The 230,686-nt window shown below is 39.4% G+C and carries 231 protein-coding genes, 2 pseudogenes, 4 riboswitches and 1 other annotated feature (2 of these 238 running past the window's edge); of the genes and pseudogenes, 55 read left to right on the top strand and 178 right to left on the bottom strand.

Annotation, left to right across the window (positions count from 1 at the left end; translation table 11 throughout):
• Positions 1 to 348, bottom strand: partial view of a sigma-70 family RNA polymerase sigma factor gene (locus tag AC4E8C_RS10570; RefSeq protein ID WP_490212064.1) — the beginning only. Its footprint begins 351 nt before the window's first position; only the first 348 of its 699 coding nucleotides appear in the window; the start codon lies at positions 346 to 348; its stop codon lies beyond the left edge, outside the window.
• A 252-nt stretch (positions 349 to 600) separates the two neighbouring features.
• On the opposite strand from AC4E8C_RS10570, the gene AC4E8C_RS10565 reads away from it, so the two are divergent.
• The gene (locus AC4E8C_RS10565) at positions 601 to 798 is read left to right on the top strand and encodes a hypothetical protein (protein ID WP_490212063.1); all 198 of its coding nucleotides are present in this window, start codon (positions 601 to 603) and stop codon (positions 796 to 798) included.
• Positions 799 to 891: 93 nt separating this feature from the next.
• Here AC4E8C_RS10565 and AC4E8C_RS10560 read toward each other — a convergent pair whose 3' ends face one another.
• The 4 genes from AC4E8C_RS10560 to AC4E8C_RS10545 all read right to left on the bottom strand — a co-directional run bounded on the left by AC4E8C_RS10560 (position 892) and on the right by AC4E8C_RS10545 (position 4,286).
• A complete protein-coding gene (locus AC4E8C_RS10560) occupies positions 892 to 1,263 on the bottom strand; it encodes a hypothetical protein (RefSeq protein ID WP_490212062.1) in 372 nt (123 codons plus the stop codon).
• Positions 1,264 to 1,516: 253 nt separating this feature from the next.
• The gene (locus AC4E8C_RS10555) at positions 1,517 to 2,881 is read right to left on the bottom strand and encodes an MATE family efflux transporter (protein ID WP_490212061.1); all 1,365 of its coding nucleotides are present in this window, start codon (positions 2,879 to 2,881) and stop codon (positions 1,517 to 1,519) included.
• Positions 2,882 to 3,008: 127 nt separating this feature from the next.
• Positions 3,009 to 3,815 carry a hypothetical protein gene (locus AC4E8C_RS10550; protein ID WP_490212060.1) on the bottom strand — a complete coding sequence of 269 codons (807 nt, stop codon included), beginning with the start codon at positions 3,813 to 3,815 and terminating at the stop codon, positions 3,009 to 3,011.
• Between the two features lie 270 nt (positions 3,816 to 4,085).
• Entirely contained in the window at positions 4,086 to 4,286 is a 201-nt protein-coding gene (locus tag AC4E8C_RS10545; protein WP_024027764.1) for a cold-shock protein, read from the bottom strand.
• A gap of 356 nt (positions 4,287 to 4,642) precedes the next feature.
• On the opposite strand from AC4E8C_RS10545, the gene AC4E8C_RS10540 reads away from it, so the two are divergent.
• Positions 4,643 to 5,887, top strand: a complete 1,245-nt coding sequence (locus AC4E8C_RS10540) for an MFS transporter (RefSeq protein WP_490212059.1) — start codon at positions 4,643 to 4,645, stop codon at positions 5,885 to 5,887.
• A gap of 181 nt (positions 5,888 to 6,068) precedes the next feature.
• Entirely contained in the window at positions 6,069 to 6,806 is a 738-nt protein-coding gene (locus tag AC4E8C_RS10535) for a protein-glutamine gamma-glutamyltransferase (protein WP_490212058.1), read from the top strand.
• Between the two features lie 77 nt (positions 6,807 to 6,883).
• On the opposite strand, the gene AC4E8C_RS10530 is transcribed toward AC4E8C_RS10535, so the two are convergent.
• The 17 genes from AC4E8C_RS10530 to AC4E8C_RS10450 form a co-directional block, all read right to left on the bottom strand.
• Positions 6,884 to 7,888 (bottom strand): ABC transporter substrate-binding protein, encoded by a 1,005-nt coding sequence (locus tag AC4E8C_RS10530; RefSeq protein ID WP_490212057.1) that lies wholly within the window; start codon positions 7,886 to 7,888, stop codon positions 6,884 to 6,886.
• Positions 7,889 to 7,905: 17 nt separating this feature from the next.
• Positions 7,906 to 8,676: an ABC transporter permease gene (locus AC4E8C_RS10525; protein ID WP_490212056.1), complete on the bottom strand. Its 771-nt coding sequence runs from the start codon at positions 8,674 to 8,676 to the stop codon at positions 7,906 to 7,908.
• Positions 8,666 to 9,403 carry an ABC transporter ATP-binding protein gene (locus tag AC4E8C_RS10520; RefSeq protein WP_490212055.1) on the bottom strand — a complete coding sequence of 246 codons (738 nt, stop codon included), beginning with the start codon at positions 9,401 to 9,403 and terminating at the stop codon, positions 8,666 to 8,668. Before AC4E8C_RS10520 ends, AC4E8C_RS10525 begins: the two co-directional genes overlap by 11 nt.
• A gap of 7 nt (positions 9,404 to 9,410) precedes the next feature.
• A complete protein-coding gene (gene tenA, locus AC4E8C_RS10515) occupies positions 9,411 to 10,082 on the bottom strand; it encodes a thiaminase II (protein ID WP_490212054.1) in 672 nt (223 codons plus the stop codon).
• A 51-nt stretch (positions 10,083 to 10,133) separates the two neighbouring features.
• Positions 10,134 to 10,643: an energy coupling factor transporter S component ThiW gene (thiW, locus tag AC4E8C_RS10510; RefSeq protein ID WP_490212053.1), complete on the bottom strand. Its 510-nt coding sequence runs from the start codon at positions 10,641 to 10,643 to the stop codon at positions 10,134 to 10,136.
• A gap of 4 nt (positions 10,644 to 10,647) precedes the next feature.
• Complete coding sequence (gene thiE, locus AC4E8C_RS10505; protein WP_490212052.1) at positions 10,648 to 11,298, bottom strand: thiamine phosphate synthase; 651 nt, start codon at positions 11,296 to 11,298, stop codon at positions 10,648 to 10,650.
• Complete coding sequence (gene thiD, locus AC4E8C_RS10500) at positions 11,295 to 12,113, bottom strand: bifunctional hydroxymethylpyrimidine kinase/phosphomethylpyrimidine kinase (protein WP_490212051.1); 819 nt, start codon at positions 12,111 to 12,113, stop codon at positions 11,295 to 11,297. The genes thiE and thiD overlap by 4 nt, the downstream gene beginning before the upstream one ends.
• Positions 12,106 to 12,924 carry a hydroxyethylthiazole kinase gene (gene thiM / locus AC4E8C_RS10495; protein WP_490212050.1) on the bottom strand — a complete coding sequence of 273 codons (819 nt, stop codon included), beginning with the start codon at positions 12,922 to 12,924 and terminating at the stop codon, positions 12,106 to 12,108. Before thiM ends, thiD begins: the two co-directional genes overlap by 8 nt.
• Positions 12,925 to 13,002: 78 nt before the next feature.
• Positions 13,003 to 13,112, bottom strand: a riboswitch (TPP riboswitch).
• Positions 13,113 to 13,230: 118 nt separating this feature from the next.
• Entirely contained in the window at positions 13,231 to 13,476 is a 246-nt protein-coding gene (locus AC4E8C_RS10490; protein ID WP_490212049.1) for a glutaredoxin family protein, read from the bottom strand.
• A 237-nt stretch (positions 13,477 to 13,713) separates the two neighbouring features.
• A complete protein-coding gene (locus AC4E8C_RS10485) occupies positions 13,714 to 14,490 on the bottom strand; it encodes a HipA family kinase (RefSeq protein ID WP_490212048.1) in 777 nt (258 codons plus the stop codon).
• Positions 14,487 to 15,602 carry a glycosyltransferase family 4 protein gene (locus tag AC4E8C_RS10480; protein WP_490212047.1) on the bottom strand — a complete coding sequence of 372 codons (1,116 nt, stop codon included), beginning with the start codon at positions 15,600 to 15,602 and terminating at the stop codon, positions 14,487 to 14,489. The genes AC4E8C_RS10485 and AC4E8C_RS10480 overlap by 4 nt, the downstream gene beginning before the upstream one ends.
• 74 nt (positions 15,603 to 15,676) lie before the next feature.
• On the bottom strand, positions 15,677 to 16,723 hold the full coding sequence (locus tag AC4E8C_RS10475) for a hypothetical protein (protein WP_490212046.1): 1,047 nt from the start codon (positions 16,721 to 16,723) through the stop codon (positions 15,677 to 15,679).
• Between the two features lie 339 nt (positions 16,724 to 17,062).
• Positions 17,063 to 18,058 (bottom strand): agmatinase family protein, encoded by a 996-nt coding sequence (locus tag AC4E8C_RS10470; protein ID WP_490212045.1) that lies wholly within the window; start codon positions 18,056 to 18,058, stop codon positions 17,063 to 17,065.
• Complete coding sequence (gene hutI / locus AC4E8C_RS10465) at positions 18,036 to 19,328, bottom strand: imidazolonepropionase (RefSeq protein WP_490212044.1); 1,293 nt, start codon at positions 19,326 to 19,328, stop codon at positions 18,036 to 18,038. The genes AC4E8C_RS10470 and hutI overlap by 23 nt, the downstream gene beginning before the upstream one ends.
• Before the next feature lie 26 nt (positions 19,329 to 19,354).
• A complete protein-coding gene (gene hutU, locus AC4E8C_RS10460; RefSeq protein ID WP_490212043.1) occupies positions 19,355 to 21,052 on the bottom strand; it encodes a urocanate hydratase in 1,698 nt (565 codons plus the stop codon).
• Positions 21,053 to 21,602: 550 nt separating this feature from the next.
• Entirely contained in the window at positions 21,603 to 21,998 is a 396-nt protein-coding gene (locus AC4E8C_RS10455) for a hypothetical protein (RefSeq protein WP_490212042.1), read from the bottom strand.
• A 146-nt stretch (positions 21,999 to 22,144) separates the two neighbouring features.
• Entirely contained in the window at positions 22,145 to 22,552 is a 408-nt protein-coding gene (locus tag AC4E8C_RS10450; RefSeq protein WP_490212041.1) for a hypothetical protein, read from the bottom strand.
• 119 nt (positions 22,553 to 22,671) lie between these two features.
• On the opposite strand from AC4E8C_RS10450, the gene AC4E8C_RS10445 reads away from it, so the two are divergent.
• Positions 22,672 to 22,902, top strand: coding sequence for a hypothetical protein (locus AC4E8C_RS10445; RefSeq protein WP_490212040.1), 231 nt, complete (start codon positions 22,672 to 22,674; stop codon positions 22,900 to 22,902).
• Here the strand turns inward: AC4E8C_RS10445 and AC4E8C_RS10440 are convergent, their stop codons facing one another.
• Complete coding sequence (locus tag AC4E8C_RS10440) at positions 22,903 to 23,466, bottom strand: Hsp20/alpha crystallin family protein (protein ID WP_490212039.1); 564 nt, start codon at positions 23,464 to 23,466, stop codon at positions 22,903 to 22,905.
• Between the two features lie 75 nt (positions 23,467 to 23,541).
• Here AC4E8C_RS10440 and AC4E8C_RS10435 point away from each other — a divergent pair, with 75 nt between their 5' ends.
• Both AC4E8C_RS10435 and AC4E8C_RS10430 read left to right on the top strand, forming a co-directional pair.
• Entirely contained in the window at positions 23,542 to 23,799 is a 258-nt protein-coding gene (locus tag AC4E8C_RS10435) for a hypothetical protein (protein WP_490212038.1), read from the top strand.
• Between the two features lie 5 nt (positions 23,800 to 23,804).
• Positions 23,805 to 24,038, top strand: coding sequence for a hypothetical protein (locus AC4E8C_RS10430; RefSeq protein ID WP_490212037.1), 234 nt, complete (start codon positions 23,805 to 23,807; stop codon positions 24,036 to 24,038).
• Positions 24,039 to 24,208: 170 nt separating this feature from the next.
• Here AC4E8C_RS10430 and AC4E8C_RS10425 read toward each other — a convergent pair whose 3' ends face one another.
• Positions 24,209 to 24,790 carry a TerD family protein gene (locus AC4E8C_RS10425; protein ID WP_490212036.1) on the bottom strand — a complete coding sequence of 194 codons (582 nt, stop codon included), beginning with the start codon at positions 24,788 to 24,790 and terminating at the stop codon, positions 24,209 to 24,211.
• Between the two features lie 319 nt (positions 24,791 to 25,109).
• On the opposite strand from AC4E8C_RS10425, the gene AC4E8C_RS10420 reads away from it, so the two are divergent.
• Positions 25,110 to 25,484: a nucleotide excision repair endonuclease gene (locus tag AC4E8C_RS10420; RefSeq protein ID WP_490212035.1), complete on the top strand. Its 375-nt coding sequence runs from the start codon at positions 25,110 to 25,112 to the stop codon at positions 25,482 to 25,484.
• A 63-nt stretch (positions 25,485 to 25,547) separates the two neighbouring features.
• Here the strand turns inward: AC4E8C_RS10420 and AC4E8C_RS10415 are convergent, their stop codons facing one another.
• Together AC4E8C_RS10415 and AC4E8C_RS10410 are read right to left on the bottom strand one after the other, a co-directional pair.
• A complete protein-coding gene (locus AC4E8C_RS10415; RefSeq protein WP_490212034.1) occupies positions 25,548 to 26,576 on the bottom strand; it encodes an ATP-grasp domain-containing protein in 1,029 nt (342 codons plus the stop codon).
• A gap of 209 nt (positions 26,577 to 26,785) precedes the next feature.
• Entirely contained in the window at positions 26,786 to 27,280 is a 495-nt protein-coding gene (locus tag AC4E8C_RS10410; protein WP_490212033.1) for a flavodoxin domain-containing protein, read from the bottom strand.
• Between the two features lie 244 nt (positions 27,281 to 27,524).
• Here AC4E8C_RS10410 and AC4E8C_RS10405 point away from each other — a divergent pair, with 244 nt between their 5' ends.
• On the top strand, positions 27,525 to 29,579 hold the full coding sequence (locus tag AC4E8C_RS10405) for a metallophosphoesterase family protein (RefSeq protein WP_490212032.1): 2,055 nt from the start codon (positions 27,525 to 27,527) through the stop codon (positions 29,577 to 29,579).
• 17 nt (positions 29,580 to 29,596) lie between these two features.
• Here the strand turns inward: AC4E8C_RS10405 and AC4E8C_RS10400 are convergent, their stop codons facing one another.
• On the bottom strand, positions 29,597 to 30,511 hold the full coding sequence (locus tag AC4E8C_RS10400) for an alpha/beta hydrolase (protein WP_490212031.1): 915 nt from the start codon (positions 30,509 to 30,511) through the stop codon (positions 29,597 to 29,599).
• 253 nt (positions 30,512 to 30,764) lie between these two features.
• Between AC4E8C_RS10400 and AC4E8C_RS10395 the strand changes: the two genes are divergently transcribed.
• A complete protein-coding gene (locus AC4E8C_RS10395; RefSeq protein WP_490212030.1) occupies positions 30,765 to 32,093 on the top strand; it encodes an alkaline phosphatase family protein in 1,329 nt (442 codons plus the stop codon).
• A 53-nt stretch (positions 32,094 to 32,146) separates the two neighbouring features.
• Complete coding sequence (locus AC4E8C_RS10390) at positions 32,147 to 33,400, top strand: MFS transporter (protein WP_490212029.1); 1,254 nt, start codon at positions 32,147 to 32,149, stop codon at positions 33,398 to 33,400.
• 76 nt (positions 33,401 to 33,476) lie between these two features.
• On the opposite strand, the gene AC4E8C_RS10385 is transcribed toward AC4E8C_RS10390, so the two are convergent.
• Positions 33,477 to 33,821, bottom strand: a complete 345-nt coding sequence (locus tag AC4E8C_RS10385) for a metal-sensitive transcriptional regulator (protein ID WP_490212028.1) — start codon at positions 33,819 to 33,821, stop codon at positions 33,477 to 33,479.
• Between the two features lie 163 nt (positions 33,822 to 33,984).
• Between AC4E8C_RS10385 and AC4E8C_RS10380 the strand changes: the two genes are divergently transcribed.
• Positions 33,985 to 35,109 (top strand): metallophosphoesterase, encoded by a 1,125-nt coding sequence (locus AC4E8C_RS10380; RefSeq protein WP_490212027.1) that lies wholly within the window; start codon positions 33,985 to 33,987, stop codon positions 35,107 to 35,109.
• Positions 35,110 to 35,150: 41 nt separating this feature from the next.
• On the opposite strand, the gene AC4E8C_RS10375 is transcribed toward AC4E8C_RS10380, so the two are convergent.
• Positions 35,151 to 35,660, bottom strand: coding sequence for a CBS domain-containing protein (locus tag AC4E8C_RS10375; protein WP_490212026.1), 510 nt, complete (start codon positions 35,658 to 35,660; stop codon positions 35,151 to 35,153).
• Between the two features lie 130 nt (positions 35,661 to 35,790).
• Positions 35,791 to 36,447: a TetR/AcrR family transcriptional regulator gene (locus AC4E8C_RS10370; protein ID WP_490212025.1), complete on the bottom strand. Its 657-nt coding sequence runs from the start codon at positions 36,445 to 36,447 to the stop codon at positions 35,791 to 35,793.
• A gap of 295 nt (positions 36,448 to 36,742) precedes the next feature.
• Between AC4E8C_RS10370 and AC4E8C_RS10365 the strand changes: the two genes are divergently transcribed.
• A complete protein-coding gene (locus AC4E8C_RS10365; RefSeq protein ID WP_490212024.1) occupies positions 36,743 to 36,904 on the top strand; it encodes a hypothetical protein in 162 nt (53 codons plus the stop codon).
• 70 nt (positions 36,905 to 36,974) lie between these two features.
• Here AC4E8C_RS10365 and AC4E8C_RS10360 read toward each other — a convergent pair whose 3' ends face one another.
• Positions 36,975 to 37,529 carry a DNA-3-methyladenine glycosylase I gene (locus AC4E8C_RS10360; protein ID WP_490212023.1) on the bottom strand — a complete coding sequence of 185 codons (555 nt, stop codon included), beginning with the start codon at positions 37,527 to 37,529 and terminating at the stop codon, positions 36,975 to 36,977.
• Between the two features lie 198 nt (positions 37,530 to 37,727).
• Here AC4E8C_RS10360 and AC4E8C_RS10355 point away from each other — a divergent pair, with 198 nt between their 5' ends.
• A complete protein-coding gene (locus AC4E8C_RS10355) occupies positions 37,728 to 38,483 on the top strand; it encodes a hypothetical protein (protein ID WP_490212022.1) in 756 nt (251 codons plus the stop codon).
• A gap of 58 nt (positions 38,484 to 38,541) precedes the next feature.
• Here AC4E8C_RS10355 and AC4E8C_RS10350 read toward each other — a convergent pair whose 3' ends face one another.
• The 28 genes from AC4E8C_RS10350 to AC4E8C_RS10215 all read right to left on the bottom strand — a co-directional run bounded on the left by AC4E8C_RS10350 (position 38,542) and on the right by AC4E8C_RS10215 (position 67,770).
• Positions 38,542 to 39,477 (bottom strand): manganese-dependent inorganic pyrophosphatase, encoded by a 936-nt coding sequence (locus tag AC4E8C_RS10350; protein WP_490212021.1) that lies wholly within the window; start codon positions 39,475 to 39,477, stop codon positions 38,542 to 38,544.
• Between the two features lie 178 nt (positions 39,478 to 39,655).
• Positions 39,656 to 40,864 carry an iron-containing alcohol dehydrogenase gene (locus tag AC4E8C_RS10345; protein ID WP_490212020.1) on the bottom strand — a complete coding sequence of 403 codons (1,209 nt, stop codon included), beginning with the start codon at positions 40,862 to 40,864 and terminating at the stop codon, positions 39,656 to 39,658.
• Positions 40,865 to 40,883: 19 nt separating this feature from the next.
• Positions 40,884 to 42,407 carry an aldehyde dehydrogenase family protein gene (locus tag AC4E8C_RS10340; RefSeq protein ID WP_490212019.1) on the bottom strand — a complete coding sequence of 508 codons (1,524 nt, stop codon included), beginning with the start codon at positions 42,405 to 42,407 and terminating at the stop codon, positions 40,884 to 40,886.
• Positions 42,408 to 42,697: 290 nt separating this feature from the next.
• On the bottom strand, positions 42,698 to 43,591 hold the full coding sequence (locus tag AC4E8C_RS10335) for a R2-like ligand-binding oxidase (protein WP_490212018.1): 894 nt from the start codon (positions 43,589 to 43,591) through the stop codon (positions 42,698 to 42,700).
• Between the two features lie 13 nt (positions 43,592 to 43,604).
• Positions 43,605 to 45,134, bottom strand: coding sequence for a class I adenylate-forming enzyme family protein (locus AC4E8C_RS10330; RefSeq protein ID WP_490212017.1), 1,530 nt, complete (start codon positions 45,132 to 45,134; stop codon positions 43,605 to 43,607).
• A gap of 52 nt (positions 45,135 to 45,186) precedes the next feature.
• A complete protein-coding gene (locus AC4E8C_RS10325; protein ID WP_490212016.1) occupies positions 45,187 to 46,131 on the bottom strand; it encodes an MBL fold metallo-hydrolase in 945 nt (314 codons plus the stop codon).
• Between the two features lie 247 nt (positions 46,132 to 46,378).
• Positions 46,379 to 47,593, bottom strand: coding sequence for an ABC transporter substrate-binding protein (locus AC4E8C_RS10320; protein WP_490212015.1), 1,215 nt, complete (start codon positions 47,591 to 47,593; stop codon positions 46,379 to 46,381).
• An 87-nt stretch (positions 47,594 to 47,680) separates the two neighbouring features.
• Positions 47,681 to 48,388 carry an ABC transporter ATP-binding protein gene (locus AC4E8C_RS10315; protein WP_490212014.1) on the bottom strand — a complete coding sequence of 236 codons (708 nt, stop codon included), beginning with the start codon at positions 48,386 to 48,388 and terminating at the stop codon, positions 47,681 to 47,683.
• Positions 48,381 to 49,145, bottom strand: coding sequence for an ABC transporter ATP-binding protein (locus AC4E8C_RS10310; protein ID WP_490212523.1), 765 nt, complete (start codon positions 49,143 to 49,145; stop codon positions 48,381 to 48,383). The genes AC4E8C_RS10315 and AC4E8C_RS10310 overlap by 8 nt, the downstream gene beginning before the upstream one ends.
• Positions 49,146 to 49,150: 5 nt before the next feature.
• Complete coding sequence (locus tag AC4E8C_RS10305) at positions 49,151 to 50,188, bottom strand: branched-chain amino acid ABC transporter permease (protein WP_490212013.1); 1,038 nt, start codon at positions 50,186 to 50,188, stop codon at positions 49,151 to 49,153.
• Positions 50,188 to 51,054, bottom strand: a complete 867-nt coding sequence (locus AC4E8C_RS10300) for a branched-chain amino acid ABC transporter permease (protein ID WP_490212012.1) — start codon at positions 51,052 to 51,054, stop codon at positions 50,188 to 50,190. The genes AC4E8C_RS10305 and AC4E8C_RS10300 overlap by 1 nt, the downstream gene beginning before the upstream one ends.
• Before the next feature lie 100 nt (positions 51,055 to 51,154).
• Positions 51,155 to 52,837, bottom strand: a complete 1,683-nt coding sequence (locus AC4E8C_RS10295; RefSeq protein WP_490212011.1) for a long-chain fatty acid--CoA ligase — start codon at positions 52,835 to 52,837, stop codon at positions 51,155 to 51,157.
• Between the two features lie 26 nt (positions 52,838 to 52,863).
• Positions 52,864 to 53,445 (bottom strand): TetR/AcrR family transcriptional regulator, encoded by a 582-nt coding sequence (locus tag AC4E8C_RS10290; protein ID WP_490212010.1) that lies wholly within the window; start codon positions 53,443 to 53,445, stop codon positions 52,864 to 52,866.
• Positions 53,446 to 53,838: 393 nt separating this feature from the next.
• Entirely contained in the window at positions 53,839 to 55,008 is a 1,170-nt protein-coding gene (locus tag AC4E8C_RS10285) for a thiolase family protein (protein ID WP_490212009.1), read from the bottom strand.
• A 63-nt stretch (positions 55,009 to 55,071) separates the two neighbouring features.
• Positions 55,072 to 55,845 carry an SDR family oxidoreductase gene (locus AC4E8C_RS10280; protein ID WP_490212008.1) on the bottom strand — a complete coding sequence of 258 codons (774 nt, stop codon included), beginning with the start codon at positions 55,843 to 55,845 and terminating at the stop codon, positions 55,072 to 55,074.
• A gap of 24 nt (positions 55,846 to 55,869) precedes the next feature.
• The gene (locus tag AC4E8C_RS10275; RefSeq protein WP_490212007.1) at positions 55,870 to 57,075 is read right to left on the bottom strand and encodes an acyl-CoA dehydrogenase; all 1,206 of its coding nucleotides are present in this window, start codon (positions 57,073 to 57,075) and stop codon (positions 55,870 to 55,872) included.
• Between the two features lie 121 nt (positions 57,076 to 57,196).
• Complete coding sequence (locus AC4E8C_RS10270) at positions 57,197 to 57,592, bottom strand: PaaI family thioesterase (RefSeq protein WP_490212522.1); 396 nt, start codon at positions 57,590 to 57,592, stop codon at positions 57,197 to 57,199.
• Positions 57,593 to 57,626: 34 nt separating this feature from the next.
• The gene (locus tag AC4E8C_RS10265; RefSeq protein WP_490212006.1) at positions 57,627 to 58,004 is read right to left on the bottom strand and encodes a PaaI family thioesterase; all 378 of its coding nucleotides are present in this window, start codon (positions 58,002 to 58,004) and stop codon (positions 57,627 to 57,629) included.
• A 30-nt stretch (positions 58,005 to 58,034) separates the two neighbouring features.
• Positions 58,035 to 59,219 carry a thiolase family protein gene (locus AC4E8C_RS10260; protein ID WP_490212005.1) on the bottom strand — a complete coding sequence of 395 codons (1,185 nt, stop codon included), beginning with the start codon at positions 59,217 to 59,219 and terminating at the stop codon, positions 58,035 to 58,037.
• A gap of 19 nt (positions 59,220 to 59,238) precedes the next feature.
• Positions 59,239 to 60,387, bottom strand: a complete 1,149-nt coding sequence (locus AC4E8C_RS10255; protein ID WP_490212004.1) for an acyl-CoA dehydrogenase family protein — start codon at positions 60,385 to 60,387, stop codon at positions 59,239 to 59,241.
• 17 nt (positions 60,388 to 60,404) lie between these two features.
• Positions 60,405 to 62,009, bottom strand: a complete 1,605-nt coding sequence (locus AC4E8C_RS10250; RefSeq protein WP_490212003.1) for a long-chain-fatty-acid--CoA ligase — start codon at positions 62,007 to 62,009, stop codon at positions 60,405 to 60,407.
• A gap of 28 nt (positions 62,010 to 62,037) precedes the next feature.
• Positions 62,038 to 62,949, bottom strand: coding sequence for a ketopantoate reductase family protein (locus tag AC4E8C_RS10245; protein ID WP_490212002.1), 912 nt, complete (start codon positions 62,947 to 62,949; stop codon positions 62,038 to 62,040).
• Positions 62,950 to 63,017: 68 nt separating this feature from the next.
• Positions 63,018 to 63,785 (bottom strand): class II aldolase/adducin family protein, encoded by a 768-nt coding sequence (locus AC4E8C_RS10240; RefSeq protein ID WP_490212001.1) that lies wholly within the window; start codon positions 63,783 to 63,785, stop codon positions 63,018 to 63,020.
• 121 nt (positions 63,786 to 63,906) lie between these two features.
• On the bottom strand, positions 63,907 to 64,311 hold the full coding sequence (locus AC4E8C_RS10235) for a MaoC/PaaZ C-terminal domain-containing protein (RefSeq protein ID WP_490212000.1): 405 nt from the start codon (positions 64,309 to 64,311) through the stop codon (positions 63,907 to 63,909).
• Positions 64,308 to 64,757, bottom strand: a complete 450-nt coding sequence (locus AC4E8C_RS10230) for a MaoC family dehydratase N-terminal domain-containing protein (RefSeq protein WP_490211999.1) — start codon at positions 64,755 to 64,757, stop codon at positions 64,308 to 64,310. Before AC4E8C_RS10230 ends, AC4E8C_RS10235 begins: the two co-directional genes overlap by 4 nt.
• A 19-nt stretch (positions 64,758 to 64,776) precedes the next feature.
• Entirely contained in the window at positions 64,777 to 65,541 is a 765-nt protein-coding gene (fabG, locus tag AC4E8C_RS10225) for a 3-oxoacyl-ACP reductase FabG (RefSeq protein WP_490211998.1), read from the bottom strand.
• Between the two features lie 48 nt (positions 65,542 to 65,589).
• Complete coding sequence (locus AC4E8C_RS10220; RefSeq protein WP_490211997.1) at positions 65,590 to 66,768, bottom strand: acyl-CoA dehydrogenase family protein; 1,179 nt, start codon at positions 66,766 to 66,768, stop codon at positions 65,590 to 65,592.
• 234 nt (positions 66,769 to 67,002) lie between these two features.
• Positions 67,003 to 67,770 (bottom strand): SDR family oxidoreductase, encoded by a 768-nt coding sequence (locus tag AC4E8C_RS10215; RefSeq protein WP_490211996.1) that lies wholly within the window; start codon positions 67,768 to 67,770, stop codon positions 67,003 to 67,005.
• Positions 67,771 to 67,955: 185 nt separating this feature from the next.
• On the opposite strand from AC4E8C_RS10215, the gene AC4E8C_RS10210 reads away from it, so the two are divergent.
• The 4 genes from AC4E8C_RS10210 to AC4E8C_RS10195 all read left to right on the top strand — a co-directional run bounded on the left by AC4E8C_RS10210 (position 67,956) and on the right by AC4E8C_RS10195 (position 70,914).
• Positions 67,956 to 68,108, top strand: coding sequence for a YpzG family protein (locus AC4E8C_RS10210; protein ID WP_490211995.1), 153 nt, complete (start codon positions 67,956 to 67,958; stop codon positions 68,106 to 68,108).
• A 216-nt stretch (positions 68,109 to 68,324) separates the two neighbouring features.
• Positions 68,325 to 68,828, top strand: a complete 504-nt coding sequence (locus tag AC4E8C_RS10205; protein ID WP_490211994.1) for a GNAT family N-acetyltransferase — start codon at positions 68,325 to 68,327, stop codon at positions 68,826 to 68,828.
• Positions 68,829 to 68,874: 46 nt separating this feature from the next.
• Positions 68,875 to 69,132, top strand: coding sequence for a YpbS family protein (locus AC4E8C_RS10200; protein WP_490211993.1), 258 nt, complete (start codon positions 68,875 to 68,877; stop codon positions 69,130 to 69,132).
• A 132-nt stretch (positions 69,133 to 69,264) separates the two neighbouring features.
• Positions 69,265 to 70,914 (top strand): PAS domain-containing sensor histidine kinase, encoded by a 1,650-nt coding sequence (locus AC4E8C_RS10195; RefSeq protein ID WP_490211992.1) that lies wholly within the window; start codon positions 69,265 to 69,267, stop codon positions 70,912 to 70,914.
• Between the two features lie 21 nt (positions 70,915 to 70,935).
• Here AC4E8C_RS10195 and AC4E8C_RS10190 read toward each other — a convergent pair whose 3' ends face one another.
• The 3 genes from AC4E8C_RS10190 to AC4E8C_RS10180 are packed head-to-tail and all read right to left on the bottom strand — an operon-like array spanning position 70,936 to position 74,932.
• Positions 70,936 to 72,081 carry a GerAB/ArcD/ProY family transporter gene (locus AC4E8C_RS10190; protein WP_490211991.1) on the bottom strand — a complete coding sequence of 382 codons (1,146 nt, stop codon included), beginning with the start codon at positions 72,079 to 72,081 and terminating at the stop codon, positions 70,936 to 70,938.
• A gap of 23 nt (positions 72,082 to 72,104) precedes the next feature.
• Complete coding sequence (locus AC4E8C_RS10185; RefSeq protein ID WP_490211990.1) at positions 72,105 to 73,325, bottom strand: Ger(x)C family spore germination protein; 1,221 nt, start codon at positions 73,323 to 73,325, stop codon at positions 72,105 to 72,107.
• Complete coding sequence (locus AC4E8C_RS10180; RefSeq protein ID WP_490211989.1) at positions 73,322 to 74,932, bottom strand: spore germination protein; 1,611 nt, start codon at positions 74,930 to 74,932, stop codon at positions 73,322 to 73,324. Before AC4E8C_RS10180 ends, AC4E8C_RS10185 begins: the two co-directional genes overlap by 4 nt.
• A 151-nt stretch (positions 74,933 to 75,083) precedes the next feature.
• On the opposite strand from AC4E8C_RS10180, the gene AC4E8C_RS10175 reads away from it, so the two are divergent.
• Positions 75,084 to 75,323 carry a YczF family membrane protein gene (locus tag AC4E8C_RS10175; RefSeq protein WP_490211988.1) on the top strand — a complete coding sequence of 80 codons (240 nt, stop codon included), beginning with the start codon at positions 75,084 to 75,086 and terminating at the stop codon, positions 75,321 to 75,323.
• 8 nt (positions 75,324 to 75,331) lie between these two features.
• Here AC4E8C_RS10175 and AC4E8C_RS10170 read toward each other — a convergent pair whose 3' ends face one another.
• Positions 75,332 to 75,544 (bottom strand): hypothetical protein, encoded by a 213-nt coding sequence (locus AC4E8C_RS10170; protein ID WP_490211987.1) that lies wholly within the window; start codon positions 75,542 to 75,544, stop codon positions 75,332 to 75,334.
• Between the two features lie 193 nt (positions 75,545 to 75,737).
• On the opposite strand from AC4E8C_RS10170, the pseudogene AC4E8C_RS10165 reads away from it, so the two are divergent.
• A pseudogene (locus AC4E8C_RS10165) lies at positions 75,738 to 76,681 on the top strand (aldo/keto reductase family protein).
• Between the two features lie 38 nt (positions 76,682 to 76,719).
• On the opposite strand, the gene AC4E8C_RS10160 reads toward AC4E8C_RS10165, so the two are convergent.
• Both AC4E8C_RS10160 and AC4E8C_RS10155 read right to left on the bottom strand, forming a co-directional pair.
• Positions 76,720 to 77,943 carry an MDR family MFS transporter gene (locus AC4E8C_RS10160; RefSeq protein WP_490211986.1) on the bottom strand — a complete coding sequence of 408 codons (1,224 nt, stop codon included), beginning with the start codon at positions 77,941 to 77,943 and terminating at the stop codon, positions 76,720 to 76,722.
• A 116-nt stretch (positions 77,944 to 78,059) separates the two neighbouring features.
• A complete protein-coding gene (locus AC4E8C_RS10155; RefSeq protein ID WP_490211985.1) occupies positions 78,060 to 78,326 on the bottom strand; it encodes a phage holin in 267 nt (88 codons plus the stop codon).
• 258 nt (positions 78,327 to 78,584) lie between these two features.
• On the opposite strand from AC4E8C_RS10155, the gene AC4E8C_RS10150 reads away from it, so the two are divergent.
• Complete coding sequence (locus AC4E8C_RS10150; protein WP_490211984.1) at positions 78,585 to 80,687, top strand: transglycosylase domain-containing protein; 2,103 nt, start codon at positions 78,585 to 78,587, stop codon at positions 80,685 to 80,687.
• A gap of 143 nt (positions 80,688 to 80,830) precedes the next feature.
• Here the strand turns inward: AC4E8C_RS10150 and AC4E8C_RS10145 are convergent, their stop codons facing one another.
• The 10 genes and pseudogenes from AC4E8C_RS10145 to AC4E8C_RS10100 form a co-directional block, all read right to left on the bottom strand.
• On the bottom strand, positions 80,831 to 81,523 hold the full coding sequence (locus AC4E8C_RS10145; protein WP_490211983.1) for an ECF transporter S component: 693 nt from the start codon (positions 81,521 to 81,523) through the stop codon (positions 80,831 to 80,833).
• The gene (locus tag AC4E8C_RS10140; RefSeq protein ID WP_490211982.1) at positions 81,510 to 83,144 is read right to left on the bottom strand and encodes an ABC transporter ATP-binding protein; all 1,635 of its coding nucleotides are present in this window, start codon (positions 83,142 to 83,144) and stop codon (positions 81,510 to 81,512) included. The genes AC4E8C_RS10145 and AC4E8C_RS10140 overlap by 14 nt, the downstream gene beginning before the upstream one ends.
• On the bottom strand, positions 83,126 to 84,004 hold the full coding sequence (locus AC4E8C_RS10135) for an energy-coupling factor transporter transmembrane component T (protein WP_490211981.1): 879 nt from the start codon (positions 84,002 to 84,004) through the stop codon (positions 83,126 to 83,128). Before AC4E8C_RS10135 ends, AC4E8C_RS10140 begins: the two co-directional genes overlap by 19 nt.
• A gap of 18 nt (positions 84,005 to 84,022) precedes the next feature.
• The gene (locus tag AC4E8C_RS10130; RefSeq protein ID WP_490211980.1) at positions 84,023 to 84,787 is read right to left on the bottom strand and encodes a DUF4430 domain-containing protein; all 765 of its coding nucleotides are present in this window, start codon (positions 84,785 to 84,787) and stop codon (positions 84,023 to 84,025) included.
• 63 nt (positions 84,788 to 84,850) lie between these two features.
• Positions 84,851 to 86,626 carry a DUF4430 domain-containing protein gene (locus AC4E8C_RS10125; protein WP_490211979.1) on the bottom strand — a complete coding sequence of 592 codons (1,776 nt, stop codon included), beginning with the start codon at positions 86,624 to 86,626 and terminating at the stop codon, positions 84,851 to 84,853.
• A gap of 127 nt (positions 86,627 to 86,753) precedes the next feature.
• Positions 86,754 to 86,941: riboswitch (cobalamin riboswitch) on the bottom strand.
• Positions 86,942 to 87,066: 125 nt separating this feature from the next.
• A complete protein-coding gene (ribH, locus tag AC4E8C_RS10120; protein ID WP_490211978.1) occupies positions 87,067 to 87,537 on the bottom strand; it encodes a 6,7-dimethyl-8-ribityllumazine synthase in 471 nt (156 codons plus the stop codon).
• Between the two features lie 49 nt (positions 87,538 to 87,586).
• Positions 87,587 to 88,189: pseudogene (ribB, locus tag AC4E8C_RS10115) on the bottom strand (3,4-dihydroxy-2-butanone-4-phosphate synthase); the annotation flags it as partial.
• A gap of 29 nt (positions 88,190 to 88,218) precedes the next feature.
• On the bottom strand, positions 88,219 to 88,878 hold the full coding sequence (gene ribE / locus AC4E8C_RS10110) for a riboflavin synthase (protein WP_490211977.1): 660 nt from the start codon (positions 88,876 to 88,878) through the stop codon (positions 88,219 to 88,221).
• 151 nt (positions 88,879 to 89,029) lie between these two features.
• A riboswitch (FMN riboswitch) is annotated at positions 89,030 to 89,176 on the bottom strand.
• 144 nt (positions 89,177 to 89,320) lie between these two features.
• On the bottom strand, positions 89,321 to 89,818 hold the full coding sequence (locus AC4E8C_RS10105; RefSeq protein ID WP_490211976.1) for a GyrI-like domain-containing protein: 498 nt from the start codon (positions 89,816 to 89,818) through the stop codon (positions 89,321 to 89,323).
• Between the two features lie 122 nt (positions 89,819 to 89,940).
• Entirely contained in the window at positions 89,941 to 91,194 is a 1,254-nt protein-coding gene (locus AC4E8C_RS10100; RefSeq protein WP_490211975.1) for a CapA family protein, read from the bottom strand.
• Positions 91,195 to 91,420: 226 nt separating this feature from the next.
• Here AC4E8C_RS10100 and AC4E8C_RS10095 point away from each other — a divergent pair, with 226 nt between their 5' ends.
• Together AC4E8C_RS10095 and AC4E8C_RS10090 are read left to right on the top strand one after the other, a co-directional pair.
• Positions 91,421 to 91,624, top strand: coding sequence for a hypothetical protein (locus tag AC4E8C_RS10095; RefSeq protein ID WP_490211974.1), 204 nt, complete (start codon positions 91,421 to 91,423; stop codon positions 91,622 to 91,624).
• Entirely contained in the window at positions 91,617 to 91,817 is a 201-nt protein-coding gene (locus tag AC4E8C_RS10090) for a YwbE family protein (protein WP_490211973.1), read from the top strand. The genes AC4E8C_RS10095 and AC4E8C_RS10090 overlap by 8 nt, the downstream gene beginning before the upstream one ends.
• Positions 91,818 to 91,881: 64 nt before the next feature.
• Here AC4E8C_RS10090 and AC4E8C_RS10085 read toward each other — a convergent pair whose 3' ends face one another.
• The 6 genes from AC4E8C_RS10085 to AC4E8C_RS10060 form a co-directional block, all read right to left on the bottom strand.
• Entirely contained in the window at positions 91,882 to 92,082 is a 201-nt protein-coding gene (locus AC4E8C_RS10085; protein ID WP_490211972.1) for a cold-shock protein, read from the bottom strand.
• A gap of 127 nt (positions 92,083 to 92,209) precedes the next feature.
• Complete coding sequence (locus AC4E8C_RS10080) at positions 92,210 to 92,959, bottom strand: Cof-type HAD-IIB family hydrolase (protein WP_490211971.1); 750 nt, start codon at positions 92,957 to 92,959, stop codon at positions 92,210 to 92,212.
• Positions 92,960 to 93,171: 212 nt separating this feature from the next.
• Complete coding sequence (locus AC4E8C_RS10075; protein WP_490211970.1) at positions 93,172 to 93,480, bottom strand: iron-sulfur cluster assembly accessory protein; 309 nt, start codon at positions 93,478 to 93,480, stop codon at positions 93,172 to 93,174.
• A gap of 137 nt (positions 93,481 to 93,617) precedes the next feature.
• Positions 93,618 to 94,319, bottom strand: a complete 702-nt coding sequence (pssA, locus tag AC4E8C_RS10070; RefSeq protein WP_490211969.1) for a CDP-diacylglycerol--serine O-phosphatidyltransferase — start codon at positions 94,317 to 94,319, stop codon at positions 93,618 to 93,620.
• A gap of 222 nt (positions 94,320 to 94,541) precedes the next feature.
• Positions 94,542 to 95,309, bottom strand: coding sequence for a TerC family protein (locus tag AC4E8C_RS10065; RefSeq protein ID WP_490211968.1), 768 nt, complete (start codon positions 95,307 to 95,309; stop codon positions 94,542 to 94,544).
• Positions 95,310 to 95,585: 276 nt separating this feature from the next.
• Positions 95,586 to 97,109 (bottom strand): carboxypeptidase M32, encoded by a 1,524-nt coding sequence (locus tag AC4E8C_RS10060; protein WP_490212521.1) that lies wholly within the window; start codon positions 97,107 to 97,109, stop codon positions 95,586 to 95,588.
• 238 nt (positions 97,110 to 97,347) lie between these two features.
• Here AC4E8C_RS10060 and AC4E8C_RS10055 point away from each other — a divergent pair, with 238 nt between their 5' ends.
• Positions 97,348 to 99,423 carry a peptidoglycan D,D-transpeptidase FtsI family protein gene (locus AC4E8C_RS10055; protein ID WP_490211967.1) on the top strand — a complete coding sequence of 692 codons (2,076 nt, stop codon included), beginning with the start codon at positions 97,348 to 97,350 and terminating at the stop codon, positions 99,421 to 99,423.
• A gap of 1 nt (position 99,424) precedes the next feature.
• On the opposite strand, the gene AC4E8C_RS10050 is transcribed toward AC4E8C_RS10055, so the two are convergent.
• From AC4E8C_RS10050 to AC4E8C_RS10010, 9 genes are all read right to left on the bottom strand, one after another.
• Positions 99,425 to 99,883: a (2Fe-2S)-binding protein gene (locus AC4E8C_RS10050; protein WP_490211966.1), complete on the bottom strand. Its 459-nt coding sequence runs from the start codon at positions 99,881 to 99,883 to the stop codon at positions 99,425 to 99,427.
• A 42-nt stretch (positions 99,884 to 99,925) separates the two neighbouring features.
• Positions 99,926 to 100,750, bottom strand: coding sequence for an FAD binding domain-containing protein (locus AC4E8C_RS10045; protein WP_490211965.1), 825 nt, complete (start codon positions 100,748 to 100,750; stop codon positions 99,926 to 99,928).
• Positions 100,737 to 103,067 (bottom strand): xanthine dehydrogenase family protein molybdopterin-binding subunit, encoded by a 2,331-nt coding sequence (locus tag AC4E8C_RS10040; protein WP_490211964.1) that lies wholly within the window; start codon positions 103,065 to 103,067, stop codon positions 100,737 to 100,739. Before AC4E8C_RS10040 ends, AC4E8C_RS10045 begins: the two co-directional genes overlap by 14 nt.
• A gap of 48 nt (positions 103,068 to 103,115) precedes the next feature.
• The gene (locus AC4E8C_RS10035; RefSeq protein WP_490211963.1) at positions 103,116 to 104,132 is read right to left on the bottom strand and encodes an XdhC family protein; all 1,017 of its coding nucleotides are present in this window, start codon (positions 104,130 to 104,132) and stop codon (positions 103,116 to 103,118) included.
• Positions 104,133 to 104,261: 129 nt separating this feature from the next.
• The gene (gene trhA, locus AC4E8C_RS10030; protein WP_490211962.1) at positions 104,262 to 104,909 is read right to left on the bottom strand and encodes a PAQR family membrane homeostasis protein TrhA; all 648 of its coding nucleotides are present in this window, start codon (positions 104,907 to 104,909) and stop codon (positions 104,262 to 104,264) included.
• A 142-nt stretch (positions 104,910 to 105,051) separates the two neighbouring features.
• The gene (locus AC4E8C_RS10025; RefSeq protein WP_490211961.1) at positions 105,052 to 105,258 is read right to left on the bottom strand and encodes a hypothetical protein; all 207 of its coding nucleotides are present in this window, start codon (positions 105,256 to 105,258) and stop codon (positions 105,052 to 105,054) included.
• A gap of 299 nt (positions 105,259 to 105,557) precedes the next feature.
• Positions 105,558 to 105,932 carry a hypothetical protein gene (locus AC4E8C_RS10020; protein WP_490211960.1) on the bottom strand — a complete coding sequence of 125 codons (375 nt, stop codon included), beginning with the start codon at positions 105,930 to 105,932 and terminating at the stop codon, positions 105,558 to 105,560.
• A gap of 144 nt (positions 105,933 to 106,076) precedes the next feature.
• Positions 106,077 to 106,685, bottom strand: a complete 609-nt coding sequence (locus AC4E8C_RS10015; protein ID WP_490211959.1) for a LysE/ArgO family amino acid transporter — start codon at positions 106,683 to 106,685, stop codon at positions 106,077 to 106,079.
• Positions 106,686 to 106,708: 23 nt separating this feature from the next.
• Positions 106,709 to 107,155: a GNAT family N-acetyltransferase gene (locus AC4E8C_RS10010; protein WP_490211958.1), complete on the bottom strand. Its 447-nt coding sequence runs from the start codon at positions 107,153 to 107,155 to the stop codon at positions 106,709 to 106,711.
• Positions 107,156 to 107,256: 101 nt separating this feature from the next.
• Between AC4E8C_RS10010 and AC4E8C_RS10005 the strand changes: the two genes are divergently transcribed.
• Positions 107,257 to 107,607: a hypothetical protein gene (locus AC4E8C_RS10005; protein WP_490211957.1), complete on the top strand. Its 351-nt coding sequence runs from the start codon at positions 107,257 to 107,259 to the stop codon at positions 107,605 to 107,607.
• Here the strand turns inward: AC4E8C_RS10005 and AC4E8C_RS10000 are convergent.
• A complete protein-coding gene (locus AC4E8C_RS10000) occupies positions 107,604 to 108,233 on the bottom strand; it encodes a TVP38/TMEM64 family protein (RefSeq protein WP_490211956.1) in 630 nt (209 codons plus the stop codon). The genes AC4E8C_RS10005 and AC4E8C_RS10000 overlap by 4 nt on opposite strands.
• A 276-nt stretch (positions 108,234 to 108,509) precedes the next feature.
• On the opposite strand from AC4E8C_RS10000, the gene AC4E8C_RS09995 reads away from it, so the two are divergent.
• Complete coding sequence (locus AC4E8C_RS09995; RefSeq protein ID WP_490211955.1) at positions 108,510 to 109,691, top strand: TIGR04053 family radical SAM/SPASM domain-containing protein; 1,182 nt, start codon at positions 108,510 to 108,512, stop codon at positions 109,689 to 109,691.
• A gap of 55 nt (positions 109,692 to 109,746) precedes the next feature.
• Here the strand turns inward: AC4E8C_RS09995 and AC4E8C_RS09990 are convergent, their stop codons facing one another.
• From AC4E8C_RS09990 to AC4E8C_RS09980, 3 genes are read right to left on the bottom strand one after another with little or no spacing between them, the layout of a single operon-like run.
• On the bottom strand, positions 109,747 to 110,844 hold the full coding sequence (locus AC4E8C_RS09990; protein ID WP_490211954.1) for a Ger(x)C family spore germination protein: 1,098 nt from the start codon (positions 110,842 to 110,844) through the stop codon (positions 109,747 to 109,749).
• Complete coding sequence (locus AC4E8C_RS09985) at positions 110,841 to 111,914, bottom strand: GerAB/ArcD/ProY family transporter (protein ID WP_490211953.1); 1,074 nt, start codon at positions 111,912 to 111,914, stop codon at positions 110,841 to 110,843. Before AC4E8C_RS09985 ends, AC4E8C_RS09990 begins: the two co-directional genes overlap by 4 nt.
• A gap of 26 nt (positions 111,915 to 111,940) precedes the next feature.
• Positions 111,941 to 113,275 (bottom strand): spore germination protein, encoded by a 1,335-nt coding sequence (locus AC4E8C_RS09980; protein WP_490211952.1) that lies wholly within the window; start codon positions 113,273 to 113,275, stop codon positions 111,941 to 111,943.
• Between the two features lie 151 nt (positions 113,276 to 113,426).
• Between AC4E8C_RS09980 and AC4E8C_RS09975 the strand changes: the two genes are divergently transcribed.
• Together AC4E8C_RS09975 and corA are read left to right on the top strand one after the other, a co-directional pair.
• A complete protein-coding gene (locus AC4E8C_RS09975) occupies positions 113,427 to 114,779 on the top strand; it encodes a hypothetical protein (protein ID WP_490211951.1) in 1,353 nt (450 codons plus the stop codon).
• A 67-nt stretch (positions 114,780 to 114,846) separates the two neighbouring features.
• Positions 114,847 to 115,797, top strand: coding sequence for a magnesium/cobalt transporter CorA (gene corA, locus AC4E8C_RS09970; RefSeq protein ID WP_490211950.1), 951 nt, complete (start codon positions 114,847 to 114,849; stop codon positions 115,795 to 115,797).
• Positions 115,798 to 115,847: 50 nt separating this feature from the next.
• On the opposite strand, the gene AC4E8C_RS09965 is transcribed toward corA, so the two are convergent.
• Complete coding sequence (locus AC4E8C_RS09965; RefSeq protein ID WP_490211949.1) at positions 115,848 to 116,159, bottom strand: hypothetical protein; 312 nt, start codon at positions 116,157 to 116,159, stop codon at positions 115,848 to 115,850.
• Positions 116,160 to 116,409: 250 nt separating this feature from the next.
• On the opposite strand from AC4E8C_RS09965, the gene AC4E8C_RS09960 reads away from it, so the two are divergent.
• The 3 genes from AC4E8C_RS09960 to AC4E8C_RS09950 all read left to right on the top strand — a co-directional run bounded on the left by AC4E8C_RS09960 (position 116,410) and on the right by AC4E8C_RS09950 (position 118,450).
• Positions 116,410 to 117,444, top strand: a complete 1,035-nt coding sequence (locus AC4E8C_RS09960) for a M42 family metallopeptidase (protein ID WP_490212520.1) — start codon at positions 116,410 to 116,412, stop codon at positions 117,442 to 117,444.
• A 126-nt stretch (positions 117,445 to 117,570) separates the two neighbouring features.
• The gene (locus AC4E8C_RS09955) at positions 117,571 to 118,152 is read left to right on the top strand and encodes a hypothetical protein (protein WP_490211948.1); all 582 of its coding nucleotides are present in this window, start codon (positions 117,571 to 117,573) and stop codon (positions 118,150 to 118,152) included.
• 82 nt (positions 118,153 to 118,234) lie between these two features.
• Positions 118,235 to 118,450, top strand: coding sequence for a twin-arginine translocase TatA/TatE family subunit (locus AC4E8C_RS09950; RefSeq protein ID WP_490211947.1), 216 nt, complete (start codon positions 118,235 to 118,237; stop codon positions 118,448 to 118,450).
• A 46-nt stretch (positions 118,451 to 118,496) separates the two neighbouring features.
• Here AC4E8C_RS09950 and AC4E8C_RS09945 read toward each other — a convergent pair whose 3' ends face one another.
• Positions 118,497 to 118,622, bottom strand: coding sequence for a hypothetical protein (locus tag AC4E8C_RS09945; RefSeq protein ID WP_490211946.1), 126 nt, complete (start codon positions 118,620 to 118,622; stop codon positions 118,497 to 118,499).
• A gap of 164 nt (positions 118,623 to 118,786) precedes the next feature.
• Entirely contained in the window at positions 118,787 to 119,332 is a 546-nt protein-coding gene (locus AC4E8C_RS09940; RefSeq protein ID WP_490211945.1) for a hypothetical protein, read from the bottom strand.
• A 269-nt stretch (positions 119,333 to 119,601) separates the two neighbouring features.
• On the opposite strand from AC4E8C_RS09940, the gene AC4E8C_RS09935 reads away from it, so the two are divergent.
• Positions 119,602 to 120,837, top strand: a complete 1,236-nt coding sequence (locus tag AC4E8C_RS09935; RefSeq protein WP_490211944.1) for an NAD(P)/FAD-dependent oxidoreductase — start codon at positions 119,602 to 119,604, stop codon at positions 120,835 to 120,837.
• Between the two features lie 164 nt (positions 120,838 to 121,001).
• Here AC4E8C_RS09935 and AC4E8C_RS09930 read toward each other — a convergent pair whose 3' ends face one another.
• The 5 genes from AC4E8C_RS09930 to hmpA all read right to left on the bottom strand — a co-directional run bounded on the left by AC4E8C_RS09930 (position 121,002) and on the right by hmpA (position 125,548).
• Positions 121,002 to 121,370 (bottom strand): VOC family protein, encoded by a 369-nt coding sequence (locus tag AC4E8C_RS09930; protein ID WP_490211943.1) that lies wholly within the window; start codon positions 121,368 to 121,370, stop codon positions 121,002 to 121,004.
• Positions 121,371 to 121,494: 124 nt separating this feature from the next.
• The gene (locus AC4E8C_RS09925) at positions 121,495 to 122,475 is read right to left on the bottom strand and encodes an ABC transporter permease (protein WP_490211942.1); all 981 of its coding nucleotides are present in this window, start codon (positions 122,473 to 122,475) and stop codon (positions 121,495 to 121,497) included.
• Positions 122,468 to 123,382, bottom strand: coding sequence for an ABC transporter ATP-binding protein (locus tag AC4E8C_RS09920; RefSeq protein ID WP_490211941.1), 915 nt, complete (start codon positions 123,380 to 123,382; stop codon positions 122,468 to 122,470). Before AC4E8C_RS09920 ends, AC4E8C_RS09925 begins: the two co-directional genes overlap by 8 nt.
• A gap of 13 nt (positions 123,383 to 123,395) precedes the next feature.
• Positions 123,396 to 124,172, bottom strand: a complete 777-nt coding sequence (locus AC4E8C_RS09915) for an SGNH/GDSL hydrolase family protein (protein ID WP_490211940.1) — start codon at positions 124,170 to 124,172, stop codon at positions 123,396 to 123,398.
• A 161-nt stretch (positions 124,173 to 124,333) separates the two neighbouring features.
• Positions 124,334 to 125,548, bottom strand: coding sequence for an NO-inducible flavohemoprotein (hmpA, locus tag AC4E8C_RS09910; protein ID WP_490211939.1), 1,215 nt, complete (start codon positions 125,546 to 125,548; stop codon positions 124,334 to 124,336).
• A gap of 274 nt (positions 125,549 to 125,822) precedes the next feature.
• Here hmpA and AC4E8C_RS09905 point away from each other — a divergent pair, with 274 nt between their 5' ends.
• Both AC4E8C_RS09905 and AC4E8C_RS09900 read left to right on the top strand, forming a co-directional pair.
• A complete protein-coding gene (locus tag AC4E8C_RS09905) occupies positions 125,823 to 126,674 on the top strand; it encodes a DegV family protein (protein ID WP_490211938.1) in 852 nt (283 codons plus the stop codon).
• Positions 126,675 to 126,804: 130 nt separating this feature from the next.
• Positions 126,805 to 127,392 (top strand): YdcF family protein, encoded by a 588-nt coding sequence (locus AC4E8C_RS09900; RefSeq protein WP_490211937.1) that lies wholly within the window; start codon positions 126,805 to 126,807, stop codon positions 127,390 to 127,392.
• A gap of 41 nt (positions 127,393 to 127,433) precedes the next feature.
• Here AC4E8C_RS09900 and AC4E8C_RS09895 read toward each other — a convergent pair whose 3' ends face one another.
• The gene (locus tag AC4E8C_RS09895) at positions 127,434 to 127,997 is read right to left on the bottom strand and encodes a GNAT family N-acetyltransferase (RefSeq protein ID WP_490211936.1); all 564 of its coding nucleotides are present in this window, start codon (positions 127,995 to 127,997) and stop codon (positions 127,434 to 127,436) included.
• Between the two features lie 219 nt (positions 127,998 to 128,216).
• Complete coding sequence (gene proS, locus AC4E8C_RS09890; RefSeq protein WP_490211935.1) at positions 128,217 to 129,647, bottom strand: proline--tRNA ligase; 1,431 nt, start codon at positions 129,645 to 129,647, stop codon at positions 128,217 to 128,219.
• 116 nt (positions 129,648 to 129,763) lie between these two features.
• Positions 129,764 to 129,982 (bottom strand) — a binding site (T-box leader).
• Between the two features lie 142 nt (positions 129,983 to 130,124).
• Here proS and AC4E8C_RS09885 point away from each other — a divergent pair.
• Both AC4E8C_RS09885 and AC4E8C_RS09880 read left to right on the top strand, forming a co-directional pair.
• Positions 130,125 to 130,259, top strand: a complete 135-nt coding sequence (locus AC4E8C_RS09885) for a hypothetical protein (RefSeq protein WP_490211934.1) — start codon at positions 130,125 to 130,127, stop codon at positions 130,257 to 130,259.
• 132 nt (positions 130,260 to 130,391) lie between these two features.
• Complete coding sequence (locus tag AC4E8C_RS09880) at positions 130,392 to 131,279, top strand: cupredoxin domain-containing protein (protein ID WP_490211933.1); 888 nt, start codon at positions 130,392 to 130,394, stop codon at positions 131,277 to 131,279.
• Positions 131,280 to 131,324: 45 nt separating this feature from the next.
• Here AC4E8C_RS09880 and AC4E8C_RS09875 read toward each other — a convergent pair whose 3' ends face one another.
• From AC4E8C_RS09875 to AC4E8C_RS09850, 6 genes are all read right to left on the bottom strand, one after another.
• On the bottom strand, positions 131,325 to 131,882 hold the full coding sequence (locus AC4E8C_RS09875; RefSeq protein WP_490211932.1) for a PepSY-associated TM helix domain-containing protein: 558 nt from the start codon (positions 131,880 to 131,882) through the stop codon (positions 131,325 to 131,327).
• A gap of 111 nt (positions 131,883 to 131,993) precedes the next feature.
• Positions 131,994 to 133,247 (bottom strand): sensor histidine kinase, encoded by a 1,254-nt coding sequence (locus tag AC4E8C_RS09870; RefSeq protein WP_490211931.1) that lies wholly within the window; start codon positions 133,245 to 133,247, stop codon positions 131,994 to 131,996.
• 9 nt (positions 133,248 to 133,256) lie between these two features.
• Positions 133,257 to 133,928 (bottom strand): response regulator transcription factor, encoded by a 672-nt coding sequence (locus tag AC4E8C_RS09865; protein WP_490211930.1) that lies wholly within the window; start codon positions 133,926 to 133,928, stop codon positions 133,257 to 133,259.
• Positions 133,929 to 134,013: 85 nt separating this feature from the next.
• Positions 134,014 to 135,180, bottom strand: a complete 1,167-nt coding sequence (locus tag AC4E8C_RS09860; RefSeq protein ID WP_490211929.1) for an ABC transporter permease — start codon at positions 135,178 to 135,180, stop codon at positions 134,014 to 134,016.
• Positions 135,158 to 135,868, bottom strand: a complete 711-nt coding sequence (locus AC4E8C_RS09855) for an ABC transporter ATP-binding protein (RefSeq protein ID WP_490211928.1) — start codon at positions 135,866 to 135,868, stop codon at positions 135,158 to 135,160. Before AC4E8C_RS09855 ends, AC4E8C_RS09860 begins: the two co-directional genes overlap by 23 nt.
• Positions 135,868 to 136,830 carry an efflux RND transporter periplasmic adaptor subunit gene (locus tag AC4E8C_RS09850; protein ID WP_490211927.1) on the bottom strand — a complete coding sequence of 321 codons (963 nt, stop codon included), beginning with the start codon at positions 136,828 to 136,830 and terminating at the stop codon, positions 135,868 to 135,870. The genes AC4E8C_RS09855 and AC4E8C_RS09850 overlap by 1 nt, the downstream gene beginning before the upstream one ends.
• A gap of 250 nt (positions 136,831 to 137,080) precedes the next feature.
• Between AC4E8C_RS09850 and AC4E8C_RS09845 the strand changes: the two genes are divergently transcribed.
• Complete coding sequence (locus AC4E8C_RS09845; protein ID WP_490211926.1) at positions 137,081 to 138,544, top strand: alanine/glycine:cation symporter family protein; 1,464 nt, start codon at positions 137,081 to 137,083, stop codon at positions 138,542 to 138,544.
• Between the two features lie 192 nt (positions 138,545 to 138,736).
• A complete protein-coding gene (locus tag AC4E8C_RS09840; protein ID WP_490211925.1) occupies positions 138,737 to 140,164 on the top strand; it encodes a TerD family protein in 1,428 nt (475 codons plus the stop codon).
• Positions 140,165 to 140,207: 43 nt separating this feature from the next.
• Here AC4E8C_RS09840 and selB read toward each other — a convergent pair whose 3' ends face one another.
• From selB to AC4E8C_RS09825, 3 genes are all read right to left on the bottom strand, one after another.
• On the bottom strand, positions 140,208 to 142,091 hold the full coding sequence (gene selB / locus AC4E8C_RS09835) for a selenocysteine-specific translation elongation factor (protein WP_490211924.1): 1,884 nt from the start codon (positions 142,089 to 142,091) through the stop codon (positions 140,208 to 140,210).
• 122 nt (positions 142,092 to 142,213) lie between these two features.
• Entirely contained in the window at positions 142,214 to 142,714 is a 501-nt protein-coding gene (locus AC4E8C_RS09830; protein ID WP_490211923.1) for a hypothetical protein, read from the bottom strand.
• Positions 142,698 to 143,189 carry a hypothetical protein gene (locus AC4E8C_RS09825; RefSeq protein ID WP_490211922.1) on the bottom strand — a complete coding sequence of 164 codons (492 nt, stop codon included), beginning with the start codon at positions 143,187 to 143,189 and terminating at the stop codon, positions 142,698 to 142,700. Before AC4E8C_RS09825 ends, AC4E8C_RS09830 begins: the two co-directional genes overlap by 17 nt.
• A 231-nt stretch (positions 143,190 to 143,420) precedes the next feature.
• On the opposite strand from AC4E8C_RS09825, the gene AC4E8C_RS09820 reads away from it, so the two are divergent.
• Positions 143,421 to 144,728, top strand: coding sequence for an Nramp family divalent metal transporter (locus AC4E8C_RS09820; RefSeq protein ID WP_490211921.1), 1,308 nt, complete (start codon positions 143,421 to 143,423; stop codon positions 144,726 to 144,728).
• A 77-nt stretch (positions 144,729 to 144,805) separates the two neighbouring features.
• Here the strand turns inward: AC4E8C_RS09820 and AC4E8C_RS09815 are convergent, their stop codons facing one another.
• The 3 genes from AC4E8C_RS09815 to AC4E8C_RS09805 all read right to left on the bottom strand — a co-directional run bounded on the left by AC4E8C_RS09815 (position 144,806) and on the right by AC4E8C_RS09805 (position 146,470).
• Positions 144,806 to 145,267, bottom strand: coding sequence for a GNAT family N-acetyltransferase (locus AC4E8C_RS09815; protein ID WP_490211920.1), 462 nt, complete (start codon positions 145,265 to 145,267; stop codon positions 144,806 to 144,808).
• Between the two features lie 125 nt (positions 145,268 to 145,392).
• The gene (locus tag AC4E8C_RS09810; RefSeq protein ID WP_490212519.1) at positions 145,393 to 145,776 is read right to left on the bottom strand and encodes a vWA domain-containing protein; all 384 of its coding nucleotides are present in this window, start codon (positions 145,774 to 145,776) and stop codon (positions 145,393 to 145,395) included.
• A gap of 172 nt (positions 145,777 to 145,948) precedes the next feature.
• Complete coding sequence (locus AC4E8C_RS09805) at positions 145,949 to 146,470, bottom strand: hypothetical protein (RefSeq protein WP_490211919.1); 522 nt, start codon at positions 146,468 to 146,470, stop codon at positions 145,949 to 145,951.
• A 231-nt stretch (positions 146,471 to 146,701) separates the two neighbouring features.
• Between AC4E8C_RS09805 and AC4E8C_RS09800 the strand changes: the two genes are divergently transcribed.
• Complete coding sequence (locus AC4E8C_RS09800) at positions 146,702 to 148,357, top strand: FAD-binding dehydrogenase (RefSeq protein ID WP_490211918.1); 1,656 nt, start codon at positions 146,702 to 146,704, stop codon at positions 148,355 to 148,357.
• Between the two features lie 332 nt (positions 148,358 to 148,689).
• Here the strand turns inward: AC4E8C_RS09800 and AC4E8C_RS09795 are convergent, their stop codons facing one another.
• The 6 genes from AC4E8C_RS09795 to AC4E8C_RS09770 form a co-directional block, all read right to left on the bottom strand.
• Positions 148,690 to 151,827 carry an AAA family ATPase gene (locus AC4E8C_RS09795; RefSeq protein ID WP_490211917.1) on the bottom strand — a complete coding sequence of 1,046 codons (3,138 nt, stop codon included), beginning with the start codon at positions 151,825 to 151,827 and terminating at the stop codon, positions 148,690 to 148,692.
• Positions 151,824 to 152,969 carry an exonuclease SbcCD subunit D gene (locus AC4E8C_RS09790; RefSeq protein ID WP_490211916.1) on the bottom strand — a complete coding sequence of 382 codons (1,146 nt, stop codon included), beginning with the start codon at positions 152,967 to 152,969 and terminating at the stop codon, positions 151,824 to 151,826. Before AC4E8C_RS09790 ends, AC4E8C_RS09795 begins: the two co-directional genes overlap by 4 nt.
• A gap of 168 nt (positions 152,970 to 153,137) precedes the next feature.
• Positions 153,138 to 153,338, bottom strand: coding sequence for a cold-shock protein (locus AC4E8C_RS09785; protein WP_308178358.1), 201 nt, complete (start codon positions 153,336 to 153,338; stop codon positions 153,138 to 153,140).
• A gap of 367 nt (positions 153,339 to 153,705) precedes the next feature.
• Positions 153,706 to 155,505: a TIGR04190 family B12-binding domain/radical SAM domain protein gene (locus AC4E8C_RS09780; protein ID WP_490211915.1), complete on the bottom strand. Its 1,800-nt coding sequence runs from the start codon at positions 155,503 to 155,505 to the stop codon at positions 153,706 to 153,708.
• A 158-nt stretch (positions 155,506 to 155,663) separates the two neighbouring features.
• The gene (locus tag AC4E8C_RS09775) at positions 155,664 to 156,020 is read right to left on the bottom strand and encodes an ArsR/SmtB family transcription factor (protein WP_490211914.1); all 357 of its coding nucleotides are present in this window, start codon (positions 156,018 to 156,020) and stop codon (positions 155,664 to 155,666) included.
• Positions 156,021 to 156,041: 21 nt separating this feature from the next.
• Positions 156,042 to 157,787 (bottom strand): SulP family inorganic anion transporter, encoded by a 1,746-nt coding sequence (locus AC4E8C_RS09770; protein ID WP_490211913.1) that lies wholly within the window; start codon positions 157,785 to 157,787, stop codon positions 156,042 to 156,044.
• Between the two features lie 339 nt (positions 157,788 to 158,126).
• Here AC4E8C_RS09770 and AC4E8C_RS09765 point away from each other — a divergent pair, with 339 nt between their 5' ends.
• Complete coding sequence (locus AC4E8C_RS09765) at positions 158,127 to 158,918, top strand: TIGR00266 family protein (protein ID WP_490211912.1); 792 nt, start codon at positions 158,127 to 158,129, stop codon at positions 158,916 to 158,918.
• 287 nt (positions 158,919 to 159,205) lie between these two features.
• On the opposite strand, the gene AC4E8C_RS09760 is transcribed toward AC4E8C_RS09765, so the two are convergent.
• The 7 genes from AC4E8C_RS09760 to AC4E8C_RS09730 form a co-directional block, all read right to left on the bottom strand.
• Entirely contained in the window at positions 159,206 to 159,694 is a 489-nt protein-coding gene (locus tag AC4E8C_RS09760; RefSeq protein WP_490211911.1) for a DinB family protein, read from the bottom strand.
• Positions 159,695 to 159,763: 69 nt separating this feature from the next.
• Positions 159,764 to 160,765 (bottom strand): hypothetical protein, encoded by a 1,002-nt coding sequence (locus AC4E8C_RS09755; protein WP_490211910.1) that lies wholly within the window; start codon positions 160,763 to 160,765, stop codon positions 159,764 to 159,766.
• Complete coding sequence (locus AC4E8C_RS09750; protein WP_490211909.1) at positions 160,762 to 161,637, bottom strand: ABC transporter permease; 876 nt, start codon at positions 161,635 to 161,637, stop codon at positions 160,762 to 160,764. Before AC4E8C_RS09750 ends, AC4E8C_RS09755 begins: the two co-directional genes overlap by 4 nt.
• Before the next feature lie 146 nt (positions 161,638 to 161,783).
• A complete protein-coding gene (locus AC4E8C_RS09745; protein ID WP_490211908.1) occupies positions 161,784 to 163,250 on the bottom strand; it encodes a DUF4153 domain-containing protein in 1,467 nt (488 codons plus the stop codon).
• Positions 163,251 to 163,319: 69 nt separating this feature from the next.
• The gene (locus tag AC4E8C_RS09740) at positions 163,320 to 163,958 is read right to left on the bottom strand and encodes an HAAS signaling domain-containing protein (protein ID WP_490211907.1); all 639 of its coding nucleotides are present in this window, start codon (positions 163,956 to 163,958) and stop codon (positions 163,320 to 163,322) included.
• A complete protein-coding gene (locus AC4E8C_RS09735; RefSeq protein WP_490211906.1) occupies positions 163,939 to 164,286 on the bottom strand; it encodes a PadR family transcriptional regulator in 348 nt (115 codons plus the stop codon). The genes AC4E8C_RS09740 and AC4E8C_RS09735 overlap by 20 nt, the downstream gene beginning before the upstream one ends.
• A gap of 139 nt (positions 164,287 to 164,425) precedes the next feature.
• Positions 164,426 to 164,599 carry a hypothetical protein gene (locus AC4E8C_RS09730; RefSeq protein WP_490211905.1) on the bottom strand — a complete coding sequence of 58 codons (174 nt, stop codon included), beginning with the start codon at positions 164,597 to 164,599 and terminating at the stop codon, positions 164,426 to 164,428.
• 202 nt (positions 164,600 to 164,801) lie between these two features.
• Between AC4E8C_RS09730 and AC4E8C_RS09725 the strand changes: the two genes are divergently transcribed.
• On the top strand, positions 164,802 to 165,017 hold the full coding sequence (locus tag AC4E8C_RS09725; protein ID WP_490211904.1) for a DnaJ-like cysteine-rich domain-containing protein: 216 nt from the start codon (positions 164,802 to 164,804) through the stop codon (positions 165,015 to 165,017).
• An 80-nt stretch (positions 165,018 to 165,097) separates the two neighbouring features.
• On the opposite strand, the gene AC4E8C_RS09720 is transcribed toward AC4E8C_RS09725, so the two are convergent.
• The gene (locus tag AC4E8C_RS09720; protein WP_490211903.1) at positions 165,098 to 166,123 is read right to left on the bottom strand and encodes a VanW family protein; all 1,026 of its coding nucleotides are present in this window, start codon (positions 166,121 to 166,123) and stop codon (positions 165,098 to 165,100) included.
• Positions 166,124 to 166,413: 290 nt separating this feature from the next.
• Between AC4E8C_RS09720 and AC4E8C_RS09715 the strand changes: the two genes are divergently transcribed.
• The gene (locus AC4E8C_RS09715; protein WP_490211902.1) at positions 166,414 to 166,764 is read left to right on the top strand and encodes a hypothetical protein; all 351 of its coding nucleotides are present in this window, start codon (positions 166,414 to 166,416) and stop codon (positions 166,762 to 166,764) included.
• An 87-nt stretch (positions 166,765 to 166,851) separates the two neighbouring features.
• Here the strand turns inward: AC4E8C_RS09715 and aspA are convergent, their stop codons facing one another.
• Positions 166,852 to 168,270, bottom strand: a complete 1,419-nt coding sequence (gene aspA / locus AC4E8C_RS09710) for an aspartate ammonia-lyase (protein WP_490211901.1) — start codon at positions 168,268 to 168,270, stop codon at positions 166,852 to 166,854.
• A gap of 428 nt (positions 168,271 to 168,698) precedes the next feature.
• Between aspA and AC4E8C_RS09705 the strand changes: the two genes are divergently transcribed.
• Positions 168,699 to 171,119: a cytochrome P450 gene (locus tag AC4E8C_RS09705; protein WP_490211900.1), complete on the top strand. Its 2,421-nt coding sequence runs from the start codon at positions 168,699 to 168,701 to the stop codon at positions 171,117 to 171,119.
• A gap of 80 nt (positions 171,120 to 171,199) precedes the next feature.
• Here the strand turns inward: AC4E8C_RS09705 and AC4E8C_RS09700 are convergent, their stop codons facing one another.
• Positions 171,200 to 171,631, bottom strand: coding sequence for a MarR family winged helix-turn-helix transcriptional regulator (locus tag AC4E8C_RS09700; RefSeq protein ID WP_490211899.1), 432 nt, complete (start codon positions 171,629 to 171,631; stop codon positions 171,200 to 171,202).
• A gap of 190 nt (positions 171,632 to 171,821) precedes the next feature.
• On the opposite strand from AC4E8C_RS09700, the gene AC4E8C_RS09695 reads away from it, so the two are divergent.
• On the top strand, positions 171,822 to 173,063 hold the full coding sequence (locus tag AC4E8C_RS09695; RefSeq protein WP_490211898.1) for an MFS transporter: 1,242 nt from the start codon (positions 171,822 to 171,824) through the stop codon (positions 173,061 to 173,063).
• 55 nt (positions 173,064 to 173,118) lie between these two features.
• On the opposite strand, the gene AC4E8C_RS09690 is transcribed toward AC4E8C_RS09695, so the two are convergent.
• The 3 genes from AC4E8C_RS09690 to AC4E8C_RS09680 all read right to left on the bottom strand — a co-directional run bounded on the left by AC4E8C_RS09690 (position 173,119) and on the right by AC4E8C_RS09680 (position 177,473).
• Positions 173,119 to 174,018: a YitT family protein gene (locus AC4E8C_RS09690; RefSeq protein ID WP_490211897.1), complete on the bottom strand. Its 900-nt coding sequence runs from the start codon at positions 174,016 to 174,018 to the stop codon at positions 173,119 to 173,121.
• Positions 174,019 to 174,181: 163 nt separating this feature from the next.
• Positions 174,182 to 176,059 carry a molecular chaperone HtpG gene (htpG, locus tag AC4E8C_RS09685; RefSeq protein ID WP_490211896.1) on the bottom strand — a complete coding sequence of 626 codons (1,878 nt, stop codon included), beginning with the start codon at positions 176,057 to 176,059 and terminating at the stop codon, positions 174,182 to 174,184.
• A 127-nt stretch (positions 176,060 to 176,186) separates the two neighbouring features.
• Positions 176,187 to 177,473 (bottom strand): NCS2 family permease, encoded by a 1,287-nt coding sequence (locus AC4E8C_RS09680; RefSeq protein ID WP_490211895.1) that lies wholly within the window; start codon positions 177,471 to 177,473, stop codon positions 176,187 to 176,189.
• 107 nt (positions 177,474 to 177,580) lie between these two features.
• Here AC4E8C_RS09680 and AC4E8C_RS09675 point away from each other — a divergent pair, with 107 nt between their 5' ends.
• Positions 177,581 to 178,297: a Crp/Fnr family transcriptional regulator gene (locus AC4E8C_RS09675; RefSeq protein WP_490211894.1), complete on the top strand. Its 717-nt coding sequence runs from the start codon at positions 177,581 to 177,583 to the stop codon at positions 178,295 to 178,297.
• A 154-nt stretch (positions 178,298 to 178,451) separates the two neighbouring features.
• Here the strand turns inward: AC4E8C_RS09675 and AC4E8C_RS09670 are convergent, their stop codons facing one another.
• Together AC4E8C_RS09670 and AC4E8C_RS09665 are read right to left on the bottom strand one after the other, a co-directional pair.
• Positions 178,452 to 180,488, bottom strand: a complete 2,037-nt coding sequence (locus tag AC4E8C_RS09670; RefSeq protein ID WP_490211893.1) for a YhgE/Pip domain-containing protein — start codon at positions 180,486 to 180,488, stop codon at positions 178,452 to 178,454.
• 133 nt (positions 180,489 to 180,621) lie between these two features.
• Positions 180,622 to 180,729: a YjcZ family sporulation protein gene (locus tag AC4E8C_RS09665; RefSeq protein ID WP_490211892.1), complete on the bottom strand. Its 108-nt coding sequence runs from the start codon at positions 180,727 to 180,729 to the stop codon at positions 180,622 to 180,624.
• Between the two features lie 228 nt (positions 180,730 to 180,957).
• Here AC4E8C_RS09665 and AC4E8C_RS09660 point away from each other — a divergent pair, with 228 nt between their 5' ends.
• The 3 genes from AC4E8C_RS09660 (at position 180,958) to AC4E8C_RS09650 (ending at position 182,298) form a co-directional block, all read left to right on the top strand.
• Positions 180,958 to 181,161, top strand: coding sequence for a spore coat protein (locus tag AC4E8C_RS09660; RefSeq protein ID WP_490211891.1), 204 nt, complete (start codon positions 180,958 to 180,960; stop codon positions 181,159 to 181,161).
• A gap of 131 nt (positions 181,162 to 181,292) precedes the next feature.
• Entirely contained in the window at positions 181,293 to 181,838 is a 546-nt protein-coding gene (locus tag AC4E8C_RS09655) for a spore coat protein (protein ID WP_490211890.1), read from the top strand.
• A 31-nt stretch (positions 181,839 to 181,869) separates the two neighbouring features.
• On the top strand, positions 181,870 to 182,298 hold the full coding sequence (locus AC4E8C_RS09650) for a spore coat protein (RefSeq protein WP_490211889.1): 429 nt from the start codon (positions 181,870 to 181,872) through the stop codon (positions 182,296 to 182,298).
• A 107-nt stretch (positions 182,299 to 182,405) separates the two neighbouring features.
• Here AC4E8C_RS09650 and ltaS read toward each other — a convergent pair whose 3' ends face one another.
• Entirely contained in the window at positions 182,406 to 184,352 is a 1,947-nt protein-coding gene (gene ltaS / locus AC4E8C_RS09645; protein WP_490211888.1) for a lipoteichoic acid synthase, read from the bottom strand.
• A gap of 252 nt (positions 184,353 to 184,604) precedes the next feature.
• On the opposite strand from ltaS, the gene AC4E8C_RS09640 reads away from it, so the two are divergent.
• Together AC4E8C_RS09640 and AC4E8C_RS09635 are read left to right on the top strand one after the other, a co-directional pair.
• The gene (locus tag AC4E8C_RS09640) at positions 184,605 to 185,117 is read left to right on the top strand and encodes a DUF3231 family protein (protein WP_490211887.1); all 513 of its coding nucleotides are present in this window, start codon (positions 184,605 to 184,607) and stop codon (positions 185,115 to 185,117) included.
• Between the two features lie 33 nt (positions 185,118 to 185,150).
• Positions 185,151 to 185,324 (top strand): hypothetical protein, encoded by a 174-nt coding sequence (locus tag AC4E8C_RS09635; RefSeq protein ID WP_490211886.1) that lies wholly within the window; start codon positions 185,151 to 185,153, stop codon positions 185,322 to 185,324.
• A 33-nt stretch (positions 185,325 to 185,357) separates the two neighbouring features.
• Here the strand turns inward: AC4E8C_RS09635 and AC4E8C_RS09630 are convergent, their stop codons facing one another.
• The 6 genes from AC4E8C_RS09630 to AC4E8C_RS09605 form a co-directional block, all read right to left on the bottom strand.
• The gene (locus tag AC4E8C_RS09630; RefSeq protein WP_490211885.1) at positions 185,358 to 185,918 is read right to left on the bottom strand and encodes a sugar O-acetyltransferase; all 561 of its coding nucleotides are present in this window, start codon (positions 185,916 to 185,918) and stop codon (positions 185,358 to 185,360) included.
• A 135-nt stretch (positions 185,919 to 186,053) separates the two neighbouring features.
• A complete protein-coding gene (locus AC4E8C_RS09625; RefSeq protein ID WP_490212518.1) occupies positions 186,054 to 186,380 on the bottom strand; it encodes a YnfA family protein in 327 nt (108 codons plus the stop codon).
• Positions 186,381 to 186,448: 68 nt separating this feature from the next.
• Positions 186,449 to 187,444, bottom strand: coding sequence for a Gfo/Idh/MocA family protein (locus AC4E8C_RS09620; protein ID WP_490211884.1), 996 nt, complete (start codon positions 187,442 to 187,444; stop codon positions 186,449 to 186,451).
• Between the two features lie 281 nt (positions 187,445 to 187,725).
• Complete coding sequence (locus tag AC4E8C_RS09615; RefSeq protein ID WP_490211883.1) at positions 187,726 to 187,857, bottom strand: hypothetical protein; 132 nt, start codon at positions 187,855 to 187,857, stop codon at positions 187,726 to 187,728.
• A gap of 188 nt (positions 187,858 to 188,045) precedes the next feature.
• Positions 188,046 to 188,405, bottom strand: coding sequence for a hypothetical protein (locus AC4E8C_RS09610; RefSeq protein WP_490211882.1), 360 nt, complete (start codon positions 188,403 to 188,405; stop codon positions 188,046 to 188,048).
• A 100-nt stretch (positions 188,406 to 188,505) separates the two neighbouring features.
• Complete coding sequence (locus AC4E8C_RS09605) at positions 188,506 to 188,754, bottom strand: hypothetical protein (protein WP_490211881.1); 249 nt, start codon at positions 188,752 to 188,754, stop codon at positions 188,506 to 188,508.
• Between the two features lie 183 nt (positions 188,755 to 188,937).
• Here AC4E8C_RS09605 and AC4E8C_RS09600 point away from each other — a divergent pair, with 183 nt between their 5' ends.
• Positions 188,938 to 189,237: a DUF3243 domain-containing protein gene (locus tag AC4E8C_RS09600; RefSeq protein ID WP_490211880.1), complete on the top strand. Its 300-nt coding sequence runs from the start codon at positions 188,938 to 188,940 to the stop codon at positions 189,235 to 189,237.
• 91 nt (positions 189,238 to 189,328) lie between these two features.
• On the opposite strand, the gene AC4E8C_RS09595 is transcribed toward AC4E8C_RS09600, so the two are convergent.
• From AC4E8C_RS09595 to garD, 5 genes are all read right to left on the bottom strand, one after another.
• Positions 189,329 to 190,564, bottom strand: a complete 1,236-nt coding sequence (locus tag AC4E8C_RS09595) for an MFS transporter (RefSeq protein WP_490211879.1) — start codon at positions 190,562 to 190,564, stop codon at positions 189,329 to 189,331.
• A 212-nt stretch (positions 190,565 to 190,776) separates the two neighbouring features.
• The gene (locus tag AC4E8C_RS09590; RefSeq protein ID WP_490211878.1) at positions 190,777 to 191,574 is read right to left on the bottom strand and encodes a DUF2935 domain-containing protein; all 798 of its coding nucleotides are present in this window, start codon (positions 191,572 to 191,574) and stop codon (positions 190,777 to 190,779) included.
• A 190-nt stretch (positions 191,575 to 191,764) separates the two neighbouring features.
• A complete protein-coding gene (locus tag AC4E8C_RS09585; protein ID WP_490211877.1) occupies positions 191,765 to 193,147 on the bottom strand; it encodes an amino acid permease in 1,383 nt (460 codons plus the stop codon).
• A gap of 162 nt (positions 193,148 to 193,309) precedes the next feature.
• A riboswitch (glycine riboswitch) is annotated at positions 193,310 to 193,391 on the bottom strand.
• Positions 193,392 to 193,763: 372 nt separating this feature from the next.
• Positions 193,764 to 194,987, bottom strand: a complete 1,224-nt coding sequence (locus tag AC4E8C_RS09580; protein ID WP_490211876.1) for a M1 family metallopeptidase — start codon at positions 194,985 to 194,987, stop codon at positions 193,764 to 193,766.
• A 165-nt stretch (positions 194,988 to 195,152) separates the two neighbouring features.
• Positions 195,153 to 196,646: a galactarate dehydratase gene (gene garD, locus AC4E8C_RS09575; protein WP_490212517.1), complete on the bottom strand. Its 1,494-nt coding sequence runs from the start codon at positions 196,644 to 196,646 to the stop codon at positions 195,153 to 195,155.
• Between the two features lie 152 nt (positions 196,647 to 196,798).
• Between garD and AC4E8C_RS09570 the strand changes: the two genes are divergently transcribed.
• Positions 196,799 to 197,719 carry a LysR family transcriptional regulator gene (locus tag AC4E8C_RS09570; protein WP_490211875.1) on the top strand — a complete coding sequence of 307 codons (921 nt, stop codon included), beginning with the start codon at positions 196,799 to 196,801 and terminating at the stop codon, positions 197,717 to 197,719.
• A gap of 60 nt (positions 197,720 to 197,779) precedes the next feature.
• Here the strand turns inward: AC4E8C_RS09570 and thrC are convergent, their stop codons facing one another.
• A complete protein-coding gene (thrC, locus tag AC4E8C_RS09565; protein WP_490211874.1) occupies positions 197,780 to 199,183 on the bottom strand; it encodes a threonine synthase in 1,404 nt (467 codons plus the stop codon).
• A gap of 332 nt (positions 199,184 to 199,515) precedes the next feature.
• On the opposite strand from thrC, the gene AC4E8C_RS09560 reads away from it, so the two are divergent.
• Positions 199,516 to 200,214 carry a hypothetical protein gene (locus AC4E8C_RS09560; protein ID WP_490211873.1) on the top strand — a complete coding sequence of 233 codons (699 nt, stop codon included), beginning with the start codon at positions 199,516 to 199,518 and terminating at the stop codon, positions 200,212 to 200,214.
• A gap of 179 nt (positions 200,215 to 200,393) precedes the next feature.
• Here the strand turns inward: AC4E8C_RS09560 and AC4E8C_RS09555 are convergent, their stop codons facing one another.
• Together AC4E8C_RS09555 and AC4E8C_RS09550 are read right to left on the bottom strand one after the other, a co-directional pair.
• Positions 200,394 to 201,020 carry a DNA-3-methyladenine glycosylase gene (locus AC4E8C_RS09555; protein ID WP_490211872.1) on the bottom strand — a complete coding sequence of 209 codons (627 nt, stop codon included), beginning with the start codon at positions 201,018 to 201,020 and terminating at the stop codon, positions 200,394 to 200,396.
• Positions 201,021 to 201,097: 77 nt separating this feature from the next.
• The gene (locus AC4E8C_RS09550; protein ID WP_490211871.1) at positions 201,098 to 201,658 is read right to left on the bottom strand and encodes a TetR/AcrR family transcriptional regulator; all 561 of its coding nucleotides are present in this window, start codon (positions 201,656 to 201,658) and stop codon (positions 201,098 to 201,100) included.
• Positions 201,659 to 201,848: 190 nt separating this feature from the next.
• Here AC4E8C_RS09550 and AC4E8C_RS09545 point away from each other — a divergent pair, with 190 nt between their 5' ends.
• The gene (locus AC4E8C_RS09545) at positions 201,849 to 202,604 is read left to right on the top strand and encodes a GntR family transcriptional regulator (protein WP_490211870.1); all 756 of its coding nucleotides are present in this window, start codon (positions 201,849 to 201,851) and stop codon (positions 202,602 to 202,604) included.
• Between the two features lie 108 nt (positions 202,605 to 202,712).
• Here AC4E8C_RS09545 and AC4E8C_RS09540 read toward each other — a convergent pair whose 3' ends face one another.
• The 19 genes from AC4E8C_RS09540 to AC4E8C_RS09450 form a co-directional block, all read right to left on the bottom strand.
• Positions 202,713 to 203,954, bottom strand: a complete 1,242-nt coding sequence (locus AC4E8C_RS09540; RefSeq protein ID WP_490211869.1) for an MFS transporter — start codon at positions 203,952 to 203,954, stop codon at positions 202,713 to 202,715.
• A 138-nt stretch (positions 203,955 to 204,092) separates the two neighbouring features.
• A complete protein-coding gene (locus AC4E8C_RS09535) occupies positions 204,093 to 205,019 on the bottom strand; it encodes an alpha/beta hydrolase (protein ID WP_490211868.1) in 927 nt (308 codons plus the stop codon).
• 35 nt (positions 205,020 to 205,054) lie between these two features.
• Positions 205,055 to 206,161 carry an FAD-dependent oxidoreductase gene (locus AC4E8C_RS09530; RefSeq protein WP_490211867.1) on the bottom strand — a complete coding sequence of 369 codons (1,107 nt, stop codon included), beginning with the start codon at positions 206,159 to 206,161 and terminating at the stop codon, positions 205,055 to 205,057.
• Positions 206,162 to 206,174: 13 nt separating this feature from the next.
• Positions 206,175 to 207,509: an MFS transporter gene (locus AC4E8C_RS09525; protein ID WP_490211866.1), complete on the bottom strand. Its 1,335-nt coding sequence runs from the start codon at positions 207,507 to 207,509 to the stop codon at positions 206,175 to 206,177.
• Between the two features lie 83 nt (positions 207,510 to 207,592).
• Positions 207,593 to 208,348, bottom strand: a complete 756-nt coding sequence (locus AC4E8C_RS09520) for a GntR family transcriptional regulator (protein WP_490211865.1) — start codon at positions 208,346 to 208,348, stop codon at positions 207,593 to 207,595.
• Positions 208,345 to 209,034 (bottom strand): 3-oxoacid CoA-transferase subunit B, encoded by a 690-nt coding sequence (locus AC4E8C_RS09515; protein WP_490211864.1) that lies wholly within the window; start codon positions 209,032 to 209,034, stop codon positions 208,345 to 208,347. The genes AC4E8C_RS09520 and AC4E8C_RS09515 overlap by 4 nt, the downstream gene beginning before the upstream one ends.
• Positions 209,027 to 209,722, bottom strand: a complete 696-nt coding sequence (locus AC4E8C_RS09510) for a 3-oxoacid CoA-transferase subunit A (RefSeq protein WP_490211863.1) — start codon at positions 209,720 to 209,722, stop codon at positions 209,027 to 209,029. Before AC4E8C_RS09510 ends, AC4E8C_RS09515 begins: the two co-directional genes overlap by 8 nt.
• On the bottom strand, positions 209,722 to 210,705 hold the full coding sequence (locus tag AC4E8C_RS09505; RefSeq protein ID WP_490211862.1) for an MBL fold metallo-hydrolase: 984 nt from the start codon (positions 210,703 to 210,705) through the stop codon (positions 209,722 to 209,724). Before AC4E8C_RS09505 ends, AC4E8C_RS09510 begins: the two co-directional genes overlap by 1 nt.
• Before the next feature lie 42 nt (positions 210,706 to 210,747).
• Entirely contained in the window at positions 210,748 to 212,445 is a 1,698-nt protein-coding gene (locus AC4E8C_RS09500) for a CocE/NonD family hydrolase (RefSeq protein WP_490211861.1), read from the bottom strand.
• A 267-nt stretch (positions 212,446 to 212,712) separates the two neighbouring features.
• Entirely contained in the window at positions 212,713 to 213,126 is a 414-nt protein-coding gene (locus tag AC4E8C_RS09495) for a Zn-ribbon domain-containing OB-fold protein (RefSeq protein WP_490211860.1), read from the bottom strand.
• Positions 213,127 to 213,129: 3 nt separating this feature from the next.
• Positions 213,130 to 214,293, bottom strand: a complete 1,164-nt coding sequence (locus AC4E8C_RS09490) for a thiolase domain-containing protein (protein ID WP_490211859.1) — start codon at positions 214,291 to 214,293, stop codon at positions 213,130 to 213,132.
• A 74-nt stretch (positions 214,294 to 214,367) separates the two neighbouring features.
• Positions 214,368 to 215,375: a phosphotriesterase family protein gene (locus AC4E8C_RS09485; RefSeq protein WP_490211858.1), complete on the bottom strand. Its 1,008-nt coding sequence runs from the start codon at positions 215,373 to 215,375 to the stop codon at positions 214,368 to 214,370.
• Positions 215,376 to 215,395: 20 nt separating this feature from the next.
• Positions 215,396 to 216,436 carry a phosphotriesterase family protein gene (locus tag AC4E8C_RS09480; protein WP_490211857.1) on the bottom strand — a complete coding sequence of 347 codons (1,041 nt, stop codon included), beginning with the start codon at positions 216,434 to 216,436 and terminating at the stop codon, positions 215,396 to 215,398.
• Positions 216,437 to 216,930: 494 nt separating this feature from the next.
• The gene (locus AC4E8C_RS09475) at positions 216,931 to 218,058 is read right to left on the bottom strand and encodes an ABC transporter substrate-binding protein (RefSeq protein WP_490211856.1); all 1,128 of its coding nucleotides are present in this window, start codon (positions 218,056 to 218,058) and stop codon (positions 216,931 to 216,933) included.
• Between the two features lie 69 nt (positions 218,059 to 218,127).
• Positions 218,128 to 218,961 (bottom strand): ABC transporter permease, encoded by an 834-nt coding sequence (locus AC4E8C_RS09470; RefSeq protein WP_490211855.1) that lies wholly within the window; start codon positions 218,959 to 218,961, stop codon positions 218,128 to 218,130.
• A 170-nt stretch (positions 218,962 to 219,131) separates the two neighbouring features.
• A complete protein-coding gene (locus tag AC4E8C_RS09465; RefSeq protein ID WP_490211854.1) occupies positions 219,132 to 219,959 on the bottom strand; it encodes an ABC transporter ATP-binding protein in 828 nt (275 codons plus the stop codon).
• 453 nt (positions 219,960 to 220,412) lie between these two features.
• Entirely contained in the window at positions 220,413 to 220,916 is a 504-nt protein-coding gene (locus AC4E8C_RS09460) for a flavin reductase family protein (protein ID WP_490211853.1), read from the bottom strand.
• Between the two features lie 38 nt (positions 220,917 to 220,954).
• A complete protein-coding gene (locus AC4E8C_RS09455) occupies positions 220,955 to 221,173 on the bottom strand; it encodes a hypothetical protein (RefSeq protein WP_490211852.1) in 219 nt (72 codons plus the stop codon).
• Positions 221,174 to 221,424: 251 nt separating this feature from the next.
• A complete protein-coding gene (locus AC4E8C_RS09450; protein ID WP_490211851.1) occupies positions 221,425 to 222,684 on the bottom strand; it encodes an LLM class flavin-dependent oxidoreductase in 1,260 nt (419 codons plus the stop codon).
• A 342-nt stretch (positions 222,685 to 223,026) separates the two neighbouring features.
• On the opposite strand from AC4E8C_RS09450, the gene AC4E8C_RS09445 reads away from it, so the two are divergent.
• Positions 223,027 to 223,974: a LysR family transcriptional regulator gene (locus AC4E8C_RS09445; protein WP_490212516.1), complete on the top strand. Its 948-nt coding sequence runs from the start codon at positions 223,027 to 223,029 to the stop codon at positions 223,972 to 223,974.
• A 197-nt stretch (positions 223,975 to 224,171) separates the two neighbouring features.
• On the opposite strand, the gene AC4E8C_RS09440 is transcribed toward AC4E8C_RS09445, so the two are convergent.
• The 7 genes from AC4E8C_RS09440 to AC4E8C_RS09410 form a co-directional block, all read right to left on the bottom strand.
• Positions 224,172 to 225,131, bottom strand: coding sequence for a phosphotriesterase family protein (locus tag AC4E8C_RS09440; protein WP_490211850.1), 960 nt, complete (start codon positions 225,129 to 225,131; stop codon positions 224,172 to 224,174).
• A 20-nt stretch (positions 225,132 to 225,151) separates the two neighbouring features.
• Positions 225,152 to 225,397 (bottom strand): phosphotriesterase family protein, encoded by a 246-nt coding sequence (locus AC4E8C_RS09435; protein WP_490211849.1) that lies wholly within the window; start codon positions 225,395 to 225,397, stop codon positions 225,152 to 225,154.
• Between the two features lie 208 nt (positions 225,398 to 225,605).
• Positions 225,606 to 226,193 (bottom strand): hypothetical protein, encoded by a 588-nt coding sequence (locus AC4E8C_RS09430; RefSeq protein ID WP_490211848.1) that lies wholly within the window; start codon positions 226,191 to 226,193, stop codon positions 225,606 to 225,608.
• 70 nt (positions 226,194 to 226,263) lie between these two features.
• Positions 226,264 to 227,364 (bottom strand): FAD-dependent oxidoreductase, encoded by a 1,101-nt coding sequence (locus AC4E8C_RS09425; protein WP_490211847.1) that lies wholly within the window; start codon positions 227,362 to 227,364, stop codon positions 226,264 to 226,266.
• A 123-nt stretch (positions 227,365 to 227,487) separates the two neighbouring features.
• On the bottom strand, positions 227,488 to 229,020 hold the full coding sequence (locus tag AC4E8C_RS09420) for a M29 family metallopeptidase (RefSeq protein WP_490211846.1): 1,533 nt from the start codon (positions 229,018 to 229,020) through the stop codon (positions 227,488 to 227,490).
• A gap of 116 nt (positions 229,021 to 229,136) precedes the next feature.
• Complete coding sequence (locus tag AC4E8C_RS09415) at positions 229,137 to 230,012, bottom strand: ABC transporter permease (protein WP_490211845.1); 876 nt, start codon at positions 230,010 to 230,012, stop codon at positions 229,137 to 229,139.
• 12 nt (positions 230,013 to 230,024) lie between these two features.
• On the bottom strand, positions 230,025 to 230,686 hold the 3' portion of the coding sequence (locus tag AC4E8C_RS09410; protein WP_490211844.1) for an ABC transporter ATP-binding protein. The gene runs 124 nt beyond the window's last position; 662 of the gene's 786 nt are visible here — the last part of the coding sequence; the start codon falls outside the window, past its right edge; its stop codon occupies positions 230,025 to 230,027.

Below are 230,686 nucleotides of genomic sequence, written 5' to 3'. Positions count from 1 at the left end.
AGGAGTGAAGTTACAAAGCAGCAAGTCAACTGCATTTCTTATTTCATCAAGTTGCTGGGTAATAGGATGACTGGAAAGGTCTACATCAGTTTCAAGCGACTCTTTTTTCCGCTTACGTACCTGATCAATCCAATGATGGTAGGCGATTCTTTTTAACAAGGCGGAACTTAACTGATGCTCTTGATACCTTAATGCTTTCATATAGGTCTCTTGGGCGATATCGTCACCGTCCCAAGCGTTTTGAGCTAAAAATCGGCAGTACCGCTGCAGCATTGGGTAATAGTCAACCCAGCATTCTGGTTCTTGCTGCATCCCTTCTCCGTTGTTCATATCCATATTTTGTGACATGTTTTCACTCCTTTTTGCACTCTCTATTCCTTTAACGTTTCAAGCTGGATAAAAAGATACGGGGTCACAAAACTTTTTTCTTCTAACTATTGTGTATTTTTTATCTAAGTTATTATATTTTCATAACCTAAATATTGTCAATTTAAGTCTTTACTTACAAACTGAGTTTTTTGGCGAAAAATAATCATGGACTATTTTTATAAGCCTGTTATAATCCTTATAGTAAACTATATTATTTTAAAGGTGGGCATTATGGGGAGCACTCGTCGATATGTTGTCAACGCGCTTGGTAAAGGTGGGGAAACATATTATACTCTTTGTAAAGATAAGCAAGAATTACGGAACTGGATTCATAATCATCGTGAAAAGCTTATTATGGATGAACTCATTATTACGGATAAAAACCAAAGCTTATTGAGCAAATTGTTCGGTCTAAAAAAATTATATTAAACATTGAGACGCCATTCCAGCTGGAATGGCGTCATTATTTTATTAAATTACTATTTTTTTAAATTCTTAACTTAAAATTGGACCAGCAGTTGATCAATCCTCCTCTAATTCTCTTATTTTCTTACGTAACTCAATCATTACAGCACGCGGATTTTCCATTTCAAAAATAATATATTTATAGCGTCCAAAACTTTCTACTTCCAAGTGAAGAAGTGGGACTGCGTGCTCGTAAGAAAGAAAATACCACTCATGGCCAAATTTGAAGCTGCCTTCATATATATGGAGTGGTGCAATTGAGGTGCCGGGCATTTGGAGCATCCACAGCGGTGGTTCGAATTCATCTATATAAACACTTTTTATAGCTGAATAAGGGATCTTCAGCTGCCATTTTAGTGCAAATACACTTAATACCCCTGTCAACTTAAGGACGAACGAATCATTGTCAAAGTGTACTTTTCTACCCATAAAGGTCACCTCAGCAAATTTTAATCCTACTTCACAGTATATTTTAGCATTGGAAAATAAAGTAAACATATTTCAATTTTCACAAAAAACGCACATTTTTATCTAAGAAAAAAGCAATAAAGGACGGGTGCCACCTAAGTGGCCCGTCCTTATTATTTTTACAAATTCTATAAAACGGTGCCTGACACCATTTATCCCTTTCCCACAATACTTACCATCATAATCGGCATAATGGTGCCTGACACCAACAGTGTTAATTAGCGGCTGCCGCCATGACAAATCTTTTTTTCTGGATGTAGATGAGTCTAATGGAAAGGGCAATTCCCGCTGCGAGCAAGCCTATTGTTAAGCCGATCCAATATCCTCTTGCACCAAGTCCTGTATAATGAGCAAGGAGATAACCGCTTGGGAGACAAATTAACCAGTATGCGATCAGTGTCATAACAAAGGCGATATTTACATCCTTATAGCCTCTTAAAGCCGACTGTGCGGTTGCCTGGATCGCATCCGATATTTGGAAGAATAACGCAAAGATTAAAAAGTTGGCTGTTAAGTTGATAACCGCAGTTTCATTAGAATACAAACCAGCGACCTGATAACGAAAGGCCACGACTAATAATCCTGTCCCAAGTGCAATTAACATGGCAAGAACGATCCCTAACCAGCTATATTGCTTAGCATCTTGATAGCGCCGAGCCCCCACTTCATAGCCAACGAGAACGGTCAGTGCCGTAGAAATACTAATCGGTATCATATAGAGAAATGAAACAATATTTAATGCAGATTGATAAGCAGCAATTGTGGTGACACTAAACTTACTTAATAGAATCGTAACAACTGCAAACACGGTCGTCTCGAAGAATACAGAAAGCCCCATTGGCACCCCTATTTTTAATATTTCTTTACATTGCTCCCAGGAAAACTCTTTTAAATTTGAAAACACACGGAATTTAGAAAATGATTCTTGGGTTTTAACGATAAAAATGGTCATCCCTAGAAATACCCAATCTGTGATGGCGGTCGCATATCCAGCTCCTGCACCGCCAAGCTCTGGAAATCCAAGTTTTCCAAAGATCAGGACATAATTTAAAAATAAATTAATCGGCAATGATAACAGCATGATCACCATCACGACGCGTGTTTTCCCTAAGGCGTAAATAAAGGACCTAAGTACATTGAAAAGAAACAGAGGAAGCATTCCAATACTAAGCCCAATTAAATAATGATAGGCCGTATCACGAACACTTGGAGATAACTTCATCCACTCTAAAATAGGATTTAACAAAAGGAAACCGAAAATGGCAACAATGATTGTAATCAAAACCGAAAGATACATCCCATGTTTAACAACATCTGTTACCTCTTCGTTTTTCTTCTGTCCAAACCGCTGGGCCGCAATCGGAGATACAGCCAGAAAAATTCCACTAATACCATTGAAGACTGGACCCCATATCGACGAACCGATTGCTACTCCCGCTAAATCAGAACTACTGTATCTTCCTGACATCACCGTATTAAAAAATATCATCGAAAACATGCCTAGCTGAGTAATTAAAATTGGTACTAACATGACAAGAATTTGTTTTGCTTTTTCCTTCATCGTAAACGTTTGATTCATACTAGTGTACTCCTATAGTAAATAAAATATCGAAATTTCATTATACCCTATCTTTTCTTAATTTTCTTCAAAATACTTTCAGTAAAGTTTACTCTTATGCAAAAAAATAGGAACTCCAATAGAGGTCCTATTTTTTAACGATTTTAGATGGATTATTTATTTTATACCTTACAGCTTCGTCAACAAGGAATTCATCGGGTGCATCTTTTCCTTTTCCCATTTTCTTCGCGGCTACTTTGCCATCAAATTCAAGTAAATCTCCAGGCGCCAATTCGAATTTTTTCAGTGTCTTACTATGACTGCACCAGGCAAGTCCGAGTTCGAGTGGGTTTTCCTGAACAATTTGGACATTTTCAAGTACGACCACTTCATCATTTTCTTCATTAAAAGGATTATAGACTAAGGCAAATTGTTTAACTGCTGCCGTGAAATGTACTTTTTCAGCAGGCAATTCGAGCTTTGGTGCTTTTTCTTTCTTAGCTTTCGGCTCTTTCGCTGATTTAGCAGCCTTTTCTCTTTTAGGCGCCTTTTCAGGAATGGGTCTTTCTGTCTCAGTTGGACCTTCAACTGCTGTCTCACCTTTTGTTTCATCATTCTCCATGTTGATCAAGCTTTCTTTTCCAAAGCTTGACTGCTGCATTTCCTTTAAATAAGCGGGATGAATACACGTCAAATTTCCATCTTGGAATTCTATGATAAGGGTATTATGATCTCCTAAACTGCCGTAGGCTTCATATCCTTTAATCGTTACCAAACGTTGATAATTTTTCTCTTTGTACCAAAATTCCCTTTTTGCTTCTTTTGCTGATGACAGCCCCCATTCCTTCAGCTTTTCCTTATAATGGTCATCATCCCGAAAGGCTTCATAGTCCCCCTGAGGTGGAATATAGTGCGTTAACTCAGATCGTTCTACCTGCATTCTCTGAATCGACATGGCTACACTTCCCTTCAATATGTATATTTATTTGATTATAACATTTAAGGTACAAAATAATAATCTTTTGCTAGTTAGCGTGTTGAGTGTGAAAGGTAGGTATACTTCCCAAAAAAGTTTGTGATGTCAGTCACATTCTATGCTATACTTATTTTTACCATTTACTTTATTGCTTCAGGTTCCCCGCTCCTATTTTGAGCGGGATCTTTTTATATTTTTTTGCAAAAAAAAAGACCCTGCTAGAGAGTCTTTTTTCATTTATGTGGTTAATTATGCTTTACGAACGTTAGAAGCTTGTGGGCCACGTTGACCTTGTTCTACGTCAAAAGTTACTGCTTGACCTTCGTCTAAAGATTTGAAACCTTCGCCTTGGATAGCAGAGAAGTGTACGAATACGTCGTCTCCAGCTTCGCGTTCGATGAATCCAAAACCTTTTTCTGCGTTAAACCATTTTACTTTACCTTGTTCCATGTGTGTTTCCTCCTGCTGTGTGCTTTGTGCACACAATGTGTTACTATCCTTGCTCAAATCTTCCAGACAAAAAGCGCAGTACACTTTCACGTTCTTTCCGACTCACAAAAATAATTCTCCTTTACTATAACAGAAAGAAAGTTATAAAGCAAACCGATAAAAAAAGAAAATGGTACAAGTTGTTAAATTGAAACCATTGTCGTGTAGAAGAACAATCAATAATAGGACTTTTTCCTCAGAATTGTTGTTCTTTTATCAATTATCGTAAAATACATTCTATTTAAAATTTATCTATCGATTCATAATTTTTGATTGTATAATTACTAAAGAATTTATTAAGGAAACGGTGAAGACACATGCGCACATATAACGAAAAAGTCAGTATCTATCATGGGATGGTGTCGACCATTGCCTTGAACCTTGCAAGTAACTTTTTTCCGATTTTCGCCATCTCCATTCTTGGGGCAACCAATTATCAAGTGGGCTTGATTAGTTCTCTCCCTCCATTGGTTGCACTCATCATGACGATTCCAGCTGCAATTATTTTAAATCGACTCGAGCAGCAGAAAAAAGTGGTTGCGATGTCTATTTTATGGGCAAGGCTGCTGTTCCTCCTTCTGGCAGGTGTGGTTTTTATTCATTCTGCCTATCAGGCATGGACTTTTTTAATTATTATCGCTTTAATGAATGTTCCCGGTACGATTTCCACCATCGGCTGGCAGACTCTCATTAGTGGCATGATAAATGAGGAACGGCGTGGAGCGTTTTTCAGTGATCGAAACCGGCTGTTAACGATCGTAGGAATGTTCACTACTCTAATTATTGGTGTTGTCATGAAAAAACAAACCGACAATGCAGCTGCCTATCAACTCTTGTTTGTGATCGCCTTTCTATTTGGTTTGTTAGAAATGTTTTTTTTATTAAAGCATAAGGAATCAGTCCAAGCGAAGACAAACAATGACGAAAAGAAGTCCACCATGGATTGGTCCATTTTTAAAAATCGAGGATACAAATGGTTTTTGATTGCTGCCCTTTGTTTTAATCTTACTTGGCAAATGGCATGGGGGTTGTTTAATATTTATAATGTGAAATATGCCCATGCCACGATTTTATGGATTAGTATCTTTTCAGTGGCCAATCAATTGGTGCAAATTTTCTCCTTTCCTTTATGGAAGAAATGGGCTGAACAAAAATCAACCATTCTTATGCTTGTCTGGGTAGCTGTCGGAATGGCAACAGCCCCTGTTTTAAATGCTTTGTCTACTAATCTCGTTTATTTAACCATTGTTTCCATGTCCTCCGGCTTTTTTGTTTCCGGTACCACGCTTCTCTTGTTTAATCTTTTGTTGGAACAGTCACCTAAGGAAACGAGAACATACTGCATCACTACCTATAATGTTTTGTTATCGCTTGTTGCTTTTATCGCTCCACAAATCGGTATTTGGCTGTTAGAAGTATCTGGTATGAAGGCAGCTATGGAAATAAGCTCCATCCTAAGATTGATCAGCGCTTTTGTCTTCATGCTCATGTACGTTAAATATATGAAAAATAATAAAACATCCAAGTTCCTCCTACGTAAAAAAGCGTCCCCTCTTTCTTGATAGAAGGGATGCTTTTTTGCTTATTGGTGTCAGGCACCATTCACGGACACTGTCCGTATGGAGAGGACAGTATTGTCTTTAATATTCTATCCAACAAGAATTTTTCTAGAAATGATAAATTATAAACTTAAGAGTTTCATATGTTTAGATTGAAATGATATTTGTAACCAGGAGGAAAAACATGATTAAAATTAATCAGCAAATTGTCCCACCTGAGGAGCTTTTAAATGGCAATTTCACACAGGAAGAGAAATCAATCATTCAAAAAATGGCTGCTTATTCGGTAACATATGAATACTTAACGTTAAATCAACTAAAATTTGAACTCTTATTCCGCTCAAATACCATGAAAGCAGCAAGAGAACTTGATAAAAGTGGTGTCAAATTTACCACTTTCACGTACGCGTTTTGCAATAGACAGTATTGGGATCGTTTAGCAAATGGCGGTTTCCTATTAAAGCCAAATGCACGTCCATCGATTGCCTTACTGGATGTTCTTAAAAATGGGAAGCTCTATGCGTTTGATTGCTCGACTGGCATCGCGATCGTTCTTTATCTAGCTGCTCTTTATTCGATAGGAAGCCAGCGGTTTGATCTTCTTTTTGCCAGACTTTACTTAATGGATTGGCAATTTGATGAGGATCTTCCCATCCATCAACTGTATGGGGATGATTATTTGCCTGGCGATATCCTCCACTTCAACAACCCTGATTTTGACCCAAAACAATCACACTGGCGGGCCGAAAATGTCATCTTTTTTGGTGACGACAAATACTACGGACATGGTGTAGGAATCCGTAGCGCTAATACCATCATCGACTTCCTAAACAAAAAAAGAAAACCAGACCCAAAGATTTCAGCCTACCTCATGCGAATGATCACAAGACCTGTTTACCACCCACTATTTCTACAGTCGTAAAATGAAAATAGGTGTCAGGCACCGCTCGTGGACATTGTCCACGAACGGTGCCTGACACCCTTACCCATATCGCTGACTTATAAATTAACGAATGCTTCGTCTGGTTTTATGTTTTGTTTAATGACTTTGTTTTCCTTAAGCCATTGGGATACTTGTTTCCATGTTTCTGGATTTTGGTAGCCGAATGGCTGTTTGTTTGCATCCATTAATGGCATCAGAATTTCTAAACTTTTCGTCTCAATTTCTTTATCTAATGGCGACGATTGGTCCGCTTGCTTTAATAACAGGGACAGCCCCTCCTCCGGGTGTTCTTGGACAAATTTTTGTCCTTCTCTAATCGCTGTCATAAACTTTTTAAACACATCTGGTTTCATCTTTAAACCCTTTTCGCTCGCTACCAAAACTAATTCATAATAATCCGGAACACCATAATCGGCGGGATTTAGGATGTTCACTGGATGACCCTCTTTCTCCAGCAATAATTTTTCGTGGTTAATATAGCCGCCAATCAGTGCGTCTGTTTTTTTAGTTGCTATTGCCGGAATTAAGTCCCAGCCTACATCAACCATTTTAAACTTCTCAGCATTTCCTCCATCAGAACGGATCATGGTTTTCACAATGGCTTCGTCTAGTGGAATGGAAGGATAACCAACGGTTTTACCTTCCAAATCCTTTGGGGATTGCACCGTGCTTTCCTCTGGTATCATTAATTGATTGAGCGGATGACGAACAATAGCACCAAACGATTGTACGGGAATCTTTTCACTCCGTGCGACAAGTACCTGTGGTTGATAACTGAGCGCCATATCTACTTGGTCGGCAGCCACAAGTTTAAGCGGATCATTGGTATCAGCAGGCATTTGGATATCAACATCTAAGCCTTGCTCCTTAAAGTAGCCTTTTTCCTCCGCTGCATAAAGAAAGGAATGGACTGCATTAGGGTACCAATCTAGCATTAAGCTGACTTTTTCGAGTTTATCCTTGCTTGTCGATATGGAACCGGATGCCTTATCAGCATTTTTCCCACATGCACTTAATAGAAGTACCAAAAGACCAAGCAAGATGAAAGCACTTTTCTTCACTATTCATTCCCCTTCTCTTAGTTGCTAAATTTATTTTTGATAAATTGTTTTTCTATTAAACTGATGAATAAAAACAGGACCATTCCCAATAAGGATAATAGGAAGATAGATGCAAACACCGCATCTGCTTTTAGGTTTCCTGACATCCGCCTGCTAAAGTAGCCGAGACCTTCACTAGCCCCGAGCCATTCTCCTATGGTTGCTCCGACAACACAATAAACAACAGACATTTTCAAACCGGACATAAGAAAGGGTAAAGCCAGCGGTATCTGGACTTTTTTAAAAATTGTCCAGCGATTTGCACCCATTGTTAACAATAATTCCCTATACTCATTGCCCCCTGATTTCAACCCATCATATGTACTGATAACGATTGGAAAAAATGCCGTTAAAATCGTTACAGCAATCTTGCTCCAAATGGAATAGCCGAACCACATGATAAAAATTGGCGAAATAGCGATCAATGGGATCGTTTGTGAGATGACGAGGAACGGATAAAGGATCTTCTCCAACGAAGGCGAAAAGTGCATTCCGACTCCAAGTAGTCCCCCAGCAAATACCGAAATGGCAAAACCAATTAAGACTTCTTTAAGGGTTGCCGGCAAATGCTCTTCTAACAAAAGATCCCGGTTTTCTCCTAATGCTCTCCAAATGGCTGAAGGAGAAGGTAATATAAAGGAAGGAATTATGCCTTGCCGTACTACCCATTCCCACATGCTAACGAGGAAGAGGACCACAATCAAAAACAAACCATAATCCCCTGCCCAAATTTTTAGTCTAGTTCTCATTTTGAATCAGCTGCTCCAATTCTTTTCTCAAGGTAATAAACTCTGATTGATAGATTAGTTCTGAATTTCTTGGTCTTGGTAAATCAATGCTTACTTCTTGAATAGTACCGTCATTCATCAAGAGATAAATCCGGTCACTTAACAAAATCGCTTCCTCCAGGTCATGGGTAATAAACAAGACTGTTTTTTGTAAGTTCCCCCACAGTCCTAGTAACCAGATGTGCATGTTGCGTTTAGTCAGAGAATCAAGCGCGCCAAATGGCTCATCTAACAATAATAGGTCTTTGCCTGTCATTAAAGTTCTTAAAAATGCAACCCGCTGCCGCATTCCTCCCGATAATTCAGCCGGGTAGGCTTTTCCATAATCAGCCAAACCAAAGCGGGACAGCCACTCCCGAATTTCAGGTAATTTTTTTTGTTTTTCTGCCTTCGTAATCTCTAAAGGCAGTAAGACATTGTCTAAAACCGACCGCCATGGTAAAAGCAGGTCCTTCTGGGGCATATAACCTATACTGCCTAACCGTTTGCCTGACTCATGACCATTCATTCGGATCTCCCCTTGATCCGGCTCGAGTAAACCGGTGATCAATCTAAACAATGTACTTTTTCCTGACCCGCTTGCCCCAATGATTGAAACAAATTCGCCGGCATTTACATCTAGTGATATCTGTTTAAAAATTTGTTTTTCCCCGCTAAATGCATACGATAATTCAGTGATCGATAACATGGGTGACTTAAACAGGCCACTCGCCCCCCTGGTAAACCATATCCCAAAACATATATTCAAAGCGGGAAGCCGTCAGGAAATGTTCTTCTAATCTGATTAACTCTCGTTCTGGCTTTCCATCTGCTAATTGATCTAGCAAATCAATAAGCCACATCGTCAAGGAGGCGAATTCATTTGAGGAGTACATTTTCACCCAATCCCCGTACATTACGTGAACAATAGCACCTTGATATTCATCTGCTAGCATTTTGCTAATCTCCCAATAGCTCCACATACACGGCAGCAATGCCGAGACTAATTCCTCAAGTGCTCCGTTTTGAGCTACATTCAGCATATAACGTGTGTATGCCAAGTTAATGGGCGTTGGTTGTGTTTCTTCCAGTTCTTCATTAGTAATACCAAACCGTTTTGCATACTGACGGTGCAAATCCATTTCTCCATGTAAAGTCTCATTTAAGAGCTTTGCAAAAGCCGCCATTGTTTCTAAATCCTTTGCTTTAACCGCTCCAAATGCAAAAAGCTTGGAATAGTCGAGTAAAAACACATAATCCTGCTTCATGTAGCGGATAAACGACTCTACAGGAAGTTCGCCAGTTCCTAACCCGGTCACAAATGGATGCTGATGGGTTTTCACCCATATTTCCTTTACTCTTTCAGAAAGGCGTTGTGAAAATTTCATTTATGTACCTCCAATTCCGGAATAATTCCTATTCTCATGGCAATTCTTTTTTTATAGTTGAGTAGAGTTATTTTCTCTGATCATGATTACTTTTTTCCTTAAGAAAACACTTAAAATGACAAAACCAAGCAGTGCCCCCGCAAAGGAGCTGAATATGAATAAAGGGATAAACCCAAATAAGGTTGCCTTTTGGCCAAGAATAAGCGTGGCAATTGGATAGGACAGCAATGCACCCAGGATCCCCGTTCCGATTACTTCCCCGATAAACGCCAAATAGATTTTTCGTGTTTTTAAAAATAATAGGGAAGCCAGCAATGCCCCGACCATACTGCCAGGAAAGGCAAAAATAGAACCAGTTCCCATTAAATTTCTTATCAAAGACACGCAAAATGCCTGTGCTACCGCATAATATGGTCCTAATATGACTGCCGACAACACGTTTAAGAAATGCTGCATCGGAAAGACCTTGGTAAACCCGATGGGAATAGCTACGAGATTACTAGAAATCGTTCCAATCGCAATCATCATCGCCGTCAGCGTTAGTTTATGTGTCTTTTTCATATCATCACTCTTCCCCTGCATTGATATTTTTCCATAATGCTCGAGCCGCTTCCCGTGGCGATTCCGCATGGCTTATTGCCGAAATAACTGACACCCCATCTGCTCCGGCCTTTACCACGGATTGAGCATTCTCAATCGTGATACCACCGATTCCAACAATAGGGATGATAAATCCGTCCTGTCGTAATGACTCAATGAGAGTCGTCCCCCGTGATGGTTTGGCGTCTGCTTTGGTGGTTGTTGGAAAAATAGGACCAATCCCGAAATAGTCTGCTCCTGCGCTTAATGCGGTAAATGCCTCCCCCATTGAATGGACCGATACCCCTAGAATTTTTTCCTCTCCAATTCTTTCCCTTACCGTGGTTACTGGCTCATCTTCCTGTCCGATATGAACACCATCTGCCCCAACTTCTAGCGCCAATTCAATATCGTCATTCACTATGAAGGGAATATGGTACTCCTTGCACAGACTCTGAAGTTCTTTGGCCAGTGCATATTTTTCAATTCCCGTTAAAGCCCCTTCGCCTTTTTCACGAAATTGAAAAAATGTAATTCCTTCAGCAATGGCTTCTCTTAAGACATAAACAGGGTCTTTCAGACAATTTGTGCTCCCCATAATAAAATAAACCCGTAGTGCTTCTCGTAAATTGGTCATGAACCCGCAAACTCCTTTGTGTTTTTTCTTTTTTGATAGGCCCAGTGGTTGGTTGGGCCATATCCCTGTCCGATTCCTAAGTCATCTGCTATAGCCGCATGGATAAAATCTTTCGCTGTCCGAACAGCTTCATATACATCTTTCCCTTTAGCCAGTTCTGCCGTAATCGCTGCAGAGAAAGTGCAGCCGGTTCCATGTGTGTTCTGGGTATGGATTCTCTTGCGCGGAAAAGTATAGAACACCGTTCCATCGAATAATAAATCAACTGATTCAGCATCGTTCTCGTCATGTCCGCCCTTAATGACAACATTGGCAACTCCTAATTCATGTAATCTTTTAGCAGCATCCTGTTTTTCCTCAACGGTATGAATCGTCCTTCCCGTCAACACTTCCGCTTCGGGAATGTTGGGCGTAATTACTGCAGCCAAGGGCAGTAATTGGGTTTTCATAGTCGAAATCGCTTCATTTAACAGTAATGAGGCCCCGCCCTTGGCGATCATAACAGGGTCCACCACGATATTTTTCATGTTAAAAATCTTAAGTTGCTTTGAAACAGCTTCAATTATTTCTGCGTTAAACAGCATTCCTGTTTTCACTGCATCTACCCCGATGTCCTCAGTGACGACTTGAATCTGTTTGACCACTGCCGCTTGGGCCATTGGATAGACACCGTGCACCCCCAACGTATTTTGAGCCGTAACCGCTGTGATGGCGGACATGCCAAAAACGTCTAATTCTTGAAACGTCTTTAAGTCGGCTTGAATTCCAGCACCGCCGCCGCTATCAGAACCTGCTATCGTTAACGCTTTATTCATGAAAGTCCCCCCTTTTAACAGATGCCATCATCTTTAAATCTTTCTCAGAAACAAGCGATAATTGATTTAAAAATTCAATTTGGAAGGAGCCGGGTCCGTATTGAGCCGTTTTGATAGCTGCCTTCTCCGCTGCGATCCCATAATAGGATAAAGCAGCTGTTGAGGCCTGAAGCAAATCCTTTTCCACACTGGCAAATGCTCCAATCACAGAGGTTAATAAGCAGCCGGTTCCTGTTACCTTTGTCAAAATCGGATGGCCATTGCTCACCACATAGGTCGTTTTTCCATCAGTCACCACATCCTCCTTACCCGTGATGACAACCAGACATTTCAATTGTTGAGCTGATTTTATCGCAAGCTCAGTGATATTTCCTTGCGACTTACCTGCATCAACCCCTTTAATTTCCCAGCTTTCCCCAATGACATTGGCAATTTCAGCCGCATTTCCTCTAATAATGGACACTTTCACTTCACCCATAATGGTTCGTGCGGTTGCCGTTCGATAAGGAGTTGCCCCTGCTCCAACTGGGTCAAAAATGACTGGAACACCGTTTTCATTGGCCGCCTTTCCAGCCAGTATCATGGCCTCCACAGTCTGCGCATTTAACGTCCCTATATTTAACACTACGGAACTAGCAATCTTTGCCATATCGGCTGCCTCTTCGATGGCATTGGCCATGACGGGCGATGCACCAAGTGCAAGCAGACCATTCGCCGTAAAATTGGTAACAACGACATTTGTTATGTTATGTACAAGCGGCCTACCCTTTCTCACTTTTTCCAATGTTTCTGACAAACTGTTTAGTTCCAATCCAATCTCTCCTTTTATTTGAAATAAAAAACCAGATCCAAAATTTGGACCTGGTTAGTTAGAAAGAGTAATAAATAACATTTCACTCGACTACTTTCCTACGCTGGTATTACCCAGATCAGGTCCGAAGGGTTAAAAACTTTACCGTTTTCTCTCAGCCTGATCACAGGGCACCCCTAGTAGATACATCACATATTAAATTACGTTCATAATAACGCTAATGATTTCCGATGTAAAGATAATTGTTTGAAAAATGCAAAAGGGCTATTGTACAGATATTCGCTTTCCTGCCGCAAACAAACCCTACTAATCCTTACTTTTGGCTATTTCCATTAGCTCTTTCAGCTCATTTGTAAAGCCCTTCACCGCTCGATTTTCCACAACCGTTACGGGAACGCCAAGAAAACCGTATTTTTCAACTTCCTTTTGATATTCAGGGTTGGCCGCAATATTTCTAACCTCAAAGTCAATCCCTTCTTCTGTTAAAACCTTTTTAACCATGGTGCATTCAATGCAATCGTTTGTACTATATACAATAACGGGTTTGTTCATTACTGATTTTTCCCCCTTTGCTTAATGTCTTTTTAGATTATAACATTCATGGTCCCATCTATATGTATGATCTATTATAGCCCATTCTCTTTGCCAGCGGAATTCTTCTGTTTATGGCACAATAACGCGAGAATTGTCTGTTTATGCGCTTTCCCAAGGAATATTCACACATATTTCCCCCTTTATTTCATGAAGGTATCTATTAAAACAAAACTCCCTGTCCGATGGTCCAGGGAGTTAAACCTCTTTAGCATGTAGTGGCTGATAGACCTTTTTTAAAAACAGATCCATTAGCTCTGGAAGTATTTTTTTTCGTCTGTTCACGAGTGCACTGACAATTGCCTTTTTTTCTTCCTTTGAAACTAACCAGTCGTCTGGAATCAGCGTTACGATTTCTTCCATTAAAAGAATGGGCATCGTTTGAATGATGTCAAGATATTCATTAAAACAATTTTCATTTTTAATAAACTGTGCCATTAATTTATGGGTAGCACTTTTTAACACTTCTACAGGTAAATTTTCCAAATCTTCATGGAGCCAATTATAAGTTCCAAAAATTTCTGCCTGGTCAATCATCCATAATTGATAATCCCCATTGGCTATTTGTTTGAGGAGAATGTTTTTGCGGGTACGATCACCATTACACAACCAGTAATCTAGTAAAATAATTCCAGCTAGTGCATCGTCATTATTAATCGCTGGGATATCAGTAACCTGATGGGCATTGAGGCAATCGGAAACATACAATATGGCGAATTGATATTGAGTATGATGCACTCCGGCAAGTTCAGGTACTTGTGAACAAAATTCTTTTGGGATTTCTACTATTCTTGCAAATGGAACTGGTAGTCCCAAAAAACGGGCTAAACAATATCCAATCCATTCATTCGGCAGGGTCTTTTCAAATCCAGGCTGAAAAAACTTCACAACATAATCATGACCATCACTAAAAGTGATTAACTTGGCGTTGGATTTCCCTTCCAGCGACTTAACAAAAGCTACTGGAGCGATCATGAAAGTTCCACCTCACCCTCATTAACTTGACTTTCTTGAACGATTTTTTTTAATAAAGGGATATATTGGCCAGCTACTTCCTCAATGGAAAAATTTTCTTTAACTCGCGTTATCGCTGCTTCTGACATTTTTTGATGTCGAATTGGATCGTCCACGACACCATAAATTTGATTGACTGCATCATCGACATTTTGCCCGCGAAAAAGTAGACCTGTCTCGCCTTCCACAACCAACTCAGTGACTGGCATCATCCTCGAAGCTACCACGGGAACCCCACAAATCATTGATTCAATAAAGGTATTTCCAAACGATTCTGATTTAGTTGTGGCAAGTGTGCAGCCACCTGATTGCCGAATTTTCGCATACACATGTGGCATTTGTTGGTAAGGTATGACAGGAAACCACTTGATGATATCAGTTAACCCCTCCTCTTCCCAAACTGCTTTAAATTCTTCCCGCTGCACACTTTGAGCTCCCCCGATCACCCATATTTCCAAATCGTCCCGTTCACTTTTAATCTTTTTTGCTGCCTCCATTAGCATTGGCCAGTTCTTACGTTTGTCCAATCTGCCAATCCATCCAATAATCTTTTTACTGGTTGGGAGGATGGGGTCACTGTTGTAATCGACTTCCTCTTCAGGTAAAGCCTGAAAAAAGGTAGTATCAACGCCATTATAGATAACATGGATGGGAATATCATTTGTAAGAATAGACACTAACCTTTTTTGGTAGTTGGAGGGGACGATGATACATTTCGGCTCGATCCCTTTAAAGGATTTTAAGTGTGGCATAAGTTTAATCATTTCCGGAGTTCGTGCCTCTATAATGACGGGACCTTTGTATTTAGCTTTCCTAATCCATTTATATGCGGCTTTTGTATCCACTACAATGATTGCATCATAGGAATTTTTTCTAATAATTTTTATGATTTCCTTTTCATCCTTCGTCAAATAAACGGGAGCTATATCCTGCATGATATGGAGCCCGCCGTGGTCTGTCGTATACAAAAATTCGGTATCAATTCCATGCTGTTTAAAATAAATCGAGCGGTTTCGCCAACCGGCATTAACCCCTCCTACGGTGAGAAGCCGCCAGATTACTAAAACTTTCATTCAGCCTACTCCTTATTTTATTATTTGGGTCCTCCTCTATTTGTGTGTGAATAGTATTAGCTGCAGAATGTCTATTAAAATTTAAGTTTTCTTTTTAAACCTGGTGCATTACTGTAATTCCGGTTTCGATCTCGGTGTTCAGGTTCACCTTCAAATCGTTTCTTTTGATGATGACGGTCCCTATCATGTTTATGGTGCCGATCATGTTCCCCTTTATGTTTATCCCGATGAATGCTTTCACCAGCGAATCTTTGACCTGAGTGAGAATCTGGATTCCTATCTTGTTGCAGCTCACGAGAATCCCAGTACTCATCAATCTTTTCCATCACTTCGTCCGGATCCACGCCTCGGGCAAGCATCGTTTTCACCCATTCTTCCTTAAACACCTTATGAACTAAACCTTGTAGTGAAGCAACATATTTTTGCTCATCTGCAGTTGTTAACAATCTTTTGCATAAATCTCTCAATCCTTCTTTATCTTGTTCTTGCGGTAGAAGGGTTTGCGTAATTTGTTGGGAGAGTTCTTCCATTCTGATGTAGTGCAGCCACTCTTCATAAAGTTCAGGAGCCATTTCCTGCACATGTGATAAAAAGATTTCCTTATTTTCTTCGCCTAAAGACGTCAATAATTTTCGGGGATACGGGTACACGCGATCACGCCAAATAGTTCTCGCCACGTCAATGACTTTCAGATTTCCATCGGGCTGTATAAAAATTTGCCTTTTATGATGGTCAATTCGCTCAAAACCAATCGTTTTAAAAGTGATAAGCATTTCAATTAATTTGAAAGATAATTCCCGAGTTAATGGCTGTGATTGTAAGTATTCACGAAGGTCGACCCCTTTGATTAAATCCATCGCAATATAGAGGGAACCTTTTGCATGGATCCGTGGGAACAGATTCGTATGCTGTCCTAGCGATAAGGCATAATGTTCTCGTTCACAATCCTCTTTATTACCAAATACTTTTACACAAATATCGTCTGAAACTTGAAAAACCGCACCTTGTCTCCCTTTTCCTAACATGGATAATGGAGAACGATTTTCTACTTCCACGTCTGCATTAACAACATTCCAAACCTTTATATCTTTTATCCAGTTATCTAATTGGTGAATATCCATATTTTTCCTCCTCTTCTAGAATAATAACTAATTCAGCCGATTGAAGTGGTTTGCTTTCATACCCGACCAGTGAGTCCATCCCGTTTGCCACCCTTTGCAGCTTGTCTAGTCAAATTGTATTTTAAGAATTCATTTGAATCATTCCTAAGCTCCAAACTCTGCCTTGTATAGTAAATTCAAATGGAATGAAAAATGTAAAGGCACACGTCCATAAAAATTAATATTGGACACCTAATGACGTCATCATTACCGTTTACTCCTAATTATTTGAATACAAAAAAGAAAAGGAATGAGCTACGATAATAGTTTCGTTGCTCATTCCTTTGTGGTGCCTGACACCTATCTCAACATTACCCCTGTTAGAAAGGTTAAAAATATGTGTGTTCCAAGTTTGACGGTGGGCTGTACGTGTGTGTCTTTGAGGGGATCGAGACAGACGATGTCCATGGCTTTAACTTTTGGATGCTTAGCTGCGGTTAGAACGCCTTCCAGCAGTTCTGCCGTGGTCATTCCTCCTGGTGTAGACACCGGCACTCCTGGACCATATGCTATATCTATAACATCCATATCAACGGTTAAATAAATGATATCCACTTGTGCTGCCAATGAATGTAAACATTCCAGCACAGTGTCCTCTATTCCTTTTTTTCTAGCATTCTTTAAGGTTATATAATGGACACCCTTTTCATCAGCGTATTGCTTTAAGTCTTTCGTATTAAAAAAACCGTGTAATCCAATATTGTAGATGTTTGAGCCTTCGACCACACCGCTTTCAATTAAGTTTCGCATTGGTGTTCCATTTGTTGGGCCATGTTCCTTTAGGTCTCGTAAATCAAAATGAGTATCAAATTGCAAGATACCGATTCTGTCCTTCGGTTTTGACCAATGCAATCCCTTCACCATCATCGCCGTAATGGAATGATCTCCGCCAATAGCGGTCACAGTAGATGTTGGAAAATTCCGGTGAATGGTAGCTGCTGCCTCGACAATATTGTTATGACTGCGACTGATATCGGTCACATGCATGGGCACATCCCCTGCATCCACGGCGGCCAATTCCGACAAATCCACATCCTCTTCCACATTATAGGTAGTAAATCCTTTCCAAGCACGTCGGAAGGCATCAGGAAATTCAGATGCACCAGAGGCACTTATCGAAGAACGAGATAACGGAACCCCGACGACAACAAAATCGATATTCTTCTTACTATTCGTTTCAGTTACAGCTGTTAGTGGCTGAATCCATTCATGAACCTTCGTCACAGCCTCATTCATTTCCGGTCGATTCCATGTAAAACTTGGCGGGTTCAATTTAGGGTAAAGAAAGCTCTTCAACTAATTGACCTCCCTTAACGACAATCCGGCCATTTTTAATAACCGTATCAGTATGATTCACTCCATACAAATATTGTAGTTTCATATAATTATCTACATTAAAAATAGTCACGTCGGCTTTCTTACCTACTTCTAAACTACCAATCTCTCCACCCCGATTTATCGCATGTGCCGCGTTAATGGTTGCTGCTGCTATCACTTCCGCCGGTGTAAGCCCCATTTTCAAACAGCCTAAATTCATAATAAAGGGGAGGGATACAGTTGGCGATGATCCAGGATTACAATCCGTAGACAGTGCCACTGGCACGCCTAAATCCACCATCTTTCTGCCATTCGCTGACTCCGCCATTAAAAAATAGGCCGTGCCTGGCAGTAAAACGCCTACCACTCCTTTTTCAGCCATGGCCTGTATCCCCTTCTCTGACGCTTTTAATAAGTGGTCTGCTGAAATCGCGCCCACTTCAGCTGCGAGCTCCGCCCCTTGATACGGTTCAATCTCATCAGCGTGAATTTTTGCTAGTAAACCATACTGCTTTCCCGCCTCTAATATTTTCCTAGATTGCTCCGGAGTAAATACACCATGCTCACAAAACACATCATTAAATTCGGCCAGCCCTAGCTCTGCCACCTTTGGAATCATTTCATTTATGACTACTCTCACAAAATCATCCGGGGCATTTTTATATTCTTTTGGTACCGCATGAGCACCCATGAAAGTTGGCACAACATCAATCACATGCTTATCATTTAACTGCTTAACCACTTCTAACTGCTTCCGCTCGGTTTCCCATTCCATCCCGTAACCGCTTTTTGCTTCAACAGTCGTCACACCATGCTTTAAAAATTGATTCAAACGATCATAACTTTCCTGAAAAAGTTGTTCATGGGACGCATCTCTCGTTCGTCTTGTCGTTGCATGAATTCCCCCGCCCGCATTCATGATGTCCATATACGATGCACCCTCAAGACGCATGTTAAATTCATTCTCCCTGCTGCCGGCAAAAACCAAATGTGTATGAGGATCGACTAATCCTGGGGTAACTACCTTGCCGGTTGCATCCACCACTACCGCCTTATCAAGACGGCCAGTATATTTTTCTTGCAGTTCTTTGTCCGTACCCACTGCTTGAATTGTACCGTCCTCTATCCATACGCTGCCGTTTGCAATGATGTTTAGCTCAGACATGGCTTCTTTTACCAGCGGAGCATTGGAACTCCCCTGTAAGGTTACAAGTTGTGCTGCATTTCTAATAAATAGTGCATTACTCATCCAATTCAGAACCCCTTTTTTAAAAATTAGTCTTGCGGGAGCATGGGCATGTGGATGCCCTTTTCTTTTGCGGTTTTAATCGCCAGCTCATAGCCTGCATCGGCATGGCGAACGACTCCCATACCTGGGTCCGTCGTTAACACGCGCTCTAACCGTACTTCCGCATCCTTGGTTCCATCTGCTACAATGACCATGCCAGCATGCTGAGAATAGCCCATCCCTACACCGCCGCCATGATGAACCGAAACCCAGCTGGCACCGCCAACAGCATTGATTAAGGCATTTAAAATGGGCCAGTCAGACACAGCATCGCTGCCATCCTTCATTCCTTCCGTTTCCCGATTGGGTGATGCGACCGAACCTGCATCTAAATGGTCGCGGCCTATCACAATCGGTGCGGAAACTTCTCCTCTTGCGACCATATCATTAATGAGCTTGCCAAAGCGGGCACGGTCGCCGTAACCCAGCCAGCATATCCGAGATGGCAGGCCTTGAAAACTGATTTTTTGCTGTGCCATCTTTACCCATTTGCACAAGTGGTCATCCTCTTTAAACTCACGTAATAAGACGTCATCAATTTTTCGAATATCTTCAGGATCGCCGGACAATGCGGCCCAGCGGAATGGCCCTTTCCCTTCGCAAAAAAGCGGACGAATATAGGCTGGAACAAAGCCAGGAAAATCAAAAGCATTTTCTACTCCCTCATCCTTAGCAACCTGACGAATGTTGTTCCCATAATCAAACGTAACCGCTCCCTTCTCCTGCATGATTAACATGGCTTTTACATGTGCAGCCACGCTTTGCTTGGATAGTTGTACATACCGTCTGGGATCTGCTTTCCGTAATTCTGCTGCTTGTTCTAATGATTTACCAACTGGCACATATCCATTTAACGGATCGTGTGCCGATGTTTGATCCGTTAATACATCTGGGTTAAAGCCTTTTTCAATCATTAATGGTAAAATTTCCGCTGCATTTCCTATTAAGCCAATCGATATTGCCTTCCCCGCCCTCTTTGCTTCCTGTGCCCATTGTAATGCCTCATCAAGGTCCTTGGTTTTCACATCCAGGTATGCTGTTTCAATCCGGCGGTCGACTCTTGACTCATCGACGTCAATGGCTAAACAAACACCCTCGTTCATGGTTACAGCAAGTGGCTGGGCACCACCCATTCCACCCAGACCTGCTGTAAGGGTAATGGTATGTTTTAATGTTCCCCCATAGGCCTGACGTGCTAATTCAGCAAACGTTTCGTACGTTCCCTGCACAATACCTTGACTGCCAATATAAATCCAGCTTCCCGCTGTCATTTGTCCATACATCATTAAGCCTTTACGATCAAGCTCATTGAAATGATCCCAATTTGCCCAAGCTGGAACAAGGTTGGAATTTGCTAGTAAAACGCGGGGAGCATCCCTATGTGATTTCCAAACGGCAACAGGTTTTCCTGATTGAATCAACAAAGTTTCGTCATTTTCTAATTCTAACAGCGTTTTTACGATTGCATCATACGATTCCCAGTTCCGGGCCGCCTTGCCGATCCCGCCATAAACCACTAAATCCTCAGGGCGCTCGGCAACCTCAGGATCAAGATTGTTCATCAGCATTCGTAAGGCTGCCTCTTGAATCCAGCCCTTTGCATGTAAGTCCGTTCCCTTATAATTTTTAATCACTCTCGAGTTCTTTATATTTGTGTCCACACTAATCACTCCCTTTATTTTCATTCTTACTCTTATTATAAAAATGAAATTATCAGAAAAAAAGAAGTAAAAATTTTAAAAAAGGAAAATTCTGTGAAACTAGAGCTAAATACAAAGAATTCATGAATTTTTAGTGTGGAACTCACCAAATAAATACACTCCAAACGTGGATATACCCCAATTAAGCGAAAAAAGGATAACCTCCCACTTACATGTTGGGAGTTATCCTTTTTGTAATATAAGATTTTAGTTTTAATTTTGAGAAATGTCCAGCTCCAGCGCCCTAGCGGCTAGTGTCCTTCGCTCTCCTCCCTACGATAAGTCAACAGCGAATCGCCTCCGGCTCTTCGTGTTTCCTTTATCGCGTTTAACGGGCAGTAGATTCTCAACTGCCCGTAAGAACCCGATCGGTTCAACTAACAATCAGCGAGAAGTACGTTCGCTGATTGAAGTTTCACCTTATCTCAGTTGGAGCGCTCCACAGGGAAGGCTTCGTCAGCATAGGCATCGCACGAAGAAAAAGCGTTAGCTTTTTCGAGGAGGCCATACGCCGCTGACCAGGGCGCTTCCGCTTTTATCTCTTAAATTGTGGTCTGGTGAATAATATACCCAACCCTAATCCGAAAATGATGGCGAGCAGATAGGTTGTCCCAGTGGACAGTGCAAAAAATTTCAGTGTCATTCCATACCTTGCATTGGTTACACTTAGGAGAATTTGCTGAGCGAGTGGTTTGTATAGAAGGAAATATGGAATCACTATCAATGGAACAGCCATCCAGTTCCGTCCAATTAAAACCTTAGTCATCAAAAAGTAAAAAATGGCTAATACAATCGCTAATCCATAAACAAACCAATTTATGTACTGAAGTGCGCGTCCCGGCTGGTCAAAAAAGGCTAACACATTTAAATAAATCACCCAAAATATTGCCAATAAAACGGCAAAAATCTGGGTCTTAACTAAAAACTTCATCTATATTCTCCCTCAATTTCCTAGAAATCATATTGTAACCATACCAACAAATCCCTTTATATTCAACTAGGAAGGAAGAAAGTAAGTGACCCTTACTGGTTAATTACTTGGACCCCTCACTTTTGATTATTTTGAAAAAGAGCTATTTACTCACTTTTTGGCTTAATATTGATTTTTGGGCCATCTGCTTGAGGGGATTTTTCACTTTTACGATTCTGTTTTGCTTTTTCTTCAGTTACTTCAGTCCCCTTGCGATCACCCGCTCCCAAAAAATCACTTCCGTATGTGGCTCCTATATTCAACTTTCCTTTTAATTCTTTAATACCGAGTTGTCCGAAGTTATTATTTAATTCAAATTTATCGAATATGATTTTATCAACATGTACCTTTTCAATTACTATAGGCGGTTGAATATTTTCTTCTTGTTGCTTCTCCCATTTCTTTTCTAACAGGTGCAACCTTTCAATTTCTAACTCTAAAAGCTGCAGCTTTTGTTCTATTTTATTATATTTGTCATCTTTATTAGAGGAAAAGAATAGTTTTTTTAATAGCATACAAGTCCCCACTTTTGACGCCCGTTAGTGGACAGTCTTCTTTCACACAGTATATGCCCTACTTGCCAGAACATGTCCATGTTTTGCCCCAGCATTTCAACCATAAGGAGGAGTCATTCATGTTCTTTTTACCATCAAAAGTAAACTTACATGATATTAAAATTAATACCTTCGGAAACAACAGCAACTTCTCAACAGGTTCAAATGTCCTTCTGAATCGGAATGTTAGTACAAGTAGGAACGAAGGTTTCGGAGAACATAATGCTGATGGGGGTGAATTCCAAATCCCCATCTGTTATGTCGATGACAGCGATGTACTGGATAGTGTCACCTTCAAACGGACAAAGTAGCTACTCTATCGGGATTACTTCACCCGCTGCCTGCTCAGGGATCGGGTAGCTGACTTCGAGGATACCGTTATGGAATTTCGCATTGATATTACTCCCATCGGTCGGTACTGGCAGGAGAATATGACGGTCAAACACCCCATGCTTTCGCTCATAAAGGATCACGTCTGCATCACCGTCATTCAAGCGAAGTTTCGAAACCCCCTTAACAATTAAATAATTTTGATTGACCATTAATTGTACATCCTCTTTATTTACACCTGGAAGATCTATCAGGATTATTATCATGCCGTCTTTCTTTACCATATCCACGAGCGGAAACCTCTGGCCTCCCGATGAATCATTTGAAGGATTGGGAGGTTGGGGTGAACCTATCGTTTTACTTGACGAATCAACAGGCGGATTTGGCCGACTAGCCATTGTATCATTTTGATTATTCAGCTTTTGCTGCTGTCCATTTGCCATATAGGAACCCATCATATTCTGCTCAAAAATATCCTTCCAAAAATCAGTACCGTATATATTTGAAGCCAGCTCCATTAAATGCTTAAGCTTTTCTTCATTCATTTGTTCCACCTCGTTTCCATCATATTCTAGTCCGGTGAGTCATATATTTAAAAACAAAACCAAGGGGGACTATTCATGCCTGCACCAATACCTTATGTTAATATTAATATTTTCTTATTGAAGATAAATTCCTTTGAAAATGCTTCGGCTGTAAATATTGGACAAAATTTGTTAGCAGATTGGCACAACTCGGATAAGAAAAATCAAGGGTACGGGCAAAACTTCGGGGACAATAGTGACTTTGTTGCAACTCGAAGTGCAGTGGATGATCGGGATGTAATGGATTCCTTAACAGCCTTTGAATCGACAACTCCAACAGTAGAAAGGAAGTGAATCTTTTGAATTTCGCACCGATGGTTGTTAACTTTCTAGGACTAAAAATTAATGTACTCGAACATGAGTCTTCTGTAACGATTGGTCCATTCTTTCAAGTGGACACATTAGTCACGGAAAAGCGGAACTATGGATTTGGTGAAGAAAATGGCGATTTGACGTTAATCAACATTCCAATCTCCGCTGTGAATGATACGGATGCAGTGGATGCAGTATCAACCAAAAGCAGTGTCATATAAGCATTGAGAACTCCCCAAGGGAAAATTATAGGTAAACAAAAAGGACAAGAAGGAATCAGATGACACCTTCTTGTCCTTTTTCATTATATAAAAGTTTATAACTTTTGACTTTGAGAATTGTCCAGCTCCAGCGCCCTAGCGGCTGACCAGGGCGCATTCGCTTTTCTTATTCATCCAACGTTTAAGCCAAAGTCTGTTGCAATACGGGCAAGTCCGCCTTGATAGCCGGAACCGACTGCTGAGAACTTCCATTCGCCGTTGTGACGGTATAATTCACCAACAATGATCGCTGTTTCAATCGAGAAATCCTCTCCTAAATCATAGCGAATGATTTCTTGATTTGTTTCTTCATTAACCACCCGGCAGAAAGCGTTGGAAACTTGTCCGAAGTTTTGACCGCGGGCTTCTGCATCATGAATCGTGATGACAAATGAAATTCTCTCTACTCCAGCTGGAACAGCAGCTAAGTCGACTTTTACTTGCTCATCGTCTCCGTCTCCTTCACCAGTACGATTATCACCTGTATGTACTACAGAACCATTCCCACCTTCAAGCTGGTTGTAGAAAACAAAATCTGCTTCAGAACCACACTTACCATTAGCGTTTAATAGGAATATACTTGCATCTAAATCGAAATCTTTCCCGCCATCATAGCGATTTGTATCCCAGCCAAGCCCTACCACAACCTTGGTTAAACCTGGATTTGTTTTTGTTAAGTCGACCTTTTGACCTTTGGATAATGAAATTGCCATACTAACACCCTTTCAACATTTTTTATGTCACTTTCTAATGTAACTAGAAAGTTAATACCTTTAAAAACTTTCAAGGAAGACATCAAAGGTATTAAATAATACCAATACTTACCTTTAGTTTACCCAAATTAGTCCTGTTTTTCTACCATTATTTCCACAATCGCCGTTCGATCATTCATGAACCAATTCTAATGATGGTTTTGAAATGAGAAAAATGGTTAAATTAAGAAAGTAAAACCTAAATTGGCAGGTTATGCTATAATGAGCTGTTGGCTAACTTGAATAGCCGGTTATTTTTAAGCAGGGAGCGAGTCTTTATATGATAAAAATTGAAATTCCTAATCCAGATATTGTGATTACAAAAAGTAGACAAGTAGGCGAGAAAGTCGAGGCACCACTTAGCAGTGAATATGGCTTCACCGATTACAATAAAATTCCACGCGATAAAGGCGGGATGATTTTATTCTTTAACGCCAATGATGAATTGCTTTTTGTTGGTAAAGCAAGGAAATTAAGACCACGTGTGAAACGACATTTCGAAGATACCGTGTCACCGATCAAAAATCACCGTGATGAAGTTTACAAGATAGCGGTGATCGTTGTGGAAGAACCAATGGAAAGAGAAATCTATGAAACCTATATCATCAACACGCTTCATGCGAAATACAATACTGACAAAGTGTTTTATAAATAACTAAAAATGACTTAAAAGAGCAGGTTTCAGTTAAAAACCTGCTCTTTTTCTTTAGAAAAAAACCTAACTTATATCCCCATATTTCAAAATCATTTCTTTTTCAATATGGCTGGCCCGTATTCCAAACTGAGGTCTTACCATCTCAATCTTTTCCCCTAATAAAATCTTAATCGCCAAATAGGGCAGATTAATCCCGGAAAGACAGCTGATATGCATACCCCCGCTCATACGTGGATTTATTTCAAGTAATTTGGGGACCCCTTTGCTATACTTCACTTGGATATTAAATACATAAGGTAATTTAAAGACCCGATGGAACTCGTGCGCTAGGTTGATCAGCTCCGTACTTTCCACCAGCTCTCTTACACGCCCATCCCCTTTCATTCGCGGAATCGCAGCGTATAAATGATCATGTGAGGCAACGCAGTCAATACTATATTCCCGTCCCTCTAAAAACTCGAGGACCATTAAATCAGGAAATGTTTCCTGCTGACTTAAAATATCACAAGCATACTTATACGGAATTCGATATCCAATCCCCTGTTGGAATAATTGGTCAATCGACTCAATCTTGTCTTTGATTACTCGAAAACCATTTGCCCCTTCCCCAATGACGGGTTTAAAGCAAACCTCGTGACCTTTTTCTTTTAGACTTTTATAGGCTCTTTTAAAACCTGCGATATTGCTTACAATCGAATAGTCTGGGATTGAGAAAATCGGAGTCCTGCTAGATAGGATTTGATAGGCAGCTGCTTTATTGTCCAAGGTCTCCATAAGAGCAGCATCCGGGCAGACTAACACTTTAACACCTGCTTCTTCGAAATCCGCCAAATGTCTAGAAATTAAAACATTTTCTTTTCTCGGAATGAAAATATTTATTCCATGTTTTTTGCAAAACTCTAGACAAAATGATAGATAAGCAGTACCCGATATGTCAGGCTCCACGAAGGCGTAATCACAATTTTGTAAATAAAGTGCATCTTTATTGGGATGTGTTCCATAAATAATAAATTTCCGCTGATCTTCATTGTCCCGAATCATATCTATATAATGCGAAACAGTTGTAAACCATCGATTAAACCAAATCTTCATGTAAATCCTCTTTCATTGTTGAAGTTAAGACTATTCCATTATGGACTAATTCGACAAATTTTATAATTAATAACCAATATTGTCGAATAAAGCGTGCATTTTCTTCTGACAGGTAAATAAATACGCTCCTGATAAGCCAGGAGCGTTACATATTTACAAATGACGGTAGTTAATATGGTGATTTTGCGTAATTTCTCCATTTTACCTTTTTAAACTAACATTATTAGATTATTAAATTTTGTAACAAATTCCATGATGGCTTCGTGATCCAATTTGGTTTGATCCGAAATAATCCCGTCTACTTTCTTTACTACTTGTCTTTCAAAGAAGTTCATCTTCGACACTAAAAATTCCCCGCCAAATAGGCCGAGAGCAACAGAATTCTTTCGCAAATCCTGTGGAAAGGCATTGTTAAATTGCTCAATCGCAATCTCGCCCTCTCGCATACAAACAAGAAATAATCCTAATTCCTTTTCCAATAATTCATCATGATGATGTTTCATAAAGTTTTTAATCCTTCTTTGAATGTGTCCAGCGTGAATGGAACCTCCTATAATGACAGCATCAAAATCTTTGAGGTCAAAAATAGTCTTTTCCCTTTGCAAATCTACAGATAGAACCTCTCCAGCCAAGTGCTCGGAAATTAATCCTACTACCTTTTCTGTAGTACCATGGGATGAACAATAAACAATTAAACTTTTCATTCTATTGACCCCTCCTTCATTTACCTAAAACACGAGAGATGTATCAACATATGGACATGCTGGGATATTAATCCTCCCTTCCATTATATCGCCTTTAGCCACAAACGGTTGTAATAATATTGGCAATATTATTACAACCGCCATTGGTGCCTGACACCATTTGCACCATCCATGTAGTAAATACGGTGTCAGGCACCCAGGTTTTAGAATAGACTGATCAGTAATTAGTTAGTGGGGTGGGAATATGGGTAGATTAACGTTTCCTTTAGTCTTAGCGGGGCCGATGGTTCGGAGGGTTGAACCTTCGCGGGCTTATCTTTGGATGGCTACAAGCAGGCAATGCGTGATTGATGCAGAGTTTTATAAGATTTCCGAACATAACATTAACCATGAAATAGCGTTTGATTACGAAGAGATGGAAACGCATTGTGAACCGAAAACGATTAGAGTGGGAAAACGGCTATTCGTCCATTTAGTTAAGGTTACCCCCGTAAATGGACAATTTCCCACTGATACCTTAATCGGGTATAACTTGCACTTTCGAAAAAACTTTATGCATGAAGATTTTAACAGTCTAGGCTACCTCACTCCTCAAAATCCTCTATCAATTGTCTACGGTAAACTTCACTATCCAACCTTTCAGATCAAAAGTGAGAAAAGTACTAGCCAGCTCTTTTATGGTTCCTGTCGAAAACTACATGGCGAAGGCGAGGATACGCTTGCTCGCGCTGACACATTACTAGAAAACAATTATCACAGGCTCGATGATCGTCCAGATTCCTTATTCCTATTTGGCGACCAAATATATGCAGATGATGTTGCCTCCTCTATGATCAGCACGATCTCCATGCTTAGTCAAAGATTAATCGGTCAAAAAGAGCCGCTCTATCAAATTGATAGACGCCTTGAACAAGATTCCTACTCCTCATCCCTTTATCAGATCAATGGCAGACAGCACATTATCGAACAGTTGGCGCAGTTTACCACCTCCCATCCAGAGAATCACTTAATGGAGCTGGGCGAATTTGCATCCATGTATTTGTTATCGTGGAGTCCAGAGCTTTGGTTGACAGCACCATCTCAACTAGCAAAAGATGTCCCTATCGATCAAGAAAATCCTCATCCATCGCCTTTTCCAGATGAGACAATGAGCATAAAGCGGCAAAATAGTCATCACGATAGTGAAGAACATAAAGCGATTACCACTTTTCGTACTTCAGTTTCCCATGTCAGGAGGCTGCTTGCCAATATTCCAACCTATATGATCTTTGATGACCACGATATTACCGATGATTGGAATATCTCAGCCACTTGGCGCAAAAATGTCGAAAACGCTCCATTAGGCAGGCATATCGTCGCAAATGGCCTTGCCTCTTATTGGCTGTTTCAAGGCTGGGGCAACGATCCAGATGCCTTTGATCACACTTTTATTAAAAATATGAATTCGTACTTTAAACTATTAAAGTATGGAATCTTCCATTCTAAGACGCACGAAAAGTGGGAAAAAGCCTTGTGGGAGTTTACATCTTGGCCTTTTATTGCCCCTACACAGCCACAGGCTGTTTTTCTAGACACTCGGACGCAACGAGAATTTGACATAAAGTCAAAACAAATCAATTTACGGCAGCTATTGAATAACAGAGAGGAAGTACCGCAGCTAATCAATACAACAGGTTGGAACGTTGTCACGAACAAACTTAAAGCTAGCGGTTGGAAAAGCGGCAGCCCCTTAATGGTGATCTCGGCTACTCCCGTTTATGGAATGGGATTGATCGAATCCTTTTTACAAGATTTTGTCTATCCCCTAAGACAATTAAGCGTTAAAGTGAACACTTCTTTTGACTTCGAGGCATGGAAGTATAACGGCAAGGGCTTTACTGAATTACTTAATCAAGTAGCTGCCTGGAATCCGTTACCCTGCATCATCTTATCAGGAGACGTCCACTTTGCATCAGCGGTGAAATCCACCGTCACATTGGCCAATAGCAAACAGCTATCCATTCAGCAATATACTAGCAGCCCACTAAAAAATATGAGTTTTTCCGGTGTTTGGGGCTTATTAATGAAGAAGGTCATCGATAACAACTCTTTAAGCAGAAAAGGCCAAGATATACTTCGGGTCTGTGATCCCTCTTATACGATTACCCATGTTGAAAGTTTGAAAGATAGCAAACCCTATATATGGAGTGACCAACTCCGCTACCAATACGTTGCGGATGATTCCATCGTTGAAACGAATAATAATCTCGGGCTTCTCACGATTAAAGCGAATCATATTACCAATCAACTATTAAAGTGAAGGTTAAGTGTCGGCCATCACTTTTTAAAGTTCATCCTTACAAATTTGCCAATCTCATTTATAGCTCTTCTTGCTTCAGGCAGCAAATCGCCGCTAATTTGCCAAACGTGCCACATCCCATTCCAAACTTTTAACGAGACGTCCACGCCTGCACTGCGTGCTCTTGCCGCAAGTAATTCTGCATCACTTTGTAAAATCTCATGATTCCCTACTTGGATCATTAAGGGCGGCAACCCTGTCAAATCAGCGTAAACTGGCGAAATGAGCGGGTGGTTAAGTGTCTCTATGCCTGCATACATGCGAGCAGCATCTCTTACAGCTTTCGGATTCAAATAAGGATCTAAATCAGTATTTTTCCGGTAGCTATCCCCGCTGCTGGTTAAATCGACCCAAGGTGATAAACACACAAGTGCAGCTGGCAAAGGCTCATTTTGATCCCTTAATACAAGGGCTGTGGCAAGACTTAGGCCTCCTCCTGCCGAATCACCTGCGAAAATAATATTGTCTGGTTGATACCCTTGACTCAACAGCCAGCGATATACCGACACAGCATCATCGATGGCAGCTGGAAAGGGATGTTCTGGTGCCAGGCGATATTCAGGAAAAAGTACTTTGACACCCGCTGCTTTTGCAATTCTTGCTGCCAAGGGACGATGGGTATTGGCTGAACAAAGTGCATATCCTCCCCCATGTAAATAAAGAATCACCTTATCGTCCAAGCCACGGGCGAAAGAAAGCCATTCCGTATAAATTCCTCCAATTTCAAAAGGTACTACTTGACAATCTTTGGAAAGCTTAACGACCCTCCTGGCAGCGGTATCCAGCATTTGCCGACGCTCATCAATTCCTTTTCTCGAAACCCCTTTCTTAATGGCTCTCTTTACAGATAATTTAATTGCTTTTTCAAAAAAATAACTTTGGAAACTTGGCACAATTCCCAACTCCTTTTCATACCAACAGATCTATAGAGCCCGAAAAAGAAGCACCTGTTAATTCGTAAAGCCCTCATATAAATCCAAAAATTGCTAATTCTATTATACTAGGTACTCTTATTTTAAAAAAATAATATTCCTCGTTTTTCGTCAAATTCCCAAGAATTTTGTAAAAATTCTGTAACAATTCTTCCTTTTTTTTCATCCTATAGTACAATGACAATAACCAGCACTTTTAACCTGGAGGTTGTTCATGAATCGTTTAACGGATCATTTAATTATTATTTCATTTGATTGTCTTTCTGCCTTAGACTACCCAATTCTAAAGGACCTACCCCATTTTCAGACCCTATTAAAAAACGGTGCCTTTGTAAAAAATGTCGAAACCATCTATCCTTCTGTTACCTATCCATGTCATGCCACCATCGTAACAGGTAATTACCCTAATCGGCATGGTGTTATTAATAATACGCTCCTGCAGCCTGGCAGACCTTCTCCCGATTGGAATTGGTACCGGTATTGCATCAAAGGGACGACATTATATGATGAAGTAAAAAAGGCAGATATGACAACAGCAGCCCTGTTATGGCCTGTCACCGCAAAAGCTGAAGGGTTAGACTATAATATGCCGGAAATTTTTGCTAATCGCCCCTGGCATAACCAGATTCTAGTTTCGCTAATGAGCGGGACACCCAGCTATCAATGGGATTTGAATAAACGCTACGGTCATATTCGCAAAGGCCTAAGCCAGCCGGAATTAGATGATTTTGTCTTAGAATCGACCGTTGATACGATCAAAACTAAAAAGCCTAACCTGTTATTGGTGCACTTTACCGATTTAGATACCCAGCGGCACGACCATGGTTTTTCTTCCCCTGAAGCATTGGCTGCTATTCACCGACATAACGATCGACTTGGCCGTATTTTGGAGGCTCTTCAGGAAAGTGGTATCTATGAAAACTCTACTGTTGTAGCATTAGGGGATCATAGTGCACTAGATGAAAACAAAGCAGTAAACATCAATGTACTATTACATAAGCAAAATTTGATTACGGCGAACGCAAAAGGAAAATTCATAAATTGGAAGGCCTATTGTAAAAGTTGTGATGGTTCAGCATATATTTATATGAAAGATATTCATGACACAGCAACATTTCATGAGGTAAAAAACCTACTTGATTCCTTACTTGCGGACCCTGAATCTGGGATTGAACAGGTTCTTAGCAGTGAACAAGCAGCTAAAAAAGGGGCCGACGGGAATTGTGCCTTTATGCTGGAAGCAAGCCGTGGGTTTTATTTTTTAGAAGATTTTCAAGGAGATGTGATTAAATCGATTACAAAGGAGGTCGCCGCAGCAGATAAAAAGTATACCTTAGCCTGTCATGGCTATTCACCGGAAAAAGAAAACTATGGGACCATTTTCATGGCAGCAGGAAAAGGAATCCAGCCCATTATCCTGCCTTCTATCCGACTTATTGATGAAGGCCCAACTTTTGCCAGGCTTCTTGGTGTCAGTTTAGGAACTACCGATGGACGGGTAATTGACGAAATGTTGACATCATCAATTGAAGCAACCGTTTAAGATAAAAATGATTTCAAGGACTTTTATTTTTATAAAAACAAGGGGGGAAATAAATGAGTCGGATGTCAAAGCAAGAGAAAAGCTGGGTATTTTATGACTGGGCAAACTCTGCCTATTCGATCCTGATTACCACTGCTGTTTTCCCATTATATTTTAAAGCGGCAGCGAATGAAGCGGGACTTGCCGGTTCCACATCGACGGCCTATTGGGGCTATGCGAATTCAGCAGCTACCTTATTAATTTCCTTGTGTGCCCCCATTTTAGGGAGTATCGCAGATTTCAAGGGATTTAAAAAACGCTTTTTTACTTTTTTCTTTGGACTGGGAATCATTTTTACTTTATTGCTTGCAGTGGTGCCCTCTTCTCAATGGCTGATTTTATTAATTTGTTATATGGTGACAGTCATCGGTTTTGGAGGAACCAATATTTTTTATGATGCTTTTCTAGTCGATGTGACAACGGAAGAACGGATGAATCAAATTTCTTCAAAGGGATATGCGATGGGGTATATTGGAAGCACCATTCCGTTTATTCTTGGGATTGCACTGATTCTGTTATCACAGCAACAAATCCTTCCGCTGTCTGTGGCAGCCGCTAGTCAAGTGGCGTTTGCCATTACCGCTTTATGGTGGGGCTTGTTTACCATTCCGATGTTAAAACATGTCAAGCAAGTGTATTATAAAGAACGTGTCCCTAACCCGATCATCAATGGGTTTAAACAGCTCTTTGAAACGTTTAAAAAAATTAAACTGTACCGGCCGTTATTTTTATTTTTACTAGCTTATTTCTTTTACATTGATGGTGTTAATACCATTATTACCATGTCAACTGCCTATGGGTCTGATTTAGGCATTTCTTCTACTAATCTATTAATCATCTTATTTGCCACACAAGTGGTAGCTGCTCCGTTTGCGATTCTTTATGGCAAACTGGCTGATAAATATAGGGGCAAAACCATGCTGCTTGTCGGGATTTTGATCTATATCGTCATTTGTTCGTATGCCTATTTCTTAAAAACCACCATCGATTTCTGGATCCTAGCCATGCTGGTAGCCTCCTCTCAAGGCGGCATTCAAGCATTAAGCCGATCTTACTTTGCAAAACTTGTCCCAAAAGAAAGTGCCAACGAATTTTTTGGCTTCTATAGTATTTTTTATAAATTTGCAGCGATTTTAGGACCATTCCTTGTGGGGATCACTGCTCAAATCACCGGTAACACCAATATGGGCGTATTTAGTTTAATTGTCTTATTTATCATCGGCGGAATTCTCCTGCTTCGAGTGCCAGAAGCAAAAACAAATCCTTAAAAACCTTACAAGTTAAAGAGAGACCCTTCCAGATGGTAAGGTCTCTCTTGAATAGTGTATAAGTACTCTACACTTTTTATTTTTTCATTAATTTTTGAATGGTGACCAACACCTCATCGAGGACTTCATAATCGCCTTCTTGGATCCTCTCAATGACACAGCTTTTCATATGGCCTTCTAGTAAAATTTTGGCTACACTATTTAACGCTGATTGTGTGGCGGATATTTGATTGATGACGTCATCACAATACGTATCTTTTTCGATTAAACCCTTTATACCGCGAATTTGGCCTTCAATACGATTTAACCTTGTGACTAAATTGCTTTTCACTTTATCTGAATGGTGACTCTTCCGATGGCTGCCCTCATGGTCACAGCATGAATCATCCTTGATCTCTTCAAGTTCATGTTCATTAGACATTTAACGGCCTCCCTTTTTAGATTTATTATATCATACCCCCGTATAGTAAAGCGAAGGGTAAAAATCACAATTTACTCTCCGATGTTGTTTTATTGACACGTCCAATAATGCGTGCAATACTGGATTAAATTTCCGTTTTATTTCATCATCGAAGGAGTAGTGTATGAAACCGCGATATTTATTAAATATGCTTATTGGCCTTATTATTTATTCCGCACTAACTTTCTATATTGGCTGGAATGGCTGGGTGTGGCTGCATTCAGCATGGGGTGTTGAGACCAATTGGATTTATGGAATCGTTGTTGGCCTTATTTCATTTTCCTACATCATTGGCCATTTACTAAAACGAATTCCCTTGTTTAAATTAATCGGTTCTTATTGGTTTGGCATTCTTCAATACGCAATTATTTTTCTACCAATTGCCAACCTTATCGCATTCGTTATGGTTTTTGCCGGTCTACCGACATCTACCGTTGTAAATTGGATTGGCACAATCGTTCTCGCTGCATTTGTTGTGCTTTTCATAGTTGGAACATTTAATGCCTATAGTCCGGTGATACGGACCTTTTCGATTGTCATACCGAAACAGACTCACCATCATTCAAAACTCAAAATTGCCATGGCTTCTGATATGCATTTTGGCAGACTCTCCGGTCCAAGACATGCACGCCGGCTTGTCCGAGAAGTCAATCGCCTTCAGCCAGATATTATTTTGCTGCCTGGTGATATTATTGATGATGACCCTGAACCCTTTATCAAAAAGGACATGGGAGCTATCATCAAGGAACTATCAGCTCCCCTAGGTATTTATGGGGTTCTTGGGAATCATGAATATTATGGAGGCGGAATTCCAACATTTCTAAAGGAAATGGAACGAAATGGCATTACTATCCTACTTGATGAGGTAGTCAAGATTAATGATAGTTTTTATTTAGCAGGCCGCAAAGATAAAACGGATGCCAACCGAATGCCAATAGAAAAGTTACTTTCAGAGATTGATTCAACTGTTCCTATTATCATGATGGATCATCAACCAGCAGAAATCAGCCAAGCTGCCAATAATAAGGTGGATTTACTTTTATCAGGACATACACATAGAGGACAGATGGCACCGAACCATCTTATTACTAGAAGAATATTCGAATTAGATTGGGGCTATCTCCAGAAAAATCAACTTCATACGATTGTTTCCTCTGGCTTCGGATTCTGGGGACCTCCACTTCGAATTGGCAGCCGTTCAGAAATCATCCAAATTGAGATCACCTTTTCTGAACCTGCTTGTGATTAGCAAGAAGCCCATCACGATGAAAACTGTGATGGGCAAATTAATTAATTGAAGTTTTTCACGATTGTTTCCTGGATATTGCGAATAACATCCCCGCGGCTAATGACACCAACCACATGATTGGTTTCATCAACGACTGGAAGTTTTTTAAAGTGATGTTTGGATAAAATTTCAACTACATTTTCCATATCATCATTTGGATGGACGGTCAAAATTCCATGCGTTTTGGCAATGTTAATAATCTCTCTTTTAATAATTTCACTTAAATGGACTTCCACATCTTCAACAGCTATATATGTAATAAAACTGAAGTAATCGTGAATCCTTCGGTCGATTGGCTTAATGGCACGTAAAATATCACCATCTGTTACCATCCCGCACAAGGTACCATCCTGCTTAATAATTGGTACTCCGCCAATTTTTTTCTCCACCAACATGGTCATAACATCTTTTACAGAACTGTCAGGGCTTGTTGAAATGACATCTGTTACCATAAAGTCTTTTACCTTCATAATCTTCATATTCTTCACCGCTTTCGTTAAATTAGTGAACATGGATTTACTTTTCCATTTATAATTGCATCCAATGAATTTCTATTACTTTTTGATGATTTTACATGTTCTATTAGGTTGTATTCATGAATATAATTAAAACTCACCTTTTAAGATTGTACTCTCTGGTATTTCACATCAAATCGTCTTGTTCATTACTTTGTAAAAATTCTAAGGCTGCTGGGGGAAACACCATCCGACAAATCAATTTGGCCATTTCCTGATAATCAGCTCTTTTCTGTGATTGACTCTCTAGATCATGAGCATTTTCTAATAAAACCATAATTGCCCATGAAACCGTTTCTAAGTCTAAATCCGTCCATGTTAAATCTTTTTCACTCGCTTGTTTTAAACTAAGAAGAATTCTAGTATAGATTTTCCTTCTGGCTTTACTCAATACCTCTGTAAGTTCAGGGTCCTTCGCCAACAACTCAGGCAATACACGCTGAAGTCCTAACTCATTAAGCCTCTTATAATGGGCTTCTAAAAGCGACGCCAGCATTGATTCAGGATTATTGGAAATCAAGCTTGGTTCCGGGGGGAGAAAGGTTTCCAATTTATTCTCTATTAATGACAAGAGCAATTGCCGTTTATCTGAAAAATATCGATAAAAAGTACCCGTCGCTACCCCTGCATGGGCAGCAATTTCCTTTGCAGTTGTATGTTCATACCCCTTTGAATGAAACAAGGCTTGTCCACTCTGAATCAAAGCATTTCTTTTTTGCTGGGCACGTTCCTGTTTAGGGACAAAAGGAAAATCACCAACAAGTTTATCTTCACGCTCCGGCATATAATCACCTCAACCCTATCATACCACGAAACAATAAATTGAACCACAGTTCATGTTTTTATTGACAAGAAATGATTAACATGCCATACTTGAACCAAAGTTCATGTTACATCATTTATTGTTTAACACCCCTTGCACATAAAATGATTGTGACATGAACATTTTTTTAGTTTTTCCAGAAAGTACAATCTATTAAGCAGGAAATTTACATTCTTTCTGCGAATATTTTATAATATCTTTATTTACAAGATGTTTTACGTCATCTGCTGACAATATTGGAAAGGTGTTGAATAATTTGGCCAATCAAAATGAGTCTAAAAAAATTGCTGTTAATTCAACTATTTCGTTGAAAGGAATTGTGAAAGCCATTTTCAACGATACTGTTCATGTGCAAATCGGTGGAAAGATTATTCCAATACCAGCGGCAGATTTCATAGTTGAAAATCCTTCAAAATAAACTTCGTTATATTGGGAGAGTCCACACACAGTGATGGACTCTTCTTTTTTTAGTAGATGAAGCCTATAAACTATTCTTGATAACATTCACAGCTAATAATATGGTCATTAACCATACCTGTTGCCTGCATAAACGCATAACATATCGTGGAGCCGACAAATTTAAAACCTCGTTTCTTCAAATCCTTGCTTAATCGATCACTAATTTCAGTTGTAGCAGGTACATTTTTCATCTCTTTAAAATGATTAAGAATCGGCTTCCCCCCGACAAATGACCATATATAACGATGGAATGAACCAAATTCTTCGACCACCTTTAAAAAGGCATCCGCATTCGTTATGACTGCATTAATTTTCAGCCTATTTCTCACGATTCCTTCATTATGTAAGAGTTCGTCTATTTTTTTATCGTCATATCGAACAATTTTTTCGGCTTCAAAGTTATCAAAGGCTTTTCGGTAGTTCTCCCGTTTTTTTAAAATTGTATACCAGCTAAGTCCTGCCTGGGCACCTTCAAGATTTAAATACTCAAAAAGCAGCCGGTCATCATAAACAGGGACCCCCCATTCATGGTCATGGTAATCGATATATAACGGATCTTGATTGACCCACCCGCATCTACTCATTATTTTTGCCTCCTCTGCCTTGGTGATTTGTACTGATATAAATTTAAGTATACTATATTCTATTTATTTCATTTTACCTTGTCTTCACCGGTTAATTTTTTTAAAGGCCTTTTTCTTCTAACGCCCATATTTGTCCCGACCCTGCTTTTTAAGGCATAAACTATCTTAATCAAAACAAAGGGTAAGGCGGAGAGAAGTATGGGATTATTTATCAATCATCATGAACACCCAGAGGTTTTTAAAAATAAGGAACATATTAACGATCAGAATCAAGTCATTTCACGGCGGGATGATTTAACTGATTTTATCAAGGAGCAGCAAAAAGCCAATCTGCTGCTTAACCAAGCCTTCGCAGAACTAAGGAGCAAGTCACTAAAACAAGAGGAAGTACAAATTAGCCTTGGGAATCAGCTTGATCACCAACTAACGGACTTGAAAAGCCAATATCTCGAGCATAAGAATGTTGAAAAGCAAATTATCGACTTCCTACAGAAGATGAATGAGAAAAATATAAATTTAGAAGCCATTCTTGAGAAAGAAGTCATTGTTAAACAAGAGATGAAAGATAAAGTCAGTCAGCTAAGTGATCATTATCAGGAAATAGCTGGCAGGATGGAAAAAAGCGAAGAAACAAATCAGCAGTTGTCCATAAAAATGAATGAGCAGCTGGAATTGCAAAAGGAAGCAGTAGAAAAAATGGCTAAACAAGAAGATTATCAAACTGATATGCTAAAACGGTTGGATACACAAGAAGCCTTATTAGATAAATTATCGCGTCAACTGAACCACATCCGCTCCATTATATTTGAACGGACCAATTACTTAGCCTCAAAAATTGAAGACGGCTATAAAATTACCTCGTCCTATGTGTACAAAATAATGTCAGGATCGGAAGAACCGTTAACCTTTTTCCTGATGAATGATAAAAAAGAAGAGAAATCAAAGGACGTTTAAATTGACAAACAAAACACCGTCCAGCCATTTGGCTTGAACGGTGTTTTGTTGGAATGTGTTAAATCCCTTTATTAAAAATATCAGTAAGAACTGGAACGATTTGTTTTTTGCGGGAAACAACGCCCTTTAATGTAGCTGTATTATTTGTTAGCGTTACATTATAGGCTTTTTCAACAGCAGCAGTCTTGCTTCCTAAAGCCAAACCAACTGAATCATTCGTTAAGATGTCTGTTACAACAAATAAGAATAAATCTAAATTCTTCTCTTCAATGATTTTTGAAATAGCCGTTTCCAATTCCGCTTGGCGCTCAAGAACATCAGCCGTGTCGACTACATTGACTTGTGCAATTTCAACCTTACTTGAACCCATTTCAAAGCCTTTTGCATCAAGACTTAACAAATCAGAAACGGATTTGTCACGAACATCTGCACCAGCTTTTAGCATTTCTAAACCGTAGCTATCAGCATCGACACCTGCAATTTCAGCCAATTCACGTGCAGCTGCCACATCTTCTGGCGTACACGTTGGTGATTTGAATAATAAAGAATCTGAAATAATCGCAGATAACATTAAACCAGCAATTTCTTTTTTGATTTCCTTGCCGTTTTCTTTGTACATTTTATTTAAGATTGTTGCCGTGCAGCCAACAGGCTCACAACGGTAATACAATGGGTCGCTCGTTTCAAAATTAGCAATCCGGTGATGATCGATTACTTCTAAAACGCGTACATCCGCTATATCATTTGCACTTTGCTGGCGTTCATTATGGTCGACTAAAATGACAGAGTTAACTTCAGACGCAACCGTTTCAACAAGGCGAGGTACCTCTGCATTAAATTGAGTGAGTGCATATTGTGTTTCCCCATTAATTTGTCCAAGACGGACTGGTTCCACATCAAAGCCTAATTGTTTTTTCAAATCTGCATACGCAATTGCAGAACAAATTGTATCGGTATCAGGATTCTTATGACCGAAAATAAGTATTTTTTCCATTTGATTACCCCTACTCATTTAAATTATGTAGATCAAGCCGTTAACAAGAATGACCCTATTGCAAATTATATATCAAGATGAATAAGGTTTCAAAAAAAATATATAAGCATCAAACGCCGCTCCTAAAATTGAAAAAACAAGAGTACTTTAAGCACTCTTGTTTCCCTTTAGAATTTGATTACTTTACCCCGACAGGTACAACCTTCTGCCCAATGGCCTCAATTAATTCCGCTGGCATTGGGTAACTCAAAGCTGCTGGGTCTTTCATAACGGCTGGAATAGTCGCCTGAAGTGCCTCTTCAGAGATGTTGTATTGTTTGAAATCTGCTGGAAGACCAACTTTTTGCTGAAGCAATTTTATCCTTTCAATCACTTTTTCAATGGCGATTTGCGGTGAATCATCCTTCACGTCTACATCCATTGCCTGAGCTAAATCAGCTGCCTTTGGAAGGTATAACTGTGGAACGAGCTCCATCACGACAGGTAAAAAGACGGCATTGGCTAACCCATGCGGAATTCGGAATAATGCACCATAGGCATGTGCCATATTGTGAACTGGGATCGCATTTAGGGCAAAACTAAACGCGGTAATTCCCATTAAACTAGCTTGCAAGAGATCCATCCGGGCATCTAAATTTCCACCATCCTCCACCGCAACAGGGAGATTTTTTTCAATCAGCCGGATGGCATGCAGGGCATATGCATCTGTTAAACCTGTTGCCGTAGGAGAAGCAAGTGCTTCAATCGCATGTGTTAAAGCGTCAAAACCGGTAAACGCCGTAATGAGCGGCGGAAGTCCTACCGTTAAATCCGGATCCAAAATGGCCATATCCGCATTGATAAATGGATTGATGATGTTTGTCTTCATTTGGATGTCTTCATTAAAAATAACTGCTATTGGCGACACTTCAGATCCTGTCCCCGCTGTTGTCGGGATGGCAATATGCGGGATCGGCATAAAGTTTGCTTTAGGGAACTGCTCATATAATAATCCGCCTGGAATAGCTTCTTTAATATCGGATAAACCTTTATGGAGGGCATATTTGACTCCTTTAACGGTGTCAAGAACGCTACCGCCGCCAACAGCTAGTAAACTATCAGCCCCCACTTCGCGGGCATAGCGGACTGCATCATTAATACAGCGGCTTTCGGCATCCTGGGCAATATCAAGATAGGTTCCGACAAGCTCTGGTCCTGAACCATGACCAGTCAACTCGAAAATGGATGCTATTTTTTCAACGATTCCTGCTTTTTCTAAACCACGGTCACTTAAGAGCAGGACCCGCTTCGCCCCAAGTCCGGCAAAAAGACTTGGAATCATCGCCCGTGAATTAGACCCACTGTAGATACCGGTACGTAACATAAATTGTGATAAGGTTGTTTTCATTGTAATCCTCACCTCTTTATTAGTTTTGGCCAAACAGTATTCCATACCAATTGCGACGATCCAGTTCAGGCGACATCGAGGTATGAACATGCTTCACCTGTGTATACGCATCAAGGGAATGCTTGCCCATTTCCCGGCCGATGCCACTTTGTTTATAACCGCCAAATGGGGCATCACTGCGAAGCATATGCCAGTCATTAATCCAAACTACCCCTGCTTGAAGCTTTCTAGCCACGTCATAGGCTTTATTGACATCCCGAGTCCAAACACCCGCAGCTAAGCCATAAATCGTGTCATTGGCCATTTGAATGGCTTCCTCAAGGTCCGAATAGCGAATAACACATAATACAGGACCGAAAATTTCCTCTTGAGCAATTTTCATGTCATTGGTTACATTTGTAAAAATGGTTGGCTCGATAAAGTGTCCAGCCTCACAACCTGGAACCACTGCTTCTTTACCACCGCAAATAAGTGTTGCCCCTTCTTGTTTGCCTGCTTCAATATAGGAAAGAATGGTTTCCTTTTGTTTTTTAGAAATGACAGGTCCTACATCTGTTGTGGGGTCAAGCGGATTTCCAAGCTTTAACTTACTAGTTAAGGCAGTCAAACCTGCTACTACTTGATCATAAAGACTATCTGGAACGAATAGCCTTGTGCCTGACTCACACAGCTGACCCGAGTGGAGAAACACACCGAACAGACTTCCTGGCAGGGCAATGTTGAGGTCCGCATCTTCTAAGATGATATTAGGTGATTTACCGCCAAGCTCGAGGGTGGTATTTTTAATGGTGCCAGCCGCCAGCCCCATGATTTGTCTGCCCACTTCTGTTGAGCCCGTAAAGGCAACTTTGTCGACAAGTGGATGCTTCACTAAAGCTTCTCCCACTTCTGCTCCTGGTCCTGTTACTACGTTAATCACTCCAGGCGGCACCACTGCTGAAATAAGTTCTGCCAGCTTTATGGTAGATAGCGGTGTATAACTGGCCGGCTTAATCACAACGGTATTTCCCATCGCAAGTGCCGGAGCAATTTTCCATGTGGCAATCACCATTGGAAGATTCCAAGGGGTAATTGCGGCGCATACACCAATCGGCTCACGCCAAATAAAGTTATGAGCAGGTCCTGGGAATGGTGGAACGGGCAGTGTTTCGGAAAAAGGGTACTCCAGTGTGAAATTTGCTAACGTTTGAAATAAATCGACCATTTGTAAAATATCACTATTGCCAATCCGGCGAACCGTACCGCCAGAACTGATCGCTTCTAGGTAGGCTAATTCTTGGGCATGTTCAGCAATTTTGTGGGAGATGGCATATAATATTTTTGCGCGCTCCTTCGGCTTCATGTTTTTCCAATCGCCCTGATCAAAGGCTGCACGTGCTGCTTTAACAGCACGATCAACATCCTCCTCTGACCCTTTAGCTACTTTTGCCACAAGCTCTCCGGTTGCAGGATTAAATACATCAAATGTTTCCTGACTGCTTGCAGGCTCCCATTTTCCATTAATGAAATGGGGAAATGTTTGCACTTCAACTTCTACTGTCATGATTTATTCCTCCTCTACTATTATTTTTTTCTATAAATTTTTGATAACCGATGCTAATCTTTTTGACCTGCAAATGGCACAATAATTTTTTTGTGACCGCTACAGCCTTTTTTCACTCGTCACGGGAATAATTCTAATTTTTTATGACCGACGCTGCCTTTTTTTCACCCGTCACGGGCACAAATCTGTTTTTTTATGACCGTCGCTGCCTTTTTTCACCCGTCACGGGCACAATTACCCTTTTTGATACGGGCACATGTTCATTTATTTTATTCGGATCATGATTCTGACTACAAAACCCCTAACTCACTTTCTGTATTTCTATAAATCTCTTCGATTTTTTTGCCTTTGGCCCTCGCTAATATTTCCATTCGGACAGATAACTGTTTTAGCGTAAAATTCATAATTTCATCAGGGTTTCCGCCGAACGCACTTACCTCCCTTCCCGCGATGCCCTCCTGGTTAAGCTGTATGGCTAATGGTGTTAACTCTCCCATCTTGGCAGCCACAAAATCAAAAAGATGTGGATGTTCACTAATCAATCTCTGTAGCAGGAATGTGCCGTAGCCAATATGCCTGGACTCATCCCTTTTTAAATTACCGATGCCCTCCAGCAGTCCAGGCATAATTCCAGCTGTCTCGAGCGCGGCATAGAACGAAAAGTAACCCGTTTCCGCTAAAACACCTTCAACGAACATGTTATATACGACAGACGCCTCGGCAATTGCTTCAGGTGATTGGTCCGTTACCAACCGTTCCATCGCCGTTGGGAGAATTTCATAGAATATCTTTTCATAGGCTCCAGTATGAAAATGAGATAAATCACCCTTTTCGCCAATGGCATTCAAGACCAGTCGGAAAAATTCAGTGTGCTTCGCTTCCTCATATAAAAAAGTGGTTAAAAACATTTCTTCTTCCAATCGCCCCTCTTTGGCAATCGCCATAATAAGCGGGAGCAGGTCCAAGGTAACGGCTTCCTCTCCGGCTTGAAATTGGGAAATTAACCGGAGAATATCTTGCTGCTGTTCTACATTCATCTTTTCCCAATCCTTTTGATCTTGACTAAAGTCGATATCTGCAGGATTCCAGGTCCCTACCCTCTTTGCCTTTTGATAAAGACGGTAAGGAAAAGAATCTTCTAGTATTCCTCTAGTACTGGTGGTTAAAATCGTCCTTTTTTCCATTTACAAACAACTCCTATCTTATATTTGGTTTACTCACAAATTCTGCCGCTGTAGTGCGCAGCTGTGTTTTTAATATTTTTCCTACACCATTCCTTGGAAGTGACTCTAGAAAAACCACTCGTCTCGGTGATTTATTTTTCGCTAGGTGCTCCTGACAATATTGGATCAATTCTGCTTCTGTCACGTCCGTTCCTGGCTTCTTCACAACACAGGCCACCATTTCTTCACCCATTCGTTCATCTGGCACACCTACTACCGCTGCTTCATAGACAGCATCATGACCGTTCAATATCTCTTCGATATCACGCGGATAGACATTAAATCCGCCGCGGATAATGAGATCCTTTTTCCGATCGACTATGAAGAGATAGCCCTCATCATCAACGCGGGCCATATCGCCTGTAAATAGCCAGGAATCCTTTAAAACCCGCAGGGATTCTTCGCTATTTTGGTAATACCCCGGTGTGACATTATCACCACGAACGATCAATTCACCGACTTCACCCGTTGGAACTTCTTCACCATTCTCATTCACAATTTTGATTTCCACTCCTGGGATCGGAATTCCGACCGAACCTGGTTTAATCTCTATCCCTTTCTTATGAGCCGTTACAACGGGTGCTGCTTCAGACAAACCGTACCCTTCATATACTTTTGCTCCAAATTTCTGCTCAAATGCTTGTAATAAAGCAACCGGGAGGGGTGCAGAACCGGATCCCACCGATTCGAGACTGGACGTGTTATAGCTTTCAGCCTGCGGATAGGATACTAATGCATGAATCATTGCCGGCACAGCAGAAAAGGATTTCACTTGATAATCCTCTATGGCCCGCAAGACGGCTTTAACATCAAAACTAGAAAAAATCACAATGGAACTGCCGGTTAACGCACATACATTGGATACCGTAAGACCATACACATGGGCAAGCGGAAGGACACCTAATGTTGTCCCACGTTCCAGCTCATTATGTTTGGCTGAATTTTCAGCATTGGAAAATAAATTTTTATGAGTCAGTAAAACCCCTTTGGGATTTCCTGTGGTGCCAGATGTATACAATACGACTGCCGTATCTTCAGGCGAAACATCATCATCCAAAGGACCTCCACTCTGATCCATAACATCATAAAAATTAATCACTTGATCTTTAGATGGTTGATCGACCACAATTAAAGCCGGCTGCGCTGGCAGGCTTTCTATAGATCTTTCGACATTTTGAAGAACAAAGGATGAGGTGATGACTGCTTTCGCCCCTGAATTCCGGGCAATAAAATGAAGCTCCTTTGGGTGAAGGGTAAACATGACTGGTACGATAATGGCACCCGCTCTTGTTATTCCTTGATAGGCAAACAGGACCTCTGGACAATTGGGCATACAAATCATGACGCGGTCACCCTTTGTAATCCCGAGTTTACTCAATCCGCGCGCAAATTGATCAGCTAACTCCCTTGTTTCTACATTGGTATAGGTCTTTTCTTTGAAAACCAAAAATGGATATTCACCAAAATCTGCGATGTTCGTTTCAAGTACATCCTTAAGCTTCACAAAATCAACTCCTTGTTTGAAATAAAACACATTAACCCATCGCTCATCCAATCTAAATAGCTCGATACTTTAGTACCGTTCCTCTTTGTGTAAAGCAGACTTGTTTTCTTATTTCAAGCAAATCAAGATGACCTTGTATTTGCGACAAACCTAAAAATATGGTATATCCACGCAGTCTGGGGTACATTTCTTGGCAAATCTCAAATATACTTTTTTCTCCGCTGTCGAGAATCGTTAGAATCTGTTTACAGCGCTTCTCCTGTTCTTGTAATCTTGTTTTAATTAAAGGCAAATGATCCTCAAATACCTCGCCATGACCCGGATAAATCATTTTTAATGGAAGCCGGCTAATCTTTTCGAGAGAAGCCCTATACTGTAATAATGGTTTTGGCCGCCTGACTTCGCCATAATTGGGCGGTTCAATGAAAGCGTTAACAGAAAATGACTTAATTAAATGGTCTCCTGCAAAAGCATCGCCAGTTTTACGATTCCACATCAACATATCGGATTGACTGTGACCTGGAACATGAACCACCTCAAACCCTTTTCCCCCAATTGGAATGATGTCCCCCTCTTTTACATAGGTTACATTCTGCCATTTTTCCTCTTTGAAGCGGCGTTGAACCATGTGCTGTTTAGGGTCGGCACCACTGGTGGTTAAAAATTGCTTAAAAAACTCTTCCATTCTTTCAAACTCATGTATGTCTCCATTAATAAAGTCCCTCGCCTGCTCATGGACAAATATTGGTATATCCACTTCTTCTTGTATGTGTGGAATACCTCCGGCATGATCCACATGGATATGTGTCAGGACAATATGATCAAGATCCTTTAGTGTTACACTGTGCCTATGTAGAATGGACTTAAGTTGGTCAAAGGACTCTTTTCCAGGGTTGCCAGTATCAATTAAGGTATTGGTTTCACCCAATACCAAAAAGGCATTTACTGTTCCTTCTGCAAAGTGAGTAGTTAATTCAAGTGGAACAATTTTAAACAAAAGCGGCCCCTCCCTCCAAAAAAATTGACTCATCATACCACGAGAGGTTTGACCAATCTGCTATCAAAACTATATTTTTAATTTAGCGTTAATATGATTTTTTAAAAAAATATTTAAATAAAAATCCCCCTTGTGATCCAACAACATATAGGATGCTATGCTGTATCAACAAGGTGGGATTTCATTAATATGGTTTGCTTGACTACAGGGGTTCCCCCAAATGGCCAAGAAAACGGTTCTTTAGTTATTATTTTTCAACTTTAATCGGTACAATTTTTCCATCTTCAACAGCAGCTACTTCTAATTCACCGTCGAAGCCGCCGCCCGTAAACTTATTAAAATCGTAGATTTTGACATTATCAGGGATGTTGCTTACGCCATCTTGCATTTTAGCTTGGATTTTTTCGGCATCGTCCACTGATCCCGCCGCCTTCATTGCCTCAACAAAGATATACATAGCAATGTAATTTAATCCTGCTTCAGAACCAGGAGTTTCCTTATACTTTTCTTTATACTTTTCAGCAAAATCCGGGATAGCTGGACTGCTGGATTCCACCAATGGCATAACGCCGATGGAGCCGTTTAGAGATTCATAAGAACCCGTAACTGCCTTCATTTCATCCAGCTTTGCTTGGTCCATTATGATGAATCCGCCTTTAAAGCCAAGCTCCCGTGCTTGTTTCGCCACTTTTGCAGTCGGTTCAGATGCACCGCCAATAAATAATACATCTGGCTTCTCTTTAAGCGCATTCGTGACAGTGGTAAAGAAGTCTGTTTCTTTGGCAAAGTCAATCGAAGAGTTATAGACTACCTTTCCACCCTCTTTTTCCCAATGTGCTTTCAGTTTTTCAGACCAATCCTTACCGTATTGTGAAGAGGTCGGAAGGAAGGCGATTTTCTTGCCAAACTTTTTCATCTCATAGTCGGTAAATGGCTTTAAATATCCATCGTAACGGGGTGGAATCCGAACAGTCAGATTATTTCCAACCTCCGATACTTTCGGTTCACTAGTATAGGCCCCAATAATAAACTTATCTTGTTGATTGAATACCTGCAGGGCAAATACTCCGCCAGAATGCGGGGTAAATATAATCGGAGTCTTATTTTCTTGAATCAGCCTTTTGGCATTCGCACCTGCCTCGTTTGGCAAGTATTTATCATCCAATGAGACAATATTCAATTTGTATTTCTTGCCGCCAACTTCAAAGCCGCCTGCGCTGTTAATTTCCTCAGAGGCCATCTTAATCCCATTTAAGGTACGTTCCCCATAGAATGCTGCTGGTCCGCTTAATGGTCCTGTGTACCCAATATTCACTGTTCCTGCTGCTTCAGTTTTAGTATCGCCGCCCCCTGCTGATGGTTTCGTGCTGGCGGGTTTTTCCTCAGTGCTATTACATGCTGCTAAAGTGAAAATGATTAAGAAAATCAAACTGGACATTAATAGAGACTTCATTTTTTTCATTCGTTTTCCCCCTACTATTATTTCAAATATTCAGCATTTTTCAGTGATGAAATATCCTTCATCACCCCCTTTAACAGGCATCCTCTTTTAAGCACCAATATAAGCTTTTCTTACTTCATCATTGGCGAATAATTCTTCCGATGTACCTTGAAGAACTATCGAGCCATTTTCAAATACATAGCCTTTATCAGCTATCTTTAGGGCAGCATTGGCATTTTGTTCCGCCAATAGGATGGTCGTCCCCTCGTTATTAATTTTCTGAATCACCTCAAACATTTGCTCGACAATTAATGGAGCAAGACCTACCGATGGTTCATCAAGCAGCATGAGTTTTGGTTTTGACATTAACGCCCTGCCAATGGCCAGCATTTGCTGCTGTCCGCCGCTAAGAGAACCCGCAGCATCATTCCTCTTTTCGTTTAAGATCGGAAATAATTCATATACATGGTCGAGAGAATGTTTGATTTCTGCCTTCTTCCCCCTATGAATATAAGCACCCATCCGGAGATTTTCCTCCACAGACATGGCTGGGAAAAGCTTCCTTCCTTCAGGACATTGACCGATTCCCAATTTTACAATTTGATCAGCTGAATATTTGTTTAACTTCTTTCCTTCGAAGTGAATTTCTCCAACAGAGGATCTGCTTAAACCGCTAATGGTTCGAAACGTGGTACTTTTGCCCGCACCATTTGACCCTAACAGGACGACGATTTCTCCTTCATTCACCTCAATATTCACATCATGAATAGCAGTGAAACTTCCGTATTTAACAGAGATATTTTTTAAACTAAGCACTTGCGCTCCCTCCTAAATACGCTTTAATAACGGTTTCATTATTACGAATCTCTTCTGGACTTCCTTCAGCAATCTTTTCTCCATAATTTAAAACCATGATTTTATCTGCTATTTTCATAATCATTTGCATCTTGTGCTCTATTAAACAGACGGTAATGCCATTAGCAACCATCTTGTTCATTAATTCTGCCAAGCCTTCTGTTTCATCAGGATTAACCCCTGCAGCTGGTTCATCAAGAAAGACAATTTCAGGGTCCGTTGCTAACGCAAGTGCAAACGCCGTTCGTTTTTTCTCCTCTTGCGTTAAACTACCTACTAGATTTGTTGCTACGTTTTTTAAGTCACAGAATTCCAAGACGTCCATCGCTTTTTCGCGGCATTGAGCCTCTTCTGATTTAAGTCGGGGTGTTCTCAGAACGGCATCAAGTAGGTTTGATTTTGTCCGTAAACGATGCCCAACAATGACATTGTCCAAAACGGTGGATTGTTCAAACAAATTGGTTGTTTGAAAGGTACGGGCTACTCCCAGCTTGGCAATTTTATCAGATGGTAAGGTAGTAATATCTTTGCCATTAAAAATAACAGAGCCTGAGCTCGGACGATGAAAGCCACTAATTAAGTTGAAAAAGGTAGATTTCCCCGCCCCGTTTGGACCAATGATGGCATTTATTTTCCCTTTTTCAATGGCAAAGTCGACATTATTAACGGCCACTAAGCCGCCAAACCGTTTCGTTAAATTCTTCGTTTCCAAAAAGATCATTCTTACCCCTCCTTTACTTGCTTTTCAGGGAGTATTTCACCTTTTAGCGAGGCGGTGCCACTGATTTTCGTTGATACCCCTTGTTGTGCCTTTTTGAGTTTAAATTTGCTATATGCAGTTGAAACTGCACCCACGATGCCGCGCGGATAAAAGATAACCAGTAAAGTTAAAACAGGACCAAATATGAGCATTCTGTACTCCTGAAAGCCCTGCAGCTGCTGTGAAAGCCAGACAATAAGCAGCGTTCCTACAAGCGGCCCACTTAAGGTTCCAATTCCACCGATCAATAGATAGGTAAGTAAATCAAACGTAATCGAAATGGCGCCAATATCTGGACCGATAAAGCGAACAAACGATGCATAAAGGGCACCAGAAAGACCGGCAAAAAGGGTTGATAATACAAACACCGTTAATTTATTTTTCATAGTTGAAATCCCGATTGTCTTCGCTAAATCTTCACTATTCCTAATGGCAATATAGGTTCTGCCTGATAAGGAATGAATGATCCGATACATAACTAGCACAACAACGAGCAAGAAAAATAAGACTAAATAGTAATGGCCAGTCTCTGTTTCAAAATTTAGGGGACCAATTCCTGCTGGTGCTGGGATACCAATCAATCCACGGACACCCTCGGTTAGACTGTCCCATTTATCGATGACAAGATACAAAATGTACCCCAGACACAACGTATAAATGGCGAAAAAATGTTCTTTTGTCCGAAAGGCGATTAATCCTACAACCACGCCTATGAGACAAGTAATGAACAGCGATAAAACAAAAGCAAGCCAAAAGTTCATTTGTGCTTTTACCGTTAAAATTCCTAATGAATAAGCGCCAATCGCAAAGAAGCCTGCATGAGCCAATGATAGATACCCCGTATAGCCTGCGAGTAAGTTCAGCCCATAAACACCAATCATCCAAATAAATGAGAGGGTCATAACATGAACAAAATAAGTGTTATCAGTCATTATAGGAAAAATGAGCGCCAGTAAAATCAATACAGAGATGACATTTCTTTGTTTAAAAATCTTGGACATCAATGCTGGCCCCCTTTAGAAAACAGCCCGGTTGGCTTTACTGTTAAAATAATGACAAGGAGGATAAACGCGATAATGTCCTTGTAATCATTCGAAACATACGTTGCCCCTAAACTTTCACTAAAGCCTAAAATATAGCCTCCAACAATTGCACCAGGAATACTTCCCATTCCACCGAGGATAATAATGACGAACGCCTTTAAAATAACAAGCTGTCCCATTCCTGGGAAGACTAGATTAATCGGTGCTGAAAGGGAACTGGCGATTGCAGCAAGCGCTCCTGAAATCATGAAAGTAAGCATCGCCACCTTGTTTGTATTCACTCCAACGAGGTTGGCTCCTTCTCGATTTTGTGACATCGCAATAATGGTAGCACCCGTAAAGGTCTTTTTTAAGAATAGGTATAATAGAACCATGACCACAAGAGCGGACACAACGATGAGGATACGCTGCATCGTAAACGTTAACCCAAAGATTTGGACAACCTCACCATATGGGGTAGGCATGCTCTGGTATTCCGCCCCCCAATAAAATTGAGCAAACGCTTCCAAGAATAAGAGAATTCCAATCGCAGCAATCTTATCATGGATTGGCGGTGCCTCCCTCAATGGATGAAAAACAAACCTTTCCATAAATACACCAATGAGCCCCACTACGATGATCGACACGAAAATAGCAACCCAATAGTGGAGTCCAAATTTGGTCATCATCGTTAAAGTGATATAACCGCCCATCATATATAGTGCACCATGTGCAAAATTCGGTATGTGCAGGATTCCATAGACAAGTGTTAGTCCTAATGCTACCAGGGCATAAACGCTTCCAATGGTTAAACCATTAAATAATTGCTGAATAAGAATCTCCATAGCTCTCCCCCTTAAACATTGGTTGAAGAAATAAGTCAATTACATCATTAGGGAGGGAGCTGCTAACTTTCTTTGCTGCTCCCCCTTTATTAAACAACCGTTACTGCACCTTATTTTCAACCTTCACTCGTTCCTCTTCTTGAAGGGTGCGCCATAAAATCTTGCCGCTCGTTGTCATCGGGAACTGCTTTCTGAATTCAATAAATCTAGGGTATTTATAGGCAGCCATATGCTGTTTCGACCACTCAATAATTTCCTCTGCGGTTACTTTCCCCTCATAGTCATCGTTTAGAATAACAAATGCCTTGACTGTTTCCCCTCTTCGTGGATCGGGGACTCCGACAACGCAAGCCTGTTGGATGGCTGGATGTTTATAAAGGTACGATTCCACTTCAGTTGGCCAAACCTTAAAACCTGATGCATTAATCATTCGTTTCACACGGTCGACGATAAAGAAATATCCTTCTTCATCACAACGACCGATATCTCCCGTTCTAAAAAACTGCTTTCCTTCAATTTCAATGAAGGAACTTCTATTTTCGTCATCGCGATTATAGTAGCCAACCATTACCTGCGGACCGTTTACGATAATCTCGCCTATTTCGCCAACACCAAGCTCTTTACCGGTTGCAGGTTCTATGATTCTAGCATCTACATCAAATGATGGGATTCCCAAGCATTGCATTTTCGGGCGGTCTGGCGGATTAAAGTGTGTTTGGGCAATGGTTTCGGATAATCCATAACCTTCAACAAAACGCAAACCCGATAGCTGATATAATTTTTCCCCAACCGCTTCTGGTAAAGCGGCACCCCCGCCGGAAATCGATGTTAACGAGGCAATATCTTCTTTTTTCAGATTTGGGTTTGCTAGAAAGTCTACAATCATTGTCGCAATCGTAACCCAATGAGTACAGCCTAATGTTTTAATCATTTCAACCGCGGCATCTCTGTTCCATCTTGTCATGATAACCATGGTACTTCCGCTAAAAATCGGCATATGCATGCTATGTACCATCCCTGTAACATGAAAAAGCGGCAGTGACATTAAATGAACAGCATTCGTTGTTGTGGATGACCAATGGTAGGCCCCCACTGTGTTTGCATTTATAGTTCGATTTGTATGCATACACCCTTTCGGTAAACCAGTGGTTCCTGAGGTATAAGGCAGACATGCTAAATCATCGCCCTTGGCCGTGTGTTCAGTTGGAATGAGGCTGGTTTGTATGGCTTCGTCCCAAAGGTAGTGGCCTTGGCTTGTAAACTGAACTCTTGATGCCTCCACTTCTTTTGGTAACATCCCCTCAAATCCAACACCTGCATAATCCGAATAAGCGGCGAGGACCAAATTGGTAAGAGATGTTTTATTTAATAACGGAGCAATACGGTCGTATAGTTCTTGACCAGCTAAGGCGGTCTTAATTTCACAATCCCGAACATAAAATTCTAGTTCATCAGCAACTAGCATCGGGTTGATGGGAACCACCACCGCATTAGCCCTTAAAATCGCATAATAGCCGATTACAAATTGAGGTGAATTTTGCATGAAGAGCAAGACCTTTTCGTCTTTTTGAACGTTTAACTTATGTTGGAGGTAACCAGCAAGTGCATTAACCTCGGCATCCAGCTGCTCATAAGTTAATTTATTTCCATAATAGAAGATGGCATCTTGATCTGGATAACGGGTTGCACTTACTTTGAGGTTGTCGTATAAAGATGTGGAGGGTACCCTTAATGATTTTGAGATTTTTGGCCAGTATTCATAATGAAGAGTTAACACAGACATCTCCCCTTTTTTGTAAGATGATCGAATCAATTGAAAACGCTGTCATTTTTAGATATTCCATTTAGAATCATATCGATAAAAATCTCTATTACTTTTTCTTCTGTTACTTCTCCGGCTGGGTTAAACCAGTAATAGCTCCAATTTGTGATGCCGAGAATACCCATCGTTACGATATCAGATCGCAAGCCTGTTTTAAATTCTCCTTGAAAAATACCATCCTCAATTAATTTTTGTGTATTCTTCCTAAACAAGGCTCGTTTCTCTTTAATTTCTTCGATGTATTTTTCGCTCAGGTGTCTAATCTCTCTGGTAAAAATCCTCGCGCTGGGCCGCTCCATACGAATGTTTAGGATAAGCATGGAGACGATCAGGTATAGTTTTTTTGTAATGGTGGTCGAGGAATCTTGTATTATGCCTTCCTGCTGTTTTACAAGTCCATCGATATAATACAGGTGGATATCCTTGAGAAGCTCTTCTTTACTTGTAAAGTAATAATAAAAGGTTCCCTTCGTTACATCCAGCGATTGAACAATATCCTGCACAGATGTAGATTTAAATCCATTTTGATCAAACAAGCGGATTCCGGTTTCGATTATTTTTTGCTTCATAGGATAGTTCCTTTCGGCAACTGCAGGTTCCCTTTCCTGCTTTGTTTTTCTTAGTGCCTTGGAATGCTCTTATTTTTGCTTCACGGGCAATGTTTGGCCTCTTATAGTACCGGTTGGAGTTCTTTTTTCGTTGGCATGGGCACTGTGAACCCTCTATAGTGCCCGGATCGCATTATTTCTGAGCTTTACGGGCACTATTACCTTTTTCTATGACCGTCCGCCCGCTTTTCTATGCTCCACGGGCACAATTACCTTTTTTTATGACCGTCCGAACGGTTTTCTGAGCTCCACGGGCATAATTACCTTTTTTATGACCGTCCGCCCGCTTTTCTATGCTCCACGGGCACAATTACTCTAAAAAAATACTTAACTAGTAGCACATACCAAAAATTCCTATTCTCTTTCCAGGATCGTCGCAATTCCCTGCCCGCCGCCGATACATGCAGTAAGCAAAGCGTATCTTCCGCCAGACCGTTTTAGCTCATAAACAGCTTTCGTTGCTAGAATAGCACCCGTTGCCCCTAGCGGATGGCCATGGGCAATCGCTCCGCCGTTTACATTAACTTTTTCAAGATTCATTTCTAGCTCTCGATTACAGGCTAGTACCTGTGCAGCAAATGCCTCATTGATTTCGATTAGGTCCATCTCTTCTAATGAATAACCAGACTTCTGCAACACCTTTTTCACTGCAGGAACCGGGCCAATTCCCATAATATTAGGATCCACACCTGCAACAGCATAGGCTCGAATGACAGCTAACGGTGTCAGATTTAGTTCTTCAGCTTTTTCCCTTGACATAATGACAAGGGCAGAAGCAGCATCATTTAAACCCGAGCTATTCCCTGCCGTCACCGTTCCACCTTTTAAGAATGCTGGCTGCAACCTTTCCAGGGCCTCCAATGTCGTTTGCGGCCGTGGATGTTCATCCGTTTTAAAAACAATCGGCTCTCCCTTTTTAACTGGTATTGTAATCGGGACAATTTGTTCATCAAAGCGTCCTTCGGCCATAGCAACGGCCATCCGCTGCTGGCTTTGGAAAGCAAATTCATCCTGCTCTTCTCTTGTGATTTCGTATTTTGCTACAAGGTTTTCAGCAGTAATCCCCATTGGCGGGTCGCCAATTTCTTTAGGGGATAGCTGGGATTTTCTAAAGCTTGGCGGCATCGGACTATATGGCTTCTCAGGACGATCCATCAAATATGGGGCCCGGCTCATACTTTCTGTACCACCAGCAATATAAACATCGCCATCCCCTGCCCGAATCGCTTGGGCAGCTAGGTTAATAGCATTGAGACCGGAACCACATTGTCTATCTATGGTCAAACCAGGTAAATCCAGTGATAGACCTGTTTGTAACGCAGTTAACCTCGCAATGTTCCCACCGCCCGATAATACATTTCCAAAAATAACATCATCTATTAACTCAGGATTAATATTCGCCCTTTTGACGGCTTCCTTGATAACTTCCGCTCCTATTACATGTGCAGGTATACCGGCTAGAGCACTCCCTTGCCTGCCAATGGCCGTGCGGACGGCTGAAACGATGACTGCATCTCTATTCATTGCGCTGATCTCCCCCTAGAAATTTTAAAAATTACAGGTTTCCACTAAAGAACCCAATTTAACCTACATAGCATGTGCCCCGCCATCGACCACGACAATGTCTCCCGTCACAAAGTCGGAGGCTGGTGCTGCTAAAAATAACGCCACTCCTTTAATATCCGTATCGGAGCCAAATTTCCTTAATGGTGTCCCTTCCAAAATAGCCTCTCCTCCATGATCGAGCAGGCCTTTAGACATTTTTGTCGGGAAGAATCCAGGAGCAATCGCATTTACATAAATTCCTTGCGGCCCCCATTTTACAGCTAAATCCTTTGTAAACGTAATGACAGCGCCTTTACTAGAGTTATAGCCAATCGCATTCATATATTTAGGATTGCTGCCTTGTAAGCCGGCAACCGAAGCAATATTAATAATTTTTCCTGCCTTTTGTTCAAGCATCACTCTTCCAACCGCCTGTGACATTAAGAAAGTACCAGTCACATTGACATTCATTACCTTTTGCCAAGCCTCCAGCGGCATTTCTTCAACAGGAGCACCCCAAGAGGCCCCGCTATTATTGACCAAAATATCAATCCTGCCAAACTTTTCAACCGTCCGCTCCACGACGTTTCTTACGTCCTCAGGATTAGACACATCACATTTTAACGCGAAGCTCTCAACGCCAAGTTTTCGCAAACCCTCACTTACTTCCTCACACGCTTCTAGTTTTCTTGAACAGACCACCACATGGGCACCTGCCTCGGCAAATCCTTCCGCAATTTGCTGACCCAGTCCCCTGCCACCGCCTGTAACAATCGCCACTTTTCCGGTTAAATCAAATAGTTGTTTCACATTCATCTTTTCATCCCCCTACCAAATGATTCATCGATATTTTTTTAATTCGTACCTAGCGATTGCCCGTTTGTGAACCTCATCAGGACCGTCCGCCAATCTAAGCGTCCGAATATTGGCCCAACTTGCAGCTAGTGGTGTATCCTCACTTACACCTGCACCGCCAAAGGCTTGAATCGCACGATCTATAATCTTTAAGGCCATATTGGGGGCAACCACTTTAATCATCGCAATTTCAGCTTTTGCTTCTTTATTCCCCACTGTGTCCATCATGTAGGCCGCTTTAAGCGTAAGCAATCTAGATTGTTCAATTTCAATTCTTGCCTCGGCAATCCATTCCTGAATAACACCCTGCTCAGAAAGCTTTTTCCCAAACGCAACACGACTCTGAACGCGTTTACACAATTCTTCAAGTGCTCGTTCCGCAGCACCAATCGTTCTCATACAATGGTGAATTCTTCCAGGTCCAAGCCGTCCTTGGGCAATCGCAAAACCTTTTCCTTCGCCCCAAAGAATATTGGAAACAGGAACTCGAACATCTTTATACTCAATTTCAGCGTGACCGTGCGGTGCATGATCATATCCAAACACAGGTAAAATCCTTTTAATCGTGACTCCAGGAGAATCAAGTGGAACGAGAATCATGGATTGCTGTTCATATGTAGGGGCAGTCGGATCATTTTTACCCATTACAATCGCAATCTTACAGCGCGGATCTCCCGCACCAGATGACCACCATTTCGTCCCGTTAATGACATATTCATCACCATCGCGAACAATACTGGCTTGAATATTCGTAGCATCCGAGGACGCGACTTCCGGCTCCGTCATGGAAAAGCACGAACGAATCTCACCATTTAGCAGCGGCTTTAGCCATTTTTCTTTATGTTCGTCTGTTCCATATCGGACCAGAACCTCCATATTGCCTGTGTCAGGGGCGGCACAATTGAAAACTTCCGGTGCAATACTTGAACGTCCCATAATTTCACACAACGGGGCATATTCGACGTTGGTTAAACCGGCCCCAAATTCACTCTCTGGTAAAAATAAATTCCATAAACCATGCTGTTTCGCTTTCTCTTTAAGCTCCTCCATAATTGGCGGTACCTTTGAAAAAGGTGCATTTTTATCAATTTGCTCATGATAGAGTTTTTCATTTGGATAAACGTATTCGTCCATAAAGGCTGTTAGCTTTTTCTGATAGTCTTTTACTTTCTCGGAATAATCAAAATTCATTATTTGTACCCTCCTTAACATACTAACTAGTTGGTATGTTGTTAAATATATAATATTAGAAATTTTTAGAATATTCAACAGAAAATTTACGTCATTTTCTTCATCAATATAGTAGAATACCTTATGTCTTTCTAAGTATCTTATAAATTCCCGTTCCTTTCGCTACTACCTGCTGTTGATCATCTTGAATTTCAGCTTCAACCGTAGCAAGTTTATAACCTTTTTGGAGAATTTTAGCCTTTGCATAAAGGTTACCAGCATTTGTTGCAGTAAAATAATGAACATCCAAATTCATGGCCACTGCTGGTGCTTGATATATAGAATGCAGCACCGTTGTTTGAATCATCGCTAACATAGAGGCATGAACCCCGCCATGAACGGTTTTATTGGTATTTAACAACTCTTCTTTTAATGGGAGTCTTAGACCAATTTGATCGTCATCATAACGAAAAAGTTCAAAACCAATATGGTTGAAAAATGGGCTTGTTTCCAATTGTTTAAGAACGTAAGCATTCACTTCCTGCAATTTATCACCGCCCTTTTTACTATTCTTAAATAATAGGAGTTGTTTTGAAGGTACCAATTCCTTTGGCAACGAGGACTCTGTTAGGATCGTAAATGGCTCCTTCTGCCGTTACATATTTTTCTTCTATCTTCAGGATTGTGGTTTCCGCCTGATAGTTTTCTTTTGGTAAAAGGTCAAAAAAAGATAAGTTTAAATTTATGGTCGCCGCAAATGAATTTGTCTTAAGCGAAACGCTAGCTCCCATGGTGATGTCTAGCATAGTGGAGAAAACGCCGGGGTGGACAGTACCATCCTCTTGAAGTAAATGGGGCTGCCTGCTCAGTTCTAGCTGAAAGGGTTCGATCATTCCACTGCTAAAACCCATATAGTCAAAAAAAGTAGAGTTCGTTTTAGGTAGTTTCATTGTTACCCTCCTTTCTAGTTGAGAAATACATCACATAATCTCTACCAACATTGCCATCCCTTGCCCTCCCCCCACACAGAGAGTCGCAATTCCTCTTCTTTTCTGACGGCGGATAAGCTCGTAAAGTAATGTCGTTAGGATTTTTACCCCTGTCGCTCCAAGCGGGTGTCCGAGTGCAATGGCCCCTCCATTAACATTTACTTTGTCCATATCAAGATTCAATTCACGAATCACGGCTAACGACTGCGATGCAAAAGCTTCATTTAATTCAAATAAATCTATATCATCTATGGATAAGTTGGTGCGATCCATCAGCTTGTTAACAGCCGGCACCGGACCAATTCCCATCAGCTCTGGAGAAACTCCTGCCACGGTCCAGTCGACAATTCTTGCTAGCGGTTTGATTCCTAGATTTTCAGCTTGGCTGGAATTCATAAGGACCATCGCAGCTGCCCCATCATTTCGACCACAGGCATTTCCCGCTGTAACTGTCCCATTCTCTTTAAAGGCTGGCTTCAATTTAGTAAGGGCAGCTAAAGTTGTTTCCGGTCTTGGATGCTCATCGTCCGTAACCGTTATCGAACTTTTCTTCCCTCTCACCTCAACCGGTACAATTTCATCCGCAAATCGATTTTGTTCAATCGCAGCTGCAGCTCGGCACTGACTCTGATAGGCGAAGGCATCTTGATCTTCTCGGGAAATTCCATATCGTTCCGCCACATTTTCAGCTGTCATTCCCATGCCCAGCTCACGGCCGTAAATCTCATGCGGCTGCTGCCCTGCTTCAGTGTTTGCATCCACAAGCTTGGCTTGATCGCCGCCGAAACGGGTATTTCTTAAATACATTGGGGCATTACTCATACTTTCTGTACCGCCGGCCACAACAATTTCCGCTTGCTTGGTTATGATTTGCTGTGCAGCTGACGCAACTGCCTGCAGTCCTGACGCACATAGCCGGTTAATGGTAAATGCCGGGGCCGTTTCCGGTACACCCGCTCTTAAGGCAGCCACCCTCGCTACGTTTGAGGATTCGGTTGATTGCCTGACCTCCCCTAAAATCACTTCATGCACTTGTTCAGGTGTTATACCGGCTCGTTTTATGGCCTCTTTGATGACAATTGAGCCAAGAGTACCTGAGTTCACCGTTTTAAGGGCACCGCCATATCTCCCAACTGGCGTGCGAACCGCACTTAAAATGACAATATCGTCCATCATAATCCCCCTTGTTACTAGATTAGCTGTATTCTTTTTCCAGTTGGGCAGCAATGATGTTTTTTTGAATTTCCGAAGTACCTTCGTAAATCCTGGTTATTCTGGCGTCACGATAAAAACGTTCGACTGGATAGTCGGCAATATAGCCCAAGCCTCCATGAATTTGCACTGCCTTATCTGCGACCCGGTTATATACTTCTGACCCATAAAGTTTTAACATAGCTGCTTCTTTAATGACCTTCATTCCTTGATCCACCATCCAGGCCACCCGGTAAGTAAACGAACGAAGTGCTTCAATTTCAACTGCCATTTCAGCCAGCATGTGACTGACCGCCTGATTCACAATAATCGGCTTACCAAATTGGATCCGTTCTTTCGCATATCTCGTTGACATATCAAGCAATTTTTGACAAGAACCAAGATTACGAGAGGCTAAACCGGCTCGGCCGTTTGCCAGTATTTTCAAGGCATTGACATAGCCCTGGCCTTCTTCTCCCAATACATTTTCAATCGGAACCTCGCAATCTTCAAAAATTACTTCCGCGGAATGCGACCCTCTTAAGCCCATCTTTTTCTCAACAGCGCCCACTTGAAAACCTGGAAAGTCCTTCTCTACAATAAAAGATGTGATTCCCCGAGCGCCTTTTCCTGGGTCGGTTACGGCCATAACGGTAAAAACACTTGCTTCTGTAGCATTCGTAATATAATGCTTTAGGCCATTAATAATATATTTATCCCCTTTTCTGACAGCCGTTGTTTTTAAATTGGCAGCATTTGAACCTGCATCAGGCTCTGTTAAAGCAAAGGCGCCTATTTTTTCCCCTCTGGCCATATCAGGTAAATATTTTCCCTTTTGCTGTTCATTCCCCATTTCGACAATCCCAACAGACCCGATTCCCGTGTGGGCACCAATTAAGGTGGTATATCCGTTATGGGTTTGGCCAATCTCTTCATACAACGCACATTTTCCAACCATGCCAATTCCAAGACCACCATATTCCTCTGGGATACTTAGACCAAACAACCCCATCTCTTTTGAAAGTTGAATGATTCTTTCTGGGATATGGTTTTCCTCTTCGATTTGCATGGCAACTGCCTCTACCTCTGTTTGAATAAAATCCCTGACGTTCTTTTTCAAAAAAAGAATATCTTCATCTAATTCAAAGTTCATCGCTGACACCTCCACATTTAAACATGATTCTTTTGATCGACAAGGAGTCGTTTCAATATTTTCCCGACTGTATTCCGCGGCAGGGAATCAATGATTTCGAATTGCTTAGGCACCTTATAGCGGGTTAAGTTTTGGTAGCAATATTCCTGTAGATTCTTTACATCCAGTTCCCTGCCTGCTTTTGGAACAATAAATGCCTTTACTATTTCCCCTGCTTCCCCGTCAGGGATTCCCACGACGGCTGCCTCAAGTACATGAGGGTGTTCATAAAGAACGCCTTCAATTTCCTGCGGATATACATTAAACCCACCGACAATGATCATTTCCTTTTTCCTGCCAACAATGTAAAAATAGCCATCTTCATCCATTGTTGCTAAATCGCCTGTATAGAACCAGCCATCCCGAAGCGCTTGCTGCGTTTCTTCCGGTTTATTCCAATAGCCCAGCATAACTTGTGGACCTTTAATCAATAATTCCCCAACTGTTTTTGCTGGCAGGTCTTCCCCATTGTCATCCACAATTCTGCAGTCTGTATGTGGGAGTGGAATGCCAATACTCCCAATTTTCATGGCCCCATCCGGCGGATTTCGATGGGTGGTTGGTGAGGTTTCGGATAACCCGTAGCCTTCCCCGATGGCTACACCCGTCAATTCTGAAAACTTTTTTAAAATTTCTATCGGCAATGGAGCAGATCCACTGGAGCACATTTTTAATGATGTTAAATCAAAGCTTTCGATTTCTGGATGATTAACAAAAGCATTAAACATTTTGGGAACCCCAGGGAAGAAAGTAGGTCTATGGGTTTCAATGAGTGTAAGTACGTGGTCTAGTTTGAATTTATTGACTATTAGATTTGCTGCTCCCATATAAATACTTAGATTCATTCCACTTGTCATTCCGTACACATGGTAAAGCGGGGTAGCTGTTAAAATGGTTTCCTCACCGAAACGCATTTTCTTTCCATAAAAAGCCTTACTCTGAATGACATTGGCGATTATATTAAAATGGGTAAGCATGGCCCCTTTCTTGTTACCAGTAGTTCCACCGGTATACTGAATGACAGCAATGTCCTCTTTGGATGTGATAGCGCAGGTTTCGTGAAGCGGAGAAGCATGTTCGATTAATGTGAGAACACACGGATGGGTAATTGAATCTACGACAGGTTCGGTAACAAAAATCTCTTTAAAAGAATGAGACTCTTGGAGACCACTGATTTTATTGAGGCACTCGGGTTCTGTGACTAAATAGGCTGCATTAGAATCATTGAAAATCTCTAATAGTTCTCTTAAAGTATATTGCGGATTGATTTGGACAACAGTTAGGCCCAACTTTAAAGCTGCGTAATAGGAGATCACATAGGTAGGATGATTGGAAACCATTAATCCCAGGAACTCCCCTTTTTGAAGGCCACATTGTTTCCAAGCATTTGCCAGCCGGTCTACTTTATCCTTCAACTGTTGGTAGGTAAGTCTCTGTGTTTCATAAATAATTGCTGTTTGTTCAGCATACTTTTTGGCTGTGGTTTCTAATAAGCTATAAAGATTACATTCAGGAATATCAAAAGAAATCATGGTAATTTCAGGGTAGTGGTCCATCCAGGGCCGTTCGTGTTGGATTGCCAAGCCTTTCACCTCACCAATTAAAATTAATCTACGGTTGACTAGTTTCGTATCTTAAAAGATGATAAATTGTTTCTAAGATTGGGGTCTCCACTTTTACCTCTTTTCCCTTTTTGACAATATATCCACAGATGGATTCCAGCTCTAAGGTTCTTCCTTTTAGCTTATCCTGGAGCATGGAAGTTTGATGTTCTCGCGCTAGCTGCCCTTGGGCAAAGATTGTTTCGGAAAAATCAGCTTCAATGTCTACCCCAGCTGCTCTAGCCACAGCGTTTGCCTCTTGACACATCTTTTGGGCAGTTTGATACAATCCTTCATCCTCAAAAATAGCCCCTACCTTCGACTCAACCAAAGCAGTTAAGGGATTAAACGTGACATTCCAAAGTAACTTTTTCCACTTAATAGCCATAATGTTGCCTGATGGATAGGTCTCAATGTTGGCATTATTAAATATGACAGCGATTTCGTTCGTTTTTTCAGCTAACCGACGATCTAAAGCACCAATGATAAGTCTTGGCGGGACACCCACTTGTTTAACTACCCCCGCATCGGTCACAATTGCCTGAATATAAGTGGCCACAGAAATCATTCGCTCACTTCCAAATATTCTGCTGAGTATTTCTTCATTGTCTACGCCATTTTGGAAGGTCATAATGATGCAGGAATCTTTTAATATGGGTAAAAATTTTTCAGCAACCTCGGTGGTACTCGTTGACTTCACACAAAAAAGCAGTAAATCGACCTCCGCAAAAGACTGATAGGAATCAGTAAATTTTCCTTCGACCTTAAACCTGTCTACTTCACTTTCAATGGATAACCCTTCTGCTTGCATTTTGTCCAGCCGTTTACCCCGACCTAAAAAGATAACTTCATGTCCCGCCCTCTGTAATAATGCACCGAAATAACCGCCCACAGCACCGGTACCTGCCACACCAATCTTCATTTTCTATCCTCCCAGTCATCTATGTATGAATCTGAAAAGATAAACACCCTCTTTTCAGATATCCTTCATTAATCCAAAAGATCGGGCTGTTCTTTGACAATCCGATTCCATAATGGTTGAAATTGAAACCAGCCAGCACTTGGGATTCCGACTGTTTCATAGGTTACACGTGCACTTTCGTCATCAATCAAAACTGGTTTCCCGACTGATTCTGCAAGCATCTGTGCCTGGCAGGACCGTTCCATTGTAATAAACCACCAGACCGCTTCATCAACAGACCTTCCGACTGTCAGCAAACCATGATTTCTAAGAATACATGCTTTTTTGTTTCCTAAAGCTTTACCAATCCGCTTGCCCTCCTCTATTTCATGAACCACGCCCGTGAAATCATCAAATAAGGAATGGTCTTGAAAAAAGGCGCAGGCGTCTTGAGTGATAGGATCAAGGAGACGGCCAAGTGAAGACCATGACTTTCCATAGACAGAATGTGCGTGGGCAGCGGCAATGACATCCGGTCTTGCTGCATGGACCTGCGAATGGATGGCAAAGGCGGCACGGTTAACAGGATAATTTCCTTCCACGACCTCTCCTTCATGATTACAAAGGATTAAATCAGAAGCACTAATTTGACTAAAATGCATCCCGAACGGATTCACCCAAAAGTGATCCTTTCGCTCCGGGTCACGTGCGGTGATATGTCCAGCAACCCCTTCATCAAAGCCGAACTTAGAAAACAAGCGGAAAGATGCGGCCAATTTTTGTTTTAAATGAAGCCTTTCCTCTTCAATAGATGAAAAGACAGGGGGCTGATAATTCACTTTCAATTTCGTGGTCATGTCATCACCCTTTTTTAGTATTTTTCGTGTCCATCCCAATTAGCCTAACTTGACTAACTACTTATGAAATAAACCCGGCATGAGAGGGGTATTGCCACATGCCGGGTCTCTTTTTCAGATTTCATTCATACCTACAGTAAACTACTTCACCCTTTAACACTTCTTTGCCCTGTTGGTTAAGAGCTTGAACTTGAAAGCGGAGTTTATTATCGACTTTTTCTTTTAATGTCGCCCGAAGCGTCACGACATCATTTAAAAAAACCATACCTTTAAAGCGAATCGAATAATCCTGCACAAAGCCTTCCTCATAATAAGCCGTAAATAACTTAGCAAGATTACCCATTGTCCACATCCCATGAGCGATAATGCCAGGTAAGTCCGCCTTTTTGGCCTCATCATCAATCGTATGGATCGGGTTAAAATCCCCCGACGCCCCCGAATATTTAATCAAGTCCATCCTTGAAACCGGCTCGAGCTGAATGTCTTGGACGGATTCTCCAACTTGTAATTGTTCAAGTGTACTCACTTTACCAGCACCTTCCTCACTGCTTCCGAGATGACTACCGTTGAGGTAGAGCTGAAAATAAGCTTTCCTGCAGCATCGTCACCGAAGCTTTCAATGACGAGGAAGCCCATCTCCCCAAAGTTCCCTTTTTTCTCAAAATAGTTTTTCACCTTTGAATAGCAGTAAACATCCTCTCCTACCAATAATGGCCGCACATAGTGAAAGGTTTGTTCACCATGGATTAAGCCTTTAGGAGGCAGGTTCAATCCTTCAATCACACCGTAATCGAATACCCTTGCGAAGGTCGGTGGTGCTATATTGGCTTTGTATCTAGAAAGCCTCCCGGTTTCTTCGTCCCAATAGATGGGATGCAAGTCGCCGATGGCTTCAGCAAATTTTTTCACAGCGCCTCTTTCAACGGGATTTTTCACCTTATTTGATTGTTTGCCGATTTGATCTTTAAACAAATCCTTTCACCTCACCTTATTAACATTTTGGACCGCCAGCAACATAGATAACTTGACCACTAACAAAAGATGATTTTTCATCTGCAAAGAAAGCAACAGCATTGGCGATATCTGCAGGCTTACCGCTTCTGCCAACCGGAATACCCGCTACACTTGCCTCGATTAACTTTTCAAACGGGATACCGATTCTAGCTGCTGTTTCCTTTGTCATTTCGGTTTCAATGAAACCTGGGGCAACGGAGTTAGCAGTAATTCCATATCTTCCTAACTCAATGGCTAACGTTTTTGTAAAGCCCTGCAAGCCGGCTTTAGCTGCCGCATAGTTTGCTTGACCTCGATTTCCAAGCGCTGAGGTTGAAGAGATATTTATGATTCGGCCGTATTTTTGTTCGACCATATATTTTTGGGCGGCACGTGCTGCATTAAAAGAACCCTTTAAATGCACGTCCATTACCGTTTGCCAATCGGAATCGGTCATTTTAAATAGGAGATTATCGCGGATGACTCCAGCATTGTTGACAAGGATATCAACAGAACCAAATGCCTCATAAACCTCTTTTACAGCCGTTTCAACCTGTTCTGCATCTACGACATTGGCAACCTTCGAATAGACTTCATAGCCTTTTTCTCTTAATTCGCTTGTGGTTTCATTCAATGCTTCTTCGTTTAAATCAATTAATGCTACCTTTGCTCCCTCTTGGGCAAAAAGCTCAACTATTCCTTTCCCGATTCCTCGGCTTCCCCCTGTTACGAATGCAACTTTCCCCTCAAATCTACCTGTCAATTTCTTTTCCTCCTAATCTATTAATTAGATAGCGCTTTCAATTTTATTTTAAACGTATTGTCCAACTTTTACATGCCCTTTTATTAAGTTCCGTGCAATAATCATGCGCTGAATTTCATCTGTTCCATCATAAATTCTCCACAGTCTTGCCTCACGGTACCAGCGCTCTATTGGTAACTCTCGGGTATACCCCATCCCCCCATGGATTTGCAGAACACGATCCACGACTCTGTTGCCCATATTGGAACCATATAATTTTGCCATTGAGGCAAGATGACGATTATCTTCTCCTTGGTCAAGAGTAAACGCCGCATTTAGAACCAGCCACCTAGCCGCTTCAATTTCAACAGCTGAATCTGCGATTTGCCATTGAATAGCCTGCCTTTCCGCAATTGGCTTGCCAAAAGTAATCCGTTCCTTTGAATAGTCAATCGCCATTTGTAATAAGCGTTCGGCCGATCCAACTGCTCTTGCCCCAACAATCCATCTAGCAAAGCCGATCCATTCAAGTCCAAGATTATACCCTTTGTGTAATTCACCCAAAATATTTTCTTCAGGAACACGTACGTTATCAAATACTAGACCGGCTGGACCCCATTCCCCCATCGTATGTATATACTCTGATTTCCAGCCCATATCGCGGTCCGCAATGAAACAAGTAACCCCTTCTCGTCCACGGGTTTCTTGGTGCCTGTCTTTATCCGTAATAGCGATTACCATAACAAAGTCAGCTTCATTTCCACCCGTAATAAATGTTTTTTCCCCATTTAATACCCATTCATTTCCATCCTTAACGGCTGTCATTTTAATATTTTGGGTATCAGAACCTGCGCCAGGTTCAGTCATCGCAAAACAGGACTTCTTCTCTCCGTTAATTGTGGGGAGTAAATATTTCTGTTTTTGTTCTTCATTTCCATAATAGAGAATATTATCTGCTGAGCCGCCAAATGAAAAGGGGACAAATGTTTTTGAAACTTCCATTAACACAATCGCCATCATCATTTGCCCTAAGTCCGCACCACCGTATTCCTCTGGTGTATTAATTCCCCAGAACCCCGCTTCTTTGGCCTTTAATTGCAGCTCTTTTAATTTGCCCGGAGGAAGACTTGGCTTACCTTCCCGTTCATTTCTTAATACATCATTTTCAAGAGGAATGAGTTCTTTTTCTACAAATCTTCTAATTGTTTTCTGGACCATTTTTTGTTCATCGGTTAGTCGTAAATGCATTTAGTTCACTCCATTCTTATTCTTGAAATCTAGTTTTTCCTTCTATAATAGAATATGCAAGAATTTCTTCATACATACCTACCGGTTAGTATGTCTTTCTTTATTTTATTCCGAAATTTCAGATAATACAAGTTTTATTTGCTTTTTAATTAAAAAAATCCTCTGTTCACTAAACAGAGGATTTCTTGGCTTTCTTGATAAGGTTTGTCCTAATTCGCCTTAGGTCCATTCGAATTAAACACGGAAATCAGGATTATTTTTTAAGAAATTCTGCCATGCCATGACCGTACCTTGGTTAATTTCGTCTCTTGCTGCATAAAGCCTTTCCTTTGTTCCACCATATCCAATTTCATGTTCACCTTTTTCTAATTCATTAAAGATGGTATCGGCAAAATCAGATAAAGGCGCTCCAAAGGTATGCAATCCAGCTCCGCCTAAGTCCGTATTGACAGCAGGAGGAAGTATTTCAACCACTTCAATACTCGTTTCGGCTAATTGGTGCCTTAAAGTAGTTGTAAAAGAGTGCATCGCTGCCTTTGTTGCACTATAAACTGGCACCCAAACACCTGGCATAACCGCCAATCCCGATGTTACATTGATAATGGAAGCTTGTTTTTGTTTCCTCAAATGCGGTGTAAACAGCATGGTAAGATGGATAGGACCATCGACATTAATAGAAATCTCGTTTCGATAGTACTCCCAATCCTTAGTTGCGTTTAAAAGGTCTACCCGTTGCTGTATTCCCGCATTATTCACTAGAACATTTAGATTCGGAAACTGTTGGGCTGCCCATTCAAACAAATTTATTCGGTCCTCCTCTTTTGATACATCACATACTTTCGTTTGAATGTTAGGAAATTTTTCTTGGACCTCCCGCAATTTTTCTTCGCGGCGGCCGACGACAATGATTTCATTTCCTCTTTTATAAAATCTTTCTGCAAAGGCTAACCCAATTCCTGATGCACCGCCGGTAATTAAAATGGTATTTCCTGTTAATTTCATTATTTCATACTTCCCCTTTTTTGTTTTTTTGCAGTTTACTCTCAACATATTTAGAGTAAACCGATAATTCATCATTCATTCATCCTAATATTATTGACTATTTTCTGGGTTTTTTACAAATGCTAAGACTGATATTCATGCAACTGAATATCATCGTTTCAAATCCTATGATGAGGTGATTGTTGATGAGCTATCGAGAGCAATTAGATCCGCAATCAGAGCTTTTTCACTCTACTTTTACCCGGCCAAAGCACCAAAAAGCACAGGTCAACGGGCAAACACGAGTGTCGCAAAACCAGATCATCTTAAGGAGTAACGCCAAGGCCCATCGCTGGTAACCGTCTTGGCATGAAACGAAATATAAGAATAGACCTTTTCCCGAATAGTTTTTGGGAAAGGGTCTTTCTTCTGTTGAAATCTCCTGCAAATTGGGTGTCTTCACTCATATTGAATTTCAGAAAGTTTTTACCATCCACAGTTATCTATATATTGAAAATATATGTTTATAAGGATATTATAAAATCTATTAAAGAAAACTGGAACGGGGAATGAAGATGTTTGAAGAATACATAATCAGAGATGCACAATTAGAGGATTTGTCCACCATCGTAAACCTATACAATTCCACCATACCTGGCAGGATGGTGACTGCTGATATCGAGCCAGTATCAGTAGAGAGTCGATTGCAATGGTTTAACGACCACTCCCCCTCTTCTCGACCATTATGGGTTGTAGAGACAAACGGGGAAATTTGTGCGTGGGTCAGCTATCAATCGTTCTATGGAAGACCTGCTTATCAGGCCACAGCCGAATTAAGTATTTATATTAATGAAGCATTCAGAGGAAAAAAACTTGGGAAATACCTTTTTCAAAAAGCAATTGAAGCCTGTCCGGAACTGGGAATTAAGACATTACTCGGATTTATCTTTGGTCATAATGAGCCAAGTCTAAAGCTTTTTCATTATTTTGGGTTTGAAAAGTGGGCACACCTTCCGAATGTGGCAGAATTAGATGGTATTGAAAGAGACTTACTAATTCTAGGTAAAAGAGTTTTTTAATCTAAATCAAATAATACACTAAAACAGGGAGTAGGAGTAATTCATAATGAGCTTACATAAAGCAATCACTGAACATGTGAGTAAACAAAATAAAAAGATCCATGATTTCCTTTTACTTGACCAACAAAGAGAAATTTATATCGAAGAAGCTTTAACATTGTGTAAAAATGGAAAAGCTTTTACTACTGAAAAAATTAATACTGTTACGAATCAAATAAATGAACTAGCCCGACAAGGGATTATACCAACCCGTAAGCTTGTAAGTGTAGAGATGATTAACGAATTTGCTTTAAAATCCATCTAATTTTTATGTAACCTTAATTTGGTAAAGGGAATTTCGCCATTCCAAAATAACTATTCTTTTAGTACTATATTAATAGTACTAATAATTTCATCAACCTTGGGACCGCATTTCCCTAAAGAACTGGAGATTTACATGAAAAATAAAAAACTAGTCCTCCTTTATTTCATTACTAGTTTTATATGGATTTATGGATCAAATTATTTAATTGAGGAATTTGTGCATGCTGCCTACATTCCACTAATCGAGAGAATAAAAGAATTCTTTTATGTAATTGTTACGGGAGGATTTATTTATTTCTTTATTAATAAAAAACAAGAATTATCCGAATCCTTAGAGGACCAAAAACGGCTTTCCACCTTAATTAATTCGATGGTTGACTTTGTTAACTTCAAAGATGGAGAAGGTAAATGGATTGAAGCTAATAATTTTGGATTAAAATTATTTCAGCTAGAAAACGTCAATTACCGTGGTAAAAAAGATTCTGAATTAGCGCTTTATACGGATACTTATGCAGATGCCCTCAGATACTGTGAAATATCTGACGAGGAAACATGGAAAAATGGGAAGATAACCCGGAACGAAGAAATTATTCCTCTTCCTGATGGTACAATAAAAACCTTTGACACAATCAAAGTCCCTCTATTCAATCCTGATGGGTCAAGACAAGGATTGGTGATCATGGGCCGTGACATCACGGAAAAAAAGGAAATGGCTAAACAATTAGCTGAGAGCCAGCAACAATATAAATCTCTGTTTGAATATAGCCCTGATATCGTTTATATGTTGGATTTAAAAGGGGAAATCACTAGTTTAAATCCGCAATTTGATGTAATAACAGGGTTTACCCGCAAAGACATAATTGGGAAGAATATTAAATTATTATTACCTAAGAAGTATCGAAAATTCTTGCCAAAGTTTATTTCGTCTGTAACAGAGGAAGGAAAACCGGTAATTTACGAAATTCATATTCCCAATGCATCTGGAAATTATCTTACTCTACAATGTACTTCCCTTCCGATTATCATTAATGGGAAAATTTCCGGTATTATTGGATATGGTAAGGATGTTACCACCTTAAGAAAAACAGAGGAACGATTAAGGAGAACAGAAAAACTATACGTCGTTGGGGAGTTGTCTGCAAGTGTTGCTCATGAAATCCGAAACCCGCTAACTTCATTAAAAGGATTTGTCCAGCTTTTACAAAAAGATGATGAAAAAAATCAATTATATTATCGAATTATGTTGGATGAGTTAGATCGCATCAACCATATTGTTGGTGAGCTCTTGATTTTGGCCAAGCCCCAGCATCTTAAATTTTCTAAAGCAGTGCTTCAAAAACTACTAAATGATGTCACGTCCTTATTAAGTACCGAAGCCATTTATTATAATGTTCAAATTGACTCTTATTTTCCGAAAGAAGACCTCATAATTGAATGTGAGCCCAATCAATTAAAGCAAGTCTTTATCAATATAATTAAAAATGCAATCGAAGCTTCTGGAAAAGGCCAAACAGTTTCCATTAGATTAGATGTTGTTGAAGGCCGGGTTTTAATTACTGTTAAAGACACTGGCTGTGGGATTTCAAAAGAGCGCCTAGAAAAAATTGGCGAACCTTTTTATTCCTCCAAAGAAAAAGGGACAGGTTTAGGTTTAACGGTCAGTTATAAAATTGTCCAAACACACAAAGGGTCTATTCGTTTCGAAAGTCAAAAAAATCTGGGTACCACTGTGTATGTAACTTTACCATTTAAACAGGGGCATAAGATAAAAAGCATAGTCTAAGTATAGAAAAACTGCCTTTGGTTATTGACCATCGGCAGTTTTTTGCTGATTACCATCCTTATCTTGATGGGGCTTGCTTTTCTTCCGATTACGGATAAAAGCAATGAGAAGTAATACGATTGGGATGAGGATTTGAAAGGGCCAATGTAAATAATAAGGAACAATTTCCAACCCTTCTTTAATATGTTCTGCATAATTAGATGCAATCGTAATGGAAGCAAATAAAATAAGGGCACCCATCGGAAAACTTAATTTCTTAGGATTACTGAATTTGAAGATATCTGCAATACCCGCTACAGCAGCATAAAAATAGATGGTTATTTTGAAAAAGCCGCCAACCACTAAATAAAGCATAAATAACACATCAAGCCGTTCAATAAAATTAGCCAATTTTATTTTACTAACTGTCGATAATAAGGGGAAATTGGCTCGAACAAATAAATCTGGTCCAAGTGCCGCTACATTTATTACAGCGGTAATGGTAATATTAATGCCCGCCAGTACCATTCCGCCTATTCCAACAATTTTCACCTTCTTGGGATCATTCATAAATGGGAGGATCATCGTAAATACCACCATTTCTCCAAAGGGAAATGTGATGGTTTCGCCAATGAAGGTTTTCATTACTGGCATCCAGCCATTCTCTAAAACCGGTCGGAGATTACTAAAATGGATGATTCCCGAAAAGGCAACTAATGCAAATCCCATTACTGCTACGATGTAAATAACATTAAAAAAAAGCTCACCTACACGGGCAATCACCTCAAAACCCTTATGTATCGCATAAATAATCGTCAGGATCATTAAGCAGTTAATAACAATTAAGGGGGTTACTGTGTAAATGGTGGAGGTTAATAATTCACCAAAGTCACGAAGGACCCTGGCAGAACAATATAGGAAATAGACAATATAAAAAAAACCAATTATCCTGCCAATCCACTTTCCCGTTATTTCTTGAACATAGCTTGTCAAGGGAAGATTGGGATAGTATTTATATAATCGATAATAAATAAGAAAAATAAATAATCCCCCTGCCAACCCCATCAAAATGGCAATCCACGCATCTTGTTTCGCTTGTGCTCCAAGTCCTACAAGAATAGCACTTCCCATCTCAAACAGTACGACTAAGACAAATAGTTGAGATGCCTTGATCTTTTCCTTTACCATACACTCCCCCCCTTACCAAGAACTTATTTTCCAAAAGTTGACCAAAAAGGTTTTGTCCGTATCCCTTCTCGGCGAACATAGAAATCTACTTTTGCATTTACCTTCAATGTGGCAAATTCTTCATCCCAATTTTGTTCAAGCTTCTTCCATAATTCAGGGTTTGACAAATGAACTTTTTCACCAAAACCAAGGATATCACTCTTTTGTTTTTGTGCTGCTTTGACCGCAGCCAAAACCTGCCTACTTGTTTCTCTTTCAACTAGTTTCTCAATTTTAGAAATAACATCAGGATTGGTCAAATCGATCGCTGTATTTGCTTCAGATATCCATCCTTCACTGTCGATCGCGATATTAATGCTGGGCTTTTGATTAATGATTTTTACAGATACTTTTGTTTTCGACCGGATGGGTGCAACCGTAAGAGCTTTCTTTTTATCATTCCAGTTAATGGAGAGTTCAGTACTTTTTAACTTATTTAGTATCCAGATGATTCCCTTAGCTTGGTCATTTCCAATCCAACCATGTAAATAGCCATCCTTAAAAATGGCTAACCCATCTGATGATAGAAAAGCATCGGTGGTCGTTTTTTGGAGGTTTTCTGCCTTTCTTGCTTTTGATTTATTCCCAACCACTCGGTAACTATTTAAAAAAGGTTGTTTTCCTTTACTTAGTAACCCTGTAAGAAAATCATCGATATTGATACTCATATTTTCACCGAGCATACTTTCAGATGACTGGATTTGTTTGGTGATTTTATTAACAGGGAGTCTATCTAGGATCGTAAGTGTTGTCACTATTTCTTCAGCTGTGCACCCCTTGGTAATAATTAATTCCGTTGTTGTTCGGAATTCAGGGTCCCGGTCTAATGCATCTAATACATATAGCATACTTTCCCTTGCTACTTCTTCACTAATGACAACTACATTCGTATGCGCATAATAAAGGCGCCGTGAAACTCTTTTAGTGGCATTTCTTGCTGCCTCTGTAATTGTGTCTCCTTCACTTTTATAAACAGCGATTGGCAGTCCTCCTCCTCCTCCTCCTCCCCCCCCTCCAGATTGCCCTGAAGATACATTTCCCGGATTTACAAGTTGAAAGGATAGCTCAAACTTTTTATGCTTACCCTTATCAACACCTAGGGCCATGACAAAGGCTAAGTCTGTTAATTCCTTCTGGTTCCAGCACGCACTTAATAAAGGTAATTGCAAGAGAATAATGGAAAGTAAAAGAAAACTTTTCCTCATGATTGATCACCCTTATTGGTTTGACTCTCATCAGTTTGTGGAATCACAGGCTTCTGATTATCTCCTGTTCTGATCACATTTCCTTTACTCATAAATGGTGGTCTTTTCTTAAATGCCCAAAGGGGAAAACGAAAAAACGCGTCTTGTTGATTCCCGATATTAAATGGAGCTATAGGCATCATGTATGGAATTCCAAAAGAGCGAAGTGAGCATAAGTGGATGGCCATAAACATAATTCCCAGCATCATTCCATAAAAGCCTAAAATACTAGCTAATCCCATTAGAACAAACCGGAGTAATCTTGCTGCAATCGCCATCGCAAAAATTGGTGTCGAAAAGTTGGCAATCGCGGTAATTGACACCACGATGACCATTACGGGTGATACGAAACCGGCTTGAACAGCTGCTTGACCAATTACAAGAGCCCCCACAATGGAAACAGCCTGACCAACTGCACGTGGAAGCCGTAAACCGGCCTCCCTTAAGATTTCAAAAGTTACCTCCATAATTAAAGCCTCCACAAGTGCTGGAAAAGGAACATTTTCCCTTTGTGCTGCAATCGCAATCGCCATTGTGGTTGGAATCATTTCTTGATGAAAAGTAGTGGCTGCAATATAAACAGCTGGACCCAACAGAGCAATTAAAAAAGCTAAAATCCTTAACAGTCTAATTCCTGTCGAAATATCAAATCGTGAATAATAATCATCTGGTGCTTGAAAAAACTGAATAAAAATAGCCGGTGCTGTTAGAACAAAGGGCGACCCATCCACAATAATGGCTATTCTTCCTTCAAGAAGCTGCGAGGAGACAACATCTGGCCGTTCCGTATGATACGTGGTCGGAAAAGTGGTCCAAGTTTGGTCCTCAATTAATTGTTCGATAAATCCCGAATCCAGAATACCATCCATATCAATTCGTTTTAATCGATCCTTAATTTCTGTAATTATTTTTTCATTAGCGATTCCTTTCACATACATAATGGCAATATCCGTTTGTGTCACTGTTCCAATTTTCATTGATTCCATCCATAAATTAGGACTTTTTATTCTTCTCCTAATCAGTGCTGTATTTGTTCTCAGTGTCTCTGTAAAGGAGTCCTTCGGTCCTCTTATCGACAACTGTGTGGTGGGTTCAGATATAGAACGCTTTTCCCAGCCCTTTGTCTCTCCACTTATTGCTTTCGTACATCCGTCCAAAAATATAACCGTATTTCCTGAAAGCACCTCATCATAGACCTGATTCCAATTATCTATGGTCGACACACTGCCTAAGGCAACCGCTTTATCCAACACGTACTGAAAAAGATCCAATCGTTCTTGAATCTCATCTTTCTCCATTATTGGTTCTAATAAAAAGTCACTAATACTATCTACATTCGCTAATCCGTCTACAAATACCAAGGCACCTTTATGGACAACATTTACTTTAAATTCCCGTATAACAATATCTACACTGTTTCCCAATTCTTCTTTGATCCGATTTATATTTTCTTTATACTCTCTAAGGAGTGACAGCTCTTCTGGCTTGAGTGGGTCTTGTTTTTGCCTATAATTATCATCCTGTCGTTTTTTCTTCTTTTTTTTCAATATACTGGATAAAATCGCCACAAGTTTCACCCCGAATCCTTGGGATTATTATGGGTATTTTACCCAAAGAGCACTTTAATATCCATTTATCCCAAAAAACTATATCAGCAAGATGTATAAAGCTTTCATCTTCTCAAAATACTATTCGTACTGTAGATTGTAGGTGAAACGAATGAAACAATTCTTGGTTGCCATCTTATTTGCTGGTGGACTGTTAGCTATGATTATTTTTCTGGACTTTATCATGGGAACAAGCCCCGAAAGGTTAATATGGAAAGCTTTGAATCCGTTTCGAGTAATGGAAGCAGCAGAATACATAATCATACTTTTGTTTATTCTTATCTTTTGTATCATAGCTATTAGGTCATATATAAAAAAGAAGCGGCAAAGTCAGCCCCAATCTGAAAAGTAAAAAAGAGCTCAACCAGAGTGTGAGCTCTCCTTTTCATTCTCATGAAGAACGATGGGCTTTTTTCTTGTAATGAATGTTAAAATCCTCGTGGTACGATTCCTCCACTTTGTTTTTCTTTCAATATTTTCACCATACACAAATAAATTCCAAAGATAATAGATTAACTCCTCCACAATCAGGAATAGGAAGAATAGTATAGTAATCCAAACCCAAATGGACATATCTACGACCTCCTTCTTAATCGAATGTCTCATCCTATTCGAAAAACTAAAAAAGAAGTACTTTCTGCTAAAATTTTTACTTTTCTATGGTCTATTTATTTAATAGTAACAAAAGTCTGCCAATTTGTAGACATTTTGGCAAAGAATGTGTATTTTTATTTTGTGACCCGAATTTTTTTAAGGAGAGGATCTTATGGAATATCGTCGTTTAGGAAAGACAGGCTTGAAAGTTAGTGAAATCAGCTTGGGCAGCTGGCTTACATACGGAGGATATGTTGAGGAACAAAATGCCACTTCCTCCATTGACAAGGCCTATGACCTTGGGATTAACTTTTTTGATACCGCCAATGTATATATGCGCGGGGAAGCGGAAATTGTCGTCGGTAAAGCATTAAAAAATATGTACGTGATTCCTATGTCCTCGCAACCAAAGTTTTTTGGCCAATGGGCGATGGACCAAATGACCGCGGACTTTCCCGCAAACATGTAATCGAACAATGTAATGCCAGCTTAAAACGCCTTAATACTGATTATGTAGACATTTATTATTGCCACCGTTTCGACCCTGAAACCCCACTTGACGAGACATTAAGGGCTCTTGATGATCTTGTACGTCAAGGCAAGGTATTATACATTGGGGTGAGTGAGTGGACAGCCGAACAAATTTCTGAAGCCGTTCATCTTGCTGATAAAAAACTACTTGACCGAATTGTGGTGAATCAACCACAATACAGCATGCTTGAACGCTATATTGAAAAAGAAGTACTTCCTGTTTCCGAAAAACATGGAATTGGTCAGGTCGTATGGTCTCCACTAGCACAAGGGGTGTTAACCGGAAAGTATAAAAAAGGCGAAAAAGCTCCTGCAGGCAGTCGGGGGGCGCAAGAAAAATATAATGGACTATTTGGCTTGTTAACAGATGAAAACCTTGATCGGGTCGAACTTTTGAAAGAGGTAGCAGCTGACAATAATCTTACTCTTGCTAATCTTGCCCTTGCATGGATTTTAAGACAAAAGGATGTTGCCAGTGCTTTGGTTGGGGCGAGCCGGCCTGAACAAATAGAAGAAAACGTGAAAGCTTCGGGTGTGAAATTGAACAACGAAACACTTGCTAGAATCGAAGATATTTTAAGATAAATGTGAAAAATGCCTCTTTATATATCGAGAGGCATTTTTTATGTGGTTTTCCCTGAATGGACGGATAGTGGTTTAACTGAGAACCTCTGCCCTAACGTAAAGAATATGATGCTTCCAAGAGTGATAACCGCGAACGTCCAAAACATCATTTGTCCTTGAAAATGACTTAGTAAAAACCCGCCAAAAATAGGCCCAATAAAATTCCCTATTTTTCGAAATTGGGCTGCTCCAAAATAGGTTCCCCGTAAATGCTCGGGTGCCAAATGATCAATCATCATGCTATTGGATGGGAAAATCAAAATTTCACCAAGTGTCAGTAAAACCATGGCAGCAATGGCGGTCACCCAGCCATTTACAAAACTAAAACCGATTAAACCCGCACCCATAAATAGGGCACCCACTACCATGGACTGCATTAATTTAAATTTCTCAGCCAAATGGCTAATTGGCATCTGCAAGCATACCACCATTACAGCATTAATGGTTAACAGGATGGAGAAAATAACCACACCATTTTCCAATTTCCCTTCTAGGATTTGCGGTAAATTGGAGTCGATTTGTACATAGCCCATATTGATTAAAATGATGCCAATAATCAAGTACCTTAAGGCTTTGTCAGATTTAATAATTTTAAAGGCATCACCAAAGGAAACAACCTTCTTCTCATTTTGACCGTGTAGAGGTAAAACTAGTTTTGCCAAAAAGTAAATTAATACGATGGCATATAACAGATAAATTGTACCCGTAATCGCAAAGGATAATTTAGCCGATGTATTAGCTAAATACGCACCAATAAGAGGTCCAACGGAAGCACCAATATTCATGGCGGTATACCTTAATGAATAAACCTTCATTCTCTTTTTCTGGTCTGTTAAATCGGCCATTAAGGCTTGTGAAGTTGGTTCAAAAAAGGAATTACAAAGTCCATTCAGGGCATTTAACAAAATAAACCAACCTTGTCCTGTCGCCATCGTGAACCCATAATAAACAAGGGCTACCGTAAACAACGCCGACAGCATAACCGGCTTCCTTCCAAACCTGTCTGACAAATGACCGCCAACAAACCCACCCACAGTTGCCATTAATGGACTCATTCCGACCGTTAGGCCAATTATTATTGGAGAGAGTTCCAAATTCCTCGATAGGTAAATCGAAAGAAATGGAAGGGTCATAAAAGCTGAGCCTCTGGAGAGAACGGTCCCAATTAACAGTACCCAGACAATCGGATGAAACTGTTCCATATAGTTTTTAACCTTATTCATATGTAGTTCCTCACATTTTATTAGTTTATTAATCTAGTTAATCAATTTGTTTAGCATATGTAAAGAATTTTCTTACATTTAAAAAGCCAGTACTGCTGCAGCACTGACTCCTTTTACTAATTGGGATCTTTGTATTTTAATGCACGGTCGCTGTCACCATATCCTTTGGTTGTAGGATCCTGTACAATTCCTAACATTGAAAGCAGAACAAAAATCGCATTAGCTAATGTTAGTATAGAATTTTGAACGGCATCTGTTAATTGAAAATCAATCAGACCTAGTGAATGTAAGCCTGCTAAAACCATTTGGGTTACTATTAAAAGTTGTGAAATAAATGCAATTACCCAATTCCTGTTTTTAAAACGGACTTTCCAGTTAATCAAGATCACCCATCCCCTTTCACATGCTTTCTACTAACATATGCAAGCATCTCAAAAGGTTGTCCACGATTATCAGGGGTTTCTTTTATCTTATCCACTTCTCTTCGCATCGCTTTAAAACATAATCGATTATCCCCAAAAATTGTAATTACCGCCAAACATGTAGATAATAGGAGAAGAAACAGTTATTATTGGTCTTTTTCTATGAGAAAAATTATAATGGAAAAAGTGAAAAATTTGTTATGAAAGTAAGGAGATAGTATGGAGAAATCACATCCATATCGAGATATGCTTATTCGTTTTTGGAAAAAGAGACATCTCACACAAATATTATTATTACTGGTTCTTGTCGTCGTCTTATCGACAATTGTTTATTTTGGCTGGCTGGCATCGAGGGCTAATGTTGAATCACTAAAACAGGGACTTAGCCAGCCAACTGTTATTTATGATCACAATGGTCAAGTTGCCAGCAATGTTGCCACTAACCGAACAAAAGGTGTGGATATTGCAGACTTGCCCAAATATGTACCCAACGCTGTAGTGGCGATCGAAGACGAACGCTTCTATGAACATGGCGGTTTTGATGTAAAAGGAATCGCTCGTGCCTTCTTCAGTAATTTATTCGCAGGTGAAATAACAGGCGGCGGAAGTACGTTAACGCAGCAACTGACCAAAAATGCGCTTCTTTCTCCGGAACAAACCTATAAGCGGAAAGCGGAAGAATTATTTTTAGCGGTCAAAATCGAGAAAGTCTATACAAAAGATGAAATTCTGCAAATGTATGTCAATCAAGTTTATTTTGGCAGTGGTGCTTGGGGAATTGGTAATGCCTCAAAAAAATATTTTAATAAATCCATTCAAAATGTAACCATTAGTGAAGCAGCCCTGCTGGCTGGATTGTTACAGTCGCCAAATTATCTGGATCCGTATAAAAACTATGACCGAGCCATGAAGCGGCGAAATGTTGTATTAGGAAAAATGAAGGAACTTGGGATGATTACGGCTGCTGAGTATACTAAGGCTAAAAAAGAAAAGATTCGCCTGCACGATGGCGGCGGCAGTTTTGTTGAACGAAAATATCCGTACTATGTAGATGCGGTCTTAAATGAGGCAATTTCTAAATATGGAATCACACAGGAAGAAATTTTAACAAGAGGATACCGAATTTATACGGAATTGGATCAAAATCTACAATCAGGTCTTGAAAAAGTTTATAGTAAAAGCTATTTGTTTCCTAGAGGAAAAGGCGGGAAAATTGTCCAAAGTGGATCAGTCTTGATGGATCCTTCATCAAGCGGTGTTCGTGCCCTTGTCGGCGGCCGCGGTGAGCATGTGTTCCGTGGTTTTAACCGGGCCACCCAATTACAAGCACAACCGGGATCAACGATTAAGCCGTTGGCCGTTTATACACCTGCCCTTGAAGAGGGATACAAGTATTCGTCCGAACTTGTTGACGAACCGACCACTTTCGGAAACTACAAACCAGAAAACTTTTCGAAGACATTTCAAGGTAAAGTGCAACTGTACAAGGCACTAGAAGAATCACTTAATGTTCCTGCTGTCTGGCTCTTAAATGAGATTGGATTAAATAAAGGCTTGGATTCATTAAAACGGTTTGGTATTCCAGTGGAAAAAGAGGATAGGAATCTCGCCGTTGCCCTTGGCGGCATGAGTAAAGGGGTCTCACCCTTACAAATGGCCAATGCTTTTACTGTTTTTGCAAATGAGGGAAAACGACAGGACAGCCATCTGATTACAAAAATTGTCGGACCAACCGGAAATATTATTGACGAACGGGAAGCGAAAACAACAAAAGTAACCTCTAAAGGAGTCGCGAATGACATGACTGCCATGTTATTAAATGTAGTAGAATCAGGTACTGGGAAAAAAGCTCAGATCCCGGGCGTGCAAATTGCCGGGAAAACAGGGTCAACCCAGCTCCCCTTTAGCGGTGTTAGTGGAACGAAGGACCAATGGATGGTTGGTTATACCCCAAACATTGTTGGGGCAATCTGGATGGGTTATGATCAAACGGATCAGCAGCATTATCTGCCAAGTGCAAGCTCTTCTAATGTTGTTCCGATTTTTAAAGAGATTATGAAAGAGTCGATTCTTCATCTGCCGAAAGAAAACTTTGAGGTGGTCTCAATTAATTCACAGCTTGCTGGTGAGAACTCATCCGGCATAAACATTAACGATCAAGCCAAGGAAATTAGCAAAGAGTTGAATGAAAATGCAAAAAAAATTGGTGCGACGATAAAAGAACAAGCCCCTGAGTGGAAAAGAGGTTTGGAAAAAGCGTTATATACGATTGGAAAAGGAATTGATTCATTAGTTAGTAAGGTCCAAGATTTAAGACAATAGTACACATAAATCAAACTAGAAAAAATAAAAACGGTCCTCATGACGTGATCATGAGGACCGTTTTTATATATTCATGCGGATTGGATTCATGGAAAATGAGCTTCCCTTTTCCTATGGGAGTCATAAAATCCCCATTTATATCGTTATTCCAATAACCCATACTTCCTTTTAAATCGAGTCAATATTTTCAGCCACAAATCACCAAACACAAGCAGAAAAACGACATTAGAAACGGCATGGAACGTATCAAAGGTTGCGCTTCCTACTATATAGACCAAAAATGCCTTCCAATCAACGTTACTTCCTGACTGAATAATAGCTAGAAACCCCCACATGTTCATGATCCAGCCAAACAAATAACCCCAGATGATCCCAAAGAGGATTCTTCCGGACTTCAGGTTCATTAATCTCGTCTTTCTTAACAGTCCTGCCGTTAGTCCTACCATACCCCAAGCCACCATTTGCCAAGGTGTCCATGGCCCCTGCCCGAGAATCATATTAGAGGCTAACGCTGCCACGGCGCCAATCATAAAACCACTCTCTGCCCCGAAAACGAAACCTGACATCAAGATGACAAAGGTTGTTGGCTGCACACTTGGCAAACTTGCGAAGGGAATCCTGCCAACAGCCGCAATCGACGCTAATACAGCTAAAAGGACTAATTCCCTCGGTTCGACCTTACGACTTTCAAATCGCACTAGAAATAGGACAATACAAATAATCACAAGACCAAAGCTAACCCATAAATAGGAGTCCGCCCATTTATAGGTCATTCCTAGTAAAACAGCCATAGCCATAACCAGAACAACAGTAATAGTAACCCTATGTTTCCCCATTAAGCAGTGCCTCCTCCATTGTGATTGGAGCTGCTTCTGGATGGTCGCGGAACAACCTTTGAATCATCGTTGTATAAAAGAAATTCCCTCTAAAAAAAGTCTCTGGAATGTCCTCTGAAGTAATATCCCCTTGAAACATCATCCCACATTTGGTTGCATATTTTGCTGCAAACTCCACGTCATGGGTCGACATAAGAATGGTCATTCCATCACGATTCAACGAAAGAAGAAGGTTTGCAAGGTTTTCCTTTGAAATCGGATCGAGCCCTTTGGTAGGTTCATCTAATAAAAGTACTTCTGGTTTTCGAAGTAATAAGCAGGCCATGGCTGCCTTTTGAAGTTCACCGCCGCTAAGATCATAAGGATGACTTGCTTTTAAATGGGCAATCCCTAAATCATGCAACAGCATGTCCACTTCACTGTGATTGGTTATTCCCCATTTTGCCACCGTCTCCTGTATTTCTTTCTCAACAGTATCTTGAAGAAAAAACAACTTAGGATTTTGCGGCAGGTAACCAATCGACTTGGATAATTCATGTTGTTTATTCACCTTCAAGGGCTTTCCATCATACAGTACTTTTCCGAGTTCCGGCTTCAATAATGCTGCCACTATCTTTAATAAGGTGGACTTTCCAGAGCCATTTCCGCCTAATAATGCATAAAACTCACCTTCATACAGACTTAGATTAAGCTCATTCAGGATAAAGTCAGTTTTTCGATTATAACGAAATGAGAGGTTTTTAACGTTTACTTTTATAGATGGGTTGGGCCAGTCTATGTGGGTCTTAGATAAGGATGTCCATACTGGTTCCACCTGTTGAACCCAATTCCTGCCCTCTTTAACAGTCAATGGGATACTTCCTTGGCCATTCCTACTTAAAAACAAGGCAGGAATAGTCGGTACAAATGCTCTATTGGACGAATTCCAAATCTTTGCCAAGACTTCTTTTGGCTCTCCGCCAATTTGCACCCGCCCCTTTTCTAACATGACGATCTGATCGGCTAACGTAAACACTTCCTCTAACCGATGCTCGGCAATAACAATCGTCATGCCAAATTCATCATTCAGTCTTTTTAACATATCAAAAAAGTCCCGTGAACTAACTGGATCAAGCTGCGCCGTTGGTTCATCTAATAGTAAGATATTGGGCTGCATCAACAACACAGAGGCAAGGTTAATTTGCTGTTTTTTACCACCGGATAGTTCATGTGATTTTCGGTGTAACAACGGTTCAGCACCAAAAAAATGAACCATTTCCGCAACCCTATTCCTCATTTCACTAGTAGACAATCCGATATTTTCAAGTCCGAAAACAAGCTCATGCAGCACATCATCAGCAACAATCTGATTTTCCGGGTCTTGGAAGACAAAACCGATTTCCTTGGAGAGCCCCTCTGTTTCCTGAACCAGTTGACCATTAATCATAATCTGTCCTGTAAGCGTGCCAGTGGGCTGAATTTCTTTTTTTAGTAAACGTAATAGGGTACTTTTTCCGGAACCTGATGCACCAAATAGGACCACAAACTGCCCTTTGTTTATTTTTAAGGAAAGGTGGCTAATGGCAGGTTCTGTGCAGTCAGGATATTTAAAAGTGACATCGTTTAATTCGATAAGTGCCATTGGAACCATCCACCTGCTTCAACTATTAATGGAAAACTTAAGAAAATAATATAACAAAAAAGGACATTTGCTTCGGCCCATGGCAGCTGCCATGCCTCCATAATTGGATAAATGGTAAGATAGCCAAAACCGGACAGACGACCAACTAAAATAAAACAAAAAAGTGCTATTAAAAAAAGAATCGTGATTACATCTGATTTTCGGATTTTAAAATATTCATATGAGGATCGTGCCCCTTGGCCATAGCCCCTTGCTTTCATCGAATCAGCCGTTTGAATTGCTTCTTCAAGAGAGTAGGTTAACAGTGTTTGCACATATTGCATCCCCGTCTTTACTCTTGTCCGCCAATTCCCTTGACTAACCGTAATTCCTTTACTGCGTTGCACAACCGTTATTTCTTCCAATCTTCTTCGCATCAGCGGTATAAAGCGGAGTGTCAACATCAGAAGAACCGCAAACTGCGGCAAAATTTTTGAAAATAAAAATAAAAGCTTGTTGGGTGTCATAATCACGTTAAATGAAACAAATAATGCTAAAATCGTAATAATAGACATGGCATTCATACCGCCATAGACCACCGCTTCTACGGTTATTCGGTGTTCGTTTATGGCAAATAACAGATGCTGTCCCCTTTCATTAAACATAGGATTCATGATTAACATCAGGAAAAAGGTTGTCACGATAAAAAGCAGCCACCGTCGTATTCCACTTAAACGGTCATGAATCACATTAATCAAGCAAATAATAATAACGGCTATACCTAAAAAAATGGGATGTAACATCAAGATAAGCAGGGCAATAGACCCTGCGTAATAAAGAAAGGACACAAGCGGATGAAAATGTTCAAACCTGCTTTTCATCACTTGGACCCCCTGACATTATTCGGTATAGTAGCATTCAATCCGATCACCGTCTTTGACCTTTATAATCCCAATACTTTTCGAGATGCTGACACCATTGTGTTCAAAGACCCAGCCACTTTTTACACCGTAATCAAATTCGTAGATATTATCAATACCTTCAATATAAGCTGTCGCTCCGCTTCCCCGTGAATCGACTACAATCCCCTTTTTATTTGCTTCTCTTTTGATAATATCAAATATGGTATCGCCATCCTGAAAACTAACCTTTGTCGCACCTAAGATCGTCCCGCGTTCCTTTGGACCTACAATGGAGAGGGTGACCGTAGTGGCAGGCTTCGGACTCTCTGTGGTTGTGGTTGTTTTAGGTGGAGTCGTTGGATTCGTTTGTGGTGCAGCAGGCGTTGCTTGTGCTGTACTAGTTGTTGCCGATGCAGAATTCTGCTTCGTTGTTGTCCCTGTCGAATTAGTTTGGCCAGATGGTGTTGATGGCTGACTTGCTGGTGCAGTTTTATTCACAGGAGTAGTTGGAGCGGCTGGCTGCTGTTCTGGTTTCTTATCTTCCACGGACAAACTAGTTGTAGATGGCTGCTCCTTTTGTCCGGTTTCCTGTTTTTCAGTTTTTACATTATCTTCGCTCTTATCAACTTGTTTGGCAACTTCCGTTGTTTTTGTTTCTTTCTTCGTTTCCTTCGTATTGTCAATACTTGAACCACAACCTGTTAAAGTAAACATGACAAGTATGAATAATAAAATAACTGGTACTTGAAGTATTTTTTTCATAGCTGCCCCCTCCTTTGGCTGCCCCCACCCTGATGACACAGGCGAGGGTAAGCAATCCTGTTGTTAAGCCCTTTGCTTTCTTTGCTTGATGTACATGATACTACCTGCCATCATCAACAATAGTCCAATTGCAAGCAGGTTATACATATTGGTAGCTGTATTCGGCAGAGCATTACCGTTTGTTTTTAGATCCTGACTATCTGTATCAAGACCAGGCGTTTGACTCACAGGTGATGATTGATTCACAGGTGTTTGGACTACCGGTACGGTCTCGTCATTTGTTTCCGTTCCCGGTTGTTGTGCTGCCGGTGGTGTTGTCACAACGGGTGGATCGATTTCAACCGGTTGTTCTGCTAATGGGATTTGGAATAATGAACCTTTACCTTGTAAGAACAGTTGGTAAGCTGCCAAGCCCTGGATGCCTTGAGAGGTTGACATGGCATCACTCTGATCTCCACCTTTGTAATCAAAACCGCCATCCGTATTTTGGAACGATAAGAAAAATGGTACAAGCGCTTGATCATCTTTTACAAATGAAGAACTATTAGCATCTATTCCTAATGCCGATAAAGCGACAATCACTTGGGCGGCAGTAGAACTATTATCAATTATCGATGCTTGAAATTGTGACGATAAATAATTGACAGCTAGATTGATTTTATCTTTTACATCTGCTTGTCCCTTATATGGGGCAAGTGCTGTAAGAATCATCGCCGTTGTATCGATATCACTTGTTGAACCCTCATCCCAGGCCCATCCGCCATCTGAATTCTGCCGATCTGTTAAGTAACTCACAAGTTTCGGTCTTGTCCATAGAGCCGTATCTGGAACGGAAAAATTAGCACTATCCAATGTACTTAAGGCATATGAAACCCCAATTAACCCTTGTTTGGTGACATTTCCATTATAAATAGCCTGAATTAGATTAAAGCTTTCAACATTTTGCGGGTCTCCGCCTGCAGCAAGAATACCCAGGGCATACCGTTCAGTATCCGTGATTCTTGAGAATTTCCCTTGCTTTTCTTTAACTAGTGATTTAACAGTGGATAGATAATTGGCTGGGATGGGTTTTCCTACTTGTTTTAAGGAAATAACCGCCCACTCATCCACTTGCTCAGTGCTATAATATCCGCTTACACGATCAATGGCACTGTTCATAGTCTCTTGTGGAATAGGCTCCAAAGTAGGTGTCGTGTTTTCTCCCCATGAGTCATATTGAAAAGTAATTTTATCACCAGACTTTATCAAGTAACTGTTTGGGTCACTATTCACCGTCACGCCATTAACAGTAAATGCCGTGTAATTCAATTGTTGTGGACCTGCTGCTAATTTTAATAGCTGTAACGCAGTAGGTTGTCCGATAAAACCAATATTGGTTAAGGCCGGAGTCAAATCCTTATTATTAGGATCTACGATATTTAAGGACACGACATTTTCAGGCATATCGTACCAGCCGGCATAGGTAAATGTTAATTGGTCCCCTTTTTGGACTTTATAGAGGTCATAGTTTACTTGAGAGAATAATCCGTTCACATAAAAAGCCCAGTAATGCTCGGGTTTTATTTCAGAACCTTTAATACGATTGATGGAGGCACCATAATCTGTTGACGCCACATCTATATCATCATTAACTGCTTTTTTTAATACTTCCAATGCCGTTTCATTTGGATTAAAAGGTACTGGTGCTTGATAAATTTCTTTTCCAGTGTCATCCAGTACCGAAATGGTCACCGCATCTTCTGGAGCCGCTGCGTTAACTTGCAGTTGAAACCCATTAGCTGTCAGGCTAAATAAAAGAAGGAACACAAATAACAGATTGATTTTTCTTTTAAACATCATTTACTCTCTCCCTGATATGATATTTTTCCATAAAAAAATCCTCCCATAGGAGGAGGAGTGTTATGTACGTTAAGTTGGAAACGCAAAAAATACGCTTCTTGCTTAACACTCTCCTATCCGCGTAGGCTGTTGGTGTTAAAAACAGGCAGGTTTCCTGGCTCATGATCATAGCTCCCTATGTCTTCCCATCCTTCGACAGTGACAATTATAGGTTGCTCCCATTTACAGTGGCGGGACCGCGTTGGAATTTAACCAACTTCCCTATTAAGCTCAAAGTCTTGTAACAGACTTCAGCACCTGTTTTACCGAGTTATTTTTTTATGATACGTCTATTATATATATAAATTAATTTATTTGTATAGGATTTCATTCAATAACTTTTTATCAAAAAAAAATAGGCTTAGAAGGAAATCATTCTAATACCTATCTTTTGTTGAAAATTATTGTTCAATATTTCGGCATAAATTAGCCATTTCAATCGCTGCGGTCGCTGCATCCCAGCCCTTATTACCTGCCTTTGTTCCAGCACGCTCGATTGCTTGTTCAATGGATTCTGTTGTTAATAATCCAAAAGCAACAGGGATGCCACTGCTTAAGTTAATAGCTGCTACACCTTTTGCCACTTCGTTACAAACATAATCAAAGTGAGGAGTAGCGCCGCGAATGACGGTCCCAAGCGTAATAACAGCATCGTACTTTTTACTATTCGCCATTTTTTGAGCAATTAGCGGGATTTCGAACGCACCAGGCACCCAAGCGACATCAACGTCTGTATCATTAACACCATGTCTTTTAAGGGCATCTTGTGCACCACTCAATAATTTACTCGTAATAAACTCATTAAACCTTCCGACAACAATTCCTACTTTTAAACCTGAACCTACTAAATGCCCTTCAAATATTTGTCCCATTATAATACCTCCAAATTTTGTTAATATTTTACCTAACGTTTGATGAAGCTTCCTTTTTGTTTCTGTATTCAACTAAATCTTTGATCATTATCATTTTTACGTTAAACTTATCCGCAACTTCGCGAAGCTGGGGAACACGTGCCATAGTTCCGTCCTCATTCATGATTTCACAAATCACTCCTGCAGGTTTAGCATCACATAATTTAGCTAAATCTACAGCTGCTTCGGTATGTCCAATTCTCTGCAAAACTCCCCCGTTTTTGGCAATAAGCGGGAACATATGACCCGGTCGTTTAAAATCCTCGGGTTTTGCTTCTGGATCCAGCAAACTTAAAACAGTAGCTGAACGTTCGAAAGCGGAAATGCCTGTTTTTGCAAATTTATGGTCAATACTAACCGTAAAGGCGGTTCCATGGGGATCGGTGTTATTTTCCACCATCGGATGTAAGTTCAATTTTTGTGCCAATTCTTCTTCAATCGGTACACATATCAGTCCTCTTCCATGTGTCGCCATAAAATTAATAACAGCAGGTGTGGCCTTTTCGGCCAAGGCAATAAAGTCGCCTTCATTCTCACGATCCTCGTCATCACAAACAATGATAACTTTACCTGCTTTTAGATCTGATAAGGCTTCCTCAATACTATCGAACACAACCATCACTCCTTTTTAAAAAGCTGAATTTAATAAAAACCATTTTCCTCTAAAAACTTTTCTGTTATTCCAGACTTGCTTTTTCGCTGCGTATCGTTTCCAAGGTTTTTGATAAAATGACCTACATATTTACCAATCATATCGCATTCCAAATTGACGATATCTCCTTGCCCCTTTAGGCTTAATATGGTTTCTGACAAGGTATGAGGAATAATTGATAACGTAAAACTTTGTTCCGTTACCTCAAAAACAGTTAGGCTTGTCCCATCAACAGCAACCGAACCTTTTAAAATAATAAATTGAAGCAATTCAGGGTCCGCCTCAATTTCATAATAAACAGCATTTTCGAGTGTCTGCTTTCTTTTAATCATCCCAGTTCCATCAATGTGACCTGAGACGAAATGACCGCCAAACCTTCCACCTGCTGCCATCGCCCGCTCAAGGTTTACTTTCGAGCCCCGTTTAACATTATTTAAACTGGTTCCCTTGACTGTTTCTGGCATAACATCAACACTGAAATACTTACTGGAAAAAGAAGTGACCGTTAAGCACACCCCGTTAACGGCAATGCTGTCGCCAAGATGAACATCATTAAGAATCTTTTTCGCATCAATGGATAAAACAAACGAATCGCCAGTTCGCTTAATATTTGACACCATCCCAATTTCTTCTATGATACCAGTAAACATAAACACTCCTTCTCCTTACACGGGGGTCACCATCAAATTAAAAAAATAATACAAAAAGACCCTAAAGAATGTTTCACTTTAGGGTCTTGAAAAATGACAATAAGAAATACAGGCTTAAAAATAGGTATACTTCACCCTACCATTAATCCTTGTTTTCCTTCTCCCATCCAGACTTTAACTGTCGGCTCTGGAATTACACCAGATCCACCGTTTAACAAAATGTTAACCGGGTCACGGACTAAGAAGCTATTGCTTCATCACCGCCGGTTAGGAATTTCACCTGACCCCGAAGGAATTATTCAAATATATAATTACATGTTATTATACTGAAGTAAAATAGTAAAGGGAATTGGACCAGTGCAGCGAATTACCCCTTTACACATAGATATTACTTCAGAATAATTTTTAACCAACAGGTACTATCCTTATTAATCCGTCTCAATTAGGATTTATAAGTCTTGATAGGTAAATAAATTTCAATATACAAGTCACCAGCGGCATATTGAATTGGATCCACTTCCTTATAAATTTCTAAACTCAATGCTTGGTGGTCCTGTTCATAGCCATATTCCTTCATCCAGGTATACAGTCGTTCATAAGTATGTTCTACTTCCTCTTGTTTACCTTTATGAATAGTGAACACATAATTTTTACTTGGAATGGTAAAACCCACCATTCCATCTGGGACATCGTCAATTCTTTCAACAGGCTTAGTTACATAGTAGGTGAACTCTGTCTCACGGCTGTGAAATGGTGCGATAAAAATGGGTTCATCTGTTTTATTGCCCACCTCCCCCAAGCGTTCTTCCATTTTAATAAAAAGACTCGGGATTGTATTTACCTGTGAGAAGGTTCCCGTCCATGATAAGCCAACTACCTTCATTTCTTCTTTCTCTACTACTTGGATTCCCAAGTTAATCGCCCCTTTTTGTTTAGTCATATTTATATAATTCTAATAAATCCCTTAAAATCCTTCCTAAATTATTCGACCCTTTCCGTAAATTATTTTAGAATTCTTTTTTTCGCAAAAAACAGAGGAGAACAATTCCTCTGTTTCAACCGCTAGTTATCATTTTCCGCAACCGTCTGATTTTCTTGGATTAAACCATTTTGAATCTGTAAATCCCCAAAGGATAGTCCCTGCAGTTCATTCCACACTCTCATTTTTTCGTTGTCGCTTTGTTTCACAATTTGGTCTCTTGATATTCGATAGGGAACAAAAGTCATCTTAATTTTTTCCTTATCAATATCTAGATGCAGGACACCAGTTTGCGCAGCATTACCCTTAATATAGTTGGGAAATAAAAAGTTTCCTAACGAGTAGGCAATCGGCTTCCCTTTATAATATTCGAATCCTTGTAATACATGTGGGTGACTTCCAATAATCACATCAGCGCCCGAATCAATCATTTTTTTAGCCCATTCCCGTTGAAAAGCTTCTGGAGAACGTTTTGTTTCAATTCCCCAATGGATAAAGACAAATAATAAATCCGTATCTGTTTTTTCTTCTTGAATGGTTGATTGAATCAAATTGAGATCATACCCGTTCGCTAGTCCTGGTCTCGTAACAGTTGCCACCCACGAATAGTCAGGAAGCACCCTAGAGAACGCAAGTATTTTAATGGTTTTCCCTTTAATACGATAAGTTTTTGCCGTGTAGGCCTCTTCCTGATTAAGTCCGCCGCCGATATAATCTAATTGATACTGCCTTAGGGAAGCGATTGTATCTGTCAAGCCTGTCTGACCATAATCGAGTGAATGATTGTTCGCAAGACTAACAAGCTGAAAACCTGCGTTTTTTAATCCCGCTAAAGCAGTCGGGTCTGACCGAAAGGTATATTGCTTTGCTTGTTTTGTTCCGCCCGTGGTGATAGCGGTTTCTAAATTTACTACGCCTAAATCACTTGAAGCTAGTTCTTCTTTAATCTGAATAAATGGGTAGTCTGGTCCTTTTTGTTTAACCGTTTCTTTGACAGACCAATCCATCATGGCATCACCAGCAAAAGTTAAACGGATCGGTTCTATGAACTCTGGTTGTTTAGTCTTCTCTATCATAAAGATTGGCTTGCCCTGAGAGACATTTTGCCAGCTTAAAAGGAAATCATAAAAATTACCTGTTACTGGATTTGGCCTTAATGGTTTATTGAACCTTCCAAATACTTTCCTTTCAAAAATTTTCATAGAGAATGATGGTTTTTCACTATTTGTTACCCTCCTCCCGTTAGATCCTCCTTCACTGGCTTGAACGAAAAATGGGGTTATACTTTGATTGAGTAAAAATAATATAGCAAAAATGACAAATCGATGTTTAAACACTACTTTCCCCCCTAGCATCTAGAAATAAGTGTAATAGGGAAAAAGTAAAAAAGGTGTCGAAATTTGTATAAAAAGAACAAAAATAGTCGTTCGCTAATGGAACTAGCTTGTGTAAATGATCGTTATGGTCTCAAGAAATTTAAATATTGAATTATTTTTTGATAAATATGTTTTTGTCAGCAAATAGATTATACTGTATGTAAGTAACTTTCTAGGAGGACGTACCATGAGTGAATCAAACCATACAAATACTAATGAAGAACCAAAAAAGAAAATGAGCTTACAAGAGGCAATGAAGCAGCAGCTTGAAAATAAAAAGAATAAAGCTGCAACGGGAAATTCCAGTGCCTCAAACTCTCAAAGTGCCAAAAAAATGAAAAGCCAGCAAACCAAAAAGGTGAGTAATTCACGGAGAAAAATGGGTGTCTAATGGACAAAATAGAGGTGATCTTTATCCTGGAGTACGTGTCAAAATTGTGTTAAAAGCGGACCAAAAAACAGGGAAGCTTACAGCTGGTGTCGTAAAAGATATTTTGACCAAATCCAGTTTTCACCCTCACGGGATTAAGGTAAGACTTATGGATGGACAAGTAGGCAGGGTGAAGGAAATTCAAAATTCCTAATATCCTATAAAAAATGACACAGAAAAACAGACTCCAATGTTGGAGTCTGTTTTATTGTAAGGTCTTATGATTTACGAACGTTAACCGCTTGCGGTCCACGTTGTCCATTTTCAATTTCAAACGTAACCTCTTGACCTTCATCCAAAGTTTTGTATCCTTCGCCTTGAATCGCTGAGAAATGTACGAATACATCTTCTCCGCCTTCACGCTCAATGAATCCAAATCCTTTTTCACTGTTAAACCATTTTACTTTACCTTGTTCCATTTCTTTGTAGCCTCCTAGCATGTAGCTATAACATTTTTTGCAAAAAATACTTGCTTACATATTTTTACCCGATTACCAGTCACATATACCATTAAATTTCAAAAAATATTAATTCATTACTTTTGGACTATAAGACCCATTTTTGGATTGCTTTAGCAACACCATCTTCTTCATTTGTGGCAGTTATCCAATCTGCTGCCCCTATTACAACATCCTGTGCATTTCCCATGGCAACACCCAGTCCTGCATGTTTAATCATCATTAAATCATTATAACTGTCACCCACGGCCATCACATTTGCCATTTCAATCCCTAATTTGTTGCAAACAACTTCCAGACCCCTAGCCTTATGAATGCCTGTTGAATTGACTTCTATGTTCTTCAAGGTGGAATTACTTAATTCAAACTCTCCCTTGTCTTCAAGCACTTGCTTAATTAGTTCTCTGGTTGCATCATCGTCAGTCCAAAAACCGAATTTCAACCATTCCACATTATGGATGTCGTCGGGCATTTCATTATGCCAATTACGTTCTGTGCTGATGGCCCAAAAGTTTGTTTTGTGCTGTTTGGATAAGTCCCACATCCATTCCACAAGTTCTGGTTTCACTAGATTTCTCTCAACAAGTCCCCTGTTGCCATCCCAGATTTCACTGCCATTTACAGTTACTAAGTAGGAAGTAAGCCCTAAATCATCAGCATGTTCTCGACACGTAAGCAGCGATCTTCCTGTACTAAGAACGACATGTACCCCCTTTTCTTGTGCTGCCTTGATTGCTTGACGGTTCGCTTCAGATACCTTTCCTTCATTATTTAACAGTGTTCCGTCCATATCTAAGGCAACCAGCTTAATCGTCCTATTTTTTTTTGCAGTTTCCATTCTGTCAATATCCCCCTTTTAGAATTCCCTTATTAAGGTAACACTTTGGAACACTACTATTCAAAAATTCGATTTTCAAGTTAACATAATTTTTTTATGTTAACTTGATGATAAGCATAATAGAAATGACTTATAATAAAAAGCTATTCCATTTCAATAAAATAACAACAAAAAGGCGCTAGGATAAGTCCAAGCGCTTAAATAACAAGTTATTAATGGTGGTGGTGATGGTGTTCACCTTTGGTTGGATTAGTAATTAACCATTCCTCTTTTGGGACATGGAAGAATTGAATCCAAACCCCATCCAAATATTCATCATTTTTCTCAAGTATAAAATCAATATCTTTATCTGTTTTGACTACTTCATCGTTTTCAGTTGGTGTATCCAGCATCAAATCATAGTGGGCATGATCGCCGTGAATATTGGTGACGTAAACTCGGAAAAGTTTTCCTTCTGCCCCTTCTTGTTCCATCATTTTTTTCAATGCTTTTGCGGCATTTCGATTAATTTTAACTTTCATCTTATGCTCTCCTCTTATTATGTATTCCTTCCTATTATCCCACGATTCGACCTAATTAGACAAATATAACTGTGTGCTAGGACAAATTAAAGAGGTTAGCACCATGTAAAATTACCAAATGGTGCCTGACACCCAATTTATTTTGAGCCGTTCCTTCTTTTTGTTTTCACTAATTGATAGCCTATAAAGGCAATATACAGCGGAATGGCTACATAAATGAAATACGGAAATCGATGTTGTTCCTTTTTAAAAACTATGTAAATCGCTGCCCCCATAAAAAGGGTGATAATAATTCCATACTTTGGCAGTGGGATTTCTTTCAGACTAGGAATTTTTATGGTACTGACCATAAGGTAACAGAGAACAAAAAAGGCAACCACAAAGATTAAACCCAGCATCCTGCCGTGAAATAATGTTAATAAGGTTAACAAGCCGCCTGCAGCTGTAATCGGAACACCTGTAAAATATTTTAGGGAAGATTTCACGGCATTTATATTAAATCTGGCTAGCCGGTAAGCTCCAAATAAGGGAAAGAGACCGGCAACAGCCATCCCTACCGTACCAAAGTAAGAGAAGTAGGAATAATAGGCCATCATAGCTGGTGCAACGCCAAATGTAACAATATCTGCAAGTGAATCAAGTTCTTTCCCCAAATCACTTTCCACATGGAGCATTCGAGCAATCCTTCCATCCATACTGTCCAACATCATCCCAATTAAGATGAGAATCGCTGCATTCTTATAGTCACCTTGAGCAGAGTACATTAATGATAAAAATCCACAGAATAAATTAGCAAGTGTAAATAAGTTAGGAATAGCATTTCTGATAATATCAATCACTCCAAAAAAAATTAAAATTATACTGCTTTCTTTGTTCGCTTATATTTCTTATTATACCGTGTTTCTTTGGTAAATTGGAAAAACAAGGTTAAGTAATAAAAAAAAGACAATAACATATTTATTATCTCACTTGTTAACATTACTATGTCAAAATAAAGCTAACTATCTTACAGCATAAAGGAAAACTCGCCAAATGGCGAGTTCATTTTTTATATCTTGATTTTAATTTGCTGTTTCTGGAGATTGTTCTTTTGAAAAAAACCAACCAGCTGCGGCAATCGCAACTAAGACCAAATAGAAGGTTACTTTCCATTCGGTTGAATGGGCAAATTCCTCATTTAATATGGCTAATGCAGGATGTGAAAGAGTATAGACAGCCAGTTTAACACCAACCCAGCCAACGATCGTGAAGGCTGCTATTTCCAGACCTGGTCTTTTTTCTAATAGCTTTACAAACTGATTTGCAGCAAAACGCATGATGATTAAGCCAATAATTCCACCGGCAAAAATAACTAAGAATTTACCACCATCAAGCCCGCCAATATTGGGAAGCGGAGTATCCGGCAAAACAACTGCCATCGCTACAGCTGCTAGAATCGAGTCTACTGCAAAGGCAATATCAGCTACTTCTACTTTAAATACAGTCGTCCAAAAACCGCCGCTTTTTCGAACTTCTTTCTCTTCATTTTCGGCTGCTTTTCCTTTGACGACTTTGCGAAAAATGTGATTACCTGCCATGAAAATTAAGTAGAGCGCACCTATGGCTTGAACCTGCCACACATCCACAAGAAATGAGATCATAAACAATGATGCAAAGCGGAACACGAATGCTCCTGCTAATCCGTAAAACAAAGACTTTTTCCGTTGTTCCTCTGGAAGATGTTTGACCATGATGGCAAGTACCAAGGCATTATCAGCAGCTAACAGCCCTTCTAATGCTACTAAAACAAGTAAAACCCAGCCGTATTCCATTAAGAGTGTAAAATCCATAAAAAATTCCTCCTCAAAAGGTTTATTTTTTAAATACTCCTTATTGCCATAAAAATAGGCCTCTACTGGTCACAGTAAAGGCCTAAAAATACAAAGCAAGACCTTTACAGTAAAGTAAAGGTCTTGCTAACAACGTCCATGTTGCCAATAAAGCCGGAGAATATTCATTCTCGAAATGACGACTTTATTGTAGCAGCTACTCCCCTTTAAAAAGGAAATATTTAATTACTCTTACTATATTATACTTTTAATTTGTTGTCAATGTAACTTAAAAGTTTATAGCTTGTAAACTTCTGAATATTTTCTTTCTAAGTAGTCAACGAGGTAATCTGCATTTAATTCTTCACCCGTCACTTTGACAATTAACTCATTAGGTGTATAGAGTTTCCCGTACTGATGAATATTCTCCTTCAACCATGCTTGAATATTGTCGAACCTTCCATTTTCAATTTCCTTATAAAGATCTGGCAGTTCCTTTTCAATCGTATGGAGAATTTGCGCTGCATACAAATTCCCTAAAGAATACGAAGGGAAATAACCAATCCCTCCGAATGACCAGTGTACATCCTGCAGAACTCCAAGCGTGTCAGTCGGTGGTGTAATTCCTAAGTAGTCTTGCATTTTTTGGTTCCAAACCTCAGGTAACTCTTTCGCTTCGATCTCCCCAGCAATTAGAGCCTTTTCGATTTCATAACGGAGCATTATGTGTAAATTATAGGTTAATTCATCGGCTTCCACTCGAATAAATGATGGTTGAACCGTATTAACGGCACGATAGAATTCCTCAACTGATAGATCTTTTAATTGGTTTGGAAAATACTCTTGAAGTGCAGGGAAAAAGAATTTCCAGAATTCCCTGCTGCGACCTACCATATTTTCCAGAAATCTTGATTGCGATTCGTGGATCCCAAATGAGGCACCACTTTGGAGAACCGATTCCTCAAACAACGGATTGACATGCTGCTCATAAATACCATGGCCTGCTTCATGAATGGTACCGAACAGAGCAGATCGGACATTTTTCTCTAAATAACGGGTGGTTAACCGAACGTCGCCAATCGTAACTGTCTGGGCAAAGGGATGAACTGTTTCGTCTAAGCGGCCAGCCTCCATGTCAAAACCTATAATAGGCAGGATAAAACGATTAAATTCTTTTTGTTTCTCAATATCAAAGCTTTGGTCAAACACGGAAACTTCGGTAGGTTTACCATTTTGCTTAATTCTTTCTAACAATTTCACACTTGATTCTCTTAATTTAGCAAATAAAGGATCCAGCTTCTCAACTGTTAATCCCGGCTCAAACTCATCCAACAAAGCATCGTAAGGATGTTTTTCATAGCCAAAGATTTCAGCAAATTTCCGTTTAAACTCAACAATTTTCTCTAACGATGGAAGATAGCGGGCAAAATCGTTGTGTTCTCTTGCTTCTTCCCAAGCATCATTAGCTTGTGCCGTTAAAACACTATATTCTTGAAAGAGATCTGCCGGAATACTTTTTGATTTTTGATAATACTCGTTGTATTCCCTTACCTTTGCCTTCGTTATTTCATCCAATTCTTTCTTACTTTCTATATTGGAAAGCGTTTCCAATAACCTTCCCATTTCTTCTGAAACAGATAATTTAAAAACCTCAGTCCGCAATGTCCCTGCTGCTTTTGCAAAAACATTTCTGCCTTTTTTGGGTGCCATTACCTTTTGATCCCAGTCTATTAAACCGACGATACTCGAGTAATGGGTAATTTTTTCATCTAAGAGTTTAAATTGTGCTAATGTCTCTTGTAATCCGGCTGACTCCACCATTTTCTGTTCCAATTAGTCGACCCCCTATGTATTTTTTATAGATGTTCTGATATGATTACATCTTTTTTTCATTATAAATTAAAAATTCAAATAAGGAAAAACTTTTAAAATATTATTGTTAGACATTTATAATCAAAACAGCAATTTTTCCCTTAATTACTGCATAAATTTATCCTTTCCTAGCAAAGAATAGTAGTTGGATAGGAAACCACTTTGGTCAAAAGGACGTGCTGTGACATTGGAGAAACAAAAAAAGAAAAAGTCTCATTTTCCTTTCCGATTAAATGTGCTCATCTTTAGTGTGTTTGTTTTATTTTCTATCTTGATCCTAAGGCTCGGCTTTGTTCAAATTGTTTACGGAGAAAATTTCAAACGAGATTTAGAGCGAAGAGAAGATATCACCATTAGCCATCCTGTTCCAAGAGGAAGAATACTTGACCGCAATTTTAACGTTATCGTAGATAATGTCCCCAAAAGTGCTATCTCCTTTATGAATGAAGGGTTTAGCCAAAAAGTAATGCTTGAAACAGCTGAAAAGTTGGCAGGTCTAATTCATATGAAAACGGATAAGATTTCTGAACGAGATAAACGGGATTATTGGCTTATGAAAAATAAACAGCAAGCTGAAGCCAAAATAACACCTCAAGAATTGGACTTATATGCAGCTAAAAAGTTAACTGATAATGATTTATATAGACGTAAATTGGAACGGGTTACGCTAGAAGATTTGAAACAACTTACAGATTTAGATCTAGAAATCCTAGCCATCTATCGAGAGTTTAGCAAAGGCTATAAGTTTATCCCACAAATTGTGAAGAACGAAAATGTCACGGAAAAGGAATTTGCGGTTGTAAGTGAAAATCTCCAATCACTGCCAGGGGTTGAAACCACCACCGATTGGGACCGCTTATATGTGTTCAAACATACATTGAGATCCGTTCTCGGTAATGTAACCAGAGCAGATGAGGGGCTTCCTGCTGATCAATTAAATTATTATTTGGCACGAGGCTACTCAAGGAATGACCGGGTCGGTAAAAGTCAGTTAGAATGGCAGTATGAGGATATCCTGCACGGACATAAATCAAAAATGAAAAATGTGACAGATAAACTGGGTAACGTCCTCGAATCTCAGCCTGTTTCAATTGGAAAAAAAGGGAAAGACCTTGTGTTAACGATTGATATGGATTTACAAATGGCGATTGATCGAATTATTGAAGAAGAACTTTGGAAAGCAAAAAAAACACCTGGATCTCGTTTAACCGATCGTGCCTACGTTGTATTAATGGACCCGCATACCGGTGAAGTTTTAACGATGTCTGGTAAAAAGATTGTAAAAAACCAGGCAACAGGTAAAGCTGAAATGACAGATGATGCCCTTGGAACCTTTACAACAACCTATAGCGTCGGTTCTACAGTAAAAGGAGCAACTATTTTGACCGGATATAAAACCGGTGCTATTTCCCTAGGTACTTATTTTGATGATGCGGGTATTAAAATAAAAGGTACACCTATTAAAAAGTCATATGCCTATTTAGGTAGAATAAATGAAATTAATGCTCTAAAAAAATCTTCAAATGTTTATATGTTCCATACGGCAATCAGAATTGGAAAAGGGCAGTATGAATATGACAAGCCCTTAAATTTAACAAATAAAATGGCTTTCGAGAACATTAGAAATTCATTTTCTTCCTTTGGACTCGGAACGAGAACGGGAATTGATTTACCGAATGAACAAACTGGCTTTAAAGGGCAAAGTAAACTCCCTGGTTACCTGCTGGACCTTGTCATTGGCCAATATGATACATATTCGGCCATGCAATTGGCGCAATATATTTCTACTATTGCAAATGGCGGATACCGCATGCAGGCACATGTTGTCAAACAAATACGGGAACCAGGTAATGAATCAAATGAGCTTGGGCCCGTTCTTAAAGAAATCAATCCAACCGTCCTTAATACAATTGATATGAAAAAGGAATGGATGAAGCGGGTGCAATTAGGCTTTAAAAAAGTTATGCAGGAACCAGGTGGGACGGCCGTTAAATTTTTTCAGGGTGTTCATTACACACCTGCCGGAAAAACAGGAACAGCCGAGGCCTTTTATGATGGACCATTACGCAGCCACTTTGGCAAAGAACCACCGCCTGTCATGAATTTAAGCCTGGTAAGTTATGCACCAAGTTCACATCCAGAGGTTGCCATGGCAGTACTTGTTCCCTGGGCTTATGATGGCAAAGATGACAATCATGTGAACCTCAAGATCGGCCGCCGTGTTTTAGATACTTATTTCCAAATGAAACGAAAAAATAAATAGTCTAGTTTGATTTTTTTAAAACTGACTTTACGGCTGCTTCAATTTCAATGTAGCTAGTGCAGCGGCAAATATTTGATTCCAGCCATTCTTTAAGGGTTTGATCATTGGCATCGGGATGCTGGTTAATTAACGAGTGACAATTCATGATAAAACCAGGGGTACAATATCCGCATTGGAAGGCAAATTCCTCGATAAACGCTTTTTGGATGGGAGTATTTTGTAACCCTTCAATGGTTGTCACCTTTTGATTCACTGCTTCCACGGCAAGCATTAAACATGATTTCATTGGCCAGCCGTCAACCTGAACCGTACAAGCTCCGCAGTCCCCATTTAAACAGCCTGGCTTTGCACCAGTCAGGCCTAGTTTAGTCCTTAAGATATATAAAAGTGAATCCGCCCCCCTAACCGTAAGGCTATGTGCTTCCCCATTTATATTTAGTGTAATGGTGTGGGTATTCATGGGTCCCTTCCCCCTTTCATCATCCATCCTGCATAGGACTTGCTACAAAACCGCGAGTGCATCAGAGAGCAGATTCCGTAAAACAAATAAACGGTATTCCGCTGAGCCCTCGACATCGTCTAAAATGGGTGCAGGCAATTTGTCCAAAGCCTCGTTTATCCTTGAATCAGCAGACTGGCCGTAATGATTTAAAGCCTCCTCCACCATAAATGAGCGAAATGGAAACGGGCACAAGCCACTGATAGCCACCCGAATCTGGTTTTCAACTTTAAGGGCTGCAAGCGTAATTAAAGGATAACCAGTGTTCCATTGCTGCCTGCGCTTTACTGTAAAGAATGGGGCGTTAATATATTTCTTTTCTGTTGCGATTTGCACTAAAAATTCCCCGTTTTGCAAGCGGAGATGTTCTTGGAATAGTTGGTTGATGGGAGTAATCTTCTTTCCTTCATGCCCTACAATCATCACCATGCTATCCGCTAATAAAAAGGGTAAAACGGCTTCACGATAAAAAATTCGTGCGCATATATTGCCGCCTAAAGTAATTTTCCCACGTGCGGTATGGTCGGCCACTTCACTAGCAGTTTTCGTTAGTAACGGAAACAGATTCGCTTCTTCTATTTGTGTGAGGGAGGGTGTACTGCCTAAAAGCAAATGATTTCCTCTCATTTCCATGACCTTGCATTCTGGAATGTCTTTGAGATCAATTACAGCTTCAGTATAAGCTAAATCAATTCTCCCGAGAGTTATTAATTCTGTACCTCCTGCAAAATACATCGGCTGTTTTCCTTGTTCGTCTAAGGTTCGATATAACTCGATTGCCTCCATTAAGCTTATAGGCCGAAAGTAATCAAAATCAAAGGGAAGCATTCCGTTTTGCCTCCTTTGCCTTCCAAATTAATTCAGGAAGCAAGGGCAGATTGTGCAGTGAGACGCCTGCAGCCACTGATAGGGCATTCCCAAGTGCACCTGGCATTCCCATTAATCCATGTTCCCCTACCCCCCGTGCACCAAACGGTCCATCCAACTGTGGAGTTTCCACAAAGCCCACTAGGTATTCGGGATTTTCACCATACCTGAGCGGCCGGTAGGTACGAAGCTGGGGATTCAAAACACGGCCTAATTCATCAAAATAAAACGTTTCTCTTCCCGCAAAGGCGAGCCCCATACTCATCGCGCCCATCACCTGACCAAGGGCTGCTTTCTCATTCATCACTTTCCCAATATCAACAACTGTACACGCCTTCAGTAAACGGTACGTATAATTCCGCCTGTCAAACTCAATTTCCACTGCGTAAGCTGCTACTGTCCATTCAGGACCCGGTTTACCGGCGCCAGTTTCCGGATCCAAGTGGGTCATGTGACGTAGAATATACTTCCCCCTTCCAATGATTTGCCCGCCAATGGCATTTCCATTGGGATATTGATATCCATAGACTACATCCTTAAAATCAAGACCGATTAAAGGATCGTCTCGTAAAAAGACCCTGCTATCCGCTACTTCCAAGTCTTCCTTAGGTGCCCTAAGAACACAAGAAGCAACCTCTTTTATTTGCATAATAACATCTTCCGCAGCATTTAAAACGGCTCGCCCACCCATGAATGTGCCCCGACTGGCGACGGTCTTCCAATGTTCTGGAGTTGTTTGTGTATCTACCTCCATTCGGACATGAATTTTATCTACATCCATCTGGAGCTTTTCTGCAAGAATTTGTGCCAAAATCGTCTTTGTTCCAGTACCAATTTCTATCACACCTGACATTAAATTAAGACTGCCATCGCGGTTAAAGGTTATTATGGCTCCTGAAGGCGCATTCGCATCAATCGTTGACGTTTTCCAGCTGCAACTGACGCCTTTTACACGTACCAACCGTTCATTTACTTCTTTTACAGCGCCTTCTTCCCACTTGATTAATTCTTTCACTCTCTCAATACACTTTTGTAGGTTTCCCACATTGCTATTATTCAGTAATACTCTTGTTGGTGTCGTGTTTCCTGGTTGAATAGCATTTATATATCTAAGTTCTAATGGGTCCATATTTAATTTTTGCGCTAGTATATCCATCGTACGTTCAATCACAAATGATAGTTCAGAATGACTGAAACCTCTAAAGGGGGACGCATAGGGATGATTCGTGTTCATACAATAGGAGTCACACCAGACATTTTCAATATTATACGGTCCCGTACAGTCGACAGCCCCTGCTCTAGTCACATCAATGGCTTTATCAGAATAGGCACCGCCGTCCCATAAGAAGACAATTTCAGCGGCTTTTATTTTTCCGAATTTATCAGCTCCTAATTTAACCGTAGCATCTAATCCAATGTGACATGGTGAGGTAATCATATCTTCTTCCCTTGTATTAAAAACCTTAACAGGTTTTCCCCCGACAGCTTTTGAAGCTAAGTAAGCAAGGATTTCTAACTGTACTGCTGCCTTCCCTCCATAGGCTCCTCCGACGAGAGGGGTATGAACGATAATTTTCCCCATGTCCTCGTTAAAGAACTTTGTAATCAGCTGTTTTACCATAAAAGGGGCTTGTGACGATGTCATAATGATAATAGTTCCATCTGGTTTCACTTCCGCAGTTGCACATCTTGTCTCCATTGCGGCATGATCGGAGGGGGAAAAGGAAAAGCTCGCTTCCACCTTCGTATCACTTTCTGCCCAGCCCTGCTCCATGAAACCTTTACGGATTTTTATATGTGTCGCAATATTAGTGCCAGGCACCGGGTAGGAATCAGGTTCTTTTTCATATTCCCCTAATTGTTCATGGACAAGTGGGGCATCCTTCTGAAAAGCTTGAGTTGGTGTATTCACCACTGGCAATAGTTCATAATGGACCTTTATCAGGTCTGCTGCTTGCTTTGCTTGTACGGGATTATCGGCAACAACAAGCGCTACAGGTTCACCATGATAACGGACCTTATCAACAGCAAGAGGTGGTCTGTCACGGATTGCTTCCCCAGTTAACGGAAAACTCTTCCCAGCGAGAATGGCTCTAACACCCGGAACTTGTTCGGCTTCTTTGGTATCAATATTTACAATCCTTGCATGACCATAGGGACTAATGACAATTTTTCCTGACAGCATCGGAATGGATTGATAGTCATTCGTGTACATTGCCCGGCCCGTTACCTTTTCCTCTGCATCCTTACGGAAAACACTTTTCCCTATAACCTTCACACAACACCCCTCCTATTACATAAGTGTGACTATACCAATTGCGTGACGTTAATCTGGAATGGTCCATAATAGTTCAATTCGCTCATGTACTGGTTTTCTCCACATTTCAATCATTTGGGCCACCACACTAACAGCAATTTCCACAGGACCTCTTGCTCCAATTGAGACTCCCATTGGTGAACAAATCCAGTCTGGTATGGTTTCCCTATTCAAAAGCCGTTTTGTTCTTTCCTCCGGCCCCAAAACACCTAAATATCTTATATTTTTATGGAGGACTTTTTTAACTATTTCTTGGTCCTTTTGAAATTGATGTGTCATGACCACAACAAAATCATATGGTGACAAGATAATTTTTTTAAATATATTCGCTGGGCTTCCAAGCAAAAGTTGTTCCGCAGCTGGGAAGTGTTTTTTCTGACAAAACGCTTCCCGCCAATCGCAGACTACTACCGAAAAACCTGTATCTGCGGCTAAAGAAACTAGCGGTCTAGCATCCGGGCCAGCTCCAAAGACAATCAGCCGGGGCTTCGGGAGGTATGTTTGCTGAAATACGGCAGAATCCTCCCTTAATTGGCCCCTGCTTCCAGTTGTAAATTCTATCGTAGGAAGAGACCCCGACCAATTTCCGAACGGTTCTCCCTCTTCTTCTATAAAAACATATTCTCCCAGGTCATCTAATTTTTTTAGGCCAATAACGGGTTTATGGCGATTGAGGAGCCTTCTTACGCATCGAAGATCCTCCCGCAATTTTTCCGTAACCGGTTCAACTAAAATATCAATGGTGCCATTACACCCCGTCCCTTGCCCCCAGCCTAAATCACTTTCATCAAATAATTCATATTGAACCATGATGGGTTCTTGACTATCAAAAACCTCCTTCACTTTCATTGCCAAATCTTCTTCTAAGCATCCAGCTGTCAACATACCCATTTGTGAACCATCTGCAAAAAACAACATCGAAGAACCTTCTTTTTTATAAGCGGAGCCCCTGACACGAACGATCGTGGCTAATGCTTTTTCCCCTCTATGCTCAATACCACTTAAAATTTGATAAAAATCCTCCACGCATTTCCCTCACTTTAGGTATATAAATTCTCTATCCTATTTATATTTAACTGTTAGCTATTCCTAGAAGAGATTTTTTTAAACAGCGTGTATAAATAAAAAAACAGCACCAGTTAAAGTGCTGTTTCTTTATTTAATCGGTAATACATAAAATAACACACAAAAGAAGTGGGCCACGCTGCCAGCCATCACGAATAAATGCCAAACCGCATGGTGATACTTAAAGACCCTCCATACATAAAAAATAGCTCCAAGTGTATAGAGTGCACCACCGATAATTAAATAGGCCATTCCTTCAGGGGAGAGATTGGTGCTTAACGGTCTCCATGCAAAGATAATCAACCAGCCCATCACAACATATAAAATAGTCGAAGTAAACAAATATTTTTTCACAAAAAAACATTTAAATATAGTTCCGGCAACGGCAAGAAACCAAACGACTCCAAATAGGGACCACCCTAAAGGTCCTTTGATAACAATTAATAAAAACGGTGTATACGTTCCGGCAATGAAAAAGTAAATCGAGGAGTGATCAAAGATTTCAAAAACATCCTTCGCCTTTCCTTCAGGTAAACTATGGAGCAATGTCGATGACACATAGAGGATCAACATCGTTACGCCAAATAGGGTAAAGCTAACGATATGCCAGGCGGTCCCGTAAAGGGATGCATAAACGATTAAAATAACTAATGCTGAGATACTAAGCAAGGCCCCGATTCCATGAGTAATGGAATTAGCCACTTCCTCACTTTTCGTAAATGTATGGGTTGCTGCCACGATAACTTCTCCTTTCCATTTCAACTGTTTACAATGTAGACACTACCAATTAAAAATGATATTCACAACCTACCATACCTTTTTTGCGAGAACAATAAACATTTATCATATAAAGCAGAAAAAGACTTAATTCGTATCTGAATTAGTCTTTACCTTCATCTCTATCATAATCATTTTTATGATTTATTTGAGCCTGCAATTTCTTTATATGTTCTTTTGGATTCCAACATTTAAATTTGTAGACTGGTTTTGTTTCATAACCTAAGCGGCTGCATAAATAGTTCATACCTTTGGAGGTTTTCTCAGCCTTAAAGTGCTTGCACGTCGCACAACAATGAAAATCTTTCAACGAACGTCACCTTTCTTAAACTATTAATCTTTCCTTAATAGTTTGTTCATATTTATCCCTTACTATAGTAATAGGTTCACGGAAGAACCTTTAACCTCCGCCCCCCTTAATATAGATTAGTTTGACTGCCCGGCAATCGGCCGGGTATTTTTTTATTGGCTCTGTTAATCTTAATTGTTGATTTCCGCTCCAATCAACGTGCTTATAAATCAACATTAATCTTTAACACAGCCTTTTTATTTAAAAGAAACACGAAAAAGTGGGCACAAATAATTTGTGCCTCACCTTTCCGTGTTTATCTACTGACGGAATACAGGGTTTTGATTGTTTTGAAACATTTGTGCTTGGAACCCTGGATTTTCAACTATTTGAGTTTGGTACCCAAATGATCCCGTCCCCATTTGTCCCGCTAACTCTTTTTCCATTTGATTACACTGGGCAATAACCTCTTGGCATCTTTGAATAGCCAGATTATGACCTTGTAAGCTTTGCTGAATCGTTTGAACCGCCATTCTTTCCTTTTGCAGCATTTGTTCCAGCATTTGAACATTATGCTGTTCATTCTGCAGCATTTGTTGGTATTGCTGATTACTTAATTGGGTCTGCTGAATTAATTGTTGGGAAAGCTGACGGCATTGATTAATGTGTGTAATCGAATGTTGAGTGGTTTGCATGTGTTTGACCTCCAATTTATTGGGATTTCACTGCAAATTCTTTGGGACAAATAGTGGGCTTTAAATCAACCCAAAGATTATAATCCTCCAAGTCAGAAGTTTTCATTCTTAATAAAACTACCAATAACTGTGAAGTCTAATCCATTAAAACAGTGAAAAGATAAGATAAACCGCTGTTCCCCACATAATAAGAGCAGATAATTTATTTAAAATAAGAATAAATCCCCCGGACTGATCGAGCATTCCTGCGAGTCTGCCTGCAATTGATAATCCAAAAAACCACAGCCATGAAACAAGGATGCAGGCAAGCATAAACGTAACTTTAGTGGAGCCGCTATAAGACAATGAACTCGTTCCAATGACACCAATTGTATCCATAATGGCATGGGGATTTAGAAGGGAAACAGATGCTGCAAAGGCAATTTGCTTCCGTGGTGTGATTGAGACGGCTTTTGTTTCACCCGCGGGCGGCTTACTTTTCCATGTTGAATACCCCATATAAAGCAAAAAGATAATACCGATAAGAAGCATGGTCACTTTTATCCACGTTATTCCGAATACAACCGCAGAAACACCAAAAACAGCTAAACTAATTAAAAGTGTATCACATAATGAAGCAGTCAAAACGACAGGAAGAACGCGAACCCATTTTTGCTGCAATGCTCCTTGATTAAAGATAAATACATTTTGAACACCTAAAGGCAGAATTAACCCTAGAGCCAATATAAAACCATGAACTGCTGCACTTACCATTTTCTATTTCTCCTACTCCTACATTATTGTTTTATTCTCTCCATAAAGATTTCAGGATTCTTTAATTGTTGAAAGCCATATTGCGAGTACAGGCCGTGGGCATCTTCCGTGCAAAGTACTATTTTCCTAACATCTTTAAGGGCTGATTCATTTGTTAGAACCCCCATCATCCATTTTGAGAGCCCCTTGCCCCGATACTCCTTTAAAACAAAAACATCCATTATATAAGCAAACCTGACAAAATCCGTCACTGCCCGAACAAAACCGATTTGATTTACTTTCCCTATTCTCGGATTGCCCTTAAACAACCCAAAACAAATAGTTGAATGTTCAATCGCTTTAGCCACAGAATCTCGTGTGATCCCTTTTGCCCAATAGGATTCTTCGCTAAGAAATTGATGAATGACATGAAGATCAAGAAGAGTCTTATCTGTACTAATGTTAAATCCGTTTTTAGTCCAAGTAGACATATGTAAATCCACCTTTCTTTTCACGTTATTTTTTTCTGCGTATACTTCTCTAAAACCCTGTCAATAACAGTAGCAATAAAGGTAATGAAAGGATGTTATGTTTGAACGGCATTTATTTTATTAATGACAGGATTTGTTTAGAAGGACGCACAAAGGAAGAAAGTACTATTTTGCAGGAACAAACCATTAAGACATACCTAACTGAGCAAAACATTCAGGTGATTACACTAAATCCCTATCAATTAAATGACTATTACACCATACCCCACGCCCTGTTGTATGATTTAAAGAAAAAGAAAAGTGGCTTTGACTGTTTTATTTATTACTCTATGCAAACAATGGAAGATTTTATCTATACCTATCCAGCCAAATGGCTCATTTTAAAAAGCTTTTTTAAAGAAACGATCATTGTCAATAAACAAACGGATTCGAATATCCAAGAAGTCATTTAGTCAATGGATTTATGCCCCGTTTTTCGATAGATAATGACTAAGTTTATCAAAAATATAATTAATACATAAACACCATAAATCCCAAAACTATAAAGTTTATTATCACTAAACAGCGAACCTGCATACGACAAAATTAAAATGTTGGGAATCTTCCCAAGCGTTGATGCAATAAAAAACGTAATCATTTTAACATGACTCAAGCCACAAATAATATTGACAATTGGTGCTGGAATAATCGGAATTAAACGGCAGGTTAAGATGGACATAAAAGAGTGGCGGTTAAGAAATTCCTCATATTCTTTCACTTTTGGGTATTTAGATAGTTTTTCTACTGCCCAATCACGAAACCCATATCTGCTTAACAAGAAGAAGCACATGGTACCTGCCATTGCACCAGCTAAGGAAATAAAAACACCTTGAGCGGTGCCAAACACGGCCCCTATCACTCCTGCTAATACTGGAAAAGGAATAATAGGAAAGAACACACAAATAGCTACTAACAGCATACTAATTAAAACGGATAAACTCCCGCCCCCTTTAACAAGTTCGAGCAGTGTATCCTTTTGAAGGAAACCTATTACAATGATTAAAAGTAATATACATATGCTTATGATCCTTTTTATCATCGGCCTCTCCTTTCCGATTCTATCATACTATAAGCTCATAGGAAGTCTGCTAAGAAAGCAGCTACTTTCTAGTATAAAGGTGAACACACCAATCATAAAGCAATTACTTCTAAACTTGTAACAGAATTGTAATAGTTTAAGGCGTTTGTAACGCTTTTTTTGGAATGTAGAAATATTGTAACAAACCAACCATCCACAATGAAAACTCAAATTTATAATAAAACTATAGAAACATTTTTAATGATATTAAAAATATAATGAATTTTGGTGATGAAAATGCAAGGTATTAGTAAGGGCCATCCACATGCAATGGGACACCCACATGGAATGAGTAAGGGAATCGACTATGATGTAAATCCATTTATTGTCATTTGGGAAGTAACTAGAGCGTGTCAACTTAAGTGTGTTCACTGCCGTGCAGATGCACAGCTTACCAAAGATCCACGGGAATTAACACATGAAGAAGGTATTAACTTAATTGACCAAATTTATGAAATGGATAATCCAATGCTTGTTTTCACGGGCGGAGATTGTATGATGAGAGAGGATCTCTATGAGCTTGCTGATTATGCAATCAAAAAAGGTATGCGGGTCTCAATGACACCTAGTGCTACCGATAATGTCACAAAAGAAAAAATGAAACTTTTCAAGGAAGTTGGATTATCTCGCTGGGGCTTTAGTTTAGACGGACCGACACCAGAGATTCATGACCATTTCCGTGGAACTCCTGGATCTTTTGATTTAACCGTAGAAAAAATTAAATACCTGAATGAACTAGACATGCCGTTACAAATCAATACTGTTATTTCTCGCTATAATTATGATTCTCTTGAACAAATGTCAAAACTAGTCGAAGAGCTAGGGGCTGTCATGTGGTACATTTTCTTACTCGTTCCCACCGGCAGAGGCCAAATGGACGCCTGTATCTCACCTGCTGAACATGAAAAGGTATTCCGCTGGCTGTACGACTTAAGTAAAACTGCACCATATGATATTAAAACAACAGCTGCCCAGCATTATCGCAGAGTTGTTCTTCAACAAAAACAACGTGACCATTTAGTAGAAAAAGGTGACCTTCATTACGAAGATACGATTACAACTGATTTCGCCTCCATGCATGATGGTTTAAAACGGGCACCAAAAGGGGTAAACGACGGAAATGGTTTTGCGTTTGTTTCTCACACTGGAGATGTTATGCCAAGCGGCTTACTACCTATAGTCGGTGGCAATATCCGTGATACTCCACTAGCAGAAATATATCGTGAGGCAAAAGTATTTAAGGAGCTTCGTCAGCCTGACAACTATAAGGGCAAATGCGGCGTATGCGAATACAACAAGATTTGCGGCGGCTCCCGCTCAAGAACCTATGCAGTAACTGGTGACTATATGGAAAGTGAACCATTCTGCGTGTATATTCCTTTAGCAATGAGGAATAAGGAAACTTCACCAAACGCATAAATAACTAAAACCAAATGAGGAGTCAATCCAGTAAACGGAGTGCCTCCTCATTTTTTTATTCAATTAATCCCGTATCCTCAATTTCCACTTTTGTATTTACCTTAAATGTAATATTAGGATAAATGTGTTTCCATTCTTCCCAGTCGTTTTTATTAAATTGGCGGGCTCTATAACGGAGTCCAAACCCCACAGGGTCAAGATTAGCTTTTTGTATTTTAACTAATACTTTTTTTATATCCTTTGCTATCTGGTTTTCCGCAGCTTTTTCAAATGGTGTTAAATGTTCGTTTGCTATAGGAACGGTGGTTTCCTCAATTCTCCCTTTTACTTTTACATCCACTTTAATATAAGGCTTTTTTCCTTTTGGGGTATAGATCCGATATTTTGTTTTTACCTTTTGCGTGTCAACGATAAATTTAGCCTCGCCTTTTCTGATCCATAAAGCACTTTTCTCCTCATTGTTTAGTACATAGCTCAACATTTTGGTCTCTTCTTGAGCTAAATTGAGGATTAGACTGCTTTTATTAAAAATTCCAGCTGAATTGATTTCGAGTAAATCCTTTTTTGCTTCAACAATTGGCAGGATCGGATCCAGACCTCTTTCGATTAATCGTTTTTTCATATCAAAGTAATATTCTGAGATAATATAGGGGGTTTCTGTTCCATCCTTTGGTAATGCAAGGATTAGAGCATTGCCAGGAAGCAGCTCAGATTTTGGCTTCACTTTAAGTACATCCAATGCACTTGGCTTGCCAATTGCAACATTGGCAATTTCTTGTACATCTCTTCTTCTTGAAAACCAATAATATAGTCCTGCATTATTTTTTTGTTTTGCCATTTCTTCACTAAAAACGAAAACCTTTGCATGACTGAAATCTATTTCCTTATCAATTCTTGTTTTTATAATTCTTACTGCCTCGGCCATAGAATCAGTTTTTTCCGTAATAATCATGAACTCATTTTTTTTCTCTGGACCACCAGAAGGAATAGCAAACTTTAGACTGATAAGGTATTTCTTTGGACTATTTTTTGCCAGATCCACTCCAATACTTACGACAAAGAGCCGTTTATCGATATCTTTATAACCGCAGCCACTTATTAATAAAGTCATTACACAAATAAATATAACTGTTTTCCATTTGCCCTTTCTCATGCTGATTGCCTCCTCGCCCAAAAACAAAATAATAGAACAACGAGGATTTCACAGAAGAAACGGATCATCAGCCAATAAACTGTCAATTTATTCAAAACAAACGTATTTAAATAAATGACACTTATGACGGCAACCGCAGTGTAGATTGAAAGAATTAACCAATTAAAGTTCTTTGGGAACTTTTTTTCCTTAAATATCCCCTTTACTAACTCTAGGGATATATGCCAATGGATGGAGATACTCAAAAGGGAAACCACCATGTATAACATTAAAAAAATGAATATAACCCGTTCAATTGGTCCATAGGGCAAACGAAGGGAATCTGCCGTACTTATCCAAGGATACAGCAATTCTTGTGCTCCATCAGAACCATGTATTCCAATTGGTATAAAGAACGTAGTCATTAGGTTTACAGTCCCCATAAACAAGATCATTAGATAATTTCTCATTTTAATTTTTTCTTTGATCACCCGATTAAAGATGATCAGATTGGTATATCCGGTAAAAACATAAGTTGCTGACGCAATTGCTTTAAGGCTGGGTTTCACAAAGATATATGTTCCAGCCTCAAGGATGGAATCCCATATTAGAAATTGACTGGTTACCGCTTTGATTATGATAAAGGCAATTAACGGGACACAAAGAAACAGGACGATTTCAAGAAAATACATGACCTTTTCTGATGGAAGCTGAATAATTAGGAAAATAACGGCTAAATAAACAATCAAAATAAGTAATCTAGGCATATCCGGGTTTACAAATCGGCTTAAAATGTCAATAAATCCGATGATCGTTATTAGTCCTGCTGAAAACCATAAAATTTGAATGATACCCAGGTAAAGGTTTTTTATCCAAACCTTAGATCCCTTAGGAATATCTGTTAGACCCTTTTCTGGGAATCTGCCAAATGCTCTGCTATATAGAAAAGTAAGTGTAAGACTAATTGGGATGGCTATGAGCATTCCACTTACAGCACCATTGTAGCGGTCTTCAATAAGTATTTTGGGAACAAAGATAATTACATTAGTCAGCATATTCAAAAACACTAAATATAGAAAATAACGATTCATCCCCCTCCCTCCTCATGGTTCGGTGGTTATTTGCTTCTTGGTTTACTTTGGATTAAGGTAAAGAACGGCTGTCCAAAGCTATCCTGCTTGACCATATAAGCAAGAAACAGGAAAAACCCTAACACCAGACCGATTAACCCAAAAATGGTAGATAAGGCTAGAATGACATATTTTACAATTCTAATTGCGAAACTGAAGGTATTAACTGGAACGACAAAGTTTGAAATGGCGACTGCTGAAACAATGATAATCATGATATCACTTACCAGCCCAGCTTGAGTGGCTGCTTGACCTAAGATTAACCCTCCTACAGTTGTTGCGGTAGGTCCAATAGCTTTGGGGAGGCGGATACTTGCTTCTGTTAATAATTCCATCACCATGAGCATTAAAAACACTTCAATAAAAGCCGGGTAAGGTACCGCTGCCCTGCTTCCTGCAATCGATAAGGCTAATTGGACTCGAACCAATTCCGGATTATAACTAGTAACAACTACATATGCACCCGGTAATAAAAGGCTAATCACTAAACCAATATATCTCAGGCACTGTAAAAAACGTCCAACCCAATAAGTTTGGTAGCTATCTTCCATTGAAGCCATAAAATCTTTCATTACTGTTGGTAAAATAACAGCAAAGGGAGAACCTGAAATTAGTAAAATGACTTTTCCACCAGCTAAATTAACGATCACCCGATCCAGTCTTTCGGTAACCAGTAAGAGCGGGAAAAATGCTTTATTGTTTTTTTTAATATAGTTCAACAGCTCCTCCCCTGCTTGAAAAACGGGAACATCAATTTCTGAAAGAAAAGTTTTAACCTGTGTTACAACTTTTTCATCCGAAAATTTGGGATCATGCAGGATTACCAGCTTCGTTTTTGAAATGGCCCCAACAATGGTAGACTCAATAGATAATGATGCATGAGGATATCGGTTGCGGATCAGTCCTATGTTCGTTGGGATACTTTCCGTAATTCCCGCTTGCGGCCCTTGAATGCTCGTTTCAACGGTTGTATCTTTTCCCTGTTTACTTAGGTCAGCTTTATTATCAAACAAAAAAATGGATTTTTGAAAAAAAATAATCGTAACACCGCTTAATAGTTTGTTAACAAGTTGTTGTTCACTCTCAATTGGTGATACCTTCGGGTGTGATTGAAGAAAGGCTAAAAAACGTGAAGGACTTATTGATTCAAAAAAGGGAACAATGATTTGGTTATAGAAGACTGTTTCATCACTGATGGTCTTAATATAGACAGCCTCTATTACCTTCTCTTCTGAGTGAAGCTTTTTAAAGACAACATCCTCTGATTGAATAAATCCTTCTTTAAGACTCTCTTTTAGAGACTTCACATTATTAATAGACATTCTTTTACCTCTTATCCACTTTTTCTCTATTTTATGTTTTGCAATAATTGGATTTTTATTCTGTATACAAAATACCCGAATGGTGTTGTGTAATATTCTTTTTTAATAAAGTTTCCTTTTTATTGGTTAAGTTTCAGGATTAGTGGGAAACTTGTTTTTAGAAATCCCTAAATTGAAAGGAACCCTTTCCATGCAGCACATCGATAAAAAAGAAAAACAGGTTTCCACTGCCCTCTATCAATTCATTTTTCCCATTTCTTTGAGGGTCAACAGAACTAAGGATCTCACTACCTACTTACAGAACCAGGAGTTTACTCTATTTCGGTTAGATAATCTCCAGAATGAAAAGACTTATTATGGTAGTCATCAAGTATCCCATACAAATCTGAAATCCTTTTTCCTTCCACTAACAAATTCGATTCTTTTTCCGCCATCAACAGATGAAAAGGGCTTGCAACGGTATACAAAAATTCTCAACAGGAAGGAACAGTTAATTGTTAAATCCAGATCGATTCCATTTCAAATTCATTCGGTTGATCTGTTTATTTGTCCTTTCGAGCTTGGAATTTTAACAATTAGAACAGAGACTAACCACTTACCTTTTTCACAAGCTCTCGATTTTGCCGATTGCTTTCGATTACTTGAATCCCCTGCTAATAAAGAACAAGAGGTTAAAATGGAAGGCAACGGAATCCATTATTCTCAAATAGGGAATTTTCTGTTTGCCTGTTTATTTCCGGATATGGAGAGTTTTATTGATAAGGAAGCTCCATCCCTGCTTACTCCCCATAAAATGTATGTACAATCCCTGCTTTCTTTCGAGGAACAAGAAAAAATTGATACCTATACTGTTTTTGATGATCTAAGCTTTTCAATGGTTACAAATGACAATCCAACTCAAACTGCGTCACTCATCAGCCACTTTTATGGCCCTTTTTATTATGTAGTCCTGATTCATTTATTTCATAAGCTTGTCCTGTTAAAAATTGCTCGTACGTATTCCGCTATAAACATGGACAAGGCAAACAACGAATTCAAACATTTAATTTATACGATTAATTCTTTTACCTCAAATTATTTTTTTAATATTTATCCAGCCCAATCGATTGGTCAAGAACTTTTTAAACAACTAAGGCAACATCTTCAAATTGACTTGTTATATCTGAATACAAAAGAAATTCTCTCAAGTCTTTTTAAATATGAAGAAAATATTGTCGCTAAAAGAGACAGCTTTTTGCTGCTCATTTTGACCTTATTTACAGTAATTTGTGGAATATTTAGCATGAATCTCTTTACACATGATTTAGTAGGAAAAATCAAATGGAGCCATTTTAAGTTCTATAACCCCTTCGAATACTTTGCTGTTCTTATTGTATTTAGTGGAATCATCACCGTATTGATTCTAGGTTTACAAAGTCTTTATCAAACCATCAAGAATCGAAAAAACCATAAAAAATGGGTTCGCAAAAGCATTTTCTACAAAAATAATGATAAACTGCATTGAAACATGCTGTTTTTAATAAAAATTTCCTTTATATTAAATTTAGTAACTTAGCGATAAGGAGCATTTTATGATAAGAACCATTGCAGTAGATAAGACAGATCATATTTTCCAAGACTTAGAAATATCCAAACTAATGAATGGGGACCACCAGTGGTATTGGATCGATTTTTACAATCCTACAAAAGAGGAAATAAATCTTTTGGAAATTCCCCTTTCTTTCCACCCATTAGCTATTGAAGATTGCATCTATAATTTGCAGCGTCCAAAGCTCGATTATTATGATGGCTATACTTTTTTTGTTACCCAAGCTCTTAATCCAAAAACCATCACTAGAGAGGAAGTAGATTTCTTTCTCGGCAAAAATTACATTGTTTCATTTCATTATCAGCCATCGCCGGAAATTGATGAGGTGTGGCGGCGGTTTACAGATTCTCAAAACATGAACAAGTGGGATCCCTCTCATGTTTTATACTTTGTATTAGATAAAATGGTGGATAATTATTTCCCACTTGTTTATCAAATTGAAGACATGCTTAATGAAATTGATGAAAATTCAAAAGGCAGGACGATGGAAGCCTTGCTGGATGATTTATTTGATACGCGGCATCATTTGCTTTCATTGCGGCATACGATTACACCCATGCGCGATCTCATTTATAGAATTCTAAACTCTCAACGGGTTACCTACATACAGGGGAAAAAGGAATATTTTTCCGATATCCATGACCATTTACTCAAGCTAACGGAAATGATTGAAGCCAATCGCGAATTGACAACAGATATTCGAGATAGTTATATTTCGATTAACTCCCATCAAACCAATCATGTGATGAAGGTATTAACTGTTATTACCACCCTGTTCATGCCGCTTACCTTCATTGCTGGTTTATATGGAATGAACTTTCACTATATGCCTGAATTAACATGGAAGTACGGTTATTTTGCGACACTGATTGTCATGTTTTTAGTGGTGGTTGGGATGACGATTTGGTTTAAGAAAAAAGGATGGTTTAAATAAAAAAATGCATCAAAGCAGCTATTTTCGGCTTTGATGCATTTTTTTATACATTATTTCCACTCTTCGTAGGCAACGGTGCCGCCCGTTAAATTGATGGTATTCCGCTCGCCTTTATAAAAGGTTTTCCCATTTTTCTCAATAATAAAATTGTCATACGTATAAACCTTTTGTCCGTTTGGCAGCTGGATCACTACCTTGTCCCCTAAAATCTCGGCTGGAGCTTCTATTTTAATCGTACTCTGATAGTAATGGCGAAAGATAACAAAACCTGTAATTAAAATCATGCTAAATAAAATGAAATAAAATGGACCTTTCCAGGATAATTGCCTTGGCTTATGGTTATATAGTTCTAATCTGGTCAACTTTTTTCTCCTCCCATTTGTTTACGGTGTTCAACAAGTTATTTACCCACTTTTTTTCTAAAAATTCGAATGTTCCATTCATGCCCAATTCCTTCTTTTTTATCCGTAAAAAACATCACATGATTAACCTATGAAAAAATTTGAAAAAAGTTGACCAAAAATGGTTAAAAAACGCATGCTTATTTGTTTTTAGGTATAATAATTAAGAATGAAAATTCAGAAAGGGGTACTTGCTGTGGCAAATACAAACATAGAAGAAACAGTAAACATAATAAAAGACTTAGTCTCGATTCCGAGCCCATCGGGTAATACAAATGAAGTGATTACCTTTGTGGAAAATTTCTTGGCTGATTTACAGATTAAATCGGTAAGAAACCGCAAAGGCGGGCTAATTGCCACCATTGAAGGAAAAGATTCAAGCAGGCACCGGATGCTGACGGCACACGTCGATACACTTGGTGCCATGGTGAAGGAAGTAAAATCAAATGGCCGATTAAAGATTGATTTAATTGGAGGCTTTAAATATAACTCGATCGAGGGTGAATACTGCCAGATTGAAACAAGCAGCGGCAAAAAATTCACAGGTACAATTTTAATGCATCAAACGTCCGTGCATGTCTATAAAGATGCCGGGAAAGCTGAACGAAATCAGGAGAATATCGAAATCCGCATCGATGAAAAAGTTCAAAATGCTAAAGACGTCCGTGCACTGGGAATTGAAGTAGGCGATTTTGTTTCGTTTGATCCTCGTGTAGAGATCACGCCAAGCGGCTTCATTAAATCCCGACATTTAGACGATAAAGCAAGCGTGGGAATTCTTCTCCAATTAATAAAGCAAATTAAAACAGAAGGTATAACGTTACCTTATACCACCCACTTTCTCATTTCTAACAATGAAGAAATTGGCTATGGGGGTAACTCGAATATTACACCGGAAACCGTAGAATATTTAGCGGTTGATATGGGAGCCATGGGAGATGGACAGTCAACAGATGAGTACACCGTCTCCATTTGTGTAAAGGATGCAAGCGGTCCCTATCACTATGAATTGCGGAAACATTTAGTCAAGCTTGCCGAGGCAAACCAGATTGAATATAAATTAGATATTTATCCATACTATGGCTCCGATGCCTCCGCTGCCATCCGCTCAGGTCACGACATTGTCCATGGCTTAATTGGGCCTGGCATTGACTCGTCTCATGCCTTTGAACGGACACACCAATCATCTATTGAGAATACTGCAAAACTTTTATATCAATACGTACAGTCAGACTTAATTATCTAATACATAATAACAGCCGGTTACTCATGAATCGGCTGTTATTTTTTTTATTAATTTTACGATTTCATAATAATTTCATAATTATAGTTTATGATGATAATAAAAGACGATAAATGGCAGGTGTTGGGCATGGCTCAAGGTTCAATTTCGAACAAAAAAGCGGGTTTCTTGGTGAAGTTTATCGCCAATACGAAAGAGCGTGGATTAATTGTCAAATCTTTATTAGTAACGGTTCTTCTCATCTCAGCAGGCATCTTTTCTACTTATTTATTTCGCAGCCAATTAATGGCTGAAGACTTCCGGCAATATAAAGGCACATTTAAGGAAATTGGCTCAATATCTCGGATTGGATTTTTTGCCGTCTTAGCTATTTATCCCATCTTCATTTTAATGAAATCAAAAAAGGTAAAAGAGATTCAGTGGGGCAAAATTCAATTAAAAACATTGTTACAGTTTATTGGCAAACAAGTAAGGAAATGGCACGCTCCTATCGCCCTGATTTCCACAGGAGTAGTTATCCTTCATGCTTATATGGCTGTAATAAGAGGTTTTAAGCTTGACTTTACTTACATTTCAGGAGTAATGACAAGTCTAGTCTTACCTTTTCTACTTTATATGGGTTTAAAACGATATAAAAGAAAAGATCAGAAATGGCACTTTAAACTTGCAATCACTTTCTTAATTTTATTTATGATTCATGCTAGTTTGTAGTAACTATGATTAGTACTATTTAGGAAAATACGTTATAATAATCAATTGAATACTTAAAACTCATATTTTAGGAGTTGGAAAAATGTTTTCTAATATTGGTGTTCCAGGATTAATTTTGATCCTCATTGTCGCTTTAGTCATCTTTGGACCAAGTAAGCTCCCTGAAATAGGACGTGCTTTCGGAAATTCACTGCGTGAATTTAAAAAGGCAACTGAGGGAATAGCTGATGACATTAAGGGTGAGATAAAGGAAGAAATTAAAGAGGTGAAACAAGATAAAATTGATTTAAAAAAATAGAACATGCTTAAGCATCCCCTGCATACCTGAAGGGGATGCTTTTTGATTACGACTTATTAGATCTTTCTGTTAAAGCTTGAAATTGATTCATTAATTTTTTTCTTGATTCCGGATTTCGAAGTAAATATGCTGCTCCTAAACCAATAGTTGTCATTAATAATCCTCTTTTCATCAAAAAAACCTCCTTTGAATAATCCTGCTTTTTAAATATTCCCATCAACCAACCATTTTAGTATTCTAAAAATTAACACTTTAAAATGGTGTACCCTTTCTTGTTTACAAATAAACAACGTAAAAAGCCAATTTCATTTGAAATTGACTTTTTAGAGTTTGCCCTTACTTACTTAGCTTTTCTTTCAACCTTTGGTTATGTTCCTTTGTTTGCTCTAAGAGTTGATTTAGCAGGGTGACTGCTTGTTGGTTATCCTTTTTCTCGACAGCCATGCGTAATTCATGAAATGTCTTCCAATGTCCCATTTGTTTACCGCCATGTAATTTCTTCATAAACTCTTCTTTTGTTAGTTTTCCTTCATCAACTTGCTTCTTTAATTCTTCATATTTAACCATATTTTCTTTTTTCCATTGTTCCCTTTTAGTTTTATTTTCAGGACTCATCCATTGGGTTCGAAGGTTCTTCTTCTCCTCCAATACTTTAGTCCACTCAGCTTTTTTATCCGGAGTATACTGATCGACCCAGGAAAGAAGCTGCCGCTCTCTTTGTGCCATCATCGCATGCCAATCTTTATGCTTCATGTGATGGTGTTTATGCCCCTCACAATCACATGGTTTCTCGTCTTGGTTGACAGGTACCTGCTCATTTGCTGCCGCAAAATTTGGCAGCAGAAATAATGCTAAAGTCATAAATAAAATATTCAGTTTCATACATATCTCCTTCCATTTCCCTAAAATAATGCTACTTTTACTCAGCATGAGAATATCATCCCCACTTTTTTTAAAAAAAATTTACCAATTCGACAATTTTTTAGTTAAAAAGTCCTTGTGTTTTGAATTAAAGTAGCGTATTCTATGAATATAAACAACATGTGAAATAATTCACAATATCAACCGGAGCAACTGCTTTTATTTTTTCGCTACATTTGTGAAATATATCACAATATATAAATATATTAAGGGTATGGGAGTGACCTAAAATGAACAAACCAAAAATCGTTATCTTAGGAGCCGGATATGGTGGAATTATTACAAGTAAAAGTCTTGAAAAACTATTAAATTCCGGTGAGGCAGAAGTTACGCTCATTAATAAACATGAGTACCACTATATTACAACACAGCTCCATAAGACAGGAGTTGGAACAGCGGCCGACCGGCAAATTGCTATGTCCATACCAGAACTTATTAATCCGGATAAAACTCGATTTGTACAGGCAGCTGTTACATCTGTTGATATTCATACACAAGAAGTTCACCTTGAGGGCGGCGAAACCGTTAGCTATGACTATTTGTTGATAGCGCTAGGATTTGAAGTTGAAACCTATGGTACTCCCGGTATTAAAGAACATGCCTTTCAAATTCGCAGCTTTAGAAGCTCAAAAGCTATTTACCATCAGATTATCAAACAATTTAACCTATATAAACAAGATCAAGACCCTGCTAGGTTAACGTTTGTTGTGGCCGGAGGAGGTTTCACCGGAGTTGAGATGATTGGTGAATTGGCTGATGGATTACCAAAATTATGTAAAGAACATAATATCCCATTTGAAAAAGTGAAAATTATGGCCATTGAAGCAGCACCATCAGTTCTTCCGTTCTTTCCAAAACAGTCCATTGAATATACAACGGAAGTCTTAGAAATGCTTAATGTCGAATTAATCACTGGTCGAAAAATACTTGAACTTACCCCTGAAAAAGTCGTACTTGAAAACAATGCGGAGATTCTTACTAAAACGTTAATTTGGTCTTGCGGTGTAAAAGGAAACACGATTGTTCATAATTGGGGCTTACCAATTGAAAGGGGTAAAATCGCCGTTGACTCCTATCTTCGCGTTAAAAATATGAAAAACGTCTTTAGTTTGGGTGACTGCTCATGTTTTATGAAAGATGATAAGAATGCCTTAGCACCGACTGCACAAGTAGCACTGCAACAAGCACCTGTTTGTGCAAAAAATATTGTTGCTTCCCTTCGTGGAGAATCCTTAAACGCTTTTGAATATCACCACAAAGGTACGGTCGCATCGATTGGACTTAAAGCAGGTGTTGGCTTAGTAGGTAAAGTCCGTCTCTCAGGCTTTATTGGAGCGTTTATGAAACTTGTGATTGAGGCTCGGTACCTGTTTAATCTGGGTGGTCCAGCTCTTATACTTAAACAGCATTTTGGTGTTAACCGTGAGCCATTGAAAGAAAATAAAACCATACGTGCTACCCATTAATTTGCTTATTTCCCTGGCGCAGGGCTTCCCCACCCTGCTGCCATTTGATTAGATAAATCCCGATAATAAAAATGCCTTAAATCCCCCGAACTTAAGGCACACAGCCCCATTCCAATTTGGAATGGGGCTGTGCTTTTATATAAACTAGATTTGGTACAAATCAGTTACTCCCATTCTAAGAATTCAAGTCGATTTCCAAATGGGTCAAAGACATGTATTCTGCTGGCCCCTGGGAGGTTATCATCTTCTGTAAAGGCCACTCTCTTCTCTCGAAGGTGAGTTTTTAACGCTTCGATTTCTTTCACAACAATCGCTGGATGAGCCTTTTTTGCTGGTGAAAATGGTTCTTCTACCCCAATATGCAGTTGAAACATTCCAAACTCAAACCAAACTCCGCCTCGTTTTTTTAACTCCGCTGGTTTTTCGACCTCTGTTAACCCGAGAATCCCTGAAAAAAATTCGCGTGCTGCTTCTTCACACCCCTTTGGCGCGGCAAGCTGAACATGATCTATTTTTGTTAAGGTAAATGTCAATTTAACTACCTCCCCTATTGTTATGCCTCTACCCATAGTTTATGAAATTGTTAATATTTCAGCAAATTTGAACTCACCATATATATAAAAAAGCCATTCCCGTTATAACAGGAATAGCTGTGACTTAATAAACATCTTTTTTTGTAAAGACAACAAAAGATACCACTAGAGCGGCCGCCCACCAAGTAAACAATACCATCATGGAGAAGGAGAGGTTCATCCCCTCAATCGGTGGTGCTGTCCCCTTCATATAATCCGTTAACCGTAAATTCACCATAAAAAAATATTTAGCAGATTCCCATGATGAAACCATATTGTTTAATATCGCTCCTGAGATCAAGGCAGCCAGCATGACCCCCATTCCTGCCGCAGTACTTCGAATTAATACCGATAACATAAACGATAAAGTACCGACCACAATTGCGACAAACCATACTAACCCAAAATCCATTAATAAAAACTTCCACAAACTCAGCAGCTTTACTTCTGAAGTATTTAATCCGGAGTCCGTTACATTAAACCCAGTTAAGATAGGTGCTCCCCAGCCATTATAGCCAAAGACTACTCCTGAAATGAGATAAGAGAGAATTCCCGTTATCGCAATAATTAGGGATACGGCTAAGCATAAGGTGATATATTTACTTAGGAGTACCTTCCACCTTTTTACCGGCCTAGTTAACAATAATTTAATGGAACCTTGACTATGCTCTGAAGAGACTAAATCACTGGCAATTACCATCACCATTAATGGGATAAACAAATCAATTGAACTTTCCAAAAATATTCTCATGAACGTTGGTGCCCCTGGCTCTGAGGGATTGATATCATGATCCAAATAATATTGCTGCTGTTGCAGTGATATTTGCAGCTGTTTCTTCCATTCGTCTGAAATACGGCTGCTGCTCAGCCGGTTTGTCGTATCGACAATCTGCTGTTGTAAAATAGTCCGCCAATCATCTGTTCCTAATTTCTCACGTTGTGTTTGTACCTGCTTATATTGGGCATAGGTAAATAATAGGACCAGCACTCCAATAATGAGAGCTATCACAATGAGTCTCTTTTTTGCAATTAGCTTCATCATTTCATTTTGAATGAGTTTATTCAATCGAGTCACCCCCCGTTAATTCGAGGAATAAATCTTCCAACACAGGCATTTTTCGATTCATTTCGGTAACAGCTATATCAGATATGACAAGCTGTTTATTCCATTCTGGTGTTTTCCGCTCATCAAATTCTGTCCATATCGTCCCATCTTCTTTTTCCTCAATCGTGGTTAAAGAACTTAATATTTGCTTTCCTTTTTCAAATGGCGTAAACCGCCAGACAACTCTTTCTCGGTTTGACAACAGGTGATGGACTGTATCAATTCGAATAATAGTACCTTTTGAAATAATAGCCACACGATCACATAGTAATTGGATTTCACTTAGTAAGTGGCTCGATACGAGCACACTCAAGCCTTCTTTTTCAGCAAGAAACCGGATAAATTGCCGCATTTCTCGTATCCCTGCCGGATCTAATCCATTTGTTGGTTCATCGAGAATTAACACTTTTGGATTTCCTAATAAGGCTTGGGCAATCCCAAGCCGCTGTCGCATCCCCAATGAATACGTTTTTACCTTATCATGAATTCTATCCGTTAACCCGACTAATTCCGTTACCTCTTTTATCCGTTCTTCCCCTATCCCATCAAGCATTCGGGCAAAATGAAGCAAGTTATTATATCCGGATAGATAGGGATAAAGCTCCGGATTCTCAACGATACAGCCGAGGTTGCTCATGGCCTCCGAAAATTGATGTTCAACATTATAACCGCAAATGTGGATACTCCCGGCAGTTGGTTTTATTAGGCCGACCAGCATACGGATTGTGGTTGTTTTTCCGGCACCATTTGGACCTAAAAACCCAAATACTTCCCCTTCCCGTAAATCAAAGGTAAGTCCCTTTATAATTTCTCTCTTCCCAATTACTTTTTTTAAGTCTTTTACCGCTAATGTTATTTTTTTCTCCATTGATTTCCTCTCCTTACCAGGTGAGCAATGAGGCAACCCGTTCAGCAATTAAACGATACCCCTTTGAATTGGGATGAAACTTATCAGCATATAGATAATCATTTACCTTTAACTCAAACAGGTCAAATGTTGGGACAAACACGATTTTCGGAAAAGCAGCACTGACTTCCGCACTATCGTAATTCCAATGGCGGACAACTGTAGACATTTCTTTTCCTTGATCCATTTCAATAAAGGGATTATACAAGCCCACGAAGAAAACAGTGGATGAAGGATTGTTTTTCCGAATTTGTTCAAAAATAAATTTCAAGTTTTCTAAGTATCTTTTTTCAATCGATGCGATTTCATTTGTTCCGAAATCTTCTAACCCCTGACCACCACGGAATAAGTCGTTTCCGCCAATCGTCACTAAAACGATATCGGCCTGCTTTATTTGCCGTCCGACTTCTTCTTCTTGAACCTGTTTCCGCAGTTGCTCTGACCTTTGTCCATTGATTCCAAGGTTAGTCAGCTGAACAGATTTCTTTGTTTTTTCCTTTATTTCATCGACTAAAACACCGACATATCCCTTCCCGGTCTCATCACCAGTTCCTCTAGTTAAGGAATCGCCTAGGGCGACAATTGTCAGGGACTTTTTGTTTTCCTCCTTCTTGCTTACGGTGTTAGTATTCGGAACTTTATCTGGCTTTCCAGCGTAATATTCCCCAACTGCCCAACCAAGACCAATTAGCCAGAGGAGACAAAATAGTACCGAAATGATTGTAATGGACCGAATGACATTCTTATTCATGATCGACATCCTTTCTGGCCTTTTCTATTATTTAATCACAATTGACGGTCGATTCAAACTTTCAATCCCTTGTTTAGGACAAATACAAAAAAATTACATATTTGTTAACATTTCCTTCAAAATAAAAAGCCAGCCTCCCATTTGGAAGATTGGCTTATTGATTATTCTTCTAGATTTCCTTTTGGTCCAAAGAACTCAAAGTGAATGCGTTCTTCATTTACCCCTAATACTTTTAATGAATGGTTCATTGCCTTCATAAAAGGTACCGGTCCACAGAAATAGAAATCTGCATCCTCGATCGGAAGAGTTTCCTTTATCCACTCACGTGTTACATATCCTTCAATATCAAAACGGTTATTCATTCGATCCTCTTCGGTTGGTGAATCATAAAAGAAATAAGATTGGACTTTGTTGAGTTTTGTTAATTCTTCCACTTCATCTCTTAATGCATGGACATTTCCATTTGCTGCAGCGTGGACAAATGTCACCTTTCGTTCAGGCTGCACATCCACAACTGTTTTTAGCATGCTCATCATAGGAGTTAGACCCACACCACCACTTAGCAAAACAAGAGGAGTATTTTTTTCCGTATCTAGTACAAAATCACCTGCAGGCGCACTTATTTTGAGAAAATCACCTTCGTTGACACGATCATGCAGGAAATTGGACACCTTTCCGTCAGGATTCGTTGAACTCACTTCGCGTTTCACACTAATTCTGTAATAATCTTTACCTGGAGCATCCGATAAACTATATTGACGAATATGAGTGTATTCTTCTTCCTCTATTTCTAGTTTAATACTAATATATTGACCTGGGATGAACCTGGCAATTTCTTTGTTATCCTCAGGTTTTAAGTAGAACGAGGTAATGACATCGCTCTCGACCACTTTACGGTCCACCATAAAGTTGCGGAATCCTTCCCAGCCACCGGGTTGGTGTTCTGCCTCATCATACATTTCTGCTTCCACACTTATAAAGGCATCGGCAATGACATTATAGGCTTGAGACCAAGCATCCATGATTTCATCTGTTGCTGCATCCCCCAACACATCCTTAATGGCTAATAAAAGATATTTACCTACGATTGGATAATGTTCGGGTTTTATACCAAGACTTCTATGTTTTTGAGAAATTTGTTTCACGACAGGTAGAATAACCGCTAGATTATCTATGTACATTGCGGCAGCGTACACAGCTCCGGCAAGTGCTTTTTGCTGTCTTCTCTGTTTCTGGTTAGCATGATTAAAGATATTTAATAATTCTGGATGACTTGCAAACATTAATTCATAGAACCTAGTTGTAATAGTTTCTCCGTGTTTTTCTAACACTGGAACAGTTGATTTAATGATTTCAATCGTTTTTTGATCTAACACTTAAAACACTCCTTATAGTTTTTACTATGAACATGTTGTTAATTATAGAAGATAAAACACACTGTTTAAGTGATTTAAATCACACTTTGTTATTCAGGAATAATTGAAACCAAAAATTTCACAAAGTGTTCAAATTTATACATGACAAGTATAACTAGTGATAAACCTATCTATCTTGTATCTTTTTATTTAGTAAGATAAAAAAGGGCGCACTATTACTATTAGATATGAAAGTGAGCCAAGTTAAAGTATCTATTGGAGGATTTGAACGATTATGAGTAAAGCTAAAATTGCCTGGATTACTGACACTACAGCTTCTCTTAGCAAAGAATTCATTGAGGAGCACAATATACATGTTATTCCCCTGCATGTGGTCATAAATGATGAATTTTACAAAGAAACGATTGATATATCTGCACAGGAATTTTATGAGCGGATGAAAAATGAAGAAGGAAAGTTCCAATCTTCCCAACCATCCATTACTGACTTTGTCGACCTATATAAGAAGTTAAAAGAAGACTATGATTGTGGGATCGCCATTCATGCTTCTAGTATGTTAACCGGCACCTATCAATCATCCGTCATGGCAGCTGATATGGAGGAATTTCCTTTATTCGCAATTGATTCCCAAACCGGTTCCTATCCACTTTCTTTTTTAATAAAAAAAGGCATTGATCTCGTAGAACAAGGCAATGATGTCGTTGAAGTTGTTTCACAATTAGAAGACTTACGTAATGAAACGCGACTGTTCTTGGTTCCATCCAATCTCGATCAGCTTCACAAAAGCGGGCGTGTTTCCGGCGGTCAAAAAATCTTAGCTTCTTTATTTAATATAAAACCAATTTTATCAATTGAAGGTGGCGGTGCAGCCATCATTAAGGAAAAGGTTCGCACCGATAAAAAGGTAATTGCCTGGCTCATTGCTAAATTAAAAGAAGACCTTGAAACAAAAACTGTCCGAAAGGTAGCCATCGTTCATGCCAATGATCCTAAAAAAGCGGCTGCATTTGAGGATTTGATCAAAGAAACATTTCCCAACTTGGAAACAGAAATTTTGATGCTGATCACGGTGGCAGGAGTCCATACGGGTGTCGGTACAATAGGGCTTTCGTGGGTTTGTGAATAGATTAAAATTTAATGCTTTTAAAGGGCGCGTGATGACTCATGCGCCTTTTTAACATATAAATGACAAAAATTGTTATATTATGGTACTATCAATATATGGTTAGGATTCTTATAGAAACGGATTTGAAAATATGAGAAAAAAGAAAAGAATAGTATCAATAATATGGATACTGGTGGTTATAGGACTGATTTATGCGGGCTTCCTTCAAATTAAAATCAATCAATATAGTAATTTGACTGCTCCAAAGAACGCTGACTATTTGATTGTTCTCGGTGCTCGCGTGAAAGGGACTGTTCCTTCGTTGGTATTGGCCAGCCGGATTAAGTCTGCTGCGGACTATTTAAAGGAAAATAAGGAGACCATTGTCATCGCCTCAGGTGGCAAAGGACCAGGTGAGGAAATCGCTGAAGCCGAATCGATTAAGAGTGAACTAGTGAAGCAAGGTATTTCCGAATCACGAATTGTGATGGAAGATCGTTCAACAGATACATATGAGAATATTCGTTTTTCTAAAAAACTCATTCCTCCTCACGCAAAATGGGGAGTGGTGGTGACCAATAATTTCCACTTGTATCGAGCCATGTCAATTGCTCAAGACCAAGGATTAAATGTTCAAGGCCTGCCAGCAAAAACTCACTGGAAGGCCGTAGTGAAGTCCTATACTCGAGAATATTTGGCGATTACTAAATACTATTTGAAAAAATATATACTAGATTGATAGAAAGAAAACTCGACGCTGTGGTCGAGTTTTCTTTCTATTTATTCAGTTACTTTGGCAAATATACAGGTATCCCTTAGTTCCTTGCCATCTGCTGAAATGCCATCATTTTTGAGGATCCCTTCTAAGGTAAAGCCTAATTTTTCAGGAATCGCACGACTTTTAGTATTTCTGGTATCACATTGAATCTCGACTCGTTTTGCTTTCAATTCTCTAAAAGCAAAGTCTGTTATCGCTTTTGTTGCTTCAGTTATATATCCCTTCCCGCTAAAACGAGTATCAACCCAATAGCCAATTTCAAATTTTGGCACTTCCCATTTGATTCTATGTAAGCCTGAAGATCCAATAAATTCCCCTGTTTCTCTATTAAAAAGATGAAATCTAAGATCCTCTCGCGTTAAAAACTTCGCATGTGCCTCACGCATATTAGCCTCGACATCTTGCTCTGATTGGTCTCTATGGGCCCATGGCATCCACGGTTTTAGTTCATTAATTGATGCCTGCATCGCTTCGAATACTACTTTCCCATCACCAGGTATTGGCTTGCGTATTAGCAATCTTTCAGTATAAAATTCTTCTGGAAAGTCTAATAATATTGGTTTCATTTGTTCGGTTCCCCCTCCTGATTATTAAGAATTCGCTAGAGTTTCTTATTTTCCTTTTTTCATCGTTATTGTTCATTTTCAGATGGACCTTTTGTTAGGATTTCAAATTGAAAAGTCGTGAGTGCCTATACCCTGCTTTGTTCCGTGGCCACGGGCACTGTCACCTGCTCAAAAAAAAGACTCTTCCAAAATGGAAGAGCCCTCTTCTTCTACTATGAATTAGTAAGCTTTTGCCCAATAAACCATTTGTTTTGCTTCTTTTCCACAACATACACAATGATCTGATAGGTGTTCTTGCTCAAACGGCATACAGCGGGAAGTTGCACTTGTTTCTTCTTTGATTTTGTCTTCACAAGCAACATCACCACACCACATTGCCTTAATAAAACCAGGTTTTGATTCTAGTGTATCTTTTAATTCAGCAAGCGTTGTAGCTACGGATGTTCTTTCTTCACGATGCTTCAAAGCTTTATTATAAAGGTTGGTTTGAATATCATCTAACAATGCAGGAAGTGTTGTTTCCAATTCAGCCAAAGGTACAACTACTTTCTCAAGCGTATCCCTTCTAACTAATACAACTTGTTTATTCTCAATATCTTTAGGTCCAACCTCAAGACGAACTGGAATACCTTTCATTTCATATTCATTGAACTTCCAGCCTGGCTTTTTATCGCTTGCGTCAATATCAACACGTGCAACTGTTCCGAGTGACTTTTTCAAGTTATAGGCAAAATCAAGCACGCCTTCCTTATGCTGAGCGATAGGTACGATCATTACTTGAGTTGGTGCAGCTTTTGGTGGAATGACCAATCCACGGTCGTCACCATGCACCATGATTAAAGCTCCGATAATTCTTGTTGTAAAGCCCCATGATGTTTGGTGCACATATTGCAGCTTTCCTTCTTTATCTGTGTATTGAATGTTAAAGGCCTCTGCGAATCCTGTTCCAAAATGGTGGGAAGTCCCTGACTGCAATGCCTTCCCATCATGCATTAAGCTTTCAATTGTAAAGGTAGCTTTCGCACCGGCGAATTTTTCCTTTTCGGTCTTTTGCCCCTTCACAACTGGAATGGCGAGGATTTCTTCACAAATAGCAGCATACACATTAAGCATTTTAATCGTTTCTTCCATAGCGTCTTCATCAGTGGCATGGGCAGTATGTCCTTCCTGCCATAAAAACTCTAACGTGCGTAGGAATGGACGGGTTGTTTTTTCCCAGCGAACTACGTTTGCCCATTGATTATACAGCTTTGGCAGATCTCTGTAAGAATGAATGATGTTGCTGTAGTGTTCACAAAATAATACCTCTGAAGTAGGACGAACAACCAATCTTTCCGCTAATGGCTCATTCCCGCCATGTGTAACCCAAGCCACTTCAGGTGCAAAGCCTTCAACATGGTCTTTTTCCTTTTGTAAGAGACTTTCAGGAATGAATAATGGCATATACACATTTTCATGCCCTGTTTCTTTAATGCGGCGATCCAATTCATTTTTAATATTATCCCATAGGGCATATCCATAAGGACGGATTATCATCGAACCGCGCACACTTGAATAGTCAATTAAATCTGCCTTTGTGACAACATCTGTGTACCATTGGGCGAAATCCTCGTCCATACTAGTAACATCTTTTACAAATTCCTTTGCCATTTTGACACCCCATTATCTTTTTATAAGAATACTTTTTTCATGTTAAGAATAATTCAGCACATTCGCCATTCATCGAATGCTTTTACTTTTTTGAATACAAAAAGGCCCTGATCCTAAAAAGGGACCAAGGCCTGGCGGTACCACCCTAAATTCAAAAAGCAAACAGCTTTAAACTCTCTCCATGATAACGGATTTTATCCGCATGTATCTTCAACATATGATCCGATACAGAACTCAGAGGCAGGTTCATATGATTGTCTTAAGAAACCTTGCACCCAATGGTTTCCTCTCTTGGTAAGACATTTCAAATTACTAATCCTCGTCATAGTTTCAATAGTATTTTTGAAAATTATATATTTCCCAATTATAAATGTCAAATCTTATTTTATTATGTAAACTGTCTAATTTATGAAATTACCTTTATTCAACTAATTAATTCGGGTAAAATGCAAGTAATAAGTGAATGGGGTGACGAATATGAAGGAAGAGGAAAAAGATGAACTTGAAAAAGAAGATGCGGAAAAAGAATTTTTACTTGAATACATGAAATGGCAGAATGAAGCACTGAAAAGAATTTATAAAAACGCTGTTAATCATGAAAAAAAAGAGTAGCCGGTTTTCAAGCACATCAAGATTCATAAAACGTTCATATTAATCACTTAAAATACAAATTTCGATCCATTATTTACATTTATAATACTCTTATGTTGTTTATTTTAAAGGACACATTTGAGGAGACATATCATGAATATTTTTTCGATTATTTCAGCAGCAATTGTTGCCGGTGGCTCTGGCTACTCGATTTTCTTAGTTTATCGTAATAAAAACCAACTGAATAACACCCCGGGAGTCATGCTTAGTATGGTGATTGCGGTGATCACTGGCTTGCTTACAGGAAGTATCATGGGGATTATCTCTGGTGAAACCTTTTTGGTTGTTGGCATCAGTATGATTATTGGATTTATTGTTGGATTCCTAGCAGGACACCCTGTAGGAATATTAGCGATTCTTATGGGAGCTATTGCAGGATTAATGGGTGGTATTAACGGGGCTATCCTGGGTCTATTTCTTCAATTTGTCAATCCTATGATTTTGTTAGGGATTCTAGTCGGATTTTATTTGGTCATTATCGGGTTTGTCATTGTCTATATTTATGTTACTACGAACCCTAAATATTCAATAGATACCGAAGAGCTTTCTCCATTTGCCATTATCGCCGGCGGGATCGTGCTAGTCTCCTTGTTCTTGTTTATGTATAGCAGCGATTTGGTAAAAATCCCAGGCAGGGACGATTCTGCAGGACAAACACAACAAAAGGCCGAAAATCAAGAAGTTATGAAAACAGAAGCCGATGTGACCGATCAGAGCGCTCCACTCGTAAAAATGACTGTAACCCCAACAGGTTATACACCAAATGTCATTCGTGTAAAAAAGGGTGTACCGGTTCAACTTGAAATTGAAAACCCGTTAGAAAATAGCTGCTTATCCACTTTTATGATTCCAGATTTTAATATTAATCATGTTAACTTAAAAAAAGGGACGACCAATCTTAGTTTCACCCCAGATAAAACAGGTGAGTATACCTTTAGCTGTGGCATGCAAATGTATAAAGGAACAATTGTCGTTGAGTAACTATACAACAAAGCACACGAATGATGATCTTCGTGTGCTTTACTATTAAAAATCTGCCATGTCTGAAATCTCTTGTATTTGCCGTTTTTTTCTTCTTCCTTCTGCTTTCAGGACTTTCATGGATAAATAGATGCCGGTTCCAGTTAAAACGATCATCGCAACGGCTACTAAGTCGATGAGCCATTTCACGTTCATATTACCAATTCTTCCTTCGTGCAGACCGCGGATGGTGCTCATGAATGACCCTTGCCCAAACCTTTCAGCGCGCATACCACCGGCAAAATTTCCATTTCCGTCAAATCTAGCACGACCTTGAAATTGACCATTTTCATTTGAGCCCATCTGAGCATTTCCTTGTCCCTGCATTGGTCCTGTGGCTTGTCCAGATTCAGGCGCTTCTCCACCTTGATTAAATTGTCCTTGCCTCCTATTAAATTGACCTTGATTCGTTTGACCTTGCTGAAAATTGCCGCGCCCGCCTTCCATTTGTGTCTGCCCGATTAACCAAGGTTCATTCATAAGTAATCCTGTAATCGACTCCAAAAAGATAAAAATTGACGCGATTAAGCCAATCCATAAGTGAGCCTTTCTCGTTTTCTTCATTACCATTAATCTCCCTTCAATCCACAAAGCACAGGGTGCTTGTTTAAATAGATAAGGATATTATGAAGGGTCTTCCTTAAGATTTTCTTAACATGAAAAAATGAAGCCCCATTAATTTTTTTGGGACTTCGGAAAAGTAATTTCTATTTTTGTTCCTGCACCAACCGTGCTTTGTACCTTCGTTTTTCCATGGTGTTTGTCAATGATCCATTTGGCAATCGATAATCCGAGACCTGTTCCTTCCACACCTGTCCTTGACTTATCACTCTGATAAAAGCGATCAAAGATTTTCGGGATATCCTTTTCAGGGATCCCAATTCCATTATCTTTTACCTGTAAGAAAACGGAGGAGTGACTCTGTGTACAAGAAAGCAATATTTCCCCGCCATCTTTTGTATATTTAATAGCGTTATCTAACAAGATGACAATTAACTGATGAATTCTTTCTTTATCACCTATAAACTGTACCTGTTCTGGTGCATCAAGATGAAGTGACTTTTCTTGATACATGGCTATTTCTTCATATTGTTGAACAATATCTTTTAAAAGTTCATCCAATTGGAAGACTGATTTTTTCATTTCTATTTGATCCGAATCGGATCGTGCAAGTGTCAATAAATTCCTTACAAGTTTGGACAGTCGTCTTGACTCATTAGAGATGGTGGAGATGTCGATTATCTTTTCTTGAATCGTTGCCGATGGTGACCGAAACAGAATATCCGTTTTAGCCTGGATAACTGCTAAAGGCGTCCGCAATTCATGCGATGCATCCGACACAAACTCCTGTTGTTTCTGCCACGCATTTTTAATTGGAACCAATGCCCTGCCTGCTAAGAAATAACCGGATCCTATCGCACATATGATGCCGAGACCGCAGCCAATCAGCATAATTAATAATAACCGATCCAGTAATTCCTTTTCCGAGTTTACATTCCGAATCACTTGGACCGTAATTCCCCCTAATTCAGGCATGGTTACCTTGAATGCCACATAGCGAAATGAGAAGTCCTCTACTTCGACATCCTGCAGGGTGCCAAATTTGTGGGGACGTATCAGTTTTTCGTTATCCAGAAAAAGCTCAGACTCTCTATTTTGATCTGCTAAAAGTTGGTTATTTTTATCCCAAATCAACGTGATAATACGCGGGTCGCGCCGCATAAACCGCGGACCTGCATCTCCCTCATGATTCTCAGCAGGACCACTTGGATGTTGAAAATGCTCAACTGTTTCCAATAACGATTGGTTTACATCCTTATACAATTTATTATCTGTATAAAAGTAAATAATACTTCCAAGTATACTAATTAAAACAATCACCACTAACGAGTTTAATAATGTTAACTTAATATGTGTTTGTCGAAACATCTGCTGCTCCTATTCTTCAGCCAGCATGTAGCCTACACCGCGAATGGTTTTAATATCTGCATGATAGCCAAAAGGTTCTAACTTTTTTCGAAGATGGTGCATGAACACCTCTACTATGGCAACCGTCGTATCCGAGTCAAATCCCCAAACACGATCATAAATTTGTTCTTTCGTTAATATGGCTCCTTTGTTCTGAATTAAATATTCTAACAGTTCGTATTGCTTTGCTGTAAGTTTGATGGACTCACCATCCACCTGGATCTCCCGTTCCTTACCTAGTAATTCAATCCCGCGATATTGGATCGTTTGATTGGTTGTAAGACTGCCGCTTCTTCTTAATAACGCGCGAATCCGTGCTTTAAGTTCTGCAGCTTGAAATGGTTTTACTAAATAATCATCTCCGCCGCTATCAAGACCTTGTACTCGATCCTCTAACGAATCTCTGGCAGTAAGGAAAAGAACAGGAATCCTCAATCCTTCCTTCCTTATCGTCCGCAGTACCTCAAAACCATCAATTTCTGGAATCATCACATCTAAAACGATGGCATCGTGGATATTTTGCATGGCTAAAAATAATGCTTCTTCCCCATCAGAAGCTTGGTCCACCTCAAATTCATCTGATAAAAGTTGGACAATTGATTCTAACAATGGAAGATTATCTTCCACTACTAATAAACGCATTTTTATCTCTCCTCTAAAAAGGCATACAATTGATTATATAGGAAATAAAGCGGCCGCAATAGTGCGTTCCGCCTTTATATTACCTTTACTCGTATCTTAATGCTTGAATTGGATTTAATTTTGACGCTTTATTTGCTGGGAATACCCCAAAGACTACACCGACTATTAATGAAAATAGGAAGGAGAATAGCATGACCGACGGTGAAAATGAGACGCTTAGACTTAAGAGAGTTGATATCAACTTTCCGATGCCTAACCCAGCTAGTATCCCAATGATGCCGCCTGCTCCGCTTAAAACAACCGCTTCAATTAAGAATTGAATAAGAACATCCCGTCGTTTTGCACCAATGGCTTTCCGGATTCCAATTTCCCTTGTTCGTTCTGAAACAGATACGAGCATAATATTCATAATGCCGATTCCCCCAACAAGTAAGGAAATGCTGGCAATTCCTCCTAACATCATCGTCATGGTATCAGAAACAGAACTCATAGTATCCATGATATCCTGCTGGTTTGTCACACTATAAGAATCACTTTTATTGGGATAAAGGGAGGCCATGGCCCTTTCTACTTCGTTCATGACCATACCCATTTGATTTTCGCTCTTCCCTTGTAAATACACTTGATTAATGGTTGTACTTTTCACCAGCCGTTGACCAGTGCTTAGTGGGACGATCACCACGTTGTCTCCGCTTTGCCCCAACGAGCTCCCTTTCGAAGCCAATACTCCAACCACTTTAAAAGAAGTACCCTCAATCTGCAAATATTGTCCAACCGGATTGTCTGCACCAAAGAAAGTGGTCGCAGTATCGGAACCAATAACAGCAATTTTTTGCCGATATTCAAGATCAAGGTCCGTTATAAATCGCCCGGCACTGACTGAGGTATCCCGAACGGTTGAATATGCAGCATTAGTACCGGTCATAGTAACCTGTGATGTGGTTCGATCTTTTTTAACATTCACACGACCCGAAACGACAGGTGAGATGGCTTTGACTCCGTTCACTTTACTAAGTTCACTAATTTTATCCTCTGTTAATGCTAAATCAGTTCCAAATGTATTTATGGTTAGTAGATTCGTTCCTAATTGATTAATTTGACTAGTTACATTTTTTGCCGAGCCTTGAGCAATTGATACGAGGATGATGACGGATGAAACCCCAATAATCATTCCAAGCATGGTAAGTGCGGACCGCAGTTTATTCCCTTTTATACTTTTAAGAGCCATTTTAATGGATTGCAAGATTCCCAATCAGCTCACCCCCATCTTCTTGTAATTGCCCATCTTGGATGCTGACCATTCTATTTGCTTGTTTAGCAATCGCTAAATCATGGGTGATTAATATAATCGTGTGGCCATTCTCATTCAATTCTTGCATGAGCTGCAATATATCCTTGCTCGTCTTGCTATCAAGGGCCCCGGTTGGCTCATCAGCAAGCAGAATCGTGGGATGACTTACAAGGGCTCTGGCAATGGCCACCCGCTGTTGCTGACCCCCTGATAATTGCGTTGGCAAATGGCCTGCTCGCTCCTTTAGTCCCACTTTGCCTAATCCTTCTAACGCTCTTTCCCGACGTTCCTTTGCCGGGACACCACTATACAACAATGGCAATTCCACATTCTCAAGTGCTGTTAGTTTCGTTAATAAGTTAAAGTTTTGAAAGATAAAACCTATTTTTTGATTCCGAATGGCGGCTAATTGATTATCATTCATCTTCCCTACATCCTTACCATCTAGCAAATATTTACCTGACTGAGGCCGATCCAGGCAGCCAATCATATTCATTAAGGTAGATTTACCCGATCCTGAAGGACCAATAATCGCTAAGAATTCCCCTTTTTCAATCACTAAGGAAACATCGTTTAAGGCATGAACTGTTTCACCGCCCAGTTTATAGGTCTTTATAAGATGACTGATTTGTATAATTGGCTTTCCCATTAGTTACCACTCCTTCCGCCAAACCGTCCACCATTTCCACGGTTCATACCACCAGTGTTACCCAAACCACCAAAGCCGCCAACGCCTTGCATCGTTCGACCTTGATTGTTAGAAGTGGCTGCTTTAGCTAATTGTGGTAATTGAACAGTTTGACCCTCAGAAAGCCCTTCTGTTATTTCCACATAATCTTCATTTGCTAATCCGGTTTTGACCGTTTTTTTCTCGGTCTCGATACTTTGATCAGTTGACCCTGAGGTGAAGACATTGACATATTTTTCTCCATTTGCGGTATGAACCTCATCAAGTGGAACGTAAATTGCATTTTCCTTCCTTGCTGTCAGAATACTAGCTTCCACACTCATACCGACTTTAAGATTTTCTGGTTTATCAATATGAATGGTCACTTCAAAAGTAGAAACCCCATTTGAAGATGTCCCTTCATCGGCAATGGCTGTTACTTTGCCTGCAAATGTTTGGTCTGGGAATGCATTTACTTTTAAATCAACAGACTGACCTTGTTTTAATTTAGTAATATCAAGTTCATCAATTTGGACAGCTGTTTGTAATTCCTCGTAGTTTGATACATGGGCAACCACCTGTCCAGACGCCACTCGCTCGCCTGCTGCAACCGCTAGAGAGGTAATGATTCCATCAGCAGGAGCTAAAATTGGGTCACTGCCATCTGTAAAAGTAATCAATTCATCCCCTTCTTTTACTTGCTCTCCTTTATCCACCAACACTTCATCAATTTCCTCGTTATTACTTATTGATTTAATGTCTTCACTAGTAACGGCTTCAACTGCTCCAGAACCACTGATTTTAACATTGAGCGTTCCTTTTTGAGCAACAGCCGTTCGCACTTGTGCTGAAGATGTTTGTGCACTTGTTTTTGAGGCATACCATTGATAACTGACAAAGCCAACTAATAGTACGCCAATTACGATCAAAATCCATTTTTTCATATTTTCATACTCCTTTTTAAACGGAATCTTTTGGATAGGCCTATTATTATCTCCATTCCTTAACTTTTCCTTAAAGGAAATTATTAGTGCCATTATCTTATCGGTAATAATCCAGTTCTTTTATCCCTACTATTTCCTAGGACAAAATTCTCTATTATTTTAGAATGCTTAAAAAATTCTAATTATTAATCCAATAATCTTTTATTCTGTTATATAATGAAAAACATTAACAAGATAAGGGGGAAACCTAATGGAACAGATTGTAAATTGGCTTAATGGCATTATCTGGAGCCAGGCATTAATTTATTTATGTTTAGGGGTAGGACTGTTTTACACACTTTCAACTAGGTTCCTGCAAATCAGGCATATGAAAGACATTATTCCATTGATGTTTAAAGGTGATAAATCCGAAGCAGGCATCTCATCCTTTCAGGCTTTATCACTTGCTTTATCTGGAAGAGTGGGAACGGGAAACATTGCAGGAGTTGCAACTGCCATTGCCTTTGGAGGTCCAGGAGCTGTTTTTTGGATGTGGGCAATGGCCTTTTTCGGTGCAGGTTCGGCCTTTGTAGAATCCGTCTTAGCTCAAGTATTTAAAGAGAAACATCATGGCCAATTTCGTGGTGGTCCTGCCTATTACATTGAAAAAGGATTAAAAATTAAATGGTATGCAGTACTTTTCGCGATTGTCACCGTCATTGCGACAGGAGCCCTTTTACCTGGTGTTCAGGCAAATAGTATTGCTTCAAGCGTTAAAACCGCTTTTGGTATTAGTCCTGCGATTACGGGGGGAATATTAGTCTTGATCTTAGCGGTCATCATCTTTGGCGGCGTAAAAAGGATTGCTCGTGTAGCAGAATTGGTTGTTCCCTTTATGGCCCTTGGATATGTCGTGGTTGCCATCCTTATTACTCTCTTGAACATTACAGAGTTACCAAATGTACTAAAACTCATCTTTACCAGTGCCTTTGGAACTGATGCTGCCTTCGGAGGTATATTAGGCGCAGCCATATCTTGGGGGGTAAAGCGCGGCATTTATTCAAACGAAGCCGGCCAAGGTACGGCACCGCATGCAGCAGCTGCAGCGGAAGTTTCTCATCCTGCCAAACAAGGCATCGTTCAAGCCTTCTCTATCTATGTTGATACCTTATTTGTTTGTTCCGCTACCGCTTTTATGATCCTAATTACGGGGATGTATAATGTTACGCCAGAAGGAAAATCGGAAATTGTAAATAATCTTGGAAAAATGGAACCGGGACCTGGTTATACTCAAGCAGCTGTTGAATCTACATTCCCGGGTTTTGGCGCTCCATTTGTTGCCGTTTCTTTATTTTTCTTTGCTTTTACCACCATTATGGCGTATTACTATATGGCAGAAACAAATCTTACCTATATTAATAGAAAAACTAAACGTGTTTGGACAGAACATTTATTAAAATTTGTTATTCTAGTTATGGTGTTTTATGGGTCTGTGAAACAGGCTGGACTTGCTTGGGCACTAGGTGATGTTGGGGTAGGAAGTATGGCGTGGCTAAATATAATTGCTATTCTTCTTTTGACCAAACCCGCCTTATTAATTCTAAAGGATTACGAAGGACAGCTTAAAGAGGGAAAAGATCCTGTATTTGATCCTGTTAAGCTAGGAATAAAAGATGCAGACTTTTGGGAAGATGAATACACAAGTCCACAGAAAAAAGAAGAAAAGACAGGTTGATAGGATCTATATGGTGGATGGGACTAATTTTAATAAAGTTAGTCCCCTTTTTTTGAAACTTTTCATTCCCTATTACGTACCTTTAATGTGTGGCCGATTTAAAAATAAAGTATTTTAGACTTGAGGTTTTCCCTTTTTTTTAAAATAAACTTATAATGTACATACAATTATATGAATGAGGAGTGAAAAGATTTGGGAGTTACATTAAGCAAAGGGCAAAAGGTTGATTTAACGAAATCGCATCCTGGGCTGCAAAATGTGGTGGTTGGCTTGGGCTGGAATGTGAGCCATCTTGGTTCCAATTTTGACCTAGATGCCTCAGCATTTTTATTGGGTGAATCTGGGAAAGTAAATAGTGATCAAGATTTTGTTTTTTATAATAATCCTGCAGGCGGGAACGATGCCATTATCTATAGCGGGGATAACCGGATTGGTTCGGGTGTACGGGATGATGAACAAATTAGGATTGATTTAAACAGGGTACCCGCCCATATTCACCGTATTGCTTTTACCATTACGATTCATGATGCACAGGCCAAACGGCAAAATTTCGGACAAGTGTCAGACTCTTATGTCCGAATCTTTAATGAATTGACCAATGAAGAGTTATTACGATTTAACCTGGGCAGGGACTTTACGGTTGAAACCGCCATTGTAGCTGCAGAGTTATATCGCCATAACGGTGAATGGAAATTTAATGCCATTGCAAGCGGTTTTCAAGGCGGCTTAGCGGCATTATGCCGGAACTTTGGGGTAACAGTGGATGATCCGCCCGTAAGCACCCCATCTCAGCCGTCGAATTTTCAACAAAATACTACGTATCAAAATAATCCTTATTCACAAAATCAAACAAGCTATAACACATATCAGCAAAACCAGCAAAACCCTATTCATCTTCAACCGGAATCATCCTATCGGCAGCCGGGCTATGGATATCCAACACAGTCAACCTACCCATCGCCTGCGCCTGGACGTCAGACATATGGAGGAGACGATATTATCTGTCCCCGTTGCCATTCTTCCAATGTTAGTACCGGAAAGAAAGGGTTCGGGCTAGGAAAGGCCGCTATTGGAGGGCTAATTTTGGGTCCGGTCGGGTTACTAGGTGGATTTATAGGTAAAAACCAATTAAAGTTTAATTGTAATAGCTGTGGCAATTCCTGGTCCCCTTCGCAAACAGACTATGCGGAATGGGCAAATACCCAAAAAAGAAAGGCTCAGGATTTATTCAATCGATATAAAAGTCAAGATGTTCTTGATGCTGTCGTTGCCGCTTGTGCCTTAGTCGCTATGGCCGATGGCTATCTAGACGCGTCAGAACGTCAAAAAATGATAGAGTTTGTAAATCAAAGTGAGGAATTACGTGTTTTTGATACAACTAAAGTCATTCAAAAGTTCAACCTCTTCATTTCAAGAATGGAAAATGATCGGATGATGGGACGTGCCGAAGCATTTCGGGCACTTGGAAAAATAAGAACGAAGCCCGAAATCGCTCGGTTAGTTGCCCGTTATTGTATCGCGATTGGATATGCTGATGGAAATTTTGACAACAATGAAAAACAAATGGTTGCTGACATTTGTCGTGAACTTGGATTGAATCCTGCTGAGTTTTTATCATAATAAAAGCCTCATTTCCCACAACGGAAATGAGGCTTTGCCATTGTTAGCTTATCCAAACGCGTTTATTCTCAATGCGTTTGGTTAATTTCTTTGCATCTAATCTTTCTAAAAATGGGATCATGTACTTTCTTGACATCTCCAGAACATCCTTGGCATCGCCCACTTCAAATTCCGCCCCTGTTTGACTGCGAAGTTTTTCAACAGCTTCCTTAAATACATCTCCGTGGTAGGCAAATTGCTCATCCAATTGGACAATTAATTCCTGCTCTTCAAGGAATCTTTTTAAATCGAATTCTATTGTCTCCGGAATGCCCGCATTGGAAATATAATCTTTTAAGTACTTCACCTTTAGGGCATCCTTTTTTAAGTCAATAAGGAGATTTTCAGTTCGCTTTGCCCAGCTTTTTGGAACATGGGGTACAAAGTCAGGTATAGAAACATATTGTCCCTTTCGCTTAAAGATTCCATTCGCGATTCCATGTTCGACTACAAAATCAAGCAACGATTTAGGAAACCTATTTTGCATGGTCTGCAATAACTCGGCTTTATTTACTCCTGCCTTCATAGGATAGGCCAGATGGAATTCCTGCAGTCGATCAAAGATATCTTCTTCAATGGAATGAATGATTAACTGCAATGTATATTCTTTACCATTATATAAAACAAATTCAGAATCCATTAAATGATCGGTTAAGGTCGTTTCATCAAGTGCCGTCCGTTTAATCAATTCCGTTAAAGGCAGGCTTTTAGCTTCCACTAATGCAGCCGTAATCCGTTCTTTAGGTGTTCCGACTTTTTTCTTCTCGAGTTCTTCGATCGTCTGGTTGCCAAAGCGATACTTATTTCCACGTGGATCAATTACCCAGCCGCCGCCGATTGTTTCTTGCGGACTTGGTCTTCGTAAAATAAAGCGGTCACCACGTTTCGTAAGAATTTCTTCCTCAAGCCGCAGCTGACAAAGAATTTCTCCATTTTCTTCTTTGATCTCATTTCGGTCAAAAAAGACAATTCGTCCCATCACTTCAGCCGTGCCAAGGTGAAGCTTGATTGGCATCCGCTGCTTAACTATATGTTCAAGATCCTCAACCATGCGAACGGCAACATCGACTGTTTTTGTTACAATAAAATGTTCAGAGGAAACCAGCACATCGCCCCGTTCCAGGTCTTCCTTAGACACATTTGAAAGATTAATGGCCGCCCTTTGTCCTGCATATGCCTTTGCAGCTGCTTTATGATGAACTTGGATTTGCCTAGCTTTTACTTCAATTCCCACCGGCATTATTTTAAGTGCTTGTCCTTCTTCCACGGTTCCTTCGTAGACGGTCCCCCGAACGACTGTCCCTTGACCTTTAACGGTAAACACCTGATCGATGGGGAGACGAAAAGCTCCTTTGGCATCGCGCATTTCAAGTCCCTTTAACGTTTTTATAATCAGTTCTTTTATATCGTCGATTCCTTTCATCGACAAACTATCAATTAAAACAAACGGAGCGTCTTCAAAAACAGTCCCGGTCAACTCACCTAAAATATCATCTTTGACAAGTTCAATAAACTCATCGTCGACGCGGTCAATTTTTGAGATAGCAACGATACCATTTTTAACTCCCAGGAATTTTAAAATATCGAGGTGTTCTCTTGTTTGCGGCATCACGCCTTCATCTGCTGCCACAACAAGCACGACTAAATCAATTCCGGCAACTCCAGCAATCATTTGGCGGATAAATCGTTCGTGCCCTGGTACATCAATGACGGAAATTTGGATTTCATCGTCTTCATATAATGGAGCAAATCCTAATTCAATCGAGATTTGCCGTTCTTTCTCCTCTTTTAGACGATCGGTATCAATATTTGTCAGGGCTTTCGTTAAAGATGTTTTCCCATGGTCAATATGCCCAGCCATCCCAATCGTAAAATATCTTTTTTCCAAGATTCCCACCTTCTTAATCGTGTTCTATCATTCTACTGTAGCCTTAATAACAGAATAGTTCAAGCGAACATTTTGAGACAGAATGATAGTACCATGACAAAAACAAAACTAGAACAAATATGCTAGTTTTGTTTTTCCAATTGATTTTCTTTTATCATATGATAATACACAACCAAGAGAGATTGAACGACTAGATAAGTACAAATCGAGTAAAATATGTTATTTCCATTTTTATAATGAAAAACCCCCATTTTATTGTAAACCCATTCAATTGTTATTGCTGCAGCAGTCCATAGTGAAATAAAAAGTAGAATATAGCAGCCCCCTACTTTAAATTTATGATAAAGATAAAGAAAAAAGTAACCAAAGGGCGGGTACAATAAGTAAACAATCACATCCATACCCGAATAGGCAGGACCATCCATAATATCATAAAAATCAAACGGTACTGCTCCAATAGAATTATCAAAAACACCAGCGGCTGTTACCGTATAGAGAAAAATCAGAACAGTTACTTGTTTCGAAAACACTTTTGGCATGATAAAAAAGATAAGCCAAGAAACAATGACAATGGCAATAACAAAGTAATCGTTGCGATCAAATGCCTTATCTACCCACATCATCTTCTCTTTTTACCCCCTTCTCGCTTAATTCCCTGAACCACTTAAAGGCCGTCATTACCAATACCCAAAAAAGTAAATAATAAATTAAGGTACAAAAGTAATTCCACTTTTTAAAACTATATAAATGGCTGTGGCAGCCTAGGATATCAAGACCCAAAACAAGCAGACTGTATACGAGTATTAGAATCCACTTCTTTCTTATAGTGGAATTAAAAATTTCCAGTGTAAAAAAGGTCAAAAAGAACGGGATAAAAACACTGCGAAAAAGGAGAAAAGCAATAAACAATTTAGGGCTAGTTGTTAATTTAATCCAATGATTGGTTTCAAATAGCCCTAAATAAGCATGGGTATTGATTAAACAGGAAAGGAAGACAAGGAAGGATACCTCGCGGATTCTCTTCCTGCTAATTCTTTGATTCAAAATAACCAATCCGACCATTAACCAGCTGATGAACAAATAAAAAGTAAAAGCCATAGATGTGATCCCTCACTGGGTGCCTAAATCATTTCCTCTTATACTACCCAAATTTTATGTAATCATGAATCCTTTCTCTTACTACTTAAATTAAATTTTACGCAAATATATACACAAATTTTTGTAAATTCATTATAATAAATATATAAATGTTGCATGAAGGAAACTTTTGTTCATTCGCGAACAACTATTGCTTTAAGGAAAGAAACAACGAGAAAAGGATGGTGTCTTATGAATCTGCCAAATTCACTTGATGTGGAGCGAGCTCGAGAAGCAGAACAACGAATTGTCTCGGCTGCAAGAGATGCCATAAATGGAAATGTAAAAGGTCTTCGGGCAATATTACCGTTTATTGGACCTGCCTTCATTGCTTCCATCGCTTATATAGATCCAGGAAATTTTGCAACTAACATACAAAGTGGGGCTCACTATGGATATAAAATGCTTTGGGTCATTGTCTTAGCCAATTTAATGGCGATGCTATTACAAAATATGTCTGCCAAAATTGGTATTGCCACAGGGAAGAGTTTACCAGAACTTTGCCGTGACCATATGCCAAAATGGCTTACGATTATCATGTGGGTTATTTCTGAGCTTGCGGCTATGGCAACCGATTTAGCTGAATTTCTAGGAGCGACACTTGCATTACATTTACTAGCCGGTATTCCTATGTTGTTTGCGACGATTATCACCGGGGTCGTTACCTATTTGATTTTACTGCTTGAAAGATTTGGCTTCCGCCCATTGGAAAAGTTTATCGCAGCATTTGCCCTTTTAATCGGGTTATGTTATCTAGTAGAAACGATTTTTTCTAGACCCGATTTTTCACAAATTGCTTATCATAGTGTCGTTCCATGGCTTGGTAATAGCCAAAGTATTATGCTTGCTGTTGGAGTCATCGGAGCCACTGTGATGCCGCATGCAATCTATTTACATTCAAGCTTAACTCAACGTAGAATTGTCCCAAGAAATGATTCGGAAAGACTAAAAATCCAAAATTTCAGTACAAAAGAAATTTTCATTGCGATGGCCCTTGCAGGCTTCGTTAATCTGGCCATGATGTATATGGCAGCGTCAGTTTTTCATTCATCTGGTCAGAGTCATATCGCTGACTTAACAACAGCGTATCATACCTTAACACCTTTACTTGGTTCTGCCGCGGCCAGTGTTTTCTTGATCTCATTACTTGCTTCAGGCATTTCAAGTTCAGTAGTTGGGACAATGGCTGGTCAAGTGATTATGCAAGGATTTGTTGGTTTTAGTATTCCATTATGGATCCGTCGTTTGATTACGATGCTGCCAACTGTCATTATTGTAGCTATCGGCGTTGATCCAACTCAAACACTGATTATCAGCCAGGTAATTCTTAGTATTGTCTTGCCATTTCCCGTCATTGCCTTGATTTATTTCACACGAAGAAAAGACATTATGGGAGTATTAACAAATAAACGAATAACCACTGTTCTTTCCACCGTATTCGCCATGATTATCCTTGGTTTGAATGTTTGGCTGGTTATTCAATTCTGTATAGGACATTAGAAAAACACCACTCTCATAGGATGGTGTTTTTTATTGTCCATTAAGTAACAATTAGCTATATCTTTGACTCAACTTTTCTATTTCGCGCTGTCTTTTTCAAAATTACTTATAAATAATCCTGGTACTATCTCTATATCTTCTTTAAATCTATATCCATTTTTTAAATATAGACTTTTTGCCGGCAAGTTCTCTTTACCAGTTGATACATGAAAACTAGTTATATTTCGATTACGAACCTCAATCTCCGTCAATAATTGTTGACCAATTCCTTTACGAAAATATTCGGGATGAACAATCATCCGGCATATGGATAATTCTTCCCCATCAATGGTAAAAGAACTTGCCCCCTTAAGGACATCCCCCTCAAAATAACCCAAAAAGGTTTCATTACTCTTTTTTAAGTCATCTATCGTTTCCATCAGTGGAGGAATCTCATAAAAATTGATTAATTTAGCCTCAATGAGGTAGGAAGCCTGTTGGAGTTCATATAACTCCCTTACTAGATTACTATTTTGTAAATCAACCTCTTTAATTATCATTTAATTCTACCCTTCACTTTCTTTGCTTACTATCATTCTAGTCTAACTCTATTCTCCCTTTCAATCCAACTATCCTTCTATTTTTGGCCAAAAAATATCCCCCACTCTCGTGAGGGATGAATTGCCTATGCAACTTTTATCGCTTTTCCAAATGGTACTCGTGGTAAGAATACCCCCGGTACAAGCCAAAACAGCTCAAAATCCACTTTTTCCATATCTTCAGAAAAGAAGCCAGTGACATCTGTTATATAAAATAGCGTGTCAATGTTTTCTTCTTTTGCCCACTCAAGCACTAATGTATAGGAAGATTTCCCATGTGTTTGGTATTTTATTGTATCGCTCTTGACAGGGGAAATGCTTCTAATTTTAAAATCTGCTTGAACCAAAATCGTGTCCGGTTTTAGCTGTTCAAACAGTTTGACTATGTTATTAATGAGTATAACCGGTGCTTCATTCGTAGAAGTATCCACAGCAAGTGCGACTTTTTTATCCTGCCGCTGCTGGATCATGGAGAGTATCGTTTTATGCCATTTCAAACTCCAACCAACCCCTTTACTTTGAATGAGTGAACCATCTTATTTTGGTTCAGCAGCGAAGGGATTATAATTGGATAATAGCGGGAAAATAATGATTGCGAACAATGGACAAAATATCAATAGAAAGAAGCGGCCAGCAAATGGATTAATCCTTATTCGAAAAATCTCTCTTTTCCTTTAGATATTCCCTTTCACATTTTAACAGCTTGTATGGAATGGCGTTTCCTTCTTTTTTCTTCTTTTCAACAACCACCCATTCATAATTAGAAAGTTTTAAGTGCACGGCAACATCCATATTATTGGGCTGTTTATAAAGGACATAGGCAATACCCGGTTTAATATACAAGGTCGGTTTCCCTCGGGATGCGACAATAAATTGTTTGTGCAATGACTGGTAATATTCATCTATTTCTCTTCCACCATAAATAAGATTCGCTGCATCTAAAGATTTATCTTGCACCTCAATGTAACTTTGGTCGTCAATATCCAAATCTAGGTTAGAAATAATATCTTTCATTAGTGCTTGATTATATTGAATATCACGGTTTTTCATTTTTTCAAGGCATTCTGTTGATAACCTTGGTAGTTCCTCTGCTTGGCCTTTAAAAGAAAAACAAGCAAGCATGGTGAACACACCACATACCATCAATGTTGTTTTTTTCAACACAAAAAGACACCCCTATCATTTTGAACATATTATTCAACAATAGTAGTGAAACTATACCGTTACAATATTCGAATCATACTAGTTCTATACCTGACATCATTTTAATATAACCTTAAAAAATCCCAATACAAGGAAGAATCATGCTATAATTAAAAATATTGATTTTTCAGATAATATATATACTGGTGCTGAGTCCGAGTTGATGATGTTTCGTGAAATGGGGGAAGGTTTTTGAAATATGATGTAATTGTGGTTGGTGCCGGGCTGGCCGGATTAGTGGCAACGGCTGAATTAGCAGATGCTGGTAAAAGGGTTCTTCTGTTAGACCAAGAACCGGAAGCGTCTCTTGGTGGACAAGCTTGGTGGTCTTTTGGGGGTTTATTCCTTGTCGATTCACCTGAACAAAGAAGAATGGGGATCAAAGATTCTCGTGAGCTCGCTTGGCAGGATTGGTTAGGATCAGCAGGCTATGATCGCGAGGACGACGAGGATTACTGGGGGAAAAAGTGGGCGGAGGCTTATGTAGAATTTGCAGCGGGTGAAAAACGCCAATGGCTATATGAAATGGGTGTTCGTTTCTTTCCTGTTGTGGGCTGGGCAGAGCGCGGCGGCTACACCGCTGAGGGTCATGGCAATTCAGTGCCCCGTTTTCACATCGTCTGGGGGACTGGACCGGGACTTGTCAAACCTTTTGAAGAGAAGGTTCGTAAAGCCTTGGAGAAGGGCCTTGTTGATTACCGGCCACGCCACCGGGTAAATGAATTAATAACAGAAAATGGAGCGGTTACTGGTGTCCGTGGAGATCTTCTTATTGCAAGTTCTGCCGCTCGTGGAGAAGCAAGTTCGCGTGAAGTTGTGGGTGAATTTGAATTCAACTCGCAAGCAGTCCTGGTAACAAGTGGCGGTATTGGCGGAAATCATGATTTAATTCGAAAAAACTGGCCATCTCGACTCGGGAAGGCTCCGAAACGAATGATTTCCGGAGTACCTGAGCATGTGGATGGCAGAATGCTGGCGATTACAGAAAAAGCCGGCGGCCGCATCGTGAATCGAGATCGAATGTGGCACTACACGGAAGGAATTAAAAATTGGGATCCTGTTTGGCCGATGCATGGTATTCGAATTCTTCCAGGTCCCTCCTCCCTTTGGCTTGATGCTAAAGGAAGGCGCTTTCCTGCACCAAACTTTCCTGGCTTTGATACACTAGGGACACTCGAGGCGATCATGAAGTCAGGCTACGATTATTCATGGTTTATCCTAACACAGAAAATTATCGAAAAAGAATTCGCACTATCAGGGTCTGAGCAAAATCCTGACTTAACAGGAAAAAGTATTAAACAAGTGTTAGCCAGGGTCCTCCCAGGCCCAACAGCCCCTGTCCAAGCTTTTATGGATAAAGGTGAGGATTTTGTCATCGCTAAAACGGTCAGTGAACTTGTCGCAGGAATGAACAAAATAAGCGGTGAGCAATTCCTAGATGTTGACGAAATTAAGCGGGTGATTGTGGCACGAGACCGAGAAATTGATAATAAGTTTACCAAGGACCTCCAAATAACAGCGATGCGTGGGGCACGTCATTATCTGGGTGACAAATTAATTAGGGTGGCTCCTCCACACAAAATTCTTGATCCCAAAATGGGTCCACTAATTGCCGTTCGGTTAAATATTGTCAGTCGTAAGACGCTAGGCGGACTGCAAACTGATTTATCTGGCAGGGTCTTAGACAGTAAAGGAAATCCTATCCTAGGCTTATATGCTGCTGGAGAGGTTAGTGGATTTGGCGGCGGCGGCATACACGGTTACCGTTCTTTAGAAGGTACCTTTGTCGGGGGCTGTTTGTTTACGGGAAGACAGGCAGGCCGCGCACTTGCTAAGGAGTTAAAGTAGCTATTTGTTACCGTTGACAAGCTTTTTGGGAAGTAATGGGCACAATTATTTTTATTTATGACCGCTGGCCTTCTTTTTTGAGACGCATGGGCATAATTATTTTTATTTGTGACCGCTGTCCCTCTTTTTTGAGACGCACAGGCATAATAACTTTTATTTATGACCGCTGGCCCTCTTTTTTGAGACGCACGGGCATAATTACTTTTATTTGTTACCTATATCATCTTTTCTTGGGGGACACGGGCACAATTGTTACTTTTGAGTCACCTTCTTAAACTAATCAAAAAAAACAGTGTGATTTTCTTAAAAAAGAAATCACACTGTTTTGCTGATTAATTCATAAACATAAACTCGGTTCTACTACCGGCTTGTCCTGCAATGACCTCAAGTCTCACATCAATCCGCTCTTTCAGTTCCGGTACGTGTGAGATAATTCCCACCAGACGCCCGCTGCTTTGTATGTCCATTAATGCCTCAATCGCTTGATCTAGTGATTCAGGATCAAGTGTTCCAAAGCCTTCATCAATAAACATCGTTTCCAATGAGACACCGCCTGCATAATTTTGCACCACGTCAGCAAGTCCCAATGCTAGTGACAAGGATGCCTTAAAACTTTCACCGCCTGAAAGTGTTTTAACATGCCGTTCCTGCCCCGTATATTGGTCAAACACCAGTAATTCTAAACCACTTTGAGCATTGCCTTTTGAACGATCTGTTTTCCGCAGCAATTGGAACCGACCTGAAGTCATTTTTCTAAGACGGACATTCGCTTCTCGTAGAATATCATCCAAGAACGCTGCAAGCACATACCGTTCGAACGTCACCCTGAAATTATTCTGTCCTTTGGCAATGTCGGATAAATGCCCGATTAGCTTATATCGTTCTTCTAATACTTTCATTTGCTCATTCAAGCTTTGAACCCGGCTATAAATCTCTTCATTATCCCGTTTTTTAACAAATAAATCGGTTCGTTGGTTTGTAAGTTCCTCTATTTCATTCGATAGTTTTTCAAGCTCAAGCTTAAGTCCTTCGACATCAGGAGTTTTTACATTTGCCAACAGTTCCGTTAATTCTTTCAAACGGTCTGAAACAGAACGAAATTCCTCTCGATAGCTGCGGATATCCGATTCCAGACTGCGAATTTCTCCTTCCGTTCGTTTAGCCGATGCATACAGTCCATATTTTTCAAAACCCTGTTCGGCTAATTTTTTTAAAAAGATTTCTCGCTCTGTGACTAGCTCCTGGTGTTTACTTACATAATGCCCTTCAGCATCTTTTAAGCGAGCTGTTTCATTAGACAGCTTTTCTTTAACGGCCTGAAAACGCTGTTGTGCCCCTTCCAATTGCTTCACTAGCTGTTCATGATGGTTTCGGGAAGCTGCTAGTGTTTTTTCATATTCCGATTCTGAACGAAGGTTCTCAGGAATCACAGTTAACATTCTACTAAGATTCGTTTTCTTTTCAGTAAATTGAACAGTCACATCATTCACCATCATGGTTACCTGTTGAATAGCATGTTGTACAGCTGCTTTCTCAACTTCACCCTTGTTGATTTCTAATTTAAGCTTTTCAAGTTGATTAATCTGTTCAGCTAATGTTCTTTGTAGTTGAACCAGTTGATTTTTAGCTGTAATGGTCTCAGCTTTCACATATTGTAAATCCTCCTCCATAAAATCAGCTCGGTGGGTACGGATTTCTAAAAGGATTTCACTGACAGCTTCCTGCTGTGATTTTTCTACCGATTGACATTGATAAAAGTTCGCTTCCACCATCGACTTTTCTTTTTCACATGTAACCATTTGGTCTTTAGCAGCCTTTAGGGCTTCTTCTGATGGAATATGATGATCTTGTAAAATGGCTGGGGATGGATGATGTTCAGATCCACAGACCGGACAAGCTTGTCCGTTCTGAAGATTAGACGCTAAAATAGCGGCTTGGCCTTGCATCCATTTCTTCTCCATTTCTTCGACTTGAATTCTAGCATCTGTATATCTTGCCACAATATTTTCATAACGGCCGGTGATTGTCTTAAGATTTTGCTCCGCCTTTTGATGACGTTCTCGTAAAGTTTCATATTTTTCAAATCGTTCCAGCTCGAGCTTTAGTTTTTCTAGCTTACTTTCATTTTCTAAGTAAGACAGCTTCCCTTTTTCAATTTCTTCTCTTTGCTGTTGTAAAGATAAAATTCGCTCTTCGACTTGTTTAAGCTTATTTTCGTTACTGATAAGTTTTTCTTTTGCCGCTTTTAATTCCGTTTCCTTTGTTTTTGTTTCCTTTTGCAAAGCGGCAAAGGAATAAACATCCTCTTTCATATTCACTAATCGATTCACTTCATCTAATGCTGTTTTCCGGTCACTTTCACGGTCAAGCTCGATTTGCAGTTGCCGTTCATACTGTTGGCAAAGTCCATCCAGTCTGTCTATTTCCATCCTTATAGTGTTCACACTATCTTTTAATTGGTCCTCATCTCGCTTTAAACGATGACAAAGCTCCTCCTGTTTGGCCAAGAGGGCAGCTTTTTGCGCCATTTGCATTTCCATTTCTTTTGCGGCAAACACTTCTTCTTGAGCAATGAGGCGGGCTTTTTGGTTCTTTAACTCCTCTTTCGTTTGTAACTGTTTTAAAATCGTTTCCGCTTCAAACAATTTCCCTTTTAATTTGTCTTGTTCTTGAATCTTTTCTTTTAGGCTGTTGTTTAAGCGGGCAATTCTTTCACCCATTCCCGAAATCTCAGCCTGCAAAAGTGGCATAATTAAAGTGTCATTCACGCTATCCGCATCAAGGTAGGCACGGAGTTCATCATTTGTGATCGTTTGAATGCGCCGAATCGATTCATTACGGGCTTGGACCTGGTCTTCCACTGATTTTTTCAATTCAGCTGCTTCAAGCTTCAATTTCTCTTCTACCATTTTATACATTTCTGTATGAAACAACCGCTGCAGAATGAGTTCTTTATCCTTACTATCAGATGTCAACAGCTTCCGAAATTCTCCTTGCGGAATCATTAAAATTTGCCGGAACTGGTTCGCATCAATTAACATAATTTCTTTTATTTTTTCTTCCACATCACTAATTTTCGTTGCAAGCAATTTTTTCTCGCCGTCATCAGACCACAAATATAATTCTGCTTTTGCCCCTATTTGTGTGAAGCCATCACCCTTGTCTTTCTTTTTTAACTGTTGCGGTGACCGGGTAATGGAGTACACTTTATTCCGGAGGGAAAAATCTAGGGATACTTCCGTTAATAGCTCTTCACCAGCAAATTGACTACGGAGTTCGGGCCCATTTCGGTCCTCTCCACTTGCTTTTCCATATATGGCATAACTAATCGCATCGAAAATGGTGGTCTTACCAGAGCCTGTTTTTCCTGAAATGACAAACATGGTTCGGTTGCCTAACTGGTTAAAATCAATCTCTTCTCTGCCAGCATAAGGTCCAAATGCTTGCATAGTTAGTTTTAACGGTTTCATTTCAGTGCCTCCCCACGTAACACTTTTTCAATCACATCAGCCATGATTTCTTTTTTCTCTGGTGTAAACTCAAGTGTGGTCATTTCTGAGTAAAATTGCTCAAATAATTCAAGTTCTGACTTCTTCTCACTTCTAAGTGCCTGAATGGACTGTTTTTTCTTCAAATCGGTTAAGTCAATCTTCCGTTCCAGATGAAGAACGTTTGGATAAACTTGACGGAGCTTATTAATAGGATCAATCAAAGCCCCTTCATCCAATAAGGTAATTTTTAAATAATCATGCGTCCGTTCTTTTTCATAAAAGTGCGGATCTAGTAATTCCTCTAGATGGCCTTCTAGCTCCCGCATGTCATGTGTAGGAGTAAGGGAGCGATACCGTTGGGTAAAATTCCCCTTATCATCCATTTCAATAATCGAAATAGACTTATTTTGTTTTGCTTCAGAAAAAGAATATTTTAACAGTGAGCCTGAATACTTCACTTTGTTATGGGTAATCGCATCGGGACTGTGCAAGTGTCCAAGAGCGGTATAGGAAAATGGTTCAAACAACTCAGCGCCGACACAACCTGAGCCGCCGACAGATAAAATGCGTTCTGAATCTGAGGTTTTTCCACCCAGGACAAAGGCGTGACCTACTAAAACATTGGGTTCATTGGGATTTAGTGTATCTTCCATTTTGCCAATCAGTGCCTTCATGGCTTCTTGATGGGAGTGAATCGAATCATCTCCAAGAATTTGACGAACAAGCCCTGGCTCAGCGTAGGGTACAAGGTAAAAATTAACACCATTGATTTGGACGGGCTTAAAGCTGTTTGTCAATTTCCCTGTTAAATAGAATTGGCTATGTTTATACCATGAACTGCCAAAGGAGAGACGTTCTGCACTGTCATGGTTACCTGAGATCGCCACAACCGGTGTTTTCAGTTCCACATTTATTTTAAATAGAATTTCATCCAATAACTCAACAGCATCGGTCGGAGGGACGGAACGGTCATAGAGATCGCCGGCAATGACGACTGCATCTGGCTTTTCTTCTGCCACAATTGCCACAAATTGTTCAAGTGCTTCCCGTTGATTCTCGGTCATATATACACCGTGAACTAATTTTCCTAAATGCCAATCAGCGGTATGAATAAATTTCATTTAGATCACCCCAATTTTTTATCTATGCTCGTACGATAATACTATTATAGCAAAATACCAATAGCCATGAAGCTGGAAATCATTATTGAGTTTTTTACCACCTAAACTTATAAAAAATAAAAACAGCCCTAGACAATAGTCCGGGCTGTGATAATTTGTTTTTTTAAATTATAATTTAGTTACGTTAGCAGCTTGTGGTCCACGAGCTCCTTCAACAACTTCGAAAGAAACTTCTTGACCTTCTTCTAATGTTTTAAAACCTTCTGTTTGGATGGCAGAATAGTGAACGAATACGTCGTTACCGTCTTCTGCTTCGATGAATCCAAAACCTTTTTCTGAATTAAACCATTTTACTTTACCGTTTTTCATGTAAAAAAATCCTCCTAATGGCTTGCAAAAGCCCTGTGTAAAATTCACCAAATTACAACGTGATAGCTTTACTTTGTTTTCTCATCCAAACATCGATTAAAACATTGAACAAGCTTGTAACATAAATCTAATCTCGTGCAACGGCTGACTAAAATTTAACATTTTCACAGATTCCTGTCAAGAAAGGAACAGACGACACAAACCTACATTTTTCAACATTCTAACCACCTTTTCACCCCTGAAACAATTCCTAATAATGTCCAGGTTACAGATCTAGGGAAGACATTGTCGAATTTTGAAGGAAAATAATTATTCAAACAAATAGATTAATATGAAAGCGCCCTCATACGGACTCTTTTAGATAAGATTATTGTCCTTCTGACTTTGCTGCCACTACAACATTTCGATCAATTTTTCCGAATCGAACTTTTACACTTTTAATGATATCCTTCACCATTAACTCCAAACCGATATAAGTTAAGGAGGGGAAGTCAGCAAATAACTTTTTTACCTCCCACTTTAATTCATTTTTCCCGCAGATGCTGTGCCGATTAATTTGATCGACTTCTTCCTTGATTTTGGCCATTTCTGTTTTTTGCTCGGCCTCTGGAAGAAGGAGCAACTCATCTAATCTCTTAAGGAATTCTACTGATTTTTTTATTTTGACGGCCACTTCATCATGGACATCTTGTGTAATGATTTGATTTCTAAACTTAAATTCATTTAATCTTAATGCGGAATCATAGGTAGCCCTAACAATGTCTTCCCTTGTCATTTTATTGGTTTCATAGCTTAGCATATTCTTCCACGAAGGTTGTTTCATCGCATTGCGGAAATCTTCTAGCTTAGTGCAGAATTTCTTATAACCATATTTTTCCGGATGCTCAAAGGCAGGGCTCCCCGGGTCAAGAAATGGTGAAAGTGGTGCAACAAAATAGGAAATTCGTAAATCTTCGCCACAGTTTTTGTGAATCTTTTCACAAAAATCAACATTGCGCATAGCACTGTCATAATCTTGATTAGGGATACCTGTCATGAAAAATAAATCAATCTTAGCACAGTTGTGTTTCAAGGCAAATTGAAGCATTTCGATTACTTTCTGATTCGTACATGGAAGCTTGCCATTGTATTTACGGATCTCTTCATCTGCAGACTCTAATGTCAATTCAATACTATATTTTGGCATAGCCTTATCAAGTCGCTTAAAAAATTCCTCATCTGCAAAATTGAATAATTCAAAAACAATCTCGTTTTTTAAGTCCATTTTTTCTAAACCACTAAGAAATTCATCTACATAGTCCTTGCCACCCTGCCGAATATCATTTAAAAGAAATATCGGTGCACGGGTAAATCGTTGAATTAAAGCAATATCCTCCAGCATTTTTTGAGGTGAACGCATCACCAGTTTTTTTCGATTACAGTTTAGCTCGTAAGCATCTTTCGAACCGCCGCAAATTAAACAATTATACGTACAGCCCTTGGAAGTTAAAATAGCTGTATTGGGATATTGGAGCCACCCTTTGTAAGGTAAGGGATCGAGAAGATTAAAATACTTGAATACTGAACGGATAATATACCGATATCCAGGTAAATTAAATTCATCTAAATTGTCTGGCACATAGGTCATCTCGTTATAATGATACTCCATTCCCTTTTTCCAGGTAAGATTGGGAATATCTGAAAAACTCTCTGTCTCCTTCTTCTCCAATTTATTCAACAGCATGAGAATCAGTTTTTCAGTTGTATCACCACGTACGACAAAATCTATGCAAGGATATTCAATCAGTTCCTTGTGAAAATAAGTGCTGGACAGGCCGCCAAACATGACCGGTGTATCTGGGTGATATTTTTTGATGATTTTGGCTAGTTCCACACTTCCATGGGCATGTGGCAGCCAATGAAGGTCAATTCCGAATGCTTTAGTCTTAATATGTTTGATTTTCTTTTCCACATCAAAATTAGGATTTAACAACATTCGATTGGCTATGTTAATAATCTTTACTTTTAAACCAAAACGTTCTAGGTAGTCTCCGATACTAGTTAAACCGATCGGGTACATTTCAAAAACAGGCGAAGAAGGAACAACATCACTAATGGGGCCAGTAAACAGCATCTCCTTTCGAAAATCATAAACGGTAGGAGGATGCAGCAAAACTAAGTCATACATACTTATTCACCTTCCACTATTTTTCTATATGTACTTCTACTTTCATGTTAAACTTTTTTTCTAGTGAAAACGGGAATAAATATTACAAAATAACAATAATTTACAAATATTAACAATTGTAACTTTTATACCTTTAGAATAGAAAAAAACCGAAGAAATTAATTCTTCGGCATGGTTGTTACCTCATCTTCCTCTTCTTTAAACTTATCCAAAATCGTAATCGTATCCACTAAATGATTATTAAAAATCTGCCGGGCAACGGCAAGCAGCTCAATAATCATTGGATCCTTCAAAGTATAGATGACCTTATTTCCTTCTTTTGTACCTGTCACAATATTTTTTGCCCGCAAAACCGTTAACTGCTGTGAAACAGCTGACCCCTCACTGCCAATATTGGTTTGAATTTCATTTACACTTTTTTCCCCTTCTGCTAACAGTTCGAGAATGCGGATTCTCATGGGATGGGCTAAAGCTTTGAAAAATTCCGCCTTAAATTGCTGCATTTCTATATTCAACTCGTTCACTTCCTTGTTTTTCTAGAAGGTAGCAGTAAGTTTGGCCCTGCCTTCCACTGATTCAGAGGCAGATAACTTCTTACACTCCCTAAATGCAAAATGCTTACAACCTAGGCATTTATTTTGGTTAATTTGTAGAAGTCCCTCTTGTATGGCATCTCCAGTATGCTCATAAAAATGTTCCTTCCCAATTTTCTCGTATAAGCCTGTCTTTTTAAGGACATTTTCCGGTTGTTCATTTAAACCTGATATCATTACTATACCACTTTTCGAAAAGTGATTCACAATACTGGCAAGAATGGCTTCGCCCGTTGTATCCATTAAAGGCACCTTGCTCATCCGTAATAATAGAATTTTTGGCCGATAGTTGATTGTGCTCATAATGGTATTTTCGAATGTTTGTGCGGCACCAAAAAATAATGGACCTTCTACATTAAAGATACTAATTTGCGGGCAATCATGTGTATCGGTGACCATACCCGTTTCCACTTTCCCCTGCTTATGTGCTGGATTAGGCAACGCCTTTGCCGTCTTTGTCACATCACTCATCCGTTTAACAAACAAAATAGCAGACATCACTAAGCCGACTTCAACAGCCGTTGTCAAATTGACAAAAACCGTTAATAAAAATGTGACGGCCAAAACTAAGGAATCAGTCGATCTAGTCTTAAAGATATGGGCAAAGACTTTTCTTTCACTCATGTTCCAGGCAACAACCATTAAGATCGGCGCCATACTAGCTAACGGTATATAGGAAGCTTTTGGTGCAAAAAATAAAAGGACTAACAATACAACGACACCGTGAATGATTCCTGATAGTGGCGAAACAGCACCATTTTTAATATTTGTTGCGGTACGGGCTAATGCGCCTGTAGCTGGAATCCCGCCAAAAAACGGGGTAACCATGTTAGCAATTCCTTGACCGATTAATTCTTTATTACTATTATGACGGCTATTGGTCATCCCATCTGCAACCACTGCTGAGAGTAAGGATTCAATTCCACCTAACATTGCAATAATAAAGGCAGGTTTCAATAGTTTGAGAATGATATCCACGTTCAGATTTGGTATATGGATCTGCGGTAAGGTACTTGGGATTTCACCATACGCCGTTCCAATGGTGGCAACATGTTCTGGAAAAAACACGGTGGCAACAATAGTAGAAATTAATAAGCCGATTAGTGGCCCAGGAACTTTTGGCATCACTTTTGGGGTGATGAGCACTGTAATGAGGCAAATCCCCGCAGTGAGTAAGCTATACATATTAATGGAATCGAGATGGATGACTATTTCCTTAATGTTTAAAATAAATTCCTCGTGTTTTTTAATCCCCACTAATCCTAGGAAACTAGCTAATTGACCCGTAAAGATGGTCACGGCAATTCCTGCTGTAAAACCGATTGTAACAGGTTTAGGAATCCACTTAATAAGCGAACCTAATTTAAAGATGCCCATCAGTGTCAAAATAATTCCTGCCAAAAATCCTGCAATAAGAAGATTTTCATAACCATAAGTCATCACTATTCCAAAAAGAATGGGAATAAAAGCCCCAGTAGGTCCACCAATTTGATATTTAGAACCACCCAATAAAGAAATGAGAATGCCGGCCACAATGGTTGTATAGATTCCATACTCCGGCTTCACCCCTGAAGCAATCGCAAATGCCATCCCAAGTGGAATAGCAATTACCCCGACAATCAATCCTGACAGGAGATCCTTTTGTACATTCCTCAAGGAATAATGATGGAATCTTTTATCAATGAACATAAACACCCTTCTCATCTTCTTATTTTTGAATATCTGATTATTTGAATATAGAATAATACTAAATATTAATCAAGTTTTTTTTCTTAAATATGTCACTTGTTTTTTATCCTGGAGTGGTGTTATAATAGCTAAGCGATGAGCTGAGTTGTGTAAGTCGAAAAACATTCCTTTATGGAGCGCACTATGTGGAGTGTGGTTTTTCGCCTCAATACGCAAAGACGCCTGACTAGTCAGGCGTCTTTTTCTTATGGAAAAAGTTTTTTTATCGCTTAAAATTAGCACTTTTTACCTAATTTTTTTATAATATAGTTGAGTCATTACTAGGTAGGAGGGATCGGAATGAATAACCATGAAATCGATTATAAGATTTATGGCGATGATATGCAGTTTGTTGAGGTGGAACTTGATCCACAGGAAACTGTCATTGCTGAAGCAGGCAGCTTTATGATGATGGATGATGACATACATATGGAAACCATTTTTGGTGATGGATCTAGTGGCGGCGGCAGTGGAATTATGGGTAAATTGCTGAGCGCCGGTAAACGGGTTATTACGGGTGAAAGCTTATTCATGACGACATTTACCAATACTGGAGCTGGAAAGAAACATGTCTCTTTTGCTTCACCCTATCCTGGGAAAATCATTCCCATGGATTTATCGCAATATGGCGGTAAAATCGTTTGTCAAAAGGATGCATTTCTGGCGGCTGCAAAAGGAGTTCAAGTAGGCGTTGAGTTTCAACGCAAACTCGGAGTCGGCTTTTTTGGCGGCGAAGGATTTATTATGCAAAAACTCGAAGGTGATGGCATGTGTTTTGTCCATGCTGGTGGTACCATTACGAAGAAAGACTTGCTCCCTGGCCAAACATTACGAGTGGATACAGGCTGCTTAGTCGCCATGACGAGCAGTGTTCAATATGATATTGAATTCGTCAAAGGAGTAAAAACCGCTTTGTTCGGGGGTGAAGGTTTATTCTATGCAACTTTACGAGGCCCTGGATCTGTCTGGATTCAATCCTTACCATTCAGCCGTCTGGCAAGCAGGGTATTTGCGGCAGCACCTTCCCGTGGAGGAGCTAAAGACGAAGGCAGCATTGCACGAGGAATTTTTGATATGTTTAATGGTGACTAATAGTTCGAAGGCAGGATCCAATGGGTCCTGCTTTTTTTATTGGCGGAGGAGCGCCGCAAAATCGGAAATGGTATGGGGGTTTAGTTAGTTTTGTAGAATTGTTCTTGTATTTTGTAGAATAACTCTTAGTTTTGTAGAATCCCCCTTATTTTTTGTAGAATCCCTCTTAGTTTTGTAGAATCCTTCTTATTTTTTGTAGAATAACTCTAAATATTGTAGAATCCCTCTTTTTCTTTATAAAATTAAAACAAAAAACCGAGCCCAGGCCCGGTTTCCACAAAAATCTATTAGCTAACTCCTTGTTCCTTATCCCAAGAACCTTGAATTTTACGTATGGTGACGATTTGTCCTATATGATAGGCGTTATGGAGAGTAATATTAGTAAGTTTTGCTAACCATGGATCATTCCGTTCTGGAAATACAGATTGATCTAATTTTTCCTCCTCACAATCTCGAACTGTTTCATACCAATCATTCATCACACAATTAAACCTGTCTATGACCTCTCCCCACTGTAATTTGCCAGTATTATAGAACGTTGTATCATTGTCCCCTTCCATCTCTGGAATTGGTATCCCCTTAAAACGATTTAAGTAGCGTTCATTCCAAAACACAAGATGATTCACAATCTCCCAAATCGAATTTTCGGACTCCCTGCGTTTCCACTCTGCTTGTTCAGGTGTTAAACCAGAAATGGCATGCTGAAAAGAAACAAACCACCCGTTTGTGTTATAACAATATAAAATTTGTTCAAGAATGACATCTTTTCGATTCATGGGCAACTCTCCCTTGATTTCCTTTTTATATGTATAGTTCAAATCATTCTAGTTATACCTCCTTAAGATTTAGGATAAAAAATCAAATTTACCTGTTGTAGACCCATTCACAGATCGTGATTGTTCCTTTTTCTTTTTCCGCTTTAGCTTCAATGGAGAAAGTCCTAAAATATTGTCTTCTAGTTCCTTTTTTATCATATTAACGATCACGATCAAGATGAAGTAGCTAAAAACAGGGGCGAAGACAATCCATGGCGAAAGCACGAACTCAGTAAAATTCTGGCCAATTAACCCGGCCCATTCATTCGATAGCGAGGCCGGTTTAGGACGATCATGTTCATCTGTATAGCCAAATACCCCTGCCCTGTTCTGTCCGCCAAGAAATACTTGAAAAATGCTTAGCTGCATGGTAATCTGCAACGTACTTAATATCTGTTGAACGGTAAATAATAAACCGTAGGAGCGCATGTAGGGCAGTAACTGTCTCTTCACAATATGTAATTTACTGGCTCCCATTAAGTAGGAACTTTGAACAAAAGAGGTCCTTAATAATTCATCGGTAACATCTGAAGCAAATAAAGTGACCGAAGGAAATCCGATAAAAACTAAAATAATAATTTGATAGGTTACGATCGATGATATAGCCACATCATTGGGAGCTCCAACAATCGGCAGCATTAAAATAATCCCAATTAAGACCGAAGGGATATACCGCATCGTTAAGAAAAAGTCCTTAAAATAGCTTTTTAATGAAGGTGTCCAAAGGGATAGGACCATTCCTACTATTCCACCAAAAAATACACGTAAGACTGCTACCGCAAAAGCACAGATTAACGTAAATTTTGCACCGTATAGTAAGACTAGATGGATGTCTTCTCCATTGCGTGTCGTCCCTAACCAATGTTCTCCTGAAGGCGGAAACGGCGCTCTGCCAATGATTTTCCCGCTTTCATCCTTAATGAGTACCTGATGGTTGAAATCGATTGGTGCGTAATAAGGATATAAACAGCTCATGATTAATAAGAGTAGCAGCAAGCTAGAACCAATGATTGTTTTTTTATATTTTCTCATAAACTAATTGCCTCTTTTCCCTTCAGAAGCTTAGAAATGAACCATCCTGCTGCCTCTATTACTAGTAACGGAAGGCAGAACATCACTAAACAAAGCACAAGCGATACAAATTCTCCGTCTTGATAAATAATTTTCCGAAACTGTTGAGTAAATCCGTTGATATTAAACATATATTCTACTAAATAAATATTAGATAACAGCACCCAGATAATCGTTCGTAACTGTAAAACAACTACTGGAAAAACATTTCGGAAAATATGAACAAGCAGTGTTCGGATCCGGCCCATTCCTTTTGCCTTGGCATAGAGGACGTAGGTTTGGTTTTGTTCTTCCGTCATCACCCGAATGAGAAATTGCAATAGCAAGAAAAGCGGCAGGAAGGAGACGGTTACAATGGGAACAAAATATGGCTTTGCACCAAACACCCCATAGAGCTGTAAAAACTTTAGCCCCGTGGTCTTATAAAGGGTAATCACAAAGAACTGAAATAGAAAAATAACCAGTAAATCCGGGACCGCCTCAAAAAAATTGACACAGCTCTTTAGACGACTTTTCACTTTTTCAGGTGCAATCAAAATCATAAGAGCTGCCATCGTAGCAATCACCATGATTACTAGCAAACTAATAAGTAGGATGGTCATGGTATACTGATAACTCCCTGAGATATCGAGCTCTTTGAAGAGTCCCAAATACATCGGGTCCTTTATTTGTAGTAATGATTGGAACTTTACTTTAATACTTTCCCAAAAGAACTGATAATGGAATTCTACTGAATTCTCTCCAATTCCCACTAATAAAGGAAGACTAAAAATAAACAGGAAGCCAACTAGAACCAATAGAATTCTAACAAGTGAGCGTAACAGACGTTTCATTTACTACCTCGCACATAATTTTTAGATTAAAACTCTTTTACATTTTATCTTAATTCTTCTTAATATTCTAATTTATTTAGACGTTCCCGTATTTGATAAAGTTTCAGAAATTTAAAAAAGCATGCTAAATTGCATGCTAAATTTTCCTACTCGAGGTGGAGTTCTTTTAATCTTTGCGAAACTTCTTCTCTTTTAAGATTATAGGATTGCCAAGAAGTTGACGTTTCTGTAAGTGCAGCCTTTTTCCGCTCTAGTAAAATTGTTTTTAACTCAGGTACACTTTTATCTTGTTCGTAAAGGTCGATCAATCCGAGTCCACCCGTTGCAGATAGACTATTTAAATAATGAAGATCAATTTTCCCGCTTGTTTCATAGCGGTTCACATTTTCTTTTATCACAATTTTATCCAAATCAATGAACGTGATCGTTGTGTAATAAATTAACGAGGTGATGAAATAAAAATGCACTAAATTCAGCTTATCAATCCAAATTTTCACTAATGTATAGGTGAAGATTACCGTCAGAAAAATCATAAATGAGTGGACCAACACCCTTGTAAAGGTAAATCCATAGGCATCTTCATACATACTTAAACGCAGGAACGCAGAACTGAGCATCACCCCGCTAGATAGGACAAGAATGGTGAGCATGACTTGCCTCATAAGTTTCAGACCATTCTGTCTGATTTCACTAAATGAAATGACCACAACAGTAATAGACAAGTTAATTAGGGTAACAAATAATAACTCAAAGAATCCCTTTCGTGCATACTCCGCATAAGTATAATCCCCTTGTAAGCTTCCACTAAAGAAATACTTAAATTGAACAATCGTAAATAGAATATAGACAATGTTAATCAGGACCAAAACCGTTATTGTAATAACATTGTCTAGTTTAGGAGATGCTTGCTTACTTGTTTGCTGGATAACGGCCTTCATTTGTCTTTTGTACAGTGCTTGCATCAGACCAAAGAATGCTGACATAAAAACCAAGATGGCAATCACTCTTATGATTCCTTCTGCGTCCAATACTCGGAACCAGTCAGGAATACCACCAATCATTCGCTCAAACTCACTGTCAGCCGTCATAAGCAATCGTAATACAACAGCCAGTACCGGAATAGAAATCACGATACCAATCAAGACTTTTTTCCATACAAGTAACCTATCTTCTTTAACTCCGCTTTTCATGCCTTTTCCAACCATGGCTGTAAAGAGAGCATTATACTTTATTGCATCTAACATTCTTGAAAAAAAATAGGGAATAAACGTTGGATGGTTCCACTGAAAACTTTTCGGACTCGTGACTAAGATCAGATGAAAAATCACTAAACTTGGGATCACCAGTATATTTAACACATAAAAAAGGATGTTGTCATTTAGAACATAACTTACCGCCAAAAGCCAAATGCAACAAATGATAAGGTAGCCAAAGCGCTGATGGGAGAATTGGTAGCGGCGGTAGCGCCAGAAAAATACAGCATAAAATGCCATGATAAAAATGAGATATGAGATCCCGATTTGAGCACGGAAAAATGATTCCTCAGCTAAAATGCCAAGCCCCAAACATAAGAGTAAAAATAGCCAATCCATTTTGTTTATTTTAGTATCCATCGTTATCCCTCTTTTGTGTAGAGTTTCTATATATATAGTTTTTCTAGGTATATAAGCAAAAAAAACTGCTTATATCGATGCTTTCCGTCCCCACCGGTAGCCGAGCCAGCTCACAGGGTAAAGAAATATGGTAAAAATGATACAAGCAACAATAAACGTTTTTGTTAATAACGGTGCAAACCAGGTATGCGGAATAATATGAAAAACAGTAAGGAACATTAACAGCAAATTAGGAATAAGCGACAGTAAAAAGGTCTTTCTTAACAGCGATCTGCCGCCATGTCCGAACCCTTTTCCAATTTCATACCCAAGCAATGCCCAAAAGAACATATACAAAATAGCAATTAAGGTTGGAATTGCCGTTAAGTGGTTCCATATAGCCGCCAACCATTCCCATGGATACAAGTTATGTGCCAAGGTTAACAGGCTGCCGCCGCCGAAAAAGAGGATATTTAAGAGAATAAACAGCCATTTCATATTACTCGGCGTAACAGAAAACTCTTCCCGCCACATTTCAGCAATCTCTTCAGGGCTCCCTAGCCTGGTAAAAATCCTGGTTGCTACCTCTTCTTCACTAGTACAATCGTTAGATTCAATCAGTATTTCATCGATATGTGATTCATACTCACGGAGAATGTTCTCTTTATCTTGATGGTTACCAAGTCCCTCCGCTAATTTAGCGAGAAACTCATTCTTCGGCCGTTCCATGCTTCGATCTCCCTATTACCTTGTTCATTACTTTAACAAAGTCGTTCCACTCGCGTGTCTTTTCATCTAATACATCTTTCCCTGCTTGGGTAATCCGGTAATACTTACGTGCAGGACCTTTTTCCTGTTCTTGCCAATAGCACTCAATATACTCCTGCTTTTCAAGCTTGTGTAAGGCCGGGTAAAGCGTGCCTTCTTTAACACTCAAGCCATTATCACTGCGCTGTTCAAGCTCTTTTACCAATTCATAGCCATACATATCACGTTCATTTAATAATTGGAGTAAGATTAATGATGTACTGCCCTTCACTAGCTCACGATTAAACATTTTATCACCTACCTAGAATTATTAGGTACATAGATATTCTACATCGGAAGAAACACTTTGTAAAGGAGGATTGAACATTTATTTACCACTTCTATAAAAAAGTAGCAGCGCTTCCTTAGGCGCTACTACCTTATCGTTATTATTTCATTTTAAGATTATTTTTTTGCCGTTCAATGAATTGATCCCTTTCACCACCATCCGATAATTCCTCTGAAAATTCATGGTTTGATTCATTATTAATCAATTTACCCGTCCGGATGGTTTTCGGATGAATGTTATTATTCGGTGCAGCCTGTTCATTCCATTTTCCCATTATCTTCACCTCCATTTTATTATGAGAATCTTGTTCAATAATATTCGAACTCACAAAAATAATAGGATTTTCATATACTATAATAAGATTCAATCCTACAAATGGAACAAGTTAGTAACATTCCCCTTTATATTAAAAAAACATACAAGCATAAATATTCCATTTTTCCCCCATACTAAGAAAAAACAATGAGGTGAAGAAAATGGGACTGCTCAACTCATTTAATCAATGGAAAGAAAACAGATATCAAAATCATGTTTCCACAATGAAGGAGCAAGGTAAATGTCCTGATTGTCAGGGACGAGGCTATACCGTGTATCCATATAATGAATTTGCCTATTTTAATTCATTCGAATGTCCGGGATGCCAAGGCAGTGGTGATTATGCCGATTGGGACGAATTAAGTAAGTTAGTGTAAGTTTGAATGGTCTATCCCATTCGATTATGTTATACAAAAAATCCCTTCAAGATTCACTTGGAGGGATTTTTGTTCAATGATTACTCACGTTTTTTAATTTGGTTTTGAAAAACTTTTGAAGTCCGAACCTCTACAGTCAATGTCCCTTTATTTACAATTGCTTTTAAAAGTACCGGAACACCAGTCGTATTTTTAAATCGAAAATCAGGACCACCGTATGATACAGTTGCATCTCTTCCAGTCGGGACATAGCCAACATGGAGCGAATGATTGTGCTTTTCAATATAACCTACTGCTAATTGATCAATAGCATTGTATAAAGTAGACGATGTTTGACATATTCCGCCGCCAATACCATCAACTAATTTTCCATCAATAGCTTCAGGTGCCGGCTGATACCCGTGCTCGGCATCACTAGGGCCAACGGTCGTATTAAAGGAGAAAGAGTCTCCCGCACCGATGATGACATTATTGATTGCTTCTGCTGAAAGAGCAATGTTTTTAGATCTGCCTGCAACACCACTATTGAATTTAGTTGTATAAGAAGCCACTCTAACTTCTCCTAACTGTGCTGCTTCTTCAGGCTGATAACCACTTGAATTCACATATAGAGGGACCTCCACATCTCCACCTTTTGCAGAGACCTGCAAGATTTTTTCAGCAAGTTCCTCTTCATCAAGAATCGTTTGTGGTGTACCTTTGATAATCTCCCCGTTCGCATCCAACTTATCTGGAATCAATCTTTTATCATAACCAGGAACATCTTTTGTTCCTCGCGCTAAATCCCAAGTGATTTTATCAATTTCATCATTATATTGTTTAGTATTTTTTCCAAATCCTAATTCTTTTGTATTAAAAGTTTTTACAACTTCTTTTGTATTTGGATCAATAATATTTACATAGACCGGCTTAGCTTCTTCTATTCTTTTTGCTTCTGCTACTGCTACTCTTTTTTGTTCTTCCTCTATTTTTTTCTGTTTATCGATTTTCCCCGCCTGTTCTGAGGCTTTTACTTCATTTTCCTTCGTTGTTTCTTCGGAACAACCCGTTAATCCAATAAGACTGCCTACTATTACGATGATCATTAATTTAGAGAAATTCACCATTTTCCCCCAACTTTTCTCTTATTTATTTTAATCTACTAATCTCCTATATGACGTTAGTAAATGTTATTTCGTTTCACATTATCTCCTATCATATTCCAATTTTTGTTTAAAATATCCTACATGGGAAAAATTAAACTAAAGTTATTTTATCACTATGACCCATTTAAAAAGTTACTTTTTTTATTAAATTAATGGAATTCCTAAATACAGTTATTAAGAACTAGGAATAAAAAAAGGAAATAAGTAAATAGTAATGACTAAGTTTGTTTATTTATCATGGAGGTGCTTAAATGTCTGTTTATGTTTATCAGACGTTTGTCATTAAACAAGAGAAATTTAAGGAAGGAATCGACAATTTAAAGGAAATTAAAAAGTTTCGAAATGAAAATTATGATCAAAAGGTGGAAATATTAACACCAATATCCGGCGAAGATCATACTTTGGCACTATTCTCGGTATACGAAGGGTTAGCTGAAATGGAATTACAGAATAAAAAAATGTTTGAAGACGATGAATATATCGAGCTCATCGGCCCTTTCTTCCTAGAAAATATCGTTGAGGGAAGTATGTATACACAAATATATCGTTCATTAAGTGAGAGAAAAATGGATAAAAGTGAAAAGAAAAAGGAAAAAGAATAACTTCCTATAGTGGCAAGTTGCCTCAATAAAACAAAAAGGCCTTCTCGGCCTTTTTTGTTTTTATCACTAGTTATTCTTTGCAGTATATTAATCCCGTTCTAAAAGAGTGGCCCCTGCAATACCAGGTTTGGTCATTTCATAAATATTTAAAATAAGATCTAATTCCTCTTCGGTTAGGACATCGTATTTTAAGCATAACTCCCGCACGGATTTCCCAGTAATCGTCGCTTCTCTAGCAATTCTTGCTGCCACTTCATAACCAAGGTGAGGGTTAACCGCAGTAATAATTCCGACACTCTTTTCCACATATTCTTTTAGCCGAATTTCATTTGCTTCAATACCTTTTAAACAAAAATCTGTAAAAGAACGGAATCCATTGTTCATGATACTAATGGATTGCAATAAGTTAAAGACCAATACTGGTTCCATAACGTTCAATTCTAGTTGGCCTGCTTCCGAAGCCAAACAAATTGTGTGATCATTCCCGATTACTTGAAAAGCAATTTGGTTAATGAGTTCAGGCATGACCGGGTTCACTTTCCCTGGCATAATCGATGAACCTGGCTGACGTGCTGGAAGTGAAATTTCGCCAAGTCCTGCACGCGGGCCTGACGCCATCAAGCGGAGGTCGTTTGCAATTTTTGACATATTCATCATACAAACCTTTAGTGAAGCTGAAACCTCCGTATAGGCATCGGTGTTTTGGGTTGCATCAACAAGATGTTCGGCATTCACTAATGGCAGCCCGCTTATTTCCGCTAGTTGTTTAACAACATCTTTAATGTATTTAGGGTCTGCATTTAGGCCTGTTCCTACTGCAGTTGCTCCCATATTCACTTCATATAAATTCATTTTTGATTGCGAAATTCGCTTCATATCTCGTTCAAGGACACGAGAGTATGCTTCAAACTCTTGCCCAAGACGAATCGGAACAGCATCTTGAAGATGAGTGCGGCCCATTTTGATAACGTTTTCAAATTCAAGTGCTTTCCCTTTTAAAACTGAATGCATATCTTTCATGGTCATTAGCAATTTCTCAAGTAACTTTAGTGTTGCTATATGAATGGCTGTTGGAAATACATCATTGGTTGATTGTGACATATTCACATGGGTATTGGGACTTAAATGAAAATATGCCCCTTTTTCTTGGCCAAGCAATTCAAGTGCACGATTCGCAATGACTTCATTTGCATTCATGTTCATCGATGTCCCCGCACCGCCCTGAATAGGGTCAACAATAAACTGATCGTTCCATTTGCCTTCGATTACTTCATCTGCTGCCTGACTGATCACATTTCCCAGCCCACTATATAGACTTTTTGTGTTCATATTGGCAATTGCTGCTGCTTTCTTTACCATTGCCAATGCTTTAATTAACTCTTCATGAATCCGATAGCCTGTAATAGGAAAATTTTCGACGGCCCTAAGTGTTTGAATACCATAATAAACATCTGCTGGTATCTCTTTTTTTCCTAAGAAGTCTTGTTCGATTCTTTTTGTATCCATTAGCATCTGTCTCCCAACTTAAATAAAACCTAAATTTGGATTTAAAAATTACTATTACACAAAAATAATAGCAGTAAAATTCGCTTCTGTCTCTATTTTTACTATTAATTCATTGATTATCTCCTTTTTTATCACTTTAAAAATTAAATTTCATTTGTTTGTTATTTTACTTATATAATAGTCCGCTGATATATCTGAGTATACCTTGTTTTCATTCGCCCCATGCAACAGTAATTTTTGTAATCGTTTTCATTTAAAAGATCTGCTGATAATATTTGAAATATGAATATTATGTAGAATTTTGTCAGAATTTTTACTTTATTTTAACCTTATAATAACGAAGGAAAAATGGTATAATCATGTAAAATATTATTTTAATATTATAAATTTTATGAAAAGTGTATTGAAAGGAAGGATAAATAGTTATCATGTTGACAACAGACATTGGAATCATTCCACAACCTAAAACATATGGCCTGCTCGGTAATCTCCCGCAATTAGATTTACATCAGCCCTCACAATCCATCATGAAGCTCGCAAATGAGTACGGCTCAATTTTTAAATTAAAATTTCCAACCGGTACAGGAATCTTTATTTCTTCAGCTGAACTAGTGGCCGATGCTGCCGATGAATCCCGATTTGATAAACTTGTCAACGCCCCACTACAGAAGGTACGATCCTTTTCAGGAGATGGTCTATTTACAAGTTGGACAAAAGAAGACAACTGGCGGAAAGCTCATAACATTCTTCTTCCTAGCTTTAGCCAAAGTGCAATGAAAGGTTACCATACAATGATGGTAGATATCGCCGTTCAGTTAATCCAAAAGTGGTCCCGCCTAAATTCAGATGAAAGTATTGATGTACCTGAAGACATGACAAGACTGACGTTAGATACGATTGGTTTATGCGGTTTCAATTATCGATTTAATAGTTTCTACCGGGAAAAACCACACCGATTTATCAAATCGATGGGACGGGCTCTTGATGAAGCCATGAATCAAAGCAATCGACTTGGAGTACAAGATAAACTCATGGTCAAGAAAAAACGCCAGTTTAATCAAGACATTCAATACATGTTTTCTTTGGTGGACCGGATTATTGAAGAACGCAAATCTAGTGAGGATCAAGATGCAGAGGATCTTCTGTCCAGGATGCTTAACAGTGCAGATCCAGTAACGGGAGAGAAATTAAGCGACGAAAATATTCGTTATCAAATCATTACTTTTTTGATTGCTGGCCATGAAACAACGAGTGGTTTACTTTCTTTCGCCCTCTATTTCTTAATGAAGCATCCTGAAAAGCTAGCAAAAGCATACGAAGAGGTGGATCGTGTTCTAACAGGTCCCATACCATCGTATCAGCAGGTTCGCGAATTAAAATACATTCGAATGATTTTAAATGAATCCTTAAGACTTTGGCCAACAGCCCCTCTCTTTTCTTTGTACGCAAAAGAAGATACACTCTTGGCTGATAGATTTCCACTTAAGAGAAGAGATGTAGTGAATATACTGCTCCCTGTCCTGCATCGTGATAAAGCTGCCTGGGGAGAAGATGTAGAAGACTTTAAACCTGAGAGATTTGCAGATCCTAAAAAAATCCCACACCATGCCTATAAACCATTTGGAAACGGGCAGCGTGCCTGTATTGGACAGCAATTTGCCATGCATGAAGCTACATTATTAATCGGGATGATATTGAAACACTTTGAATTGATTGATCATACAAACTATCAACTTAAGATTAAAGAAACGTTAACATTCAAACCTGATCACTTAACCATGAAAGTACGTGCACGAGACTCACATTCCTCTATTTCGTTCATGCAGGATGAAACACGCTCGTCAGCTATACTGAATGGGAAACAGTTACCTCAAGATACTCAAACTGCTTTAGATGCACACAACACTCCTCTGCTTGTCTTATATGGTTCCAACATGGGAACAGCCGAGGGAATTGCACGCGATCTAGCTGTAACCGCACGATTTAAAGGATTCCAAAGCGTTGTGGCACCACTCGATGAGTTTGCTGGAAAGCTGCCAAAGGAAGGGGCCGTTTTCATTATTAGTTCTTCCTACAATGGGAACCCACCCAAAAATGCCCGCAAATTTGTAAAATGGCTCAAAGAGGCAGAAGTAAGTGCTCTCAATGGTGTGCGGTTTGCTGTTTTTGGCTGTGGTGATACAATTTGGGCCAGCACTTACCAAAGTATTCCCACCCTTCTGGATGAGAAACTTACTGAAAAGGGGGCAACTCGGATAGTTCAAAAAGGACAAGGTGATGCAAGCAGCGAATTTGAGAAGCAGTTTGAAGCTTGGCATGAGCTCCTCTGGCCAACTGTCTTGGATGCCTTCGGTTTGAAAATCCCTGATAGCTCTGAGGATGTAGATAACACCTTAACTGTCCAATTTGTAAATGAGAACAAAGAAAGAATCAAAGCAGGGGCGGCATCCTTGTATAACATGAAAGCTCCCCATAATACATCAGAGCTAGTCAATCGTGTCCTGGAACGCTTTGGAATTGAACCAAATGAACAAATCATAATTACGGCTGATCGGGAAAGATATACTCACCTTCCGCTTGAATTTCCAGTTCGGGTTTACGATTTACTCACATTTAGTGTTAATTTACAGGAGAATGCCTCTCCTTCACAGCTTCAGGGACTTGCTGAATATACTGTTTGTCCGCCACACAAGAGGGAATTAGAACTTCTTCACAATAATGAGGAAGAATATCAGATTAATGTCGCTGATAAACATATTTCAATGTTAGATTTATTGTTCAAATACCCGGCATGTGAGCTTCCTTTCCAAGAGTTTATTAAATTGTTATCACCACTAAAATCTCTATAAAAAAAAGAGGCTGAGCAACAGTTTTAGTTCGCTCACCTCTTTTTTATCATTTAGTAAATCATTATATAATGTCGTAGGATTTATTTACCTTGAATAAAAGCTTGATTAAATTTTCTTAGAAGTTGTCCAAACACTTTACGTTCCTCATCAGGCCAATCCTTTAATAACTCTGTTATTCTGTCTAAACGTCCCTGCATATGTTCATTTAATTCTTTTACACCCAATTCGGTAATTTGAAAGGAATAGGCCCTTCCATCCGATGGATCAGGTATCTTATACAAATAACCCTTTTGTTCTAACGTGGCTGCTTGTCTGCTTACGGTTGAAACATCTAATTGAAATTCACCTGCTAAGACTTTTACCCCCACTGGCCCTTTTACTGCTATACGACGTAGTAATAAATAGGCAGAACGATCTAAATTTCCAAGTTTTTTATTGGTTGTTACTGCTGTTGTACGGCGAAAGAGAATAGCTAATTCAAGTTCAATCATTTCTAAAGAATTTTCGTTCATTTTTGGCAACCCTCACAGTTAAACTCGGTTTCTAAGAACATCATATTATAACAACAAAGTAGATGTTTGTCATGGTAACATTAGAAAACACCATTGACGTAGTGAAAATTAATTGTATAATACAATCATATAGTTTCATTATACAACTAATTAGCTTTAGGAGAAATTAAATTACAAAGGAGAAATGTAAATGTCGTCAACACCACCACCTGTGGCAACAACACCCTCGAATATTGCTACAACAGACGTAAACGGAAAATTATTAACACAACCAAAGTCAGTATGGGCCGTGTTTTTTGCCTCTATTATTGCTTTTATGGGGTTAGGTCTTGTTGACCCAATCTTGCCAGCAATTGCTGAACAGCTACATGCATCGCATAGTCAAGTTACATTGTTATTCACTAGCTATAATGCGGTTATGGCGGTTGCTATGCTCATTACAGGAATGATTTCTTCTAGACTTGGGATTAAGTGGACATTGCTTACTGGGATTGTGATCATTGCCGTATTTTCTGCATTAGGCGGACTTTCAAACGGGATTTGGTCACTTGTAGGTCTGCGTGGCGGCTGGGGACTTGGTAACGCCTTGTTTGTAGCTACAGCCTTAGCCGCAATTGTTTCTCTATCAAATAGCGGCACAGCCAAAGCGATTATCTTGTATGAGGCAGCGATAGGACTAGGTATTTCTGTCGGACCGCTTCTTGGCGGATGGCTTGGGGCCATGTCATGGAGAGGACCGTTTCTTGGAGTTGCTTCACTAATGGTTATCGCCTTTATTGGGTTAACCCTCTTGATGCCTCAAGGTAATACACAAAATTCAACTCAATCAAAAACATCTTTATTAGATCCATTCCGTGCTCTAAAACATCGGTCTCTTCTAATCTTCGGTATAGCTGCTGCCCTTTACAACTTTGGTTTCTTCACACTTCTCGCATATGCGCCTTTTGTTATGGGATTAGATGAACATGGGCTCGGCTATGTGTTCCTTGGTTGGGGCATCTTGCTAGCTGTTACTTCCGTCTTTATGGCGCCAAAATTGCAGGAATGGTTTGGAACGATTAAATCAATGTGTGCAATGTTACTACTTTTCTCCTTGGTCCTTTTCGCCATGGGCATTTGGACTTCCACCCAGTGGGTCATTATTGCCTCTGTTATTATTGCCGGGGCATTATTAGGTAATAATAATACATTAATTACTACAGCTGTGATGAATGCCGCACCTGTTGAGCGTTCCACAGCATCTGCTGCCTATAGCTTTCTACGCTTTATCGGTGGGGCCATTGCACCATTTATGGCTGGAAAATTGGCCGAACTGTTTAACCCTTCCGTCCCTTTTTTCGTTGGCGGCGGGTTTGTCGTTATATCTGTTTTATTTATTCTTATTAACAGTCACCATATTAAGCATGTTGACCAAGCTGAATTAGGTCATTGATTTATTGAACAAAAAGGATCTGGTACGTGACAGATCCTTTTCTATTTTACAAAGTCTAATGAATATCTCGCTTCTTAAATCGCCCGCCACGAACTTCAGAGATATCGGCAATAGCAAGGAAGGCGGTAGGATCAATTTCTTCAACGATTGTGGTCAGTTTTGATTCTTCCAATCTTGAGATAATACTAAAAATCACCTTTTTATTATCTCCTGTATAGGCGCCTTCTCCCTTTAGGTAGGTCACTCCCCGGCCTAAACGGTTATTGACGGCATCACCAATTTCTTCGGCATCATCACTAATAATCCAAACAGATTTAGTTTCTTCCAATCCTGCTACTACTGTATCAATAGCTTTGGACGCAATGACATAGGCTAACAATGAGTACATGGCACGATCCCAACTAAAGACAAAGCCAGCAGTTCCTAAAATGAACACGTTCATAATCATAATAATTTGACCAACAGAAAAAGGCACCTTCTTGTTAATGACCAGTGCTAATATTTCGGTTCCATCTAGTGCACCGCCACTTCGAATGACAATCCCCACTCCTACACCTAAGATCATTCCACCAAAAAGGGTTGCTAAAAGGATGTCGTCTGTAAAAGCAGGAATCGGATGAAAGAAAGAAGTAAAGATGGATAAAACGATAATTCCATATACAGTGGAAAAGGCAAAGGTTTTTCCCATTTGTTTATATCCCATATAAACGAACGGCAGGTTTAAGATGAATAGAAATATTCCTAATTTCCAACCCGTTATATGTGATAACATGATGGAAATCCCTGTTATCCCTCCGTCAATAACATGGTTTGGAACTAGGAATATTTCTAGTCCGGTTGCCATTAAAATGGCGCCAATCGTTATGGCGATTACACGAAGAATCACCTTGCTGAGAGGCAGCTTCCGATGTTTAATCGTTTCTTTTAATATTTCTTCTTTTAATAAATCTGTCATTAAACCACACCTTTCGATTCATTTAGTCGTTCTCTCTTTTCTAAATAGAGAAATTTTTCTTCTTAATATAAGTATATCATATTTCATGTGAAAATTGAACTAGAGTTCACTTTTTAAATGATAAAAAGGATTGCAAGCTAAATAGCTGCAATCCTTTTTGTTGTTACATCATAATTTTACAAATATCATTCGTAAATTCAACCGGATCTTCAATTGGCAATCCTTCTATTAATAAAGCCTGATTATACAATAGATTAGTATACAAAGTTAATTTTTCTTGATCTTGTTCAAAAGCAGCCTTTAAAGAATCAAATATATCGTGGTGGACGTTAATTTCTAATACCTTGTCTGCTTTAATATTTTGATTATTCGGCATCGCATTTAGAATTTTTTCCATTTCAATTGAAACTTCCCCTTCTGTAGTTAAACAAACAGGATGGGATTTTAACCTTTTCGACACTCTGACATCCTTTACTTTGCCAGACAAGATATTCTTCATATAATCAAATAATTCTTTGTTTTCTTTCTCCTCTTCCACACTATTTTGATTTTCTTCTGCTTCGAAACCTAAATCTCCGCTGGATATGGATTTAAATTCTTTTTCCTTGTAGGACATTAACATTCTAATCGCAAACTCATCAATTTCTTCGGTAAAATATAATATTTCATAGCCTTTATCCGCAACAAGTTCCGTTTGTGGAAGTTTGGCTATTCTCTCATTGGATTCACCAGTAGCATAATAAATATATTTTTGATTTTCAGTCATTCTTGACACATATTCATCGAGTGTGACCATTTTCTTCTCTTTAGAAGAATAAAACATCAATAAATCCTGCAGCTCTTCTTTATGTGTTCCATAGTCACTGTATACACCATATTTAAGCTGTCTGCCAAACGATTGATAAAACTCCTCATACTTTTCTCGCTCATTTTTTAAGAGCGCGACTAATTCACTTTTGATTTTCTTATTAATATTCTTCGCTATCAATTTTAATTGACGGTCATGCTGCAGCATTTCTCTTGAGATATTTAATGAGAGATCCTCTGAGTCCACCATACCTTTAACAAAACTAAAGTAATCCGGTAATAAATCAGCGCATTTATTCATAATTAACACACCATTAGAATAAAGCTCTAACCCTTTTTCATATTCTGGTGAGTAGAAGTCAAAAGGAATTTTCTCTGGAATATATAAAATGGCATTATATCGGACTGCACCGTCTACACTAATGTGGATGTGTTTTAATGGCTTGTCAAAGCCGTACCTTTTTTCATTATAAAAGTTTTCATAGTCCTCGTTTGTAAGGTCCTTTTTATTCTTTCTCCAAATTGGAACCATACTATTAACCGTTTGTTCTTCTAGAACATCTTCATATTCATTTTCACTGCCCTCTTTAAGCTTTCTTTCCGTAATATCCATTTTAATAGGGTAGCGAATGAAATCTGAATATTTTTTGATGATAGCCTTTAAGCGGTATTCTTCTAAATACTCATCATAGTTATCGTCTTCTGTATTTTCTTTTATTTTCAGAGTAATCTCTGTGCCAATTGAAGCCTTTTCGCAAGGAACAATGGTATAACCGTCTGCCCCACTGGATTTCCACTCATACGCTTCATCACTGCCTAGGGCTTTACTGACAACCGTTACTTCATCTGCCACCATAAAAGCTGAATAAAAACCAACCCCAAATTGACCAATAATATCATAGCCATCCTTTAGTTCGTTTTCCCTTTTAAACGCTAATGATCCGCTTTTGGCAATCGTTCCTAGGTTAGTTTCAAGCTCTTCCTTGGTCATCCCAATTCCAGTATCAACAATTTTTAAGATGCGATTTTCTTTATCCGCCGCAACTTTTATGTAATAACTGTCTTTATCAAAGTTTAACGAATCATCCGTTAGTGCTTTGTAATAAATTTTATCAATCGCATCACTTGCATTTGATAATAATTCCCTTAAAAAAATCTCCCGATGTGTATAAATGGAGTTGATCATCATGTCTAATAATCGTTTAGACTCTGCTTTAAATTGTTTGGTTTCCATTAAGACCTCTCCTTTAAAATGGTTCTCCATTATTTTAGCACTCTCCATCTTCGAGTGCTAACCATTATTTTAATAACATAAAAGCTCTTTTATTGTCAAGCAAAAAAGCACCCGCATGGATGCTTCATTAAATAGAACCTAAAATAAAGTATAGAAGAAAGAAGAAGGCAATCACGTACATGGTAACCGATACTTCCTTCTTTCGTCCGGTAACAATTTTTAAAATGGGATAGGCAATAAAACCAAAGGCAATTCCATTGGCAATACTAAACGACAATGGCATAATCGCCAGCATCAAATAAGCCGGAAAAGCTTCTGTAAAATCTCCAAATGGTATTTCTTTTAAATTTTGAACCATTAAGCAGCCAACGATAATTAATACAGGCGCAATCGCGGCATTTGGTATCACCTTGAAAAGCGGAATTAAAAATATTGCAGGGATAAACAATAATCCAGCTGTAAACGATGTTAAACCGGTTCTCCCGCCTGCCGCAATACCTGTGGCAGACTCTGCTGCCGTTGTGGTCGGGCTGCAGCCAAAAGCGCTTGCTGTAACAATTGAAAATGCGTTTGCCTGAAAGGATCGTTTGAACTTAGACTTATCAGGAAGCATACCAAGCTGGGCACCCATATTTTGAAAGATAATCACCATTGATAAAGAGAAAACGGCTGTCCAAAAGTTAATCGTATTGAATTGACTAAAGTCAAAAGCGAAAAATATCTTATCATAGCCGCTAAAGGATAAATTAAAATCACGCAAGCTAGAGAAATCAACAATTCCCAGCACAGCTCCAATAATGGTACCGGCAATAATCCCGATAAGAAAATTTCCTTTCACATTGTTTAAAGAGAGCGGGATAAGTATGACCAAAGTAATAATCGTTGTTAAGGCAACCGGGTCGCCAAGATTTCCTAATTGAACAAAGGTCCCTTCACTTGCAACAATTATGCCGCCATTTTTCAGCCCCAAGAAGGCGATAAATAAGCCAATTCCCGCTGTCATGGCATTAATCATTGATTTTGGGATGGATCGTGATAAATAAACGGCCCCTTTAGTAATGGTTGTTAAAGTAAAAACCAGACCAGCAATTAATACAACAGCTAGTGCTTGCTGCCAGGTTAGCCCTAATGAAAATACTAGGGTAAACACAAAAAATGCATTGTCCCCCATTCCCGGAATGAGCAATAATGGTGACTTTGCCCAAAGAGCCATTAGCATGCATCCCACAAAACTGGAAAGAACTGTGGCTATGGTAACCGCTTCATATGGCATCCCGACTTGTCTTAAAATTGCCCCATTAACCACAATAATGTAGGCCACTGTCATGAAGGAGGTCAATCCTGCAATTCCTTCGGTTCGAATACTCGTATTTGCTTCATCCAAGTAAAAAAATCTTTTTATTTGTTTTTTCAATCAAATTACCCCTTTTAATGCACGAGTTATATCAACAAAAATCGTGTTATACTATTTTTATCAAAGATCTATTGATTCGATAAGTGGTCCAAGAAAGGATGCCTGTTATGATTAGCCAAATCTCCGAAATTGCCATCTTTGCTGATATTCCTGAGCAGGATGCAACATATATCACTTCCCTGCTGAAGGAACGTCAATTTAAAAAAAATCATATCCTCATGTTTGAGAATGATCAAAGTGAAGATGTATATTTCATCCGTTCTGGTAGGGTAAAGGTCTACCGTATTCACGAAGGCAAGGAAATTGTCTTAAGTATTTCCCTGCCAGGAGATATTATTGGAGAGGTGGAAGCACTCTCCAGTGACAACCACAGAATATCTTCTATTGAAGCAATTGAAAACATTTCCGTTTGGCAAATTTCTAAACACGATTTCCTACAAATAGTCGATAAATACCCTTCTGTGCTTAGAAAAGCCTATATGATTCTTGTTGAACGTACAAGGATGCTGAATCGATTAATTCGCTATTTAACCTTTTATGATGTAAGAACTAAAGCCGCCAATTTGCTGGTCGATCTTTACTATAATTTTGGAAAACCTTGTGGCGATACATTTAAAATAGATTCGAAAATTAACCAATCCCTGTTGGCCAGTATGATCGGTGTAACTAGAGAATCCATCTCCAAAACACTGGGCGAATTTCAAAATGAAGGTCTTATCGATATTCGTGAAAAGTATTTTTACCTTTTAAATAAGAGCCAATTAGAAGCTATGTGCAGTCAAACGGAAGAGGTGCCAACCCTTAGAAAGTGGTCGAACCTCTGACCTTTACTCATTCATTTCCCAATCATAGCAGAAAGTTGATTGGATTTCAGTAAACAAACTTACGGTAATTTTGTAACCTAGTTCACAAAATTTCCTAAGACTCTTGTAAACATAGCGAACAGTCCAAACTAGTTACTGTTCGCTATTTGATGTCTTAGGGAATTAGCTTTGTAGATCTTGCCTTTTCTGATGTTTGTTGAATCCATTTACTTAAAGGTTTTTTCAAAACTAGTGCTAGAAGAAAGCTAACAGCTGCAAATACTGCCAAGGCTGCTATATCCTTCAGGACTACCTCTAGAACCATCCCTCCAACTGTTTCACGAAGCATACTCACGGCATAAGTAAAAGGCATAAATGGGTAAATCCTTTGAAAAAAAGAGGAAGTTGTACTAACTGGAAAAGTTGCACCAGAACTAGAGATTTGCAGGACAAGAAAAATAATAGCCGCCCCTTTTCCAATATTTCCGAAAACAGAACACAATGTAAATGTGATAATGATAAACACCATGCCAATAAATACACTAAGTAGTACAAACCAGAGTTTGTCCACGGTATATGTATGAATAAAAAACAAGTCACCTAGGGATACAATCAGCGCCTGAAAAATCCCAATGGTCAGGAACGTCAGCAATCTGCCAAAATAAACCTGATATCCCCGGTACAAATGAATATTTTGATTTTCTACATCTACTCTAAGAGAGGCTATCAAGAAAGTGGCTCCTACCCAAAGAGCTAGCATCGTATAAAACGGTGTCATAGCTGACCCATAATTGGGAATTGGGAATATTCTTTTCGTTTCCAAAAGAACTGGATTTGATAAAAAATTACTTTCAGTATGCGGATCATGCTTTAAGTATTGGATTAACTCGGTAACATTTACACTGTTTTCAAACTGACGAATTTTATTTGCAGCACTTCTTATTTTTTTTGAAAATCCTGGCAGGTCGTTACGGGCCAAATCCGCTGCTTTATGGACGACCCTTTCAAGTTCTGGAAGTTTTGTTCGAACTAGCTCGGCTGCTTTTCGAATATCTCCTTCAAGAGCCGGTAAGTCATTTTGTACAAAAGCTGCCGCACGATGGATTTTTTGTTCCACACTTGGTAAATCATTTTTTATAAAATTAGCACTGCTATTAATGATTGTTTCAAATTCCCCAGTTTTTTGTCCAAGATCCGTTTGAGCAAGCTGGACCGTTTCATGAATGCTTATCAGTTCCTTTTTCAAACGTGTCAGCTGCTCCTTATTACCCGTTTGGTCAGCATACTCTGTTGCGGCTTCATCAGCACGGACTATAGCCTGGTTAATATTGGCTTCTATTTCAGATAAATTTTTGACAATCTCTCTAACGATGTCGGCAGATTGTTTAAGGTCTGATAGCTTCCCTTGTAATGCAATCACTTGGTCACCGGCTTCTCTAACAAGCGGTAAGGAAGCTTCAACCTTTAATATTGAGGCACCTGCTTGGTTAATTTCATCTATTCTTTGTTCCAGCTCTATGATCTTTTGACCTTTTTCCCTTATATCCGGCAGCTTCCCCTCAAGCTCAATCGCCTTTTTCCCCATTTCCTCCATTTGTGGAAGTGCTTTTTCGAGTTCAAAAATTTGTTGTTCAACATTATGAATCGAAGGCAAAGCCTTCTCCAACTCAATACCCGCCTTATAAAAACCAGAAAAGATGGCATCACTTACTGTTTTAATGAAGGCTTGACTAATTTGCGCCGTCACGCTGGACGCCCCTGTGCTTGCAATTTTCGGTGCAACTGCATTGATTTTCTCATTTACACCAAAAAAGATTTTGGGTTTTCGAGGGTTTACATCCAAAATGCTGGTTAGTTTTGAAGAAAAGTCTTGGGGAATGATGAGATAGGCATAATAATCTCCTTTGTTCACTCCAGCTAAAGCATCATTTCGTGTTACAAAAACCCAGCCAAGTTTATGGTTATCTTTAAGGTTTTTGACAATCTCATTTCCAACATTGATTTTCTTCCCTTGAATTGCGGCTCCTTCATCCATATTGGCAACAGCCACTTTTATCCCTGACGTGTTACTATAGGGATCCCACATCGCTTTAATATTAATCCATGCGTACGCCGATGGCAGCACCATAAGTCCCACAATTAATAACGTAACCGCAGGGACCTTAAAAATATTTTTCCAATCGTCTTTATAAATGTTCCAAACCTTCTTCATTTCATCCCACTTTCCATATACATTTAAATTAGCTTTCCACTAAGTGGTTCTGGGGATTCAAAGAATGTTATCGGTAGGAAGGATAAAAAATAACGCTTTGCCTCTCGGAGACAAAGCGCAACGAAATTTCTTGTTAGTAAAAACCGCCACCACCGCAAAAACTTGCACCAATGATGATAAGCAGGATGAATAAAACTACAATTAAAGCAAATCCATTACCAAAGCCTGCAGCACCACCCATTAAATCCACCTCCCCGCTATTTCTGAATTATCTTATGTCATAGTGTCTATTTTGTGTTTAACAAATTCTTTATATAAATGAAAGCAAACAAAACTTAATAAGTTTTTTATCTACATCTGTTGCATTTTTTATAGGTACCGCCAAGCTGTATAGGCATTTTGTACAAGAGTGCGGGAAGGTGCTTGCATATGCTGTGATATACAAACTTTTTTTGAAAGGAGTTTCCGCATGAGCAACAATCCGCTGATTCCCAATTCCATCATCGATTTACTGTTAAGTGACATTTTCAAAAAAAATGGGGTTAATTTGGATAATGTCAAAGAAAGCTTATCTACGGAGCAAAAACAAAAGCTCAAAGAGTTAGTCAGTGAATTATCCCAGCAAGTTGATACCTTTGTTAAGTCTCCCACTACCGAAAAGAAAATAGATTAAGCAAGATGTCACATACGCCTTTTATAGGCGTATTTTTTTTTGAAATGAAAAAAATTAGGGACTCGTCCAATCATACAAAAGGACAACTTCATATAGTAAAAGGGAAATCAAATATAAAGGAGTGTTTAGTAATGGCATCATCAAGCAGAGACCATAAGCACAAAAGTAGTGAGAAAAGCAGCGAAAAGAGTCACAAAAGCAGTCATGACTATGAAAAAAAGGAGCGTTATGAAAGCAAAAATTCTGAAAAGAAACACAATGATCATGATAAGAAAAATGATCATTTCGAAAACAATCAGCACAAGGCAGAAGTGGAGCAAGTAGCAGATCAATTTTCCGCTACCATCCAAGAATCCAATGAACTAATCTTCGTGAAAGATTCTTGCAACATTAAAGTTCATTCCACTGATACTCAGGCAGCTGTTTCCTTACAAATTGGGTTACAACTTGCTATTGCCTTAGTCATTAGAATTACAATTGGTGACAGTCCAAAAGGAGAAAGTGTTGTCCAAGATCTTCTTCAACACTTTGATTCTGTCCAATCCAACAAGCAAAAAGTTATTATTGAAAATTCCAAAGACATCACAGTTACAACTACTGATACAGACCTATCTGTAAACATTCAAGCTTTATTACAAGTACTACTCACATTAGTGGCTGAATTAGACGTTTTATAAAAAACAAAAAAAATAAGAGGTGGAAAAAATTATGAGCGAAAATAAATGGAAGGCTTTAGATCATTGTGATAAAGAAGGCAAAGAAGAAGCTAATGTCACCCAAGAAGCTGATCAAGTAGTGACAAGTAAACAAGAATCCTTTGAATGGATCGTTGTAAAAGATTCTGAAGGGGTATGTGTACACACAACGGATACTCAAGCAGCTGTATCACTCCAAGCAGCACTACAAGTAGCCATTGCCGTTGTCATCAGTATTACAATTGGTGATACAAGTAAAGGCAACGCAGTGGTTCAAGATCTTAAACAATTTATTAAAACAAAACAAAGCAACACTCAAAAAACAATCATTCATGGTTCCAAAAATGTAGAAGTTACTACAACTGATACTCAAGTAGCTGTCAACATTCAAGCATTGCTTCAAATTTTAGTGGCCATTGTTGCAAAATTAGACGTTCTATAAGAATCACATATTAGTGAAACTCACTTTACCAAATCGATTTAATTATTACAGTGTTCAAATTAGGCACTAAAGAAGGCTGCCTAAAATTGGCAGCCTTGCTTGTTTTGTTACTTAATCGATTCATCTTTTTTATTATAGTTGTATTGTGTGCGATCAACTGGAACAAAATTTGTTGGTGTATAGAAGCGCAATAAATCTCCATTCACGACTTTATCTGAGAATGTCAATTTTTGTTGTGTAAGTTCCTTATATTTTTTTGCTTCTTCCAGCTTATCATTTGTTAATTTCAATCCAGTCGTCGAGTCATAATATTTACCATCAATGGATGTAATGGTTGGACTCACATAATCACCATTTCTAAATGGGATTACTTCATCATGTTTTTCAGATAATAGATCCGTACCAAATTGTACATACTCCTTAGTATCCGTACCTAACAAGTGTAGAAGAGTTGGAAGCAGGTCAACTTGTCCGCCATATTCGTGGTTTATTCCACCCTCCATACCAGGAACTCGGATAAATAATGGGACTCGTTGTAAACCAGTGCTTTCAAATGGAGTAATTTTCTTGCCAAGCACTTGTTCCATCGCTTTATTATGATTTTCAGAAATTCCGTAATGGTCACCATACATGATAATAATGGAATGGTCATATAAACCAGATTCCTTTAGGTAATCAAAGAATTGTTTTAATGCCTCGTCCGCATACCGGGCGGTTTGGAAATAACCATCAACAGATTTATCACCCGTAGTAGCAGGCGCAATAGTAGCATCCTCTGGGTTAATTGGGTACGGATAATGGTTCGATACCGTAATAAACTTGGTATAAAATGGCTGTGGTAATGATTCCAATAGCGGAATCGATTGTTGATAAAATGGTTTATCCATTAGCCCATATTCTGCTTGCTCATTATCGTCAATTTGATAGTAATTAGAATCAAAAAACTTGTTGTATCCAAATGATTTATAAATCTCGTTTCGGTTCCAAAAGCTTCCAGAGTTCCCGTGGAATACCGCAGAAGTATAGCCTTGTTGACCCAAGATTGCTGGTGCTGCTTGGTAGGTGTTTAAGCCTTTTGTCGTATAGGCTGAACCTTGTGGTAATCCAAATAATGAATTTTCTAACATAAATTCTGCATCAGACGTTTTTCCTTGTGCAGTTTGATGGAAGAAGTTATCAAAGTACATCGTATTTTGATCTTTCGTCAATGAATTCAAGAACGGTGTAACTTCCTCCCCATTTAACTTGTAATTAATAAGGAAGTTTTGCATGGATTCAAGGTGTAGGTAGATTACATTCATCCCTTTACCAGCACCAAAATATTTTTGATTGGGCTCAGCATAATTGGATTTTGTATAGTTAATAACCTCTGTAATATCATCACTATCAGCTAATACTCGTTGAGCGGAAGCTTGAGTACTTTTAACTGCATCGTAAATCGTATAGTTGTACATTCCTAAGTATTTCACAATATAATTTCGATCGAATCCCCTTGTCAATAATTGAGGACGGTCTAATTCAGCTAAAGATAAATTAGCACAAGATAGTGCTAATGATAATGAGAATAAGACTGATGCTTTTCTACGTGACATATCTTTCATTTCAATCCTTACAGTGCGAAAAGCAAGTAAAGCAATTAATAGAATGATATCGATAAAGAATAAAATATCATAAGGTTTTAATAAGGTTAGGACACTACCGCTAACATCACCAAAATTTTGCGTCTGTGTTAAGGTTGGTAACGTAATAAAATCATTAAAGAAACGGTAAAATAAAATATTCGCATATAAAAGGAAAGATAATAGAAAATCAATAACAATTAGTGAAATATATTTTTTTCTTCCTTTAAAGAAAAAAGATATTCCTAAAAATATTAAAGATGATCCTAATGGATTTATAAATAGGAGAACCTTCTGCAATGAGTTTTCTATCCCTAAATCAAACTGTGTAAGTTGTACCATATATGTTTTTATCCAAAGAAAGAATACAGTCAAAAAGAAAAAGCCAATATATTTATTAAAAATACTTTGACCCTTGTGTAGTAAATTATTCATTTATTGCACCACCTTCTAGCACACTATTATGACAAACTAACAGGCACTTTTAAATATGAGATTAGAACCATTTTCCCTAACATCTATCATAACAGGTAATTATGAACAATCAATGAACGAATTGTGAAAAAGCTATTCGTTCTTCTTTTTTTAGAATGATTTCTTGATGTTGTTGGAAAACTATATGCGTGCTTCAAGAAAGGAGGCACTTCCATATTGAATAAATTTTCAACGACATTAAGGAGGGTAAAAATGGGTATCTTAAGTGGAAATCCTAAAGACGAACCTTTACATTATGGCGAGGTCTTTGATATCTGGGCTTCACAATTAGCCGGTAATAGTATGATTGCTGGTTATAAAACCATGTTAAATCATGCTGGTGATGATGATTTAAAAAAGATTCTAATAGAAGCTATTGAACTTGGCGAACAACAAAGAAAACAAATCGAAGAAATATTAAAAGAAAATGGGATTGGACTGCCGCCAGCATTACCTGACCCGCCAGAAGCATGCTTAGAAGAAATCCCAATTGGTGCTAGAATTCCGGATCCAGCGATTGCCGCAACTATTTCTACTGATATTGCGGCTGGTCTAGTGGCATGCAGCGGGGTAATTGGCATGTCGATTAGAGAAGACATAGCGATGATGTATGGTCAATTCCATATGCAAAAGGCTGCACTTGGTGCAAAAGTCCTTCGGTTAAATAAAGAAAAAGGCTGGCTGATTCCGCCACCCTTGCATTTAAATAAACATCACGACTGCTAATATTTTTTTAATGGACTTTTGGAGGCGATATTTATGTCAGATCAACAACAATCTAAGCAGCGGACCAACAATGCCGTAAATAGTACGGAAGGCTCAGGAACAGCCTATCATCAAGAACATGCAAGTAACATTCCTGATTATGGTGGAAATAGTGTGGACCCAAATGCTAAAGCATTAAGTAATAAGACGGACAGCACATTCGAATAAAAAAATAAACGCCTTTACTTGGCGTTTATTTTTTTATAATTCGATTTGTTTAATGATTGCTGCCGGGTTCCCGCCAACCACAACATTATCAGGTACATCCTTAGTAACAACTGCACCTGATGCAACTACAACATTGTCTCCTACCGTTACTCCCGGGTTGATGACTGCACTTCCTCCAATCCATACATTGTTTCCAATTGTAATCGGTTTGGCATATTCAACACCTGAATTACGTTCAGTTGGATGAAGTGGATGGGTTGCTGTATAGATTTGTACTCCAGGTGCAAGCAAACAATTATCCCCAAATCTCACTTCACAAACATCTAAAATAGTACAGTCAAAGTTAGCATAAAAGTTTTCACCTACGTGTGTGTTATAACCATAATCAAAACGTATATTTGGTTCCATATATATATTTTCCCCGGTTGAACCGAGTAATTCCTTTAATAAGGCAGTCCGTTTTTCTCCTTCAGTTTCTAATGTGTGATTATATATTCTAGTCTGGCGTCTTGCTTCCTCTCGATCTTTTAATAGTATTGGGTCAGCAGGATTGTACATTTCTCCAGCCAACATTTTTTCTTTTTCAGTTTTCATTTTATCGCCTGCTTTCAAATGTATTTGACAACGGATACATTTAATACACTTGTATATACAAGTTATTTTAACTCGATTATTTATATAAGTGTTTTGACATTTGAATTGTATGAAAAAACTCTGTTCGGTTTACTTCTAATGTCTTGGTGCCAGCAACATAATAGATACGCCAATTAAACAAATAACTGAGCCAATAAAGTCATATGTATCAGGTGTCTTTTTATCAATTCCCCATCCCCACAGTACTGATAAAATGATAAACACTCCCCCATAGGCCGCATAAACACGACCAAAGCTTGGGAAGTTTTGAAAGGTAGGGATCACTCCATAAACGACCAATATTAGAGCCCCAATTAAACCATACCAAATAGAATGGGCCTCTCTCAACCACAGCCAAATTAAATAGCCTCCGCCAATTTCTGCTAATCCCGCAAGGACAAATAAAATAATTGAGTAAAAAATAGTAACCACCGCCTTAAAAAAATTATAAACTATTTTTCCAAAAACATTCCGGCTACCATTTTCCCAGCCTATTTAGCAAGATAATAATGTTTCACCATTTCACCCATGACCCAGTTGGTTCTCGCTCCTGACACACCGTTGCTTGGACACTTCCCTCCATTACCGGTTAATTCCGCTACAACTGTCTCTAAAAGGGGTTGATGAACGTGTTCCGGCCGATCAAAACTCCACTGCTCCGTTCCACTAGCAGTTGTCAAAAGGATGGGTTCGTTTCCAAAAGTTGAAAAAGTAATTTTCCCTTTGCTGCCCACAATTTCATTAACATCGACATTCTCAAAAGCTGTAAAAAACCAATTACCTACACCATGAATCCCTGATTCAAATAAATATGTACCTGTCACGATATCTTCCGCAGGGTAATAACCTGCTTGATTAGACGCGAAGCCTTGGACATCCTTAATCGGTCCGAGCAAAAAGTCGAGCATGTCCAGCGTATGACTGGCTAAATCGAAAAATAACCCACCACCTGCCAATTCAGGTTGGACGCGCCAAGGTAGGTGCTGGGGGTCCAACACATCATCCGTAGCTTTTTGATACTGTGTTACAGATACAAACCGAATGTCCCCTATAGCATGATTTTCCAAAAGCTCTTTTATTTTTAAAAACCTCGGCTGCGCCCTGCGATAATAGGCCACATATAACGGAACTCCGGCTTCCTCGCATGCAGCAATCATCTCTTGGCATTCTTCTATAGTTCGAGCCATTGGTTTTTCGACATAAACTGGTTTTCCTGCTTTGGCAGCTTTTAGGGTATATTCTTTATGGGATTCTGGTGGTGTGGCAATATAGACAGCATCGACATCGGGATCGTTAATAAGCGCATCACCATCATCGAACCATTTTGGCACCTGGTGCCGTTCAGCATAATCTTTCGCAAGTTCTCCCGTGCGACGCATGACCGCAACCAGCTCTGAATTTTCTATTTTTTGAAAGGCTGGTCCACTCTTGACTTCCGTTACATCACCACAACCAACAATACCCCAGCGCACTTTATCAAATTTCAAAACAAACTCCTCCTTATTTATGTCTCAATTACTTCTACTTTTCATTAATCTACCATTATAATATCCTTAGAAGGAAGAGATGTCTTTACTTTCACTACTTTTCAAGTACAAAAAGTTTGTTGATTAGAAAAAAGGAGCTAGATAGTAGCTGTCGCGCATTATTGAAAAAGATAGGTGCCTAACACCATCTTTAAATATAGTGGCTAAGTTCTCTCTTACTAAATCAAAAAAAAATACCTAACTCTCATGTGTTAGGTATTTTTTATGTTTGATTTATCGCTTTATGCCCCCTGCTGCCGTGTAATTATTAATGGCGAAGAATACTTGAGTGAATTTTCCAAAATCGCCAAACGGATCAGCTTCATTTTTGTTTCCTTGCTCAGTGATTGCCATTCAGGTTTATTGATTCTCAATTTTATCCCTCCATTAATAATTATTTGGATTGAAAGGCCCATTACACATCAATTTAACTTACCTAGAAATCAAAATTATACTGTTACTAATCTTTTCCCTTTTATTTGGAATTCCTAACACACTTTTCATTTCCAAAATAGTTGTTCTTTCTACAATTTTTTTATTCAATAAGGGGAATCCTGCCTTGTTAGTTTGGTTGGTACTTGCTAAACAATTCACTTAAATTCCTTAGGGTGTGCAGCCGTGCGGTTAAAAGATATAAATCAGGATAATGATTTTTAATGTATTCCTCAATAATATCCATTCCCGCTTTAAAACGATCAACTAAATAATAGGTGTATGTTTCATCCCAATCATACTGATTAATTCTTAGCAATTCATCAGCAAGGATTTGAAACTTATACTCCTCAATCAGCAGTTTAATTTGATACAATTTATCCGAATTAAACCTAAAGCTGTTTTTATTCTCATGATTTTTCTGAACATAGTTAATAAAACCATTTATATTTTCAGCCAGCATTATCGCTTTTTGCCGCTCGAACTTCATTACGATCTCACCCCATCGCCCAAAATTAAATCACTCTATAAGAAAATTGTATGTTGCTGATGATATTGCCCCAACGGCTTAACATTCTCTGAATTCACCATCAAAGTACCAAGAAATATTGAATTTGATTGGATGTGATGGGTGTAATGGCCATAATTTTGTACCCGATACTAAGTAATTGTGATAGTGTCTCGGCACAATTGTTACGTGGTGGTTCAATGGGTGCGTGGAAACTTTTATAAAGATTTATGAACTGATTATTATTTGTACAGTGAAGTAATACAATATGCCGGCCGGTCCACGCTTGACCGATCATAGTTTGTGGTAGTAATTGTCTTATCATTCTCATCTGAACACCCTCATTCATTAATACAATAGCTTATGAAAAGTTACGCGTCCATTGTTCTTATGAATTTAAAACCTCAAATTTCCTCTCTTAACATATTTCTAGTTTATTAAGGTTTTATCCTAAAGCGGACAGGGAAGCTATAAGCTATACACATTAAACAAAAGTAGAAAAGGAGTGATCATCATGGAAAAACAGTTAAATGAACAAGAAATAGAAAACCAGATTTATAAGAACGGTGATTCTTTAACCAGTTTTGATGATTTCAGAGAATACCTAAGCGGGAAAGTGAATTTAGGTGAAAAACTTGGAATGGATGAGGAGCAATTAGCGAACTCTGCTCAGAAAGTAGCCAGCTACCTCGCCGAAAAACAGTCTCCTAAGAATTCAGAGGAACGATTATTGCAGGAGCTTTGGAAAGTGGGTACTGAGGAAGAACAGCACAAACTAGCACATATGCTTGTGCGTTTAGTTCAGCAAAATTAATAGCTTGCGCATCTATTATTAACAAAGCCCGCACTTCAATAATATAAGTGTGGGCTTTATTTCATTTATATATCGGCACTTCATTTCAGGTTTAATAAGCTGGTTTTGGTTTAGGTTTCCGTTCCCATTTCAATGCTACGATGAGGAACGAACAGCCCACTAAAAACCGAACGATTGAAGTTGTAACCATAGCCGAATTCATCCCCAGCAAATTCAACAGGTAAACGCCGAACTGAGGTGCCACAAAGCCAATTATCGATAATAAAAAGTTATAGTTGGCAATGTAAGTTGTTCTGTTTAGCTCAGGAGAAACCTTTAACAACTGGTTAAATAAGAGCAGGTTTGTACCTGAAACAAACAGGCCGATCCATAGATTAATCAAGGTTATATAAATGAGACTAGTAGATAATATGGTCAAAGCCGGTGCAGTTGCCATACCGCAAGCAGCCACAAACAATACTATGGTATTCCCCCAACGGTCTGCTGCTTTTGCCCACCACTTGATACTGATAATTTGTGCGAATTGATTGGTGACGGAAAATAGACTGAACCATAAGGCGGTAGCATGCGCTTCCCTTATATGATAAATACTGAATATAGACCATCCCATTTGTGCCCCAAAGTTAAACAGGAGTGCACAAATCATAAACGATACAAACGGTTTATTCTTAAAAACCTCTAAAGAAAGATTTTTCTTCTTCTCTTTTATCACGAAGTTTTCCTTTAGAACTATTGCATCCTTTTCTTTATGTTTCCATAAATAGTAGACTTCAATAATAGCAAATACGAATCCAAGAGCAAATAAGACCTGGTATGGAAACGGATTGTTCTTGTTAAATTGCTGCAGGAAAAAACCTGTTAAAAAAGTAATCCCCATCGCTGTAAACGTTGACAGCCGGTTCCGTGTACTAAAAAACTCTCCCCTTCTATTCTCAGGAACAAGGTCACCAATTAAAGTTTGCCAAGATAATCCGGATAGTGCCCCTGGAAAATTTAAAAGGGCGATTAATCCAACCAGAACCCAGGCAGAATAAGTATCTGATAAAAACGGAACAAACATAATGAGCATGAATAGAAGCCTAGTAATAAATGTAGACATGACGGTAAAAGTTTTTTTGCTATGGGCCCGATTTAGCCAGATTGTACCTGGAATCAGTGCCAGCATCCCTATTATGGATGGAAGCGATGTAATCAAACCCATCTGCTGGTTGGTTGCCCCTAAAACACTTAGTGCAAACAGGGGAATATAGCCATTGACTGCATTGGTTGAGACGGTAGAAGCAAGGCCATTATATATACTTAATCTTTCATTTTCGTTTAATTTCAAGTATCGTTTCTCTCCTTCATTTAATGTACCGAAATGGATTGTAATCCGGCGCTTTACAGAAGGCAATACTTTTGGAGAAAAACAGATACTTTAGCATACCTTCTCAATTGAGAAGGTACACCTAATGACATAAATATCCATAAAAATCAGATAATGGATACCAAAAAGAGGCAGATTTATTTATTCTGCCCCTCTTCAATCTAATTCATTTTTCATTCCTTAAGCCGTGGTTTTGCAGGGTCGCAGTTTGGCATTTCAAGATTCGTTGATTCTGCTAATTTCATTAAATAATAACATTCTTCCCGGTACATATGATCTGCCATTAATGGGGCAAATGTTCCCAATGCCTTATGACTTAGCCTAAGCTCTTCTATTTCCTCTAAAAAATTTTGAAATAATTTAATTTCCAACTGACTGTCAACGTTCATTTTTTCTAAGGCTGGAAACGTAGTCAAATTGGTTCTTAAATAACCAGCAAGTTCTACTGCCTTTAAGTAAAATGCTTCAAAATTCTTCGTAAAGGCATTACTTTTCACCTTTAACTGTTTTTCAACACCGTCTAAATTGGCAGAAATTGCATCTGAATGACCCGCTGCATCTAATAACCATAATAAATGATGGTGAAGTTCATGATAGACAGGCGGGACTTGCCCAGCTTTTAAATGGTTGAGGATTCTTACATATTCCTCCAATTCATTTACCATATGATTAATGAAGGTTGGTGATAAGTGTATTTTGATTTTCCCAATAAGATGTTTTCTTAATAATTCTAATTTATATTCACGTAATTTTATCACTTCAATGTGAGCTTGTTCTGTTAACTGCATCAAATCTGTTGAATTTGCATGGTCCAAGAGTGTATCAAATACCTGAATAAATTGCGAGGCCTGTTCTATCTCCTTTTTTTGAACCGGTGCTAACGCTTCATAAATAAACCTGGAATGATCCCCTAAAATTTGAAGCCAAAATCGATGCTCAAATCTTGCTGTCCTCTCAAAGACTCCATTCATTCTTTTTTCCCTCCCAGAAAAATACTCACCCTTTTGATATTTATTCTCCTTCATTAATTTTATGAGTAAAGCATGGAGCACAAGAGTTTATTAATTCATAGGCTAAATAAACTATTTGCTTCCTACGGGGTGATAAAATAAGTCATTGAGATTTCTCAATGACCTATTTTTATTCTACAAAAAGGGTGCTCTAATCCCGAACTGGGGCATTTATACGGAAATTCTTCCCCTTAATTTTTTTCCTTTTAAATGAATAAAAGATAAATAAAACAATAAACCATAATGGAGTCATTAATAAAGCTGTTCGTGTTGCTTCAGCAAAAAGCATAATCACTAGAATCATAGCAAATAACGTTAAAACCACATAATTAATAAATGGGGTAAACGGGGCTTTAAATGTCGACTTTTTTTGTAAATCCGGTCGTAATTTTCTATATCGCAAGTGGCAAATCAAAATAATACTCCAAACCCAAATAAAACAAATCGCACTGATCGTTGTTACGATCCCAAAGGCTTGTTCTGGTATTAACTTACTTAACAAGGCTCCAACAGATAAAACTAATGCGGATACAAGTAAGGCATTACTTGGTACATGATTTTTATTTAATTTTGCAAAGTTAGCCGGTCCTTGTTCATGACTGCTTAAATTAAACAGGATTCGGCTTGTTGAAAATAATCCGCTGTTACAAGCAGAAGCTGCAGATGTTAAGACAACAAAATTAATTATCCCTGCGGCAATTGGAATGCCCACTAAGCTGAACGTCTTTACAAATGGACTGTTGGCTGCATTTAACTGCGTCCATGGATTAATACATAAAAGAATAATAAGTGCACCGACATAGAAAAATAGAATTCTTAAAGGTATTTTATTAATGGCTGATGGAATATTTTTTTGTGGATTTGACGTTTCTGCGGCAGATACTCCAACCAATTCAACACCCACAAAGGCAAACACAACCAATTGGAATGAAAGAAGAAAACCTGAAATTCCATTTGGAAACAGGCCGCCATATCCCCAAATATTTTTAACCGTCACAGTACCTGCCTTTGTATGAAATCCAACCACTAGCAAAACAATCCCGATTATGATCAAGGCGAGGATGGTGATCACTTTAATTAAAGCAAACCAAAATTCTAATTCTCCGAAAAGTTTTACCGTCATTAAATTTAGTCCCAATAACAAAACCAAACAAACGATTGCTGGTACCCATTGCGGAATATCAAACCAATATTGAACATATACGCCAACCGCGATAATATCTGCCATTGCGGTCATAATCCAACAGAACCAATACGTCCATCCTGTTATATAACCAGCCCAAGGTCCAATATAGTCTACAGCAAAATCAGTAAAGGATTGATAACCTTTCTTCGATAATAGAAGTTCCCCCATGGCCCTCATAACAAAGAAGCAGGCAATCCCAACGATCAAATAAGCAAAAATAATCGAAGGGCCGGCTAACTGAATTGCTTTTCCTGAGCCTAAAAATAAACCTGTACCAATCGTTCCACCAATCGCGATGAGTTGAACATGCCGATTTTTTAGGTCTCTTTTTAATTCTTGTTGTGCCATTTTAGTTCCCCCTATTTAGTTATTTTCTCCTTTGTTTCATTTGTGAATTTATGAACAAAGTTTAAAATCAATAAAAAAAAGATTGGATATCATCCAATCTCACCGGTCATTAGAATAACAAATATTATCATCTACTCTTTTATAAGAATAACAAAATAACACTCGTACTCTTCTGTCCTTTTGCCTGAGATTGTGAACCCTTCGGCGCCGCAGGATACCCTGCGTTCTCTCCAGAAGCTGCTCCAGCTATAGTTTGAACCATAGCCATCATAGCTTGCTAAGTATGTAATTTTCTAAGAAGTACTACAGTGATCGTTTTAAAAGATAAACCACTATAATATCTTAACACAAAACTAATATTGTTGAATAATTTAAAATTTTAATAGTATTTCTTCAATTTGTCAAATCTAGCAATTTAAAATCTACTTTTTCCGTTTTATTTTGTTGGAGCAAATTGTTCATTAATATTTCTATCACTCTATATTAAACTTAAATAAGGAAGTTGTAAATTGTACAACCCTTCTATGAAAGTCCTAATCATAAATTATTACAATCGAATAGGTCATTGAGAATTCTCAATGACCTATTCTTAGTTACGCTCTTCTGTTATTGTTGGTCAACAGCAAAAACTCGATGTGTCTACCCCAGATGTTTGATTATCGGGAAGAATAGTAATCATAACAAGCTGTGGATACTCCATCCCACCAAACCAGCCTTCCATAGCACAAATATCGAGCTCTGGCCATGGGTATTGTCCAAACTTCTCACTGAATAACGAAATACTTTTGGACCCTGCATTGATCATCGAGTCTACATATTTAGAATCTTCCTCTTTATAATAGACATTAATATTCACATTGCCTGCCTTTGTTTGTTTTACCTTATAATTAGGATCTAATTCCATGGCAAAGTCGCGTACATTGGCTGCTTGATAATGATGAGTCGATAATGCACCATTTATGCTTGGTTCCCCCACTTCCGTTCCGGTAGCGGCAATCACCTGTTCCTTTTCGGTCGTAAACGTAACATCAAAATCTCCTGATAAAGAATAAAAAGATTCGCCATTTGGATAAAATGGATCGACGTTCCAGCCTTCATCATCATAAACAGCTAGGATGGGAAACCAGTTCCCTAAAGAAGTTGTGGATTTATTCCAGCCAAAGCGATCTTGAACTTCAGGAAGGGTAACGGAGAAAGTCATTTCCACCTTTGCGGTTTCTTTCTTCTTTATCAGTACATCTGGAATATGTAGTGATGTCCCTTTAAGCTCATAATTTACAGGCTGCCCATTTACCTTCATTTGTTCAACCCTGACAACCTGTTCGTTTTGATTTTTCGCTAAATAGACATTTGCATTTCCCCAGACATTAAAATACAAATTAGGCAAATCTACATCTAAATTATTGGTAAAATCGACACTCATAGTTCCGTTTATTACATGATTACTAGAGTCATAAGAAACATCCATTTTATATTTTGGATGGCTTGGCCCTTTTACTGCACTTGGAGGCCCATTAACAATTTCAATTCGTTCTTCTTCCACAGGTTCCTGTGTTATGGGCTGTGTATCTGTGGTCGTTTTTTCATCCTCTTTAGGCTTTTCCTCTATTGCCTTTTTTTCTACTTTTTTAGTCTGCGTCTCCACTCCTTTTAAAGCGCTTACATCTTTTGTAAAATGTTTCTGATAGAGAAATAGCATCCCAAAGGTTAAAACAAGATAAAACCCTAGACTGATCATTTGAATGTGAATTTTAGCTATTTTTTGCTTTGGAGCAAACAGGTTATAGCCAAGGAAAGCTAAAAACACCACTAATGATAATAGTAATAAAAATACCTTCATTCAAATCCCCCTTATAGTTGACTAATTACCATTATACAAAATATTTCTATTTATTTACAAATATGTTACAGATTTGATTTTTCATATTTATAGATAAAAAAAAAGACCTCCAACATGAATATTGAGGTCCTAGCTTTTATCGGTATCCTGCTTTCTAACAAACTATCAGGTTATCGGCGCTGGATTAAATAGGGTAAAATCATTATGAAGCTGATATTTCTCTGCCAAACATTGTTTACGTCCACTTGCGACATCGATAATTTCGTTGAATAGCAGGGTTCCAATCTCTTTGATTGTTGCTTCTCCTGTTGCAATCGGCCCTGCATTTACATCGATTAAGTCTTCCCACATATCTTTCATATCGTTTCTCGAACAAACTTTAATAACAGGTGCAACAGCTAATCCATATGGAGTACCACGCCCTGTCATAAATACCTGAAGTGTCATTCCACTAGACAATTGACAAGAACCGCAGACAAAATCACTTGCTGGTGTAGCCGCAAAGATCATACCCTTTTTCGTTGGCCTTTCCCCCGGAGAGAGAACTTCAACAATGGGCGATGTTCCCGACTTCGCAATGGAGCCCATTGCTTTTTCGACTATATTTGATAATCCGCCCTTCTTATTCCCTGGGGTAGGATTGGCGGAGCGATCAACTTGGCCATTTTCAAGATACTTGTCATACCATTTCATTTCCGATGCTAATTTTTTCCCCACTTCCTCGTTAACACAACGTTCTCCAATAATATGAACACCATCACGTACTTCCGTTACTTCAGAAAACATGACCGTAGCACCAGCATGGACCAACATATCTGCTGCATAACCGGCAGCGGGATTCGCAGTCACACCTGAAAAAGCATCACTTCCACCGCACTGCAAACCAATACATAATTCTGAAAGAGATAGTTCGACACGCTTTCTTTGATTTAATTTTTTGAGTTTGGTATCTGCCATTTTCATAATTTCTGCAATTATGGCATCATGGCCTTTAACGTTTTGTAAAACGACAATATTATCAGGAGAAATATCGGTTTCATCTAGCAGCATTTCTAACGTTAGTTTTTCACATCCCAAAGAGATCACCATCGTCTCTCCGCCAAAATTAGGATGTTTCACCATATTTCGGAGCATTCGGATAGGAATTTGGGCTTCTGGCGCATTTATAGCGACGCCACATCCGTAAGCATGATTAATGGCTACTACATCATCTACATTTGGATAATGAGGAAGAAGTTCTTCCTTCATCTTCTTGACTGCATTATTTAATATGCCCGTGACACATTGAACGGTTGTAACGATTCCTAAAATGTTTCTAGTTCCGGCGAATGGCCCATTTGGATTACGATAGCCCATGAACGTCCGAACAGGTGGTTGAGGTAAATCCGTTACCAAATTTGTGGCAAATTCCATTTCATCTAATGATGGTGGAGTTGGAAGTTCGAGCATATGCTCATTGATCCAATCTCCCTTTTTGATTGCATGCAAAGCATAACCTAGTATCACGCCATAACGGATGATTGCTTCGCCCTCCTCCAGATCACGTAGAGCAATTTTGTGTCCTTGTGGAATATCCTGATTGGCCGTAATATCCCCCATGATGGTGGTTCCCGAGACAATAGCATTTACAGTAATGGCAACATTATCATTTTCATTCATTTTAATAAAATGTTTTAATCCCAAGGTTCTTCCTCCTCAGTACTTGTTCTCTATTCAAAAAAATTGTAAGCTGAGAGCATAATAAAGTAAAAGTTTTATATTTTAGATTTCTCTTAAAAAAATTAAGAGTTAAGAGAGGAATTCTTGCTAATATGGACTTAAAACAGCTGGAAAATATGATTAAAATAGCAGAAGAAAATAATATAACAAAGGCTGCTGAAAAACTTTTTATTACGCAGTCGGCATTAAACCAGCAACTATTAAAGCTTGAAAGTGAACTCGGAACACAACTTTTCGTTCGTTCGCGAAGTAATTGGCATTTAACCGAAGCAGGTAAGATTTATATGGAAAACGCAAAAAAAATGGTCCGGATTAAAAAAGATACCTACAACGAAATTAATGATTTAATTGATATAAAAAAAGGAACATTATCCATCGGATTGACACCAGAACGTGGCCCTGAAATGTTTGCTGCTATTTATCCTGCTTTTTATAAAAAATATCCAAAGATAAAAATAGAGCCGATGGAAATGGCCGTTAAACAACAGCAAACTGAAATTTCAATGGGAAATCTTGATCTTGGTTTCGTAACTCTACAAGATTTCCAAAAAACGAATGATGAATATTTCCGTATATGTTCTGAAGAAATCATATTGGGAATTCCTAAAACTCATCCGCTAGCATATTTAGGGGGGAATTTGGGCGCACAACTTCCTTCCATAAGTCTAAGACGTTTTGAGAATGATTCCTTTGCTATTATGCAAAAGGGTTCAACACTGCGCGAAATCTATGATCAGCTTATTATCGAAGAAAACCTCAGTCCACATATACTTTTAGAAACGAGAAGTTGTCACAACTTATATAAAATGGTTGCTGAAGGCATTTGCTGTTCCGTCTTTCCAATTTCTTATGCCGAGCACAGTTCCAATGTTTCTTATTTTTCAATCATTCAAAAACCAGTATGGGACCTATATGCTAGTTATAAAAAAGGCAGCTATTTAAGCAGGATTGCTAAAGACTTTATTTTTTTAGCTGCTGAGTATTGGATGAGAAAATTTGAAAAACCTTTTTAACGTAATTACTCTCCATAAAAAGAGCTGTCTCATTGGGATGAGACAGCTCTTTTTATCCTATTAATTAGCTGAAAGACTAAAGAGCTTTTCAAGGTGGAGAATGATTTCATCATTTTCTGCCTCAACTACTTTTACAAACTGTGGTTGATCAAACAGCTGACTGATTTGTTCAGGGAATGTCTGCTGGATTCCACAACGCTCGATTGATTCATTGAATTTTGCAGGATGAGCGGTAGCTAGTGTCACACACACTTCATCCGGATTATTACAAATTTCATAGGCCGCCACCCCACAAGCCGTATGCGGGTCTAATAAATAGCCTGTCTCATCATAGTACTCCTTAATGGTTTGCAAGCATTCTTCCCCTTCTACCCCATGAGCAGCAAAATCCTTTTGAACCTGTTGGAGCAACTCTTCGCTCACAATTATTTTTCCTTCTAACTTAAATTTTTCCATTAAGTTTGACACTGCCTTGGAATTTTCCCCAAGCAAGTAGTACAAATAGCGCTCAAAATTACTTGCCACTTGGATATCCATTGAAGGGCTATAGGTAGTGCGGAATTCACCCGGCTCATACACTCCTTCTTGAATAAACCCTTCTAAAATATTATTTTCGTTCGTCGCAACAATTAATTTACCAACCGGCAGGCCCATTTTCTTTGCAAGATATCCCGCAAATATATCACCGAAATTTCCCGTTGGCACACTAAAATTAATGTTTTTTATTTCTTTTTCCTTTTTCACTTGAAAATACGCGTAAAAATAATAAACGGTCTGGGCTAAAATTCGAACAAAGTTAATCGAATTAATGGCACGCAGATGATATTTGTTTTTCAGATCTACATCTGCAAACAATTCTTTGATGATTCTTTGACCATCATCAAACGTTCCATTAATAGCCAAATTCAACACACTTTTATCATCAACCGTGGTCATTTGCAATTCTTGTACCTTGCTGACTTTACCATGGGGGTGCAGAATACAAATGCGAATACCTTCTTTTCCTCTGACACCCTCAATCGCTGATGCTCCCGTATCTCCTGAAGTTGCACCGAGAATATGAATGGTTTCGCCTGTCTTCTTTGAAACATAGGAATACAAATTTCCTAAGAATTGCAAAGCAATATCTTTAAAAGCAAAAGTGGGACCATGAAATAGTTCTAGCACATACATATTTTCCTTCAGCTTTTTAACAGGTGTTACCTCTACGTTACGAAAGGACGCATAGCTTGTATCAATTAATGCTTTTAGCTCATTGTCTGGAATTTCACCATCCACATAATAGGAAAAAATTTCGTATGCTAATTCTTGATAGGATAATGAAGCCATTTCGTCCAGCTTAGCTGCAGGAATCTGTGGAATTTTTTCTGGAACTAATAGTCCCCCATCATTTGCCAGTCCCATTAAGACTGTATCAATAAAACCAATTTTACTAACATTACCGCGTGTGCTTACAAAGTTCATAGTTTCCTCCAAGTATTTAGTAAAGTTTCATTTATTTTGGAACTGAACCAATAGTATTTTATTTGGCTAAAGCGATTATATATAAAGCTTATTGTATACATAATTAATTGAATAGTCTATAAATTGTCGTTTTAAGAAGGAAATTTTTATCCTTTCCATGATTCGCTAGTAGATTTCCTCATAATTACTCAACAAATAGGAGGAACCCTCGCATTTCATAAGAAAGTGACGATGAAAACTCTTCATACCTTAACAGGAATGAGAAGATCAATATGGAATTATACTCTAACAGGGAAAAGAACCTTGTAACAAAACGGAAAGGTTGTGAGTTTATGAGACTTTCGGATCTACAGCCTAAGAAAAACTTCAGCTACATCTTCGTTCAATTTCCGAGAATGAAAATGAATGTCCCAATGCTCTCCACGACAGAGGGGAAGGCGGTGAAAGAAGATTTTGCTTTATGTGTCCAATTAGACAGCCTTGAAAAGGTTCAGCAGCTTTACTTTGTGCGAACACAAAGTATAAAACCGTTTGATTTCACAGATGAAGGAATTGGAGCAAAGGCCTCTTATCGAGTCATTAAGCAGAAGGAAAACTCTCAAGACTCACATACAAAAGAATCCGTTGACTTTGTCACGATCATAACGGATGAAGTAGAAATTGTCCAAAAGAAATCCGAAACAGGTTATCACTTCGTCTTAATGGTCAATAACCGTGAAATCGGTATTGTCGCTTCGACAGAAGAGGAAGTTCTTAAACAAGAGCAGGTATTCACTAAGGATAAGAAAGAATCTATCACTCCTGCCTCCACTTCTGCAGTAAGTAAATCAACTAAGATTGGATCGGGATGGAGAGCCAAAAAAAGGATTTTCTCTGGAGTCGGTATCTTTCAGGAACTCGCAGTAATTGAACCAATCCGAACCCATTTGGAGGGCGTTAAGAGAAAAGTTATCGTATTTTCTCCTGCCGCATTAGATTTTATTGGTCCAGGTGATCGGAACCATTCCATTTTCATCATAAGGGGGTGTTAAGAAGGTTTTATTTTAAAAAAACTTCATACTTGTAAATAATCGAAGCTAAAGGGATTAAATAATTAATCCTTTTCGATAAATTTTAAAAAAAAAGGAAAGGAATGTAGAATTGGCTGCAAGCCTATTTTAATAACTAAACGAAACCATTTCTGATAGGGACTTAACCGCCGGGTTAAGTCCTATTTAATTACATAATCAGATTTTTGATGCCTTGAAACATGGGGATTATTAGTTACCCAGAACCGCCATGGATAATCCCTTGCCTCACCCGATTTATCAATGCCAATCCTTTTCCCCGCTGATATGCTATCCGTTTTGAAGCCTTTGGAAATAAATAATGGTGGGTACGTGAGGGCATGGCCATAGTCCTCCATTGTAATACCTAATGATTTTGTCAGTTTGCCAGGGCCGTTGGTTAGGTTTGTTTCAACTTCACTCCCCCTCCTGATTTTCATTAGCTCTATTCCAAAAGCAGGTTCCAAAGCGCGGACCAAAACAGCTTCAGGTTTTTCTTCTCCCCCGCTCACTACATTGAAAAGACAGTGTGTGTGCATTAAATAGGTATAAGTTAGACCAGAACGATGAAACATAATCTCAGTTCTTGCGGTCCTTCTATTATTATAGCTATGAGCCGCCCTGTCACCAGGACCCTTATAAGCCTCTGTTTCGACAATATACCCTGCCGCTAGCCCTTCATTCGTTTCCTTAACAAGGAGGCATCCCAACAGTGCCTTTGCCAGTTCAAGAGTAGGCTGCTCATAAAATGATTGGGGTAGTGGAACTAATTCTTCTGTTAAATCTCCCATGAATGGTGTCTCCTTATGAGTGTTATATTTTTAATATAACCCTTTAAGCTTGCAAGAAAACTATTCTTTCATAGGTATTAAAACACTTTCAATAAATTAGGTAATGCTCGTAAAATCATTTTTAATGGTTCGCTTGATTTTTGTGCTAAACAAAGCATAACCCCACCTTCAATCGTTGCAATAAGTAAAAGTGCCGTAGAATCAGCTGTTTCTTTTATAAAACCATCTTCTACTAATTTCCTCGAAAATATCTCTTGAATATTTGTATAAAGTTCTGAATAAGCATTTTGGACAAGCTCACTTAGGGAAGCCATTTCCCGAACGATGCTGCTAAATGTATAACCAGTAATGGTGCCTTCTCGCTCAAAGTCCGCTGCAAGTTTTTCAATCATCATCTGTGTCGCTTCTTGCGTAGTTGGGTATCGCTTGAAAATATTCTCCGTGTCCGTTGTAATGGCTACTTTCATTGAATTAAGACAAGCAATAAGTAGTTCCTCTTTTCCATTTGGAAAATGATGATAAAGGGAACCTTTTGCAATATTACATGCTTTTAAAATTTCGGTTAATCCTACACTCTTGTATCCTTTTTGTTGAAATAAAGTTGTAGAGATGTCAATGATCAGCGATTTTGTATCCATTTATGTAACCTCCTGCAGTTATTTAAGTTTCTAATTCGTGTTTCAATTTTATGAAAGGGATAAATTTTCCAAAAGTGCTTGAACTTTGGTATGACAATTTATATGATAACAATAACAATGACATAAAAACAGCTTAAAGAATGACTGGAGGTTTTCATGATAACACGTAAATTAGTAAAGGAGGGCACCCATGATTAGGCACACTAAAAAACAAACAATTGATCGAAGCTCATCGGTTCCCCTCTATAAACAAATCAAACAAATTTTAATTGAGGAGCTGCAGGCTGGTGATAATGGGACAGGCCGGCCCTTTAGCACGGAGCAAGAACTGGTTCATCGCTTCCATGTCAGCCGGGCGCCGGTTCGCCAAGCACTAAAAGAGCTCGCCAATGAGGGGTATGTTTACCGGGAACGTGCAAAGGGCACTTTTCCGGTACAAGGTCTTCCCGTCCGCCCACCAGGCCTTGAGCTGGGCGGACTGGTTGACTTCTTCCGCAGACAAGGTATGGAGGTCAATTCGAAAGTCTTAAATGTTCGTCGTGTTCAACCCCCGGAGAATCAGCGTACTCTCTTTGGCTATGATTCTAGCGACGAGGCCCTTAACATCTCACGCCTGATTTTGTTCCAGGAGAAACCACTAGTATGGACACAGACCTTTCTCTGTGTAACGAAAAACTTCCAACCTGAAGCCAGGGAACTTGAGGAAGTCGGAAATGTTTTTGAGCTCCTCGAACGTGATTTGGGTATTGCCCTATCTAGAGGTGACCACCAAATTTGGGCAACGGCCGCGAGCCAAGAGGAAGCACTGATTTTGGGCATCAAACCCGGTGAACCGGTTCTCATTATCGAGACCTCCATGTATACGCGAAATGACCGTTTTATCGGCTGGAGACGAGCCATTCATAGGGCCGATGATTATAAGTATGCCTTTACGGTAAATCGATAAGGTAAAAGAATCCCCATCTCTGGAAGGATGGGGATTTCTTTTTTGAATGTAAAAATCCAAGATTCCTCTTTAAACAACTTGGGTACTTGAAGGATCAAGCAATTTCATTTATACAGGAGTAGTTATTTCTTTGTTTATCTGCATCTTAGCTGGTGCTGTTTCTTTAAAAAACAATGAGAATAGGAATGCTAACACACCCGCACCGGCAGCAACTAATAATGGTGTTTGAATACCGAACATGTCTGCTAGAGCCCCATTCACCATTGGATTTAGGAATCCACCGATCAACTCTCCAATACCAATCGTTAAACCGATGGCCAGACCTGAGTATTGTAATGGAACGGACTCTACTGGAATAACAGACATCGACATGCCAATGACACCTGAACCAGCTGAGCCAATGAATAAAAGTACCATCATTAATGGAATGGAATCTACATAGACAATCGCTAGTGGGATGAGAATTAACAACAACCCTGAAACTAAAGAAGCTGGTTTACGTCCAGTACGCTCTGAAATAGTTGGGATTAAAAAACCGAAAATGGCATACCCTACCCCAAATGAAGCCATTACGAAACTCATTGTTGTATCAGATAAACCTTTTGCTTTTACTAAATAGGTTGGTCCAAAAATCTGGAATGCCATAAGAGTTGTCATAACTAAACTGAAAACAACAATAGATAACCAAATATTACGGTGCTTAAGAACATCTTTTATTTTCGCTTTTTCAGTCGATTTTATTGCATGCATGGCATGGAATTTCGCTGAATCGGGATTTTTAACTGATTTGAAGATAACAAAGCTTAAAATAATCCCTGGAATAATCGTTAAATAAAAGGCCGTATGCCAGTCAAAGTTAGTTGCTAATGCTACAATGACAACAGGAGCTAAAATGCTGCCGAATAATGCGTTACTTGTGTTCATAGTAAAACCAAGGTTAAATCCTTTCCGGCGCTCCGATGATTCCATCGCTAAAATCGATTGTGTTTGTGGAATTAGCGGCCCTTCTACAACACCCATTACTAGACGAAGTGCGAATAACATGCCAAATGATTGTGCTAAACCGTGCATTAATGACACAACCGAGAATGCCAATACTAATAGTGCCAGCATGGATTTCTTACTCTTAACTTTATCTGAAATGAATCCCCCCAATGGACCAGATACGGACCAAGTTAAGGCAAGAGCTGCTCCGAGTAATCCTAATTGTGTGTAGTTTAGTCCTAAATCCGCCGAAATCATAGGGAATAAGTAGTTCATTGCTAAACGGTCAAAGAAGACAAATCCAATTGTAAAGAAGACGATTATTACTAACTTATTTTCATACGTCCAAAACTTTTTATTTTCCATAAAACCAATCCCCTTTTATAAAAATGTGAATATTTTGAATATTTATTACACAATTAAATCCTGCTCTACTTAAAAAACGAAGTGATGGCGCAATTGCTTTTGTCTGTTCCGCGGTCATCACTTCCGATAAAAAACTACCTATATAGATTTTAAAAATTCACCTGTCAGTTTATACACGTCTTTATACTCATCAAGATGAGTGAATTTACCTAAGAAGCCATGAGTGGCACCTTCATACCGCTTTGTTTCAACATACACACCACATTTCTTTAGGTTCTCCGCAAATAGTTCCCCTTCATCGCGCATTGGATCATATTCTGCCGTGATGACAAGTGCTGCTGGAAGATTCTCTAAATTTTCTTCTCGAATCGGTGAAACCAGCGGATTATCTGTATCTACATTTCCTAATAGATAAAAAGAGTTATATTCTGCTAACTGATCACTTTCTACGAAATAGCCCTTACCATTTTCCATTAATGATGGATAACGAAACTCACTTACATCAAGGTCAAGTGATGGGTAAAACAATACTTGTTTCGTAACGGTAAATTCCTTTTTATCTCGGGCCATCAGAGATACAGCAGCAACTAAATTGCCACCCGCACTATCACCTGCAAGTGCGAGATTTTCTCCGTCCCAGTTTAAATCTTCCTTATGTTCAGCTGCCCATTTTGTTACGTTATAGCAGTCTTCTAATGGAATCGGAAATGGATGTTCAGGAGCAAGACGATAACCAACCGAAATAACTTTGTATCCAGATTCCATGCAAAGTGGACGAACGATTTCATCATGACTTTCTAAATTCCCTGAAAAAAAGGCACCCCCATGGAAGTACATGAGAACTGGAAAGGAATCTCCTTCCTTTGGCGTATAAATCCTTACTGGTATATCTGTTTCAGAAGTCGTGATGGTTCTGTCTTCGACAGAATAAACTGGGACACGATTTTCAATTGGTAAAATCGGTGCATCGAACATTTTTCTATGCTCTTCTGGTATAATTTTCGGCTTAGGATCGAATTGTGGAATCGTATCCAAAATCTTTTTTATCTCGGGATGTACAGGCATCGGCGAGAACCTCCTCATTTCAATATAAAATCACTTTATTCAGGTACATTTTCAAGGAATTCTTTTTCAGGGAATGCCGTTTCTTCTTTGTCACTATGGAACTGACGAGATAAATTTTGAAACAAATGCCCCATTGGTTTTCTTAAAGTCTCATATTCTTGTAAAGCTTTTTCAACAGTTTCAGTTTCAAGTAAACATTCAGCCAATACCCCTGCATCCTGGATGGCCATATTGGCACCTTGCCCTTGGTTATGAAGCATCGAATGTGCAGCATCCCCAAGCAGAGCAATACAATTATTTGTCCACTGTTCGACTGGATCAATATCGTAGAGCGCCCGAACATCGAAATGATTAATATTTTCCGCAATCTTCTGAAGGACAGGGTGGAAATTCTTTAATTCCTTGAGCATATCTTCTTTCGGTACGTTCGGTCTTCCTGTTCGGTCTTGGTGGGGAACGGTAATATCGACTGAAACTTGTTTCCGATATTTTAACGGCAGTAAATAATAATTGACTTTATCATCACAGAAAATTCTCAATGTGTTTTCAGATGCTAAACCATAGGTTTCATCCTCATTTACAAGAGCCCGGTAAGCATGATAGCCGTGGAAAACTGGCTCAGCTTGGCTGAAAAATAGCGAACGCGTTAGAGAACGAATACCATCTGCAGCAACGACCAAATCAGCCTCCACTTTGACACCATTCTCGAACTCAATTTCTGCATGATCTTCATGTCGGACGATTGATTTACATTTATGATTCAAATGGATGAACTCAGAAGGGATTGCATTAATTAACGTGTCCAGACAGTCTGCGCGATGAATTAATCTCGCCCATTTTTCATTCGGGTCATCTGTTAACGCAGGCCATTTTTCTTCTAGTAATACTTCTCCTTGATCAGAAAGAATTTCCATTAAAACACTTTTATGAGTCACTCTTTCTATCTCTTCTAGGAGTCCCCATTTCTTGAAATAACGGATGGATGGCGGACGCAAACCTATTCCTGCCCCTACCTCTTTTATTGCTGATGCTTGTTCGTATACGTTTACATTAAATCCGGCATGACGTAAAGCTACTGCTGCTGACGCACCGCCAATTCCGCTCCCAATAATGGCAATTCGTAATTCAGATTTTGATTTCATACATTTTCCCCTCCTATGCGATATCCATTTCTTTTTTTATTTTTTGTTGAATAGTTAGTTTTAACGGAACAAATGAAAATGCAATAGCTGCTAAAACACCTGGAATCGCAAACGAGAGAAAATTCATTTGGATCGATAGATTAAGTGATAATAGAATGCCTCCAAATGTTGGTCCTATTATTCCACCAATTCTTCCAATTCCCGAGGCAAAACCGACAGCAGTTGAGCGCATTAATGGAGGATAGTATTGTGATACAAAGGAGTATGAAATATTTTGAGCCCCCATGGTACATGCCCCAGTAACGGCAACTAATAAATATAAAATAATCATGTTATTTTTAAACCCAAGAAGAACCAAACAAATAGAAGCAATTACAAACATCGGAACGAGCACTTTTTTAACCCCAAATTTATCTGCAAGACTTCCGAGGACCAACGTCCCAATAATGGCTCCGGCATTTAAAACAATCACAAAGCTTAAACTGGAACCAAGGGCATAGCCGGATTTGAACATTAAATTTGGAAGCCAAGTGGTTAACCCATTGTACATTAGCAAACTCATGAAGAAGGCAATCCAAATCATCACTGTACCGAGTGCACGATGATTTTTAAATAGTGCTAGAACAGGTGATCCAGTCTCTTTCGAGCTAAGTGCTTCAAATTCAATGTTTTGGGGTAGGTCTACTTTGTTATTTACCTTTGAAAGAACTAAACGAAGTTCGTCTATTCGCCCTTTTACCAAGAGAATAGCGGGCGAATCATGAAAATATTTCATCATTAAAGAAATGAATAAAAGTGGAATCGCTGCCACCCAGTAAACACTTTGCCAACCCATAAGGGGGATAAAGTAGATTCCTAGAAGTGCTGCAATAATACCGCCTAAAGAAAAACTGCACATTACGATTGAAACCATCATGTTATGCATGTGTTTCGGTGCGTAATCTGTCATTAAAGCAATCACATTTGGCAATACCCCTCCTATCCCTACTCCGGCAATGAATCGGAAAATAGAAAACAATAACGGCCCAGGTGTAAAGGCACATAAAAACGTAAATATACTAAATAAGACCACACTTAAAATAAGGATATTTTTTCTTCCAAATTTGTCAGCTAAGATTCCAAAGAATATAGCCCCAAGCATCATTCCGAAAAAACCATAACTGCCAATTACTCCTGCTTCAACTGGAGAAATGGACCATTCCTTCATAAGAATTGGTATGACAGATCCGTAGATTACGAGATCAAACATATCAAAAATAATAATGAAGCAACAACAGATTAATAATCCAATATGAAAGCGGTTAAATTTCCCCTCATTAACAACGTCGGTAATATTTATTTTAGCCACCCTTTATCCCCCAGTCGTAAATAGTAGAGACACGCTAGAATCTTCCAAAACCGATTTACTTTTCTAAAAATATTCTGGTCCACTTACCGATTCACTCCAAAAGATAGCTTATACTCGTCAGCTCTATGGACAGCCCTTCTCCACCCAATAAAGCAATCATTACGCGTGTACAATTTAGTCTCCATTACAAGAACGGGTTCTCCGTTGCTAATATCCAGAATCTTCGCCTCCTCATGGTTCGCACCTGATGCATAAATCTGGTGATCACCTCGAGAAATGAAGATACCTTTTTCGCTCTCAAGGAGTACAAGGACACTCTCTGCTTCTTCTAGCTCTCGTGCATTCGGTTGAAAATCTTGCACAACGGACAGGTAAGTCTGTGTCCATACAAGTGGTTTTCCTTTAAGTAAAATTAAGCGAGAGATTTTTAATGCTGAATCATTGGGATCAAGCTGGGGATTCTCAAACCCTTCTTCAGTAGCTACTACCCTATCAACACCCAATATTTGCGAATTACAATCTAACCCTTGTTCACGAAGAAATCCAACTAGCCCTCCTAATTCTAGCCTCGGAGGACGTACAGGCAGCTCCTGAATCGGGAAGGTACCCTTCGCACGCTCACGATACACATACCCCTCAGTTGTGAGCTCCTTTAGTGCTTGGCGAACGGGCGCCCGACTCACGTGGAAGCGCTGAACAAGCTCTTGTTCCGTACTGAAGCGTCGATTCGTTTCACCTCCAACAGCCTGAAGCTCCTCAATCAAAATTTCCTTGATTTGTTTATAAAGGGGGATTGAGGAACTGCGACTAATTGAACTTTTTTTAATCCGCCTTGTCATTGTTGCACTCCAAGTGTCTCTGTTTTCAGGTCGGTAAGCAGTTTTAGCTTCGCAGCTGTTCGTGCCTGCAGGTATTCAAATGTAACGCCAGGAGCAAGTTCTTGGACTACCAGCCCCTCATCAGTCACATCTATCACCGCAAGGTCTGTATAGATACGATCCACACAGCGAGGTGCAGTTAATGGATATGTACATTCTTCCACGATTTTCGCTTCTCCCTTCCTCGTGCAATGTTGCATACAGAGGAATACACGCTTTGCCCCAACCGTTAAATCCATGGCGCCTCCTACACGTCCAAGCGGATCGTTAGGTACCTTCCAACTGGCAAGATCACCAAACATGGAGACTTGGAATGCACCAAGGACTGCGGCATCAAGGTGACCGCCACGGATCATTGCAAAAGAGTCTGATTGTGAGAAGAAGCTGCCACCCGGCTTTAATGTGATAGGTTCCTTTCCAGCATTGACAAGATCCATATCTTCTTCACCTGGTGCTGGTTTTGGCCCCAATCCAAGAAGACCATTCTCACTATGCAGAATAATTTCCCGTCCTTCCGGAATCACGTCAGCCACAAGTGTTGGAATACCGATACCAAGATTGACGAACCATCCATCCTCTAAGTCTTGAGCTACTCTAGTAGCTAACTGGATCTTAGACCATCCAATCTTCTGTTCGTCTTTACCCATTTACTAACACCCCCTCTTTTGGCAAAGCTTGTAATTTTACTAAACGATGCACGTAGACGCTCTGTGTGGCAATATTCTCTGGATTCAACTCTCCGACTTCGACAATTTCATCTACTTCGGCGATTGTAATCCGAGCTGCCGTCGCCATTACCGGGTTAAAATTACGCTGTGTCTTATTGTAAACAAGGTTTCCCCAGCGATCTGCCTTATGGCCCTTGATAAAAGCGTAGTCTCCTAGGATAGCATCCTCTAAAACATGCAAGCGACCATTGAATACCCGTGTTTCCTTGCCCTCGCCCAATTCTGTGTGCGCTGCCGTCGGAGTGTAAAATGCTGGAATTCCAGCACCCCCTGCTCGGATTCGTTCTGCTAATGTGCCTTGAGGGGCGATTTCTAACTCAATCGTTCCATTCTGAAGACGAGCAATCAAATCATCAGCATGTGGACCGACAGGGAATGAGCAGATTATTTTCTTAACCTGGTTATTGCTGATTAGTGCTGCTACTCCATCACTAACGGCACCAATATTATTTGAGACGACTGTCAGATCTTTCGCTCCCTGTTTTACTAGGGCCGCAATTAAATGAGATGGTAATCCGCTTCCCCCAAATCCACCAACGAGCAGCGTGGCTCCGTCCTGAATATCGGCAACAGCTTGTGCTGCATTATCAAACTTCTTCTGGATCATTAGATTTTTCCTCCTCTCAGTTTAATTTGAGAACCAATAAGTTCTAGTTCTTCATAGTAGCCATTTATTGTGACAAAGAAAGGGCAAGGCAAGTTCCGTGGATCCCCTGTATAGCCCAATTCTTCAGCAATTGCTCCAAATGGTCCATACAGTTCATGTTGTTCTTCAGGAAAACCATTTGAAAGATGCCGTTTCACTAAATCACTGAATTTAGCGTCCATATCGAGACTCGCTTGTAACACCGCTGCTACTTGGTCACCTTCAATTTGGGCACTTTGTAATTCTCCCTTGATATTGCGGAATGGATGACCTAAATATAATCGCGCAGGACGAATTTCTTCTAACAATCGCTGCACACTATGGCGATATAAAGTAGGATCCTCAATGGTCGGTAACCCGCTTAACCCCCCATACATTTGAACTGTATCAGCTGCAAAGGCGCTATCTAATCCTTCCAATAAAAAAGTAACGGAACCGATGGAATGACCTGGAGTTTCTATTACTTTTATCGTAATATCCCCTCCTAGATTAATAGAATCACCTTCAACTACCTCCAAGTATGGTTCGATGTCACCACCAATGTCTGTTGTTAACATAGTGATATGTTTTTCTTGAATGGCTGGATCGGTGATATATTTTCCTTGAAGTAACTTGTAATCAACAATATGTTCATTCTTATTACGCAATAGCCTTGCCTCTTTTTTAGGAATGACCACTTTTGCTTGTCGTCCGGTTTTCTCCCAAACTGCAAAAGCTCCGCCAAGGTGATCCACATGACCATGCGTCAGTAGAATCCAACGAATATCTTCTATTCTTATCCCATGTTCAGCTAGAGTTGGTTCAATGTCCTGGATGGCAGATATATTCACACCCGTATCAATGATGGCAGGTTCCGGTGCATCCACATAATAGGCAAATGCAGAAATTGGTCCGAACTTACATTCGATTGGGATAACTCGTACTGAGTTCGCTATGTTGTTCACCCCATCTTTCTTTAAAAATGATGATGTGTAATCCAATTTGCCTTACTGATTCATCACATCGAATGGTTTTGGAATGACTGGTAAAACCAACCGTGATTTATGCTCGGCATCACGATAGATTTTGTGTGTTGTGGCCCGGCCGCTTGGTAAGTGGTAGCTATCAGGAGGCAATAATTTTGCATCTTCTCCATCAAGCGGCTCGTTACAAGCAAGTTCTAATTCAATTCGATGTCCTGGTTTTATTAAGAATGAGAATGGATATAAGCGAATCGCATACTCAATAATCTCCCCAGGAGGTACCTGAACTACACGGTTATGCGGGTGCCATGGCTCACCTGGTTTAGATCGTTCCTCATCTATTTCACGATGAGAGGCTTTTAAATAACCTGAAGTCATTAAGGTACGTTTGCCGCTTGGATCGACATCATAAAGCTTCGCTATAAAATTTGTATCGTCTGTATCGATTTCTGCATGAATATATAATGCACCTGTACCTGTCATTTCAACTGGCTCTAGGAACTTATCACTTGACCATTTAATGGTTTCTGATTTGGTTGTAACGGTTAAAGGTGCTTGGTAGAAGCCATCTGGATGGGCATATTCAGATGTTAACGGCTCTGGCTTGTCACTAATTTTGTGCCTAGGTCGTAAGTAGAATTCTTTCTTTTCTTCATATGGCAATGGCCAGTGATCTTCTTTACGCCATTTGTAGGAACCTTCTACAGAGAACTGCACGGTTGGTTCATCCATAATACCTGTGTCGATGCCTTTTAACCAGTAATCATACCAACGGAACATCTCGTCATGGCTTTCATGGAACGGACGCTCTAACATGGGTGGAAGTGCTTGGATATCAAGCTTTTTAATCCCAGAGACTTTGTGGAAGCATTCAATAGTTCCTTCAACGTTCCAACCACGGCCCCATTTTGCTTGGAAATAGGTCGGGATAGTTACTTTATGCGCTACATCGATTGCGCTATCTTTTTGCCAGAATGGGCCATCAAGTGGATTTAGTAAGTAATCCATCCATAATTCGTGACGATCTTGGTAATGTAAAAGGTGAACGAAATCGGACCAATGGGCAATATCCGGGTCTTTTAAGCGTTCTTGCGTCTTCTCCATAAGCTCTCCTGGAGAGAACACTTTTGAGCTCTTACTTGCTACGTTATTGAATGCATTACCGCTATCGCCGCCTCGTCCTTCCCTTGATGCACGCGGCATTAACCACATGATGCCGCCGTGGTAACAAAGTTCATAAAGATCGAAGTGTCCACCGTTCGCAAAGATTGCCTTTAAGTGTGGCGGCTGCTCCGCTGCTCCTAAAATTTGAACGGAAGCAAAGTATGAAATACCGATCATTCCGATATTGCCATCGCACCAATCTTGCTCTGCCATCCATTCCACTAGGTCATAAATATCTTTTCCGTCTCCATGACCGCCAGAGTTATAATTCCCGCACATTTGACCTTCAGAACCACCAGTACCGCGTACGTCTGCGATAATATGCGCATAACCTCGAGATACAACTTCACGAATGTCACCCGCTTCAATTGCTCCATTCCAAAGATGACTTGGGCGTGCTTGTGGAGGCAAAGTTAACGCTTGTGCTTGCAATTCCTTCCCATATGGGCTTAGTGCAAGTAATGCTGGGACTTTGTCTACGCCGTCAGGAAGGTAAATATCAGCAGAGATATGGACGCCATCACGCATTGGAATGCGTACGTTCTTTTTGATTATCATTTCCATTCCCCTCCTTATTTAAGATTTTCTAAGTATGTTTTGTATCTAGCAGATTCTTACGTTTCATCTGCTTATGTTTGCAAATAAGAAAAAGTAAACGTTTCGGAGCTTCACGGGGCTGTGGGTTCTTCACAGTTCCCGTGACTCTCTTTTTTCTAGTTACACGGGCACTCTGGGCTCTTCACAGTTCCTAAGAAACCAAGATGGCGTTCCTTTTGCAACGCTTTCATTAAAGTAAATAGTAAGTAAGATAAACTAGATCTCCTATTAATCTACTACAGGTGTGAAGCATGGTATAAAAGATCCTGGATGATCATGGTCTCCGCTTTGCTTGAATACCACTTTTACTCTTTGATTGATGTGCACCGTATCTAAATCACACTCGACGATATTAGTCATCATTTTGGGACCTTCATCAAGTGTGACGAAAGCGATAGCATATGGGACGCCTCGCCGCATCACACTGTACGTGTATATACTGCCAGTCCCTTTCGCTTCAATCCATTTCGTATTATCACTCATACAAAACGGGCAGAGCAAACGTGGGTAATAATGATACTCACCACAGGATTCACACTGTTTGATAAGTAGTTTTCCTTCTGCAGCAGCATTCCAATATTCCTTATGTTCTGGATGAATTTCAGGGATTGTCATCGTTCGAACTTGATATGTTGTTCCCATTCTTTACACCCTCTCCATAATAAGTGTTGCACTACCGTGACGGCTTGCAAGTCCGCCCCCAGTTCCGTGTGCTAACGCGATATCACAATTTTCAACCTGGACTTTTGGATGTGACTCGCCACGGAGTTGGCGAACTGCCTCGATTACCTTAACTATACCGCCTCGACTTGCTGGATGATTGTTATTCAAGCCGCCTCCATCCGTATTAATGGGAAGCTTTCCAACACCTGAGATTAGATTACCATCGGCGACAAACTTGCCCCCATCGCCTTTCTTACAAAAACCGAGGTCCTCTAGCTGCATTAATACAGTAATGGTGAAGCTATCATAGATGGACGCATATTTAATATCTTGAGGTGTTACTCCAGCCTCCTCGAAAGCTCTTGGCCCTGACCAAATAGCGCCTGAATACGTAAGGTCTGTTTTGCCGCCTAGGATTCCTTTAGGTGCTTCACCACAGCCCAGTACTCGTACAAGCGGGCGTTTCAGACTTTTTGCAATTTCGGGTCTTACGACAACCAATGCACCGCCACCGTCACTTACTACGCAACAATCCAATTTATGTAATGGATCAGCAATCATTGGGGATGAGAGTACGTCCTCCACTGTCACTACCTCACGCAGCATTGCGTTTGAGTTGTATTGGGCATGATGAGAAGCCGCCACCTTTACCCAGGCTAATTGCTCACTCGTCGTACCAAATTCATGCATATGACGCATTGCTGTCATCGCGTATTCATTCACAGCAGTTGGTCCATAAGGAAGTTCAAAAGGTGTATCAGGAACATTGGCACCTGTTAGTTTCTGTTTAACACCACTCCTGCCTTCTGAACGAGGCCTCCCTGCCATTGTAATTAACGCAACATTACATTTTCCCGCAGCGATTGCTTGTGCTGCATGTGAAACGTGTGCAATGTAAGACGAGCCGCCCGTATCTGTACCATCTACATGGCGCACATTGAGGCCTAAATAATCGACCATAGACAGCACACCACCCGGCGCATCCCCTGCACAAAAATATCCGTCTACATCGGCAAATGTTAATCCTGCATCTGCTAAAGCACCTTTTGCACATTCAGCATGTAAAGCCGCAACGGATTTTTCCGGAGCCTTACGTGCAGGATGCTCGAAAGCTCCTGCAATATAGGCCATTCCCTTAAGACTCATTTTAGTTAACCTCCCGCTCATCTTGTTCAATAACCTTTCGTATTTACAACCGTCGACTGCACCAATACGCTCCTTTAAACAGAAGCTTTTATTGTATTGTGATTAACGCTTTGACTTTTCGGATTACGAGGTTCTTGCATGGTTAAGATTTTCGCAGGGTTATGCACTAAGAGTTGTTCAAATACTTCCTCACCAACGCCAGCTTTACGAAGATCAGGTAAGAATTCTTCGAATAGATAGTTTACTGAATGGCCCTTTAATCCTGGCCATCCAAGAGCACAGCAGTTAGCATCGGCGGAAATAAGTGCACGGTCAACATAACCTTTACCAAGGAAACGAAGGAAATGTTCCACACGATCTTGTCGAGGACGGGACCAATATGGTGCACCTTCCATTTCACTGTCATAACCGATGGTATCGAAGCCGACCCAGCCACCTAGGTTTGCTATCAACGTATCACGGTCTTCGTCAAGATAACTGCCATCATCAGCGTGACCCATAAGGACACGGTCTAGTGATAAGCCCTCTTCATCGAAGATAGCAATAGCCGTTTCAGCATCTACGCATAAATGGGTAATAATTGGGACACCCGTTTTTAATGCTGCACGTGCAGCTGCACGATAAATGCGTTTATCAAGCTCACTTAGTTTTCCACCACGGCTTACGCCAACTTTTATAGCACCTGCCTTTGCACTCGTACCGTCAATCCCTACTGTCACTTCATGAATGAATAAATCCGTCAAATATTCGACTGGCTGGTTTCGGAAATAAGGAAGAGCCGAGTCACCTGCAACAAAACCAGTAACTGCAACAATATTGACTCCCGTTTTTCTTGAAAGCACTTGAAAATATTCGACATCCCGTCCGTTTCCAATACCCGTACAATCGACGAAGGTTTTACCGCCGTGTTCACGGAAGTGACGTAACTTATGGATTGTCACTTCAAACGCTTCTTCAGGTGCCTTCCACCATTGTGTATCTAAGTCACAGCCTGGCAGACCGAACCCAATATGCTCGTGCATGGCTGTGATTCCTAAATCTTCCGTTGCGATTGGCCCTAGAACCGTATTTACTTTACCCATTTACTATTCACTCCTCACGTTTATTTTTGCTCCGCTGCCACAACAGATTGTCTCTCTGAGGCTACCAGAGCATCAGCAGTAAGGACACGTTGTGGATTTTCTTCTAATAATGTTTGAACCTGCTCATTCGTCACGCCTGCTTTACGTAACAGTGGGACGAATGTTGACAATAAGTAATCATAGCTAAGATCTTTTGCTTCATGACCTTTTGCCACACCAACCGCATTCGTCGAAATAAGGACGCGATCACCTAGTCCTTCTTTAAACAGGTCCGCGATTAATTGAACACGTTCTCCATCGTTCACGAAGCCTTCATGTGTTGTCCAGCCAACATGGTCTAAGGCAACGTAAGCCCCAAGGCGCGCCACCGCGAATACTTCTTTACGTTCCACAGCATCTAGACGGTCAAGTCCTCCAATGATGACATGATTTGGCGAAATTCCTTCCCCTAATAAAATTTCCAGATCATTAACTGCATTTGCACCGTACTGTACCGAAACAGGTACCCCTGTGGCACGGGCTGTTTGTGCAGCACCGCGGAAGAGAGCAGTTTCTTTTTCGGTAATACCGCTTTGACTAGCAATTGAGGTCACGATCCCGGCTAAACCTGACCGTTCAATACGCGGGACAACGATTCCTTCTGTTACCTCTTTTGTAAATAAATCAGCAAATTGCTCTGCTGACCATGGGGTAGGCGGATTTTTTTGCGGTGTAACAAAGTAACCGCTTAACATTGGTTCAGGACCTAAGCCTGTTGAAGCTATGATATGTACACCTGTAGTTTTAGAAAGTGTTTCATAAAGTTTGACATCACGACCATGGAACATGCCGGTTCGATCAACTATTGTTTTTCCTCCAACTCTACGAAACTCAGTCAGCTTACTCTTTAATTCTTCAAATATCTTACTTCTGTCCATTTCAATTTCGGGTGCAAGCTCTGCACCAGGCACTACAGAAAGTAGTGATTCATGAATGAGAACAACTCCTAATTCTTGAGCAGGGACTGAGCCAAGGACCGTACGGACAACTCTAGATTTTTTTTCTTGTAGATGATCAGACATAATAAAACCTCCTATCATTTTTTAGTTCCTCGTTTATGGGTGTATACTTTTACTAAAGTGAAACTAGAATATTTAATCAGACCGGTCGGTTTAGATGTGGTATACTTAAATCCAGGATATACCTCAAAATCTTCTTAGCATACTTCTACTAAAATAAAAAACTCTTACTTGAAAAGGTGAGGGGTGAACTGCCGTATATTCCCCAGAATGCCACTTTTTCAATGTAATCGCTTACTTAACCGGTAAATCAGTAATGTAACATCTAGTTGTTAATAACATATTATAATATTGTTATACCAAAGTCAAACATTTTTTAGACAATTCTAAATAAAATAAATATTATTATATCAATATTATTTTATTTCTGTTTACGTGAAAATCAGCATCAAATCAAAAGTAAAAGAGCTGTTGAAAAGGCAGTTAATCTGACTTTTCAACAGCTCTAGATCTATTCAAAAGTTGGTTAATCAATCATAACTTTTTTTCTAAGAACACTAGTTTTTTGCTTGTTTTTTAACTGCATCTTCATCAAATTTGTTGATTTCATCAAGAAGTGAGTAATCATACAGTTTTTTCACATCTGGGATTTTAGCTGATAAACCATTCGTATCGATAAACTTCTTCCAGCGTTCTTCAGAAATGAATCCCCATTGGCCATCAGATGTTGGACGATAATTATCTACTGTTACTCCTAACGAAACTTTAGCTTCTTTTAAAGCTTGTTCTTCTGGTTTATCCGTTGGTTTAGATGCAGGATATTTTTCCCAGTTTAATTTCACTATCTTATCCGGGTTTTCTTTAGCGTAAATCGCCGTTTTTACCACTGATCGAATATAGCGGGCTATCGCATCGCGTTTCGCCTGATTTGTATCTTTTCGCATAACAAATCCAGCTGCAAAGCCTTTTTCCACTTCAGAAGGGAATGGTAATAATTTTGTCTTTGTTCCAGTTACTAGAGCTGCCGTAGCCAAATCACCCTGATTGCCTACAAAAGCATCAATATCACCTTTTTCTAACGCCTGCATAGCTGCTGCTCCGCTGCCAATAGCGACAGAATCAATACTTGAAGTATCCCCGCCATCTGCTTTTACATTTACCTTCATGAAAGTCTCAAATGGTGCACCTAATGCTGTCATCCCAACCGTTTTGTTTTCAAGCTGTTTTGGAGATGAAATATTGCTTGATTCTTTAACAGCAATGCCAAAAATGGGTCTTTGATATGGTGAGAAAATCCATGTTAGTCCTTGATCTTTCCCTTCAGCAAGAGGATACACAAGAGCGTCAGGCTGAGTAATGGCTACATCGGCTTTGCCGGCAACCACTAATCCAACTGCCTCTGATGGTTTTCCCACTAACGCAACGACTTCAACATCTATTCCTTCATCTTTATAATAACCTAAAGCATCACCAAGCCACAGGGGAATCCCACTTGGAACACCCAAACCAAAAGGAATAGCTACTACAACTTTCTCTTTTGCTTTTTTTTCTGTTCCTTCTGCCTCTTTGGATGTGCCTTTGCTGGATGATGCACTTTCAGTACCAGAACATGCGTTAACAACTAATAACACTCCAATTAATAAAATAAACATGATGGTTTTTTTAAGATCCAGAATTTTAAACACATTAACTCCCCCATTTCTTTCATTAAACAATCCATTTTGTTCTTGGGTATCATCATTTTTTTCGTTGTCTTACTTTTTATTTCGCTCTTCTTCAGACCAGAATACTAATTTTTTGCGTGTAAAGTTCAAGATCATAGTTAAAATCCAGCCAAGTACGGCAAGAACAACTAGAACCCCAAAAATGCCAGAAGTATTCAGCACTTGTTCCATTTGAATGATAAGTACACCTAAGCCTTCACGGCCAGCAAGAAATTCCGCAACAATAGCCGCTGTCATTGCTTGGACCAGTGCTACTTCAAGTCCGGCAAATAAAAATGGTAACGATCCTGGGAGCACGAGCTTAGTAAAAATTTTCCACTGTGAAGACCCAAGCGAACGCATCACCGCTAACCGTTCCGGTTCCACAGACTTAAAACCGCTTAAACCGTTTACTAGGATTGGGAAAAAGACAATCAGGATGACTAAAGCAATTTTTGAACCAATTCCAAAACCAAACCAAATGATAATTAATGGCGCTATAGCAATTTTAGGAATACTTTGAAATGCTACAATAAATGGTTTAATGACACGTTCAAGTAGTTGAAATTGAGATAATAATAAAGCAAGAATAATTCCTACAATTGCTCCAATGACGTAGCCAGCAAGGACTTCATAAAGAGTATTAAGGATATGTGCATAATAATTAAGAGGACTATTTGTATTTAACCCACTAATAAAAGACTGCCATACTGATAATGGTCTCGGAAGAATCACGGACCGGACGTTAAAAATAGTAATAAACAAGTCCCATACAACAATAAATGCAACGAATACAGCAGGAATTAATAAATAATCAGGACGCAAACGCCGCCATTTTATAGCAGAGGATTTACTTTGAGTTTCTACTTTTAAGGTTTTTTCCAATGTTTGTTCTCCTTCCCTTGAGTCAGCATCTAGGAATAAAAGACTGACCGAACAGGTATAAAGTAATTTGATTCCACCATTAATTTATATACTATTGGATGACAGTTCATTTAGTTGGTGATACCAGTCTAGCAATCACCTTTATTAAGACTACAAACGTACAAATGATGTTAGTCCCCCATTGTCGCTCCAAGCAAATGGCGAAGATGCCCGGCAGCCTCATTGAATTCCGGTGTTGTCATGACGTCAAGATTTCTAGGACGCGGCAGATCCACTTTGAAATTTTCTGCCACTCTTCCTGGTCGAGGTGACAACACTAACACACGATCAGCTAAGAAAAGTGCCTCAGTCACACTGTGAGTAATAAACACCACTGTTTTCCGTTTCATCTCCCAAATGCGCAATAGTTCTAATCCCATTGTCTCTCGCGTTAATGCATCTAAAGCACCAAATGGTTCGTCCATGAATAATATTTCAGGGTCGTGCATGAGAGCCCGAGCAATGCTGACACGCTGCTGCATCCCGCCCGATAATTCGTAAGGGTATAGTTTACCTGCATCTCCCAATCCTACTAATTCAAGTAATTCTTGGGCACGAAATTTCGCCTGTGACTTATCAAATCCAAGGACTTCAGCGCTCAACATTACATTGTCTATTACCAACCTCCATGGAAAAAGCGCGGGCCGTTGAAAGACAATGCCTATATCACGATTGGGACCTTTGACATGCTTCCCCTTTAATAGTACTTCTCCAGAAGTCGGCTTAACCAATCCCGCCATAATCTGCATCAATGTACTTTTACCACAGCCGCTCGGGCCGAGAACAGCAAGAAATTCGCTATCACCAATACTGACATTTACATTATCAAGAGCCACTACTGTATTGCCTGAAGTAGTTTTAAACCTTTGATCAAGATTACGAACTTCAATTATTGTTTCAGGTACAGAAACCGTTGACCCCAATACGGTGCTATTTACAGCATTAATAGTCATCATCATTCCTCCTATGCCCATAACAAATGCCCTTTTTCATTGCACTTCTCAAACAAAAACCCCTCGCTTGAAAAAGAGAGGAGCTAAACTGCCTTACCTTCCCCAGAATGCCACCTCTTTCAGTGTAATCGCTTTCCTTTTTGATAAAACAGTCATATATACTCAGTTGTTAAGAACATATTATAATAATATTATACCAAAGTCAATCATTTTTCTAACTTTTCAAAATAGATAGAATATTCAATTTAGTATTTTCGTAATCCTAAATTTAAATGATTTTTTCTACTTTTGATGGTATTCAATATTATTATAATTGGTATAACACTGAGTCGTTTGGGCCAAAAAATTCACCAAAGTGATATTTTGTGACTTAATATTATTAATATTTAGATATCCTGTAAAATATATTTTTCATTACTATTTTATATCTACCACATATAAATCAACACTCTAATCGTTTTATTGAGCAAAGGAATAAAACTTCGCTGGAATGGGTCCAAACTGTCTACGATGATATAACATAGGATCTTTTTCATCAATTTGGATGTTTGTTACTTCTCCAATTAATATCGTATGATCACCTGCTTCTACTGTCTTAAACGTCTTACATTCAAGGACAGCAAGCACCCCTTCAATAATGGGTAATTCGTTTTCAGAAAAGTCCCACTTGCATGTACTAAATCTGTCTACATTTTTGCTTGCAAAGGTCTTACAAAGCTCTTGTTGATCACCAGCAAGAATATGAACGGCAAACTTCCCCTGTTCCGTAAAAATCTTAATGGTTGATACTCTATGGTCAATTGACCATAGAAGCATAAGAGGCTCTAAGGATACAGATGCAAATGAATTTACCGTTAATCCAACTGGGTTACCATCAACATCTGTAGAAGTTACGATGGTAACGCCAGTTGGATAATTGCCCATTACCTTTTTAAATAATTGTTGACTTTCTTCTTTAGTCATGATGACCACTCCTCTTTTTATCATTTTTTTAATGACCTTCAATTAGCCCTGCGATTAAGCACAAACCAGGAATTGCACTTATTATAGACTTTGTTTTGTTTCTTTAAGACTCGAAGTTTCTTACTAACCATAGAATTTACAGCATCCACTTTTCTCTCTGGTGTTACAAAGTTTTGATAGCATTTGTTCATTATTTGTTTAGAACTCGCCCCAGGATGCTCCTCTAAAAATTCAATGACAAACTTTTCTATACTCATTTGTGTCACCTCATTTCGAGATTTAGTAAATAGAGAATGATCTATAGTGGCTAAAAAATCTTTGAAAATAACAGTCGCATTAGAACTTCGTTGGATTACTAGTTTCTCAGGCCATAAGAAATAGAATAAAAACCCCCTCGCTTGAAAAAAGTGAGGGGGTGACTGACTTACTTTCCCCAGAATGCAACTACGTTTTCCATATAATTGCTTTCTCTTCTGGTAAAAAATGATGTATCTCAAGTCTGTTGGTATTATATATTAACTTCTTTATTTTCCCAGGCTTCGGCCGTAATCTTATCCAATTCCGGTTTGATGTGCGTCATAAACCTTTCAAGATACTCGATCACAAGCTCTTTCGGCTGCTGTGCATAATGGCAGACAATCATGCAGTACTCAGCAGGGAACTCCTTCCATTGCTCAATAAACTGTTGCTTGACTTCCTCCAGCGTGCCGATATTAAACAGACCGGTTTTAAGGGTGAAGTCAATCCACTCCTCGTCTGTTCCATTATGGTAGAAGTTTGCCAAATCTTCGCCTTGGGTCGTCCCCTTTGGAAGTAGTAACGTTAGAGCTTTAAAGATATCCAGATCATACTTGACCATTCGCTCACGGGCGTCGGCCATTGTATCACCGATTTCAATCCAGCGTACGAGGGCCTGCCGTTCTCCATGGCCAATCGAATGGCCGGCAGCCTGTGCCGTCTCAGTGTAGACCTTGCCATGTGCTGACGCCTTCTCCAGCCTAGAAAAATGGGTTGGCACAAACCCCTTTTGGGCGCAGTACTCAATGGTCTCCTTACTGGCGCTGCTAGCTGTAAAGACCTGTGGATGCGGCTTCTGATACGGTGAAGGGACTACACTCACACTCATAACTTTTCCGTTTTTGATCTCCCCAGGTGCCCCCAGCTTTTCCGTCACTGGCGACATCAACCAATCGACGCCCTCTTCGTAAGGAGTAGGAACCTGCCATGTCTTGCCATTATGACGGACGCTATCCTGCGTCCATGCTTTCTGTAATAGTTCGACCCCTTCTTCGAAAATGCGGCGGTTTTCTTCATCGTCTTTACTTTTATCTGACAGAGTTGCTTTGGCACCGTTTTGGTGTCCAATGATATCGGTCCATCTCGATTGGTATCCCCGGGCAACGCCAACAAAATAACGTCCTCGCGCTAAATGGTCAATGATCGCTGTCTCTTCGGCGACTTTGAGCGGGTTCTGAGTTGGCAGCACATACCCTAACGCACCAACATTTATATTTTTAGTAATAGAGGCCCAGTGAGCATTTAGGATCCCTGGATTCGGTCCCACCTCATAGCCTTCCGACCAAAAGTGATGCTCAATGGTAGCAACACCCCAGAGCCCAAGTTCATCAGCGGCCTTAACAACATCGTCCATCTCATGCAATACCTCGTGATAAAGCTCTGAATTTCTCCCAAGCGGGCGAAGACGTGCTCGTTCAGCTTCATTGTCTGCGGGAAGAACTGGATACAATTGTAGAATTACTTTAACCATTATTAAATTACCTCCTAAGGAATTTTGATTTATAATTATCTCAACCATTCTTTTAACTAGTGGATTCCTGTTGCAGCGATCTATTAAAAAATTATTTTATGGAAAAGGAAAACCTTTAACTTTTTGATTCATAGTATTCTCTCCTTTTTCATGATTTTAATGTTATTTATATTTAAATATTAAGAAGATTCTTACTAATTGTAAAATACTTAATTGTTTAATGATTTATAGCTTTTTCCAATAAATAAACACCAATTTAAGATAACTGACTATTAAAAATATATAGAATCCCCAATTGCCTCAGCTAAAGATTATTAATATAATCTATTTACAGATAGTTTTATTAGGGAGGGACAAACGATTCTATTAGATATACGACACTTAAAATACTTCATTACGATTGTTGAGGAAGGGAAAATCTCTCAAGCAGCGAAACGCTTGAATATTTCCCAACCTCCTTTAAGTCAACATCTTAAACAAATGGAAAGTGAATTAGGTGTCACCTTATTTGAGAGGCATACGCGAAAACTAATTTTGACAGAGGAAGGAATGCTTCTTTATAAACGTGCCAAGGAAATAATAGAGTTATTTACCGGTACCATTGAAGAAGTAATAGAACTTTCAAAGGGAACAAAAGGAACATTATCGATCGGAACAATTTCCTCACTAGGGGCCCAGCTATTGCCCGAGAGAATAGAAGATTTTCAACTCCATTATCCAGAGGTTCATTTTCAAGTTTGGGAAGGAGATACTAATCGGATTATGGAGTTATTGGAAAATCGAATTATTGAATTGGGAATTATTAGATTACCCGTTGATGATAAAATTTTTGACATGATTCATTTACCAGATGAACCGATTGTGGCCGTGATGGGTAGTAAGTGGAATAATGGCAGCGATCATCCTGCAATGATGCTTTCTGAGCTTGAAGGAAAACCATTGATGTTACTTCGAAGACAAAAAGGCACTTCCATGTATAACCAAGATATGTATACGTTAGACGCTGTTAAGACAGCATTCTTAAACGTTGGTTTCGAACCCAATATCATTTGTGAAAGCAGTGATATTATGACACTATTAACTTGGGCAAATCATAACATAGGGGTTGCCTTAGTCCCACGATCTGCCATTCATCTAATTCCGAACACTCAGCTTATTTTTAAAGAAATTACAAATCCTTCTATCATTGCGAGACCGTCCGCATTAATTTGGTTGAAAGAGCGTTATCTATCTTCTATTTCAAGAAAGTTTATTGAGAACTTCTCAGTAGGTGTAAAAAATCATGCTTAATTGTTACAGTTAGGGTGCCGCTGAACGAGCAAAATAACCCGTTTCCATATGTTTGGAAACGGGTTTTTAGTCATTATGGTAACTTTACTTAGTGAAACAAGGTTTTCATATTGTTTGGCTTTCTTAATCCCGCAGGATAACATCACTGAAACGAAGAGTTAATAAATCTTTTTTTGTGAACGCTTGCCTTCGTTGGATTATCGAGGCTCTTGCATGGTTAGGATTTTCGCAGGATTTCTTACTAAAAGTTGTTCAAATACTTGTTCTTCAACACCCGATGCACGGAGGTCCGGTAAAAATTCTTCAAATAGGTAGTTTACTGAATGCCCTTTTAATCCCGGCCATCCTAGTGCACAGCAATTGGCATCAGCTGAAATCAGTGCACTCCCCACAAAACCTTTATCGAGGAAACGGAGGAAATGCTCCACTCGATCTTGTCGAGGTCGTGACCAATACGGCGCCCCTTCCATTTCACTGTCATAGCCGATGGTATCGAAACCTACCCATCCTCCTAGATTGGCAATCAGCGTATCACGGTCTTCATTGGCATCGTCTCCAACATCAGCATGCCCCATAAGCACACGGTCCAGTGATAAGCCCTCTTCATTGAAGATGGCAATCGCGGTTTCAGCATCTATTGATAAATGGGTAATAATCGGAGCACCTGTTTGTAAGGCCGCTCGCGCTGCTGCACGATAAATCCTTTTATCAAGCTCGCTTAATTTACCACCGCGGCTGACTCCTACTTTGATTGCACCGGCTTTTGCGTCCGATCCGTCAATACCAACAGTTATTTCATGGATAAATAAATCTGTAAGATACTCGACAGATTTGTCACGGAAATATGGCAATGCAGAGTCCCCTGCTACAAAGCCTGTAACCGCAATGATATTGACACCAGTTCTACGTGACAGCACTTGGAAATATTCAACATCACGTCCATTTCCAATCCCCGTACAATCAACGAACGTTTTACCGCCATGCTCACGGAAGCGGCGTAACTTTTGCACGGTCACTTCAAACGCTTCTTCAGGCGCTTTCCACCACTGTATATCTAAGTCACATCCCGGAAGTCCGAACCCTATATGCTCGTGCATGGCTGTGATGCCTAAATCTTCTGTCGCAATCGGCCCTAGAACCGTATTTACCTTCCCCATCTATTTATTCCTCCTCACGTTTAGTTTTCCTCTGCGGCCACTACAGATTCATTTTCTGCAGCTACTGAAGCCTCAACAGTAAGAACACGTTGCGGGTTTTTTTCTAATAAAGTCCGAATTTGTTCATCCGTCACGCCTGCTTTACGCAGCATAGGGACGAATCTTGTAAAAAGGTATTCATAGCTGATATCTCTTGCTTCATGACCTTTTTGCAACATCAACCGCATTCGGTAAAGTCCTCCGATATTAAGCTGGTACTTCTTCAAGAACCGTTAAATCCCCTTATATTTTCTCTTTAGAAATTAAAAGCAGTTCAACTGATGTAGTTGCTATCCTAACTCCAGACAACGTGGAGATTTCTAAGTGGTTAGGAAATATTATAATATTATTATACCAAATTCAAACAATATTCTAACTATTAAAATTATTCATAACCTATCTAAATCATTTGATAAATTTATAGAGTATGTTTACTTAGTGATGGTGTTCATAATTATTACTATTAGGATAGTCCGTGTTCATTTGAGCTTCATAGAAAGAACCCGCCATAATGACTGAACACAAAGCCACAGTGATAAAGGCGATCAAAATCGATTGGCTTTTAATCCGCTCTCCATTAGACACAGTTTGTTCTAATTGACCTGTTTCCTGTTTAATCGTTTTACTTAGCAGGCTGAAGGAAATGAAAAATAAAACGATTAAAAAGAAGCTTAAGATATAAATATAACTAGCCATCAACATTTCACCCAGCATCGCTCCCATCAATCCGCCCATAACCCCCGCCATCATACCGTCCAGGATAGCCATTGTGTTGAAGGGTAATCCGATAACAACCCCAATTCCTACTCCGATAATCATAGCCGCCAACACATTCATAGAAAAGCTTAGATTCATAGCTAGAACAGTGCCCGCTATTAGTCCTCCCATCGAACCCATGATCATCGCAGCCATCATTGCCGTGGTGCAAGAAAGATCCTTTCGTACTGTAAAGATTAAACGATATACCTTTACTGTCACAAAGGTAATCATTAAAAGCACAATCACTTGTGTAAGTAAAACCATAATGCCCCCCTCCTTTTTAAGTACATTTTTATACAATTCGGCTGATGTTTTTACCCTTTAAAGGGACAGCCTAAAGCTTCTTCGCAGCATCCTTTTCAAGAAATGCTGGATCCTCATCTTGTGTTGGTGCCATCCGAGATAATTCTTGATATCTATCAGTCACTGGTTTTCTTCGTGCCTGATATTTTTGTAAGGCTTTCGGAATGGAATCCGCTTCACTTAAAGTCTCCGCCAAAACACCTGCATCTTGTATTGCACTATTAGCACCTTGCCCTGTATGATGCTGCATGGCATGTGCTGCGTCGCCTAGGAGCGTTATACAGTCTGAATGCCACCGGTCTATCGGGTCTATATCATATATAGCTCGGCACGTGTACTCGTTTACACATTCTGCTGTCTTTTGGATAGCCGCATCAAAGTTTTGCAGGTGTTTTAAGATATCTTCTTTCTCTACCTTTGGTCTCCATGATGTATCTTGAGATAATAAAGTAACATCAAAGGAAACTTCATTTCGATTGTGCAGCGGTAATACATATATTTGCGTACTGCCATCTACGAAAACTTTAAAGGCGTTATCAGGAACTAAATCAAAAGCCTCTTTGTTATTCACTACTGCTCGATAGGCATGAGTTCCGGAATAAATAGGCAATTTTTCGCTAAATAACTGCGAACGTATCGTAGAACGGATTCCATCTGCTCCAATAACTAAATCTGCTTCAATCGAATGACCATTCTCAAAATGAATTTCAGCATAATCCCCATGATCAATGATTGATTCCAACCTGTGACTTAAATGGATCGTGTCGGGTGGTAATTGATTCAGAAACGTTTCAATTAAGTCTGCACGATGTATTAATCTGGCCCATGTTTCATCGGGATTATCAGTTAAAAGAGGCCATTTTTCATTCACGATGACATGCCCATCGGCTGTTACCACTTGCATTAGTTCACTTTTCAAACTCTTACTCTCAATTTCTTTTAAAATGCCCCATTTTTCGAAAAAGTGCACAGATGGCGGACGCATTCCAACACCCGCACCAACTTCTTTTATCACTGGGGCTTGCTCATAAAGGTCCGCCCGAACACCTATACGCCGTAATGCAACTGCAGCTGCGGCACCCCCAATACCACCTCCAATAATAGCCACTCTTAATGCCGATTTTGTTTTCACAAATTTTCCCCCTCTTTTTCTGAAAGTCTTGTCATTTTAATAGATTAATATTTATTTAATTAGGTAAAATTGGGCAGCTTTTATAAAAGCTACCCCATAATCATTCCTAATTTATTTTATTTTTTAAAAATGATGCCCACCGCATGAACATGAATCATGAGAACTAGGAACCTTCCACAGTGGATTATTACAATACTTTGGATCCGCTCCTACCATACTCATAAACATCGGATGATAGTTTTCACAAATATTTAATTCGGAAAGAACCCATTTTTCAGGATCATTGGCATAGTGCTTCCAGTAGTCTCCTGTCATGTTTAGACCTGGAACGGCCGGAATCCATGATTCAGCTAATAATAAATCTGGGTCGCCGTATTTAGCGGCAATTTTGCGAATGTCTGGATCATCTAATCCCAATAGGTGTCCATCCTTTATAAGGGTTTCCGTTCCTCCGCCAATCATTTCGCATGTTACTGTTGGAAAATACAGATGGACATGCCAATGACCAACCGGCAATCCCATTTTAGCTGCTTCACGTTCAGCAGCGCTTGAAATAATCGTTCCAAAACCGATATGAATAACCCCGCTGCGCATCCGCTCATAAAGGCAGTTTAACCAGCCAGTAAGAAAGCCTTTTCTTGGACGGTGAATATGTGGATTCGTACCAATTGAAGCCTCCCACCAGCGGAAAAGTCCTTTATCCGGAAAACCAGGATACTGCAGGTGATCTGTTTCAGCTTTTAATTTACGAAGTTTTTCCCCAAATTCTCCCCCTTCATGGATTTCCGTTATCTTCCCATTATCCACCTTCATCCCTATCCAAGGAACGGGTCCGATATGGTTTGTTGTTCCTGCGATATAACCCGTTGCGTCTTCTTTAGGAAGATACAACCATGGCCGCCCTAATACATGGCCTGGAAGGTTTGTTCTTCCAAATTCCTCATTCCCCGCCCAAAATCTAGTGACCAAATCAGGATTTAAAAACTCTCGTTTGGAATCCCAATACTCATCATGATTGGTATAACTTAAATCTGTCCCCTCAGGATCTTTAATATGAATCCTGCGGGCATTGCGGATTCGATCCCATGTCCATTTATCAAGCGCTTCAATAATTTCATAAGGAATCGTATGAGCTGGGGAGGCAGTTAGTTCAGGGGTGATGAAAGGCATCCGTTGAATTTTTACGCTTGCTGCCCTTAAAACTGGACCACCATATCCCCAAAGGATTTTATCGTACGTCCCATCCTTTTCTAATTGCTCCCATTCGTCCATCCATTCAGCCAATTCTTTCGTACGAGCTAAATAATATTCAACCTCATTATGGCCCTTCCATCTAATAATAGGCCCTTTATCCACATACTTTACTTCATATTTTGTATTGTACTTTTCTAAGATCAGCTTACATGCATCTATTACCATTGGATCATGCCAGTTATCAACTCTAAGGAGCACTCGTTCACCTGGCTGCAAGTCCCAGCCCGCATGCAACCCATGGTTATAAGGTCGTTTGGCTACTGCATCTAAATAAGGTATCAATTCCTCCGCACTTTTAATATCAACCATCGGCGGACACCGCGGTGTTTGTTTTTCAATTAATGGCGGACTTGTAAAGGATGGTTTTTTTGGTAATGTACTAATTTCTTCTTTTTGAGTCATGTATATCGCTCCTTTTCAATAAAATAGGATGTTTCAATAACATAATATTAATAATTTTCTAATAATTAGTAAAATATATATTTCATTGCGTATTTATATTTATTGCATATAAATTATTATTCGACTCGATGCTTCATTAAACGGGATTCAATCCACTTAACCGAGCTTGTAATTAAAATCCCCATAATAATAATGACAATGATCCCTACAAATACCCGGTCCACATTAAAATTGGCTGATGACTGGGCTACAAAATAGCCAATTCCTCCGGTTGAAACAAACATCTCAGCAGCAATAACGCCAACGAGGGATTGACCTATTCCCACACGGAGTCCCGAGACAATCTGTGGCAAGGATCCAGGTAAAGCAACAGTGATAAAGGTTTGAATAGCGGATGCCCCAAAACATTTGGAAACCCTTGTTAAATTTGGATCCAAGTTTCGAACTCCTGTCATGGTATTTAAGATAATTGGAAATACTCCAGCTAAAAATACAAGCAGGACTTTACTTGAAAAACCTACCCCTACCCAAAGAGTGATTAATGGTAATAATACAATCCGGGGCGTACCTAGCATGGCCGTCAAAAATGGATCGAAAGCCTTTCCCAATGGTTTATACCACCCCGTTATCAGCCCCACCACAATTCCAGTAATAGCGGCTAAACCAAATCCAACAGAGAAATTACCAAGTGTAAAGAGGAGGTTCTCTGTCAACAAGCCGCTCCGAAATAATTCATACCCCACAATGACAATTTTAGAAGGAGAACTCATGAATATTGGGTTTATGACACCTGTTTGATAAAGTGCCTCCCAAATAGCCAGAACAAGAATAACCGTAATGGCTCCGAGATACTTGATGAAAAAGTTTGCAAAAGTTTTTTGCTTCCTTTTACTAGTTTTATTTTCTGTAACGACTAAGCTTGCTTTTTGGCTATTATGGTGATTGGGATTATACGATTGATCTTCCTTAACCTTTACACTATTCATCATCATTTCCCCTCCTCATTAAACGATTTCCTTCTCTTTCTCTTTAACAATTAGTCCCCATATATACTTTTCATATTCCATAAACTCAGGACTTCTTTTAAGTTCTAGCGGGCGGGGCCGTGGAAGGTCAATCTTCACCTCTTCACAAATAGTCCCCGGTCTTGCCGTCATGACAATCACTTTGTCCGCTAAGTAAACAGACTCGGCAATATCATGGGTCACAAAAATAATCGTTTGGTTGGTTGCATTCCAAATACGTAACAGTTCCAATTGCATAAATTCTCTCGTTTGAGCATCTAATGCTCCGAATGGTTCATCTAAAAGCATAAGACTTGGTTCGATAGCCAAAGCTCTAGCCACATTCACCCGCTGCTGCATACCGCCAGATAACTGGTTGGGATAATGGTTTTCAAACGACTCCAAACCAACTAACTTTAATAATTCTCTGCCTTTAGATAGGCGATCTTGTTTTTGGACACCGGCCAATTCCAAACCATAAATGACATTATCAAGTGCTGTCCTCCAAGGGAAAAGGGAGGCCTGTTGAAAGACTACTCCACGGTCCCTTCCAGCCCCTTTTATTGGCTTGCCATTTAAATAGATGGTTCCACCACTTATCTCCTGAAAGCCCGCAATGGCACCCAGCATAGTTGATTTTCCACAGCCGCTGGGACCAACAA

The sequence above is a fragment of the Neobacillus sp. SRL179 genome, from assembly GCF_984799095.1.
The sequence above is the reverse complement of the archived record's forward strand: the minus strand, read 5'-3'. Positions and strand labels throughout refer to the sequence as shown.

Excerpts from the sequence above, each read along its gene's own strand:
- AC4E8C_RS10565 (WP_490212063.1), top strand. The coding sequence starts at position 601 with ATGGGGAGCACTCGTCGATATGTTGTCAACGCGCTTGGTAAAGGTGGG.
- AC4E8C_RS10560 (WP_490212062.1), bottom strand. The coding sequence starts at position 1,263 with ATGGGTAGAAAAGTACACTTTGACAATGATTCGTTCGTCCTTAAGTTG.
- AC4E8C_RS10555 (WP_490212061.1), bottom strand. The coding sequence starts at position 2,881 with ATGAATCAAACGTTTACGATGAAGGAAAAAGCAAAACAAATTCTTGTC.
- AC4E8C_RS10550 (WP_490212060.1), bottom strand. The coding sequence starts at position 3,815 with ATGTCGATTCAGAGAATGCAGGTAGAACGATCTGAGTTAACGCACTAT.
- AC4E8C_RS10545 (WP_024027764.1), bottom strand. The coding sequence starts at position 4,286 with ATGGAACAAGGTAAAGTAAAATGGTTTAACGCAGAAAAAGGTTTTGGA.
- AC4E8C_RS10540 (WP_490212059.1), top strand. The coding sequence starts at position 4,643 with ATGCGCACATATAACGAAAAAGTCAGTATCTATCATGGGATGGTGTCG.
- AC4E8C_RS10535 (WP_490212058.1), top strand. The coding sequence starts at position 6,069 with ATGATTAAAATTAATCAGCAAATTGTCCCACCTGAGGAGCTTTTAAAT.
- AC4E8C_RS10525 (WP_490212056.1), bottom strand. The coding sequence starts at position 8,676 with ATGAGAACTAGACTAAAAATTTGGGCAGGGGATTATGGTTTGTTTTTG.
- AC4E8C_RS10520 (WP_490212055.1), bottom strand. The coding sequence starts at position 9,403 with ATGTTATCGATCACTGAATTATCGTATGCATTTAGCGGGGAAAAACAA.
- tenA (WP_490212054.1), bottom strand. The coding sequence starts at position 10,082 with ATGAAATTTTCACAACGCCTTTCTGAAAGAGTAAAGGAAATATGGGTG.
- thiW (WP_490212053.1), bottom strand. The coding sequence starts at position 10,643 with ATGAAAAAGACACATAAACTAACGCTGACGGCGATGATGATTGCGATT.
- thiE (WP_490212052.1), bottom strand. The coding sequence starts at position 11,298 with ATGACCAATTTACGAGAAGCACTACGGGTTTATTTTATTATGGGGAGC.
- thiD (WP_490212051.1), bottom strand. The coding sequence starts at position 12,113 with ATGAATAAAGCGTTAACGATAGCAGGTTCTGATAGCGGCGGCGGTGCT.
- AC4E8C_RS10490 (WP_490212049.1), bottom strand. The coding sequence starts at position 13,476 with ATGAACAAACCCGTTATTGTATATAGTACAAACGATTGCATTGAATGC.
- AC4E8C_RS10485 (WP_490212048.1), bottom strand. The coding sequence starts at position 14,490 with ATGATCGCTCCAGTAGCTTTTGTTAAGTCGCTGGAAGGGAAATCCAAC.
- AC4E8C_RS10480 (WP_490212047.1), bottom strand. The coding sequence starts at position 15,602 with ATGAAAGTTTTAGTAATCTGGCGGCTTCTCACCGTAGGAGGGGTTAAT.
- AC4E8C_RS10475 (WP_490212046.1), bottom strand. The coding sequence starts at position 16,723 with ATGGATATTCACCAATTAGATAACTGGATAAAAGATATAAAGGTTTGG.
- hutI (WP_490212044.1), bottom strand. The coding sequence starts at position 19,328 with ATGAGTAATGCACTATTTATTAGAAATGCAGCACAACTTGTAACCTTA.
- hutU (WP_490212043.1), bottom strand. The coding sequence starts at position 21,052 with ATGAAAATAAAGGGAGTGATTAGTGTGGACACAAATATAAAGAACTCG.
- AC4E8C_RS10455 (WP_490212042.1), bottom strand. The coding sequence starts at position 21,998 with ATGAAGTTTTTAGTTAAGACCCAGATTTTTGCCGTTTTATTGGCAATA.
- AC4E8C_RS10450 (WP_490212041.1), bottom strand. The coding sequence starts at position 22,552 with ATGCTATTAAAAAAACTATTCTTTTCCTCTAATAAAGATGACAAATAT.
- AC4E8C_RS10445 (WP_490212040.1), top strand. The coding sequence starts at position 22,672 with ATGTTCTTTTTACCATCAAAAGTAAACTTACATGATATTAAAATTAAT.
- AC4E8C_RS10440 (WP_490212039.1), bottom strand. The coding sequence starts at position 23,466 with ATGAATGAAGAAAAGCTTAAGCATTTAATGGAGCTGGCTTCAAATATA.
- AC4E8C_RS10435 (WP_490212038.1), top strand. The coding sequence starts at position 23,542 with ATGCCTGCACCAATACCTTATGTTAATATTAATATTTTCTTATTGAAG.
- AC4E8C_RS10425 (WP_490212036.1), bottom strand. The coding sequence starts at position 24,790 with ATGGCAATTTCATTATCCAAAGGTCAAAAGGTCGACTTAACAAAAACA.
- AC4E8C_RS10420 (WP_490212035.1), top strand. The coding sequence starts at position 25,110 with ATGATAAAAATTGAAATTCCTAATCCAGATATTGTGATTACAAAAAGT.
- AC4E8C_RS10415 (WP_490212034.1), bottom strand. The coding sequence starts at position 26,576 with ATGAAGATTTGGTTTAATCGATGGTTTACAACTGTTTCGCATTATATA.
- AC4E8C_RS10410 (WP_490212033.1), bottom strand. The coding sequence starts at position 27,280 with ATGAAAAGTTTAATTGTTTATTGTTCATCCCATGGTACTACAGAAAAG.
- AC4E8C_RS10405 (WP_490212032.1), top strand. The coding sequence starts at position 27,525 with ATGGGTAGATTAACGTTTCCTTTAGTCTTAGCGGGGCCGATGGTTCGG.
- AC4E8C_RS10395 (WP_490212030.1), top strand. The coding sequence starts at position 30,765 with ATGAATCGTTTAACGGATCATTTAATTATTATTTCATTTGATTGTCTT.
- AC4E8C_RS10390 (WP_490212029.1), top strand. The coding sequence starts at position 32,147 with ATGAGTCGGATGTCAAAGCAAGAGAAAAGCTGGGTATTTTATGACTGG.
- AC4E8C_RS10385 (WP_490212028.1), bottom strand. The coding sequence starts at position 33,821 with ATGTCTAATGAACATGAACTTGAAGAGATCAAGGATGATTCATGCTGT.
- AC4E8C_RS10380 (WP_490212027.1), top strand. The coding sequence starts at position 33,985 with ATGAAACCGCGATATTTATTAAATATGCTTATTGGCCTTATTATTTAT.
- AC4E8C_RS10375 (WP_490212026.1), bottom strand. The coding sequence starts at position 35,660 with ATGTTCACTAATTTAACGAAAGCGGTGAAGAATATGAAGATTATGAAG.
- AC4E8C_RS10370 (WP_490212025.1), bottom strand. The coding sequence starts at position 36,447 with ATGCCGGAGCGTGAAGATAAACTTGTTGGTGATTTTCCTTTTGTCCCT.
- AC4E8C_RS10360 (WP_490212023.1), bottom strand. The coding sequence starts at position 37,529 with ATGAGTAGATGCGGGTGGGTCAATCAAGATCCGTTATATATCGATTAC.
- AC4E8C_RS10355 (WP_490212022.1), top strand. The coding sequence starts at position 37,728 with ATGGGATTATTTATCAATCATCATGAACACCCAGAGGTTTTTAAAAAT.
- AC4E8C_RS10350 (WP_490212021.1), bottom strand. The coding sequence starts at position 39,477 with ATGGAAAAAATACTTATTTTCGGTCATAAGAATCCTGATACCGATACA.
- AC4E8C_RS10345 (WP_490212020.1), bottom strand. The coding sequence starts at position 40,864 with ATGAAAACAACCTTATCACAATTTATGTTACGTACCGGTATCTACAGT.
- AC4E8C_RS10340 (WP_490212019.1), bottom strand. The coding sequence starts at position 42,407 with ATGACAGTAGAAGTTGAAGTGCAAACATTTCCCCATTTCATTAATGGA.
- AC4E8C_RS10335 (WP_490212018.1), bottom strand. The coding sequence starts at position 43,591 with ATGGAAAAAAGGACGATTTTAACCACCAGTACTAGAGGAATACTAGAA.
- AC4E8C_RS10320 (WP_490212015.1), bottom strand. The coding sequence starts at position 47,593 with ATGAAAAAAATGAAGTCTCTATTAATGTCCAGTTTGATTTTCTTAATC.
- AC4E8C_RS10305 (WP_490212013.1), bottom strand. The coding sequence starts at position 50,188 with ATGTCCAAGATTTTTAAACAAAGAAATGTCATCTCTGTATTGATTTTA.
- AC4E8C_RS10300 (WP_490212012.1), bottom strand. The coding sequence starts at position 51,054 with ATGGAGATTCTTATTCAGCAATTATTTAATGGTTTAACCATTGGAAGC.
- AC4E8C_RS10295 (WP_490212011.1), bottom strand. The coding sequence starts at position 52,837 with ATGTCTGTGTTAACTCTTCATTATGAATACTGGCCAAAAATCTCAAAA.
- AC4E8C_RS10290 (WP_490212010.1), bottom strand. The coding sequence starts at position 53,445 with ATGAAGCAAAAAATAATCGAAACCGGAATCCGCTTGTTTGATCAAAAT.
- AC4E8C_RS10285 (WP_490212009.1), bottom strand. The coding sequence starts at position 55,008 with ATGAATAGAGATGCAGTCATCGTTTCAGCCGTCCGCACGGCCATTGGC.
- AC4E8C_RS10280 (WP_490212008.1), bottom strand. The coding sequence starts at position 55,845 with ATGAATGTGAAACAACTATTTGATTTAACCGGAAAAGTGGCGATTGTT.
- AC4E8C_RS10275 (WP_490212007.1), bottom strand. The coding sequence starts at position 57,075 with ATGAATTTTGATTATTCCGAGAAAGTAAAAGACTATCAGAAAAAGCTA.
- AC4E8C_RS10265 (WP_490212006.1), bottom strand. The coding sequence starts at position 58,004 with ATGAAACTACCTAAAACGAACTCTACTTTTTTTGACTATATGGGTTTT.
- AC4E8C_RS10260 (WP_490212005.1), bottom strand. The coding sequence starts at position 59,219 with ATGATGGACGATATTGTCATTTTAAGTGCGGTTCGCACGCCAGTTGGG.
- AC4E8C_RS10255 (WP_490212004.1), bottom strand. The coding sequence starts at position 60,387 with ATGAACTTTGAATTAGATGAAGATATTCTTTTTTTGAAAAAGAACGTC.
- AC4E8C_RS10245 (WP_490212002.1), bottom strand. The coding sequence starts at position 62,949 with ATGAAGATTGGTGTGGCAGGTACCGGTGCTGTGGGCGGTTATTTCGGT.
- AC4E8C_RS10240 (WP_490212001.1), bottom strand. The coding sequence starts at position 63,785 with ATGACCACGAAATTGAAAGTGAATTATCAGCCCCCTGTCTTTTCATCT.
- AC4E8C_RS10220 (WP_490211997.1), bottom strand. The coding sequence starts at position 66,768 with ATGCATTTACGACTAACCGATGAACAAAAAATGGTCCAGAAAACAATT.
- AC4E8C_RS10215 (WP_490211996.1), bottom strand. The coding sequence starts at position 67,770 with ATGAAATTAACAGGAAATACCATTTTAATTACCGGCGGTGCATCAGGA.
- AC4E8C_RS10210 (WP_490211995.1), top strand. The coding sequence starts at position 67,956 with ATGAGCTATCGAGAGCAATTAGATCCGCAATCAGAGCTTTTTCACTCT.
- AC4E8C_RS10205 (WP_490211994.1), top strand. The coding sequence starts at position 68,325 with ATGTTTGAAGAATACATAATCAGAGATGCACAATTAGAGGATTTGTCC.
- AC4E8C_RS10200 (WP_490211993.1), top strand. The coding sequence starts at position 68,875 with ATGAGCTTACATAAAGCAATCACTGAACATGTGAGTAAACAAAATAAA.
- AC4E8C_RS10195 (WP_490211992.1), top strand. The coding sequence starts at position 69,265 with ATGAAAAATAAAAAACTAGTCCTCCTTTATTTCATTACTAGTTTTATA.
- AC4E8C_RS10190 (WP_490211991.1), bottom strand. The coding sequence starts at position 72,081 with ATGGTAAAGGAAAAGATCAAGGCATCTCAACTATTTGTCTTAGTCGTA.
- AC4E8C_RS10185 (WP_490211990.1), bottom strand. The coding sequence starts at position 73,325 with ATGAGGAAAAGTTTTCTTTTACTTTCCATTATTCTCTTGCAATTACCT.
- AC4E8C_RS10175 (WP_490211988.1), top strand. The coding sequence starts at position 75,084 with ATGAAACAATTCTTGGTTGCCATCTTATTTGCTGGTGGACTGTTAGCT.
- AC4E8C_RS10170 (WP_490211987.1), bottom strand. The coding sequence starts at position 75,544 with ATGTCCATTTGGGTTTGGATTACTATACTATTCTTCCTATTCCTGATT.
- AC4E8C_RS10160 (WP_490211986.1), bottom strand. The coding sequence starts at position 77,943 with ATGAATAAGGTTAAAAACTATATGGAACAGTTTCATCCGATTGTCTGG.
- AC4E8C_RS10150 (WP_490211984.1), top strand. The coding sequence starts at position 78,585 with ATGGAGAAATCACATCCATATCGAGATATGCTTATTCGTTTTTGGAAA.
- AC4E8C_RS10145 (WP_490211983.1), bottom strand. The coding sequence starts at position 81,523 with ATGGGGAAACATAGGGTTACTATTACTGTTGTTCTGGTTATGGCTATG.
- AC4E8C_RS10140 (WP_490211982.1), bottom strand. The coding sequence starts at position 83,144 with ATGGCACTTATCGAATTAAACGATGTCACTTTTAAATATCCTGACTGC.
- AC4E8C_RS10135 (WP_490211981.1), bottom strand. The coding sequence starts at position 84,004 with ATGAAAAGCAGGTTTGAACATTTTCATCCGCTTGTGTCCTTTCTTTAT.
- AC4E8C_RS10130 (WP_490211980.1), bottom strand. The coding sequence starts at position 84,787 with ATGAAAAAAATACTTCAAGTACCAGTTATTTTATTATTCATACTTGTC.
- AC4E8C_RS10125 (WP_490211979.1), bottom strand. The coding sequence starts at position 86,626 with ATGATGTTTAAAAGAAAAATCAATCTGTTATTTGTGTTCCTTCTTTTA.
- ribH (WP_490211978.1), bottom strand. The coding sequence starts at position 87,537 with ATGGGACAAATATTTGAAGGGCATTTAGTAGGTTCAGGTTTAAAAGTA.
- ribE (WP_490211977.1), bottom strand. The coding sequence starts at position 88,878 with ATGTTTACTGGTATCATAGAAGAAATTGGGATGGTGTCAAATATTAAG.
- AC4E8C_RS10105 (WP_490211976.1), bottom strand. The coding sequence starts at position 89,818 with ATGACTAAACAAAAAGGGGCGATTAACTTGGGAATCCAAGTAGTAGAG.
- AC4E8C_RS10095 (WP_490211974.1), top strand. The coding sequence starts at position 91,421 with ATGAGTGAATCAAACCATACAAATACTAATGAAGAACCAAAAAAGAAA.
- AC4E8C_RS10085 (WP_490211972.1), bottom strand. The coding sequence starts at position 92,082 with ATGGAACAAGGTAAAGTAAAATGGTTTAACAGTGAAAAAGGATTTGGA.
- AC4E8C_RS10080 (WP_490211971.1), bottom strand. The coding sequence starts at position 92,959 with ATGGAAACTGCAAAAAAAAATAGGACGATTAAGCTGGTTGCCTTAGAT.
- AC4E8C_RS10075 (WP_490211970.1), bottom strand. The coding sequence starts at position 93,480 with ATGAAAGTTAAAATTAATCGAAATGCCGCAAAAGCATTGAAAAAAATG.
- AC4E8C_RS10065 (WP_490211968.1), bottom strand. The coding sequence starts at position 95,309 with ATGGATTTTACACTCTTAATGGAATACGGCTGGGTTTTACTTGTTTTA.
- AC4E8C_RS10060 (WP_490212521.1), bottom strand. The coding sequence starts at position 97,109 with ATGGTGGAGTCAGCCGGATTACAAGAGACATTAGCACAATTTAAACTC.
- AC4E8C_RS10050 (WP_490211966.1), bottom strand. The coding sequence starts at position 99,883 with ATGAATACCCACACCATTACACTAAATATAAATGGGGAAGCACATAGC.
- AC4E8C_RS10045 (WP_490211965.1), bottom strand. The coding sequence starts at position 100,750 with ATGCTTCCCTTTGATTTTGATTACTTTCGGCCTATAAGCTTAATGGAG.
- AC4E8C_RS10020 (WP_490211960.1), bottom strand. The coding sequence starts at position 105,932 with ATGCAAACCACTCAACATTCGATTACACACATTAATCAATGCCGTCAG.
- AC4E8C_RS10015 (WP_490211959.1), bottom strand. The coding sequence starts at position 106,685 with ATGGTAAGTGCAGCAGTTCATGGTTTTATATTGGCTCTAGGGTTAATT.
- AC4E8C_RS10010 (WP_490211958.1), bottom strand. The coding sequence starts at position 107,155 with ATGTCTACTTGGACTAAAAACGGATTTAACATTAGTACAGATAAGACT.
- AC4E8C_RS10000 (WP_490211956.1), bottom strand. The coding sequence starts at position 108,233 with ATGATAAAAAGGATCATAAGCATATGTATATTACTTTTAATCATTGTA.
- AC4E8C_RS09995 (WP_490211955.1), top strand. The coding sequence starts at position 108,510 with ATGCAAGGTATTAGTAAGGGCCATCCACATGCAATGGGACACCCACAT.
- AC4E8C_RS09990 (WP_490211954.1), bottom strand. The coding sequence starts at position 110,844 with ATGAGAAAGGGCAAATGGAAAACAGTTATATTTATTTGTGTAATGACT.
- AC4E8C_RS09985 (WP_490211953.1), bottom strand. The coding sequence starts at position 111,914 with ATGAATCGTTATTTTCTATATTTAGTGTTTTTGAATATGCTGACTAAT.
- AC4E8C_RS09980 (WP_490211952.1), bottom strand. The coding sequence starts at position 113,275 with ATGTCTATTAATAATGTGAAGTCTCTAAAAGAGAGTCTTAAAGAAGGA.
- corA (WP_490211950.1), top strand. The coding sequence starts at position 114,847 with ATGATAAGAACCATTGCAGTAGATAAGACAGATCATATTTTCCAAGAC.
- AC4E8C_RS09955 (WP_490211948.1), top strand. The coding sequence starts at position 117,571 with ATGGCTCAAGGTTCAATTTCGAACAAAAAAGCGGGTTTCTTGGTGAAG.
- AC4E8C_RS09950 (WP_490211947.1), top strand. The coding sequence starts at position 118,235 with ATGTTTTCTAATATTGGTGTTCCAGGATTAATTTTGATCCTCATTGTC.
- AC4E8C_RS09945 (WP_490211946.1), bottom strand. The coding sequence starts at position 118,622 with ATGAAAAGAGGATTATTAATGACAACTATTGGTTTAGGAGCAGCATAT.
- AC4E8C_RS09940 (WP_490211945.1), bottom strand. The coding sequence starts at position 119,332 with ATGAAACTGAATATTTTATTTATGACTTTAGCATTATTTCTGCTGCCA.
- AC4E8C_RS09935 (WP_490211944.1), top strand. The coding sequence starts at position 119,602 with ATGAACAAACCAAAAATCGTTATCTTAGGAGCCGGATATGGTGGAATT.
- AC4E8C_RS09920 (WP_490211941.1), bottom strand. The coding sequence starts at position 123,382 with ATGGAGAAAAAAATAACATTAGCGGTAAAAGACTTAAAAAAAGTAATT.
- AC4E8C_RS09915 (WP_490211940.1), bottom strand. The coding sequence starts at position 124,172 with ATGAATAAGAATGTCATTCGGTCCATTACAATCATTTCGGTACTATTT.
- AC4E8C_RS09905 (WP_490211938.1), top strand. The coding sequence starts at position 125,823 with ATGAGTAAAGCTAAAATTGCCTGGATTACTGACACTACAGCTTCTCTT.
- AC4E8C_RS09900 (WP_490211937.1), top strand. The coding sequence starts at position 126,805 with ATGAGAAAAAAGAAAAGAATAGTATCAATAATATGGATACTGGTGGTT.
- AC4E8C_RS09895 (WP_490211936.1), bottom strand. The coding sequence starts at position 127,997 with ATGAAACCAATATTATTAGACTTTCCAGAAGAATTTTATACTGAAAGA.
- proS (WP_490211935.1), bottom strand. The coding sequence starts at position 129,647 with ATGGCAAAGGAATTTGTAAAAGATGTTACTAGTATGGACGAGGATTTC.
- AC4E8C_RS09885 (WP_490211934.1), top strand. The coding sequence starts at position 130,125 with ATGAAGGAAGAGGAAAAAGATGAACTTGAAAAAGAAGATGCGGAAAAA.
- AC4E8C_RS09880 (WP_490211933.1), top strand. The coding sequence starts at position 130,392 with ATGAATATTTTTTCGATTATTTCAGCAGCAATTGTTGCCGGTGGCTCT.
- AC4E8C_RS09875 (WP_490211932.1), bottom strand. The coding sequence starts at position 131,882 with ATGAAGAAAACGAGAAAGGCTCACTTATGGATTGGCTTAATCGCGTCA.
- AC4E8C_RS09870 (WP_490211931.1), bottom strand. The coding sequence starts at position 133,247 with ATGTTTCGACAAACACATATTAAGTTAACATTATTAAACTCGTTAGTG.
- AC4E8C_RS09865 (WP_490211930.1), bottom strand. The coding sequence starts at position 133,928 with ATGCGTTTATTAGTAGTGGAAGATAATCTTCCATTGTTAGAATCAATT.
- AC4E8C_RS09855 (WP_490211928.1), bottom strand. The coding sequence starts at position 135,868 with ATGGGAAAGCCAATTATACAAATCAGTCATCTTATAAAGACCTATAAA.
- AC4E8C_RS09850 (WP_490211927.1), bottom strand. The coding sequence starts at position 136,830 with ATGAAAAAATGGATTTTGATCGTAATTGGCGTACTATTAGTTGGCTTT.
- AC4E8C_RS09845 (WP_490211926.1), top strand. The coding sequence starts at position 137,081 with ATGGAACAGATTGTAAATTGGCTTAATGGCATTATCTGGAGCCAGGCA.
- AC4E8C_RS09830 (WP_490211923.1), bottom strand. The coding sequence starts at position 142,714 with ATGATGTGGGTAGATAAGGCATTTGATCGCAACGATTACTTTGTTATT.
- AC4E8C_RS09825 (WP_490211922.1), bottom strand. The coding sequence starts at position 143,189 with ATGGCTTTTACTTTTTATTTGTTCATCAGCTGGTTAATGGTCGGATTG.
- AC4E8C_RS09820 (WP_490211921.1), top strand. The coding sequence starts at position 143,421 with ATGAATCTGCCAAATTCACTTGATGTGGAGCGAGCTCGAGAAGCAGAA.
- AC4E8C_RS09815 (WP_490211920.1), bottom strand. The coding sequence starts at position 145,267 with ATGATAATTAAAGAGGTTGATTTACAAAATAGTAATCTAGTAAGGGAG.
- AC4E8C_RS09810 (WP_490212519.1), bottom strand. The coding sequence starts at position 145,776 with ATGATCCAGCAGCGGCAGGATAAAAAAGTCGCACTTGCTGTGGATACT.
- AC4E8C_RS09795 (WP_490211917.1), bottom strand. The coding sequence starts at position 151,827 with ATGAAACCGTTAAAACTAACTATGCAAGCATTTGGACCTTATGCTGGC.
- AC4E8C_RS09790 (WP_490211916.1), bottom strand. The coding sequence starts at position 152,969 with ATGAAATTTATTCATACCGCTGATTGGCATTTAGGAAAATTAGTTCAC.
- AC4E8C_RS09785 (WP_308178358.1), bottom strand. The coding sequence starts at position 153,338 with ATGAAAAACGGTAAAGTAAAATGGTTTAATTCAGAAAAAGGTTTTGGA.
- AC4E8C_RS09780 (WP_490211915.1), bottom strand. The coding sequence starts at position 155,505 with ATGTATGACTTAGTTTTGCTGCATCCTCCTACCGTTTATGATTTTCGA.
- AC4E8C_RS09770 (WP_490211913.1), bottom strand. The coding sequence starts at position 157,787 with ATGTTCATTGATAAAAGATTCCATCATTATTCCTTGAGGAATGTACAA.
- AC4E8C_RS09765 (WP_490211912.1), top strand. The coding sequence starts at position 158,127 with ATGAATAACCATGAAATCGATTATAAGATTTATGGCGATGATATGCAG.
- AC4E8C_RS09760 (WP_490211911.1), bottom strand. The coding sequence starts at position 159,694 with ATGAATCGAAAAGATGTCATTCTTGAACAAATTTTATATTGTTATAAC.
- AC4E8C_RS09755 (WP_490211910.1), bottom strand. The coding sequence starts at position 160,765 with ATGAGAAAATATAAAAAAACAATCATTGGTTCTAGCTTGCTGCTACTC.
- AC4E8C_RS09750 (WP_490211909.1), bottom strand. The coding sequence starts at position 161,637 with ATGAAACGTCTGTTACGCTCACTTGTTAGAATTCTATTGGTTCTAGTT.
- AC4E8C_RS09745 (WP_490211908.1), bottom strand. The coding sequence starts at position 163,250 with ATGGATACTAAAATAAACAAAATGGATTGGCTATTTTTACTCTTATGT.
- AC4E8C_RS09740 (WP_490211907.1), bottom strand. The coding sequence starts at position 163,958 with ATGGAACGGCCGAAGAATGAGTTTCTCGCTAAATTAGCGGAGGGACTT.
- AC4E8C_RS09735 (WP_490211906.1), bottom strand. The coding sequence starts at position 164,286 with ATGTTTAATCGTGAGCTAGTGAAGGGCAGTACATCATTAATCTTACTC.
- AC4E8C_RS09730 (WP_490211905.1), bottom strand. The coding sequence starts at position 164,599 with ATGGGAAAATGGAATGAACAGGCTGCACCGAATAATAACATTCATCCG.
- AC4E8C_RS09725 (WP_490211904.1), top strand. The coding sequence starts at position 164,802 with ATGGGACTGCTCAACTCATTTAATCAATGGAAAGAAAACAGATATCAA.
- AC4E8C_RS09720 (WP_490211903.1), bottom strand. The coding sequence starts at position 166,123 with ATGGTGAATTTCTCTAAATTAATGATCATCGTAATAGTAGGCAGTCTT.
- AC4E8C_RS09715 (WP_490211902.1), top strand. The coding sequence starts at position 166,414 with ATGTCTGTTTATGTTTATCAGACGTTTGTCATTAAACAAGAGAAATTT.
- aspA (WP_490211901.1), bottom strand. The coding sequence starts at position 168,270 with ATGGATACAAAAAGAATCGAACAAGACTTCTTAGGAAAAAAAGAGATA.
- AC4E8C_RS09705 (WP_490211900.1), top strand. The coding sequence starts at position 168,699 with ATGTTGACAACAGACATTGGAATCATTCCACAACCTAAAACATATGGC.
- AC4E8C_RS09700 (WP_490211899.1), bottom strand. The coding sequence starts at position 171,631 with ATGAACGAAAATTCTTTAGAAATGATTGAACTTGAATTAGCTATTCTC.
- AC4E8C_RS09695 (WP_490211898.1), top strand. The coding sequence starts at position 171,822 with ATGTCGTCAACACCACCACCTGTGGCAACAACACCCTCGAATATTGCT.
- AC4E8C_RS09690 (WP_490211897.1), bottom strand. The coding sequence starts at position 174,018 with ATGACAGATTTATTAAAAGAAGAAATATTAAAAGAAACGATTAAACAT.
- htpG (WP_490211896.1), bottom strand. The coding sequence starts at position 176,059 with ATGGAAACCAAACAATTTAAAGCAGAGTCTAAACGATTATTAGACATG.
- AC4E8C_RS09675 (WP_490211894.1), top strand. The coding sequence starts at position 177,581 with ATGATTAGCCAAATCTCCGAAATTGCCATCTTTGCTGATATTCCTGAG.
- AC4E8C_RS09670 (WP_490211893.1), bottom strand. The coding sequence starts at position 180,488 with ATGAAGAAGGTTTGGAACATTTATAAAGACGATTGGAAAAATATTTTT.
- AC4E8C_RS09665 (WP_490211892.1), bottom strand. The coding sequence starts at position 180,729 with ATGGGTGGTGCTGCAGGCTTTGGTAATGGATTTGCTTTAATTGTAGTT.
- AC4E8C_RS09660 (WP_490211891.1), top strand. The coding sequence starts at position 180,958 with ATGAGCAACAATCCGCTGATTCCCAATTCCATCATCGATTTACTGTTA.
- AC4E8C_RS09655 (WP_490211890.1), top strand. The coding sequence starts at position 181,293 with ATGGCATCATCAAGCAGAGACCATAAGCACAAAAGTAGTGAGAAAAGC.
- AC4E8C_RS09650 (WP_490211889.1), top strand. The coding sequence starts at position 181,870 with ATGAGCGAAAATAAATGGAAGGCTTTAGATCATTGTGATAAAGAAGGC.
- ltaS (WP_490211888.1), bottom strand. The coding sequence starts at position 184,352 with ATGAATAATTTACTACACAAGGGTCAAAGTATTTTTAATAAATATATT.
- AC4E8C_RS09640 (WP_490211887.1), top strand. The coding sequence starts at position 184,605 with ATGGGTATCTTAAGTGGAAATCCTAAAGACGAACCTTTACATTATGGC.
- AC4E8C_RS09635 (WP_490211886.1), top strand. The coding sequence starts at position 185,151 with ATGTCAGATCAACAACAATCTAAGCAGCGGACCAACAATGCCGTAAAT.
- AC4E8C_RS09630 (WP_490211885.1), bottom strand. The coding sequence starts at position 185,918 with ATGAAAACTGAAAAAGAAAAAATGTTGGCTGGAGAAATGTACAATCCT.
- AC4E8C_RS09610 (WP_490211882.1), bottom strand. The coding sequence starts at position 188,405 with ATGAAGTTCGAGCGGCAAAAAGCGATAATGCTGGCTGAAAATATAAAT.
- AC4E8C_RS09605 (WP_490211881.1), bottom strand. The coding sequence starts at position 188,754 with ATGAGAATGATAAGACAATTACTACCACAAACTATGATCGGTCAAGCG.
- AC4E8C_RS09600 (WP_490211880.1), top strand. The coding sequence starts at position 188,938 with ATGGAAAAACAGTTAAATGAACAAGAAATAGAAAACCAGATTTATAAG.
- AC4E8C_RS09590 (WP_490211878.1), bottom strand. The coding sequence starts at position 191,574 with ATGAATGGAGTCTTTGAGAGGACAGCAAGATTTGAGCATCGATTTTGG.
- AC4E8C_RS09585 (WP_490211877.1), bottom strand. The coding sequence starts at position 193,147 with ATGGCACAACAAGAATTAAAAAGAGACCTAAAAAATCGGCATGTTCAA.
- AC4E8C_RS09580 (WP_490211876.1), bottom strand. The coding sequence starts at position 194,987 with ATGAAGGTATTTTTATTACTATTATCATTAGTGGTGTTTTTAGCTTTC.
- garD (WP_490212517.1), bottom strand. The coding sequence starts at position 196,646 with ATGAATGAAAATGATAATGTTGCCATTACTGTAAATGCTATTGTCTCG.
- AC4E8C_RS09570 (WP_490211875.1), top strand. The coding sequence starts at position 196,799 with ATGGACTTAAAACAGCTGGAAAATATGATTAAAATAGCAGAAGAAAAT.
- thrC (WP_490211874.1), bottom strand. The coding sequence starts at position 199,183 with ATGAACTTTGTAAGCACACGCGGTAATGTTAGTAAAATTGGTTTTATT.
- AC4E8C_RS09560 (WP_490211873.1), top strand. The coding sequence starts at position 199,516 with ATGAGACTTTCGGATCTACAGCCTAAGAAAAACTTCAGCTACATCTTC.
- AC4E8C_RS09555 (WP_490211872.1), bottom strand. The coding sequence starts at position 201,020 with ATGGGAGATTTAACAGAAGAATTAGTTCCACTACCCCAATCATTTTAT.
- AC4E8C_RS09550 (WP_490211871.1), bottom strand. The coding sequence starts at position 201,658 with ATGGATACAAAATCGCTGATCATTGACATCTCTACAACTTTATTTCAA.
- AC4E8C_RS09545 (WP_490211870.1), top strand. The coding sequence starts at position 201,849 with ATGATTAGGCACACTAAAAAACAAACAATTGATCGAAGCTCATCGGTT.
- AC4E8C_RS09540 (WP_490211869.1), bottom strand. The coding sequence starts at position 203,954 with ATGGAAAATAAAAAGTTTTGGACGTATGAAAATAAGTTAGTAATAATC.
- AC4E8C_RS09535 (WP_490211868.1), bottom strand. The coding sequence starts at position 205,019 with ATGCCTGTACATCCCGAGATAAAAAAGATTTTGGATACGATTCCACAA.
- AC4E8C_RS09530 (WP_490211867.1), bottom strand. The coding sequence starts at position 206,161 with ATGAAATCAAAATCTGAATTACGAATTGCCATTATTGGGAGCGGAATT.
- AC4E8C_RS09520 (WP_490211865.1), bottom strand. The coding sequence starts at position 208,348 with ATGACAAGGCGGATTAAAAAAAGTTCAATTAGTCGCAGTTCCTCAATC.
- AC4E8C_RS09515 (WP_490211864.1), bottom strand. The coding sequence starts at position 209,034 with ATGGGTAAAGACGAACAGAAGATTGGATGGTCTAAGATCCAGTTAGCT.
- AC4E8C_RS09510 (WP_490211863.1), bottom strand. The coding sequence starts at position 209,722 with ATGATCCAGAAGAAGTTTGATAATGCAGCACAAGCTGTTGCCGATATT.
- AC4E8C_RS09500 (WP_490211861.1), bottom strand. The coding sequence starts at position 212,445 with ATGATAATCAAAAAGAACGTACGCATTCCAATGCGTGATGGCGTCCAT.
- AC4E8C_RS09495 (WP_490211860.1), bottom strand. The coding sequence starts at position 213,126 with ATGGGAACAACATATCAAGTTCGAACGATGACAATCCCTGAAATTCAT.
- AC4E8C_RS09490 (WP_490211859.1), bottom strand. The coding sequence starts at position 214,293 with ATGAGTCTTAAGGGAATGGCCTATATTGCAGGAGCTTTCGAGCATCCT.
- AC4E8C_RS09485 (WP_490211858.1), bottom strand. The coding sequence starts at position 215,375 with ATGGGTAAAGTAAATACGGTTCTAGGGCCAATCGCAACGGAAGATTTA.
- AC4E8C_RS09480 (WP_490211857.1), bottom strand. The coding sequence starts at position 216,436 with ATGTCTGATCATCTACAAGAAAAAAAATCTAGAGTTGTCCGTACGGTC.
- AC4E8C_RS09465 (WP_490211854.1), bottom strand. The coding sequence starts at position 219,959 with ATGATGATGACTATTAATGCTGTAAATAGCACCGTATTGGGGTCAACG.
- AC4E8C_RS09460 (WP_490211853.1), bottom strand. The coding sequence starts at position 220,916 with ATGACTAAAGAAGAAAGTCAACAATTATTTAAAAAGGTAATGGGCAAT.
- AC4E8C_RS09455 (WP_490211852.1), bottom strand. The coding sequence starts at position 221,173 with ATGAGTATAGAAAAGTTTGTCATTGAATTTTTAGAGGAGCATCCTGGG.
- AC4E8C_RS09450 (WP_490211851.1), bottom strand. The coding sequence starts at position 222,684 with ATGGTTAAAGTAATTCTACAATTGTATCCAGTTCTTCCCGCAGACAAT.
- AC4E8C_RS09440 (WP_490211850.1), bottom strand. The coding sequence starts at position 225,131 with ATGGGGAAGGTAAATACGGTTCTAGGGCCGATTGCGACAGAAGATTTA.
- AC4E8C_RS09430 (WP_490211848.1), bottom strand. The coding sequence starts at position 226,193 with ATGGTTTTACTTACACAAGTGATTGTGCTTTTAATGATTACCTTTGTG.
- AC4E8C_RS09420 (WP_490211846.1), bottom strand. The coding sequence starts at position 229,020 with ATGACTCAAAAAGAAGAAATTAGTACATTACCAAAAAAACCATCCTTT.
- AC4E8C_RS09415 (WP_490211845.1), bottom strand. The coding sequence starts at position 230,012 with ATGATGATGAATAGTGTAAAGGTTAAGGAAGATCAATCGTATAATCCC.